This is a genomic window from Novosphingobium sp. FW305-C-111 (assembly GCF_058783565.1).
Map to the genome: position 1 here is coordinate 57,672 of NZ_JBYSYP010000006.1, position 209,423 is coordinate 267,094.

Consider the following 209,423-nt stretch of genomic DNA (forward strand, 5'->3'; position numbering starts at 1 on the left):
GCATCGACCTCGCCAGCAGCGGCGCGACGACGCTCGGCACCGCGGATGCGGCCAACGGTGCAATCACGATCAGCGCCGGCAGCACCACGTTTGACGGGCTGACTTCGAGCGACTTCACCGCGATCAGCGGCGGGGCGGTGACCGGCGGGACGATCGGCGCGGGCACCAGCCTGACGATCGATTCCACCGCCGACGTCGGGCTGACCAGCGCGACCGCCGGCAGCTTCATCGACATCACCGCCAGCAACCTGACTGTCCCGTCGCTGACGAGCGGGACGGACACCACCCTCAGCGTGACCAACACGGCCACCCTCGGCACGGTCAACGCCAACGGCGCGATCGACATTGCCGCCGGCAGCCTCGGCTTCACCGCGCTGACCTCGGGCGTATCGACCACGCTGTCGGGCGGCAGCACGACCGGCGGCACCATCGATGCCTCGCTGGTGACGGTGACCGACACGGGCGCGGTCCAGCTCGACCGGGTGACCACCACTTCCGGCGGGATCACGATCGGCGGCGCGACGATCGATGCGACGACGCTGGGCTCGGCGGCGGGCATCGGCCTGACCAGCAGCGGCGCGACGACGCTCGGCACGGCGGATGCGGCCAACGGCGCGATCACGATCAGCGCCGGCAGCACGGCGTTCGACGGGCTGACTTCGAGCGACTTCACCGCGATCAGCGGCGGGGCGGTGACCGGCGGGACGGTCGACGCCGGTACGCGCTTCACGGTGACCTCCACCGGCGCGGTCGCGCTCGACAGCGGCAACGCCGGGACCTTCATCAACCTGTCGGCAAACTCGCTCGCCATTCCCGCGCTGACCAGCGGAACCAGCACGACCCTGACCGCTACCAATGCCGCTACGCTCGGCACGGTCAACGCGGGTACGGTCATCGACATCACCGCGGGCAGCCTGACGTTCACCGGGCTGACGTCGGGCAACACCACCCGCCTGCGCGGCGGCAGCGTCGATGGCGGGACCATCGACGCGCTGCGGATCGACATCCTCGAAACCGGCGCGGTCCAGCTCGACCGGGCGACCACCACGCTCGGCCAGATCGTCATCGGCGGCAGCACGATCGACGCGGCCACGCTCCGGTCCGCGGCGGGGATCGCGCTGACCAGCAGCGGGGCGACGACGCTCGGCACCGCCAACGCCGCCAACGGGGCAATCACCATCGGCGCCGGCAGCACCGCGTTCGATGGGCTCACCTCCAGCGGCCTGACCTCGATCAGCGGCGGCGCGGTGACCGGCGGGACGATCGCTGCCGGCACCAGCCTGACGATCAACTCGACCGGCAACGTCGGCCTGACCAGCGGCAGCGCGGGCACGTTCATCGACGTGACTGCGGCCGGCCTGACCGTCCCGACGCTCACCAGCGGCGGCGATACGACGCTGACCGTCACCAACACGGCGGCGCTTGGCACCGTCGATGCCGGTGGCAACATCCTGATCGACCCGGCGCTGACCACGTTCACGACGCTGACTTCGGCGGGTTCGACCACGATCATCGGAGGCGACGTCACCGGCGGCAGCATCGATGCGGGCACCAGCATTGCGGTCACCGGGACCGGCGCGGTTTCGCTCGATGCCGCGACCAGCGGGACGACGCTTTCGCTGTCGGGCGCGACGCTGGCCGCGACGACGCTGGATGCTGGAACCGACCTTTCGCTGACCAGCACCGGTGCGACCACGCTGGGGACGGCGACCGCCGGTGGCACGGTCACCGGGAGCACCGGCTCGCTCGGCTTCACCAGCCTGGCCTCGGGCGGCGATACGACGCTGACCACGGGCACGCTGACCGGCACCACGCTGCAGGTCGGCGGGGCGCTGCAGCTGGACGCGACCGGCGCGGTCGCGCTCGGCAATGCGACCGTCACCGGCAACGCGGTCGTGAACGGCGGAACGCTCGACGTCACCGGGACCTTCAGCGGCGGCAACGTCACCATCACCAACGACAGCGTGAGCGGCGGCGATTATGTTGCGGGTGGCGCGCTGCAGATCACCGCGAACGGCGCGGTCGATGCGGCGTCGCTGGTTGGCACCGGCTCGGTCACGATCGACGCGGCGAGCATCGCGGCGCCAACGGTTTCGTCCGACGGTAATGTCAGCCTGACGGCGGCGGGCCTTGCCGATCTCGGCACGGTGACGGCGGCCAACGGCGCGCTCGACATCTCGGCCGATACCCTGCTGTTCGACAGCCTGAACTCCGGCCTGTCGACGACCATCGACGTCGCCACGCTGACCGGCGGGACGATCCAGGCGGGGCTGCAGACCGGCAACCTCAAGATCACCGCGAGCGGCGATGCCGGCCTCGACACCGCGAGCGCCAGCGGCAGCATCGACATTTCGGCGGCGAATCTCACCTTCAACGCGCTGACCTCGGGCAGCTCGACGACGCTTTCGGGCGGGACCACCACCGGCGGGACGATCGACGCCCTGCTGGTCGGCATTACCGACACCGGCGCGGTCAGGCTCGACCGCGTGACCACGACGGGCGGCCAGATCTCGATTGCCGGTAGCACCATCGCTGCGACCACCCTGGCTTCCGGCGGCGGCATCGACCTCGCCAGCAGCGGCGCGACGACGCTCGGCACCGCGGATGCGGCCAACGGTGCAATCACGATCAGCGCCGGCAGCACCACGTTTGACGGGCTGACTTCGAGCGACTTCACCGCGATCAGCGGCGGGGCGGTGACCGGCGGGACGATCGGCGCGGGCACCAGCCTGACGATCGATTCCACCGCCGACGTCGGACTGACCAGCGCCACCGCCGGCAGCTTCATCGACATCACTGCCAGCAACCTGACGGTCCCCTCGCTCACCAGCGGCGGGAACACCACACTCGATGTCGCCAACACCGCGGCGCTCGGCACGGTGAACTCGGGCGGCAACATTGCCATCGTCGCGGGAACCACGACCTTCACGACGCTCCGTTCCGGCGGCGACACGCAATTGACGGCCAACACCGTCAGCGGCGGAAGCATTTCTGCCGGCACGAGCGGGTTCGGCAATGCGGTCGTCAACGCGAGCGGAACGGCAACCCTGGACGATGTCCGCGCCAGCAGTTTCATCGGCATCACGGCCGGCTCACAAACGTTCCGCAGCCTCCTGACCGGGGGTGTCGTAAACCTGAGCGGCGGCTCGGTCAGCGGCGGGACGATCGACGCCGGCTCGAATGTCACTGTCGGTTCGACAGGAAGCGTATCGATCGACCGGATTACGTCGGGGCGGAACATTTCGCTGACCGCGACCGGGCCGATCACCCTGCCGTTGCTGCAGGCCTCCAACGGCTTACTCACCATCACCGGCGGCGAGGTGCACCTCGGAACCGCGAATATCGTTCGCGGGACGACGATGAATGTGGGCGCGCTCGACTTCGTAGCGCTGAACGGGGGGGTGACCACCAATATCACCGCCAGCTCCATCGACGGCGGCACGATCACCACGAACGATCTGACGATCAACGCGACCGGCCCGGTCGCGTTCACCTCGTTCACTGGCGGGACCGGCTTCATCACCGCCGGATCTCTTACGTTCGACACGATTGGCGTGACTGACAACCTGCGGCTTGCCGGCGGGAACGTGACCGGCGGGACCATCACCAGCAGCAACGGCGCGGTGACGGTGAACTCGACCGGAGACGTCTCGCTCGGAGCGCTGACCAGCAGGAACGGCGCTACGCTTTCGGCGAAGAACATCGCCGTGCAGACGCTCAGCACCAGCCTGGCCTCATTGACCTCAAGCCAGGCCACCACGCTGGGCACCGTCTCGGCCGGTGCGATCAACATCGATGCTGCGGACCTCTCGTTCGGCGCGCTTTCGGCGACCGGAGCAATTTCGGTCAACGGCGGCAACGTGACTGCCCCGAACGGCACCATCGATGCGGGCACGACGCTGACCGTGTTCAACACGGGCACCTTCACCGCAGACCGGCTTGCCAGCGGCGGCGACATGTCGCTGACCAACAACCTCGGGTTCTCGGTCAACGGACTGAGTGTTGGTGGCAACCTGACCGCCAATGGCAATTCGTCGATGCAGTTCGGCGCGGCGATCGTCGCCGGCAACACCAATATCTCGGCGGACTCCCTCGACTTCGGTTCGCTTGACGGCAAGGGCAACGTCCAGCTCAACGCTCAGACCATCACCGGCACCACGCTCAAGGCCGGCAACGGACTCACCGTGGATGCGACCGGGGCGGTCAATCTCGGCACCACCACGGTGACCGGCGACGCGACCGTTGGCGCGGGCGCGCTGACGGTCGGCAGCCTCGGTGCGACGGGCGCGGTGGATGTGCTGGCGGCGTCCATCAATGGCGGGACGTTCTCGTCCGGCACCACGATGTCGCTGCGGTCGAGCGGGGCGATTGCCCTGACCGGAGCCGGCGCGGGCACCAGCCTGACGATCTCCGGTACCAGCCTCGATGCTGGAACGTTGACGGCAGGAACCGCGCTCGGCGTGACCACGGCGAACGGGACCACCATCGGCAGCGCCAATGCGGGTTCGATCACCATCGATGCGGCAACGCTCGACTTCACGTCTCTGCGCTCGACCGGGGCGACCAGCCTCACCGGCGGGCGGGTGACCGGCGGCAGCGTGCGCACCGGGACCTCGTTCGGGGCGACCCTGACCGGGGCGCTGAAGCTGACCACCCTCAATGCGGGCACCACGATCACCATCCGCGCGGCGTCGATCGACATCGCCACGCTGGTGTCCGGCGGCCTTGCGCGGCTGACCAGCGGCGGCGGCACGACGCTGGGTGACGCCAGTTCCGGCGCCGACCTGCTGATCGACACCGGTTCGCTGAGCTTCGCCACCCTCAGGTCCACCGGCGCGACCGGGGTGACCGCGAGCGGTGCGGTGACCGGCGGGACGATCGATGCCGGAACAGCCCTGACGCTGACCGCGGGCGGAGCGGCGACGCTGTCTTCCGCGAAGAGCGGGACGACGATGGCGATCACCGCCGACACGCTGACCGCGCCGACCCTCACCGCAGGCGGCGACGTCAAGCTGACCGTCGCCGGCGTGGCCGAGCTCGGCACGCTGACCTCTGGCGGGAATATCGACATGGACCCGACGGTGACCAACTTCACCGCGATCAACTCGGCGGGCTCGACCAGCATCACCTCGGGCGACGTCAACGGCGGGACGATCGACGCCGGCACCGGCATCACAATCGATGCGACCGGCGCGGTGGCGCTCGACCGGGCCACGGCGGGCGGTGCACTTGCCATCACGTCGGGCTCGCTCGATGCGACCACGCTGCAATCGGGCGGGGCGATGACCCTCGACGTGGCCGGCGCGGCAAACCTTGGCACGGCCAGCGCGGGCGGCGACCTGGCGATCGACGCGGCCGACCTCACCTTCAGCGACCTGTCGGCCTCCGGCGCGGTGCGCGCGAACGGCGGCACGGCGACTGGCGGGACGATCGCGGCAGGCACTTCGCTCGACCTCGGCTTCAACGGCGATGTCAAGCTGGCCAGCGCTACTTCGGGCACGGGCACAAGCATCACCGCGGGGACGCTCGACATCGGCACGCTGGCGGCGGGCACCGACCTGGCTGCGACCGTTACCGGCGCGGCGAAGATCGGCACGGCGACGGCAGGCGGCACGCTTGGCCTGACCACCGGCTCGCTGACTTTCACCGACCTGACCAGCGCGGGCGATCTTTCGGTCACGGCGGGCTCGGCAACTGGCGGCAATCTGACCTCGACCGGCGGATCGATCAGCCTGAGCAGCCCGGGTGCGGTTTCGCTGGGCAACCTGACGAGCGCCCAGGATGCGACCGTGCAGGTCGGCAGCCTGACCTATTCCGGCTTCTCCGCCGGGCGGGACGTGACGATCCGCACGGGCGACCTCACCGGCAGTGCCATTTCGGTTGGCGGCGACCTCGATCTGTCGAGCGACACGGCGATCACCTTTACGACTGCCAGCGTAGGCGGAAATGCCTTCGTGTTCGTCGGCAACGGCGCATTCGAAGTCACCAGCGACTTTGCGGTCGGCGGCTTCGCCGACGTCGAGGCCGATGGCATCGCCTTGCGTTCGCTCGGTTCGCTGCGCCTGCGCACGGCCTACGCCAACAACGGCAACATCGACGTGACAGCCGGCGGCCTGCTGCGGGTCGACGATGGGCAGGCGAGGGGCAACATCGACCTGGTCTCGACCGGTTCGTCGCTGCAGATCGGCTTCCTCGCGGGCGGCTACACGCCGCAATCCGGCGCGGCGCTTGGCGCGAGCGCGGGCAATCCGGGGCCGGGCAACATCACCCTGAACGCCGCGCAGAACATTCTCGCCGCCGGCACGATCGACGCGGCGGGCGCGCTCTCGGGCACGGCGGGCGGGCGGATCGACCTCGCCCGGCTGGTGACCGGCAAGACCATCGCGCTGCGCTCGTCCGACCTCGTTCTGGGCCAGAACGCACGGCTCGGCGAAAGCACCCGGACGACCGCGATCACGCTGACCAACACCGGCAGCGGACCGCTGGTGCTGGGCGACGGGTTCACCGTCAGCGGCGGCTACGCGATCAGCAATGCCGAGTTCGGGCGGATCCATTCGGGCGGCGACCTGACGATCGACGCGGGCTCTCCGCCGCAGACCGCGCAGTCGCCCACCCGGCTGATCATCGGCGACCTCACCGGCGCGGCGGGAACAGCGTCGGGCGGGGCGGCCAACGGGCAGGTCGGGCAGGCGGGTGCGCTGAACCTGCTCACCGGCGGCAACGCGCTGGTCGCGGGCAACGTCGTCTTCGACAATGCGGGCGGCAATACCGTGACGATCGATGCGGGCGGGGACATCCTGCTCGACGCGGCGCGTGGCTCGGTTCGCCTCACCGAAGGGCAGGGCCGCGGCGGCACGCTGCGCCTGCTCGGCGACAACGTGATCGCGACGACCTCCACGGCGCTGACCGACGTGCTGGCCACCGACGACACCCGCGAGATCACCCGCCGCCTCGGCCTTAACGACGAAGTGGCCGACGGGCGCACGCTGCTCGAAGCAGGCGCGCTCGACGTTACCACCGGCAACCGCTTCTACGTCCAGAACACCGCAGCGGGCAGCGCGTTCATCGACCGGCGCGGGATCGTCGCGGATACGCTCCGGGTCAGCGGGCGCGGCAGCGCGATGGACATCGTCATCAACGGCATCGTCGGCGGCGAGAGCGGGCTGAAGACCATCCCGCTGGTTTCGATCAACGGCCAGTTCACGCTGTTCTCCTCGGTCAACGGCTGCCAGATCGCGGCGTTCTCGTCGTGCAACCCGGCGCAGAAGGTCGATGGCGACGTCCGCGACGTGATCGAGGAAGTGCTGAAGGGCGGCGACCCGATCGTGGTGCCCGACAGCTTCGCCCGGTCGATGCTGATCGAGATCAACCAGATCGTACCCGCCGGGTTCGATCCGCTGATCGACGAGCCGGTCACCGGCACCGGCAACGACGACCTGCTGGACGAGGGCGGGCGCTGCGACAGCGACGACAAGGACTGCAAGCGCGACTGACTTGACCGTAACGGGGGCGGGCGGCAATGCCGCTGGCGATGACCGAGCCTGCCCCCCTGCGGCTGTACAACAGCCTGACCCGCGCCCCGGAAGAGTTCCGGCCCGTCCACGACGGCGAGGCGCGCGTCTATACCTGCGGGCCGACGGTCTATAACTACCCGCACATCGGCAACATGCGCGCCTATGTCTTTGCAGACGTGCTGGGGCGGACGCTGAGCTTCAAGGGATACAAGCTCACCCACGTCATCAACATCACCGACGTCGGCCACCTGACCGACGACGCCGATGCCGGCGAGGACAAGATGGAGAAGATGGCGGCGGCGCGGGCCCAGTCGATCTGGGACATCGCCGAGCACTACAAGCAGGCCTACTGGGCCGACGTGCGAGCGCTGAACATCCGCCAGCCCGCGCAGTGGACGGTCGCGACCGACTATGTCCCGCAGATGATCGCGTTCGCAAAAGGGATCGCCGACAAGCACTGCTACGAACTCGGCAGCGGGCTCTACTTCGACGTCTCGACCGTGGCCGATTATGGCCGGCTCGCCCGCGCTCACACGGACGAGGGTGAAGGCCGGATCGAGGCGGTCGAGGGCAAGCGCAACGCCGCCGACTTTGCGATCTGGCGCAAGACCCCGCCCGGCGAGACGCGCCAGATGGAATGGGACAGCCCCTGGGGCCGGGGCGCGCCGGGGTGGCATCTGGAGTGCTCGGTGATGAGCGGAGAGGTGCTCGGCTTCCCGTTCGACATCCACACCGGCGGGATCGACCACCGCGAAATCCACCACCCCAACGAGATCGCGCAGAACCAGGCGCATTGCTGCACCAACGGCCTCGACGACGCCGCCAACTCCGGCGCGCGGATCTGGATGCACAACAACTTCCTCGTCGAGCGCAGTGGCAAGATGAGCAAGTCGTCGGGTGAGTTCCTGCGGCTGCAACTGCTGATCGACAAGGGCTACCACCCGCTCGCCTACCGGATGCTGTGCCTCCAGGCGCATTACCGCTCCGAGCTGGAGTTCAGCTGGGAAGGGCTGGGCGCGGCGCTGGTGCGGCTGAAGCGGCTGGTGCTCCAGGTCGAAGCCTTGAAGGCCCGTCATGCTGAACTCGTTTCAGCATCCTCTTTGGTGCAGGCCCCCGGGCCGAGTGGTGAGGGGACCCTGAAACAAGTTCAGGGTGACGTCGGACCCAAGCTGGTTCCACTCCTCGAACGCTTCGACGCGGCGATCGCCGACGACCTCAATACGCCGGTCGCGCTGACCGTGCTGGATGAAGTCGTCGCGCTGAAGAAGGTCGATCTTGCCGAAAAGCTGACGGCCATCGCCGCGATGGATTCAGTCCTCGGGCTTGGCCTGCTGGAGATCGCCCGCAGCGACTTGCGCCTCCGGCCCAAGGGCGTCGAGACAACCGACGCGGACATCGAGGCCATCCTCGCCCGCCGCAAGGACGCGCGCGCCGCCAAGGACTTCGCCACGTCGGACGCCCTGCGCGACGAGCTTGCCGCCAGCGGCGTGGAGGTCATGGACGGCGATCCGATGGGCTGGGAATGGACGCTGCAGCCGTGAGGCTGTGGCGCCTGACCCGGGCGGCGCATGCCGCGCTCGACGGGGCAGGGGCCGAACGCCACGGCGGGCGCTACACCCCGCTCGGGGTGCCGGTGGTCGCGCTGGCCTCCGAGGCCGGACTCGCGGTGCTGGTGGCGCTGCGCTACCTGCCGGCCGATCCCGCCGATTGGCCGGCCGACCACGTTCTCGGCTGGACCGAGGTGGCGGCGGCGGCGGAGCGCGTCCCCGATGGCCTCGACGATCCCGCCATCCGCGTCTTTACCGGCGATTGGCTCGCCAGAGGGCGCAGCCTGCTGCTGGCGGTGCGTTCGCGGGTGCTGCCCGAGGCCGACGTCGTCCTGTTCAACCCGGCGCACCGCGATGCGGCCACCGTCGCGCCGCTGACCTTGCGCCCGTTCGATTTCCGCGAGTGCCTGCACCGGCCGCCGATGCTGAGCGCGTTTGCTGCGGGAGAGGGGCCGCGATGAATCGATCGGCCGTTACCCGCGGCGACGTTTCGGGCTAGGTCGCCTGCGACCTGGCGATCTCCCGTCTGCGCGTGAGCCAGCAGTTGATCGCAAAGCGACCGTCGCCAAAATCGTCGGAATCGAGCCGGGTCGGATGGACCTCGTGGAGAGCCATCGCGGGAAAGGCGACCGCCAGATTGTGCTCCGGTCGAATCAGGATGGGATCGGAATCGCCCCGCAACGGATACAGCGCCAGTTCGCCGCCCTCGTAGCGGCGCGGGGTGCGATTGAAGTACCACACCAGGGTCAGGATGCGGTCGCTGCCCAAGCGATCCGCGCCAATGCCGACATCGCGGTGCGGTCCGTAGCGCCCCCCGTCGAGGTGAACCGCAATCTCGATCTCGATTTCATCGATCACGAACGGCGCGATCCCGGTCGCCTCGCACAGTTCCTCGAAACGTGTGCGCAAGGCGGTCTCGAGCAGCGTTCGCAGCCGTCCCAGTTTGCCGGTGTAAGTCAGCGAACTGCGGACTTCGCTGATCACGGCGGTCGCGCCATTCCGGTAAATGGTGGCCGGGGCGAATTCGCTCTGGCGGTTGGCGGCAAGGTCCAGAAAGCTGGCAGCGTCCTCCGGTGCCAGGAAATCTTGGATCATCAAGTACCGGGGGAAGAGGGCTTGCTGCACGGCGGTTTCCAGCATTGCGGGCCGCAGGATGGTTATCATGCGATACCGTAAATATACTATATTCCGATATCGCCATGCGCCGCGACAGACAAGGCCGCCCCGGTGACCGCCTCGTCCCGGCGTGGTGCAGGTGGGACTTGCCTCTCGGCCTTGCGCTAAGGCTTGCATCGCCTGCGGATGCTCGACAGGTTTGCGAGCGGGAAGGGGTTTGCATGCGGTTTCTGATCATGGCCGTCGCTTGGGCAGTGCTGCTTGGCGCCGGAGCGGCGCAGGCTGCTCGGCGTTCCCCGCCTGGTCTCGAGGACGCGGTGCGGGCGATCTATGCCCCGTTCGGCAATGCTGATGGGGAGGAGAGCGCACCGCCCGATATCTGGGCACCCGATGTGGCGGCGCTGATCCGGCGCTGGACCGAGGTCATGCCGAAGGATGAGCTGGACGGGCTGAACGACTTCGACTGGCTGTGCGAATGCCAGGACTGGGACGCAGCGGCGTTCCGGTTGACGCTCGGCAAGCCAAGGAAGCGGGCGGAGGGGCGGTTTGCCGTCCCGGTGCAACTCGCCATCGGCTGGGGCGACAAGCGCTCCGCCACCCTGACGATGCAGCGCGTCGGCGACCGCTGGCTGGTGGCAGAGATCGTCAGCAAGTCGTTCCCCCGCGGTCTCAAGGTTGCCCTTGCCGAAACCATCGCCGAGGATATCAAGCTCTATCAACAGACTGCCCCCTGACGCCGTCAGGCACCTGGCAGCAGGGGAGAAACCGACCGATGACCGTCCTCGTCGCCAGCGCCTTTGTTCGCCCGATGCTCGAGCCGCACCTGCCGGACTGGGTCGAGCCGCGCTGGTTCGGTACCACCGAAGAACTGTGGGAACTCGCTGGCGACGCCGAGATCGGCTGGTTCGACACCTATCGCAAGCCCGATATGGCGGAAGCCGTGCGCCGCGCGGGCAGGCTCCGCTGGCTCAATTCGATCTACGCCGGGGTCGATGGAATCCCGCTCGATGTCCTGCAGGAGCGCGGGGTAACGTTCACCAACGGCGTCGGGATCAATGCGCTGACGATCGCCGAATACGTGGTCATGGGCATCCTCACCGTTGCCAAGGGCTACCGCGAGGTCGTCCATGCGCAGGACCGCCGCGAGTGGCTGCTCGATTCGCCGGGCAAGCGCGAACTCGCCGGCACGAAGGCGCTGCTGCTCGGCTACGGCGCGATCGGCCAGCTTATCGAGACGCGGCTGGCGGCGTTCGATGTAGAGGTGGTGAAGGTCCGCCGAACGGCAGGTCCTGGCACCCTCGGCCCCGATGACTGGCGCGGCCGTCTCGGCGAGTTCGACTGGATCATCCTCGCGGTGCCGGCCACCGCCCAAACCGACGGGATGATCGGCGCGGGCGAGATCGCGGCGATGAAGCGCGACGCGGTCATCGTGAACATCGCGCGCGGCGCCGTGATCGACCAGCCGGCGTTGGTCTCGGCCCTGAAGGAACAGCGCATCGCCGCGGCGTTCCTCGACGTGACCACGCCCGAACCTCTCCCGCCCGAGCACGAACTGTGGACGCTGCCCAACGCGCACGTGACCATGCACCTCTCCGGCCGCGCGCAGGACAAGATGTTTCACCGGGCCGCAGTGCGGTTCCTCGAGAACCTGGATCGCTACCGTGCCGGCCAGCCGGTCGAGCCGCAGGTGGACCTCGCACTCGGATATTGATCCGCCCCCGCGAACCGTTCGCAAATCACCGGGTGACTCGGCCACCGTCCCTTGTTATCGGTTGCAGCGAAGGGCGGGACGGGGGCCACAACGACATCGTCTCCCGCCGGGGTCGCACACAACCGGAACCATGGGGGACGCCGTCTGGCCGCGCGTCCTGCGACAGGAGTGTGCGATGGGCGATCACGGCGGGGCGGGCAAGAAGAAGGCTTCGGACCTTTTTATCGAGTGCCTTGAAGAAGAAGGCTGCGAGTACATCTTCGGCGTGCCCGGCGAAGAGAACCTCGATTTCCTTGATTCGCTGTCGCGCTCCGAAAAGATCAAGCTGATCCTCACCCGCCACGAGCAGGGCGCCGGCTTCATGGCCGCGACCTATGGCCGCCACACCGGCAAGACCGGCGTCTGCATCGCCACGCTCGGGCCGGGCGCGACGAACTTCGTAACCGCCGCCGCCTATGCCCAGCTCGGCGGGATGCCGATGCTCATGATCACCGGCCAGAAGCCGATCAAGAAGTCGAAGCAGGGCCGCTTCCAGATCCTCGACGTCTGCTCGATGATGGGTCCGATCACCAAGTACACGCACCAGATGGCGTCGTCGGACAACATCCCCAGCCGCGTGCGCGAGGCCTATCGTCTCGCGGAGGAGGAGAAGCCGGGCGCTGCGCATATCGAGCTGCCGGAAGACATCGCCGACGAATATACCGACAGCCGCCCGCTCAAGCGCAGCCAGGTCCGCCGGCCGCTGGCAGACAGCAAGTCGATCCACCAGGCGGTCCACGCGATCGAGAACGCCAAGGCCCCGGTCCTCGTCATCGGCGCGGGCGCGAACCGCAAGATGACCGGCAAGATGCTGAAGGAGTTCGTGGAAGCCACCGGCATCCCGTTCCTCACCACCCAGCTCGGCAAGGGCGTGATCGACGAGCGGCACCCCAAGTTCCTCGGCTGCGCCGCGCTCTCGGCCGGTGACTTCGTCCACCGCGCGATCGAGGACTCGGACTGCATCGTCAACCTTGGCCACGACGTGATCGAAAAGCCGCCGTTCTTCATGCGCGAGGACGGGCCGACGGTGATCCACATCTCGACCAAGACCGCCGAGGTCGACCCGGTCTACTTCCCACACATCGAGGTGATCGGCGATATCGCCAACGCCGTGTGGCAGATGAAGGAGGCGATCACCCCGAACCCGGCGTGGAAGTTCGACACGATGCTGTCGTACCGCAAGGCCGAGGTCGATCACACTGCGCCGCTCGCCGCCGATGCGCGCTTCCCGATCTTCCCGCCGCACCTCGTCCAGCAGATCCGCGACGCGATGCCCGACGACGGGATCATCTGCCTCGACAACGGCGTCTACAAGATCTGGTTCGCCCGCGGCTACACCGCCTATCATCCGAACACCGTGCTGCTCGACAACGCGCTGGCGACGATGGGCGCGGGGCTGCCCTCGGCGATGATGAGCGCGATGCTCTACCCCGAGCGGAAGGTGATGGCGGTCTGCGGCGACGGCGGGTTCATGATGAACAGCCAGGAAATGGAGACCGCGGTCCGCCTCGGCCTCAACCTCACCGTGCTGATCCTCAACGACAGTTCGTACGGCATGATCCGCTGGAAGCAGGCCAACATGGGCTTCAAGGACTGGGGCCTCGAATACGGCAACCCGGATTTTGTGAAATACGCCGAAAGCTATGGTGCCAAGGGCCACCGCGTGGAATCGAGCGCGCACCTCAAGGAACTGCTCGCCCACTGCAACTCGACCCCCGGCGTCCACCTCATCGACTGCCCGGTCGATTATTCGGAGAACGACCAGATCCTGAATATCGACATCAAGAAGCTGTCGAAGGCTCTCTAACCAATTCCCCTCCCGCTTGCGGGAGGGGTCAGGGGTGGGCCTGTTACGGGCACCACCCCTTTGCATTCAGGCCCACCCCCGGCCCCTCCCGCGAGCGGGAGGGGGGAGTTTGCTGAAATGGTCCAGCTGAAAGACGTCTACCCGCTCTACCTCAACAACAAGGCCGCGCAGCCGAACACCGATCTCGAGGTGACCGACAAGTTCACCGGCGAAGTCGCGTTCCGCACCGCCCTTGCGACTCCCGACGTGATCGACGAGGCGATCGCCGGGGCGGTGCGCGCGGCCGAGCCGATGGCGGCGCTGGCGAGCTACGAAAAGCGCGACGTGCTCGACCACTGCGTCAAGCGGTTCACCGAGCGGTTCGACGAGCTCGCCTATGCGCTGTGCGTCGAGGCGGGCAAGCCGATCGCGGATTCGGAAGGCGAGGTCGGACGCCTGATCGACACCTTCCGCATCGCCGCGGAAGAGGCGACCCGCAATTACGGCGAGGTCCAGCCGCTCGACATCAGTTCGCGCGCCAAGGGCTACATGGGGATGTGGAAGCGCGTGCCGATCGGGCCGTGCAGCTTCATCTCGCCGTTCAACTTCCCGCTGAACCTTGCCGCGCACAAGATCGCCCCCGCAATCGCGATCGGCTGCCCGTTCGTGATGAAGCCGGCGTCGATGACCCCGCTGGGCGCGATCATCATGGGCGAGGTGCTCGCCGAATGCGACGTGCTGCCTGAAGGCGCGTTCTCGATCCTCCCTGCAGCGCGTGCGGGGTCAGACCTGTTCACAACCGATGACCGGCTCAAGCTGCTGTCGTTCACCGGTTCGCCCGGGGTCGGCTGGGATCTCAAGGCCAAGGCCGGCAAGAAGAAGGTCGTCCTCGAACTCGGCGGCAACGCCGCGGTGGTGGTCGACAAGGATGCCGACCTCGAGCACGCGCTCGCCCGGATCATCTTCGGCGGGTACTACCAGTCGGGCCAGTCGTGCATCCACGTCCAGCGAGTGATCATCCACGAGGACATCTATGACCAGTTCCGCGACATGCTCGCGGCCAAGGTCAAGACGCTCAAGAGCGGGGATCCCAAGAACCGCGACACCTTCATCGGCCCGATGATCTCGGAACGCGAGGCGCGCCGGCTCAAAGGCTGGATCGACAATGCGGTCGCGGGCGGGGCAACGCTGCTCGCCGGCGGCGGGTGCGAGGGCAACATGCTCGAAGCCTCGCTGCTCGAGGGCTGCAGCCGCGACATGGAGGTCTATACCGAAGAGGCGTTCGGCCCGGCGGTGATCCTCAGCAAGTTCACCGACTGGAAGGCCGCGCTGGCGGAGGTCAACGACAGCAAGTTCGGGCTCCAGGCCGGCCTGTTCACGCGCGACATCCACAAGGTGCTCGAGGCGTGGGACCATCTCGACGTCGGCGGGGTCGTGGTCAACGAGGTCTCGTCGTACCGGGTCGACAACATGCCCTATGGCGGCGTGAAGGATTCGGGCCTCGGCCGCGAGGGCGTCCGCTTCGCCATGGAAGACATGAGCGAAATCCGGAACCTGGTGATCCGGCGGCTGTAACGACCGATGTGACGGCCGCGCGGATTTTCCGCTATCGCGAACGAGTTGCAGGAAGCCTGTCAAGCGCGGTTTTGCGCCGATAGTGTCAAATCGGCACTTGAACCTTTGGGGCGGTTGCGACTAGTCTCTCGCGTCAAGGGGTCGCATTGCACACTACCGGTTACGGCTGGGCCAGAGGCAAAAAGCTTCGGTCCGATCGCCAAGGGCCGGCTGGAACGAGGGGCAATGCTGGGTACATCCATGTCACTGCGGCGGCTTTGGGCCGCTTGCCGTCGCATTCCGCGCTCGGGCGCGATGGCGATCGCGGCCTGCCTGACCATGGCGGGCGCGGCCTCTATCGCGTCGTTTGCGGTGTCCCCAACCCCTGTGAAAGCCGAAGGCACGACCAGCTCGCTCGGTCGGCACCTTGGCGTTGCCAGCTGCGCCGGTTCGACCTGCCACGGCCATTCGGTCGCGGACGGCAAGTCGGTCCGCCAGGACGAATTGCGCTCGTGGCAGGAAGAAAGCTCGCCCGGCGGGGCGCACAGCCGCGCCTATCGCGTGCTGCTTGAACCGCGCGGCAAGGAAATCCTGACCCGACTCGGCTATGGAAAGAACCTCGCGGCGGGCATCGCGGCGGACTGCGCCGGCTGCCACACCACGCTCGGCTCGCCCAAGCAGGCTGACGGCGTCGGCTGCGAATCATGCCACGGCGCGGCCGGCGGCTGGATTTCCACGCACTACGACAAGGGCGCCACTCACCGCGCCAACCTGATGCAGGGCATGGAAGACCTGACCAGCCCGGCCTCGCGTGCCCGGGTCTGCCTCGATTGCCACTTCTCCGGCGACGGCAAGGGCCAGTTCGTGTTCCACCGGATCATGGCGGCGGGCCACCCGCGCGTCTCCTTCGAGCTCGACCTCTTCTCCACGCTCCAGCAGCACTGGGACGAGGACGGCAACTACGTCCAGGAACTCGACGGCAGCCCGCGCAAGCCGAAGACCAATTCGATGCAGATGTGGGCGGTCGGCCAGGCGGAAGCGCTGAAGCGTTCGCTCGAGCAGTTCAGCCAGCCGGGCAAGGCCAGCAACGGCATCTTCCCGGAATTCTACTTCTACGACTGCCACAGCTGCCACCGCCGGATCTACGACAGCGAGGACGCAAACGTCTCCGCCGTCCCGAACCCCGGCCGCGTTTCGCCTTCGGGCGCGCCGTACCAGCTCGGGATGCCGCCGTATAACGACGAGAACCTGATCATGCTGATCGCCGCGGCCAAGGTTGCCGCGCCGGATCTTGCCGGCACGCTCGAATCGCGCAGCAAGGCGTTCCACGCGGCGATGGCGCAGGGCCGGCCGGAAGCGGTCAAGGCGGCGCAGGCGCTGCGCCAGACGGCGGACCAGTTGTCGGCGCGGTTCTCGGGCACCACGTTCGGGCCGAGCCAGACCTTCGCGATCATGGAGCAGATTGCCGGCGACGCCATCTCGCCGCGCTTCACCGACTACGAAGGGGCGGTGCAATCGGTCATGGCGATCGACACGCTGCTCAATGGTCTCGTCAACCGCGGTGACGTCACCATGGCGCAGGCGAGCGGACTTCGGGGGCAGATCAACCAGGCCTATGCGGCTGTTCGCGACCCGAACAGCTTCCAGCCGGCCGCTTTCCGTCGCGCTTTGGGGGGCGCGGTCCGTTCGATCCGGAGCCTCCGCTGACATGACGATTGCCCGCGCCTTTTCTCATTCCACCGCCATGCTCGCCGTTCTCTCGCTGGCGCTCGCCGGCTGCGGCGGCGGGGATACCAGCAGCGGGGTAGGGGGTAATCCGACGCCCACCCCCACGCCGACGCCCAGCGCGGGGCGGTTGTTCACGGCCCCTGCGCAGGAATCGTTAACGACGGCGGACGTGCAGAAGGTGATTGCCCAGGCCGTGGGCGAGGCGCAGGCGCGCAACCTCCCCTCGGTCATCGCGGTGACTGACCGGGTCGGCAACGTCCTCGGCGTGTTCCGGATGAACGGCGCCAAGGCCACAATGCTGACCAGCAAGGTCACGGGCACGGGCGCGATCAACCCGACGCCGCAGGACGCGCAGGGGCTCACCCTGCCGGCCGAGCTCGGCGCGATCGCCAAGGCGATCACCGGGGCCTACCTGTCGAGCGCGGGCAACGCGTTCTCGACCCGCACGGCGAGCGAGATCGTCCAGCAGCACTTCCCGCCCGCGCCATCGACGCCGGGTCTTGAATCCGGGCCGCTGTTCGGGGTGCAGTTCTCGCAGCTGCCCTGTTCTGACCTCACTTCGCGTTTCGTCAGCGGCGGAAGCAGCTATCGCGATGCCGATACCGGCGCGGAGATCACCAGCCCCGGCCGGATCGGCCCGCAGCGTTCGCCGCTGGGCCTGGCCGCCGATCCGGGCGGCTTCCCGCTCTACAAGAACGGCGTGGTCGTGGGCGCGATCGGGGTGATGGGCGACGGCGACTACGGCTTCGACCGCAACGTCCTCGACGTCGACAGCGACAACGAGGAGTTCATTGCACTCGCCGGCATCCAGGGCTTCGCGCCCCCGGATGAAATCCTCGGCGACCGGATCACCGCCGACGGCACGACGCTGCGCTTCTCCGATGCGAAGATCGACGGTCTCCACGCGCTGCAGACCAACTTTGCGGCGATCAACGGCACGGCGGGCACGCTGATCCCGGTCGCCGGATACAGCGACGGGGCGATCCTCGCCGGCACTGCCTATGGCAGCGAGGCCAGCGGCTATCGCTACGCCACTGCGGCGGAATTCTCGAATCCTGACGCGTACGTTCTGTCGAACGGTTCGGGGATGGACCGCTTCCCGATCCGCGGCGCGACCGACGGTGGGACTGTCAGCCAGCCGATGACCAAGACCGAGGTCACCATCATCCTTGAGGAAGCCTTCAAGGTGATGAGCCGGGCACGCGCGCAGATCCGCCGTCCGCTCGACAGCCGTGCCCAGGTGACGATCAGCGTCGTCGATACTTACGGCAACGTGCTCGGCATCGTCCGCTCGCCCGACGCGCCGATCTTCGGCACCGACGTGTCCCTGCAGAAGGCGCGCACGGCGACATTCTTCTCGAGCAAGACCGCGGCGAGCCAGCTGGCCGGGACGCCCGGTGAAATTCCGCAGTTCGTCACCCGCGTGCGGACCTTCCTCGGAGACCCGAACGCGCTCACCGGGACCAAGGCGTTCGCCGACCGCTCGGGCGGGAACCTGTCGCGGCCCTACTTCCCCGATGGCGAGGTCGGCCGGCCGAACGGACCGCTGTCGCGTCCGATCGATCAGTGGAGCCCCTTGGCGACCGGCCTGCAGGCGGCCCTGATCGTGCCCAACCTCGTCGAGCATGCGACCTTCTACGCCACCAATGGCGGCTCGCCCGACACGGCGCACGAGTGCACCAAGGTGCCGAACGAGCCGAACGGCAAGAAGCAGCTCGCCAACGGCATCCAGATCTTCCCGGGTTCGGTGCCGATCTACCGGAACGGCGTGCTCGTGGGCGGAATCGGCGTGTCGGGCGACGGCATCGACCAGGACGACATGATCTCGTTCCTGGGCGCCAATAACGGCGGGTCGCGGGCCGGAAATGGCCTTGGCAACGCGCCCAAGGACATCCGCGCCGATACCATCGTCGTCAACGTCGGAAGCGGGGTTCGGCTGCGCTACGTGAACTGTCCGTTCGCGCCGTTCCTCGACACGTCCGCACAGAACGTCTGCGAGGGTCTGTGATCGAACCCGTCCTCGGCCTGCTTGCTCCCGTCCTCGGCCTTGGTGCCGTGGGCGTGGATGCGCTTCCCGCATCGCCCTTCGCCGGGCGCGATGTCGTCCGCCTTGACCGCAAGGTCCTGGCCGCCGGAGCCTCACCGCTTCCGCTGGTGGCTTTCGCGGAAGACGAAGCAGGTCCGCAGGGCACCAGCGATCCCGCGCCCACCATGGCGCCCGCGGCCGGGGTCAACACCGGCCCGGTCGTCACTGCCGAGAGCGCGCTGATCAAGGACCGTCGCCGTCCCGGCTTCCAGAAGGAGCTGCCGGACCGGATCGAGCAGTTCAACATGGGCGCGGTCGCCGCGCCGCCGCCCGAGGCTTTCTACGACAAGGGCAACGGGATCGAGGGCGACCGCACGAACATGACGATGGACGTCGGCGTTCCCGATCGCTGGCGTATCGTCAACGCGCTCTGCCCGCCGGGCTCCGACGGCGCGTTCACGGTCCAGAAGAAGGACTATGGCATCGTCACCGTGTTCCCGCGGGCGGCGAATGTGTGTCACAGTCCGATCGACCCGTTCCACCATTCGGTGCTCAAGGGCGATCGTCCGCTGACCAAGAAGCAGCGGCCCGGCTTCCTCAAGGGCGAAGACTGGTTCTTCATCGCCAATGCCATCTCGGACACGGTGATCGAGCCGCGCAGCTTCCCGATCCCGGTCGGCAACCAGACGACCGAACTCCCGAACGAGATCGATGTCTTCGGGCGCAGCCACAGCCTCGTGCTCGCGCAGACCTTCATCACCGGCGTGTCGCTGCTCAAGGGCATGACCGCGTTCAAGCCGCCGGTGGTCGAGTACCGCCTGACGCTGGCGACGCAGGTCAACTACGTCAACGTGCCGGAGCGCCGCGTGCTGTCGGTCCTGCCCAGCCGCAACAGCCAGCGCACCGACTTCTTCGTCGGCGTGCAGGAAGCCTTCATCGACTACCACCTCGGCCGGTTCGACACGAAGCGGTACGACTTCTTCTCGCTGCGCGCGGGCATCCAGCCGTTCCAGTCCGACTTCCGCGGGTTCCTGTTCCAGGACAACCAGCTCGGCGTGCGCCTGTTCGGCAACCGCGACAACAACCGCTGGCAGTTCAACCTGGCAGGCGTGTGGCGGCTCGAGAAGGACACCAACTCGGGCCTCAACTCGATCGTCCAGCCGATCCGCAAGGACTATGTCTTCCTCGCCAACGCCTACCGCCAGGACTTCCCGCACGTCGGCCTGACCAGCCAGGTTTCGGTGACGTACAACATGAACCGCGAGGGCGACGAGATCTACGTCGACAAGAACGGTTTCCCGGCGCGCCCGGCGCTGCTCGGCAACCTGCGCGGGCGCGATTACGACATCGTCTATCTCGGCTACGCCGTCGACGGGCATATCAACCGCCTCAACCTGACCGGCCAGTTCTATGCCGCGCTGGGCGAGGACCGGAACTCGATCTTCACCGACAAGCCGGCCAAGGTCGAGGCCTTCTTCGTGGCGGGCGAGGCCAGCTACGACATCGACTGGGTCCGCATCCGCCTGTCCGGCCTTTATGCGACGGGCGACGGCAACCCTTACGACAACAAGGAAACCGGGTTTGACGCGATCCTGGAAAATCCGCAGTTCGCCGGGGCCGACACCAGCTACTGGATCCGCCAGACCATCCCGTTCGCCGGCGGCGGCCGCGCGATCGGTGTCAATGGCCGCAACGGCATCCTCAACTCGCTGCGCAGCTCGAAGGACGAGGGCCAGTCGAACTTCAACAACCCCGGCACGATCCTGCTCGGGCTGGGCACCGATTTCGACCTGACGCCGGAGCTGCGCGTCTCGACCAACGTCAACCACCTGTGGTTCGACAAGACCCAGATCCTCCAGGTCCTGCGCAACGAGGGCTCGATCCCCAAGGAGCTGGGCTGGGACGCCTCGGTTTCTGCGATCTGGCGCCCCAACGCCTCGCAGAACCTCGTCTTCCGCCTGTCGGGCGCGGTCTTCGATCCCGGCAAGGGCTTCGATGACCTGTTCGACCAGTCGGGCAAGGCGAACCGCTTCTATTCCGTCCTGGCAAACGCGATCCTGGCTTTCTGATGACAGCGCACACCGCATCTTTCGCTTCGATCCGTCTCCGCCGGCTTCCGCTGGTCTGGCTGCTGCTGGCGCTCGCCGCGCTGCTGGTGCCTGCGGCGCTCTACGCCTCGGGCGAGGAGAAGGCGCAGAAGGTCGAATTCCCTCGTGCCCCCTCCGCCCCGCGCGGCCAGCCGATCATTCCCGAATTCCTCCAGGCCTGCGGCGGGAACGAGGACTGCGCGGCGAACAAGTACGTCGACAAGCAGAACGCCGGATGCGTCACCTGCCACACGCAGAGCGACCATCGCACGATGCACGCGAGCCCTGCGGTGGTGCTGTCGTGCGTCGATTGCCACGGCGGCAACAAGGAGGTCATGGCCCAGCCGTCCTGGGGCAAGCACGACCTCGAATACGTGACCGCGATGAAGAACGCGCACGTCCTGCCGAAGTACCCGAACGCGTGGGAATGGCCGTCGTCGGCCAACCCGAAGCGCTCCTATGCGCTCCTCGCCAAGGAGAGCCCGGAGTTCATGCGCTTCGTCAACCCGTCGGACTATCGCGTCGCGCGCGAGGCCTGCGGGGCGTGCCACCTCAACATCATCGAGGCGTCGGAACGCTCGCTGATGTCGACCGGCGCGATGCTGTGGGGCGGCGCGGCCTATAACAACGGCATCGTCCCCTTCAAGAACTACATGTTCGGCGAGAGCTTCAACCGCCAGGGCGAGCCCGCGGTGGTGTTCTCCGCCTCGAGCGAGATGGGCCCCGACGGCAAGCCCAAGTGGGGCACGGTTACCGGTGCCGAAAAGGCGCGCGGCGCGCTGCCCTACATGTATCCGCTACCGCGTTGGAACGTGATCCCGCCGGGCGACGTGTTCCGCGTGTTCGAGGACGGCGGGCGCACGATCAACCCGCAGTTCCCGGAAATCGGCCTGCCCAACTCGACCGGTGCGATCCAGCGCCTCGAAGAACCCGGCCGCCCGGACCTCAAGCAGTCGAACCGCGGCATGGCGACCGGCCTGCGCGTCGCGATCCCGGTGCTGAACATCCACAAGACGCGCCTCAACGACCCGTTCCTGTTCCAGATGGGCACCAACGACCAGCCGGGCGACTATCGCTCGTCGGGTTGCGCGGCGTGCCACGTGATCTATGCGAACGACCGCGAACCGCGCCACTCGATGAACTTCGGCAAGTGCGGCCGCGACGGGCAGACCATCACCGCGGACCCGACGATCAACTCGCTGCGCGAAGGTGAGCACCGCAAGGGCGCCTACGGCACCTACGACGCCGAGAAGGTCCATCACGAATCGCTCGTCCGTGGCACCGTGCTCCAGGGCAAGGGTGACTATCTGGGCGGCGATGCCTCGGATCCCGAGCAGTCGAAGGACATGGCCGGCGACTGCGCCCGCGCCACCGCCGGCGCGCAGCAGCTGACCTTCACCACGCTCAAGGCGAACAGCGGCGGCCCGGTTGCCCCGCATGGAACCGACGACGAGCACAAGATGACGCAGACCGAGGCCCACGCCACCGCCGGCCTCGACGAGAAGGGCCATGCCGACGCCGGCCATGGCGAAGACCACGCCGCCGGCCCGGTGGCGATGCAGGACCGCGAACGCGGCCACCCGCTGGTCCACGGCTTCACCCGCGCCATCCCGACCGCGCAGTGCATGAACTGCCACATGCACCAGCCGAACATCTTCCTGAACACCTACCTCGGCTACATCATGTGGGACTATGAGTCCGACGCCGCGTCGATGTGGCCGGGCCCGCAAAACCGCGCGCCCAAGCCTGAGGGGATGAGCGACGCGGACTACGAGAAGATCTTCAAGAAGCAGTTCAGTCCGACGATGGCGGAGCAGCGCGAGGTGCTCGATCGCAACCCCGAAGGCGCGGCCACCCGCGGCCTGTGGCGCGACGTCGAGTTCCTGCGCAACGTCTACGACCTCAATCCGCAGCTCAAGGACACCCAGTTCGCCGACTATCACGGCCACGGCTGGAACTTCCGCGCGGTGCTCAAGCGCGACCGCCGCGGCAACCTGCTCGACAAGGACGGCGACATGTCGTCCTATGGCACCGACAAGGCGCACATCGTCGATCCGAACGATCCGGAAAAGTGGCGCAAGCAGGGCCAGCCCAAGTTTGTTCCGGTTGGCGAGGAGAACCCCGGCAAGGCGGTCCACATGATGGACATCCATGCCCAGCTCGGGATGCAGTGCGCCGACTGCCACTTCGCGCAGGACAGCCACGGTTCGGGCCTCATCTATGGCGAAGTCGCCAACGCGGTCGAGATCGGCTGCAAGGATTGCCACGGCACGCCCGATGCCTATCCGACGTTGCTGACCTCCAACCAGGCCGCGCCGCCCAAGGGAACCAACCTTGCTCTGCTGCGCAACATGGACGGCCAGCGCCGCTTCGAGTGGGTCAAGCAGCCCGACGGGCGCAAGGTCCTGATCCAGCGCTCGATCATCGATCCCAACAAGTCGTGGCAGGTCCACCTCGTCAAGGATGCGGTCGACATCGCCAACCTTGGCAAGACCTGGGAAGACGGTCGGCCGGTGTTCAACCCGAAGGCCGCGCGCTCCAAGCTGATGGCGAAGTCGGCGTCCGACACCGGGGACTACAAGTTCGGCCTGGGCGTCGCCAAGGGAGAGCGCGCTCACCCCGACGACGACATGGCCTGCTTCACCTGCCACCTCGCGTGGACCACCTCGTGCGCGGGCTGCCACCTGCCGATCGAGGCGAACTGGAAGTCGGCGGTCCACAAGTACGAGGAAGACTACACCCGCAACTACGCGACCTATAACCCGCAGGTCGCGCGCGACGAGATGTTCCAGCTGGGCAAGCACCAGCGCAACAAGTCGTCGGGGTCGGACCCGGTGAAGTTCGACGAGCAGGGCAATCCGGTTTCGGGCACGGCGATTACCGCGCCGATCCGCTCGACCTCGGCGCTGATCCTGTCCTCGACCAACATCAACCGCGAGCGGATCTACGTGCAGCAGCCGCCGATTTCGGCGATCGGCTATTCGTCGCAGGCGTTCGCGCCGCACTTCCCGCACACGGTCCGCCTCAACGAGACCAAGCAGTGCACCGACTGCCACATCAGCCGCGAGGACGATAACAACGCGATCATGGCGCAGCTGCTGCTGCTCGGCACCAACTACGTCAACTTCGTCGGCCTCAACGCCTACTTCGGCCTGCAGGACGGGTTCGAGGCGGTGCGCGTGACCGAATGGGACGAACCCCAGGCGGTGATCGGCTCGAGCCTGCACAAGTACGCCTATCCGGACTTCTACAAGCTCCACGTCGAAAAGAACGGGCGCGAGCTCAGGGACTGGACGCGCGGCAAGATGTTCGGGAAGGACCTGTCGGGAGAAACCACCGGTCACGAACAGTTCTTCAACGTCACGCAAGGGACGAAGGACCAGGTCAGCTGCCTGCAGATGCGCGGCGAATACATGTTCGTCGCCGAGGGCAAGGGCGGATTCCGCGCCTATGACATCGCCTCGGTCGGCAACAAGGGCTTCTCCGAGAAGATCATCTCGGCGCCGTTCTCGCCGCTGGGTCATGACACTCACGTCAAGACCACCGACGCGACTTGCATGGCGCTGCCGACCAACCAGGCGATCGCGCCGACCCGCAACACGCCGGAGCTGCGCGACGTCAACCAGGAGCAGCCGTTCTCGCCGATCTACCACTACGCCTTCGTCACCGACCGGGTCGAAGGGCTGATCGCGGTGGACGTCGACACGCTGGCCGACGGCGAGTTCCGCAACAACTTCTTCAAGCGCGCGCTGACCTTCAGCGATCCGGCGCTGGTGGGGGCGCGGCACATCACGCTGGCGGGCGACTATGCCTACATCGTCACCGACAAGGCGCTGGTCACGGTCCACCTGACCAAGCCCTGGTCGGCAGCGACCCCGTGCGAGGTGACCAAGGACAAGGACGAGAACGTCACCGAGACGTGCCTCGATCCCAAGGTGACCTCGGTCATCCCGCTGAGTGATCCGCGGGCGACGGCGGTGCAGTTCCGTTACCTGTGGGTGACCACGGCGCAGGGGCTGCAGCTGGTCGACATCACGAAGATGGACCAGCCGGCGCTGGTGCCCGAGGCGACCGTGCCGCTGGCCGATGCCCGCCGGGTCTACCTCGCCCGCACCTATGCCTATGTCGCGGCGAAGGGCGACGGGCTGGTGATCGTCGACATTACCGCGCCGCGGCGGCCTTCCATCTACCAGAAGTTCACCGCCGACGGTCAGCTCAACGATGCCGAGGACGTGATCGTCGCCTCGACCAACGCGAGCGCCTTTGCCTATGTCGCCGACGGGCGGAACGGGATGAAGGTGGTGCAGCTGACCTCGTTCGACAGCACCGCCAGCGTCTACGGCTTCGCGCCGGAACCCAAGCCCGAGCTGATTGCATGGGCCAAGACGCCGAGCCCGGCGATCGCCCTGTCCAAGGGACTCGACCGCGACCGCGGCGTCGACGAGACCGGCGGGCAGATGGCTATCTTCGGACGCCTCGGCTCGCGGCCGTTCACCCGCAAGGAGATGGAGCAGCTGTTCCTCAACTCGCAGGGGAGGCCGTTCATGGTCACCAACCTCGTCGATCTCGCCGACTGGGTCGGTGCGAAACCGAGCACGATGCCGGCGAAGGCCAAGTAGGACCCCTCACCGAATCGTCACGCGGCCGGGGCGCCTGTTCGGGGGGACAGGCGCCCCGGTTTGCGTCTGGGGAGGGGGCCGGCGTCACCGGTCCTCGAGCATCAGCACCTCGAGCGTCACCTCCAGCCGCTCTTCCGGGAGCAGGCGGTGGTCGACTTCACGCACCGTCGCCTCGGCGACGAGCTGGCCGGGGATCGCGAATTCGTGATCGGGAAGTGCCGCGATGAGCCGTTCGCCGGCTTCGGCGGCGAGCGCGCCGTCGAACACCAGGCGCAGGGTGTGGCGCTTGCCCGAAAAGGTGATGCTGGCCCAGGCCGCCTCGTGGTGCGCGACAAGCTCGCCGTGACCGCCTGCGAGAGCCTTGAGAGCCTCGACCAGCCGCTCGGATGCGCTGCGGGGACGGCGACGTGCAGTTGCGGGGATGGGGGCGGCAGCAGCGGTATCAAGCAGCATGTGGGGCCTCGAGGATATAAGTGTTCATGAAATGTTCCACCCGTGCCGCCATTGCGGAACGGGGTTCGCGGCCATTGCGCAAGTCGCCGACGAGGCGCGGGTCGTGCGCGGCGAGTCGTCCGAACTTGGTCGGGGGCATTCCGGTCAGGTCGAGAAAGCGTTCGATCCGTCGGATCAGCATGGGGGCAGGTCCTTTCCCTGAGTCGCTTAGGATTTATCCTGCATCGTCGGCGAAATCCTACTTGTCTAGGAAAAATCCTTCGGATATGGCGGACGCATGGTAAACGCCGATGCACGATCCCGCCTGCTGGCGCTCTCCGCCGAGCGCGGGGTCAGCCTGTCCGCGCTGTCCGCCCTGATCGGGCGCAACGCGAGCTACCTTCAGCAGTTCGTCCGCAAGGGCTCCCCGCGCAAGCTGGAGGAGAACGACCGGCGCACGCTCGCCCGGTTCCTCGGGGTGGACGAGGCCCAGCTCGGCGCGCCCGCGCCCGAAGCGGTTCCTGCCGGGATGGTCCAGCCGCGCCGGACGCTGGCCGACTGGCTCGACATCCCGCGCCTGCCGCTTGGGGCATCTGCCGGGCCGGGCGCGCTCGCGGCGGACGAACAGCCGGTCGGCCAGCTGCGCTTCTCCGCCCGATGGCTCAAGGATCACGGGCTCGAGCCGGGCCAGCTTTCGGTGATCGCGGTCGAAGGCGACTCGATGGAGCCGACCCTGCGCGACGGTGACGAGATCCTCGTCGACCGTACCCCGCGCCCCTTGCGTGCCGGCATCCACGTGATCCGCCTCGACGATGCCCTGCTGGTCAAGCGGCTCGAGCCCGGTGCGGGGCGGGTCATGGTAATAAGCGACAACCCCGCCTATCCGCGCAGCGAGCGTGGCGCCGCGGAGGTAGAGGTGATCGGCCGGGTGGTTTGGAAGGGCGGGCGACTCTGACCAAACCCGCGAAAAAAAATCCGCTTCGGACCTAACGGAGCGTTAACTCTGCCTCCGTACCTTCCCGGATATGGGATTTGGTCGGAAAGCCATCGCTGCCGCTCCGGGCAAGCGCTTCCTCGGGAGGCTGCGCGTGCGGCTACCGGCGCGCGTGGTCGCGTTTTCCAAGACCCGCAACGCCATCCTCCTCGACGTTTCGGGTGGCGGGGCGAAGCTGCTGGTCGATGGCGATCCGCCGCAGGGCGAAGTGCTGGTCCGCTGGGGCAATCATGAGGCGCACGGCTCGCTGTGCTGGCAGCGCGGCAACCAGTGCGGCATCACCTTCGATCACAAGGTCCCGCAGGAGGTCCTGCTCGCGACCGCAGCGTTGAACGAAAGCGCGGCGCTGCCCGAAGGCGCGGACCTGGTGACCGCTTCGGCGCAGGCGTGGGCCGACGGCTCCGCCAAGTTCGGGTTCGACTGACGCTTGCCAAGGGGCACGCCAGCCGCCATCTCCGGCGGATGACCGAGCAAGCCAGTGCCGAGCCGCCGATCAAGGCCGCGATCATCCCCGTCACCCCGTTCCAGCAGAACTGCACGCTGCTGTGGTGCACAAAGACGATGCGCGGCGCGTTCGTCGATGCCGGCGGCGATCTCGACATGCTGCGCAAGGCCGTCGCCAAGACCGGCGTGACGATCGAGAAGCTGCTCGTCACCCACGGCCACATGGACCACTGCGGCGCGACCGGCGTTTTCGCGAGGGAGCTGGGCGTGCCGATCGAGGGGCCGCAGGAAGCGGACCGGTTCTGGATCGACGGCCTGGCCGAGGCCGGGGCGAAGTACGGCATCCCCGGCGAACCGTTCGAGCCCGACCGCTGGCTCCATGACGGCGACAAGGTCACGGTGGGCGAGGTCGAGCTCGACGTCATCCATTGTCCGGGCCACACCCCCGGCCACGTTGTTTACCACCACGCTCCGTCGCGCTTCGCCATCGTCGGCGACGTGCTGTTCCAGGGCTCGATCGGACGGACGGATTTCCCGCAAGGCAATCACCAGCAGCTGATCGATTCGATCACGCAGAAGCTGTGGCCGCTGGGTGAGGACGTTTCGTTCGTCCCCGGCCACGGCCCGATGAGCACGTTCGGCCGCGAGCGCAAGACCAACGCGTTCGTCAGCGATTATGCATTGAGCTGAGAGCCGCTGACCGGAACCTGCCGCGCCTCCGCCCTTCGACAAGCTCAGGATAAACGTCCGGCCAAAGGCCGGAAGGCGGGGGCCTCCATCCACCAGGCGGACCGTTTGTGGCAAGAGGTCCCCGCCTGCGCGGGGACGCAGCAAGTCGTCGGGATTGCCCTACCGACGCCTCTCAAACCCCCGAGACGATCAGCATCGCCCACACCGCCAGGCCCAGCTGGGTCAGCATGGTGATCAGCGTGCCGATGGTCCGTCCGATGCCGAAGCTGCCGCCGTCCATGCCGAGGCCGTGGAGCACCCGGCCGATCGAATAGGCCGCGCCGATGTAGATCAGGTACGGGTTGCCGAGGCGGGCGAACTCGATCGCCGCCAGCATGACCAGCACGACCGGGGTGTTCTCGGCAAAGTTCAGCTGGGCCCGCATCCGGCGCTGGAGCAGTTCGTTGCCGCCGTCGCCGACGCTGATCTTCAGCCTGGTGCGGAGCTGGCCGATGCGGATGCTCAGCCAGATGTTGATGACGGCAGCAGCGGCCGCGGCCGACAGGGTTGCAACGAGCACAGTGTTCATATCTTTATCCCCTCCTGTATTCGCCGCGATTGCTAGCGCGCCCGCCCTTGCAAAGCACGAGAAATTCCGTATAGGCGCGCCTTCGCCCGTGATTGGCGGATTCCCGTTCGTTTCGCCCGTTCCGCCGCATTTCGCGCGGGGCTTGTGCAGCGGATGGGGTTCCCCTATCGCCGAACAGACAGACGAATTTGCAGGAACAGGTGCCGGAATGGCCGTCCCCAAGAGAAAAACTTCGCCCTCCCGCCGGGGCATGCGCCGCAGCCATGACGCGATCAGCGCTGATGCGTTCCATGAATGCTCGAACTGTGGTGAGCTCAAGCGTCCGCACAACCTGTGCAACGCCTGCGGCCACTACAACGGGCGCGAAGTGATCGCGGTCGGCGCCTGAGCCGACCTGGCGAATAAAAGGAAAACCGGGGGATGAGCCTGCCGCGTATCGCCGTCGATGCGATGGGCGGCGACGAGGGCGTGCGCACGATGATCGAGGGCGCGGCCCTCGCGCGGCGCCGCCACGACCGGTTCAAGTTCCTCCTCGTCGGCGACGAGGAGCGAATCAAGCAGGCGCTTCAGGCTCACCCCAATCTGCGCAGCGCGTCGGAAATCCTCCACGCGCCCGATGTCGTGTCGGGCGACGAGAAGCCGACCCAGGCGCTGCGCAGGGCCAAGACCACCTCGATGGGCCTCGCGATCAATGCGGTGAAGACCGGCGATGCCGGTGCCGCGGTGTCGGCCGGCAACACCGGCGCGCTGATGGCCATGGCCAAGCTGGCGCTGCGCACGATGCCGGGAATCGACCGGCCGGCCCTGTCCGCGCTGCTGCCGACGCTCGGCGAAACCGACCTCGTGATGCTCGACCTCGGTGCGAATACCGATTGCGACGCGCGCAATCTCGTCCAGTTCGCGATCATGGGCGCGGCCTATTCGCGGATCGTGACCGGGCTCGAAAGCCCGCGCGTCCGCCTGCTCAACATCGGCACGGAGGAAACCAAGGGAACCGAGGCGCTGCGCGACGCGGCCAATCGCCTGCGCGCCGCCGACAAGGCGCTGGCGCTGTCGTTCGACGGGTTCACCGAAGCGGACAAGCTCTCGCGCGGCGATGTCGACGTGGTCGTGACCGACGGGTTTTCCGGCAACATCGCGCTGAAGGCGGTCGAAGGGGCGGCGCGCTTCGTCGGCGATCTGCTGAAGCGCAGCTTCTCCAGCTCGCTGCGCTCGAAAGTCGGGTTCCTGATCTCGCGTCCGGCGACCGAGCTGCTCAAGCACCACCTCGATCCGAACAATCACAACGGCGCGGTCTTTCTCGGCCTCAACGGGGTCGTGGTGAAGAGCCATGGCAGCGCCTCGGCGCTCGGTGTCGCCAATGCCGTCGCGGTCACCGCGCGGCTGCTCGAGGAAAATCTGACCGAGCGGATCATGGCCGATCTTCACAAGGTCGGCGAAGACGTGATCCGCAAGTCCGGCAACGGCCGCAGCAAAACCGAGGATGAAGCAGCATGACGATCCGTTCGGTCCTTCTCGGAACCGGATCGGCGCTGCCGAAGCGCGCGGTGCCCAATGCCGAGCTGGCGGCGATGGTCGACACCACCGACGAATGGATCGCCGAGCGCACCGGCATCCGCAACCGCTATGTCGCAGGCGAAGGCGAGACCACCGGGACGCTGGCGATCGAGGCGGCGCACAAGGCGCTGGAGGCCGCCGGTGTCTCCGGCAGCGAGATCGACCTGATCGTGCTGGCGACCTGCACCCCCGACGAGACCTTCCCGGCAACCGCGACCACCGTCCAGCGCGCGATCGGGGCGCAGGGCTGCGTGGCGTTCGATGTCGCCGCGGTGTGCTCGGGCTTCCTCTATGCGGTGACGGTCGCGGATTCGATGCTGCGCACGGGCCCGGCGAAGACCGCGCTGGTGATCGGCGCGGAAACGATGACGCGGATCCTCGACTGGGAGGATCGCACCACCTGCGTCCTGTTCGGCGACGGGGCGGGCGCGATGGTGTTCCGCGCGGAGGAATCCGATGCGCCGGACTCGGCGGCCAGGGGGATCCTCTCCAGCCGGCTCCACGCCGACGGCGATCACCACGACCTGCTGTATGTCGATGGCGGCCCGTCGAGCACGCAGACGGTCGGCAAGCTGCGGATGAAGGGCAAGGAAGTCTTCAAGCACGCGGTCAACAACCTCGCGGGGGTGCTCAACGAAGTGCTCGACCAGGCCGGGCTGTCTGCCGCCGAGATCGACTGGGTCGTGCCGCACCAGGCCAACTTCCGCATCCTCGATGCGACCGCGCGCAAGCTGGGGTTGCCCGCGGAGAAGGTTGTCGTGACCGTCGCCAGCCACGCCAACACGTCCGCCGCCTCGGTTCCGCTGGCGATGGATGCGGCGGTCCGTGATGGGCGAATCAAGCCCGGCGACCTCGTCGTGCTCGAGGCGATGGGCGGCGGATTTACCTGGGGCGCGAGCCTGCTGCGGGTATAATCCGCATTATTGTCTCTCTATCGCACGGTATTTCCTTGTCCGGACAGGGCATTGCCTTGCCAACCGATGAAACTCGTTTATCCAATGTTGCGGACGGGTTCGCTTTTTTATGGGAGAACGAGGGGGATGCGTTCTGTCGGAACACTGACACGCGCCGATCTGGCTGAATCGATCAACCGCCGCGTCGGCCTTTCACGGGTCGACTCGCTGAACATGGTGGAATCGATCCTGGGTCACATGTGCGAGGCACTCTCGCGCGGCGAGAACGTGAAGATTTCGGGCTTCGGCACGTTCCTGCTGCGCGACAAGGCGGAGCGGATCGGCCGCAATCCAAAGACTGGGGTCGAAGTCCCCATCACCCCGCGGCGGGTCATGACCTTCCGCGCCAGCCAGATGCTGAAGGAACGCATCTGCGCCGAGGAATGAGCTGAGTGGCCGACTTCCGCCTCGATGACGGCAAGGAACCCGACGCGTTCCGCACCATCGGCGAGGTGGCGAAGGCCTTCAACCTGCGCCAGCACGTCCTGCGTTACTGGGAAGAGCAGTTCCCGATGTTGCGCCCGCTCACCCGCGCGGGCGGGCGGCGCTATTACCGTGCCGAAGACGTCGCGCTGGTCGGGGAGATCAGCCGGCTGCTCTACCAGGAAGGTTTTACCATCCGCGGCGCACGGCAAGCGCTGGCCGGCTGGGGCAAGGGCGGGGCGAAGGTCTCAGCGGTGACCCAGGTGGGTGAGGTTGCGGCGGCGGAGCCTGTGCCTTTCGCAGCTCCAGCGGCGGCCGGCGATCTGGCGGGGCAGTTGAGGGCGCTGCGCGACCGGCTGGCAAGCGCGCTCGACGCGTAAGTTCCTTCGAGCCTTAGCTCACCAGCTCCGGCCCCAAATTCGCATCCAGGTCACGCGGCCGGGTCAGCTCGACGAGCCTGGCGCAGCCGTCGTCGATGTCGTCCCAGCTTTCGATGTCGAGCTCCAGAACCGCGAAGGTCGCAGTCGGAAACTTCTCCTCGACCAGGTCGCGCAAGGGACTGCTGCCATCGTCGGGGACGAGGTCGAAGATCAGGTCTTCCAGCCCCGGGTTGTGGCCGACCATGAGCACGCTGTCGGGATCGCCCTCGATGTCGCGGAGCAGGTCCATCAGCTGGGCCGAGCTGGCAAGGTAGATGCGGCGGTCCCACTCGACCGGAAAGCTGTGACCCCAGGCCTTGCTGGCGTGCTCGATCGTATCCGAGACGCGCACCGCGGGCGAAGCGACGATGCGCTGGAAGTTGCGGCCCGAGCCCTTGATGTGCGCCCCCATCAGCGTCGCGCCGCGGATTCCGCGGTCGTTCAGCGTGCGATCGAAATCGCGGGCGCGGGGGTCGTCCCAGTCCGACTTGGCGTGGCGGAACAGGCCCAGGACTTTCACTCGGCAATCTCCTGCGAGGCGTTCGCAGTGTTTGAAGCATGGCCCGCCACGCTTTGCAATGCCGCGTCCAGCGTCACCCGGCGGACCGGCGTCCCCGGCGGAAACGCGCTCAGCAGCCGCGACGGGAAGGCCGAGGACAGCACCACAAAGTGCCCGCGGTCCTGCCCTGACCGGATCAGCCGTCCGAACGCCTGGGCGAGCCGCGCCCGGATGATCCGGTCGTCGTAGGCCGAGCCACCGCCCGCGACGCGGCGGGCACGGTGGAGGATCGACGGCTTGGGCCACGGCACCTGCTCCATCACCACCAGCCGCAGCGAGTGACCGGGCACATCGACCCCGTCGCGCAGGGCGTCGGTGCCGAGCAGCGAGGCGCGGGGATCGTCGCGGAAGATGTCGACCAGCGTGCCGGTGTCGATCGGATCGACGTGCTGGGCGAACAGCGGCAGTCCGGCGCGGGCGAGCCGGTCGGCGATGCGGCCATGGACCGCGCGCAGGCGGCGGATCGCGGTGAACAGGCCGAGCACGCCGCCGCCCGCTGCCTCGATCAGCCGGCCATAGGCGGCGGCGAGCGCGGGAATGTCGCCCTTGGGCACGTCGGTGACGATGAGGACTTCGGCCTGGTTCGCATAGTCGAACGGGCTCTGCGCCTCCGACAAACGCGGCGCGATCTCCAGGTGCGGCGCCCCGCTGCGCACGACCGCGCCGTCCCACTCCGGCCCGTCCTTCAGCGTCGCGCTGGTCATCATCACCCCGTGCGCGGGGGCGAGCACCACTTCCGCGAAGGGTTTCATCGGATCGAGGTAATGGCGGTGCAGGCCGACGTCCCACTCGCGCCCGTCGGAGCGCTCGACCGAGAGCCAGTCGACGAAATCGGGGTCGGCCGGCCCGCCGAGCCGCGAGAGCAGCCCGATCCACGCGGCGAGCAGGTCCGTCCGCCAGCCGATCGCCCCGCGCGCACCCTCGATCCGGGCTCGGGCCGGGCCATCGAGCCAGTCGGGGCCTTCCTCGACGATCGCCTCGAGCCGCAGGGAGAGGCGCAGCAGCGGCTGGCGCAGTTCCTCCAGCGCGACCTGGGCAGCCCCCGCGATCTCGACATAGGGGCCGTCGAGCTGGGCGACCTCGGTCTCCATGCCATAGCCCGCCTCCTGCCCGCCGCTCTCGTCGCGGGCGAAGACGAGCTGGCGGGTGGCGGCGAGCAGTTCTTCGATCGGGCTCGAGGGGAGGTTCTCGACCAGCCGCTGCAGCCATCCTTCGCCGGGGAGCGCCTCGGCGGCGGCGCGGGCCTGGGCGATCGCCTTGGCGCCGTCGTCATCATAGCTGGCGACGTCGGCGAGCCGCGCCGAAAGGCCCCGCCGCCGCCCGCGCGACTTGCCCTCGGGGCCTATCACCCAGCGCCGCATCTCGACCGCTTCGGCCCCGGTCAGCGCGGCGGAGAAAGTCGAATCCGCCGCCTCGAACACGTGATGGCCCTCGTCGAACACGATCCGCGTCGGGCGCTGGGCGGCATCGCGGCCGCGCGCCGCGTTGATCATCACCAGCGCGTGGTTGGCGATGACGAGGTCGGCCTGCGCAGAACTGCGCGCCGCGCGCTCGATGAAGCATTTCCGGTAATGCGGGCACCCGGCATAGACGCACTCGCCGCGCTGGTCGGTCAGCGCCGCGATCCCGCGCTTGCGGAACAGCGTGCCGAGCCAGCCGGGCAGGTCACCGCCGATCATGTCGCCGTCCTGGCTGTAGGCCGCCCACCGCGCGACGAGGTGCGCCATGATTGCCGGTCGCCCGGCGAACCCGCCTTGCAGCGCGTCTTCCAGGTTGAGCAGGCACAAGTAGTTCTCGCGCCCCTTGCGCACGACCACCGGCGGGGTCTTCGCCTCGTCCGACGGCCAGGCGCGGCGGCTCTCGCGGCGAAGCTGGCGCTGCAGTGCCTTGGTATACGTCGAAACCCACACCGTCCCGCCGCTCTTTTCCGCCCACAGCGAGGCCGGGGCGAGATAGCCGAAGGTCTTGCCGATCCCGGTCCCCGCCTGCGCCAGCAGGACGTGCGGCTGGCGCGCGCCCTGGCGCGGGGCGAAGACGTTGGCGGCCTCCACCGCATAGGCCTGCTGGCCCGGGCGCTGCTCCGCGTCTGCGCCGGTCAGGCGGGCGAGGCGATCGCGCACCGCGTCCTCGCCCAGCACGACCTGCGCCGGCTGGGGGCGCTCGGGCGCTTCCTCCCACTCGGGCAGGCGCGTGAACAGCCAGCGTTCGGCCCGCTCGGGCCGGGCGACCATGGGCGCGAGCACCCCGGCCCACGGCCAGCGCAACCGGGCGAGCGACTGGAGCGCGGTCCACGCGCCTTCGCGCTCCGCCCAGTCGGCGCGCTCGCAGGTACCGAGCAGGGCGCTCGCAGCGCGCTGGAGCAGCAGCGGCACCTCGCTGTCGTCGGTGGGCTCGTCCAGCCCCAGCGCGTGCGCCAGCCCCTTGGGCGTGGGCACCATGAACCGCGCCGGGTGGATGAAGGCGAACAGCTCCAGCAGGTCGAGCCCGGAAAGGTCGGGATAGCCCAGCCGCGTCGCCACCAGCGGGGCGTTGAGCATGAGCAGCGGGGTGTCCGCCGCCGCCATGATCGCCTCGCCCTTGGCAATCCCGCGCGTGCCCATCGTATCGCGCAGCCAGCACCCGGAATGGCTGGCATGGAGCGCAGGCAGGGCGAGAGGAGACTCCATCCCCGCCGATTTGGGGGAGGCGGAACGAAAAGTAAACGGATCAGGCGCTCAGCGGGTCGCCTTCCACACCGTGTCGCCTTTCACGACCGTCTCCAGCACCTTGATGTCGCGGATGCCTTCAATTGGCGTTTCGAGCGGGTTGTGGTCGAGCACCACGAAGTCGGCGAGGAACCCGGGAGCGATGCGTCCCTTGCGCTTCTCCTCGAACATCTGGAACGCTGGCCCGGTCGTCAGCGCCTGCAAGGCCGCGTAGGCGTCGATCCGCTCGGCCGGACCGCTCACAATGCCGGTTTTGGATTGGCGCGCCATAGCGCTCCACAGCATGAACCGGGTGTCGAGCGGCGTGACCGGGAAGTCCGTGTGGTTCGATACGATGAGCCCGGCATCGCGCGCGGACTTCATCGGGCTGATGAAATCGACCACGCCCGCATCGAAGTTGGTGCGATGGACATCGCCCCAGTAGAACGTGTGATTGGTAAAATAGGCCGGGCTGACCCCGATCCTCTCGTAATCGAAGAGTTGGTCGGGCCGCTGGAATTGCGAGTGGATCACCACCGGGCGCTGGTCCTGCGCGGCGGTGAGGCCAAGCGCGTCGAAACCGTGGATCGCCATGTCGATCGCGGCGTCACCGTTGGCGTGGGCGAAAATCTGCCAGCCGCGGTCGTGGACCTTGCGCGCGGCCGCGATAAACTCGGCCTCGCTGGTCACCGGCTGGCCATGCCACGGGTGCGAGCCGTCAGGCGCGCCCAGCTTGTAGTCTGTCGTGAAGAAGGCGGTACGCGCCTGGGGCGACCCGTCGAGCACGAACTTGATGCCTTCGACCTTCACGTGGCCCCGATACTCGCGCATCACGAGCTTGGGGTCGGCCAGCAGCGCGTCGAGCTGGATCCACGTCGGCAGCAAGGCGAGGTCGAGCTTGAGCCGGGCGTCCACCTCCGGGCTGGTCAGGAACGCAAGGTCCTCCGGCGAGGTCGCGCCGTCCTGCGCGTGGACATAGCCCTCGGCGAGGTACATCCGCTGTACCTGCTCGAGCGCGGCGAGCTTCTGCTCGGTGCTCGGCAGCGGGATTTTCGGCGTGATGAGGACCATCGCCCGCTCGAACAGCACGCCGTTGGGCGCGCCGTCGGCGTCGCGGACCATCACCCCACCCTCGGGCGTCGGCGTGTCGCGGCCGATCCCGGCATCCGCAAGCGCCGCGCCGCTGGCGACGAGGCCGTGGCCGGAAATGTGGATCAGGGCGATCCGGTAGCCCGGAAAAGCGGCGTCGAGTTCGGCGCGCGTGACGTGACGCTTCTCGGCGAGGTCCTGCTCGTTGTAGCGCATCGCCACGACCCAGCCACCGGGCGGAATGGCATTTGCGTCGATGTAGCGGCGGATCGCGCTCAGCAGGCTGGCGGTACTGTTGACCGGTCCGTTCGCCGGGTTGCCGAGATCGAGCCGCCCCGCGACCTGCAGTGCCATCGCGAAATGCGAATGCGCGTCGATGAAGCCGGGCAGCATGGTCGCGCCGTTGAGGTCGTGCTTGGTCGCTCGCGATCCGCCGAACTTGCGCGCGCCCTCGCGCGAGCCTGTCCATACGATCCGTCCTTCGCGCACGACGACGGCCTCGACCGTCTGCGGCGTGTCGCCGTCCATCGTGATGATTATCCCGCCTTCCCAGACGTCGGCCGGACCTTTGGCCGACGCGGGCATTGCGATTGCAATGGCGAAGCTGCCGCACACCGTCGCGGCGAGGCGCTTGCTCATTCTATGATTTCCCTCTCGCCCATGGGCGCACCGCACCCTTTTCCGCGAGCAGCGTAGCATTGTTGGCCGGAAGGGAAACCGGTCACATCGCCAGATCGCCCTGTCCTACATAGCGGAGATGTGGCAGCCCGAGCGAATGTTCGGAACCGTCAGGTCAGCAATCGCGGGGGCACTGTTCCAGCAGCACGCAACGGCCTCGTCGCTTTTCTCTCTGGACCGTGTCAACTTCGTCAACTTCGCAGGATTTCGGGGACGCGCTTGCGCTTTGTCCCCATATCCGCAAAAGGCGCGGGATCATGACTGACGCCGATCTCCACGCCGCCGCGCAGGTCTCCAAGGCCTGGCCCTTCGAGGAAGCCCGCAAGCTGGTGAAGCGCTTCCCGCAGGGCAAACCGGGCGGCGCTCCGGTGCTGTTCGAAACGGGTTACGGGCCGAGCGGCCTGCCGCACATCGGCACGTTCCAGGAAGTCCTGCGCACGACGCTGGTCCGACGCGCCTACGAGACGCTGACCGGCGGCGCTCCGACGCGGCTGGTGGCGTTTTCCGACGACATGGACGGACTGCGCAAGGTCCCCGACAATATTCCCAACCCGGGGCTCCTCGCGGCGCATCTCGGCCATCCGCTGAGCCGTATCCCTGACCCGTTCGGCAAGTACGAAAGCTTCGCGCACCACAACAACGCGATGCTGCGCGAATTCCTCGACCGCTTCGGGTTCGAGTACGAGTTCGTATCCGCGTCCGAGCGTTACAATTCGGGCGGGTTCGACGACGCGCTGAAGAACGTGCTCGCGCATTACGACGCGATCCAGGCGATCATGCTGCCGACGCTGCGCGAAGAACGCCGCAAGACCTACTCGCCGGTGCTGCCGGTCTCGCCGACCAATCACCAGGTGCTGCAGGTCCCGATCGAAGTGGTCGATGCCGCCGCCGGGATCATCCGCTTCGAGGACATGACCGGCGACATGGTTGAGCAGTCAATCCTCGGCGGCAAGTCCAAGCTGCAGTGGAAGGTCGACTGGGCGATGCGCTGGGTTGCATTGGGCGTCGATTACGAGATGTGCGGCAAGGACCTGACCGACAGCGTCACCCAGTCTGGCAAGATCGCCCAAGTGCTCGGCGGGCGGCGGCCGGAGGGGCTGATCTACGAACTGTTCCTCGACGAAAAGGGCGAGAAGATCTCCAAGACCAAGGGCAACGGCCTCTCGATCGAGGAGTGGCTGACCTACGGCAGCGAGGAAAGCCTCGGCTTCTACATCTACCGCGAACCGAAGAGTGCGAAGTCGCTCCACGTTGGGGTAATTCCGCGCGCGGTCGACGAATACTGGCAGTTCCGCGAAAAGCTCGCCAGCCAGCCGGTCGAGCAGCAGCTCGGCAACCCGGTCTGGCACCTGCTGCGCGCCAATGGCGAGCGCGAAGGGGCGGGGGACAAGCTGCCGGTCACGTATGGCCTTCTGCTGAACCTCGTCGGCGTGCTGGGGCCGAAGGCGACGCGTGAGCAGGTCTGGTCGTATCTCGCGAACTACGTCGCCGAAGCCGATCCGGCGCAGCATCCCGAGCTCGACAAGCTGGTCACCACCGCGCTTGCCTACAACCGCGATTTCGTCGCGCCGACGCTGAACCGGCGCAAGCCCGAAGCGGGCGAGGCGGCCGCTCTGGCGGCGCTCGACGAGGAGCTGGCGGCGACCTCCGACGACGCGACGGCCGAGGAACTGCAGAACATCGTCTACGAGATCGGCAAGGACCCGCACTACGGGTTCGAGCAGCTGCGCGACTGGTTCAAGTGCCTCTACGAGACGCTGCTCGGCTCCAGCGCCGGGCCGCGGATGGGCAGCTTCATCGCGCTCTACGGCATCGCCAACACCCGGGAACTTATCGCCGAGGCCCTCGTATCGCAGGCATGAAGCTCGACGTCAGTCCACAGGCCCTCGCGCAGGAGCTGCTCGGCAGGCCGTTCGACGAACTCGATGCCGACGAGCAGCGCGCGCTGGAGCGGGTGTCGTGCACCGACATCTCGCTGGATCCCGACGAGATCGACGCCGTGCACGTGCCGCTGGGTGACCGGCTTGCCGACCGGGTGGCATCGGTCGGCGGATCGTGGGGCTTCATCCTGGTGTTCTCGGGCATCCTGCTCGCGTGGATGCTGGTCAACAGCAAGGCGTTCACCGGCCTGGTGCCGCACTGGGACGAGTATCCCTACGTCTTCCTCAACCTCATGCTCTCGACGATCGCCGCGCTGCAGGCCCCGATCATCATGATGAGCCAGAACCGCTCGGCGAAGAAGGACCGCATCGCCAATCGCCACGACTACGAGGTCAACCTGCGCACCACGGTCGAGCTGCTGAGGCTGCACCGCAAGATCGACAAGCTCTTCAACAAGCTGGGCAAGATGGAGGGCAAAGTCGACGATGTCGCGCTCAACACCGAGGCGGTCGTGCACGAAGTCGCTGGCGTGCCGGCGGCGAGCTCTACCTAGACCTCGCCGCGATCCAGCGGTCGATCTTGGCCTCCAGCACCGGTAGCGGCAGCGCGCCGGAACCCAGCACCTGATCGTGGAACTCGCGGATGTCGAAGCGGCTGCCGAGCTTCTGTTCGGCCTCGCGCCGCAGTCGCTGGATCATCAGCGCGCCGATCTTGTAGGCGAGCGCCTGCGCCGGGTTGGCAATATAGCGTTCGACTTCGGCGGTCGCGTCGGAGCGGCCCATGCCGGAGTTGGCGAGCATGTATTCGATCGCCTGCTCGCGGTTCCAGCCCTTGGTGTGGAGACCGGTGTCGACCACGAGCCGCATCGCCCGCAGCATCTCGTCATCGAGCGTGCCCCAGTGCTGCCAGGGATCTTCGTAGAGCCCCATCTCGAAGCCCAACGTCTCGGCATAGAGCGCCCAGCCTTCGAGGTAGGCGGTGTTGCCGCCAAACCGCTGGAAATCGGGCAGCCGGGTGTTTTCCTGCGCGAGGCTGATCTGGAAGTGGTGCCCCGGCGCGCCCTCGTGGAGATAGAGCGTGGCGACCCCGGTGAGGAACCGGCTGGGGAGATCGTAGGTGTTGAAGTAGAAGATGCCCGGCCTGCTGCCGTCGGCGGAGCCCTCGCTGTAGCTGCCGCCCGCCTCGTACTTTTCGCGGAACGCCGGGTACGGCTGGATCAGCAACGGGGTTCGGGGGAGGTGGAGGAAGTACTTCGGCGCCAGCGCATCGACCTTTCGCCCGACCGCGCGATAGCCCTCGGCGAGCTGCTCGGCGCTCTTGGGATGGTACTGCGGGTCATTTCGCAAATGCTCGAAGAACGCCGGGAGCGGCCCGGTGAAGCCCATCTGGACCTTGACCGTTTCCATCTCACGCTGGATCCGGGCCACTTCGGCGAGGCCCAGCTGGTGGACCGCTGCGGGATCGAGGTCGAGCGTGGTGTTCTCGCGGATCAGCAGGCGATAGAGCCGCGGTCCGCCCTTCATCGCCGACAGGCCCACGTCCTCGCGCGCGGCCGCCAGGTATTCGCCTGCAAGGAAATCGCGCAGGCGGCGGTAGGCGGGATAGATTTCGCCCTCGATAACGCTGCGGTATTCGCGCGTCAGCCGCTGCCGTTCGGTGGCAGGCATGGTGTCGGAGAATTTCGTGACCGGCTCATAGAACGGCGAATCCTCGACCTTCTGGGCGAGCAGCCCGTCGATCTGGCCGATCATGTTGCGCGTGGTCAGCTTGGTTTCGACCACGCCGCTGCGCATTCCCTGACGGAACCGGGCGACGGCATTGTCGAGCACCCGGGCGAAGGCGCGGTTCCGGGCGAGGTTGTTGTCGTAGTTGGCGACCGTTGCCAGCGGCGTCCCGGCCTCGCCCGAGGCATAAGCCGGAAAATCGACGTGCAGCCCGTAGAAGTGGTTGAACGGGCGGACCTCGGTCAGCGCGACGTTTTCGGGCAGAAGGAACGTGCGTTCCTGCTCCTTCATCTCGCGGAAGACGTCGTAGGATATCTGCTGGTCGGGATCGAGCGCGCTGCGGTCGATCTTGCCGAGACGCGCAAGCGCAGCATCATTGGCCTTGCGTTCCCGGCGGAGGAGCTCGTCGGTGAACAGCAGAAGGAGCCGGTCCGCAGGAACGTCCTGGCCTCTCGCGAGGCCGCCGATGGGATCGAGCAGGGCAGCGGCGCGGGCATCGTCGCGGAACAGCCGCGCAAGCTCGTTCGCTCCCGTCGCCGGCGCGGTGGCGGACTGTGCAGCCGGCCGTGACTGCTGCGGCGCGGCCGACGCCCCGACGCAGCCCGCCAGCGCCAGGATCAGCGGCGCGCTCCAGCGCACGTGCCGGAAGCGGTTCACCACCAGGGGCGCGCCCGGTACCATTTGGTCAGCACGTACTTGACCCCGCGGACGACCGGCGTGCCTGCATGAAGGCTGTTGCGGTTCGGCGTGCCGTCCGGCGACATGTTGTTCCAGACGAGCAGGGACCCCGGCTGGGGCGGCACGCTGAGGTTGACCTTGGGAAAATCCGTCGTCCCCCCGGCCTCGACGGGGTTGAGATAGGCCATCGCGGTCCAGCTGCGCTGCCCGGCCTGGTTCTCGCGCTCGAAATAGCGGGCGCCGGTGTCGAACCAGTCGAAGTGGGCCTTGAACTCCTGTCCCGGCTGGTAACGCTGGCCCTGGATCGTCTCGCCGAAGCGCGGCTCGATGCCCAGCAGGTCGTCGATCCGGCGCTGGATCATCTGGATGAACGGATCGAACGGATCGACGTCGCCCGAATAGCTGGTCCGGGCGCCTCCGCCGCTGCCGTCGTACATCGCCGAGGGCTTGGCCACGCTATCGACGATCCGGACCAGCCGCTCGCACTCCGCCGGGCGAAAGAAGTTCGATATGCCATAGATCGTCAGTCCCTCGACTGGGATCCGGTATGCCGCCGGATCGGCATCGAGACGCGCGCTCACGGCCTTGCCGAGCGCCTTCAGTTCGGCGGTATTGTCGCGCCGGGACAGAGGTTTGTAGGATTGAGGCATTGTCGTCAAAGCCTCATGCCGGAACCCTGCGGTGACCGCAAGTGTAGATGCTCGGTCCGAAACGGACTGAAATAATTGGCTAAATTCGGGAGGTTTGGATCGGGAATATTTACTTTATTGGGTCTGATACTATTAACGCCGTGCAAGGGGTGAACGGTTGCTGTGTCTCCGTCGTCCGGGGTCGCACCTGGTGAGAGTCCACGGGCGTGATGAGCCTGGGGGGCGTATCGGATATCCAGTCAACCTGATGGGTGGGACCGATTGGACGATGACAACGACTGTCCCTGATTTGAAATATCACGACATATCAACGGGTTTCTCATTCAAGGCGCTGTCTGTGGAGGCGTGTCATGGGTGAGGATGTGAATGTTGACGGCCCCACGACGGACCCCGCACGCGAACTCGTGCACGCCCGTACGCTCTATTCCATGCGTCGCCGCCGCGATTCCGCGTTCGACGGTCACGACCTGCTCGGCGAGCCCGGCTGGGACATCCTGCTCGACCTGTTCATCGGGGAACTGGAAGGCACGCGGATCCAGGTTTCGAGCGTGTGCATCGATGCCGCGATCCCGTCGACGACGATCCTGCGCTGGCTTACGCGGCTCGAGAACAGCCGGCTCGTCTATCGCGCGGCCGACCACATCGACGGCCGCCGCCGTTTCGTTCGCCTGACCGACGATGGTCGGGCCTTGATGCGCAGGGCAATCGACGCGATAGGGTTGCCACACACCCTCGAACGGTAACCCGGCGACCATCCGCCGGCATAACGGAGGCAAGGTCGCGCATATGGCTTCAACTGCAGGAACCCGCCCGATGGTCCGCTATTCGACCGGGGCCATCGCCTTTCACTGGATCATCGCACTCCTGATCGCCTTCAATTACGTGGCGGCGTGGATGGCCGAAGACCTGCCCAAGGAGCAGGCGGGGGCACTGATGGGCAATCACAAGGCGGTCGGGATCACGATCCTGCTGCTGACGGTCCTGCGGATCCTGTGGCGCATCACGCACCGCCCGCCCGCCTTCCTGACCTCGCTACAGCCGTGGGAAGCGATGCTCGCGCGGGTAACACACGCGCTGTTCTACGTGCTGATGATCGGCATTCCGCTGGCTGGCTGGCTGATGCACTCGGCCTATAGCGGAGGGGCGCCTGTCAACGCGTTCGGGGTTTTCTCCTATCCGGGGCTCCCGCTCGCTGCCGACAAGGCGGGCGCGCACACTGCGGGCGAAGTCCACGAGATCCTCGCCACCGCGATGCTGGTGCTGGCCGGGCTGCACGTGCTCGGCGCGCTCAAGCACCAGTTCCTCGACCGCGACGGATCGCTGGCGCGGATGCTGCCCTGGGGCCGCTGACGCCTGATACGAAAAACCCCCCGCGCCGGGCGCGGGGGGCTCTCGGGACTGTCTGGAGCAGCCCTTACCAGAAGAAGTCGTAGATCACGTCGACCACTTCGCCGCTGTAGATATCGACCAGCAGGACGTCGTCGTAATAGCGGACCCAGCGGTACGGACCGTAGACTTCGGGCAAGCGGTACGACCACGGATCGTTGATCCAGTAGTTGCTGCCGAAGAACAGCGAGTCCATGTAGAAGCCGATCGAGATGCGGCTGTAGCTGTAGTTCCGGTACGGCGCGTAGTAGCGGCCCATCCGGTAGTGGCTGCGATGCGCGCTGCGCCAGCTGCTCCAGTCATAACGCCGGTCGTGACGCCAGTCATGGTCCCACCGGCGATGGTCGCCGCCGCTCCAGCGCGAGCCGTCACGGCGTCCGTCACGGTCCCGCCAACCGTCGCGGTCGCGCCGGTCACGGTCGCCCCACGACGGACCGTCGCGGCGATCCGTCCACGAACCGCGCGGCTGGTCGCCGCCGCGGCGGTCGCGGTCCCACGTCCCGTCGCGGCGATCCCGGTCCCAGGTGCTCGATGTCCCACCGCGCGGCGCATCACGCCGAGCTTCGTCGCGGCGCGGATCGGTGTAGGTGGGGTTGCGGCCCGACCAGCCGCCGCGCGCTTCGTCGCGGCCTCGATCGGGAGCTGGCGGGGTTGCGCCGTTCCAGGCCGGGGCAGGGCGCGAAACCGTGCCGCCGCCCGACCAGTCGCGGCCACGGTCACCGCCGTGATGGCTGCCGTCGCCGCCACCGCCGCGCCATTCACCGCCGCGAACCGGGGCAGGCGCAGGTGCAGGGGCCGGGGCAGGAGCCCGACGGTCCCAGCCGCCGCCACCACCGCCGCCGCCGCGACCGCGCCATTCGCCGCCGCCATTCGAAGGCGGAGCCGCAGCCGGTGCGGGAGCCGGCGAAGGACGGTTGAAACCGCCGCCACCACCGCCGCCACCGCGGGCTTCGCCGCCGCCGCCGCCGCCGTGGCTGCGTCCGCCGGCCCAGCTGCCGCGCTCGCGGCCGCCTTCACCTTCGTTATCGGTCGGCCGGGCCATCGCCGGAGCGGCGACGGCCGAAACCGCCAGCGCCGCCGCCAGAGCGGTCAGCGCGCTATTCTTTCTGAACTTGAAACCGGCCATCGCCGCCACCTTCTCGAACCATATGCCGCGACGGGGCGGCTCCCATGATCGATGAATAGAGAGGATTCGCTGACGGTTAACTGAACCAAAGGCACTGCCGTTCGTTCAGGTTTGTCGCAGCGAAGATGACTAAGCGCAGCCGCCCGCTTCGTGGACCATCGTGTCCAGGGTCGAGCGCACGAGGCTTTCCGCCTCGCTCGCCGGCATGTGCGCCAGCTGTTGAAGCGTGTGGTCCTTCAGCGTCCGCTCGGCCAGCCGGTAACCGACATAATAGCCCCAGCGCGGCGGGAAGTCCGGGTTCTTGCCGTTGCCCATGAACAGGTCGCGGTAGATATCCTGGTTGGTCGAATCGAGGTTCGCCCGGACCGAGCAGATGGCCTTGCGCCAGCGCGCATCGACGGCCGGGGCGATCGGCTTCGGCGTTTCGAGCATCATCGCTGCCTGGCTGATCCCGGGGTTCATCGCCTCGGACGCCGCGGTCGCCAGCCCCTCGGTCCACAGCGAGCACCAGATCCGGTCGCATTCGGCGAAATATGCACCGTGCTCGACGTGGAATAGCTCGTGGTCGAAGAAAGGGCCAAGGTCGGCGGGCGTGTGGTACAGCGCCATCCCGTCCATCCCGAAGACCATGACCATGCGCCCGTCGAGCTCGCGGGTGCCGCCGTCCATCTCGCCCAGCGAATGAAGGACGTAGGTCGGCAGCGCCGCCGTCGAACCGGGGAAGTAGCTCGCAAAGTGTTCGCGCGCCTTGGCATAGGCGGCCGGGAACGCGGCTTGCGTTGCCTCGTAGCGTTCGCGGAGCTTGGGAAACTCGGCGAGGTTGCGCTTTACATGGGCCTCCCACTTGTCCTGCGTTGCGCCGTATCGCGGTGCATAGAACGCCGGGTAGAGCGGAACGATCTCGCGCTTGAACGCGGCCAGCCGCGCGTCCTCGTCAAGACCCTGCGTGCGGTCCCAGAACTCGACGAACGCCTGGCTGTAGTCGGTGTAGGCGGCTGGCGGCGGTGCAGGCGCGACCGCCGCCTCCGGCCGCGCACAGGCGGCAAGAAGCAGCAGTGCGCCTGCGACCAGCCGCCGCATCGTCAGCGCGTCAGCTTCTTGTACGCCAGCGCGGTCGGACGGTCGGCCGCATCGCCCAGGCGGCGGCGCTTGTCTTCCTCGTACGAGGCGAAGTTGCCTTCGAACCATTCGACGTGGCTGTTGCCCTCGAACGCCAGGATGTGGGTGGCGAGGCGGTCGAGGAAAAAGCGGTCGTGCGAAATGACCACGGCGCAGCCGGCGAAGTTCTCGATCGCGTCTTCCAATGCGGCGAGGGTTTCGACGTCAAGGTCGTTGGTCGGTTCGTCGAGCAGGAGGACGTTGCCGCCCTGCTTGAGCATCTTGGCCATGTGGACGCGGTTGCGTTCACCGCCCGAAAGCTTGCCGACGTTCTTCTGCTGGTCCGGGCCCTTGAAGTTGAACGCGCCGACATAGGCGCGGGTCGACATGTCCTGGCCATTGACTTTCATGTAGTCGAGCCCGTCGGAGATTTCCTGCCAGACGTTGTTCTTGCCGTCGAGATGGTCGCGGCTCTGGTCGACGTAGCCGAGGTGGACGGTCGAGCCGATCTCGATGCTGCCGGTGTCGGGCGTTTCCTTGCCGGTGATGATCTTGAACAGCGTCGACTTGCCCGCGCCGTTCGGACCGATCACGCCGACGATGCCGCCGGGCGGCAGGGTGAACGAAAGGTCCTCGAACAGCAGCTTGTCGCCATAGGCCTTCGAGATGTTCTTGACCTCGATGACCTTGCCGCCGAGCCGTTCCGGCACCTGGATGACGATCTGGGCCTTGCCGACGGGGCGGTTGTCCTGCGCGTTCTGGAGTTCCTCGAACTTGCGGATACGCGCCTTCGACTTGGTCTGGCGCGCGGCGGGCGTCTGCCGGATCCACTCGAGCTCGCGCTGCAGCGCCTTCTGCTTGCCGCTTTCCTCGCGCTCCTCCTGGGCCATGCGCTTGGCCTTGGTTTCGAGATAGGTCGAGTAGTTGCCTTCGTAGGGGAAGTACTTCCCGCGATCGAGCTCGAGGATCCAGCCGACCACGTTGTCGAGGAAGTAGCGGTCGTGGGTGATCATCAGCACCGCGCCGGCATAGTCCTTGAGGTGGTTTTCCAGCCATTCGACAGATTCGGCGTCGAGGTGGTTGGTCGGCTCGTCGAGCAGCAGGATCGACGGCTTCTGGATGAGCAGGCGGGTCAGCGCGATGCGGCGCTTTTCACCGCCCGAGAGGCTTTCCACCGACCAGTCGCCCGGCGGGCAGCGCAGGGCCTCCATCGCAATCTCGAGCTGGTTGTCGAGCGTCCAGCCATCGACCGCGTCGATCTTGTCCTGCAGCTCGGCCATTTCCGCGCCGAGCGCGTCGAAGTCGGCATCTTCCTCGGCCATTTCCATGCCGATCGCGTTGAAGCGCTCGACCATGTCGGCCACTTCGCGCGCGCCGTCCTTGACGTTTTCGAGCACGGTCTTGGTCGGATCGAGCTGCGGCTCCTGCTCGAGGTAGCCGACGGTGATGTTCTCGCCTGGCCAGGCCTCGCCGGTATAGTCCTTGTCGACCCCGGCCATGATCTTGATCAGTGTCGACTTGCCGGCGCCGTTGGGGCCGACGATGCCGATCTTCGCACCCTGATAGAACTGCAGGCTGATGTTGTTGAGCACCGGCTTCTGGGCGCCGGGGAAGGTTTTCGTCATGCCCTTCATGACATAGGCGTACTGGGCGGCCATGGGCGGTCGATCCTTGGTGTGAAATGGTTTGGGGCGCGTCTAGTCGCGCGAGGGGAAACCGGCAAGCAGGGGATTGGCAGGTCGCCGCACGGGAGATAGGTCTCGTAACATGCGAAACAAGTTCCGCGCCGCCGCGCTCGCCGCCATTTTCCCGGTTCTTCTCCCCACCGCAGCCCATGCCGAACCGCAAGGCTCCGTGGCCTGGGACATCGTCGTCGACCTGACGACCGAGATCGGGCCGCGCCTTGCCGGGACCGATGCCGAGGCGCGGGCACGCGCCTGGGCGGAAGGGCGGCTGACCGCACTGGGCTTCAGCAAGGTGACGACCGAGCCCTATGTCATGCCGGCGTGGGTGCGCGGCGTCGAAACGGCGAAGCTGACCGCGCCGTACCAGCAGAACCTCGCCATCACCGCGCTCGGCAACAGCGTCCCGACCCCGGCCGAGGGGATGGAGGGCGAACTCGTCTCTTTCCCGACGCTTGATGCGCTGAAAGCCGCGCCCGAGGGTTCGCTTGCGGGCAAGATCGCCTTCATCGACCATGCCATGCGCGCGACGATGGACGGCAGCGGCTATGGCCCGTTCGGCAACGTCCGGCGGCAGGGACCGTCGATCGCCGCGTCGAAGGGCGCGGTCGCGGTGGTGATCCGCTCCGCCGGGACCGACAGCCACCGCAACCCCCATGCCGGCGCAACCAACTTCGCCAAGGACGTGAAGCCGGTTCCCGCTGGCGCGGTCTCCAACCCCGATGCCGACCTGATCGCCCGGGTCGCCGGGCGGGGCAAGCCGATGCGGGTCAAGCTGACGCTGACCGGACGTCCGGCGGGCAAGATGCCTTCGGGCAACGTGATCGGCGAACTGCCGGGGCGCGATCCTTCGCTCCCGCCGATCCTGCTCGCCTGCCATCTCGACAGCTGGGACCTGGGCACCGGGGCGATCGACGACGGCGCGGGCTGCGCGATCATCACCGCTGCCGCCCTGAGGGCACAGGCGCAGGGCAAGACGCTGCGCACCATCCGCGTGCTGTGGGCCGGGGGCGAGGAGCTGGGCGGGTTCGGCGGCAACGCCTATGGCGAGCGCCACGCGAAAGAGCCGCATGGACTGGCGATGGAGAGCGACTTCGGCGCGGACAAGGTCTGGCGGGTCAACTTCAATTTCGCGCCCGCGAGCAAGCCGCTGCAGGACCGCATAACCGCCGCGCTGTGGCCGATGGGTATCGTCTCGGCCTCTGGCGAGGCGGACGTCGGGACCGACATCGGCGCGATCACCGAGAAGCAGAAACTACCCGTGGTCGATCTCAGCCAGGACGGCACGCGCTATTTCGACCTGCACCACACGCCCGACGATACCCTCGACAAGATCGACCCGGCGCAACTCGAGCAGAATGTCGCAGCCTGGGCGGCGGTGCTGGGGATCGTCGCGAACGAGCCCGGTCCGATCGTCTCGGCGGCCGCCTCCGCGAAATAGGCGGTCAGCCGGCGGGAAAGCGGACGGTGGTCCTGACGCCGCCGTCGCTGACCACCTCGATCGTCCCGCCGAGCTGATTGACGAGGCCCTTGGCGATCGCCGTGCCGAGCCCGCGGGATTTTCCGGCGCCGGCCTGGCCCATCCCGCGCCCGTTGTCCGCGACGGTGAGGACGAGCGTTTCGGCGCTGTCCTCACGCAGCGTGATCCGGATCTCGCCGGCCTGGCCGGGTCCGAACGCGTGCTTGAAGCTGTTGGTCAGCAGTTCGCTGATCAGCAGCGAAAGCGTGAGCAGGCGGCCTGTTTCGATGTTCACCGGGTCCACCGCGAGATTCACCCTGGTCGTTTCGCTTCCGGCAACCTCGCGGGTGTCATCCACGACCTGGGCGAGATGCCCCTCGACGCCGAGCCGAGCGGTCAGCGGATCGTAGAGCTGGCGATGGATGCGGCCCATCTGGGCAATGCGGGCATCGGCCCGGTCGATCACGTCCAGCGCCAGCGCCGGGTCACGCTCGATCTCGCGCCGGTTGAGGCGGAGCATGGAAGACACCGACGCCAGGTTGTTGGCGACGCGGTGCTGCAGTTCCTTGAACAGCAGCGACTGGTGCTCCGCGAGCTGCTCCACCCGTCGCTGGCTTTCGATGAGGCGGGCGTGCCGCGCCTGCAAGCCGTCGATCAGCGCGATATCGACCCCTACCACGAACAGGTAGAACAGCAGCGCCACGATGACCGGGCCACTGATGCTGAATTCTCCGAACGGCGGGATGAAAAAGTACCATGCGGCGAGCCCCGACAGCGCCGCGCAGACGATCCCCGGCCCGCGCCCGGCAAAGAAGGTTGCGACGATCACTGCGGGGAAGAACGTGACGTACGGAAAACCGGGCGGAAGATGCCCGTCAAAAACGTACCGCAGCCCCAGCGCGCCCGCGAAAAGCGCTATAGCCAGGACGTAACGGGCGAAGGGCCCGGTGACGGGCCTGGGCATGAAGCGCAAGCTGGTGGTCATTCGCCCCCATCTTGCGCAACTATCGAATGATTACAAGTGCAGCGCCCGCCAGGTCAATCCTGGCGGGCGCTCCGGTCCTGTTCAGACAGGAAGCCGCGGCTTCAGCTGTCGAGGCGCTCGATGATGATCGCCGGGGCCATGCCGCCCGCGGCGCACATCGTTACGAGGCCATAACGGCCGCCCGAACGCTCGAGCTCGTCGAGCGCGGTGCCGATCAGGATCGAGCCGGTGGCGCCGATCGGGTGGCCCAGAGCGCAAGCGCCGCCGTTGATGTTGACCTTGTCGCGGTCGAGCTCGAGGTCGCGGATGAACTTCTCGGCGACCACGGCGAACGCCTCGTTGATTTCCCAGACGTCGATGTCGTCCTTCTTGAGGCCAGCCTTTTCGAGCACCTTCTTCGCCGCCGGGACCGGCGCGTTGAGCATCAGCGTCGGATCGTCGCCCTGGTTGGCATAGGCGACGACGCGGCCGCGCGGCTTGAGGCCGTTCTTGTCCGCATATTCCTTGCTGGTCAGCAGGATCGCCGCCGCGCCGTCGACCACGCCCGAGCTGTTGCCGGCGTGGTGGAAGTGCTCGATCTTGAGATCGGGGTAGCGACGGTTGATCTGCTTGCGGAATGTCGTGCCGCCGCCGAGGTCGAAGTCGGCGATGCCGGCGAAGCTCGGCTTCAGCGAGGCGAGGCCTTCGGCGGTGGTTTCCGGCCGGGGGAACTCTTCCTTGTCGAGCGCGACGGTGCCGTCCTCGTTGTAGACGGTGACCAGGCTCTTGTCGAAACGGCCTTCGCGGATCGCGCGGGCGGCGCGTTCCTGGCTGACGAGGGCGAGGGCGTCGAGCTCTTCGCGCTTGATCCCTTCCATCGAGGCGATCGCGTCGCCGCACACGCCCTGGTGCGACTGCGGGTGCAGCGCATCGAGAGCCAGGTTGCCCGAACCCATGCCCAGCGGCTTGATCCCGGCGTTGGCTTCCTCGGCGCCTATGGCAGAGGTGTAGCTCATCATTTCGGTCCCGCCGGCGATGACGCAGTCTTCCATGCCCGACATGATCGAGGCCGCGGCGAAGTTCACCGAGCTGATCCCGCCACCGCAGAAGCGGTCGAGCGTGGTGCCCGAGGCGGAGATGTCATAGCCTGCGGCGAGCGCGGCCATGCGGCCCAGATCGCCGCCCTGCTTGCCCTTCTGGGTCGAGGTCGACCAGACGATGTCGTCGACTGTCGAGGTGTCGAGGTTGTTGCGGTCCTTGATCGCCTTGAGCACGGTCGCGGCGAGATGCTGGGGGTGAAGGTGCGAAAGCGCGCCCTTGCCGGGCTTGCCGATACCGCGAGGGGTGCGGACGGCATCGATGATATAGGCTTCAGCCATGGTGTCTCTCCTCGTGAGTCCGCCAGCGGAGGGGTTCCGGAGCCGGATTTAACCGATCGATTAAACCTCCGAGCCCTTCCGGGCAAGCGGGAATTGGCCAGCGCGCTCGTCAGGCCGGAATCTGGTTGAACGGCACGCCCTTGTCCGGCCGGTGGTCCTGCGGCAGGCCGAGGATCTTCTCGGCAATGGTGTTGAGCAGGACCTCGTCCGAACCGCCGGCGATGCGGCCGGTGGGCGCGTTGATCCAGCTGGTCGTCCAGTTTTCCTTGACGAAGGCGTGCTCGTCGAAGGCGAAGCTGGAATTGCCCTGCAGGTCCATCGCCATCTCGGACAGCTTCTGGCGGCTGCGCACTGCGACCAGCTTGTTGAGCGAGCCTTCCGGCCCAGGCTCCATGCCCGCCTGCATCATCATGAAGTTGCGGGTGGTGATCGAGTCGAGCCCGGCGCGCATCGCATAGTTGCGGGCGATGGCCGAGCGGACACGGGCGTCCTTCAGTGCGGGGCGTTCGTTCACCTCGACCTCGCGGGCGAGATCGACGAACAGGTCGAGGTTGGGGCCGAACCCGCCGCTGTCGGTCGCGATGTAGCGCTCGATCATCAGCGTGGCGATCGCCACGCCGAAGCCGCCGCCGACCGGGCTCATCCGCTGGCTGTCTTCGAGGCGCACATCATCGAAGAACACCTCGTTGACGTGGCTGTCGCCGCCCGCCAGCTTGATCGGGCGGACGTCGACGCCGGGGGCCTTCATGTCGACCCAGAAGTAAGTCAGGCCCTTGTGCTTCTCGACCGTGGGGTCGGTGCGCACCACGATCACGCCGTAGTCGCTGTACTGCGCCCAGCTGGTCCACAGCTTCTGGCCGTTGAGCTTCCAGCCGTTGCCGTCCTGCTCGGCGCGGGTGCGCAGGCCCGCAAGGTCGGAGCCGCCGGCCGGTTCGGAGAACAGCTGGCACCAGATCTCCTCGCCGCGAAGCGCCTTGATCACGCGCTCCTTCATGAACTCCTTGTCCGCGCCGAAGCGGATCAGGATCGGGATCGGCATGCCGAGCGAGATGCCGAAATAGACGTTCGGCACGCCGAACTTCATCTCCTCCTGCTCGAACGCAACCTTTTCGAGGTGGGTCAGGCCCTGGCCGCCGACTTCGACGGGCCAGTTGATGCCGGCATAGCCCGCGTCGTACTTGGCTGCCTGATAGCGGCGGCCGAGCGCGAGGTCGTCCTCCACAGACAGGCCGCGCCGGGCCTCCTTGCCGAACGTGGGCGCGACCGATTCCAGCCAGCTGCGCGCCTTGAGGCGGTAGGTTTCGAGATCGCTCATGCCGCAACTCCCGTCAGTTCTTCGACCAGAATATCTTCCCAGAACAGCGAATTGCCCAGCTCCACCGCCAGGCTGCGACTGCGCCGCATGTGAAGGTGGAGGCCGGTTTCCCAGGTCACGCCGATGCCCCCGTGGATCTGGATCGTGTCGCGCGCGCCGGTGTCATAGGCTTCGGTTGCCGAAAGCCGCGCGGCGGCGGCCGCTTTGAGAAAATCGGCCTGCCCTTCGCGGGAAGCCGCGTGAATGCAGTTGGCGCGGGCCAGCTCGACGAGGCCGTAGAGCTCGGCGATGCGGAACTTGACCGACTGGAACGCGCCGATCAGCTGGCCGAAGGCGCGGCGGGTGACGGCATAGTCGCGGCCGATGAACAGCAGCGCCTCGGCCCCGCCGACCTGCTCGTGCGCGGTCACCACGGCCATCCGGGCGAGCACATCCATCGCGAGGCTGCGCGCGGCTTCCCCCGAGGCAAGGACGGTCGCCGGGGTGCCGGCAAACGCCAGGTCGGCATAGCCGCGGCTGTTGTCGTAGCTGTAGATCGCGTTGCGCGTGGTGCCGGACAGATCGGCCAGCACCAGCACCGGCGCGCCGTTCTCGCTCGCCCAGACCACCGCGGCGTGGGCATGCAGTCCGCCAGTCACGCCGGGCTTTGTCCCGTCGAGCTTGCCGTTTGCAAAGGCTACCGAAGGCCGGGCCGGGAGGACCGCGTTGCCTTCGCCGAATGCCACCGTGGCAAGCGCCTCTCCAGACGCGAGCTTCGGCAGCCATTCGCCTTTGACGCCGGAATCGTCGGCGGCGAGGATCGCCTGCCCGGCACCGTAGCCGATCGACAGGAACGGGGCGCCCGCGGTCGCCGCCCCGGTCGCCTGCGCGACGAGGCCAAGCTCGGTCAGGCCAAGGCCCAGCCCGCCAAACTCTTCCGGCAGGGCGAGGGCGGTCCAGCCCTGCTCGACTGCCGTTTCCCAGAACGTGCGGTCGTAGTCGCCTGTGTGCTCGAGCAGGCCAAGCAGCCGCTCCTTGCTGGTCCGTGCATCCAGCACGCGGCGCGATTCGGTCGCGATCGCCTGCTGGCCTTCATCGTAAAGCATCGACATTCGTGCTTCCCTCATCCCGGTTCGAGCGTTTCGCCCTGCGATTCCGCTGGCTATGCTACCGTGCGGTACATGGCAAGTGGGACTCGCAGCCCGCTTGACCAGTTATATAACCAGGTTATTTAGCTCAAGGATGAACTTCGACCTTTCCGACGAGCAGAAGATGCTGGCCGAGCAGGCGCGCGCCCTGCTGGCCGAGCGTACGCCCTACGATCGCCTGCGCAAGCTGATCGATTCGCAGGCCGAGTGGGACGAGCCGCTGTGGCGCGAGCTGGCGGAGATGGGCTTCCTCGGCGTGAGCCTGCCCGAAGAGCACGGCGGGCTCGGCCTGTCGGCGCTCGACTGTGGGGTGATTTCAGAAGCGCTCGGTGCGGCCAACGCGGCGGTGCCGTTCTTCTCCTCGATCGTGCTCGCCGCCGATGCGATCCGGCTGGCGGGGAGCGAGGCGCAGAAGGCCGAATGGCTGCCCAAGCTGGCGAGCGGCGAGGTCGTCGGCTGCTTCGCCCACGCCGAAGGTCCGGGGCCGGTGCTGGGCAGGACGGTCAAGCTCACAGGCACCTCTCTCGACGGGACCAAGACGCCCGTCGCCGATGCCGGAGTCGCGCAGATCGCGGTGGTGCAGGCGGGGGACAGGCTGGCGCTGGTCGGGCTCGACCAAGCGTGCGTGACCCGCACCCGCCTCGAGAGCTTCGACCAGCTCCGCCCGCACTACCGGCTCGATTTCGCCGGGGCCGAGGCGCAGGTCCTGCGCGGCAGCAACGCGGCGATGATCTCGACCCTGCTCGACCGCGCCGCGGTGCAGGTCGCGTTCGAGAGTGTGGGTGCGGCGCAGGCCTGCCTGACGATGGCGCGGGACTATGCGCTCGACCGGCAGATCTTCGGCCGCCCGCTCGCCGGATTCCAGGCTATCAAGCACAAGCTCGCCGATCTCGCGGTGGCGACAGAACTCGCCCGCTCCAACGCCTATTTCGCGGGATGGGCGGCGGATTCATCGGCGGATGACCTCCCCGGCGCGGCGGCGGCGGCGCGGCTTTCGGGGATCAAGGCGTTCGAGATGGGCGCGCGCGAGAACACCCAGGTCCACGGCGGGATCGGCTACACCTTCGAGGCGAACTGCCACTTCTACTACCGGCGCGAGCGACTGCTGGCGGTCAACATCGGTAATCGCGGGTTCTGGGCTGACCGCCTGCTCGCCGCGCAGCCCGGAAGCCAGGGAAAGACGGCCTGACATGGATTTCAACGACACCCCCGAAGAAGCCGCCTTCCGCGCCGAAGCGCGCAGCTGGCTTGCCGTTCATGCCCCGGCGCATGCGATGCCTTCGGGCGTCAAGATCCCCGACGACGAGGAAGCCGCCCGCGGCCGGGCGTGGATGCGCGAGCTCTACGACGGCGGCTGGGCCGGGCTGACCTTCCCCAAATCGCTCGGCGGGCGCGGCCTGTCGGGTGCGGAAGCGGTGATCTTCGCCGAGGAGGAAGGGCGCTACCACCTGCCAAAGGGGCCGTTCACCTCGATCGGTACGGGGATGGCGCTCCCCGTGATCGCCAGGCACGGCACCGAGGCGCAGCGGCAGACATTCATCGAGCCGACGCTGAAGGGCGAACTCACCTGGTGCCAGCTGTTTTCCGAGCCTTCAGCCGGGTCCGACCTCGCCAACCTGCGAACCAAGGCCGAACGCGCCGACGACGGTTCGGGCGACTGGATCGTCAACGGCCAGAAGGTCTGGTCGAGCTGGGCCCACCTGACCGACTGGGGCATTCTCGTCGTTCGGACCGATCCCTCGCTGCCCAAGCACAAGGGGCTGACTTTCTTCGTCGTCGACATGAAGACGCCGGGGATCGAGACCCGGCCAATCCGGCAGATCTCGGGCCTCAGCGAGTTCAACGAGACATTTCTCACCGACGTCCGCATCCCTGACGCCAACCGCATCGGCGCGGTCGGCGAGGGCTGGGCCTGCTGCATGACCGTGCTGATGGGCGAGCGGCTCGGCTCGGGCGCACATCGCAGCGGGATCGTGCCCTTGCTCGACCTCGCGGGCCGCACCCCCGATGCGCATGGCGGCACGTTGCTCGACGACCGCGCGGTGCGCCAGCAACTCGCCGAGGCGCTTGCCGACGAGCAGGGCGAACGCTTCTTCCAGGCGCGGCTGCGTACCATGGTCTCGAAGGGCGAGAACCCCGGCGCGCTCGCCGGGATGGTCAAGCTCGCCTATGCCGGGCGGGCGCAAAAGGCGTTCGGGTTGGGCCTGGAACTGCGGGGGCTCGACGCGATCGCCCCCGATCCCGCCGACACCGCGACGATCGACCTGCAGTACGACTACATCTATTCGGTCGTCATGCGCATCGCCGGCGGGGCGGACGAGGTCCTGCGCAACCAGATCGCAGAGCGCGTGCTGGGCATGCCCGGCGAAATCCGGATGGACAAGGACGTGCCGTTCGAGACGCTTCGGTAGTTGCCAGCGCGGCCCGCCGGGTGCAGCCTAGCGCCATCCCAGGTAGTGCCAGAGGCCGTTCATGTTGACCCGATCCCTGCTCGAAGACGCGCGCGGCATTGCCGACCGAATCGTCTCGCTGCGCCGCGACATCCACGCCGAGCCGGAACTCGGCCTGCACAACCCGAAAACGCGCGACAAGGTTCGTGCCGCGCTGGCCCACCTGCCGCTGGAGTGGCGGGAAGGACCGTCGACCTCGGGCCTCGTCGCTACGCTGAAAGGCGGGGCGGGGCCGGGCCGCAGCGTACTGCTGCGCGGCGATACCGATGCGCTGCCGATGCCGGAGGAGACCGGGCTCGACTATGCCTCCAGGGTTCCCGGGGCGATGCACGCCTGTGGGCACGATAGCCACACGGCGATGCTGGCGGGGGCCGCCGAAGTGCTGTGCGCGCGGCGCGAGTCGCTCGCCGGCGAGGTCCGCTTCATGTTCCAGCCGGGCGAGGAAGGGCACCACGGCGCGCGTTTCATGCTCGATGACGGGCTGCTCGATCCGCTCCCCGAGGCCGCCTTCGCATTGCACATCATGCCCAACAGCCCGCACGGCCTCGTCGCCGGGCGCGCCGGGCCGCTGATGGCCTCGGCCGACGAGTTCGACATCACCGTCAAGGGCGCGGGCGGTCATGCCTCGATGCCGCACCAGACGCTCGACCCGGTGCCGGTCGCGGCGGAGATCATCACCGCGATCCAGGCGATGGTGACGCGCAAGTTTCCCGTTGCCGATCCGGTGGTGGTCACCGTGGCCAAGCTCCAGGCCGGGACGACGCACAACGTCATCGCCGACACGGCAACGCTGCGCGGCACGATCCGCACGCTGTCCCCGCACAACCGAGCGGCGATCGGCGAAGCGCTCGACCGGCTGGTCCACGGCATCTGCGCCGCGCACGACATGGCCGGCGAGGTCCGGCTCAAGCAGGGCTTCCCGGTGACGGTGTGCGACTCGCGCGCGGTCGACCTGGGGCAGGCGGTGGTTGCAGACCTGTTCGGGGCGGAGCGGTTCCACCCGCTGGCCGCGCCGATCATGGGCGCCGAGGACTTCTCCTATGTGCTGGAGAAGGTGCCGGGGGCGATGTTCTTCCTCGGCGTCAGCCACGAAGGCGTCGATTGGCGCCAGTGCTGCGGGATTCACTCGACACGCATGGTCCTCGACGAAAGCGCGATGCCGCTCGGCACGGCGCTGCTCGCGGGTTGCGCCGTGCGGTTTCTGGAAAAGGGGTTTGCATGATCTGGTGGGGTGGAGTTTTGCCGTCGCTGGAACGTCTCGATCAGACCGGCAAGAGCGCCCTTCCGGCACACCTCGGGATGGAATTCCACTCCGTCGGGGATGACTGGATCTGTTGCCGAATGCCGGTCGACGATCGGACGCACCAGCCTTTCGGGAGGCTCCATGGCGGAGCCTCTGTGGCGTTGGCCGAGACGGTAGGATCAATGGCAGGGGCGATGGTGGTCGATCCGGAGCGGTTCGTTACCGTCGGCATGGAGATCAACGCCAACCACCTGCGCCCGGCCTATTCCGGCTGGGTCTATGCCACCGCGCGGCCCGAATCGCTGGGCCGGACGGTGCAGGTCTGGTCGATCCGCATCGAGGACGAGGCGGGCAAGCTCGTGTGCATCTCGCGCTTCACCGCGGCGGTGATTTCGCTGGAGAAGCGGTAGCGCTTACGCGGCACGCCGCCGTTCGTCGGCAGCCTTTGCCAGCACCGGTGCCAGTTCCTTCTTGAGGATCTTGCCGTTGGGGTTGAGCGGCATCTCATCAAGCACGACCAGCGTGCGCGGAACCTTGTTGTCGGCGAGCTGCTCGCGGCAGAAGGCAATGATTTCGTCCGGGGTCGCGGTTTTGCCCGGGCGCAGGGTCACTGCTGCCGCGATATCCTCGCCCAGCACCTCGTGCGGCACGCCGACGACGGCGGCTTGCTGGACCGAGGGGTGGAGGTGGAGCGCGGTCTCGATTTCCAGCGGAGTGATGTTGTAGCCGCCGCGGATGATCAGCTCCTTGGATCGTCCGGCCATGATGAGGTCGCCGTCCTCGTCGACGTAGCCAAGGTCGCCGGTGCGGGTCCAGCCGCCTTTGAAGGCGATCGCGGTCGCTTCCGGATCGCCCCAGTAGCGGCGCGGGTGCTTCTGCTTGCCGAAGATTTCGCCGACCACGCCGGGCCGGGTGATGACGTTGCCGTCCTCGTCGCGCAGTTGCATGTGCGGCGGGAGCTTGCCGACGCAGCCGGGCTTGAGCACCTGGTTGTTGCTGCTGGTGCCGATGCCGATGCCGCCTTCGGACATGCCATAGGAGTTGCGCATCCGCACGTGCGGCCAAAGCGCCAGCGCACGCTTGACCGAATCGTGCGGGAGCGGCGCGGTGCCGGTCATCAGGTACTTCACACCGGCGAAGTCGTAATTGGCCACATCGGGATGATCGAGCACCAGTCGCAGCATCGACGGCACGAGGTAGACGAGGTTGGGCCGCTTCTCCTTGACCAGTTCGAGGAATCCCTTCGGCTCGAACCGGGGCTGGGTGATCGCGGTCGCGCCGCCGCGCGCGGGCAGCATGACGATGCCGAGATTGCCGCCCGAGCCGGTCAGCGGCAGCGCGTTGAGCGTGGATCGCGAGCGGTCCATGTTGGTGCCGGTCACCCCGTTCATCAGGTCCGGATGCGAGACGACGACGCCCTTGATCTTGCCTGTGGTGCCCGAGGTACCGAGGATCTCGGCGTCGGCATTCGGATCGAGGCTCGACTGGTCGGGGAGCGCGGCCATGTCGCGCGGCATTTCGCCGACGGTCCAGCAGCCGTCGAGTTTGAGGCCGGCTACGACTTCCGGGACATCGGTGATGCACCAGCGCGGCGTGGTGAGCTCGGCGAACTCGGCGATTTCCTTGGGGCTGAGGCGGGTGTTGATCGGGCAGGCGATCCCGCCGGCGCGGAACACCGCGAACACCGCGATCGCCATCTCGACGGCGTGCCCGTTGCTGATCGGCAGGAACACGCGGTCCCCCGGCCGCAAGCCCGCCGCGACGAGTCCACCGCCGACCTCGTCCGCCTCGCGGTCCCACTCGGCGAAGGTGATCTGCCGGCGCGTATCGTCGTGCGCTATCTCGTCGCGCTGGTGGACAGCACGAACCTTGAGCGCATCGCTGATACGGCGAACTTCGACCATTCCTGCAAACCCCTTGCCACGTTCCGCGGCTTTTATTACCTAGTTATACAACTCGGCACAAGGGAGCAGGACGTGAGCGACGCAAAAACCGACATCAAGCAGAGCGAGGAATGGCAGAAAGCCACCGCTTACGAGATTCTCGACTCGGATATCGAGCGGCAGCGCAAGCTGATCGGCTTCGAGGAGCCTTCGAAGTTCGCGCAGTACGTCCGGACCTTCAGCGAGGACTCGATTCGCAACTGGGCCTATGGTTGCGGCGACGATAATCCGCTGTTCACCGATCCGAACTACGCGAGGAAGACCCGCTGGGGCAGTGTGATCGCGCCGGGAATGATGGTCGGCCAGGTCAACAAGCCGCTCCTCGGCGATCCGGCGCCCGACGAGATCAAAGCGCTCAAGAAGAGCCTGTTCCGCGGTATCCACGTGTTTGTTTCTGGCTCGGACTGGGAATTCTATCGCCCGGCTTATCCCGGCGACAGCGTTTACAGCTTCTCCGGCGAGGAAAGCTGCGAGGTCAAGCAGTCGGAATTTGCCGGCCGCTCGGTCATCAACGTAAAACGACACGTCAACATGAACCAGCGCGGCGAGGTGCTGTCGGTCTACCGCGTGCTCAGCGTGCTGACCGAGCGCAAGACCGCCGCCAAGAAGGGTAAGAACCTGTCGATCCAGCCGGCGACCTGGACCGACGAGGAGTTCCAGGCGATCGAGGATATCTATGCCGCCGAGCAGGTGCAGGGCGGCACCAAGCGCATGTTCGAGAGCGTCGAGACGGGCGACTCGCTCGGCCTGCAGGCCAAGGGTCCGCTGACCGTGACCGACGTCGTTTGCTTCCACGCAGGCGGCTATGGCTTCGTGCCTTATGCACCCACCGTCGGCCGGCGCGCGCACAAGAACCGCAAGCGGATCGCGCCGTTCTATGTGAAGAACGAGCACGGGGTGCCCGACGTCGCCCAGCGGCTCCACTGGGACCCGGTGTGGGCGCAGGCGATCGGGAACCCGATGGCCTATGACTACGGGGTCATGCGCGAGAACTACCTGTGGTGCTATCTCAACGACTGGGCCGGTGATGACGCGATCATCACCCACGTCCATGACGAGGTCCGCAAGTTCAACTTCATGGGCGACGTCCAGAAGGTGACCGGCGAGGTCCTTGCCAAGCGGCAGGATGCAGGCAACGATGTCGTCGACGTCGCGGTCAAGTTCACCAACCAGCGCGGCGAGGAAACGGTGCGCGGCACCGCGACGATTGCGCTCCCCAGCGCCAACCGCCCGCTGCCGCTCTATCCGCCCGTGCCTGACGCGCTGTCCGAAAAGGCGGCGCGGATGATGGCGCGGCACTGGGAACTGGGCGGGGATTGATGGCTGACGAAGTCCTGGTCGAAAACGAGGGCGGGGTGAGGGTGATCACCCTCAACCGCCCGGACCGGCTCAACGCGCTCAACAATACGATCATGATCGACCTCGTGGACGCGGCCGCCGATGCGGCGCGCGACGCTTCGGTCGGTTGCGTGGTGGTGACCGGGGCGGGCCGGGGGTTCTGCTCGGGCGGCGACCTCAAGGGCGGCGGGCGCTCCGTCATGCCGCCGAATCCCGAAACCGGCTCGCGCACCGAGCAGGGTTTCGCTCGCCTGCGCGGGTTCATGGAGACGGCGCGACTGCTCCACGAAATGCCCAAGCCGACGATCGCCATGATCAACGGGCCCGTGGCCGGCGCGGGCATCGGCATCGCGGGGGCATGCGACCTGCGTTTCGCCGCGCGCTCGGCCACGTTCCTGACCGCGTTCTCGAACATCGGTGCCGGCGGAGACTTTGGCGCGACGTGGTTCTGGACCAAGATTGTCGGCACCGGCGTCGCGCGTGAACTGTTCCTGCTGGGCGAAAAGCTGAGCGGCGAGGAGGCGTTTGCCAAGGGCCTCTACACCCGCCTGTTCGATGACGGCGCGCTGCGCGAAGAAACCATGAAGGCCGCCCAACGCCTCGCCAACGGGCCGCGCATGGGCTTCCGCTACATGAAGCAGAACCTCAACAACGCCGAAGACTGGGCGTTCGAGGCGGCGCTCGACGCCGAGGCACTGAACATGACGCTGTCGACCAGCGCCACCGCGGCGATCTGGAGGGAAGCGCAGAAGGGCAAGGACGGCTAGCTCCTCGCGCCGGGCGGTAGCGCCTTGCTCTCGTGCCCGGGCGCGACGAAGATCGTCTGGAAACCGCGCGCGTATACGCCCTGCTCGTCGGCGAAGATCGAGCGGGCGGTGCCGTGGCCGTTGCCCGCCATGTGCGTCTCCGCGTCGAGCAGCAACCATTCGCCGACCGGCATGCGCAGGAACTGCACGGTGATGTCGAGATTGGCGAAGCTCCACTCGGCGGCGTTGGTGGCGCTGCCGAAGCCGTTGCCGTAATCCGCGAACAGGCAGGCGGCGACGAAGCGCGAAGGCTGGCGACCTCGCACGACCTGGCCGTCCAGCGCCAGCCACGAAACGCCGCGCCCGGGATGGCCGGGCGAGCCGGTCACCGGCTTCATCCGGACGGCACCGGCCATCCCGGCCCGGACTGGGACCAACCCTTCGGCGACCTCGGCGGGGGGCGGATAGTCATGCGGCACCGCGTGCACCGGCGTCTCCATGCGACGCACCCTGAGGACATGCGCCTGCGCCACCTCGCGGTCGGCGGACTGCATGACGATGCGGTGGAGCTTGGTCTGCCGCCCGTCGCGCATTACCTCGCGGTGAAGCCTGAGCGGCGCGTGAGGCACCTTGCCGAAGATGTCGACGGTGAACCGAGCGATTTCCATGTCGGCGAGCGCAGGATCTTCGGCCACGCTGGCGAGCAGCGCGCTGACCGGCCCGCCGGCCAGGGCATTGCGGTCCCACGGGCTGCGGGCGAGGCCGGAGGGGAGGTATTCCTCCTCGACATGGTCGAAATAGAACGGCGGCCAAGGCTGGTTCGGTTGGCTATCCATTACGCTTCGCAAATCTCCAGATGTTTGACCTAGTAATACAACTAGGTCATAGAAAGAGGCGAGTGCAAGCAGCCCAAACGGGAGACGGTTGTCAATGGACCTGAGCTATGGCGCAGAGGCCGAGGCGTTCCGCGGAGAGGTCCGCGCGTTCCTGAAGGCGCAGTGGCAGCCGGGCGAGCGCCGCGGCGCCGAGCTGCGCGAATTCGTCCGCGTCTTCCGCCGCGCGGCGGTCGAGGCGGGGTATCTCTATCGTTCGGTGCCCAGGCGCTACGGTGGGTCCGAACAGCCGGTCGACGTGATCCGCGCGCAGGTGATCCGGGAGGAGTTCGCCCGGATGCGCGCACCGATGGAAGTCGGCGGTAACGGGGTCAACATGACCGTGCCCACCCTGCTCGAGCGCGGGACGGAGGAGCAGAAGGACCTGTTCGTCCGCAAGACCATCGAGGGCGACTACATCTGGGGGCAGGGCTATTCCGAACCGGGATCGGGATCCGATCTCGCCTCGGTCCGCACCAAGGCCGAGCTGTCGCCGGACGGAACGAGGTGGATCATTAACGGCCAGAAGATCTGGACGAGCATGGGGATGCAGTCGACCCACATGTTCATGCTGGTGCGGACCGAGCCCGATGCGCCCAAGCACGACGGCATAACTTACCTGCTGATGGACCTGAACCAGCCCGGCGTGACGCGCCGCCCGATCCGCCAGATGACCGGCGAGCAGGGTGCGCACACCTTCTGCGAGTTCTTCTTCGACAACGCCGAGACTCCGGTCAGCTGGCAGGTCGGCGAACGCGGGCAGGGCTGGTATGTCAGCCGCACGACTCTCAAGCATGAGCGCGCCGCGATCGGCGGAGCCGACGGGCTCGGCCGCCAGTTCGCCAAGCTGGTCGAGCTCGCGAAGGACACCGGCCGCAGCAGCGAGCCGCTGGTGCGCGATGCGCTGGCGCGGATCGAGGGGCAGGTCATGGCCCACCGCTACACCAGCTTCCGGCTGTTCTCATGCCAGGCGGCGGGCGACGATCCCGGCCCCGTGCAACTGATGATGAAGCTGCTGCTGACCGAAATCGGCCACGAGATCGCCCTGCTCGCGCAGGAGCTGATCGGCGAGGAAGCGCTGGTCGAACCGGCCGAGGCCGGCGCGCGCGCCTTCACCGCCAAACGCGGCAACAACAAGTGGCTAGACCAGATCATGGGTAGCCTCGGCAACTCGATCGCCGGCGGGGCCTCCAACATCCAGCGCAACATCATCGGCGAGCGCGGCCTCGGCCTGCCGCGCGACCTCGCCATGTCGGCGGAGAACTAAGGCGATGCGCTTTCACCTGACGAGTGAGCAGGTCGCGATCCAGGACGCGGTGCGCGGCACGCTGGCGGACTGCTGGGGGATCGAGCGGCTTCACCGCATGGCCGACGACGACGCCGAGTTCGATGAGACCAGCTGGCAGGCGCTGATGGCGCTGGGCGTCGGCTCGCTGGCACTGCCCGAAGCGCAAGGCGGCGCGGGGCTCGGCCTGCTCGACGCCGCGTTGGTCTGCGAGGTCGCCGGCGAGGCTGCCGCACCTGGTCCGCTGATCGGCCAGGTCCTGACCGCGATGGCGATGGCCGCCAGCGACAATGCAGAGGCCAGGGTCCACCTCGCCGCCGTCGCCTCGGGCGAAGCGGTCGCGACGCTGGCGCTGGGGAGCGATCTTGTCCAGTCCGCCGGCGCCGCGCGGTTCTTCCTCGCGGGCGAGGGGGAAACGGGCTTGCGGCTGGTCGAGGCCGGGACGGGTGTCGCGATCGATCCGGTCGCGGCCACCGACCGCAGCCGCAAGGTTTCGCGCGCCACCTTCGGTCCCGATGCACACTCCATCGTGCTGTTCGCCGATGGCGACCCGCAGGCGCAGCGGCTGCGCGATGCCGCGCTAGTCCTGATCGCGGCCGACGCGCTCGGCGGGGCGCAGCGCGTCACCGACATGAGCGTCGAGTACGCCAAGACCCGCGAGCAGTTCGGCCAGCCGATCGGGCGGTTCCAGGGGCTCAAGCACCAGCTCGCCCACATGGCGCTCGACGTCGAACCGGCGCGCGCGCTGGTGTGGTACGCGGCCTATGCGTGGGACGCCGGCCTGACCGATGCGCCGCGCGCCGCGTCGATCGCCAAGGCGCATTTGTGCGACGTTTACGTGCGCACCACGCGTGCCGCGATCGCCGCGCATGGCGGGATCGGCTACACCTGGGAGTACGGGCTCAACTATTGGTTCCGGCGGGCCGTGCTCGATCGGGCATGGCTCGGTTCGCCCGCGCAGCACCGCGAGCGCGCTGCCCTGCTGGCCGGCTGGTAGGGGGACCAGGTGATAGATCCGCTCGAACTCGTCCCCGGCGTGCGGCGGATGCGGCCCGACGATCACTTCATGGTCCTGTCGGAGACCGACGCCTCGCCCATGCACATCGGCGCGCTGCTCCTGCTGGAAGTGGCGGACGACGAGAAGGCCGGGTTTGCCGAGCGCTTTCGTGTGCAGCTGGCGGCTCGCCTGCCGGCAACCCCGCTGCTGGCGCGGCTGGTGCAATCGCCCGAGGGTTACGATTCCGATGTCTGGTGCGCTGTCGCCGATCCCGGTCTCGCCCGGCAGGTCACCGTCGATGACGAGGCGTTTGCCGACGATGCTGCGCTATATCGCCGTGTCGCGCTGCGCAACATGGAGCGGCTCGACCTTGCCGACCTGCCATTTCGCGGGATCGTGTTCCCGAACATCGCGGGGAACCGGGTCGCGGTCTATTTCCGGATGCATCATTCGGTGGCCGACGGCATCGGCTTCCAGTCCGTCATGCGCTTGCTCAGCGACGAGACCGCGCCGGCCGCGCCGCGTGCCGTCAATGCGGCGTTGCCTGCACCTGACACGTGGCGGCAACTCGCGGACGAGCGCTTTGCCGCCGAGGAAACCCTGCGCGCCGAAAAATCCGCAGCGCGCAAGGCGGCACTGGCGACGCTGGCCGAGCTTGGCGACGAGCGCAGGCCCACGCCCGAACTCAGACTGTCGGGACCCACTTCGCGCCGGCGGGACTACGCGACGATCTCGGTCCCGGTGGACCGTTTCAAGGGCATCGCCAAGGCGCTGGGCGGGACGGTCAACGACCTGTTTCTGGCCTGCGGGGGCAGTGCCTTGCGGCGCTATCTGATCGAGATCGACGACCTCCCGGATGGCCCGCTGGTCATCAACTCCTCGCGCAGCTACCGCCGGGCCGAGCACGGTGCATTCGGCAACCGGATCGTCGCGCTGCACCCGCATCTCGCCACGCATCTGGGCGACCCGATGGAGCGCTTCCACGCGATCCGTGACGCGATGGCGGCGGAGATGCGGCGCACGCACCTCGATGAGGCGCTGCTCGATGCGCCGGAGAAGCCTTACGGTGCGCGGGATCGCCGCGCTGCCTTCGCGGAGCGGGCGGCCGGCGGGAAGCGCGTGCTGCCGGGCAACGTCACGCTGTCTAACGTGCCGGGGCCGGACGGCGAGGTGCACTATGCCGGACAGCGCGTGATCCACAACTTCCCCGTGCCGATCATCGGCAGCGGGCGGTTCCTCAACCTGACCTCCCGGCGCAGCGGCGCCAACCTCGACATGGGCCTGATCGTCGATGCCGAGAAAATTGCAGACGCTTCGCAGATCGCGCGCTACTTCCTCGTCGCTACTGAAGAGTACGAGAGGATTGCCGCGACATGAGCCAGTTTCCGCTCCCCAACTTCTCCATCGACCTCACCGGACGCGTTGCGCTTGTCACAGGGGCTTCGGCCGGGCTGGGCGAGCGGTTCGCACAGGTCCTTGCCGCAGCGGGTGCAAAGGTCGCGATCGCGGCGCGACGGCTTGACCGGCTCGAGGCGCTCGCCGCCAAGATCCATGCGGCGGGCGGCGAGGCCCTGCCGGTGGCCATGGACGCGACGGACGCAAGCTCGCTCGCGGCAGCGGTGCAGGCGGCCGAGGACGCCTTCGGCACGGTCGACATCCTCGTCAACAACGCCGGCATTCCCGATGCCCAGCGTGCACACAAGATCTCCGTGGACCTCTACGACCAGGTGACCGGCATCAACTTGCGCGCGCCATGGCTGCTGTCTTGCGACGTGGCGCGGCGGCTGATCGCGGCAGGCAAGCCGGGGCGGATCGTCAACATCAGTTCGATGGCCGCTTTCCAGTACAGCGGTAACGGGGCGGCGCTCTATGCCGTGACCAAAGCCGCCGTGGTACGGATGACCGAAGCGCTCGCGGTCGAATGGGCGCCCTACGACATCAACGTCAACGCGATCGCGCCGGGCGCCTTCCGCTCCGAGATGATGGACGGGATGATTTCACGCGTTGGGGACATGGCGTCGCATTTCGCCCGGCAGAGGTATGGCGATCCTGCACAACTCGACTCCACCCTGCTTTACCTCGTTTCACCGTCGTCCGATTTCGTGACCGGCGCGACGATCCGGGTCGATGACGGACAAAGTTCGACAAATCGGAGAAAATAGCGCGGCTTTTTCGTGTGTTCCGGAAACCTTTCCCGTACATTGCAGTTGATCCGGTTACGAAACGGTCCAGCAGTACGGGTACCAGGGGCGGGAATTGTCCGGCAATCCAAACGATCAGGCACATCGGGCTTACGACGACAGCCCCGAGCGATTCCGCGCATCTCATCCGGAAGTTCGCTTCGACGGTTCGTCGGGTGTGCTGTTCGAACAGGCCATGGCGCAGACCCGCATGGCGATCTGCCTGTGCGACCCCCACCAGCCGGACATGCCCATCGTCTTCGCAAACCGTGCGTTCCGCGAACTGACCGGTTTCGACGAGAGCGAAATCATCGGGCATAACTGCCGGTTCCTGCAAGGTGAGGACACCGACCCCGCCGCCATCGAACGGGTTCGCCAGGCGATCGCAAGCGAGCAGGTCTGCGTTGTCGAACTGCTCAATTATCGCAAGGACGGCAGCAAGTTCTGGAACGCGCTGCACCTCGGCCCGGTGTATGACACCGATGACCGCCTGCTCTACTACTTCGGCAGCCAGTGGGACGTCACGGACGTTCGGGTCACCCGGGCGCGTGAGCGGTACGCCCGCGAAATGGCCCGCGAACTGTCCCACCGAATGAAGAACATGTTCGCGATGATCGGCGGAATCGTGAACATGACTGCGCGCGCGAAAGGGATCGAGGACGAAGCCCATCTCATCAACGAGCGTATCCAGGCACTGGGCCGCGCTTATGAGACGACGCTCGACGATGCGGCACGTGGCGCGGTCGAGATCGGGCAGGCGATCCGCTCTGTTCTCGAGCCCTACGATGTCGAAGGGCATCGGATCCGCCTGCTCGGCAATGGGCTGCGAACGGAATTCAGCGTGGTCTCGACTTTGGGCCTCGCGCTCCACGAACTGGCGGTGAATGCCAGGCAGCACGGAGCCCTGGCGAGCGAGGATGGCATGGTTTCTGTGGACTGGCGGCGTGAGAAGACCCGCGGAGGTGATGAAGCGATGATCCTCATCGACTGGGTGGAAGAAGGCGGACCGGAACTGGTGCTCCCTTCCGATCCTGAAGCGGGGTCAGGTTTCCAGATCGTCGATCGCCTCGTTTCCATGTCGCGGGGAACTATAGAGCGCGACTGGCGTCCAGAGGGTTTGCATGCAAAAGTCCGTCTGCCGTTGAAGGAGGAATTGTGATGGGGCGAGAAGACCCCTGCCGTATCCTCGTGCTGGACGATGAACCACTCATCCTGCTCGACCTGGAATATGCGGTCGAGGACGCCGGTTGCACGGCACTCACTGCCATGGACGCTGACGAGGCGCTGTCGCATATCGCTGCGCAGACCGTTTCCGCGGCAATCCTCGACGTGACGTTGGGCAAGGGTTGCACCTGCGAACCCGTGGTGCGGGAACTCGCGGCACGGGGCGTCCCTTATATTCTCCACACCGGCGACCTCGACCGGCTCGACGAAATGGTACGCGGTCTCGGTGGCGAGCTGGTGCCCAAGCCCACCCCCGCTTCGGTCGTGGTCGACCGGGCCTTGCGGCGGATCGAGGCGGATCGGTTGGTCGGCTGATCCGCATGTTGCATCCATGCGGTGCAATGTGAAATAGCACTGTTCGAAACGTGGAACGCGAACAGGCGAGGCTCGAGTAAATGCTGGTCACCATCGAACGCGACGGACCCGTCGCGACCGTCACCCTGAACCGTCCCGAAGCAATGAATGCGCTGTCTAAGGCCCTGCGCGCCGATCTCGCCGCAGCGATGCGCGAGGTGGCTGCGGATGACGCGATCCGCGCCGTCGTCCTGACCGGAGCCGGCGAGCGCGCCTTCACCGCCGGGCTGGATCTCAAGGAACTGGGCTCGGATACCTCGAACCTCGGTGCAGCAAACGCGGAAAGCGCGGCGGAGAACCCCGTCAAGGCGATCGAGCAGTGCCCCAAGCCGGTGATCGGAGCGATCAACGGCGTTGCCATCACCGGCGGTTTCGAGGTCGCACTCGCCTGCGACATCCTCATTGCCAGCGAGAACGCACGCTTCGCCGATACCCACGCCCGCGTCGGGATCATGCCCGGCTGGGGCCTGTCGCAGAAGCTGTCGCGGATGATCGGCATCTCGCGGGCCAAGGAGCTGTCGCTCTCGGGCAACTTCCTCGACGCGCAGACCGCTTGCGCCTGGGGCCTCGTGAACCGGGTCGTGCCGGCGGGCGAGCTGCTCACCGCGGCACGCAAGCTCGCGGCCGACATCGCCACCGCCGATCCCGGCATGGTGCAGTCCTACAAGCGGCTGATCGACGAAGGCTATGCGCGCTCGTTCGGCGACGGCATGGCGCTCGAGCATGAGCGCTCGTCCGCTGCCAACCGCCAGGTCGACGCGAGCGAAGTGGAGGCGCGCCGCCGTGCGGTGATGGAGCGCGGCCGCAGCCAGGCCTGAGCTACTTCCTGCCGAACGCGCCCGTCCGCTCGAGAAAGTCCGCGCCGCGTCCGGCGGAGTTGTAGACCTCGTGGACGAGGCCTGCCGCCAGCGGCAGGTCTTCCTGCTCGCGGAAGAGCCGCTTGTAGGCGAAGACCGAGTGCGGGCTCTGCCCGGCGATGGCGTCTGCCAGCTCGCGCACCTTCGCCGACAGGCCGTCGTCGGCGACACACTGGTTGGCGAGCCCGATCCGGGCGGCCTCTTCGCCGGTCACCGGAATCCCGGTCAGGCTGATCTCGCGCGCCTTGTATGTGCCGACCCGTCGCGGCAGGCGCTGGCTCATTCCCCAGATCGGGACGAGCGCGAACTTACCGTGGGTATCGGCGAACCGGGCGCTTTCCGATGCGACGATGATGTCGCCGGCCAGCGCCAGCTCGAGCCCGCCGGTATAGCAGCCGCCCTGGACGGCGACGATGACCGGCTGCGGCAGCTCGGCGAGGCGGGTCACGGTCCTGCCCTGGTAATTCGGGAAGGGCGGCTCCGCGGCGATCGCCTTGAGATCGTTGCCTGCGCAGAACACCGGGCCCGCGCCGCGCAGAACGACGACCATGATTTCTTCGCCTGCGGCATCGATCGTGTCGAGGTGGCCGTTCAGCGCCTCCCAGGTGGCGAGGTCGAGCGCGTTGCGCTTTTCCGGGCGATTGAGGGTGAGGAACGCGATCGCGCCCTCGCGTTCGAGCAGGACGGGACTTTCGCTCATTGGCCGATCTTCAGCAGGCGAGCGATTGCGGTCATCATGTCGCGGTTGAAGGCTTGGCTGATCGCCGCCTCGGCCACGACGTTGAAAGCGTGGATCGCGCCCGGGTAGCTGTGCAGCTCTACCGGCACCCCCGCGGCGACGAGCCGGCGGGCATAGTCAAGGTCCTCGTCGAAGAACAGGTCGAGGCTGCCGGTGCCCAGCCAGGTCGGCGGCAGGCGGGAGAGATCCTCGGCGAGCGCCGGGGAGAACCAGCCTTTGCGCTCGTCGTCCGCGGCGTAGTCGCCCTGCAAGGCCTTCCAGCCGAACTGGTTGGAGTCGCGTGTCCACACGAATTCACCGGTGCTGGGGTTGCCCCACGGGCAGGCGTCGCTGCCGGTACGATGGTCGAGCATCGGATACACCAGGAACTGCGCCGCGAGGGCCGGTCCGCCGCGATCGCGCGCCATCAGCGCCGTCGCTGCGGCCAGGCCGCCGCCGGCGCTCTCGCCGATGACGCCGATACGGTCGGGGTCGATACCCAGCGACGAGGCATTCGCGACGATCCAATTGAGCGCCGCATAACAGTCTTCCTGCGGTCCGGGGAACGGCGTCTCTGGTGCAAGGCGGTATTCGACCGAGGCGACCGGGATGCCTAGCGCCGCAGCCATTCCGGCTGGCCCGAACTGCATGACCCGGGCCGAGCCGACGATCATGCCGCCGCCATGGATATGCAGCAGCGCGGGTCGCCCGCTCGCCCCCGGGGTCGGATCGTAAAGGTAAAGCTCGATGTCGCCATCGGGTCCCGCAATCGTCCTGACGTCCGGCGCCAGTGCGGGCTCGCCGAACAGCGCGAAGCTGGCTTCCGATTGTGCCCGCATCTCTGCCAGGTTGTCATCCGTGAACCCGCGCAAGGGCACCGCCTCGATGACAGGCAGGATCTCAGGGTCGACGAGGTGCAGTGTGCTCAAGCTATCCTCCACGGGCGTCTAGGCGCGCTTTCGTTGCCGATGATGCTCCGGCAACACCCTGCATGCAAACCGAAACAGATGGATTGGCGGGAAATGTCGCCAGTTGACCGGGTCCGAATTGCTCTGATTTGCAACGTCTCGGGACCGCAGATGACACGGGGTCTGTCCGATCTGGACGCAGTTCGTCGATTTTTTAACCCAGTCTGTTGATCACACTGGGAATTTCATTCGAAATACTTCAAAATGGCACGAACGCGGATGTACCGGCATGCCGGACTCTGCGGGTCTAGGGGCTGACGGGGCAATGACGGACACCGAAATCGGGGCCAATCCGCTCGGCGGGCTGACCGCCAAGCAGCGCGAAGTGCTCGACCTGCTGATCCAGCACAAGACCTCGAAAGAGATCTCGCGCATCCTCGGAATCTCTCCCCATACCGTCGATCAGCGGATCATGCTGTCGCGCGCCAAGCTCAATGTCGCGACGCGCGGCGAGGTGGCGCAGGAATATCGCCGCCTCATCGGCCTATACGAACGATCCATATACGAGGATTCCCACGTCGCCAGCACAGCGTTCGACGCGCACACCGACCAGCAGGACGACGCGGAAGTCCGGGGGTTGGTGCCGTTTGGGGACGGGAGCCTACATCCGGCCGGTATGCCCTCCCAGGCTTACTACCACGTCCTCCCGGAGATGTTCGACGGGCCACACGGCACGCTGTTTCGTCTGGGGTACATCGTGGTGATCACGGTTTTCCTGATCGTCGCGGTCATGGGCGGCCTGGCCATGTTCTCGCAGCTCTACACCCTCGTCGACGTGCGCTAAGACCGCCGAACTTCTCCTTCATCGCAAACCTGACGGGACCGGCTCGCTGCCGGTGGAGGAGACATGCATGCCGATGAACCATGATACTGCCCGCCTGCGGATCACCCGCGAGCTGCGCGACGCCGAAAATGCGATCAACGAAGCTCTCCTGCGCCAGTCGTCGCTTTTTTCGACCCTCGTCACGGCACGCCGCGACACGGGCGAGGGCGCGTGCACCGGGCAGGACGCGCTGCTGCGCCTGACGCGCAGCCAGCAGTCGCTGCTCAGCGCCGGGGGGGACCTGGCGCGCGTTCACCGGCGACTGCTCGAGATCAACCGCGAAGTCGCGGGCGGCACCGACGAGTGCCCCCCGATGGGCGCAAGCAACAACCAGTTCTCGTGGCGCGCAGCCTGAGCGCTTGACCCGGACCAGCTATGGATGCTCGTGATGAATCATGCGACTGATAATTCTTGCCTTGTATCTGCTCGTTGTTGCGCTGATCGCCTGGAAAAGGGGCGGACGCCCCGAACAGGTGGTGGCCGGCATCATGGTGGTGAACATCGTGCTGGACTACGTCTATCACCTGATCTTCGGACCGAGCTCGTTCAGGCACATCGACCCGGTTCATCTTACGATGGACACGGTCTGCTTCCTGCTCTTCCTCGGGATCGCGCTGCGGGCCAACCGGGGGTGGACGTTGTGGGTCTGCGCGGCGCAGAACATCGTGATGCTTGGGCACTTGGGCAAGGTGTTCGAGGTGAACGCAGTCTTGCGCGGCTACTGGGCCATGACGCAGGCACCCTTCTACCTTCAACTGGCCTTTCTCGCCCTCGGCACGGTCGCGCATGTGATGCGGGTTCGCGCAATCGGTCCGTACAACTCGTGGCGGCTGGATCCGTCACTGGTGCAGCGCTCCGGGCGGAGTTCGCACGATGAGCGCGGGGAACTTTTGGCCCCGCGTCGTCGGTAACGAGGACCCTGCAGCCGATATTGCCAGCCAGGCGATCCTGGCATTGGCCCGCGAGCTCTATGCCGAGCGGCGCCGTCGGCACCGGTTCTTCGACGAGGATTTCTTCGGCGAACCGGCGTGGGACATCCTGCTCGACCTCTATGTGGCCGCACGGGAAAACCGCCGCGTGCCGACGACCAGTGCCTGCATCGGCGCGCATGTCCCGCCGACCACGGCGCTCCGCTGGCTCAGGATGCTCGAGGCACGGGGGCTGGTCGAACGCGAGCACGACGGACGCGACGGCCGTCGCACTTTCGTCGGGCTTTCGGACAAGGGCCTGGCCTCGATGGAAAGCTTCCTCGGCTCGACCCGGGCACGGCTTCTGCTGGAAATGGCGAGCTTTGCCGATGCCGAGGCAATGGCATCGGGCGAGCGGCTCGCCGCAGAATAGTGAGGTGATCGACAGGGGCCCGGGACGGAAAGCGCCCGGGCCCCTGACGCGTCAATAGCGCCAGCCGGCCTTGATCCCGAACATCTGCGGCTTGACCGGGTAGGCCCGGGCATAGGCGCCGCAGATGCTCGGCACGCAGACGGTGTTCAGGCTGAGGATGCCGCGCTCGTCGAACAGGTTCTGGGCGAACACCTCGAAGGTCACGTTGTCCCACTTGCCGCCGATCGACAGGTCGAAGGTGGTGAACGCGCCGGTCGGCGGCAGCACCTCGTTGCCGGCGGCGTCGAGCGTCAGGTAGGAGCGCGTGCCGCCCTGGTGCGAGACCGCGCCCTGGATATACGCGTCGACACTGCCGATCGGGTAGCTGTAGCGCAGGGCCATGTTGCCCTTGAACTTCGGCTGGGTCGGCAGGCGCGTGCCCTTGGGCGCGTCGATGCCGTTCGAGCAGTCCGGGTTGCCGGCGCGGATCGAGCAGAAGTCGGTCGTCAGCTTGGCGTCGATGTACGTCGCCGAGCCCGACAGGGTGACCGGTCCCGCACGCAGAACAAAGTCGCCCTCCGCGCCGTAGATCCGTGCGTCGCCGGCGTTGTAGGTGCTGATCACGCCCACCGAGCCGAACTGCGAAAGCCCGAACTGGAGGTCCTTCCACTTTTCGTAGAAGGCCGCGAGGTTGAGCGTCAGCATCCGGTCGAACAGCTGGCTCTTGTAACCAATCTCGAAGTTGTCGAGCTTGTCCGACTTGTACGGGTTGATCCCCGGCCGCCGGTTGATCCCGCCGGGACGGAAGCCGGTCGAGTAGGTGGCATAGAGCATCTGGTCGGGCGTCGCCTTCCAGGTCACGTTCACCTTGTGGGTCTCGCCGTCTTCCTTCACCGTCCGGTCGAACAGCAGGCACGGGTAGGGCCCGCTGGTCGGCGGGCAGGTGCTGGTGTCGGCCACCGTGCTGGCGAAGCCCGAGAACCCGGCAAGCGAGTTGCGCGTCTTGAAATAGCGGATGCCGCCGTTGATCGTGACCGTGGGCGTGATGTCGAAGGAGCCGTCGATGAACCCGGCGTAGTCGCGGTCGATGCGGTTGACGCGGGTGCAGAAGATGTCGTCGCCGCAGGTCGGCACCGACAGGCCGCCCGGGATCGAGGCAAGGCCGGGGATGATGTAGTCGGCCTTGATGAAGTCGGTCTGTCGTTCGTAGAACACGCCCGCGGTCAGCTTCCAGCGGTTGCCGGCGGGCGAGCTGATCCGCAGTTCATGGGTCTGCTTGGTGTAGTGGTCGCGCCCGCGGTAGGTCTGGGTCGGGTCGATGTTGCGGCCCTGCGCGTCGATGAAGCTGGCGTACGACGGGGCGAAGCTGTCGTAGGCGACGGTGTAGGACGAATAGTCCTGCGTCAGGTCGGTATCGCGCTCGAAGTACCCGCCGGCGTAGGTCAGGTCCCAGTTGCCGATCTTGCCGTTGATCGTCAGCATGGCCTGGTACCATTCGTCCGTGCCGAACTCGGGCGTGTAATTCTGGACCTGGAGATCGCCGACAGCCGGGTCGAACAGGTAGGCCCCGTTCGAGTCCTGCTTCTGGTAGATAATCGCCGGGGTGACGGTCCAGTTGTCATCGAGGTCGATGCCGAGCGCGAGGCGGCCGCCGTAGGTTTCAGTGTGGTTGAAGTTTTCCTTCACGAACGGCGCATTGGTCACCGTGAACGGCACGAGGTCCCCGTTGACGTTGAAGACCTGATAGGTGCGGGTTCCGGCGACATTGTCGATATACCCGCCGTCACGCTTGTAGAACGCCGAGCCGCGGATCGCCGCCATGTCGCTCAGCGGCACGTTGACGAACCCTTCGATCGACCCGCCGGACGAATTGCTGCCCTTGGCGAAGGTCGTGCCGGAGACGTCGATCCCGGCCTCTAACTTGCCCGGGTTCGGCTTCTTGGTGATCAGGCGCAGCGTGCCCGACAGCGAGCTTGCGCCGAACAGCGTGCCCTGCGGGCCGGAGAGCGCCTCGACCCGTTCGATGTCGTAGACGTGAAGATCGGGCGCGCCGCCGATCGTGGTCAGCGGGACCTCGTCGACATAGAGCGCGCTGGTCGGCTGCGGGCCGGAGTGGCTACCGTTGGCATTCGCGCCGCTCGATACGCCGCGGAAGTAGATCTGCGACTGGCCCGGACCGAACGACTGGAACGACACCGAAGGCAGCAGCTTGGCATAGTCGTCGAAGCTGGCGACCTGGAAGTTCTTGAGCTTGGCCTCGCTGAAGGCCTGGATCGAGATCGGCACGTCCTGCAGGTTTTCACTGCGCTTCTGCGCGGTGACGATGATCACCTCGCCGTCGTTGGCGGCCGCATCGGCGGCGGCGTCCTGCGCCAGCGCGGGCGCGGCGACGAGGGCCGAGGTGGCAAGGAAAGCCGCGCTGAGCGACCGGCGGGCGGAGTGACGCATGTCCAGATGACCCCCATCCTGTTACATATGATATGATGCTGCACCTGCGTAACTGGGCGCGTCAAGGCGGGGTCGGAAAGCGGCGCATGCTAACCTGCGCGCTGTTGCCAGTTTACAACGATGTCAGTGCCCCACTGCGCCCTGCCATCCCGTCAGCGCCGGACCGAGCGCGGCCTCCAGCGGGCCAAGGAACGGGGCGAACGGCTTCCAGCTTTCGGTGCCGTCACGATTGATCGGGCGGCGGACCTGTTCGGAGCTGGCCGTGCGCACCGCGCGGTCGTTGCGCCAGAACTCCAGGCAGGCCGGTTCGAACGCGAGACCGCAGTGGGCGAGCAGGGCGCGCACTTCGCTTTCGGTGTCCTCGACCATGCGTTCGTGAAGCACGCGGTGGACCCGGCCGGGCAGGACCGCGTCGATGTGGTCCATCAGTCGGACATAGTCGGCATAGTAGCGGCCGAGGTCGGCAAGGTCATAGGCGAACGCCTGCCCGCGCGCGAAGTGCTGGCGGAAGTTGGAAAAACCGCAGGGCAGGGGGTGCCGCCGCGCATCGATGATCGTCGCGTTCGGCAGGACCAGCGCGATGAACGCGGCGTGGACCCAGTTGTTGGGCAGCTTGTCGATGAACAGCGGCCGATCGGTGCGGCGGTGAATGCGGGTGCGTTCGAGATACTCCGCGCCGAGCTCTGCCAGCCGCTCCGCCGAGAGCGCGCCGAGGCACTCCGGATAATCCGCCTCGCGCCGCGCCAGCACCGGGATGTCGTGAAGCTCGCTGGTCCCCTCGACGCGGCTATGGCTGGAAAGGATCTGCTCGACCAGCGTCGAACCCGCCCGGGGCATGCCTAGGATGAAGATCGGGTCGGGAGCGGGGCAGCCGTTGCCGGCGTTGCGGGCGAACAGCTCGGGGGTCACCGATGCGATCATCCGGTCGACGAACCGGGTGGTCTCGTCCGCGTCATAGGGCAAACCCTTGCGCCGCAGGGCGTTGCCAGCGGCATAGTGCGCGAACGCGCGCGCCGGATCGCCGGCATCCTCCAGCGCCTTGCCCAGCGCGAAGTCGAGGTGGAAGCGGTCTTCGTCCGACAGGTCGCCGCCGTCCAGAAGGCGCTGCATCTGCGCCAGATCGTCGGCGTCGAAGCGCACGGTCTTGAGGTTGGCGAGGCTCCACCATGCCTCGCCCAGGCCCGGCTGGATCGCGATGGCGCGGCGGTAGGCTGCGATGCTCTCGTCCTGCCGCCCGACGGTCTTGAGCAGGTGGCCCTGGCTCATCCACACCAGCGGCTGGTCGGGCATCTCGCGCAGCACCTGGTCATAGAGCGCCAGCGCTTCGTCGAAGGCACCGATCCGGCCATAAGCGGCGGCTTCGAGGTTGGCGTGGCCGGTGTTGTCGGGATCATCGGCCTTGACCCGCGCCAGCTCTGCCAGCGCCTCGCCCGGACGGTTGGTGCGGTAGAGCACGAGCGCGAGGTTGGCGCGGGCGGCGGTGAACCACGGGGCGAGTTCGATCGCCCGGCGCAGCAGCACCTCGGCGTCGCGATAGCGGCCGATCCGCCCGGCCAGTTCGGCCATCATCCGGATCGCGGCGACGTCGAACGGGTCGGCCTTGAGCTGCTGGCGGAGCAGGGGCTCGGCCTCGGCCAGCCGGTTGGCGTTGAGCGCAGCCGCCGCGGCGACGAGGCGGGGGTTGCTTGCCGGGAGTGCGGTGCTGGCCATCGCCGTGGTGCTAGCCGAGGGCAGGGGCAGGGCGCAACGGAATCGCGGATGCAGGTCGAAAGCCCAGGGGCACCGGAAGAAAACGTCGTCATGCTGAACTTGTTTCAGCTTCCCCTTCGTCGCTCTCCCAAGCGCAGTGCGGCGCGCCGCCTCGCCACTTCGCTGTCCACGAGCTGGCGGAACCGTACTCGCGCGGGATGCTGAAACAAGTTCAGCATGACGATGCTGGTGGGGGAGGGGATCCCTTTGTTGCAGGCGGTGTGACGGAAACGGCGGGGGAGGGACGCGCCCGCCCCCACCGCATTCCGATCAGTCGCCAAAGGTGCGCTGCCACCAGCCGCGCCGCGGCGGTTCGGCGGGTGCTGCAGCCTCGGCTTCCGCCGCGGCTTCGACAGCCGGTTCGGGAGCAGGCTGTTCGGCCACCGGTTCCGGTGCGGCCTCGACGGCCGGCGCGTCCTCGGCTTTGGCCTTCTTCGCGCGGGTCCGCTTGGGCTTGGCCGGGGCTTCCTCGACCGGCGCCTCGACGGCAGCCGGTTCGGCGGCAGGGGCCGCTTCCGTTTCGGCCGCAGGCACAGCCTTCTTGCGGGTGCGCTTGGGCTTCGCGGGCGCTTCCGCTGCCGGCGTCTCTGCTGCAGGAGCGGCCTCGGCTTCCGCCACAGTGGCTTCGACCGGAGCAACCTCCTCGGTCACCTTCTTGCGGCTGCGGCGCTTCTTGGGCGCAGGCTCGGCGGCGTCCTCGACCGGAGCCGGGGCTTCGTCGACCGGGGCATCGGCGTCTTCGGCCACCGGCTCGGCAGCGTCAGCCGGAGCGTCGCCGGCTTCGGCTTCACCGGCCTCGCCGTTCTCCGCGCCGTCCTCGCGCAGGCCGCCCCGCCGGCGACGACCGCGACGGCGACGCTTGCGCCGGCCGTTGCCATCGCCCCCATCGTCGTTCTGGGCAGCGTCCTCACCGCGTTCGGCGTCCGCGTCGCCCTGGGCTTCGCTTTCGCCTTCGCCTTCGCCCTGCTCGTCGGAGCCGGCTTCGCGGGCCTCGCCCTCACCGCGGTCGCGGCCACGGCCACGGCGGCGCTTGCGGCGCTTGCCGCGGCGGCCTTCATCCTCGTCGTCGGAGCGGCGCTCGCGCGCATCCTCCTGCTCATCCTCGGTGTCGTAATCGTCCTCGACGACATCGTCCTCCTCGGGCTCGACGATCGGCTCGAAGCGGGGCACGAACTCGGGCCGGGGCCCGCGCGAGGCGACGCGCATCTTCGCGCCTTCGTTCTCGCCTTCGGGGATCACCTCGACCGAGACGCCATAGCGCTCCTCGATCTCGGCGAGATCGCCGCGCTTGGCGTTGAGCACGTAGATCGCCGCTTCCTGGCTGGCGAACAGCGAAATGATGCTGCCCTTGCCCTTGGCGGCTTCGTCCTCGATCATCCGCAGCGCCGAAAGGCCGGCGGACGAGGCGGTGCGGACCAGGCCCGAACCGTCGCAGTGCGGGCACGCGCGGGTGGTCGCCTCGAGCACGCCGGTGCGCAGACGCTGGCGGCTCATCTCCATCAGGCCGAAGCCGGAAATGCGGCCGACCTGGATGCGGGCGCGGTCGTTCTTGAGCGCGTCCTTCATCGCCTTCTCGACCTTACGGATATTCGATCCGTACTCCATGTCGATGAAGTCGATGACGACGAGCCCGGCCATGTCGCGCAGGCGCAGCTGGCGGGCGATTTCGCGCGCGGCCTCGAGGTTGGTCGAGAGCGCGGTCGCCTCGATCCCGTGTTCCTTGGTCGAACGGCCGGAGTTGATGTCGATCGAGACCAGCGCCTCGGTCGGGTTGATGACGAGGTAGCCGCCGCTCTTAAGCTGGACGACCGGATCGTACATCGCGGTCAGCTGGTCCTCGGCGCCATAGCGCTGGAACAGCGGGACCGGATCGGCATACTGCTTTACCCGCTTGGCGTGGCTGGGCATCAGCAGCTTCATGAAGTCTTTGGCGGCGCGGTAGCCGTTGTCGCCTTCGACCACGACCTCTTCGATGTCGCGGTTGTAGATGTCGCGGATCGCGCGCTTGATCAGGTCGCTGTCCGAATGGATCAGCGCCGGGGCGCTCGAGCGCATCGTGGTTTCGCGGATCTCGTCCCACAGGCGGGCGAGATAATCGAAGTCGCGCTTGATCTCGGGCTTGGTCCGCTGGAGGCCCGCGGTGCGGACGATGCAGCTCATCGACTTGGGCAGGTCGAGCTCGCCGATGATCGACTTGAGCCGCTTGCGGTCGGTGGCCGAGCTGATCTTGCGGGAAATGCCGCCGCCGTGGCTCGAATTCGGCATCAGCACGCAGTAGCGGCCGGCAAGGCTGAGGTAGGTGGTCAGCGCCGCGCCCTTGTTGCCGCGCTCTTCCTTGACGACCTGGACGAGCAGCACCTGGCGGCGCTGGATGACGTCCTGGATCTTGTAGCGGCGGCGCAGCGCCATCCGCTTGGCGCGCAGCTCGTCGGCTTCCTTGCCCTGGCTGCGACCCTGGCGGCGACCGCGGCGCGGCCGGCGGCCACGGCCACCCTCGTCGCCATCCTCTTCGCTGCCTTCCTCGTCGGAGGCTTCGGATTCGTCGTGGCTTTCCTCGCCCGCATCGTCGTGCGCGTCTTCGTCATCGAAGCCGTTTTCGACGTGGCCGCCTTCGATCGTCGCGACCTGGTCGTGACTGCCCGAATCTACTTCGGTCAGGCCGCCGCCCATGTCCTCGCTGTGATCGTGGTCTTCGATCCGGTCGAGCGCGGATTCGCCGTAATCGTCCTCGTCGTCGTCCTCGGCGGCGCGCAGCGCGGCTTCCTCGGCGGCGTGGGCGGCCTCTTCCGCGAGCAGGGCCTCGCGGTCCTCCTTGGGGATCTGGTAGTAGTCAGGGTGGATTTCGCTGAAGGCGAGGAACCCGTGGCGATTGCCGCCGAAATCGACGAACGCCGCCTGGAGCGACGGTTCGACCCGGGTTACCTTGGCGAGATAGATGTTGCCCTTGATCTGCTTGTGATCGGCAGATTCAAAGTCGAATTCCTCAATACGATTGCCCTTGAGCACCGCCACCCGGGTTTCTTCCTGGTGGCGCGCATCGATCAGCATGCGCGTTGTCATCAAATGTTCTCCGTCCGCGCGCCCGCAGGATCACTCCTGCCGCTCCTGTGAGGGAGGGGGCTGCGCGGTTCTTGTGATAAGCGCAGCGCACGCGGGACGAGGCGTCTGCCTGTCCCGTCGCGGCCACGAATGCGGATTTGCCGGATCGGAGCGGCTTGCGCTCCACGCCCGGCGGCGAGGTACGTGCGTCTGCTGCGATGACGCTGCGCGGCGAAAGGCGCGCCAGCAGGTCCGTCACGATCGCAGCGGCCCTTTCGGGACCTTGCGACTGGAACGGAACACGGCTCATCATCACGGCTTCAACCTTCTGGGTGGGCGGGGTCTTTATGAAATCGGCCCTTGGTCCCACGACCCGGATGTGCGGCCAGCTGGCCCCGGTTTTCCTGCCCTTCGGGAGGGTTGCCGCCCGCGCGACCTTCAAGGGATTGCGGTGCTGGCGAGGCCGGGATCGGAGCTGGCTTGCTCCGGTGAGATGGGTGCTAGCACCGCTTTTGCAAAGCTACAATTAAAACCGTGACATGGGATCGTCACACCGCGGTCGCCCCGGCGTTAACCGTTTTGCGCTGGACCGGGCGGGGCGCGGCGGGGCATAGCACGGTCCGGAGATGGACAAGCGACTGAAGATCGCCGGGATCGCAACCCTGCCGCTGCTGGCCCTCGCCGGGCTCGGCGTGGCGGTGCGGACGTCGCAGGCGAAAGTGCCCGACTACGTGCTTCACGTGCCGCTGCCGCCGGTCGGCGGGGCGGTCGGCCTGCCGGTGATCGAGGGTCCGCCCGACGCCAGCCGCCCGCTGGTGGTGATCGACGCCGGCCACGGCGGCCACGATCCCGGGGCGAGCGGCGCGGGGGGGCTGCGCGAGAAGGACCTGACCCTCGCGCTCGCCCAGTCGCTGCGCCAGGCCCTGCTGCAAAGCGGCAAGGTCCGCGTCGCGCTGACCCGTAGCGACGACCGCTTCCTGGTGCTCGACGAACGTTCCGGGATCGCCCGGCGGATGGGCGCGGACCTGTTCATTTCGGTCCACGCCGATGCCGCCGACAACACTGATGCGAGCGGCGCGACGGTCTATACCCTGTCCGACACCGCCTCCGACACCGTCGCGGCGAAGCTGGCGGCGCGGGAGAACAAGGCCGACGTCGTCAACGGCGTCTCGCTCGGTGACAAGTCCGACGCGGTGAGCTCGATCCTCGTCGACCTCTCGCGGCGCGAGATGGCGCAGCGTTCGGTCAGGTTCTCCGATCTCGTCCTGCGCGAGGGCGAGGGGCGGATGCGGTTTCACGGCAATCCGCAGCGCGGCGCGGGGTTCGTGGTGCTCAAGTCGCTCGACATGCCATCGGTGCTGATCGAGGCCGGCTATATCAGCAACGCCGCCGACGCCCAGTCGCTCGACGACGCCGCCTGGCGCAGCGGCTTTGCCGAGACGCTGGCCAAGGCGATCGAGATATTCCTCGCCACCTCTTCATCGCAGGACGGGTGAGCGCGCCGCGAGGCCACTGGCATCGCCCGCGCCCTCCGTGCTAGGGCACGCCCCCATATGGCCGAAGACACGCCCGCGTCGCAGAATATAGCCTTCCGCCTCCGCCGTGACGCCACGGGCGCACGCGACTGGCTGCGCGAGAGGTGGCGCTCGAGCAAGTGGGTGCGCCGCGCCGGCTGGCTCGCGCTGCTTGCCCTCGCCGCATATGGCGTGATCTGGGTGACGATCGCCCGCGACCTGCCCTCGGCCGACAAGCTGCTGACCTACGAGCCGCCGCTGCCGACCATGGTCCGCGGCGTCGATGGCGAGATCGTCTCGAGCTATGCCCGCGAACGCCGTGTCCAGCTGCGCTTCGTCGATTTCCCCAAGCCGATGATCAATGCGTTCCTCTCGGCCGAGGACAAGACCTTCTGGAGCCACGGCGGCGTCGACTATCCGGGCTTCCTCGGCGCTGTGGTCGACTACGTGACCAAGCTCGGCTCGGGCACCCGCGCCAAGGGCGGCTCGACCATCACCCAGCAGGTCGCCAAGAACATCCTGCTCGGCGACGAATATTCGGTCACCCGCAAGCTCAAGGAAATCATCCTCGCCCGGCGGATCGAGGGCGTGCTCAACAAGGAGCAGATCCTCGAGCTCTATCTCAACGAGATCCCGCTCGGCCGCCAGAGCTTCGGCGTCCAGGCCGCGAGCCGCGCCTACTTCAACAAGGACGTCGGCGACCTCCAGCTCCACGAGGCGGCATTCCTCGCGATCCTGCCCAAGGCGCCCGAAAAATACGGCCGCGCCAAGAACGCCGAGGAGGCGCTGGAGCGGCGCAACTACGTGCTCGACCAGATGGTCTCGAACGGCTGGGCGAGCGCGCAGGACGTCGCGACCGCGAAGGCGCAGCCGCTCGGCCTCGTCCCCCGGCGGGCCGAAAACTACGATACCGACGCCGGCTATTTCCTCGAGGAAGTGCGCCGCCAGCTGATCGGCCAGTTCGGCGAAAAGGCCGAGGACGGGCCCCATTCGGTCTATGCGGGCGGGCTGTGGGTGCGCACCTCGCTCGACACCAAGCTGCAGAAGGCAGCGCAGGATTCGCTGCGGGCGGGCCTGCTTCGCTACAGCGGCGGGCGCGCTTGGCATGGGCCGATCGCCACGCTCAAGGCCGGGGACAACTGGCAGAGCGAGCTGATCACCTCCAACATCAGCATCAAATATCAGGACTGGAAAATCGCCGTCGTGCTGAAGCGCAGCGGCAGCGGCGCGGAAATCGGCTTTGCCGACGGCTCGACCGGGCGGCTGACCTCGGCGCCCGATGCGATGAAGGCCGGCGACGTCATCGCGGTCGCACCGGCGGGCGGTGACAGCTATGGCCTGCGCACCATTCCTGAAGTGTCCGGGGGCATGGTCGTGGAAGACCCGCGCAACGGCCGGATCCTCGCCATGCAGGGCGGGTTTGACGCGCGGCTCGGCTCGTTCAACCGCGCCACCCAGGCCAATCGCCAGCCGGGCTCGACGATCAAGCCGTTCGTCTATGCCACCGGGCTCGACAACGGGATGACCCCGGCGTCGATGGTCGTGGACGGGCCGTTCTGCGTCTATCAGGGCTCGGTTCTGGGCAACAAGTGCTTCCGCAACTTCGGCAACGAGGGTGGATCGGGCAGCCACACGATGCGCTGGGGGCTCGAACAGTCGCGCAACCTGATGACCATCCGCATCGCCAACGACACCGGCATGGACAAGGTCGTCTCGACCATCAAGCGCGTCGGCATCGGACAGTACGATCCGTACCTGTCGATGGCGCTGGGCGCGGGCGACACCACGGTGCTGAAGATGGTCAACGCCTATGCCGCGCTCGCCAACGAGGGGCGGCAGCACGAACCGACCGTGATCGACTATGTCCAGGACCGCAACGGCAAGGTCATCTGGAAGGCCGACAAGCGCCGCTGCGATGCCTGCAACATGGCGCAGTGGGACGGCAAGCCGATGCCCCGCCTGAAGGAAAGCGGCCAGCAGGTGCTCGACGCGCGCACCGCGTATCAGGTGGTCCACATGCTCGAAGGCGTGGTCATCCGCGGCACCGCGGTGAGCCTGCGCGACCTCGGCCTGCCGCTGTTCGGCAAGACCGGCACGACCTCTGGCCCGACCAACGTGTGGTTCGTCGGCGGCACGCCCGACATCATCGCCGGGGTCTACATGGGCTATGACCAGCCGCGCAGCCTGGGCGGCTATGCCCAGGGCGGACGCATCGCCGCGCCGATCTTCAAGCAGTTCGTCCAGGCCACCCGCAGCCAGTGGAGCGACGTGCCCTTCGCCGTCCCGCCGGGGGTGCGCATGGTCCGCATCGACCGCGTTTCCGGCAAGCGGGTGTTCGAAGGCACGCCCAACAACGAGGATCCCAAGGCCGGGATCATCTGGGAGGCGTTCAAGCCCGATACCGAACCCAAGCGCACGATCAACGCGGGCGAACTTAACGCCAAGGAAGCCGTTATCGAAGCCATCCGCCGCGCCCGCGAAGCCCGCGCTGCGCAGACCGCCGGACCCGCGGCGAAGACCCAGCAGGAAGACTTCGTCGAGGAGCAGGGCGGGATCTACTGATCTTTCGTCATCGCCGCGGTATCTCTGGATCGGGTTCACGCAAAGGCGCGAAGAAAGAAGGAAGGCGCAAAGGTGCTGCGCGCTGCCGCAGGCTACCTGTTCATCTGGTCGTTGCGGCAAACGGGACCGGGCGGAGCAGAAGCCGGCCTCGCCGGATGAGTGACACCTTTGCGCCTTCTTTCCCTTTGCGCCTTTGCGCGAACCCATGAAACGGCCGAGCGTCGAGAGCGATTTTGCATTTTCCCGCAACGGTGATCTACTCACTGCAACCCAAGCGGAGAACCAGCCATGAAGCGCCTGCCCGTCCTGCTCGCCGCCGCCGTCCTGGCGCTAGTGCCTACCGCCTCGCAGGCCGAACTGGCGCAGGGCGCCGCCGCCCCGATGTTTGCCGCGCGCGGGGCGCTGGGCGGGAAGGTGTTTTCCTTCAACCTGCGCGACGCGCTCAAGCGCGGGCCGGTGGTGCTCTATTTCTATCCCAAGGCGTTCACCTCCGGGTGCACGGCTGAGGCCCACGCCTTTGCCGAGGCCAGCGACGAGTTCGCCGCCGCCGGGGCGACCGTGATCGGGATGTCGAACGACGACATCGGCACCTTGCGCAAGTTCTCGACCGAGGCCTGCCGCGACAAGTTCGCCGTCGCCAGCGCCAGCCCGGCGGTGATCCGCGCCTATGGCGTGAACCTCGTCCGCGACGGGCAGGACACCGGCCTTGCCAGCCGCACCAGCTATGTCATCGCAGCCGATGGCCGGGTGGCGATGGTTCATTCGGAGATGGATTGGCGCGACCATGTGCGCCTGACGCTGGAAGCGGTGCGGGCGATGAAGGGTAACTGAAGCGTCATTGCGAGGGGCGAAGCCACCGCGGCAATCTGGTTTCGCGCACGGGCGATCTGGTTTGCTTCGCTTCGCTCGCAATGACGAGGTGGTTCAACGCAAAGTTATCTCGCGGTAAAGCCCCTCAGCTTTCCAGCGACCCCGAAAGCGAGGGCTGTTCGCTCGACTCGCGCCGCCATCCGAACAGGCGCTCCGCCACAAGCAGCCCCAGAACCGCGCCGGCAAGCTGCGCCACGATGAACGCGGGCGCATCGGCGGGCGCAATGCCCGCGAACGTGTTTGACAGCGAGCGCGCGAGGGTGACCGCCGGATTGGCGAACGAGGTCGATGCGGTGAACCAGTAAGCCGCGACGATAACCAGCGCGACCGAAACCGGCACGGCCTCAGGGCGCACGCGCAGGGTACCGAGGATGGTCAGGACGAGCGCGAACGTCGCTACGATCTCGGAAAGCCATTGCGACGGCCCGCTGCGGGCATGGTCCGACCACTGCAGCAGCGGCAGGTCGAACATGGCGTGGGCCAGGACAGCCCCGGCCACCGTCCCCGCCAGTTGCGCGACGACATAGGCGCCCGCGAGCGGCGGCGGCACCTCCTTGCGCAAGGCGAAGACCAGCGTCACCGCGGGATTGAAGTGCGCGCCCGAAATGGGCCCCAGCGCCACGATCAGGACATAGAGGATCGCGCCGGTCGCGATCGTGTTCGCGAGCAGCGCCACGGCGAGGTTACCCTGCGCGAGCGTCTCGGCCATGATCCCCGAACCGACCACGGTGGCGAGCAGGAGCGCACTGCCGATGGCCTCGGCGGCAATCGTCTGGCGTTTTGAATAGGTCACCGCACGCGCTCTCCGGCGTAATTCACGACCAGTTCGCCGTCTTCCTTGCGAAACTCGCCGCGCTGCGGCGGAAGCAGGTCGAGGACGTCTTCCGAGGGCCGGCAGAGCCGCACGCCGTTCGGGGTGACGACGATCGGACGGTTCAGCAATACCGGATGCGCTTCGATCGCGTCGAGCAGCGCGTCGTCGCCGAGCGAAGGATCGCCAAGGCCGAGATCGCCGAACGGAGTCCCCTTTTCGCGCAGAACGCTGCGGAGAGGCACGCCCATGCGCTCTACCAGTTGGCGCACCATACTCCGGCTGGGCGGACTTTTGAGGTATTCGACCACGTGGGGTTCCACGCCCGCATTGCGGATCAGGGCGAGCGTGTTGCGCGATGTCCCGCAGGCGGGATTATGGTAGATGATCACGTCCATGGCGCGCGCGTATACAACGCAAATTTCAGTTTTGCGACGTCTCCGGATGAGTGCCCGCGGTCGCTGCTGTCCTACATTGCTGCGACCTGCCAAGGTGCGCGCCGCTCTTTGATCTCGTCCAGTTACGCCCGGGCTGTCGCCGCCGGCTGCGCTTTCTCGCGGGCGAGTAACCCGTCATCCACGACGCAACACGCTGAAAACTTGGGGAGGACCGGGGTGACACGGTGTCACCCTGTGTAACCCTTCGCTGCTGCGGGACTCTCCCGCCGCCTTGACCTTCACGCCCGCTCCGCTAAGCGGTCCGGCTCGAATTTCGCTGGAGTGAACCATCATGCGTGCCGAAGGGCAGGCCCATATCGACCGCATCGAGGCCGCGCTGGCGCTGGTCCGCAAGTTCCTTGTCTGGGATCGCGCGGTGCGGCGGCTCGACGAGCTCAACGCGCGGGTCGAAGACCCGGACCTGTGGAACGATCCCAAGGCGGCCGAGGCGGTGATGCGCGAGCGGCGGCGGCTCGAGGCGTCGATCGGCACGGTCAACACCATCGCGCAGGAAATGGCCGACGCGGTCGAGTTCGTCGAACTCGGCGAAATGGAAGACGACGAGGCAACCATCCAGGAAGGCCTCTCGACTCTGGCCGCGCTGGCCGAGCGCGCCGATGCCGACAAGGTCCAGGCGCTGCTCGCCGGCGAAGCCGACGCCAACAACGCCTTCCTCGAGGTCCACGCCGGCGCCGGCGGGACCGAGAGCCAGGACTGGGCCGAGATGCTCCAGCGGATGTACACCCGCTGGGCCGAACGCCACGGCTACAAGGTCGATCTCGTCGACTACCACGCCGGCGAAGCCGCCGGGATCAAGAGCGCGACGCTGCTGATCAAGGGCGAGAACGCCTATGGCTATGCCAAGACAGAGAGCGGCGTCCACCGCCTCGTCCGGATCAGCCCCTACGACAGTTCGGCGCGGCGCCACACGTCGTTCAGCTCGGTCTGGGTCTATCCCGAGATCGACGACAACATCGAGGTCGAGATCAACCCCGCCGACCTCAAGATCGACACCTACCGCGCTAGCGGCGCCGGCGGGCAGCACATCAACACCACCGACTCGGCGGTGCGGATCACCCACGTGCCCAGCGGGATCATCGTCGCCAGCCAGCAGGACCGCAGCCAGCACAAGAACCGCGACATCGCGATGAACATGCTGAAGGCCCGGCTCTACGAGGCCGAGCTGGCCCGGCGCGAGGCGGCGGCGAGCGGCGAGTATGCCGCCAAGACCGAGATCGGCTGGGGCCACCAGATCCGCTCCTACGTCCTCCAGCCGTACCAGCAGGTGAAGGACCTGCGCACCGGCTACGTTTCGACCAACCCGTCCGACGTCCTCGACGGCGCGCTCGACCCGTTCATGGCGGCGGCGCTGTCGCAGAAGGTGACCGGCGAGAAGGTCGACGTGAAGGACGACGACTGAGCCTCGCCGTCCCCCGGCTTTGCCAACCGCGGCGCAAGGCGGTAAGGGGCCGCATGGTTCGGGTCGCGCCCTTCGTGCAGGCTTTGGCGGCGGGTGCCGCCCTGCTTCTCGCCGGCTGCGACAAGGCGGGCGATGCGAACCGGCCGGAGACCTCGCGCGAGTTTCCTTCGCCGCATCGGCCGGTTTCGGCGGTGGGCTCCAATCAGTTCTCGACCGAGCAGGAGCGCGACAACCGCAACGAGGCGCAGACGGTCATGGACCTTGCCGCGATCGCGCCCGGGATGCGCGTGGCCGATATCGGCGCGGGCGAGGGGTACTATACCGTGCGGCTCGCCGAGCGAGTGGGGGCCAAGGGCCGGGTCGTGGCCGAGGATATCGACCGCGACGCAATGGGCCGGCTGGCCAACCGGGTCGAGAAGGACAAGCTCGCCAACGTCTACACCCAGCTTGGCACCGTGGACGATCCGAAGCTGCCGGCCGACGGCAGCTTCGACCGGATTTTCATGGTCCACATGTACCACGAGGTGAGCGAGCCCTATGCATTCCTGTGGCGGCTGCGGCCCGCGCTGAAGGCGGGGGGACAGCTGATCGTCGTCGATATCGACCGCCCGACGAACAAGCACGGCATCCCGCCTGCGCTGCTGTTCTGCGAATTGGAAGCGGTGGGCTTTCGCTTGGTCGAATTTGTCCGTAAGCCCGAAATAGCCGGGTATTACGCCCAGTTCGAGGCGACCGGGGACCGGCCGGAGCCGGGGGCGATCAGGCCATGCCGTCTGGAAGGCGGCCAGGTTGTGCGCCAGTAGAGGTGCTGAAGAGGAAAAAATGTCCAGTTTCAAGGGTTTGAAGCCGATCCTTTACGGCGGACGTGAAGTCTGGCCGCTCGTCGAAGGCGGCAAGGGCGTCTCGGCCACCAATCATGCCAGCTCCGGCGCGTGGGCGGCGGCAGGCGGGATCGGCACGGTCAGCGCGGTCAACGCCGACAGCTACGACGCCGAAGGCAAGATCATTCCACAGATTTATGCCCAGCTGACCCGCAAGGAACGGCACGAGCAACTGATCCGCTACGGCATCGACGGCGCGGTCGAACAGGTCCGCCGCGCGCACGACATCGCCGGCGGCAAGGGCGCGATCAACATCAACGTCCTGTGGGAAATGGGCGGCGCGCAGCAGATCCTGGAAGGCGTGCTGGAAAAGACCCGCGGGCTGGTCACCGGCGTGACCTGCGGCGCGGGCATGCCCTACAAGCTGAGCGAAATCGCCCAGCGCTTCAACGTCAACTACCTGCCGATCATCTCGTCGGCGCGTGCGTTTCGCGCGCTGTGGAAGCGGGCGTATCACAAGGTATCCGACCTGATGGCTGCGGTGGTCTATGAAGACCCGTGGCTGGCTGGTGGGCACAACGGCCTGTCCAATGCCGAAGATCCGCTCAAGCCCGAAGATCCGTACCCCCGCGTCAAGGCGCTGCGCGACACGATGCGCGCCGAGGGCGTTTCGGACGACGTGCCGATCGTGATGGCGGGCGGGGTCTGGTACCTGCGCGACTGGAACGACTGGATCGACAACCCTGAACTGGGCTCGATCGCCTTCCAGTACGGCACGCGGCCGCTGCTGACCGAGGAAAGCCCGATCCCGCAGGGGTGGAAGGACGCACTCCGTACCATCGAGCCGGGCGACGTGCTGCTTCACCGGTTTTCGCCGACGGGGTTCTATTCCTCGGCGGTGCGCAACCCGTTCCTCCGCAACCTCGAGGCGCGGTCGCAGCGGCAGATCCCATACTCGCGCGTCCAGGCCGGCGAGCACACCGTGCAGCTCGACGTCGGGGTCAAGGGCAAGAACTTCTGGGTCGCCCCGCGCGATCTCGAACGCGCCCGCGGCTGGGCCAACGAGGGTCACACCCAGGCGCTGCGTACGCCTGACGACACCGTGGTGTTCGTCTCGCCCGAAGAGCGCGAGATCATTCGCAAGGACCAGGCCGACTGCATGGGCTGCCTGTCGCACTGCGGGTTCTCGGCGTGGAAGGACCACGACGACTACACCACCGGCCGCCTTGCCGATCCGCGCAGCTTCTGCATCCAGAAGACCCTGCAGGACATCGCGCATGGCGAGCCGATCGACCAGAACCTGATGTTCGCGGGCCACGCGGCCTACAAGTTCAAGCAGGACCCGTTCTATTCGAACAACTTCACCCCGACGGTGAAGCAACTGGTCGACCGGATCCTGACGGGCGACTGATCAGCCGGCTTCCGGGGCACCCGCATCGGTGGGCGCTCCGGCCAGCGGCATCACGATCTGGTGCGAGTAGCGGAAGTGCTGGTCGAGATAGCGGGTGAGCGCGGCCATCAGGACCGCGAAGCGCGCGTCGTCGCCGGCGATGCTCTGCCGGTCGAGGCCGAACCAGCGCCGCCGGGCGCCTGACAGGGTCTCGCCATCGGTCAGGTAGGCCGCGACCTGTGCCTGGACGCTGCGCGCCTTGGCGATCCTCCCGCGAGCGTCACCGAGCGAGAGTTCGCCGGCGATCACGGCGTTGGCGGTCGGGCAGAAAAACGTGCCGCAGGTTCGCGGTCGGACCTTGTGATAAGCGGTGCAGGCCGTCCCGCTCAGCGCCTGGCATGGCTGCGCACAGCCCTTGCCGGTTTCGCAGTCGGACAGGGCGAAGCCGGCGGTTTCGACAGCTCCCGTCTCGTCTGGCGTCACCGGCACGAAATCGAACAGCGACCCATCGCAGCACATGCCGCAATGAAGGCACAGATCTCCGATATCGTGTTCGCCCGCTTTCATGGCCCGCGTGATCGCACATCGGTGCGAGCACTCAAAGCCGCGATGTCAGTCGAATTCCCAGGCGCGCTCGCCGTGGCTGGCGAGGTCGAGCCCTTCGCGTTCGTCGTCCTCGCTGACCCGCATCGGGATGACCATCGAGACCATGAGCGCCGCGATGGCGGTGGCGACTGCGCTCCACAGCGCGACCACGCCCACACCAACGAGCTGGGCGACCAGCTGGCCGCCGAGGCCCATGCCGGCGGCGTAACCGGTCCCGCCGAACGCCGGGGCGATGAACACCGCGAGGAGGACCGAGCCGATCATGCCGCCGACACCATGGACGGCGAAGACATCGAGCGAATCGTCGATCTTCAGCTTCTGTTTCACCAGCTGGATCATCGGATAACAGACGCCCGCCGCCACCGCGCCGAACAGCATGGCTGCGCCGGGCGAGATGTAGCCGGCAGCAGGGGTGACGGTAGCAAGGCCGGCTATCGCGCCGGTCGCGAAGCCCACCGAAGTCGGCTTGCCCACGGTGAACCGTTCGACGAGCAGCCAGACCAGCGCAGCGGCGCAGGCGGCGGTGTGGGTGTTGATGATCGCCGCCGCGGCGTCGTCGTTTGCGGCGAGCGCCGAGCCGCCGTTGAAGCCGAACCAGCCCACCCACAGCAGCGCTGCGCCGGCCATCGTCAGGGCGGGGCTGTGCGGCAGCATCAGAGTCTTGGGGAAGCCGTTGCGGCGACCGAGCAGCAGCGCGACGACCAGCGCGGACACGCCTGCGGTGGTGTGGACGACGATGCCGCCGGCAAAGTCCATCGTGCCGAGCTTGGTCGCGAGCCAGCCGCCGCCCCACACCCAGTGCGCAACGGGAGCATAGACCAGCAGGCCCCAGATCGCGCAGAAGCCCACGACCCAGCCAAAGCGGGCGCGATCGACCCACGCGCCGACCATCAGTGCCGGGGTGATTATCGCGAAACACATCTGGAACAGCGCGAACGCGCTTTCCGGGATGGCGTAGTCGCCGCGCACATTGCCGAGGTCGAGCAGCATCCATGCGTTGCCGGCACCGAGCCAGCCGCCATGAACCTCGCCGAACGCCAGCGTATAGCCCACCGCGATCCACAGCAGCGAAGCGACGGCGGCGATCGCGCCGACCTGGACCAGCACCGCAAGGAAGCCCTTGGCGCGGACGAGGCCGCCGTAGAAGAGAGTGAGGCCCGGCATGGTCATCAGCACGACAAAGGCCGAGGATACCAGGATCCACGCGGTGTCGCCCGAATCGACCGGATCCGTGGCCAGGTCCTGGGCGAACGCCAGAGTCGGGGCGAGCGCGGCTAATGCCGCGGCAGTCGTCACCAGTTTGCGCATGGTTCTTGTCCCTCCCGCGGAAACTCCGGGCGCAGTTCCGGTCCGCTGGAAGGGCCTCTAGGGCAACAATCGATGATCGGACAAGGCCGAAGCGACCGATTGTTGTTCAAATTGCGGACATGGCCACCGGTTCAGACCAGCCCTTCGAGAACCTGATCTGGCGGGCGGTGTCCGTCGGCCCAGAAGCGGATGTTGGCGATCACGCGCTCGCCCGATGCCTCGCGGCCTTCGAAGGTTGCGCTGCCGACATGGGGGAGCAGGACCACATTGGGCAGCGCCAGGAGCCGGGGATTGACCGCGGGCTCGTTCGAAAAGACGTCGAGTCCCGCGCCGCCAAGCCGGCCGGATTCGAGCGCGTCGATCATCGCCGCTTCTTCGACGAGGTCGCCGCGGGCGGTGTTGATCAGATAGGCTTCGGGCTTCATGAGCCCAATCCGCCGGGCGTCGATCAGGTGGTGCGTCTCGGCGGACGAGGGGCAGTTGAGGCTGAGGATGTCAGCCTCGCGCACCAGCGTGTCGAGTTTGGGCTCATACCGCACGCCGAGCATGTTCTCGAGCGCTTCGGGCAGGCGGTGGCGGTTGTGATAGACGACCGACAGCCCGAAAGCGCGGGCGCGGTGGGCGACGGCCTGGCCGATCCGGCCCATTCCGACGATGCCCAGCACCTTCCCGCCAAGCCGGTGGCCGAGGAGCGTCGAGGGTGCCCAGCCTTCCCACTGACCCGAGGCCAGCGTCCGTGCCGCCTCGCCGAAGCGGCGCGGGACCAGCAGGATCAGCGCCATGGTCAGGTCGGCGGTATCGTCGGTGAACACGCCCGGCGTGTTGGTGACCATGATCTTGCGCGCCTTTGCGGCGGCGAGGTCGATGTGGTCGGTGCCTGCCCCATAGTTGGCGATCAGCTTGAGGCGATCACCGGCGGCAGCCAGCATTTCCGCATCGATCAGGTCTGTCACCGTCGGGACCAGCACGTCGCAGTTGCGCATCGCGGCGATGAGCTGCTGCCGGTTGAGCGGCGTATCCGTGGGGTTGAGCGAGACGTTGAACAATTCGTCCATCCGCGATTCGACCGCCGGGAGCAGGCGGCGGGTGACGATGACCGCGGGCTTGCCCTCGATCCGCCGGGTGATCCGCCTGTCGGCGTCGCTGCTGTGGATGACCATGTAGCAGCGCTAGAACGCGCGGGATATTTCGGTCAAGCGCATGGTTCCCTCAATGCCCGCGTTCCGGTACGGGGGGCGTGTCGAGTTTGATCGGGGAAACAGTGACCTTGCGCCGGATCCTGACCAAAGTCCTCCTGCCCGCAGCGCTGGCATTCGGCGTCGTCGCCGCGCCGCTCGTGGCGCAGGACGCCGACGTTCCGTACTGGGTCTCGCTGAGCAAGGACAAGACCAACCTGCGGGTCGGGCCGGGGCGCGATTACCGGATCAGCTGGGTCTATGTCCGCAAGGGCCTGCCGCTGAAGGTGCTGCGCACGATGGGCGGCTGGCGGCTGGTGCAAGAGCCGGACGGCACGCGAGGCTGGGTCCTGGCGCGCTTCCTTACCCGTACCCGGACCGGAATGGTCAAAGGCGGGGTCAGCGAGATTCGCGAGAATTCGGACGGCACCGGGCGGCTCATGTGGAAGGTGGAGCCCGGCGTCGTCGGCCGGCTCGGCAACTGCGACGACGGCTGGTGCCAGTTCGATATCGACGGCCGCGTGGGTTATATCCGGCAGGTCAGCGTGTGGGGTGCCGGCAACCCCTGACGCCATGACCGCCCCGGACAGGCCGGGGCGGCCTTCGCATGGTCAGACGAGTTCGATGGCCAGCGCCGTGGCCTCTCCGCCGCCGATGCACAGGCTGGCGACGCCCTTCTTCTTGTTCTGCTTGCGCATTGCCGCGACGAGCGTGGTCACGATGCGGGTGCCCGAGGCGCCGATCGGGTGACCCAGCGCGGTCGCGCCGCCATTGACGTTGATCTTGTCGTGCGGGATGCCGAGATCGTGCATCGCGAACATCGCGACGCAAGCGAATGCCTCGTTGACCTCGAACAGGTCGACATCGCCGATCGACCAGCCGGCCTTGTCGAGAACCTTGGAGATCGCGCCCACCGGGGCGATGGTGAAGTCCTTCGGAGCCTGCGCGTGAGCGGCCAGCGCGACGATCCGGGCAACCGGCTCCAGCCCCGCAGCCTTGGCCGTGCTCTCGCGGGCCAGCACGACGGCGGCCGCGCCATCGGAGATCGAAGACGAGGTCGCCGCAGTGATTGTGCCGTCCTTGGCGAACGCGGGCTTCAGCGTCGGGATCTTGTCAGGCCGGCCCTTGCCCGGGGCTTCATCTGTATCGACGACGGTCTCCCCGGCGCGGCTCTTGACGGTGACCGGCACGATCTCGTCGGCAAAGCTGCCGTTCGCGATGGCACCTTGTGCCCGGCTCAGCGACTCGATCGAGAAGGCGTCCTGGGCCTCGCGGGTGAGCTGGTATTCATCGGCAGTTTCCTGGGCAAAAGTGCCCATCGCCCGGCCCGCCTCATAGGCGTCCTCGAGCCCGTCGAGGAACATGTGATCGTATGCGGTGTCGTGTCCGATCCGCGCGCCCGAGCGGTGCTTCTTGAGCAGGTATGGCGCGTTGGTCATCGATTCCATGCCGCCGGCGACGACGACGTCGATCGAGCCCGACGCCAGTGCCTCGGCGCCCATGATGATCGTCTGCATGCCCGAGCCGCAGACCTTGTTGACCGTGGTGGCCTGGACCGACTTGGGCAGGCCGGCCTTGATCGCGGCCTGGCGGGCAGGGGCCTGTCCAAGCCCTGCGGGAAGGACGCAGCCCATGTAGATGCGCTCGATGCTGTCCGGAGCGACGCCGGCGCGCTCGACCGCCGCCTTGACCGCGGTCGCGCCCAGATCGGTCGCGGAGGCGTCCGCGAGCGAGCCCTGCATGGCGCCCATCGGGGTGCGGGCGTAGGAAAGAATGACGACCGGATCGTTGGCGGAAAACTGGGCCATGGCTTCGCTGCCTTCCTGTGTTAGTTCGCAAGCACCGCCCCGGGCGGGCTTCGCGCGGCGGCATAGTGCTGCGCTGCACAAAAGGCAATCGGGCCGGAAAGGGGCAGGGGGCTTCAGATCATGGGGAGTGTCCAGCTGACGGTCTGGCAACTTGCGTCGGCGGGGGCCGTGCTGGGCGCGATCATCGGCAGTTTCCTGGGTGCCGCGCTGGTGCGGTTGCCGGCCGGACGCTCGATCGTGACGGGCCGTTCGGCCTGTGACAGCTGCGGCCAGCCGGTGGCGGCGGCAGACCTCGTGCCGATTGTCTCCTTCCTTTGGCTTCGGGGGCGGTGCCGGAACTGCCGGGCGCGGATCGACCCCTGGCATTTCGCGTGCGAATGCGGCGGAGCACTGGTGGGTGCGTTGCCATGGATCGTCATGACGGAGGCGTCGATCGCGGCGGCCGCGATGGTGCTGGGGTGGACGCTGCTCCTGCTCGCGCTGCTCGATGTCCGCCATTTCTGGCTGCCGATCCGCCTGGTTGCCGCCCTCGGGTTGCTGGGCGCGGCCTTTGTGACGGTGCGAAGCTGGCAGGCCGGATGGGACAAGGGCCCGCTTTTCGCCGCGGCGTGGGGCGGCGCACTCGGCTTTGCCATCCTGGCGATTGCCCGCGTCGCCTATCGCCGCCTGCGCGGGCGCGACGGGATGGGCGGCGGAGACCCGCTGCTGCTGGGCGCAATCGGCATCTGGCTGGGGCCGCTGGGGGTCATCGAGACGCTGCTGGGGGCCAGCCTCGTCGGGATTCTCGCTGCCGTCACCCTGCTCTTGACGGGGCGGCCGGTGGAGTCCGATACCGAGCTACCGCTGGGTACGGCGCTGGCCGCGGTGGCGTGGCCGCTGTTCCTGCTCCAGGGGTTCGGGTGAGGAGAACAAGACGATGATCGAGACCGAGACCTCCGCCATGCTCGGGGTGCTCCAGCGCCAGCGTGCCGCCTTCACCGCGGCGCGGCCCGAGCCGCTTTCGGTGCGCAACGACCGGCTGGTGCGCCTCGTGAAGATGCTTCAGGAGAATGCCGAGAAGCTGGCCTCCGCGATCAGCGAGGATTTCGGCCACCGCTCCATCGAACAATCGATGTTCACCGACATTGCCGCCGGGATCGGCTCGGTCCGCTACTGCCAGAAGCACATGAAGAGCTGGGCGAAGCCCGAGAGGCGCAAGGTCCGTTTCCCCCTCAACCTGCTCGGCGCCAAGGCCGAGGTCCGCTACGAACCCAAGGGCGTGATCGGCATCGTCGCGCCTTGGAACTTCCCGGTCGGCCTGACCATGTCGCCGCTGGCCGAAGCGCTCGCCGCCGGAAACCGGGCGATGATCAAGCCCTCGGAGTTCACCGAAAAGACCTCCGAGGCGATGGCCGAGCTGTTTCCGAAGTACTTTTCCGAGGACGAAGTCGCGGTGATCCTCGGCGGGCCGGCGACGGGGCAGGCGTTCTGCGGCCTGCCGTTCGACCACCTGCTGTTCACCGGGGCGACCGCGATCGGCAAGCACGTGCTCCACGCCGCGGCCGAGAACCTCGTGCCGGTGACGCTTGAACTGGGCGGCAAGTCTCCCACCATCATGGGCCGAAGCGCCAACGTGGAAAAGGCGGCCGAGCGCATCGCCATCGGCAAGATGCTCAACGCCGGGCAGATCTGCCTCGCGCCGGACTACATGCTGGTGCCCGAGGAACTGGAGGAGAAGGCGATCAGCTCGGTCGTCTCCAGCGTCTCGGCGATGTACCCGACCCTGCTGAACAACGACGACTACACCTCGGTCATCAACCGCCGCCACCGCGACCGGCTGGTCGGGCTGGTCGAGGATGCCAAGGCGAAGGGGGCCGAGGCGATCGAGGTCAACCCGGGCGGCGAGAACTTCGAAGGCTCGAACGGCAACAAGCTGCCGCTGACCATCCTGCGCAACGTAACCGACGACATGAAGGTCATGCAGGACGAGATTTTCGGGCCGGTCCTGCCGGTGAAGACCTATCGCAAGATCGACGAGGCGATCGACTACATCAACGCGCACGACCGCCCGCTCGGCCTCTATTTCTTCGGCGAGGACGCCGGAGAACGGGAGCAGGTGCTGACCCGGACAATCTCGGGCGGGGTCACGGTCAACGATGTCGTCATGCACGTCTCGGCCGAGGACCTGCCGTTCGGCGGGGTCGGGCCTTCGGGCATGGGCTCGTACCACGGGCCGGAGGGATTCAAGACCTTCAGCCATGCCCGTTCGGTCTACAGCCAGCCGAAGATCGACATTGCCAAGCTGGCCGGGCTCAAGCCGCCTTATGGCGATGCGCTGCGGCGCACGATCAAGCAGGCCATGAAGTAAGCTGCTCGGGCAGCGGGCAACGTGGGCGTGAGGCGATTTCCACGGATCTGACACACCGATCGTCATTGCGAGGCCGAAGGCCGAAGCAATCCAGAGGCATCGTCCCGCTTCAGCCCTCGATTGCTTCGTCGCTGCGCTCCTCGCAATGACGAAGCAGTCGGGTTTGCAAGCTGGACTACGTAGCCCGCATCCGCCATTTTTGCACCGCACAACTCTTGCGCCACGGCCCTTGCGGGACTAGGGCGCGGGGCACTTGGCACTTGCCCGAGTCAGCCTTTCGGGGAACGCATGCTCGACCTGTCACAGTATCTGCCGATCCTGATCTTCCTCGGGATCGCCCTGGCGCTTTCCACGGCGTTCGTGTTCCTGCCGATGGGCGTCGCACGCCTCACCGGCACGCACCAGCCGAATGCCGAGAAGAACAGCGAGTACGAATGCGGGTTCCCCGCGTTCGAGGACCCGCGCAGCCAGTTCGACGTGCGGTTCTACCTCGTCGCCATCCTGTTCATCATCTTCGACCTCGAAGCGGCGTTCCTGTTCCCCTGGGCCGTCAGCCTGAACCTGACCGGCTGGCCGGGCTGGATCACGATGATGGTGTTCCTGGGCGAACTGGTGATCGGCTTTGCCTATGCCTGGAAGAAGGGCGCGCTGGATTGGGAATGATCGCATGAACGCCGTAACGCCTCCTGCCGCGGGCACCGTCCTCGCGCCCGACCAGAGCTTCTTCGACAGCCTCAATGCCGAGGTTTCGGACAAGGGTTTCCTCGTCACCTCGACCGAGGAGCTGTTCCAGTGGGCGCGCACCGGCTCGTTGTGGTGGATGACCTTCGGGCTCGCCTGCTGCGCGGTCGAGATGATCCACGTCAACATGCCGCGCTACGACATGGAGCGGTTCGGCGTCGCCCCGCGCGCGTCCCCGCGCCAGTCGGACGTGATGATCGTCGCCGGCACGCTCTGCAACAAGATGGCCCCGGCGCTGCGCAAGGTCTACGACCAGATGTCGGAGCCCAAGTACGTCATCTCGATGGGCAGCTGCGCCAATGGCGGCGGCTATTACCACTACAGCTACAGCGTCGTGCGCGGCTGCGACCGGATCGTGCCGGTGGACATCTATGTCCCCGGCTGCCCCCCGACCGCCGAGGCGCTGCTTTACGGCGTGATGCAGCTGCAGCGGAAGATCCGCCGCGCCGGCACGTTGGAACGGTGAGGGGCAGGGCATGACCGTACTCCACTCCGCCCCCAAGTTCGCCTCGAACGAAGGCGTCTGCGCCGCGCTCTCCGCCGCGCTGGGCGACATGCTCGTCGCCGCCAAGGAAGAGCATGGCGAGATCCTGCTCACCGTGGCCCGCGACCGCGTGGAGGACGCACTGCGCCTCCTGCGCGACGAGCATGAATACCAGCAGCTGATGGAAATCGCCGGGGCGGACTATCCGGCCCGGGCCGAGCGGTTCGACGTCAACTACTGCCTGCTCAGCCTGACGAAGAACCACCGCATCGTCGTCAAGGTCACGACCGACGAGAACGCCCCGGTGCCCACCGTCACCACGCTGTGGCCGGTCGCCGGCTGGCTCGAGCGCGAGGTCTACGACATGTACGGCGTGCTGTTCGCCGGCAACCCGGACCTGCGCCGCATCCTCACCGACTATGGCTTCCAGGGCCACCCGTTCCGCAAGGACTTCCCGCTCACCGGCTATGTCGAGCTGCGCTATTCGGAAGAGGACAAGCGCGTCGTCTATGAACCGGTCGAGCTGGCGCAGGACCTGCGCACGTTCGACTTCCTGAGCCCGTGGGAAGGTGCGGACTATGTCCTGCCGGGCGACGAGAAGGTGGTGCAGCCGACGCCGGCTCCCGCGCCGGTCGCGACCAATCCGGCGCAGACCACTCCGCCCACCGTCGACAAGCCGAAGGTGACCGAGAGCAAGGCTGACACGGGCGCGGGCGAACCGGCCAACGACAAGGCGGCCGAGCCGGTCGCCAAGGCGAAGGCCGCCCCGAAGAAGACCGCGAAGGCCGAACCGACTGCGCCCGAGCCGACCGAGGCCCGTCCGGCACGGAAGCCGCGGGCAGCCAGGACCGCCGACACCCCGGAAGCGACCGAAACCAAGCCCAAGCGCGCGCGCAAGCCCAAGACCGATGGAGGTGAGGCGTGAGCCTGCAACTCGAACAGTCGCCGACCACCGGTGACGAGGTCATCACCAACTACACGATCAACTTCGGGCCCCAGCATCCCGCGGCGCACGGCGTGCTGCGCATGGTCATGGAGCTCGACGGCGAGATCATCGAGCGGATCGATCCGCACGTCGGCCTGCTCCACCGCGGCACCGAGAAGCTGATCGAGCACAAGACCTATCTCCAGGCGCTGCCGTACTTCGACCGGCTCGACTACTGCTCGCCGCTGGCGATGGAGCACTCCTATGTGCTCGCAGTGGAGAAGCTGCTCAACGTCGAGGTCCCGCTGCGCGCCCAGTACCTGCGCGTGCTGTTCGCCGAGCTGACCCGCATCTGCAACCACATGCTCAACATGGGGTCGCACGTGATGGACGTCGGCGCGATGACGCCGAACCTGTGGCTGTTCGAAGTGCGCGAGGATTGCCTCAACTTCTTCGAGCGCGCCTCGGGTGCGCGCATGCACTCGGCGTGGTTCCGCCCCGGCGGGGTCCACCAGGACGTGCCGGAGAAGCTGCTGGTCGACATCGGCGAATGGCTCGACACCCGCCTGCCGCGGCTGTTCGAGGACGCGATGAGCCTCGTTGTCGACAACCGCATCTTCAAGCAGCGCAACGTCGACATCGCCATCGTCAGCCGCGACGACGCGGTGCGCTGGGGCTTCTCCGGCCCGATGATCCGCGGCTCCGGCATCCCGTGGGACCTGCGCAAGAGCCAGCCCTACGACGTCTATGACCGGATGGAGTTCGACATCCCCGTTGGCACCAACGGCGACTGCTATGACCGGTTCATGGTCCGCGTCGAGGAAGTGCGCCAGTCCGCCCGGATCATGAAGCAGTGCCTCGCGGAAATGCCGCAGGGTCCGATCGCCAGCACCGACCGCAAGGTCTTCCCGCCCAAGCGCGCGGAGATGAAGCAGTCGATGGAAGCGCTGATCCACCACTTCAAGTACTATACCGAGGGCTTCCACGTGCCCGCCGGCGAAGTCTATGTCGCGACCGAAAGCCCCAAGGGCGAGTTCGGCGTGTACCTCGTCGCCGACGGCAGCAACAAGCCCTACCGCTGCAAGATCCGCCCGACCGCGTTCAGCCACCTCCAGGCGATGGACATGATGTGCAAGGGCCACATGCTGCCGGACGCGACCGCCATCCTCGGCGCGATCGACGTCGTTTTCGGGGAGTGCGACCGTTGAGCCGCGAGCTGTTCACCATGGTCCGGGTCTGGGCCGCTCTCACCGGCGTCGCGCTGGCCGCCTGGTGCCTGCTGATGGCGTTCCTCGGCACCGCGCACAGCCAGGTCCTGCCGATGCTGGTCGCCGGGATCGGCGGGTTCGAGCTGTTCCTGTTCGCACAGGACAAGTGGCTGGCGAAGCGCGCGGGGGGCTCGCGTGGCTGACCTTCTCGCCATCGCCGGCAAGATGATCGACGCGTACAACGCGCAGGATGTCGACACCTATGTGTCGTACATGACCGACGACGCGAGCGAGGCGAACTACTGCGGGGCGGTGGTGCGCGAAGGCAAGGAAGGCACGCGCTCTGGCCTCGCCGCCGCGTTCGCCAAATGGCCGCAGAACCGCGCCGAGATCCGCGACCGCCAGCAGGTCGGCAACTACGTGCTGATGCGCGAACACGTCACCCGTGGCCCGGCCAGCGACGGGTCCGAGCTGGTCGAGCCGTTCGACGTCGTCGCGATCTACAGCTTCGAAGGCGACAAGTGCTCCCGCGTGGAGTTCGTGCGATGAGGGGCGCGCTGGTCCTCCTCGGCGCGGCGCTGCTCGCGCCCGTTGCCGCGTCCGCACAGGGCGACCCGTGGAATCCGCCGGCCGGTGGTGACCACGGCGAGCGTTTCCGCGATCGCCCGATCTATGCGGGCGACTTCGTGATCATTCCCAAGGGCGACCAGTTCCTGCTCCTCGACAGCAAGACCGGGTGCATCTGGCGGCGCGAGACGTTCGCCGGTGTGTCATGGGTCCACGAATTTCCTGCAGGGGCGGGGCAGGAATGTGCCGACCGCCTCGCACAGGCCCGCACCAATGCCAGGCTGGGTAACAACTGATGGCCGATCGTAACCTCGAACCCGATACCCCCGAACTGCGCGCCCGCTGGGGCGGGTTCGCCTTCAACGAAGCATGGGACGCCAGGGCCAAGGCCGCGATCCTGCGCTATCCGGCGGGCCGCCAGCGCTCGGCGGTGATGGCGCTGCTCGACTATGCCCAGCGCCAGGTCGGTGAAGAGACCAATACGCAGGGCTGGCTGCCGCTTCCGGTGATCGAGTATGTCGCGAAATACCTGGACATGCCGGTGATCCGCGTGCTCGAGGTCGCGACGTTCTACTTCATGTACAACCTGGTGCCGGTAGGTCGCTTTCATGTGCAGGTCTGCGGCACCACGCCGTGCATGCTGCGCGGCTCTGACGATATCATGGCTGCGTGCAAGAAGCGCGGGATGGCCAAGGGCCACACCACGGACGACGGCCTGTGGACGCTGACCGAGGTCGAGTGCATGGGCAACTGCTCGTCGGCGCCGATGGTCCAGATCAACGACGACAACTACGAGGACCTGACGGTCGAAAGCCTGGATCGCGTGCTCGACGAACTTGCCGCCGGCCGCCAGCCGAAGACCGGGACGCAGCTGCCCGGGCGACACACGGTGGAGCCGGAAGGCGGGCCGACGACGCTCAAGGAAATGGTCTCGGCCAACCACGATTACCGGGGGGAGTGGTAATGGGTCTGCGCCAGCTTCTCGATAACCCGTCCGGAGGCCAGACGTTCAGTGCGCTGGTGGCGATGGCGCTGCTGGTCATCGTACTTTTTGGGCTGTTTTTCGCCTCTGTTTGGGATTTGCTCGAAGGCAGAAAGATTGGCCTCGGCCAAGCCAGCGCCATGTTGGGTTCGGGTATTGGTATCGCACGTCTCTTTGATTTTTTGAGGTCGCGTCATGCTCGCTGACAAGGACCGCATCTTCACCAATCTCTACGGCTACCAGCCGTGGAACCTGAAGGCTGCGCAGGCGCGCGGGGACTGGGATGATACCAAGGGCCTGATGGCGCGCGGGCAGGATGCGATCATCCAGGAAATCAAGGATTCCGGCCTGCGCGGACGCGGCGGTGCGGGGTTCCCGACGGGGATGAAGTGGTCGTTCATGCCGAAGGAAAGCAAGGACGGCCGTCCCAGCTTCCTCGTCATCAACGCCGACGAGTCCGAGCCCGGTTCGTGCAAGGACCGCGAGATCATCCGCCACGATCCGCACAAGCTGATCGAGGGCGCGCTGGTCGCCGGTTACGCGATGCGGGCGCGCGCCGCCTACATCTACATCCGCGGCGAATACATCCGCGAGGCCGAGACGCTCTTCGCCGCCGTTCAGGAGGCCTATGACGCCGGCCTGCTCGGCAAGAACGCGGCGGGATCAGGCTATGACTTCGACGTCTTCGTCCACCGCGGCGCGGGCGCCTACATCTGCGGCGAAGAGACCGCGATGATTGAAAGCCTCGAGGGCAAGAAGGGCCAGCCACGGCTCAAGCCCCCGTTCCCGGCGGGCGCGGGGCTCTATGGCTGCCCGACCACCGTGAACAACGTCGAGAGCATTGCCGTCGCCCCCACGATCCTGCGGCGCGGCGCGGGCTGGTTCGCCGGCTTCGGGCGCGACAACAACAAGGGCACCAAGCTCTTCCAGATCAGCGGCCACGTGAACAAGCCGTGCGTCGTCGAAGAAGCCATGAGCATCCCGTTCAGCGAGCTGATCGAGAAGCACTGCGGCGGCATTCGCGGCGGCAAGGACAACCTGCTGGCGGTGATCCCCGGCGGCTCCTCGGTCCCGCTGGTTCCGGCCGCCGAGATCTGGGACGCGCCGATGGACTTCGACGGCCTCAAGGCAGTCGGCTCGGGCCTCGGCACCGCGGCGGTCATCGTCATGGACAAGTCGACCGACATCGTCCGCGCGATCAGCCGCCTGTCGTACTTCTACAAGCACGAAAGCTGCGGCCAGTGCACCCCGTGCCGCGAGGGCACCGGCTGGATGTGGCGGGTGATGGAACGCCTCCGCACCGGCGACGCCGACGTGCGCGAGATCGACATGCTCCAGGAAGTGACCAAGCAGGTCGAAGGCCACACCATCTGCGCGCTGGGCGACGCGGCGGCATGGCCGATCCAGGGCCTGATCAAGCACTTCCGGCCCGAGCTGGAACGCCGCATTGCGGAGAACACGCGGGAGGCGGCGGAGTAATGAGACTGAGCCAGGTCTCCGGTGCCGCGTATGCGCTGGTGCTCGCTGCCGGTGCGCCCCAAAGCGCGCATGAGGAACTCACCTACGACTACGAGGACATCGCGGTCTCGACGGAACGCGTTAGCAAGCTTCTTGCCAGTCCCGCAGGTTGGGGTGACCGACCGACATTCTTTGTCGAGAAGGCCCGGGCAGCATTCTGCTTCATAGAAGAAAATAAAGAGCAGGCCGCCAATGTGATCCGCGACGGGATGGCAAAGGGGAGGACCTTCGCATCCCGCGACATGGTCGATCTGGGACAGAGTGCCTGCTTCAAGCTGTTCCGCAAGGAGGCTTCGCTCCCTCGGTACCGCAACGACGAATTCAAGCTTTACAATACGACGTTCGAATATGGCGAATTTCGCAATTACGTCGTGCGCTACGTCGCAAGTTGCATGTGGGAGAAGGATTCATTTTTCCACGATGAGCTGCGCGACGTCGCCAATCCAGATGGCCTCGGGTCCTATCTCGCAAGCCGTTATCGTGAGCCGCTATTCGCTCCGTCCGGTCAGGCTTGCTTTCCTGCCTACGACGAAATGGCAAAGGCGGACCTCGGTTTCAGTCGTTCAATCGTGCAACAGATGCTGGTCCGCAAGGAGCTCGACCGCTGATGCCTAAACTCACCGTCGACGGCGTCGAACTCGAAGTCCCGGCAGGCGCGACCGTCCTGCAGGCGTGCGAGCTGGCCGGCAAGGAAATCCCCCGCTTTTGCTACCATGAGCGGCTGAGCATCGCCGGCAATTGCCGGATGTGCCTGGTCGAGGTTGCGCCGGGGCCGCCGAAGCCGCAGGCGTCGTGCGCGCTGCCGGCCGCCGAAGGGCAGGTCATCAAGACCGACAGCGAGATGGTCAAGAAGGCGCGGGAAGGGGTGATGGAGTTCCTCCTCATCAACCACCCGCTCGACTGCCCGATCTGCGACCAGGGCGGCGAATGCGACCTGCAGGACCAGTCGGTCGCTTATGGCCGCGGTGCCTCGCGCTATGACGAGAACAAGCGCGCGGTGACCGACAAGTACATGGGCCCGCTGATCAAGACGACGATGACGCGGTGCATCCACTGCACCCGCTGCGTCCGCTTCAGCGAGGAGATCGCCGGCGTGGACGAGATCGGCGCGCTCTATCGCGGCGAGTCGATGCAGATAACGACCTATCTGGAAAAGGCGGCCAAGCACGAGCTTTCGGCCAACGTGATCGACCTCTGCCCGGTCGGCGCGCTGACCTCGAAGCCCTATGCGTTCGAGGCGCGGCCGTGGGAGCTCAAGAAGACCCTGTCGATCGACGTCACCGACGCGGTCGGTGCGAACATCCGCCTCGACAGCCGCGGCCGCGAGGTCATGCGCATCCTGCCGCGCGTCAACGACGACGTGAACGAGGAATGGCTGTCCGACCGCGGCCGGTTCTGCGTCGATGGGCTGACCCGCCGTCGGCTCGACCGCCCGTGGATCCGCAAGGGCGGGAAGCTGGTCGCGGCGAGCTGGGACGAGGCGTTTTCGGTCATCGCGAAGGCCAAGCCCGGCTCCTCGGTCGCGGCGATTGCGGGCGACCAGGCCGATTGCGAAACCATGTTCGCGGCGAAGAAGCTGCTGGCCGAGTTGGGCTCGACACTGCTCGAAGGCCGCCAGACCGGCTTGGCGTATGATACCTCCAGCCTTGCCGCGGTGAACTTCAATTCGGGCTTCGCCGGGATCGAGGAGGCTGACGCCATCCTCATCGTCGGCTCGAACGTCCGCGACGAGGCACCGCTGGTCAACGCCCGCCTGCGCAAGGCGGCGAAGCGCGGGGCCAAGGTGTTCATCCTCGGCCCGCAGTGGGATCCGACATTCCCGGCGACCTTCCTCGGCGGCGACCTTGCCGTTCTCGGCAACCTGCCGGAGCAGGTCAGCGAGGCGTTTTCGGGTGCGACCAAGCCCGCGATCATTCTCGGCGGGGCTGGCCTTGCCAAGGGTGCGCTCGGGCCGCTGCTCGGTCTTGCCGCTACGTGGAACCTCGTCCGCGACGGCTGGAACGGCTTCAACGTGCTCCACATGGCAGCCTCGCGCATGGGCGGACTGATGCTCGGCTATGCGCAGAAGGGCGGCATCGCCGACATCGCCGCCGCCGCACCCAAGGTCGTGTTCTTCCTCGGCGCGGACGAGGTCGATTTCTCGAAATTCGACAAGAGCCTGAAGGTCTTCATCGGTCATCACGGTGACAAGGGCGCCCATGCTGCCGACGTCATCCTCCCCGGCGCGGCGTGGACCGAGCGGGACGGGACCTACGTCAACACCGAAGGCCGCGTGCAGGTCGCCGAAAAGGCCGTGTTCGCGCCAGGCGACGCACGCGAGGACTGGACGATCCTGCGCGCTCTCGCCGATGCGCTGGGCGTTTCGGTCGGCTTCGACAGCTTCGCGCAGCTGCGCGCGGCGATGATCGCGCAGGTCCCGGCGCTCGGCGTCGAAGGGCTGGCGGACTATGGCTCGGCACTTCCGGCAGGGTCTGGCAAGGCCGAGGGCGTGATTGCCGGGTATCCGATCAAGGACCACTACCTCGTCAACGCCGTGTGCCGCTCGAGCCCGACGCTGCAGCGCTGCTCGGCCGAACTGCTCCACGGCGAGATGCAAGCGGAGGCCGCGGAATGACCGAGACCTTCATGAACTGGGGCCTGTCCTACGACTGGGCCTGGGCACTCGCCACCATCGCCGGCATCCTGCTGATCGCGCTTCCGCTGATGCTCGGCGTGGCGATGATCATCTATGCCGACCGCAAGATCTGGGCGGCGATGGCGCTGCGGCGCGGGCCGAACGTGGTCGGGCCGTTCGGCCTGCTCCAGTCGTTCGCCGACGGTCTGAAGGTGTTCCTGCAGGAAACCATCATCCCGAGCGCGGCGAACAAGGGCCTGTTCCTGATCGCGCCGATCATCACTTTCACCGTCGCGCTGATGGCGTGGGCGGTGATCCCGTTCAACTCGGGCGCGATTCTCGCCGATATCAACGTGGGCCTGCTCTACGTCCTCGCGATCAGTTCGCTGGGCGTTTACGGCACGGTGATCGCGGGCTGGTCGTCGAACTCGAAGTACCCGTTCTTCTCGGCCATGCGCGCCTCGGCGCAGATGATCAGCTACGAAGTCTCGATCGGCTTCATCCTGATCTGCGTGGTGCTGTGGGCGGGCACGTTCAACATGAACGGCATTGTCATGGCGCAGAAGGGGCACGTCTTCGGCCTGCTCAACGGGTTCGTGTTCAACCCGTTGCTGTTCCCGATGTGGGTGATGTTCCTCATCTCCGGCATGGCCGAAACCCAGCGCGCCCCGTTCGACCTGACCGAGGCGGAAAGCGAGCTCGTCGCCGGGTACCAGACCGAATACTCGAGCATGAGCTTCGCGCTCTACTGGCTCGGCGAATATGCCAACGTCCTCCTGATGTGCGCGCTGAACGCGACGCTGTTCTGGGGCGGATGGCTGCCGCCGCTCGACATTCCGGTGCTCTACATGGTCCCGGGCTTCGTCTGGCTGCTGCTCAAGATCCTGTTCTTCTTCTTCGTCTTCAGCTGGGTGAAGGCGACGGTCCCGCGGTACCGCTACGACCAGCTGATGCGGCTGGGCTGGAAGGTGTTCCTGCCCGTTTCGCTCGGCTTCGTGGTGCTGGTGAGCGGGTATCTGATGTTCACGAGGTTCGGGGCGTGAGAGTCGTCTTTGCTCTTGCAGGGTTATTCTGCGCCGCGAATCCGGCGTTAGCGGCAACGTACGACTGCACGGTCGAAAGCCCGATTGCGGTTCATCGCGAAGGTGAGACCGCGACGCTCAAGAAGATCACTGTCGGTGGTGCTGAAACGGAGAAATGGAACTTCACTATCGAGGTGAAGCCCGCGCGGTCGGCAAATGATTTGCCCGAAGCAGTGATCACTTGGCCGACAAATCCAATCCAGATCCAGGGCACGTTCATTTATTTGCCCACCTCAGATGCATCGGGCGCAATTGTTGCTTTATCTGGTGGCCCCTGCCTCTTTACCGAGTCAGCCTGCATGACGATCATCCAAATTGTCGACCAGTCGGACAAGGTTGCGAAGGTCGAGATTTTGCCATCCGCTATCGCTGGAGACGAAAAGTCCGGGCGCGAGCCATTCCTCGTTGTGATGGAAGGTGAATGCGCCAAAGGAGCTGCGACATGACCGCCGCCCAACTCATCAAATCCTTCACCCTCTGGGAATTCCTGAAGGCGCATTGGCTGACCTTGAAGTACTTCTTCAAGCCCAAGGCGACGCTGAACTACCCGTTCGAGAAGAACCCGCTGTCCCCGCGCTTCCGCGGCGAGCATGCGCTGCGCCGCTATCCGAACGGCGAGGAGCGGTGCATCGCGTGCAAGCTGTGCGAGGCAGTGTGCCCGGCGCAGGCGATCACGATCGAGGCGGAGCCGCGCGACGACGGTTCGCGCCGCACCACCCGCTATGACATCGACATGACCAAGTGCATCTTCTGCGGCTTCTGCCAGGAAGCGTGCCCGGTCGATGCCATCGTCGAAGGGCCGAACTTCGAATACGCGACCGAAACGCGCGAGGAACTGCTCTACGACAAGGCGAAGCTGCTGGCGAACGGGGACAAGTGGGAGCGGGCCATCGCCGCGAACCTTGAAGCCGATGCGCCGTATCGCTAGGGGCCGCGCGCAATGATCCAGGTGTTCACCTTCTACCTGTTCGCCGCGCTGCTGCTCGCGGCCGCGTCGCTGACGATCCTCGCCCGCAACCCGGTCCATTCGGTGCTGTGGCTGATCACCGCGTTCTTCAACGCGGCCGGGCTGATGGTCCTCGCCGGCGCGGAGTTCATCGCGATGCTGCTGGTCATCGTCTATGTCGGCGCGGTCGCGGTGCTGTTCCTGTTCGTGGTCATGATGCTCGACATCGACTTTTCCGAACTGCGCGCCGGGTTCATCCGCAACGCGCCGCTCGGCCTGCTGATCGCAATCATCCTCGCCGCGGAACTGGTGCTCGGCATCGGTGCCCAGCGGGCGGGCGGCATCGCCCTCGGCACGCCGGATGGCGCGAACGCCGCGCCGCTCGGCACCAGCAACATCGAGGCGATCGGGGCGCTGCTTTATGGCCAGTACCTGTTCCTGTTCGAGGCGGCGGGCATCATCCTGCTGGTTGCGATGGTCGGGGCGATCGTGCTGACCCACCGCCAGCGCTCGGGCGTGCGCGGCCAGAACGTCGCCAGGCAGAATGCGCGGCGGCCGGACGAGGCGACGATCAACATGCAGCCGGAAGTCGGCAAGGGGGTCACGCTGTGATCGGCATCGAACACTATGTCGTCGTCAGCTCGATCCTGTTCGTGCTCGGCGTGCTCGGCATTTTCCTCAACCGCAAGAACGTCATCATCATCCTGATGGCGATCGAGCTGATCCTGCTCGCGGTGAACCTGAACCTCGTCGCGTTCAGCGCCTTCCTGCAGGACCTCACCGGGCAGATCTTCGCGATGTTCGTGCTGACCGTGGCGGCCGGCGAGGCGGCGATCGGACTCGCGATCCTCGTCATCTACTTCCGCGGCCGCGGCACGATCGCGGTCGACGACGTCAACCGGATGAAGGGGTAACAGTCCGGTGCAGATCCTCCTCATCGTCTTTCTGCCGCTGCTCGCGTCGATCATCGCGGGGCTCGGCAACCGGAAGCTCGGCAATACCGTTGCGAAGTCGCTGACGACCGGCGCGCTGTTCATTTCGTGCGCGCTGTCGTGGCCGATTTTCATCGGTTTCCTCAGCGGCTCGGCGCACGAGAGCGTGACCCCAGTGCTGCACTGGGTCGCGTCTGGCGCGATGAAGTTCGACTGGGCGCTGCGGGTCGACACGCTGACTGCGGTCATGCTGGTGGTGATCACCAGCGTCTCGGCGCTCGTCCACCTCTATTCGTGGGGCTACATGGACGAGGACCCGGACCAGCCGCGGTTCTTCGCCTACCTCTCGCTGTTCACCTTCGCCATGCTGATGCTGGTGACGGCGGACAACCTCGTCCAGATGTTCTTTGGCTGGGAGGGGGTCGGCCTCGCCTCTTACCTCCTGATCGGGTTCTGGTTCCGCAAGCCCTCGGCCAACGCGGCCGCGATCAAGGCCTTCGTGGTCAACCGCGTCGGTGACCTCGGCTTCATGCTCGGCATCTTCGGGACGTTCCTGGTGTTCGGCACCGTCTCGATCCCGGAAATCCTCCAGGCCGCGCCGTCGATGGCCGGTTCGACAATCGGCTTCCTCGGCTACCGCTTCGACACGATGACGGTGCTGTGCATCCTCCTGTTCATCGGCGCGATGGGCAAGTCGGCGCAGCTGGGCCTCCACACCTGGCTTCCCGACGCGATGGAAGGCCCGACCCCGGTTTCAGCGCTTATCCACGCGGCGACAATGGTCACCGCCGGCGTATTCATGGTCTGCCGCCTCTCGCCGATGTTCGAGCAGAGCGCGACCGCGATGCACGTCGTCACCTATGTCGGCGCAGCGACCTGCTTCTTCGCGGCGACGGTCGGCACAACCCAGTGGGACATCAAGCGGGTCATCGCCTATTCGACCTGCTCGCAGCTCGGCTACATGTTCTTCGCGGCAGGCGTCGGCGCTTACAACGCGGCGATGTTCCACCTGTTCACCCACGCCTTCTTCAAGGCGCTGCTCTTCCTCGGCGCGGGTTCCGTCATCCACGCGATGCACCACGAGCAGGACATGCGCTATTACGGCGGCCTCAGGAAGCACATCCCGCTGACCTTCTGGGCGATGACCGCGGGTACGCTCGCGATTACCGGCGTCGGCATCTACTGGCTTCACGCCGGGTTCGCGGGCTTCCACTCCAAGGACGCGATCATCGAGGCAGCCTATGCCAGCGGGACGGAGTCCGGGCGCCTGGCGTTCTGGGTCGGCGTGACCGCGGCACTGCTGACCAGCTTCTATTCGTGGCGCCTGGTGTTCCTCACCTTCTTCGGCAAGCCGCGCTGGGACCAGTCGGAGCACATCCAGCACGCGGTCCACGACGCGCACGGGCATGGTCACGACCATGACGAGCCGGCGCAGGAAGATGCAGGCCATGACGCGCACCACGGAGCCCATGCCAGCCACGGCGACGGCACCGCCGGCTACCACCCGCATGAGAGCCCGCTGTCGATGCTGATCCCGCTCGGCGTGCTGACGCTGGGTGCGGTGTTCGCCGGCTTCGTGTTCAGCCACGCGTTCCTCGAAAACGAGGGCTTCTGGGAAGGCGCGCTCCACTACAACGAGCACCTGATGCACGCGATGCACGAGGTGCCGCTGCTGGTGAAGCTGTCGGCGACGATCGTCATGCTGCTCGGGCTGTTCACCGCGTGGTACGCCTACATCCGCAACCCGGGCTTCCCGGCGCAGTTCGTGGCGCACTTCTCGGTGCTGCACCGGTTTTTCTACAACAAGTGGTACTTCGACGAACTCTACAACCTCCTGTTCGTCCGCCCGGCCTTCTGGTTCGGCCGGGTCTTCTGGAAGGTGTGGGACGTGGGCATCATCGACCGCTTCGGTCCCAACGGCGCGGCCTGGCTGGTCGCCAAGGGCAGCAAGGGCGCGGTCAAGCTGCAGTCGGGCTACCTCTATAGCTATGCGCTGGTCATGCTCGTCGGACTTGTCGGGGCGGTCAGCTGGGTGATCGCACAATGACCGGCTTCCCCATCCTTTCGCTGATGCTGCTGGTGCCGCTGGTGGCGGCGGTGGCGTGCCTCAAGGCCGAGGCCGGGCTCGCCCGCAAGATCGCGCTTGGCGCGACGCTGGTCGATCTCGTGCTCGGCGTAGTGCTGTGGGCGAGCTATGACATCGGCGGGCCGCAGTGGCAGTTCACCGAGCGCGCGCCGCTGTTCGCGGGCTTCCAGTGGGCACTCGGCATCGACGGGATCGCGCTGGTCCTGATCATGCTCTCGGTGTTCCTCATGCCGATCTGCATCGGCGCGTCGTGGAACTCGATCGAGAAGCGCGTCGGCGAGTACATGGCAGCGTTCCTGCTGATGGAAACGCTGATGATCGGCGTGTTCGCGGCGCAGGACCTGTTCCTGTTCTACATCATGTTCGAGGCCGGCCTGATCCCGATGTACCTGATCATCGGCGTGTGGGGCGGCGCGGACCGGATCTACGCGAGCTACAAGTTCTTTCTCTACACGCTGCTCGGCTCGGTGCTGATGCTAATCGCGATGTTCTGGATGGTGAACCAGGCCGGCACGACCGACATCCCGACGCTGATGGCCTACGACTTCCCGCCGCAGGCGCAGACCTGGCTGTGGCTGGCTTTCTTCGCCAGCTTCGCGGTGAAGATGCCGATGTGGCCGGTCCACACCTGGCTGCCCGACGCGCACGTGCAGGCGCCGACCGCGGGTTCGGTGATCCTGGCGGGCGTGCTGCTCAAGATGGGTGGTTACGGCTTCATCCGCTTCTCGCTGCCGATGTTCCCGGAAGCGAGCGCGCAGTTCGCGCCGCTGATCTATGCCCTGTCGATGATCGCGGTCGTCGTCACCAGCCTGATTGCGCTGGTCCAGCACGACATGAAGAAGCTGATCGCCTATTCCTCGGTCGCGCACATGGCGATCGTGACCATCGGGCTGTTCGCGTTCAACACGCAGGGGCTGGAAGGCGCGATGATCGTCATGCTCAGCCACGGCCTCGTCTCGGGTGCGCTGTTCCTGGGCGTGGGCGTAATCTACGACCGGCTGCACACCCGCGAGATCGACCGCTACGGCGGCCTCGCGATCAACATGCCGTATTATGCGCTGTTCTTCCTGCTGTTCACCATGGCGAGCATCGGCCTGCCCGGGACCAGCGGGTTCGTCGGCGAATTCCTCGCGCTGGGCGGCATCTACCAGATGTCGAGCTGGGTGGCGCTGGTCTGCACGACGGGGATCATCCTCGGCGCGGCTTACATGCTCTACCTCTACCGCCGGGTCGTGTTCGGCGAGCAGAAGAATGCCGACGCCGCGGCGATGCCGGACCTCGACACGCGCGAGTGGCTTATGATGACCCCGCTCGCCGCCGCGGTGCTGTGGATGGGCGTCTATCCTGAAACGTTCCTCGCCCCGATGCGCGCCGATATCGCCGCGCTCGAGGCGCGGGTTTCGACCGCGCGGCCGGAAGGCGACGCGCAGGTCAAGGCCGGTGCGCCGAAAGCTGCCGCCGCCCACGAAGAACATGCCGCGCACGGGGAGGCGCACTGATGGACCTGGTGCAATCCCTCTGGCTGGTCGCTCCCGAAGAGCTGCTCAGCATCGCCGGCCTGATCCTGCTGCTGGTCGCGGCGTGGAGCGGGGACAAGGCGTCGAGCGCGATCTCCATCGCCAGCGTCGCCGTGCTCACGGCCTGCGCGTTCCTCGTCGCCCCGGCGCTGTGCTCGGGCGCGATGGGGGCGGGGACCGAAGCGTTCTTCGGCCAGTACCGCGCCGATGCCTTCGCCAGCTTCGCCAAGCTGCTGATCTACGCCTCGGCGGCGGTCGCGCTGATCGTCTCGCCGCGGTTCTTCGACCGGGTCGGCGCGATGCGTGCCGAGTATCCAATCCTGATCCTCTTCGCCGCGCTCGGCATGGGGCTGATGGTGTCGGCAGGCAACCTGCTGACGCTGTACATCGGGCTCGAGCTCAACAGCCTCGCGGCTTACGTCCTCGCCTCGTTCCTGCGGACCGACGAACGCTCGGCCGAAGCGGGCCTCAAGTACTTCGTGCTGGGCTCGCTGGCCTCGGGGATCCTCCTGTTCGGCGTTTCGCTGGTGTACGGTTTTGCCGGTTCGACCGACTTCGGCGCGATCCGTGCCGGGCTCGAAGGACCGCTCGCGATCGGCGCGATGTTCGGGGTGATCTTCGTCCTCGCCGGCCTTGCCTTTAAGATCAGCGCTGCGCCGTTCCACATGTGGACGCCCGACGTCTATGAAGGCGCGCCGACCCCGGTGACGACCTTCTTCGCCACCGCGCCGAAGGTCGCCGCGCTGGCGCTGACCATGCGCGTGATGCTCGAAGCGTTCGGCAACCAGGTCGGGGTGTGGCAGCAGATCGTGATCTTCGTCTCGCTGCTCTCGATCGTGATCGGCGCGCTCGGCGCGATCGGTCAGAACAACATCAAGCGCCTGATGGCGTACTCCTCGATCAACAACGTCGGCTTCATGCTGATCGGTCTCGCCTGCGCGACGCCGCGAGGGGCCTCGGCGATGCTGGTTTACCTGGCGATCTACGTGGCGATGTCGGTCGCGGGCTTCGTCGCCGTGCTCCTGCTGCGCGACGAGAACGGCGAGCCGGTGGAAGCGATCAGCGATCTTGCCGGTCTGTCAAAGACCCGTCCCGGGCTGGCCCTGGCGATGGCTGCGGTCATGTTCAGCCTTGCGGGCATCCCGCCGCTGTTCGGGTTCTGGGGCAAGTTCGTGGTGTTCCAGGCGGCCGTCGAGGCCAACCTGCTGGCGCTCGCCGCGATCGGTATCGCAGCCTCGGTGATCGGCGCATTCTACTACCTCAAGGTGGTCAAGGTGATCTATTTCGACGAGGCGGTGGACAAGGTCCGCGGGGCGGGCGACGTGCCGCACTTCGCGCTGCTGGTCTTGGCAACCGTGTTCATCTCGCCGCTCGGCTACCTGCTGACCAAGCCGCTCGGCGCGCTGGCCGATACTGCCGCTGCAGCACTTCTCCATGTTGCCTGACCATCTGGGCTTGAGTTGCTCGAAACCGTAGCCGCAACCGGCTCGACCAACGCCGACCTTCTCGCCCGGCTCAAGGCCGGCGAGCGGTTGGGCGAAGGGCACTGGCTCGTCGCCGATCGCCAGACCGCCGGACGAGGGCGTGCCGGGCGGGCGTGGAGCGACGGCTTCGGCAATTTCATGGGGTCGACCGTGGCGCAGTTCCGCGCCGGTGACCCGCCGCCGCAGACGCTGGCTCTGGTCGCGGGCGTGGCGGTCCACCGCGCGGTGGCTGAGTGTGTGGACTCAAAACATGCCCCGTCCGTCCTGAGCCTGTCGAAGGACAGCTCTTCTTCCCGGGGCGCTGAAGTGAAGAACGGTGCTTCGACAAGCTCAGCACGGACGGATGAGGGGGCACTTGTCCTCAAATGGCCCAACGATCTCCTCCTCGACGGTGCGAAACTCGCCGGGATCCTGCTCGAACGGCAGGGCGAGGCAGTGGTCGTCGGGATCGGCGTCAACCTGTCGTTCGCGCCCGAGGTTCAGGGGCGGCGCACGACTTCGCTTGCGGCTGAAGGCTGCCCGATCGACCGCGATGCCTTTGCCGCGGTGCTCGCCGGGGAATGGTCGCAGGCGCTCACCCGGTGGCATCTCGGCGAATGGCCGGTGCTGCGGCAGGACTGGCTGCTGCGAGCCCATCCCGTCGGCACCCTTGTATCGGTCAAGGATCGGGCGCAGGGGGAACTGACCGGCGCTTTCGCCGGAATCGACGAGGACGGGGTGGCGCTGCTGCGGATGGCGGACGGGCGCATTCACCCGGTCCACGCCGGCGATATCGAGATGGTGGGGTAAGACGATGCTTCTCGCTGTGGACGTAGGCAACACCAACGTCGTGTTCGCGCTGATGGAGGGCCGCGAGGTCAAGGCGCGTTGGCGCATCGCCACCGACGCGCGCCGGACCGGCGACGAATATGCGGTCTGGCTGCTCCAGCTGATGCAGCTCGAAGGCTTCGCCCGCGACTGCGTGGAGAACGTGATCATCTCCACCGTCGTCCCGCGCGCGCTCCACAATCTCGAGGTGCTGTCGCAGAAGTATTTCGGCAAGACGCCGTGGATCGCGGGCCAGGCGCCGGTCGAATACGGCTTCCGGGCCGACGTCGACGAGCCGCGCTCGCTGGGTGCGGACCGGGCCGTGAACGCGGTCGCGGCGCACGAGAAGTATCCGGGCGACAAGATCATCGTCGACTTCGGCACCGCCACCACCTTCGACGTGCTCGACTTCACCGGGGCTTACAAGGGCGGGATCATTGCGCCGGGGATCAACCTCTCGCTCGACGCGCTGGTCAACGCCGCGGCCAAGCTGCCGCGCATCGCCATCGAAGCGCCGACGCGCACCCGCACCGTGATCGGGACCAACACCGAGGACCAGATGCATATCGGAGTCTTCTGGGGCTATGTCGCGATGATGGAGGGCCTGATCGCCCGCATCCGCGCCGAGATCGGCCGGCCCGCCAAGGTCATCGCCACCGGCGGCCTCGCGATCCTGTTCGATCCCTACACCGAGGTGTTCGACGTGGTCGATTCCGACCTGATGTTCGAAGGGCTCGGCATCCTCGCGGAGCGGGCGGTGCAGGCGTGATTTGGATTCACCGACACATCGTCATTGCGAGGGGCGGAGCCCCGCGGCAATCCAGTGCTGCACATGACCTGGATTGCTTCGCTGCGCTCGCAATGACGACAGGTTTGCTTCGTGGGGCATCCGCATGACCCCCGGAAACGAACTTCTCTTCCTCGCGCTCGGCGGATCGGGCGAGATCGGGATGAACGTCAACCTCTATGGCTGCAACGGCAAGTGGTTGATGGTCGATCTCGGCATGACCTTCGCCGATCCGTACTATCCCGGCATCGACCTGGTCTTTGCCGACCTCGAATTCATCGAGGACCGGGCCGACGACCTGCTCGGCGTGGTGCTGACCCACGCACACGAGGACCACATCGGCGCGGTGCCCTATTTCGCGCAGGATCTCGGCGTGCCGCTTTATGCGACGCCGTTCACGGCCCGGCTCGTGGCGGAAAAGCTGCGGGAGGCGGGGATACAGGACGAGGTCAAGCTCAACGTCATTCCCAACGAGGGCGCGTTCAGCCTGGGCCCGTTCGACCTCAAGTACATCCCGCTGGCCCACTCGATCGCCGAGGGCAACGCGCTGCAGATCGACACGCCGCACGGACGCATCTTCCACACCGGCGACTGGAAGCTCGATGACGAGCCGCTGATCGGCGTTCCGGCGACCGAGGACGAACTGCGCGCGATCGGCGACGAGGGCGTGCTCGCACTGGTTTGCGATTCGACCAACGTGTTCAACCCCAACGCCTCGGGCTCCGAAGGCGAGGTCCGTGCGGGCCTGCTCGAGGCGGTCCGCAGCATGGCCGGGCGGCGGGTGCTGGTGACGACCTTCGCCTCGAATGTCGCGCGCCTGCAGACGCTGGGCGAGGTGGCGCAGGCGACGAACCGCGAACTGTGCGTCGCCGGGCGCTCGCTCGACCGGATCATCGGCGTGGCCAAGGCTTCGGGCTATCTCAAGGACTTTCCCGAGACCATCGGCTGGGACGAGGCGATGGCCCGCCCGCGCGGCGAAGTGCTGATCCTTGCCACCGGCGGGCAGGGCGAGGCCCGCGCAGCGCTGGCCCGGATTGCCGGGGATTCGCACCCGATCAAGCTCGAAAAGGGCGACGTCGTGCTGTTCTCCAGCCGCCAGATCCCCGGCAACGAGGTGGCGATCGGCCGCATCCAGAACCAGCTGGCCGACAAGGGCGTGGAGATCATGACCGACCGGCAGGGGATGATCCATGTATCCGGTCACCCGGGGCGGCCTGAACTCGTCGCCCTCTACGACTGGATCAAGCCCGAAATCCTCGTGCCCGTCCACGGCGAGATCCGCCACATGGCCGAACAGGCGCGGCTGGGGAAGGCGAGCGGCATTCCCCGGACGATCGTCCAGAAGAACGGCGACATCGTGCGCCTGGCCCCCGATGGCCCGCGCAAGCTGAGCGAGGTTCGCGCCGGGCGACTGATCCTCGACGGCGACATCATCGCGCCGGCCGATGGCGAGGCCGTGGTGGCGCGGCGCAAGCTGTCGAACAACGGGCTGGTCACGGTCGCCGTGGCCGTGTCGCGCGAGGGGCGGGTTACCTCGCCGGTCGAGGTCGCGAGCATCGGTCTGCCGCTCGACGAGGACTTGGAGCAGTTCGTGGTCGAGGCTCAGGTCGGGGTGGCTGAAGCGGTCCGCAACCTCAAGGGCGACCGCAAGCGCGACCGGCTTGCCGTGGCCGAAGCGGTGCGGCTCGCGGCCCGCCGCGCCGCGCAGAACTGGTCGGGCAAAAAGCCGGTGGTGCAGGTCCTGCTACGGGAGGTCTGAGCGATGAAATGGACGTCGATCATTGCGATCTACAGCCTGTTCTGGGTAATGTCGTGCTTCCTGGTCATGCCGTTCGGCATCCGCACGCACGACGAACTGGGCGAGGAAAAGGTCGCCGGTCAGGCGCACAGCGCGCCGGCGAACTTCCGGCCCAAGCAGGTCGCGCTGCGCGCCGCAGTGCTCGCGGCAGTGCTGTTCGGGTTGTACTACGCGAACTACGTCAACCAGTGGATCACGATCGACGATCTGGACATAACGCGGCTGCGCTGAACGTTCGACGCCCGCGCGAATGCTGGGGCCTCTTGCCGCAAACGGTCCGCTTGATTGCTGGAGGTCCCCGCCTGCGCGGGGACGCGGCGGAGTTCGGTTAAACCCGCTCCAGCGCGTACCCGGCGGAACGCACCGTCCGCACCGGATCGGCGAGCCCCGGCAGCGCAATGCCCTGCCGCAGCCGCCGGATATGCACGTCCACTGTGCGAAGCTCGATATCGCTGCCGTTGCCCCAGACCGCGTCGAGCAACTGGCCGCGGCTGAACACGCGGCCCGGATGCTCCATGAAGTGGCGGAGCAGGCGGAACTCGGTCGGCCCCAGCTTCATCGCCTGTCCGCGCCGGGTGACGCGGTGGGCGGTGGGATCGAGCGCCAGATCGCCGACGGTGATGACTTCGCCGGCCAGCGCGGGGCGTACCCGGCGCAGCACCGCGCCGACGCGGGCGACCAGCTCGCGGGGCGAGAAGGGCTTGGTCACATAATCGTCCGCGCCGGTTTCGAGCCCGCGAATGCGGTCGTCCTCGTGCCCGCGTGCGGTGAGCATGATGATCGGCACGTGCGCGGTTTCCTTGGCCCGGCGCAGGCGGCGGCAGACCTCGATCCCGCTGGTCCCGCCGATCATCCAGTCGAGCAGGACGAGGTCGGGCGCTTCCTCAGCGGCCATGACCAGCGCTTCGTCGCCGTCGTCGGTGACGCGCACTTCATAGCCTTCGCCCTTGAAGCGGAACTCGATCAGCTCCGCGAGCGCGGCGTCGTCTTCGACCAGGAGAAGCTTGGGGGCGGACACTGTAACCTCCGTATGGGACAGCCTACGCCAACACCCCGATTGTTACACCTTCACGACCGCTGTGCGACAATCACACCGCCGGCGCCGGAATGTCCTCGCGTTCGGGCAGGTAGCTGCCGGTGGCGGCGTAGTGGACCATTTCGGCGATGTTGGTCGCATGATCGCCGATCCGCTCGATGTTGCGGGCGACGAACAGGAGCTGCGCGGCGCTGCTGATCGTCGCGGGGTTCTCGACCATGTACGATACGAGATTGCGGAAGATGCTGTCGTAGAACGCGTCGACCTTGCTGTCCCGCTCGATCACCTCGGTCGCGGCAACCGGATCGCGGGCGGCGAAGGCGGTCAGGACGTCGTGGACCATCTCGGCGGCGATCTCGGCCATGGCTGGAAGCAGGGTCAGCGGCTCGAACCGGCGGCGGCCCTCGATGTGGCCGACGCGCTTGGCGATGTTCTTGGCGTAATCGCCGATGCGCTCGATGACGCCTGCGATCTTGAGCGCGGCGATCACTTCGCGCAGGTCGTCGGCCATGGGGGCGCGGAGGGCGAGGACGCGAACCGCAAGCCGGTCGACGTCCATTTCCAGCGCGTCGATCCGCTTGTCGCGGGCGATGACGGTCTTGGCCAGTTCCTCGTTGCCGTTGACCAGCGCATCCATCGCTTCCGAGATCGAGACCTCGGCCAGCCCGCCCATTTCGGCGATCAGGCCGCGCAGGCGGGTGATGTCCTCGTCGAACGCCTTGACCGTGTGTTCTGCCATATTCCCGTCCTCAGCCGTAGCGCCCGGTGATGTAGTCCTTGGTCCGTTCTTCCTTCGGCGCGGTGAAGATATCGGAAGTCTTGCCGTATTCGACGATCTTGCCAAGGTGAAAGAAGGCGGTCCGCTGCGAGACGCGCGCGGCCTGCTGCATCGAGTGGGTGACGATGACGATGGCATAGCGCCCGCGCAGTTCGTCGATCAGTTCCTCGATCTTGGCGGTGGCAATCGGGTCGAGCGCGGAGCACGGCTCGTCCATCAGGATGACCTCGGGATCGACCGCTATGGCGCGGGCGATGCACAGCCGCTGCTGCTGGCCGCCGGACAGCGCGGTGCCGCTGTCGGAGAGACGGTCCTTGACCTCTTCCCACAGGCCCGCACGCTTGAGCGAGCTTTCGACGATCCCGTCGAGCTCGCTCTTGCTCCCGGCGATGCCGTGGATCTTGGGGCCATAGGCGATGTTGTCGTAGATCGACTTGGGGAACGGGTTGGGCTTCTGGAACACCATCCCGACCCGCGCGCGCAGCTGCACGACGTCCATGCCCGAGCGATAGATGTCATCGCCGTCGAGCAGGATATCGCCTTCGACCCGCGCGCCGGCGATGGTGTCGTTCATCCGGTTGAGCGAGCGCAGGAATGTGGACTTGCCGCAACCGGACGGCCCGATGAAGGCCGTTACATAGCGCTTCGGAATGGCGATCGAGACATCGTCGATCGCCTTCTTGTCGCCATAGAACACGGAAACGCCGCGCGCTTCCATCTTCGGCAGCTCGGCCGTGTCGGGGGCCGATGGTGCGGTGGCGAGGGGGACATCCAGATTCATCTTACCACCGTTTCTCGAAGCGGTTGCGAAGGTAGATCGCGAGGCCGTTCATCGCGAGCAGGAACAGCAGCAGGACGATGATCGCCGCGCTGGTGCGTTCGATGAAGCCGCGGTCGATCTCGTCCGACCAGAGGAAGATCTGCACCGGCAGGACCGACGACGGCGAGGTGAAGCCGCTCGGCGCCGTGGCCACGAAGGCCCGCATTCCGATCATCAGCAGTGGCGCGGTCTCACCCAGCGCGCGGGCCATGCCGATGATCGTGCCGGTGAGGATGCCGGGGAGGGCGAGGGGGAGGACGTGGTGGAACACCACCTGCACCCGGCTCGCGCCGATCGCCAGCGCGCCGTCGCGGATCGAGGGTGGCACCGCCTTGATCGCGTTGCGGCCGGAAATGACGATCACCGGCATGGTCATCAGCGCCAGGGTCATGCCGCCGATCAGCGGGGCCGAGCGGTAGTTCGGGAAGATCCACAGGAACACCGCGAGGCCGAGCAGGCCGAAGATGATCGAAGGCACCGCGGCGAGGTTGTTGATCGAGATCTCGATCCAGTCGGTCCAGCGATTCCTCGGCGCGTATTCCTCAAGGTAGATCGCCGCCAGCACGCCGATGGGGAACGCGAGCACCAGCGTGACGAACATCGTCAGCATCGAGCCCTTGAGCGCGCCCCAGATGCCGACCGCCTGCGGGCTGGTCGCGTCGGATCGGGCGAGGAAGCCCTTGTCCCAGACCACCGCGAGCTTGCCTTCCGAGGTGAGCGTACGGGCCAGCGGCTGGAGGTCTTCGTGACCCTCGCCGCGCAGCGCCGAGGCGAGGTCATCGCTCGCCGGGAGCGACAGGTCGGTCTTGCGACTGATCAGCGTCGGGTCGGCGATCAGCAGGTGGGCGACCTCGCGCCAGGCGTCCTGGCTGAACAGGTCGGCGCCCTTGTCCCCGTACTGCGCGACCTGCGCCGCGGCGACCGCCTTGGGCAGGCCGGCGAGTTCGAGGCCGCCCATCGCGTCCTCCTGGGTCAGCCGCTTGGCGTCGATCTGCATCGGCGCGGAGGCGAAGTCCATCGTCAGGCGCAGTTCGGTGCGCTTGAACCCGCCGATGCCGTTGGCGGTCATCGTCACCAGCAGGAACGCGAGGACGAGGCCCGAAAAGACCACGGCGGCGAGGCCGAACAGGCGGAAGCGGCGCTCGGCGGCGTAGCGCTTCTTGAGCAGCGCGGCGACGCGGGCGTTGCGCTCGGTGTGGGCGGGATCGTCACTCATAGGCTTCGCGGTACCGCTTGACGACGCGCAGGGCGATGAAGTTGAGGGCGAGGGTCACGAGGAACAGGACCATGCCGAGCGCGAACGCGCTGAGCGTCGCGGGATGGTCGAAGCTGCCTTCGCCGGTGAGCATGGCGACGATCTGGAAGGTCACCGTGGTCATCGCCTCGAACGGATTGGCGGTGAGGTTGGCGGCGGCGCCCGCGGCCATGACCACGATCATGGTCTCCCCGATCGCGCGGCTGACCGCGAGCATCACCCCGGCCACGATGCCCGGCAATGCGGCGGGGACAAGCACCTTGCGGATCGTCTCGGACGTCGTCGCGCCCATCGCCAGGCTGCCGTCGCGCATCGCCTGCGGGACCGCGTTGATGCTGTCGTCGGCCATCGACGAGACGAACGGGATGATCATGATCCCCATGACGAGGCCTGCCGCCATCGCGCTTTCGGTCGAAGCGCTGGCGATGCCCACGGCCTGCGCCGCATCGCGCACGGCGGGCGCGACGGTCAGCGCGGCGAAATAGCCATAGACCACCGTCGGCACGCCGGCGAGGATCTCGAGCAGCGGCTTCATCCACTGGCGGACGGTGCTGCTGGCGTACTGCGTCAGGTAGATCGCGCTCATCAGGCCAAGCGGGATGGCGACGATCATCGCGATGATCGCGCCGATGAAGATCGTCCCCCAGAACAGGGGAATCGCGCCATAATCGTGCCCGTCCGGCGCGAAACTGCTCATCGGGTCGGGCGACCAGTGGGTGCCGAACAGGAAGTCGATCGGCGAGACCATGGTGAAGAACCGCCCGGTCTCGAACACGAGGCTGGCGATGATGCCGATGGTCGTGAGGATCGCCACCAGCGAAGCGCCGAGGAGCAGCGCCATGACCGCGCGCTCGACCCGGGTGCGGGCGGTGAAATCGGGGCGCAGGCGCAGGAATGCGAACGCCCCGCCGGCAAAGGCGAGGATGACGGTCAGGGCAAGGCCGATCCCGCCATAGGTGGCGAGCGCTGCCCGGTACGGTTCGACCAACGCCTGTGCGGCGGGGTTGAACACGCCGAACGCGTCGCCCGAGGCAACCGCCCGGGCTTCTGCCAGCACGCTCTCACGCTCGATTCCGAACGCCGGGATCGACATCGCGGCCGGATCGGCGAGTACGGCGCGGGTGACGAGGCCGGGGCTGATCGCGGTCCACAGCACCGCAAACACCAGCGCCGGGACCACGGTCCACAGCGCGACGTACCAGCCGTGGTAGTTCGGCAGCGAATGGAGCCGCGAACCGCCGACCGCGCGCTGGAATGCCCAGGCGCGCGACCGTGCCGCCAGCCAGCCTGCGAGGCCCAGCCCGAAGGCGAGCAGGATGAGGATGGCTGGCGACATGCGGTATCGGGTTTCCTTACTTCAGCTGCGAGCCGTCGAGCACGGTGAAGTCGCTCGCGAGCTTGGCGCTGGCCGCCTGCACTGCATCGGGCGCAACCACCATGCCGAGTTTCGACAGCGGGCCATCCTTGCCCCACGACTTCGCCCATTCGGCGACATAGGCCTTGAGGCCCGGGATCGCGTTGAGGTGCGCGGCCTTCACGTAGATGTAAAGCGGGCGCGCGCCGGGGTAGGTGAAGTCCGAGATCGAGGCGTAGGTCGGTTCGACCCCGCTCATGGTCAGGCCCTTCAGCTTGTCGGCGTTCTCTTCGAGGTAGGAGAACCCGAACACGCCGATCGCCTTGGGATTGGCTTCGATCTTCTGGACGATCAGGTTGTCGTTCTCGCCCGAGTCGACATAGGCGCCGTCGTCGCGGACGTCGCCGCAGACCTTGTCGTGCTTGTCCTTGTCGCTGTCCTTGAGCGCCTTCATCTCGGCGTTCTCGTCGCAGCCCTTCATCAGGATCAGCTCCTTGAGGGCGTCGCGGGTGCCCGAGGTCGAGGGCGGGCCATAGACGAGGATCGGCTCGGCCGGAAGCGAGGGATCGACGTCCTTCCAGGTCTTCGCCGTGTTGGGCTTGCCATAGGGGGTCTTGGCCAGCGCCTCGTAGACGATCTTCGGAGTCAGCTTGATGCCGGGACCGCTCTTGCCTTCGGCGAACGCGACGCCGTCGAGACCGACCTGGATCTCGACGATGTCCTTGACGCCGTTCTTCTGGCAGTCCTCGAACTCCGACTTCTTCATCCGCCGGCTGGCGTTCTCGATGTCGGGGTGCTGCGCGCCGACACCGGCGCAGAACAGCTTCATCCCCGCGCCGGTCCCGGTCGATTCGATGATCGGCGACTTGAGCGAGGGATCGGACTTCGCGAACGATTCGGCGACCGCCTTCGCGAAGGGATAGACGGTCGACGATCCGACGGCGCGGATCTGGTCGCGGGTGCCGGACTGCTGCCCGCCGCACGCGGACAACGCGGCGGTGGCGAGGAGGGCGGCGGTAATCTTGAGCGTGTTATGTGACATCGCAATCAGCCTTGTTCTGCGTGGGCTGAGCCGGCCAATGGCGATGTTACATGACATGATTGTGACAGTCATCCGACGGTTTCCACAGCTTCCTGCAACCGGACTGTCACAGTTGTCCCCGTGCCCTTGCGGCTGGAGATGTCCAGCTTGCCGCGGTGACGTTCGACGATATGTTTGACAATTGCGAGACCAAGTCCGGTCCCGCCCACCGCGCGGCTCCGTCCGGGGTCGGTGCGATAGAACCGGCGGGTGAGGTGGGGGATGTGCTCGGGTGCAATGCCCTCGCCGCGATCCTCGACCTTGAGCGTGACCTGGCCGGCACCCAGCGACACCGAAACCGTCACCGGTTTGTCCTGGTCGCCATACTTCAGCGCGTTGTCGATCAGGTTGCGCAGGAGCTGGTCGATCTGCTGGCGGTCCCCGGCAATCTTGGCCGGCTGCGCCGTTATATCGCCGACAAGCCGGGTGTCGCCGCGGGTGGCGCTGACGTCGGCAACCACCGTCGCGGCCATCTTGGCCAGGTCGATCCGCTCGACCGGCGCGTCGTGCTTTTCCGCCTCGATCCGCGACAGGCTCATCAGGTCTTCGACGAGGTTCTGCAAGCGCCGCGCTTCGCGCAGGATGGTGGCGTGGAAGCGGGTGCGGGTTTCCGCGTCGATCCCCTTGCCGCCGGCTTCGTCGGCATCGGCGAGCGTCTCGATATAGCCGATGATCGAGGCCAGCGGGGTGCGCAGCTCGTGGCTGGCGTTGGCGACGAAATCGGTGTGCGCCCGGCTGATGTCGGCCTCGGCGGTGCGGTTGATCATCTCGATCAGGGTGAAGCGGTCGTCGATCGGCACCCGCGAGAGCTGCCAGATCGAGCGCGGCGAGGTCAGTCCCTTGACCAGCGCGCGGCTGCTGCCGGGTTCGTCGAGCAGTCGGATCGCCTCGGGATGGCGCAGCGCGACGCGGGCGTCCTGGCCGACGACGTGCGCGCCGAACGCCTCGCGGGCGGCGGCGTTGGCGGAAGAAATCCGCTCCCCGTCGAGCATCATGATCGGCAGGCCATAGGCCTCGAGCAGGTCGGTCATGGCCTCGCGGGTAAGGCTGCCTTCCTCGCTGCGGCGCGGTTCGAACACCGGGGCGGGGCGGGTCAGCCAGATCGAGCCGATCCAGACCAGCGTCACGCCCAGAACCAGCCAGAACGGGACGCCCTCCCACAGCATCACCATGGCCGCGACGAGCGCAAGCGCGATGCTGGGCCAGGGCAGTTTCGTCGGCTTGGTCAAGTCGGCAGGTCCCGGCAGAGGCGATTCGCCGGCGGGAGGATACCCCCGTCGGTCAGCGCGGCTCATATGCGCAAGCCATGTTGCGGTTCAAGGTCACGCGGCACTTGTCACACAGTTGGCGCGCGCCATCGGCTGTGGCATGGCCCTGCCCTGCCAAACAGGAGAGGTCCGACGATGGTCGATGCTATGGAACTGGCGACGCGGCACGAAGCGGTGGCGCGCGATCCGCATGGTTACTGGCTCGAAGAGGCAAAGCGGCTCGACTGGTCACGGTTTCCCACGCTGACCGACGAGAGCAGCTATGACGAAGCCAGTTTCCAGGTGCGCTGGTTTGCCGATGGCGAGCTCAACCTCTCGGTCAACTGCATCGACCGGCACCTGGCCGCGAAGGGCGACAAGGTCGCGATCGTGTTCGAGGGCGACCAGCCGGGGGAAGGCCGGTCGCTGACCTACCGCGAGCTGCACGCGGAAGTCTGCCGGTTTGCCAACGTCCTCAAGGCCCAGGGCACCCGCAAGGGCGACCGCGTGACGATCTACATGCCGATGATCCCGGAAGCCGCGGTCGCAATGCTCGCCTGTGCGCGGATCGGGGCGATCCATTCGGTGGTTTTCGGCGGCTTTTCGCCCGACAGCCTCGCCGGGCGCATCCAGGACTGCGATTCGTCGATCCTGATCACCGCCGACGAAGGCGTGCGCGGCGGCAGGAAAGTCCCGCTCAAGGCCAATGCCGACAAGGCGCTGGAGCACTGTCCGTCGATCGAGAAGGTCATCCTCGTCCGCCGCACCGGCGCCGACGTGCCGGTCGTGGCAGACCGCGACGTGTGGTGGCACGAGGCGCGCGAGAGTGTCTCCGCCGACTGCGTGCCCGAGCCGATGAATGCGGAGGACCCGCTGTTCATCCTCTATACCTCGGGCAGCACCGGCAAGCCCAAGGGCGTGCTCCACACCACCGGCGGCTACCTGCTGTGGGTGACGCTGACGTTCGACATGCTGTTCGGGGCGAAGGACAGCGACCTGTTCTGGTGCACCGCCGACGTGGGCTGGGTCACCGGGCACAGCTATGTCGTCTATGGCCCGCTGTCGAACGGGGCCTCGACCGTGATGTTCGACGGCGTGCCGAACTATCCCGACCACGGCCGCTTCTGGGAAACCGCGAACCGGCTCGGGGTGACGATCTTCTACACCGCGCCGACCGCGATCCGCGCCCTGATGCGCGAGGGCGACAGCTTCGTGAAGGCGCACGACCGTTCGCAGATCCGCCTGCTCGGCACGGTGGGCGAGCCGATCAATCCCGAGGCGTGGCAGTGGTATCACGACGTCGTCGGCGATGGCCGCTGCGAGATCGTCGATACCTGGTGGCAGACCGAAACCGGCGGCGCGCTGATCGCGCCGGTGCCTGGGGCGGTGAAGACCAAGCCCGGCTCCGCGACGAAACCGCTTCCCGGCGTCTACCCTGCGCTCGTCGATGCCGAAGGTAACGAGCTTCCCGGCGCGACCGACGGCAACCTGATCATCCGCAAGTCCTGGCCCGGCCAGATGCGCACCGTGTGGGGCGACCACGAACGGTTCTTCCAGACCTATTTCAGCACTTACCCCGGCACCTACTTCACCGGCGACGGCTGCCGCCGAGATGAGGACGGATACTACTGGATCACCGGACGGGTCGACGACGTGATCAACGTCTCCGGCCACCGCATGGGCACCGCCGAGGTGGAAAGCGCGCTGGTCGCCCACCCCAAGGTCGCCGAGGCCGCGGTCGTGGGGATGCCGCACGAGATCAAGGGGCAGGGCATCTACGCCTATGTCACGCTCAACGCGGGCGAGGAGGGGAGCGAGGCGCTGCGCACCGAGCTGCGCCAGTGGGTGCGCACCGAGATCGGCCCGATCGCCTCGCCCGACGCGATCCAGTTCGCGCCCGGCCTGCCCAAGACCCGCTCGGGCAAGATCATGCGCCGCATCCTGCGCAAGATCGCGGAGAACGACACGTCGAACCTCGGCGATACCTCGACTCTCGCCGATCCGGCGGTGGTGGACGATCTCGTGGCCAACCGGGTGAGCGCCTGAGCCGTGGCCCGCAAGCATGCGAAGCACGGCTATAACGCGGACCTGCCGGACGAGGACGAGGCTCCGCCCGAGGTCGTGCATTGCTGGCTGTGCGGAAGGCCGACGGGCAAGACCGTGGTGCTCCACCATCCCGTGCCCAAGAGCCGGGGCGGTCGCGACGTGGTGCCGATGCATCCGATTTGCCAGCAGACGCTCATCGCCAGTTTCACCAATTCCGAGCTTCAGCGCCACGGAATGGATGTCGAAGGCCTGCTGGCAAACCCGTCGATCCGCAAGTTCGTCGACTGGGTGGCGAACAAGGACCCCGATTTTACCGCGACCATAACAAAGAAGGCGCGCTGATCGGCAGGCTGCGGCGGATCAGGCGGGGCGGGATCGAAGGCCGGTCTCGGGTGTTTCCAGCGCCATGCTCAAACTTCTCGTGCTCTACGGCTCCTACCGTTCCGATCGCGCCGGCATCAGGCTCGCCGATTACCTTGTCCGCCGCTTTGGTGGAATGGGCTTCGACGCGCGCCTGGTCGATGCCAAGGCCGTCGGCCTGCCGATGCTCGACAAGCGCTTCAAGGAATACCCTGAAGGAGCCGCGCCAAAGGCGATGGCCGAGCTGGCCGACCAGATCAAAGCCGCGGACGCATTCGTGCTGGTCGCTGGCGAGTATAACTGGGGCGTCCAGCCGGGGCTCAAGAACCTGACCGACCACTACCTCGAGGAATGGTTCTGGCGGCCCTGCGCGGTCGCGAGCTATTCGGCCGGGCGAACCGCCGGCGTCCGTGCGGCCTATGCATGGCACCCGACGGTCGCGGAGATGGGCATGGCCCCGGTTCCCGCCACGCTCGCCTGCGGCGAAATTTCCAAGGCGCTGGACGAGAAGGGGCAGCCGCAAGGGGCAGGCGGCGAATCGCTCGACCGCAGCTTCGAAAAATTCGCCAAAACGCTGGAATGGTGGGCCGAGGCCGCAAAGGCGCAGCGCGACAAGGGCGATCCGCCTTACTGACGTGTGGCCGATGCTGAAAAGCTGGTGACCCCTACGGGAATCGAACCCGTGTTTCAGCCGTGAGAGGGCCGCGTCCTGACCGCTAGACGAAGGGGCCGAGGGCGTATCCGATGGTGACCCCTACGGGAATCGAACCCGTGTTTCAGCCGTGAAAGGGCCGCGTCCTGACCGCTAGACGAAGGGGCCATCCGGTGGATTGCCGGTGGCAAGGCCCGCGCCACTAGGGCACGTTTCCGCCGCGGTCAACCCCTTGAGGGGGGGGCTTGAGACGGGGCTCGTTCAATCGGCCCAGGCCGCGTCCTCGACATGCAGTTCGGCGGCCGGACGGCTCCCCCAGTCGTCGACCTTCGGACGGCCCGCCAGCCACAGCTTGCGCCCGCGCGCGCCGTGGAGCAGCGCCTGGCCCATCTCGCTGTCGGCGGCGCGAAAGGCGATCGCCTTGAAGCTGCGCCCGTCGTCCCCGCCCGCGATCATCCGCACGTGGTCGTTGCCGACGACGTCGCACTTGATCAGCCGCACCGGGCCGACCGCGATTTTCGGGCCGGGCCAGCCCATGCCGTAAGGGCCTGCGCCCTCGAGCGTCTCGACCAGCGCGGGAGTCAACCCGCCCGGGGTGAGGCTGAGGTCCAGCAGCATCGCCTGGCCGGCCTGGGCCGCGGTGACGTCGCGGGCGAGCCGTTCGTCGAGCCAGTCCGCCAGCGCACCCAGCGCCTCTGGCCGGATCGTCAGCCCGGCGGCCATGGCGTGCCCGCCGCCAGCGACGAGCAGCCCGGCCTCCCGCGCCGCGATGATCGCCGCGCCGAGGTCGACCCCGCCGATCGAGCGGCCCGAGCCCTTGCCGTTCCCCGCCTCGTCCGCGTCCAGCGCGATGACCAGGGTGGGCTTGCCGGTCTTCTCCTTGATCCGCCCGGCGACGATGCCGATCACCCCCGGATGCCAGCCCGTGCCCGCCAGGACCATCACCGCGCGGTTGTGCTGGGCATCGACCTGCGCCTCGGCCGCTTCCTGCACCGCCTGCTCGATCGCGCGGCGCTCCTCGTTGAGCGCGGACAGCCGGGCGGCGATGTCGCGCGCTTCGTCGGGGTCGCGAGTGGTCAGCAGGCGCACGCCGAGCGTCGCCTCGCCGACGCGGCCGCCGGCATTGATGCGCGGGCCGAGGGCGAAGCCGAGGTCGCTGCAGGTCGGCGCGCGGTTGAGGCGGCTGGTGTCGATGAGCGCGGACAGGCCGATGTTCTCGCGCCGCGCCATGACCTTGAGCCCTTGCGCGACCATCGCCCGGTTGAGCCCGTGGAGCGCGGCGACGTCGGCCACGGTGCCCAGCGCAACAAGGTCGAGCAGCCGCATCAGGTTGGGTTCGGCCTTGCCGGCGAACCAGCCTCGCAGCCGCAACGTGCGCACCGTCGCCACCGCCAGCAGGAATGCGACGCCGACCGCGGCGAGATGGCCGTGGGCCGCCGCCTCGTCGCATTCGTCGAGCCGGTTGGGATTGACCAGCGCCGCGGCGCGGGGAAGTTCGGGCGAACACTTGTGGTGATCGACGACGATCACCTCGACCCCGGCGTCGGCGGCCTGCGCCAGCGCGTCGTGCGCCATCGCCCCGCAATCGACCGTGACGACGAGCTTTGCGCCTTCCTGCCCCAGCCGCACCAGCGCTTCGCCCGAGGGACCGTAGCCTTCGAGCAGCCGGTCGGGGATGTAGTGCCGCGCTTCGACCCCAAGGTCGCGCAGCAGCAGGACCAGCAGCGCCGCGCTGGTCGCGCCATCGACGTCGTAGTCGCCATAGATGCAGATCGATTCGCCCCGCTCGACCGCGTCGGCGAGCCGCGTGGCGGCTGCGTCCATGTCGCGGAACAGCGAGGGATCGGGCAGGAAATCGCGCAGCGTCGGCTTGCGGTGCCGTTCCAGGTCGTCGCGCGCGACCCCGCGTGCCAGCAACAGCTGGGTGACGATGTCGTCGCCGAGGCCGCCACCCGGTCCGGCATCATCGCCCACCGCCATGTTGCCGCCGCGCCAGCGCCAGGCCTGGCCAGACAGCGAGCGGGTGATGGCGGTGACGGGGATCATGTCGGCTGCGCTAGACCATCACGATCATTCGGAAAAGGTGCGCCGCGTCACTCCGGTTGACAGCGGCTTGCGACAAGGGGACGCTCATCATCGCGGGAAGGCGAGAGGCCTTGATATGGCCCGATTCTCCCGCCGCAGACAGGGAACTTCGCCATGCTTGACCATCGCCGCCATCCGCTGATCCTGGCCACCACCGCGCTGGCCGCTTTCTCCACCGCCAGCGCCCCGTTGCTTGCGCAGTCGGCCGCGCCGATTGCCCGCTACGAAATGAAGGCGGAGACCCAGTCCGGCATGGGCGCGATGGGCGGCGGCGTCGGATCGGCGCTGTCGATGGCGTTCGGCGGGGGCGGCGCAAACCAGGCCCAGCACTCGCTGCTGCTCGAGCTTGGCTCGACCCGCGCGGCGGCGGACGGAAAGCCCAAGGCCGACCATTTCATGCCGGCGGGGGCAAAGCTTGGCAAATCGGTCGCGCTCAAGACGCCGACCGCGACGCCTCCCGGCCCGATGGGCGAGTTCCAGCGGCCCAAGGGGCGGATGCTGATCTACTGGGGCTGCGGCGAGCACGCGCCCAAGGGGCAGCCGGTGGTGATCGACTTCGCCAAGCTCGCTGCCGGGCAGGTTCCGCCGGGGCTGTTCTCGACCAACATCCCGGTCGATTCGTGGAATCTTTCCGGCAGCCGGACCTATGGTCGCTGGCCGGCGGACGACGGCAAGTCGGCCAAGCCCGACAGCGCGCTGCCGGGCGCGCACAGGATTGCCGGGAACTATTCGCCGGAGATGAGCTTCACCCTCGCCAACGACTTCATGGCCCCGCTGCGCGCCAGCAACGTCGGGCAGGCGAGCGGCGCGACGCTGCTGAGCTGGACGGGAATCCAGAACGCCACCGGCTATTACGCCTTCCTCATCGGCGGCAAGAGCACCGGCAAGGGCAACGAGATGACCGACATCGTATGGTGGACTTCGAGCGCCAGCCGCGAGTTCGGCGGCGGCCTTTCGGACTGGCTCTCGCCGGGCACCGTGGGGCGACTGGTCACCAGCAAGGTGGTGATGAGCCCGCAGACCTCAACCTGCATTGTGCCGGCCGAAGTCAAGCGCGACGCGCCCGACTTCATGTTCGGCACGCTGACCGCGTTCGGACCGGAGGAAAGCTTCGCCTTCCCGCCCAAGCCCGCAAACGCCAAGGCGGCGTGGAACCCGGAGTGGACCGCGAGGATCCGTCACAAGTCGACGACCACGTTCCTCGTCGGCATGCCGGAGATGGGCGCGGCCGGGCAGGAGCAGCCGCAGGCCGAATGCAAGCCGAAGAAGAAAAAGAAAGGCCTCGGCGGGCTCGGCGGCGCGTTGGGCGGCGCGATCGGCGGAATCGTCGGCGGGAGCAAAGGCAGCGACGACGGTTGCTAGGCCGGTGCTGCTGATCGTCTGGCACAGCCGCACCGGCGCGGCGCGGTCGATGGCCGCGGCGGCTGCGGATGGTGCGGGGTTGGCCGGCCCGGTCGAGCTGGTCGCGGCGGACGCGGCCACGCCCGAGGGAATGCTCGCCGCATCCGGCTATATCTTCGCCTGTCCGGAAAACCTCGGCACGATGAGCGGGGCGATGAAGGAGTTCTTCGACCGCTGCTATTACCCGCTGCTCGGGCGGATCGAGGGCCGTGCCTATGCCACCCTGACCGCAGCCGGATCGGACGGGCGAGGGGCGCTGGCGCAGATCGACCGAATCGTCACCGGCTGGCGGCTGAAGCGGGTCGCCGAGCCGGTCATCGCGAATCTTTCCGCGCAGACGCCCGAAGCCATTCTTGCGGAGAAGGCGGTTCCGCCTGCAATTCTCGCGACTTGTCGCGATCTGGGACAGGCCATGGGGGAAGGTCTTAACCTCGGCATGTTTTGATTCCTCCGTTTTCGAGGCATCGCCGGACGGGACTCGACGCCGCCGCCGGCAAGGTGTCAGAACGCGAAGCCGAAAACAGGGGAGTACGCGTGGTCGCTGAAGCAGGGAAAGACGGCCGCGCACCGCTCGCCGCCCTGCTGTTCGCGCCCGGGACTCGTCCGGCGCTCGATGTGGTGCAGGGGCTGGTGGATCAGGGCGGCTTCTCGATCTCGCATTTGCCGCGCGATGCCGGGGATCCGGTCGAGCTGCTGCGAGATGGACTGACCTTCGACCTTGGCGGACTGGCGCCTGGCGCTGCGGAAGGCGGCTCCCCGCTTCGCCACAGGATCGGTGTCGATCCGGCTGTCGACCTCGCAGCCTGCGAAATACTGACGCTGCGGCCCGGCACGCACATTGCCGCTGCCGCCCATCTCCTGCCTGTCGTCCGCGTCGCCGGGTCCTTGCTGCTCGAGCTGGCCGGGATGCCGGGCGTTGCGGCAATATCATGGTGCCCCGCGGCCAATGCCGTCTCTCCGGAGTGGTTCGGGAAGTCGGTCAGGGCCTGGCTCGGCGGGGGACCCTTCGCGGCTTTTGCCATGGCCTCGCTCGCCCGGGATGGCAGCACGGTGAAGAGCGAAGGCCTCGCTTTCCTGACCGGCCAGGAACTGCGGCTCGAACTGCCCGGAACGGGATCAGCCGGCGCCGCGGAAATGAGCGTCGCAGTGCGTTTGCTCGACTGGCTGGTGGCGCACGGCAAGGTCGATGGCCCGCGCGAGGTCGAGCTGGCCGGTGCCGGGGCCTACACGCTCGCGCCGGGTGCACCGGGGGAGGTGGTCGCCCGGTGCCGCTGACCGCCTCCCGCCTGGCGATCGCCTTCCGGTCGGTCAATCGCGCGGATCGGCCCGGGCACGATCCCGGACTGCAGCGCCATCACCTGCTGCCGCTCCAGGTCCTGTCGTCCCGCCCGCTGGGCAAGGTGATCGCCCGGCTGGGCGCAGACCGGCTGGGGATGCACGACTTCCGCCGCAATGGCCTGCTCCTGCCATCGCGCGAGGATTCGGCGCGGCGCGTCGGCTTGCCGCTCCACCGCGGCCCGCACCGCACCTACAACGAACTGGTGCTCGAGCGCAGCGGCCAGATCGAGGCGGGCTGGGCGCGCGACCGGCTGCGCGATGGCGACGTGGCCGACGCGGAAGCGCCGATGCGCTTCGACCTGCTCCAGCGTGCGCTGCGGCGGCGGCTGCTCGACCCTGCGCGCTGGGCGCGGATGCCGCTCAACCGCCGCGACCCCGCGCTCGACTTCAGCCACCTCGACGCGATGGCCGAGGCGCTGTGGGGTGCGACCGGGTAAGCCTTAGAGGTATTGCGCCGAATTGGCCGACAGCGCGGCGGCGGCGGCGCGGTATTCGGCCTCGAACGTGTCGACGCGCTGCGCCACGCTTTCCACCGCCTTGATCGCCCCGACGCCCTGGCCCGCGCCCCAGATGTCCTTCCACGCCTTGGCTTCGGTGTTGCCGCCCGAGCCGAAGTTCATGGCGGAAGGATCGCTCTCTGGCAGGTTGTCGGGATCGAGGCCGGCATTGACGATGGACGAGCGCAGGTAATTGCCGTGCACCCCGGTGAACAGGTTCGAATAGACGATGCCGGCCGCGTCGCCCTCGACGATGGCGTTCTTGTAGCCTTCGACCGCGCGCGCCTCGTGCGTCGCGATCCATGCCGAGCCGATGTAGGCAAAGTCTGCGCCCAGCGCCTGCGCGGCGAGGATCGAGCGGCCGTTGGCGATCGCGCCAGACAGCGCGACGAGGCCGGTGAACCAACTGCGGATTTCCTGCATCAGCGCAAACGGCGACTGGGTGCCGGCATGGCCGCCCGCGCCGGTCGCGACCGGGATCAGTCCATTGGCGCCCTTTTCGATCGCCTTGCGGGCGAAGCGGTCGTCGATCACGTCGTGGAGGACGATGCCGCCCCAGCCTTGCGCCGCGCGGTAAACGTCCTCGCGCGCGCCGAGCGAGGTGATCAGCATCGGCACCTGCCACTTCTCGCACAGCGCCATGTCCTCATCGAGCCGGTTGTTCGACTTGTGGACGATCTGGTTGACGGCGAACGGCGCGGCCGGGCGGTCCGGGTTGGCGCGGTTGTATGCGGCCAGTTCCTCGGTGATCTGGTGGAGCCATTCGTCGAGCTGGCTGATCGGGCGCGCATTGAGCGAGGGGAAGCTGCCGACGACGCCGGCCTTGCACTGGGCAATCACCAGTTCCGGTCCGGAGATGATGAACAGCGGCGAGGCGATGACCGGCAGGCGCAGCCGGTCGAAAGGGGCGGGCAGGGGCATCTGGAGTCTCCGGTCCGTTTAATCGTGCGGTTAAATGGCGCGATAGGGTCGTCCCGCCGAGCTGTCAAACGAGGCGCTTACAGTCCGTCGAGAAGGTATTCCACGCCGTAGACCCGCGCTGCGGTGCCGGCGAACAGCGCGCGCTTTTCGGTTGCCGAAGCGCCCTGGGCCAAGCGCTTGAAAGCGTTCCATAAGGTCACGTAATCCGCGCCCCACTTGTCCACCGGGAAGTTGCTTTCGAACATGCAGCGCTCCGCGCCGAACGCTTCGATGGAGGTCTCGACATAAGGCCGCCACATCCCAGCGAGCACTTCCGACGAGATGCCGGGCAGGGGGCCATGGTCGGGCATGGCGCAGAACGCCATGGCGAGGCCGCCCAGCTTGACGTGGACATTGGGACACTGCGCCAGCTCGCGGATCGCGCTCCGCCACGTCTCGAAGCGTTCGTGAAGGCGTCCCTTGTAGCTGCCGATGCCGAGCGGGGTGCCGCAGTGATCGAGGATCACCGTGAGGTCCGGGTTGGCGCGGGCCAGCGCGGTGACGTCGCCGATCTGCGGTTCGAGCACCCAGGCATCGAAGGTCATCCCGCGCTCGGCCAACTGGCGCAGGCCCCTGGCGAAAGTCGCATCGCGGTACAGTCCTTCGGGCGAATGGAACGGCGCGCCGAGCACGCTCTGGTCTGCGTCCCAAGCACCCTGGTGCCGGATGCCGCGAAAGCGCCCGTTGCCGGCAGCAGCGAGCGCATCGAGCACCTCGCCCGCGCGCTCGCCCAGCATCATGTCGGCATGGCCGACGATGCCGGCGCAGGGCCGGTATTCCCCGTAAACCCCGCTCGCCCCCTGCGCCGCGACGCCGTTCACGAACTCGACCTCGCCGACGACCTTCATCGCGTCGTCCAGGCCCGCGCGGTAGAAGGCGCCGCATTCCATGTAGATCGTCCCGATCACCCGGTGGCCGCTCTGCACGTCGGCGCGCAGTTCATCGAAGGTGTAGTAGGGCGAGACCGCGACCGCCTGGATGAAGGGGTGGTCCAGGCTCGGCAGCGCCGCCATCAGCGGAGTCAGGTCCCACAGGTGATGGTGCGGATCGATGATCGGCAGGTCGGGCTCGAGAACGGTTTCGGACATGAAAACTCCCGGGGTTCGTGCGGCCTCTTGGCGGGCTCGCGAGGCAGCTTATGCCGTGCGCCGCGATGCGCAAGTACCGCTTGGTAGGATTTTGCGTGCTTGCCGTAACCTCGCGGTGTGCTAGCCCTGTCGCCGGGTCGCTTGCCGGGGGGATTTTTCCGATGAGCGAAGGTGGGCTTTCGCGCGAATTCGGTGCGCTGTCGTTGACGCTGACCGGCGTCGGCACAGTCATTGGCGCGGGTATTTTCGTCATTACCGGGCAAGCGGCAGCGCTGCACGCGGGCCCGGCGATCACGCTGAGCTTCGTGTTGGCGGGGGTCGTCTGTCTGTTCGCCGCGCTCTGCTATGCCGAGATGGCCGGGCAGGTTCCGCTTTCGGGCGGCGCCTACAATTTCGCAGAGAGCGCGTTTGGCCGGCGGATGGCCTGGCTGGTCGGCTGGGCGATCATCGGCGAGTACACCTTTGCTGCCGGAGCCATCGCCATCAGCTGGTCGGGCTATGTCCAGTCGGTCATCGGCGACTTCGGGATCGTCCTGCCAGAAGCGATCGCGCGAAGTCCGTTCGGCTTCGACGGCTCGCGCTTCACCGAAACCGGTGCGGTGATCAACCTGCCGGCGGTGCTGATCATGATCGCCATCACCGCCTCGCACCTGTTCGGCCTCCGCGAGTCCGTCCGTTTCAACACGTTCACGGTCTTCGTGAAGCTGAGCGCGGTCCTCCTGTTCATCATCGCGGGATTGGCGCTCGCCAACGCCGCGAACTGGAGCCCGTTCATTCCGCCGACCGAAGTCCGTGCCGATGGAAGCACTGCGTTCGGCCTTCCAGGGATCGCGGCAGGGGCGGCGATGGTGTTCTTTGCCTATCTCGGCTTCGACGGCCTGACTACGGCCGCGCAGGAAACGCGCAATGCCCAGCGCGCGGTGCCTCTGGCGCTGCTGGCGACGCTGGCGATTTCGACCGTTCTCTACATCCTGGTCGCGCTGGCGATGACCGGCCTTGCCGATTATCGCACCTTGGGAACCGACGCCCCGATCGTGACCGCGCTTGCCGCAGGGGGGAGCGGCATAGCCTGGCTCAAGACCTATGTCGGGATCGCCGTCTCGATCGGGCTGTGGGCCGGACTGTGGCCCTGCGTGTTCGCCATGTCTCGCCTGTTCTGGCGGATGTCGCACGACGGCTTCCTCTCCCGGTCGCTCGGCACGCTGTCGCCGCGCGCCGTCCCCGCACGCGGGGTGGTGGTCGCGGGAATCGTGACCACGCTGCTCTCCGCCTTCGCCCCGATCGCACTGCTGGGTGAGCTGATCTCGACCGGCACGCTGATCGCCTTCGCGGTCGTCTGCGCGGGCACGATTCGCCTGCGCCTGGTCCAGCCGACCCGCGAGCGCCCGTTCAAGGCGCCGCTGTGGTGGCTGGTCGCGCCGCTCGGGGTGCTGTCATGCCTGGCGCTGCTGGTAAGCATGGGCCCGGCGGCGATGCTGCGCGCCGCCGGGTGGCAGGTGCTGGGGCTGCTGGTGCTGGCGGCCTCGCTCAGCCTGCGGCGTTCGCCGCGCTGAGCACGGCGCGGACGCTGGCGGTGGCGACGTCCTCGTCGATCCCGACGCCCCAGATCGTGCGGCCATCGGGGAGGATGCACTCGACATAGGCTGCGGCGCGCGCGTCGCTGCCGCCGCCCATGGCGTGTTCGGAATAGTCGCGCACGTCGATCTCGATCCCGAATCCGTCCTTGAGCGTGGCGACGACCGAGCTGATCAGGCCGTTGCCCTTGCCCGAAACGCTGCGGACGTTTCCGTCGACCGCGATCTTGCCGGCGAACACCCGGGTCCCGTCGGCGGCGCGGGCTTCCTCGTAATCGACCAGCTGGAGATGCTGCGGCGCGTCGAGGCGGTAGGCCTTGCGGAACACGCTCCAGATGTCCGCCGCCTGCAGTTCGCGGCCCACTTCATCGGCCAGCTCCTGGACATAGCGGGAGAAGTGCGCCTGCATCCGCTTGGGCAGCTTGAGGCCCTGGTCCTGTTCGAGCACCCAGGCGAACCCGCCCTTGCCTGACTGCGAGTTGACCCGGATCACCGCTTCGTAGCTGCGCCCGAGATCGGCGGGGTCGATCGGCAGGTAGGGCACGCCCCAGAAGTCGTCGTTGCGCTTTTCCTGCGCGGCGAAGCCCTTCTTGATCGCGTCCTGGTGGCTGCCCGAAAACGCCGTGAAGACCAGCTCGCCGCCATAGGGATGGCGCGCCGGGACCGGCAGCTGGTTGCAGTATTCGACGGTCTGGATGACCTCGTCGATATCCGAGAAATCGAGCTCCGGATCGACGCCCTGCGTGTACATGTTGAGCGCGACGGTCACCAGGCAGCAGTTGCCGGTGCGCTCGCCGTTGCCGAACAGGCAGCCTTCGACGCGGTCCGCGCCGGCCATCAGCCCCAGTTCCGCCGCAGCGACGCCGGTGCCGCGGTCGTTGTGGGTGTGCAGGCTGATCACCGCGCGGTCGCGGTTCGGCAGGTTGCGGCAGAAGTACTCGATCTGGTCGGCGTAGATGTTGGGTGTCGCCGCCTCGACCGTCGCCGGCAGGTTGAGGATGATCGGGTGGTCGACGGTCGGCTGGAGGATCTCCATCACCGCCTCGCAGCATTCGATGCTGAAATCGAGTTCGGCGGTCGAGAAGGTCTCCGGGCTGTATTCGAAGTGCCAGTCGGTCTGGGGGAAGCGGGCCGCCTGGTCGCGCAGCTGGACCGCGCCGTTGCGGGCGATCTCGCGGACCTCGGCGCGGTCCATCCCGAACACGACCTGCCGCCACAGCGGGCTGACCGCATTATAGACGTGGACGATCGCCTGCTTCGCGCCGGCGAGGCTTTCGAAGGTCGTCTTGATGAGGTCGTCGCGCGACTGGGTCAGGACCTGCGGGAACACGTCGTCCGGGATGCGGCCGCTGTCGACCAGCGCGCGGATGAAGTCGAAATCGGTCGCGCCCGAGCTGGGGAAGCCGACCTCGATCTCCTTCAGCCCGACCTTGAGCAGCAGGTCGAAGAAGCGGTTCTTCTTCTCCCCGTCCATCGGGTCGATCAGCGACTGGTTGCCATCGCGAAGGTCGGTGGACAGCCAGCGCGGGGCGCGGGTGATGGTCTGCGAGGGCCAGGTCCGATTGGGCAGGTCGATCTGCGGGAACGGACGGTACTTGGCCGAGGGGTTCTTGAGCATGGTCATGGCGGCGAGACTCGATACTGGAATGCTGCGTCTGTGGGTCGGTTTCTGTCCCCTGGGCGCCGCGCGCGCCGGTGGACCGACGCGTCAGCTCACGCCCAAGGGCGGGTAAGTCGCAGGGTAAGGTCCAGACGAGTGGTCATGCCGGGGCTATGTCGGCAAGCGCCCCGCTTGTAAAGGCCCGGATTGCGCGCCATGGTCGTACCAACAAGTATATTCAGCAAAGGACCGGCGAGGGTGGAAGACGCGGAGCGTGATGCAGCGAACAATGGCCTGTATCGCACGATGGGACTTGTGCGGATCGTCGCGATGGATTCCGAGGGCCGCTCGACGCTGGAGTACGAAGCGCGGCCGGACATGTGCCATTCCGGCGGGGTGGTGCAGGGCGGTTTCGTAACCGGTTGGATCGACGCGGCGATGGCCCACGCGGCGATTGCCAGGCACGGGCAGGGCGTCACCCCGATGACGCTGGAGCTCAAGGTCAGCTTCTTCGCCCCCGTCCGGCCCGGGCTGGTCATCGCCGAAGGCTGGGCCGAGCGCGACGGGCGAAAGACCTGTTTCTACGAAGGGCATCTGAAAGACGCCGACGGGAAGGTGCTGGCCAAGGCGAGCACCACGATGATGCTGGCCGACCGCGCGCGGATCGAGGCGGCGAGCAAGGCCGCAAGGGAGGATTCGAAATGAGCGACGTCACCCCGTTCACCATCGCCGTGCCGCAGTCGGCGCTCGACGACCTCACCCAGCGCCTCGACCTCACCCGCTGGCCCGAGAAGGAGGCCGTCGACGACTGGACTCAAGGCGCGCCGCTCGCCGAAGTCCGTGCGCTCGCGGAGTATTGGCGGGATGGTTACGACTGGCGGCGCTGCGAGGCGCGGCTCAACGCGCTGCCCCAGTTCAAGACCGTGATCGACGGGCTGGAATTCCACTTCATCCACCTGCGCTCGCCCCATGCCGGAGCCGCGCCGCTGGTGCTGACCCACGGCTGGCCCGGCTCGGTGATCGAGTTCCTCGACGCGATCCCCCTGCTGGTTGATCCGGTCGCACACGGGGGGAGGGCGGAAGAAGCCTTCCACGTCGTCGTCCCCGCGCTCCCCGGCTTCGGCTTTTCCGGCAAGCCCGAGCGCAGCGGCTGGGGGATCGAACGCATTGCCCGCGCCTGGGGCGTGCTGATGGCGCGGCTCGGCTATGACCGGTGGTTTGCGCAAGGCGGCGACTGGGGATCGGCGGTCACCACCCAGATCGGCGCAGCAGGTCGCCGGGTGCGCCGGCATCCACGTCAACATGGCGATCGGCGCTCCGCCGCCCGAGGCGATGACCAATCCCGATGCCGCGGCGCTCAGGGCGCTCACGGCGATGAAACATTACCAGGACTGGGACTCGGGCTATTCGACCCAGCAGAAGACCAGGCCGCAGACCATCGGCTACGCCCTTGTCGACTCGCCGGTCGGGCTGCTGGCGTGGATCTTCGAGAAGATGTGGGCGTGGACCGACAACCAGGGCAGCCCCTATGACGCGCTCAGCCGCGACCAGATCCTCGACAACGTCATGCTGTACTGGCTGACCGCCAGCGGCGCGTCCTCGGCCCGGCTGTACTGGGAGAGCTTCGGCAGCTTCGTACCGACCGAGATCGCCATTCCTTCGGGTGCGAGCCTGTTTCCCAAGGAGATCTTCCCGACGCCGAAGGCCTGGCTCGGCCACATGAAGCAGCTTGTCTACTGGAACGAACTGCCGGCCGGCGGGCACTTCGCGGCATGGGAGCAGCCCGACCTGTTCGTTCAGGAGGTGCGCGCCTGCTTCGCGCTGATGCGGGGGGGCTTGCGCTAGGGCGCAGCCCTCGCCAAGCGGACGCCATGCGCGTCGCCCTTTATGAGCCAGAGATTGCCGGAAACGTCGGCGCGGTAATGCGCCTTGGCGCGTGCCTGGGAGTGGCGGTCGACCTGATCGAGCCGATGGGCTTCGCGTGGGACGACAAGCGCGTGCGGCGCACGGCGATGGACTACATCGACCACGTGGAGGTGGTGCGGCACCCCGGCTGGGACGCCTTCCGCGAGACGGTGGGCAGCGCGCGGCTGGTGCTGTTCACGACGAAGGCCACGCAGTCGCCCTACGACTTCGCGTTCGCTGCGGACGACGTGCTGCTGTTCGGCAAGGAGAGCGCCGGGGTTCCGGCAGAGGTCGCGGCGGCCAGCGATGCGCGGCTGCGGATCCCGATGCGCCCGCAGGTCCGATCGATGAACCTCGCCTCGTCGGCGGCGCTGGTGATGGGCGAGGCCCTGCGCCAGACTGGCGCCTTGCCTGGATAGGAAACGTCGTCCCGGATCGAGTCCGGGACGACGTGTGATTCCTCAGTTCTTCGACTTGTCGACCAGCGCGTTGGCGCCGATCCACGGCATCATCGCGCGCAGCTTCGAGCCGGTTTCCTCGATCTGGTGGCGCTTCGCGGCGATGCGCGAAGCCTTCAGCTCCGGCTGGCCGGCGCGGTTGTCGAGCACGAAATCCTTGACGAAGCGGCCCGACTGAATGTCGGCGAGGACGCGCTTCATTTCCTTCTTGGTCTCTTCGGTGATGATCCGCGGGCCGGTCTTGATGTCGCCGTATTCGGCGGTGTTCGAGATCGAGTAGCGCATGTTGGCGATGCCGCCTTCATACATCAGGTCGACGATCAGCTTGAGTTCGTGGAGGCATTCGAAATAGGCCATTTCCGGCGCGTAGCCGGCTTCGACCAGCGTCTCGAATCCGGCCTGGACCAGCGCGGTGGTGCCGCCGCAGAGCACGGCCTGCTCGCCGAACAGGTCGGTCTCGCATTCCTCGCGGAAGTTGGTCTCGATGATGCCGCTGCGGCCACCGCCGACACCCGAGGCATAGGCGAGGGCGACGTCATGGGCGTTGCCGGTCGAATCCTGGTGCACCGCGATCAGGCAGGGCACGCCGCCGCCGCGCTGGTATTCGCTGCGCACGGTGTGGCCGGGGCCCTTCGGCGCGATCATGATCACGTCGATGTCGGCGCGCGGCTCGATCAGGCCGAAGTGGATGTTGAGGCCGTGGGCAAAGGCCAGTGCCGCGCCGGGCTTCATGTTGGCGTGGATGTCCTCGGCATAGATCGCCGCCTGGTGCTCGTCGGGCGCAAGGATCATCAGCACGTCGGCCCAGGCCGCGGCGTCCTTGTTCGACAGCACCTTGAAGCCGGCACCTTCGGCCTTCTTTGCCGTGGCCGAACCCTCGCGCAGCGCGATGGCGACGTCCTTGACCCCGCTGTCGCGCAGGTTCTGGGCATGGGCATGGCCCTGCGAGCCATAGCCGAGGATGGCGATCTTCTTGCCGGTGATCAGGTTGAGATCGCAATCGGCGTCGTAATAAACCTTCATTGGATTTCCCTCAGTTTCGTCATTCCCGCGCAAGCGGGAATCCATCTCCGGCCATGTCGTCCAGCGGCACCCGTTGGAGATGGATCCCCGCGTTCGCGGGGATGACGGGTGGTGGATACGAAAAATTCCTAGGCCGCGGCAGCCCCGCGGATCATGCCCACAACCCCGGTGCGGCCGACCTCGACCAACCCCAGCTCGCGCATCAGCGTGACGAAGCTGTCGATCTTGTCCGGCGCGCCGGTGAGTTCGAAGACGAAGCTTTCGGTCGTGGTATCGACCACCTTGGCGCGGAACACGTCGGCGAGACGCAGCGCCTCGACCCGGTTCTCGCCCTTGCCGGCGACCTTGATCAGCGCCAGCTCGCGCTCCACGAACGGGCCTATCTCGGTGAGGTCGGTGACCTTGTGGACCGGCACCAGTCGTTCGAGCTGGGCGCGGATCTGGTCGATTACCGGCGGCGGGCCGTGGGTGACGATGGTGATCCGGCTGACCGCATGGTTCTCGGTAATGTCGGCCACGGTCAGACTGTCGATGTTGTAGCCGCGCGCGGTGAACAGCCCGGCGATCTTGGCGAGGATGCCGGCTTCGTTGTCGACCGTCACGGTCAGGACGTGGCGCTCTTCGGCCGCTTTCTTGATCTTCATCATCACACCAGCGCCTTGGCTTCGTCGTCGAGGGTTCCTGCGACGGTGTCGCCGTAGAGGATCATGTCGGTATGCGCCGCGCCCGACGGGATCATCGGGAAGCAGTTGGCCTCCTTCGACACGAGGCAGTCGACGATGACCGGCCCGTCATGGTCGATCATCGCCTGGATGCCGGCGTCGAGCTGGTCCTCGCTCTCGATGCGGATGCCCTTCCACCCGTAAGCCTCGGCCAGCTTGACGAAGTCGGGCAGGCTGTCGGAATACGAGTTCGAATAGCGGCTCTCGTAAGTCAGCTCCTGCCACTGGCGGACCATCCCCATCCATTCGTTGTTGAGGATGAAGACCTTGACCGGCAGGCGGTACTGGCTCGCGGTGCCCATCTCCTGGATGTTCATCTGGATCGAGGCGTCGCCGGCGATGTCGATGACCAGGCTGTCCGGGTTGCCGAGCTGCGCGCCGATCGCGGCCGGCAGGCCATAGCCCATCGTGCCGAGCCCGCCGCTGGTCAGCCACTTGTTCGGGCCCATGAAGTGAAAGTACTGCGCCGCCCACATCTGGTGCTGGCCGACCTCGGTCGCGATGATCGGGTCCTTCGCCTTGGTCAGCGCATAGAGCCGCTCGACCGCGAGCTGGGGCATGATGTCCTTGCGGCGCGGATAGGCGAGGCTGTCCTTCGCCCGCCAGCCGTCGATCCGGGCGTACCATTCGGCGAGGTCGGGCTTGGCGTGGCCACCAGCCTTCCACGCGGCGATCAACTGGCCGAGCACGGTCCCGCAATCGCCGATGATCGGCAGGTCGACAGCAACGGTCTTGTTGATCGAGGCCCGGTCGATGTCGATGTGGATCTTCTCGCTGTTCGGCGCGAAGGCATCGAGCCGGCCGGTCACCCGATCGTCGAAGCGGGCGCCGATGCAGACGATCAGGTCGGCCTTGTTCATCGCCCAGTTGGCTTCGTAGGTGCCGTGCATGCCGAGCATGCCGAGCCACGCCGGGTGGTCCGCCGGGAATGCGCCGAGGCCCATCAGGGTCGAGGTGACGGGGGCGCCGGTCAGCGACTGGAATTCGCGCAGCAGGCGGGTCGCCTCGGGGCCCGAATTGATGACGCCGCCGCCGGTGTAGAGCACGGGGGCCTTCGCCCCGGCGATCATCTCGATGGCGCGCGCGATCTCTGCGCGGGGGGCTTCGGTTTGCGGCGAATAGCGGCTGGGGCGCTGCGGGGCGCGGCCGTCCCACGCCGCGCTGGCGACCTGCACGTCCTTGGGAATGTCGATCACGACCGGGCCGGGACGGCCCTCGGTGGCGATGCGGAACGCCTCGTCAATGGTCGCGGCAAGGTCCGCCGGATCCTTCACCAGGTAATTGTGCTTGGTGCAGTGGCGGGTGATGCCGATGGTGTCGGCTTCCTGGAACGCGTCCGAACCGATCAGGCCGGTGGCGACCTGTCCGGTGATGACGACGAGCGGGATCGAATCCATGAACGCGTCGGCGATCCCGGTGACCGCGTTGGTCGCGCCGGGGCCGGAGGTGACGAGGACGACGCCGGGCTTGCCGGTCGAGCGGGCATAACCTTCGGCGGCATGGGCGGCACCCGCTTCGTGACGGACAAGGATGTGGCGGATGCGCTCGTCGCCGAACAGCGCGTCATAGATCGGCAGGACCGCGCCGCCGGGATAGCCGAACACGAATTCGACGCCCTTGGTAACCAGGCTTTCGACCAGGATCTCGGCGCCACTGCGCTCGCTTGTCACGTCACTCATCCTTCACTTGCGGCGCGGGCCATAGCGGGTCGCAGCGCGCGTCTCACGAAAATTATTGGCCCGGCGCGTGTTGCCGCGCGCCGGGCCATCTCTCCCTTCCGGGCATCGGGGAAACCCCGACGGTTGGCGGCGCTCTAAGGGACAGATTATGCCCGGTCAACCGCTAAATTTGAAATATTCGTACGATCATGTCGCCAGGAATGGAATTTTCGGAAGGCCAGCGCGCCCACTCCGCAGGTAACTGGTTGCGCAGCCAGGTAAATTGCCGCTTGGCGTACTGGCGGGTGGCCTGCTGGCCAGCCTCGATCGCCGAATGGAACGAGGTTTCGCCGCGCAGGAAGGCCGCGGTCTCCGGCACGCCGATGGCGCGCATGACGGGCAGGGCCGGATCGAGATCGCGGGCGAGCAGGCTGCGCACCTCCTCGATCGCGCCGCGCTCCATCATCAAGGCAAAGCGGCGGTCGCAGCGCTCGTAGAGCCAGGCTCGGTCAGGCAGCAGCACCAGCGTCCGAAGCGAAACCGCGTCGCCGATCCCGCCAATTTTCTTGCCCTGCCAGTGGGCAAGGGGGCGGCCGGTGGACCGCACCACCTCGAGCGCGCGGGCAACGCGGGTGGTATCGCCCGGGTTGAGCAAGGCGGCACGCTCGGGGTCTTCGCGGGCCAGCGCCGCATGGGCCTCGGCCACGGGCAGCGCCCGCACCGCCTCGCGCACCGCCGGATCGATCGGCGGGACCGGGGCGATGCCGTCGAGGAGCGTACGAATATAAAGGCCGGTGCCGCCGACGAGGATCGGCAGCCGGCCGGCCTGATGGGCCAGCGCAATCTCGTGCCGCGCCGCCGCTGCCCAGTCTGCCGCCGAGCATCCGTCCGCACCGTCCCAGGTGCCGAACAGGACGTGGGGCACGCCCTGCATCTCGGCCATGTCGGGACGGGCGCTGAGAATGCGCAGATCGCGATAGACCTGCGCGCTGTCGGCGTTGATCACTACCGCCGGCTGCCCGCGCGCTTCGGCCAGGAGGGCCAGCCGCACCGCCAGATCGCTCTTGCCGCTCGCGGTCGGCCCTGCAATGAGCGCCAGCGGCGGCAGGGTGGCCGTTTCGGACAAGGAATTCCCGGTGCTCATCGCGCGGCTCATAGCAGACTCTTCCGACCTTGCAGGCAATCTCTCGCTGGCGGTGGAGATGCTGCGCGACCGGGAAGTGGGCGTGGCCGGGGCGCAGATCCTCGCCTCGGGCACCGAGATCGTCGAGATCGCGATGAGCCACGGCGATGCGGGCGAGGTGCGCGCGGTGCTCGACCAGTGCTTCCCCGACAGCGACGGCATCCTCTCCGACCGCCCGTTCGAACTGCCGCGCCTGCTGGTGTCGGACATGGATTCGACCATGATCGGGCAAGAGTGCATCGACGAACTGGCCGACTTCGCCGGGCTCAAGCCGCAGATCGCCGCAATCACCGAGCGGGCGATGCAGGGCGAGCTCGACTTCGAGAGCGCCCTGCGCGAGCGCGTGGGGCTGCTCAAGGACCTCGAGGAAACTGCGATCGCCACCTGCCTGGCCGAGCGGATCGAACCGATGGCGGGCGCGCGGACGCTGGTCTCGACGCTCAAGGCCAAGGGGTGCTGGACCGTGCTGGTGACCGGCGGCTTCCATTCCTTCGCCGATCCGGTCGCCGAGCTGATCGGGTTCGAGCGGGTGATCGGCAACCGGCTTGGCACCCACGGCGGCAAGCTGACCGGCGGGCTCGTCGGCGGGATCGTCGACAGCGGGGTCAAGAAGGCGGTGCTGCTGGAAGAGACCGCCCGGCTGGGCGAGGGCGCGACAACGCTCGCCATGGGCGACGGTGCCAACGACATTCCGATGCTCGAAGCCGCAAGCTACGGCGTCGCCTACAAGGCCAAGCCCAAGGCCCGCGCCGCCGCCAACGGCTGGATCGACCGCGGCGACCTCACCAGCGTGTTGCGCCTGCTGGGGGTGCCGGAAACGGAATGGGTGATAGGTTAGGCAAACCCCATCCGCCGCGCCCGGCGCTTGCGCACCGCCAGCATCCGCAGGGCGAGCGCACCCATCGCGATCGTGAACCCGATCGAGCCTTCGAGCATCGTCTCCGGCTTCAGCATCCGCCCGAAATACGAGAACGCGAAGATGAACCACAGCCAGTGGATGCCCACCGTGTGCAGCCGCTTCCAGTTCGCGCCAAGCGCGCGCTGCGCGGCACCGCTCGAGGTGAACGCCATCAGGTAGAGCAGGACATAGGCCCCGCCGCCGCCGAGCAGCACTGGCAGCGGACGCGTTCCCCCGGACAGGCGCAGGAATACCACCAGCGCGACCAGGTGGACAGTATGGCTCGCCGCGAAGCCCAGGCCCCACCAGCGCCGGTCACGCAGCAGCGCGCGGCTCATGTCGCTCGGCCACAAGGAGGCGAGCGAGGAGGCGAGGTAGGTGAGGATCAGGATCGGGAAGCCGACCCTTGCGGTCCAGCGGGCGGCGAGCTGCCACTGGGTCACCGTGTCGCCGCCGACGGCAAATCCGGCGGCCACTGCCGACAGGCCGGCCACCAGCCCGAGCAGCATCGGCCACTTGCGTGCATTCATCTGCGGTTCTCCCCCAACCGTCTTGCGCGAAGCTTACGCCGGATTGCGGCCTCCGCCAATATGGGCGTATTGACAGACATGTAAGTAAGAGTCATTCTCATCTCCATGGACAGCATGACCCTTGATCGCGACACCGCCGTGCCCGCCCAAACGGTCGAGACCGGCGCTTCCTTCGACGAACTGCCGATGGTCGACCCGGCGCGTCCGCCAATGCGCTTGCAGCCGGGCAAGGCGTGGTATCACTTCAAGCGGCTGGTCAAGGACAAGGAGCGGACCGAGGAGGTCTTCCCGATCTTCGAGGCGCTGCCCTGGCGCGGGCTCTATGCCGCGGCCGAAACGTTCATCAACTCCGCCGAAGGCCAGCGCATCCGCGCCGCCGAACCCTATCTGCCGCCGCTGCTCGACGATCACGCCGCGCTGCGGCGCACCCCCAAGGGCTCGCTCGGCCACGCCTACTGCGACTTCATGGAGGCCGAGGGCTTGTCGGCCCAGGGCCTCGTCGACGAGTTCGACAAGTACGCCGAAGGCAAGCCGGTCTTCCGCGACAAGATCGATTGGTACTTCAAGCGCCTGCGCGACACGCACGACCTCCAGCACGTCCTCACCGGTTTCGGCCGCGACGCTCTGGGCGAGCAGTGCGTGCTGGCCTTCACCTATGGCCAGCAGCCGAGCCTCGCCCACCTGTTCCTCGGCTATGCCGGGGGGCTTGAGATCCGGAAGCGGGTCAGGAGCAACGCCCCGATCCTGCGCGCCGTGCGCGAAGGCCAGAAGATGGGCACGGCCTGCCCGCGCATCGTCGAGATGCCGGTGATGGAACTGATGGCGATGCCGATCGAGGACGTTCGCACCAAGCTCAACATCGCCGAACCGGTCGCTTACCGCGAGGTCCACAAGACATGGCGCGCGATGGGCGTCGATCCCTACGACCTGCTGGCGAAAGCGGCCTGACCGGCGCGAGGGTCGTGCCTGATCCAGGTTCGCGCAAAGGCGCGAAGGGAGAAGGAAGGCGCAAAGGCGTTGCGCTTCCTGATCGTCACCCCGGCCTTGATCCGGGATCCCGCGCTTCGCGCTGAGTCTCTGAAAAGAAAAGAGGGTTTACGCGGAGACGCGGAGACGCGGAGATGCAGCGCCACCGGCGAAGCCGGCTTCCCGCTCACACCTCGCGCTTGCCGTAGCGCCGGAATCATAGAGGGGCCTGTCGGCCCGGCGCACCATCCCTGCGCCTTTTTCCCCTTCGCGCCTTTGCGCGAACCCCTTATCTTCTCCGCGCCTCTGCGTCTCCGCGCGAAACAATCTTTCCAACACTCCCCCAGAACGGAGCAAGTTGTTGGATACATGTAGGATTTGACCTTCTAGCCCCGACGAATCGGATCGGGAGCGGGCTAGGCCGGCCCAGCCCTCGCTCCTTCGCTGGCAACAGCGACGCGGCCGGCGCGGCGGCGGGTGAGAACGGGGCGCTGAACTCAAGCCCTGATCAGGCCCCCAGCGCCAAGCCCCGGATGACGGGATGGAGCAACGGCTCCATCATGGCGCGGTGCGATCAGCCGCGAGGGCGTCGTTTCGTTCGCGAGCCTGCGAGCGCCGCCCGGCCCGTCGTCCTCACAGGCCGAGCGCACCGGGCGTCTGCTCCCCTTGCGCCGTTCGCAACGCGTACAGACACCGCCCCTCCCGCGGCACATTGGCGCCGCGCTGGCCGCGCGATTCGATGGTTGCGCCAGCGCTACTGGTCCGGGGTCGCTGCCGGATGGTTGGTTGTGATTTGCGCGCAGGCCCACCCCCCGACCCGCTGTTCGCTTCGCGAACGCCTGCGGCTCCCCGCCTGCGGGGGGGGGGGGGAGAATGGAGCGCTCGCTATCGGACTGGCGCGACCTGGTTCCCCTCCCGCAAGCGGGAGGGGCTAGGGGTGGCATACCGCGAACAGCGGCTAGGGGTGGGAAAACGGCGACTAGGGCTTACGCCTCCATCCAGTCCCGGAAGAACGCATCGCTGGCTTCGCGCAGTGCGGCGAGTTCCACGCCTGCCACGCTCGAGCCACCGACGCTGCCGATCCGGGTCGCGCCCGCGATGTCGCGGCCCGCCGGAGCCGTCACGATGTAGCGGCCCTGATCCTCGCCGAAGGCCCCGACCGCGTGGAACGCGGTGTCCAGCGTGCAGCCCAATCCGCCCGCCAACGCCATTTCCGCGAGCGCGACGAGCAGCCCCCCGTCGCTCACGTCGTGAACAGCGGTAACGACGCCGGCGGACACCAGTTCGCGAACCTGCTTGGCGCGGCTGCGTTCGAGCTCGAGGTCGACGGACGGCGCGTTGCCGCCTTCGCTGCCGACGATTTCACGCAGCCAGAGCGACTGGCCAAGGTGAGAGCCCGGTTCGCCGATCAGCCAGATCGCTTCCCCCTCGGCCTTGAACCCGATCGTGGCCATCTTCGTATGGTCAGGCATCAGCCCGACGCCGCCAATCGCCGGGGTCGGCAGGATCGCGCTCCCGCCCCCCGTCGCCTTGCTCTCGTTGTAGAGCGACACGTTGCCCGACACGATCGGGTAGTCCAGCGCCCGGCAGGCGTCGCCCATGCCGCGCAGGGCTTCGACGATCTGGGCCATGATCTCGGGCCGCTGGGGGTTGGCGAAGTTGAGGCAGTTGGTGATCGCGAGCGGTGTTGCGCCGACCGCGCTGATGTTGCGATAGGTCTCCGCGACCGCCTGCTTGCCGCCTTCGTAGGGGTCGGCATAGCAATAGCGCGGGGTGCAGTCGGTGCTGATCGCCAGCGCCTTCTCGGTCCCGTGGATGCGCACCACCGCGGCGTCGCCGCCGCTCTTCTGCAGCGTGTCCGCGCCGACCTGGCTGTCGTACTGCTCCCAGATCCAGCGACGGCTGGCGAGGTCGGGGCAGCCCATCAGCTTGACGAGGTCGGCGGCAATGTCGGTGCTTTCGGGGATGTCGCCAAGCGGCGCGACGTTGGCCCAGGCCTTGTAGTCGGCCAGCGACAGGGCCGGGCGGTCATAGAGCGGGGCGTCTTCCGCCAGGGGGCCGAGCGGGATGTCGCAGACCGTCTCGCCCTGCCAGGTCAGCACCATGTGGCCGGTGTCGGTCACTTCGCCGATCACCGCGAAGTCGAGCTCCCACTTGCGGAAGATCGCCTCGGCCATGGCTTCCTTGCCGGGCTTCAGGACCATGAGCATCCGCTCCTGGCTCTCGCTCAGCATCATCTCGTAGGGGGTCATGCCCTCTTCGCGGCAGGGCACCTTGTCCATGTCGAGGACGATGCCGGCCTTGCCGTTCGTCGCCATCTCGACAGACGAGCTGGTCAGCCCCGCCGCGCCCATGTCCTGGATCGCGACGATCGCGTCGGTCGCCATGAGTTCGAGGCAGGCTTCGATCAGCAGCTTTTCGGTGAAGGGGTCGCCGACCTGCACGGTCGGGCGCTTTTCGTCGGAGTTCTCGTCGAAGTCGGCGCTGGCCATCGTCGCGCCGTGGATGCCGTCGCGCCCGGTCTTGGAGCCGACGTAGACGATCGGATTGCCGACGCCCGTCGCCGCCGAATAGAAGATCTTGTCGGCATCGGCGATGCCCACGGTCATCGCGTTGACGAGGATGTTGCCGTCGTAGGCCTTGTGGAAATTGGTCTCGCCGCCGACGGTCGGCACGCCGACGCAGTTGCCGTAGCCGCCGATCCCCGCGACCACACCCTGGACCAGCGCCTTCATCTTCGGATGTTCGGGCCGCCCGAAGCGCAGCGCGTTCATGTTGGCGACGGGGCGCGCGCCCATGGTGAACACGTCGCGCAGGATCCCGCCGACCCCGGTCGCCGCGCCCTGGTAGGGCTCGATGTACGAGGGGTGGTTGTGGCTCTCCATCTTGAAGATGGCGGCCTGTCCGTCGCCGATGTCGATGACGCCGGCGTTCTCGCCCGGGCCGCAGATCACCCACGGCGCTTCGGTGGGGAGCTTCTTGAGGTGGATGCGGCTCGATTTGTAGGAGCAGTGCTCCGACCACATCACCGAGAAGATGCCGAGCTCGACGAGGTTCGGCTCGCGCCCGAGCGCATGGAGAACGCGCTGGTATTCTTCCTCGGACAGCCCGTGGGCGGCGACGACGTCTGCGGTGATCGAGCTGGCGGATTCTGGCATGGGGCGGCCCTTAGCGAGCGCGGGCGCGATAGGCTAGAGATTCGGGGGCGGGTATGAACATCTCGGGCCCACCCCCCGTCCCCCTCCCGCACGCGGGAGGGGGAGAGCAAACACGACCAGTTCCCCTCCCGCTTGCGGGAGGGGTTAGCGGTGGGCCTGACTTATGCACCCACCTTCAATGCCGCCCAGGTCGCCACGCTCGCCGCCACGGCGGTGGCGAACGCGCCCCAGGCGATATCGATCACGGTCATCTGCGTCGACCACACCTTCATCGTCGCCTGGTTGGTCATGTCGTAAGTGGCATAGGCGAGCGCCCCCAGCAGCGCGCCGTTGAGCGCCGCCGTGCCGACCCCGCCGGTCAGCCCCGGACGCACCGCGAACCAGATCATGCCCGCAAGGTAGAAGACATAGAAGATCACCGCCGGCACCGGGCGGAAGCTGGGCGCGAGGATTTCGCCGATGAGGGGGCGGTAGAGGTTGGGACCAGCCCAGCTCAGCCACATCGCGTCGAGCCCGCCGAACACAACCGCTGCAACCAGATACGCCACAATCAACTGCATGATCGATCTCCCTGCTTACCCCATGCTTGACCCGCCCGCGATGCCCCGTCAATGCTGCGGCGCTATGGCCAGCAATCCCGAAATCGCCGGAATGAGTTTCGAACAGGCGCTGAAGGCGCTCGAGGACGTGGTGCGACGCCTCGAAAGCGGCGAGGCGCCGCTCGACGAATCGATCTCGCTTTACGAACAGGGCGACAAGCTGCGCTCCCACTGCCAGGCCCGGCTCGACGCCGCGCAGGCGCGGATCGAGGCGATCGTCGCCGACCGCGAGGGCAAGGCAGCGGGTCTGCGCCCGTTCGACGGGGACGCGCCCTGACCGTGACCCCGCTCCTCAAAGCTGAACTCGCGCGCGTCCAGGGCGAGATCGACGCAAGCTTCGATGCGCTGTTGCCGCTGGCCGGCGATGCGCGCGACCGCCTGATCGAGGCCATGCGCTACGCCGCGATCGGCGGGGGCAAGCGGGTCCGTCCGCTGCTGCTGATCGCCGCCGCCACCCTCCACGGCGGCGACCGCGCGACGGCGATCCGCGCCGCCACCGCGATCGAGGCGATCCACGCCTATTCGCTGGTCCACGACGACCTGCCGTGCATGGACGACGACGATCTTCGCCACGGCAAGCCGACCGTCCACAAGGCCTATGACGACGCGACCGCGGTGCTGACCGGCGATGCGCTCCACGCCTTTGCGTTCGAGATCCTGTCCGATCCAGACACCAGCGGCGATCCGTTCGTCCGCGTCGAGCTGATCCGCACCCTCGCCACCGCCAGCGGTGCCAACGGCATGGCCGGCGGGCAGATGATGGACATCGCTGCCGAAACCGCCAGCTTCGACCTGCCGACCGTGACCCGGCTCCAGCAGCTCAAGACCGGCGCGCTGCTCGCCGCGGCGGTGGAGATGGGCGCGATCATCGGCCACTTGCCCGCAGAGGGGCGCACCCACTTGCGCGGCTATGCCCGCGACATCGGCCTCGCCTTCCAGATCGCCGACGACCTGCTCGACCACGAAGGCGACGAGACTGCCGCCGGAAAGGCGCTGCGCAAGGACGCCGGGGCGGGCAAGGAAACCTTTGTCTCGCTGCTCGGGCCGGACCGCGCCCGCGAACAGGCGCGGATGCTGGTCGAACAGGCGGTGGAACACCTGGGCAGCTACGGCCAGGAAGCCGACCTGCTGCGCGAACTGGCGCGCTATATCGTGGAGAGGGATCACTGATGGGAGACGGGGCAGGGCAGCGCATCGGGGTTTATCCCGGCACATTCGACCCGATCACGCTGGGGCATCTCGACATCATCCGGCGCGGGGCGAAGCTGGTCGACAAGCTGATCATCGGGGTCACCACCAACCCGTCGAAGAACCCGATGTTCTCGGATGACGAGCGGATGGAGACGGTCCGCCGCGAGGTCGCCGCGCAGGGGATCGACAATGTCGAGGTCGTTGGCTTCAACGCACTCCTCATGAAATTCGCGCGCGCCCAGAACGCGAGCGTCATCGTCCGCGGCCTGCGCGCCGTGGCGGACTTCGAGTACGAGTACCAGATGGCGGGGATGAACCAGCAGCTCGACAACGAGATCGAGACGGTGTTCCTCATGGCCGACGTCTGCCTCCAGCCGATCGCGTCCAAGCTGGTCAAGGAAATCGCCCTGTTCGGCGGGAAGATCGATGATTTCGTCACCCCCTCCGTACGCGACGAGGTCGTCGCGCGGGTCGAAAAGATCGGCAGGATGGGGGATTACTGATCGCAGCCGCGCAATCGTTCATTGCGCGGACAGCGTGCGGGGCTTATCCGCGCGGACAATCTGTTTCGGAGTTTTCGCTCAGCATGGTCTCGCGTTTCATCGCCACTCTCGCGCTGGGCTTGTCGCTCGTCGCCGCGCCGGTCGCCGCCTCCGACAAGGCCGACGCCTCCGCGCCCGCGCCTTTGCCGACCAAGGTCAGCCTCAATGTCGACGAGGATCCCGACAACGTCCTGCTGCTCGACCTGTCGAACGGCGGGCGTGTCGCGATCCGGCTGATGCCCGAATGGGCCCCGCACCATGTCGAGCGGATCAAGACGCTGGTTGCGCAGGGGTTCTACAACGGGATCATCTTCCACCGCGTGATCGACGGCTTCATGGCGCAGACCGGCGACCCGACCGGCACCGGCTTGGGCGGCTCGGCGCTGCCTGACCTCGACGCCGAGTTCAACTCGATGCCGCACCTGCGCGGCACCGTGTCGATGGCGCGGACCGACGCGCCCAACACCGCCAACAGCCAGTTCTTCATCGTCTATTACCCGCGCTTCGCGCTCGACCGGAAGTATACCGTGTTCGGCCGCGTCATCGCCGGCATGAACTATGTCGATGAAATCCAGAAGGGCGAGCCGCCGGCCAACCCGACCAAGATCGTCCAGGCCTCGATGGCCTCGGAGCGCAAGGCGCCTCCGGTGATTGCGCCGCCGGTCCCGGCCAACCCGGTCATCACGCCGGACATGCTGACGGCCGCGGCGAAGCCCGCGGGGAAATAGTCCAACGTCCTCGAGCGTCCCGCGCAGGCGGGGACACAGTGCGACAAACGCAGCGTGAACAACTGGGCTCCCGCCTGCGCGGAGGCGCAAACTGTGTTAGCATTTCGCCATGCGCGTTGACCTCTTCGATTTCCACCTGCCGCCTGAACGCATCGCCCTGCGCCCGGCGCGGCCGCGCGATTCGGCGCGGATGCTGGTGGTGGAGGAGGGCCGGCCATTCACCGATCGCCGCGTGTCGGACCTGCCCGATGCGCTCCGCCCCGGCGACGTGCTCGTGTTCAACGACACCCGCGTTATTCCCGCCCAGCTCGAAGGGCGCCGCGGAGAAGCGCGCATCGGCGCGACCTTGCACAAGCGCATCGACCTGCGCCGCTGGCAGGCGTTCGTCCGCAACGCCAAGCGCCTGCGCGAAGGCGACTCGATCGATTTCGGCGCAGAGGTCACCGCCAACGCCGAGGCGCGGCTGCCCGACGGGAGCTGGACGCTGTTCTTCCCCGGCGAGGACCCGGTCGAGGTCCTCCTCGAGCGCGCCGGGCGGATGCCGCTGCCGCCCTACATCGCCGGCAAGCGCGACACCGATGCGGCAGACCGCGAGGACTACCAGACGATGTTCGCGCGCGAGAAGGGCGCTGTCGCCGCGCCCACCGCCGCGCTCCACTTCACCCCGCGCCTGCTCGAACGGCTGGCCGAAGCCGGCATCGGCCACGAGACCCTGACCCTCCACGTCGGGGCGGGCACGTTCCTCCCGGTGAAGGCCGACGACACCGAGTCCCACGCGATGCACGCCGAATGGGGCCGGATCGACGCCGCCACCGCCGACCGGCTCAACGCGGTGCGCGCCGCCGGGGGCCGGGTCATCGCCGTCGGCACCACCAGCCTGCGCCTGCTCGAAAGCGCGGCTGGCGAGGACAAGGTGGTCCTCCCGTTCGAGGGCGACACCGCCATTTTCATCACCCCCGGCTACAGGTTCCGCGCGATCGACGGACTGATGACCAACTTCCACCTGCCGAAATCGACCCTGTTCATGCTGGTCAGCGCGCTGATGGGGCTGGAGCGGATGCAGGCGGTCTATGCCCACGCGATCGCACACGAGTACCGCTTCTACTCCTACGGCGACTCCAGCCTGCTGCTTCCCTGAAGCGCTTGGGAAAAGGCAGCGCGCCGGTTATGCCGGTCGGCGATGACCCAGCCGACGTTCAGCCTCGAGGCTTTCGAATACCACGCCCTGCGCGGCAACCATGACGAGGCGCTGGCGCTGCTTGATGCCGGGCTGACGATGCTCGAGACCCTGCACGGCCGCTTTGCCGAGGGCAGCGCGCGGGCGCTGACGGTCAGGCCGCCGCTCGACAGCGACCTCCATCTCGTCACCCGCTTCGCCGCCGCCATCGCCGCGCTGCTGGGCGATCCGGCGCTGACGATCCCGCCCGAGCGGCGCGAGCGGCTGCTCTATCTCCAGCGCTGGATCGGCGCGGTGTTCGCGGCTAGCCCGCTGGGGAACAGCGACCACGTCCTGCGGGCCATGGACCCCGGCACGCTCAGCCATGCCGACCTGCTGCGCTACTGCCTGGCCTGGACGCCGGACTCGGCGATGCCGATCGACCTCGAGGGCGTGTGGAAGATCGATCCCGCGCTCGCGCTGTCGCTGGTGATCTCGGTCCTCGCGGCGCGGGTGTTCGGTAGCGAAAGCGCCCATGCCCGGCGCGAGGCGTGGCTCCCATGGCTGGCGGAGAAGCTCGACCAGACGCGCGATCTCGACGGCCTGCCGACGGGATTGCTCCACCATGTCTACATGAACTGCAGCTATGCCGACCGCGCGGACAAGCACGAGGTCAAGCGCGCGATCACCGCGCTGATCCGCCGGGTGCTGGCGCGGAACGGTCTCCACGACAGCGACCGCAAGCTGGCGCTGACCGACGAGCGGCCGGTGATGCTGGTGCTGCTCGAGCAATGGCTGCCCGGCCACTCGGTCTATCGCACCCATGCCCCGGCGATCGAGGGGGCACGGTCCAGCTTCCGCACCATCGGCGTCGGTTTCCCGCAATGGGTCGCACCCGAATGCCGCACCAGCTTCGACGAGTTCGTCGAGCTGCCCGACGGCGCGCTGCTCGACCAGCTCCGCTTCCTGCGCAAGCTGTCGGCGGAGCGGAGCGCTCAGGTGCTGCACTTCCCCAGCGTCGGCATGTTCCCGCAGACGATGTTCGCAGCCTCGCTCCGGATCGCGCCGGTGCAGACGATGTCGACCGGGCATCCGGCGACGACCCGCTCCCCGGCGATGGATTACCTGGTGGTCGAGGGCCACTACGTCGGCGATCCGGGGCTGTGGAGCGAGACGGTGCTCGCCCTGCCCGAGGCGGACGCGATCCCCTATCGTCCCGCCAGGGAAACCCCGCAGGTGGTCCGCACCCGCGAGGACGCGCCGGCCAAGGTGCGCATCGCGGTCTGCGCCTCGATCATGAAGATCAACCCACGCTTCCTCGCCGCCTGTGCCGCGATCCGCGATCGGGCGCAGACGCCGGTCGAGTTCCACTTCCTCCCCGCGCTCGCCGACGGGGTCGTCTACATGCAGCTGCGCAAGTTCGTGGAGAGCTACCTCGGCGCCGACGGCGCGGTCTATCCGCACCTGTCCTACCCGGACTACATGGCGGTGCTCGGCGGGTGCGACATGTTTGCCAACTCGTTTCCGTTCGGCAACACCAACGGCATCGTCGACACCGTGATCGCCGGCCTGCCGGGGGTGTGCAAGACCGGCCCGGAAGTTCACGAGCATATCGACGAAGGGCTGTTCGGCCGGCTCGGTTTCCCGGAGTGGACGGTCGCGCAAACGATCGAGGACTATGTCTCGGCGGCGGTGCGGCTGGCCGATGATCCGGCGTTGCGGGCGGAAATCCGCGCGCGCTGCTGTGGGCGTGACAAGGTCGAGGCGTTGTTCAGTGGGCGGCCGCAGATCCTTGGCGAGCGGTTGCTGGCGGAGCTGACGGGCCGGCTCAGCGGCTGAACCAATCCCATACCAGCTTCGCGGTGAGCGCCAGGCTTGCAATGACCAGCAGCGGGCGGATCAGCCTCGCGCCGAAGCGGGCCGCGCTATGGCTGCCGATCCAACCGCCGGTCATCGCGCCGGCCGCCATGCACAGCCCAAGCAGCCACATGACCTGACCGCCCAGTGCAAACACGATGACGCTGGCAACATTGCTGGTCACGTTGAACAGCTTCGTCAGCGCGGTCGCACGGGTCAGGCCGAGCCCGCGCAGGCCCACCTGAGTCGCAGCGAAGAACTGCCCGGTGCCGGGGCCGAAGAAGCCGTCATAGAAGCCGATCGCGGCGGCGACCGGGCGGTACTGCGGCTCGCTGATCGCACTCTCGCCGTCATGGTCGTCCATGCGCGGTGAGAGCAGCGTGTAGAGTGCCACCGAGATCAGCAGCAGCGGCACCACCAGCCGCAGCAGGTCAGCGCTGAAGTGCTGAATCGTCAGCGCTCCGGCGACCGCGCCGACGAAGACGAAGCCCACAGTCGCGAGGTTCGGGCGGATCGTGACCAATCCGGCCTTGCGGTAATTGCGCAGCGCCACCGAAGTCCCGAACACCGACTGCAGTTTGTTGGTGCCGAGCACGACATGCGGCGGCAGTCCGGCATAGATCAGCGCGGGCAGCATGATCAGGCCGCCGCCGCCGGCGATGGCGTCGATGAACCCGGTCAGCACCGCGACTGCGGTGAGGCCGGCATAGATGGAGGGCTCGAGCATTTGCCCCCCATGGCGTTTCGCCCTAAGGGCCGCAACCCGTATGACCCGCTTTGCCTTCACCATCCACGCAACCGACGGCAAGGCCCGCACCGGCACCATTGCGATGCAGCGCGGGGAAATCCGCACGCCCGCCTTCATGCCCGTGGGCACCGCGGCGACCGTCAAGGCGATGAAGCCGGAGACGGTCCGCGAAATCGGTGCCGACATCATCCTCGGCAACACTTACCACCTGATGCTCCGCCCTGGCGCGGAGCGGGTGGCGCGCCTTGGCGGGCTGCACAGGTTCATGAACTGGCCGCGCCCGATCCTCACCGACAGCGGCGGCTACCAGGTGATGAGCCTGTCGGACCTGCGCAAGATCACCGAGGAGGGGGTCGCCTTCGCCAGTCACATCGACGGTTCGCGGCACATGCTGACGCCTGAACGCTCGATGGAAATCCAGCGGCTGCTCGGCTCGGACATCGTCATGGCCTTCGACGAGTGCCCGCGCGCCGACCGCCCGCGCGACGAGATCGCGCGGAGCATGGAAATGTCGATGCGCTGGGCGAAGCGCAGCCGCGACGGCTTCAACTCCGGTGGCGAACATGCGGAGCGCAGCGCGCTGTTCGGTATCCAGCAGGGTGCGCTCGACGAGGAACTGCGCCGCCGCTCGGCCGACGCGCTGAAGGACATCGGCTTCGACGGCTACGCCATCGGCGGGCTGGCGGTCGGAGAAGGGCAGGAGGCCATGTTCGCCACGCTCGACTTTGCCCCCGCCATGCTGCCCGAGGACCGGCCCCGCTACCTGATGGGTGTGGGCAAGCCCGACGACCTCGTCGGCGCGGTCGAGCGCGGGGTCGACATGTTCGACTGCGTGCTGCCCAGCCGCTCGGGGCGCAACGGGCAGGGGTTCACCTGGAGCGGCCCTGTCAACCTGCGCAACGCCCGCCACGCCGAGGACACCGCCCCGCTCGACGAGCGCTGCGCCTGTTCGGTCTGCGGGACCTACAGCCGCGCCTATCTCCACCACCTCCACAAGTCGGGCGAAATCCTCGGCGCGATGCTGCTGACCGAGCACAACCTCTCGTTCTACCAGCAGCTGATGGCGGCGATGCGGGGGGCGATTGCCGAGGGGCGGTTCGCGGCATTCGCGGCCCAATTCCGCCGGGACTATCTCGCGCGTTGAAATTGCTCGCATTTCATCGCTTCTATGGTTGCCAGCCGAGCGCGATCGGTTAGTCTCCCCGCAGATTCTCCGGGGGGAACAGCATCTTGCTACGATTTTCCATGACTGGCGCGGGCCTCGCGCTGCTGCTTTCGAGTGCCGCCCACGCACAGGCGATCGATCCCGTGGCTGCCAAGTTTGCCGCGCGCGAAGGCGTCGCGAATGTCTCGATTTCGCCGGATGGCAAGAAGATCGCGGTCGTCGCGCCGCGGCCGCAAGGCGGTGAAGGCATCCTGGTCGTGCCCCTCGACGGCGGGCGGCCGGTCGCGATGACCGGATCCGAAGGCAACGGAGACGAGGTTCACTACTGCGATTTCGCGACCGACACGCGCCTGATCTGCATGGCCACGTTCAGGCAGAAGGAGGGCAAGTACCTCAACGTCTACAGCCGTGTCCTTGCGGTCAACAGCGATGGGTCGGGGATGAGGCTGCTCACCCCCAACACGCAGATGAACGCCTATTACGAAGTCAATTTCGGCGGCGCGGTGGTCGACCTGGTCTCCCCCGACGGCGGGAATTCGATCCTCCTGAGCAAGTACAACGCGGAGGAGTTCACCACCGGCTCGATCGTCAAGCGTAACAAGCCGGGGCTGGGGGTGATCTCGATCGACACGGTCTCCGGCAAGTCTCGCGAGGTCGAACCGCCGCGCCAGACGGCCAGCGAATACATCTCCGATGGCGCCGGCCAGGTTCGCGTGATGGGCACCACGAAGTATGATCAGAACGGCTACCTTGCCGGGCGCGATACCTATTCGTTCCGCGCCGCCGGCAGCCGCGAATGGCAACCGATGAACACCGTCGAATACGATGCGCAGACGGCCACGGGCTTTGTTCCGCTGGCGGTCGATAGCAAACTCGACGTCGTTTACGGGTTCGGCGCGCGGGGCGGGCTCCAGGCGCTGTTCAGCCGCAAGCTCGTCCCCGGCGCGGAGCCGCAGCTCGTTCTCGGGCGGAATGACGTCGACGTCGATTCGCTGCTCACCATCGGCCGCCAGCGCCGCGTCGTCGGGGCGAGCTACGCCGCCGAGAAGCGCATGGTCGAATTCTTCGATCCGGAGCTGAAGAAGCTGTCGATCTCGCTGGCCAAGGCTTTCCCGGCGAGCTCGCAGATATCCTACGTCGATGCCTCGGCGGACGAGAACAAGCTGGTCCTGTTCGTCAGCAGCGACGTCAATCCGGGCGTGTTCTACGTCTACGACAAGGGCACCCGGCAACTGTCCGAAATCCTCCCCGTGCGGCCTGAACTGGCGGGCATGAAACTGGCGGAGGTCAGGCCCGTGACCTATCCGGCCGCCGACGGGACGATGATCCCCGGCTATCTCACCTTGCCGCCGGGCAGCGACGGCAAGAACCTGCCCGCGATCGTCATGCCCCATGGCGGCCCTTCGGCGCGCGACGAGTGGGGGTTCGACTGGCTGTCGCAGTACTTCGCGGCCAAGGGGTTCGCGGTACTCCAGCCCAATTACCGCGGCTCGGCCGGCTACGGGTCGGAGTGGTTCCAGAAGAACGGCTTCCGTTCGTGGCGCACCGCGATCGGCGACGTCAACGACGCCGGGCGCTGGCTGACGTCGCAGGGCATCGCCGCGCCGGGCAAGCTGGCCATCGTCGGCTGGTCCTATGGCGGTTACGCCGCGCTGCAGTCGCCGGTGCTCGATCCGGATCTCTACAAGGCGATCGTCGCCATCGCCCCGGTGACCGACCTCGACAAATGGCGGAGCGAGAAGGAGAACACGTCAAGCGGCAAGTTGGTCAACAGCTTCATCGGCACCGGCCCGCATATCGAGGAAGGCTCGCCCGCCCGCCATGCCGATGCGTTCAAGGTCCCGGTGCTGATGTTCCATGGCGAGGTCGATCAGAACGTGGCCGCCGATGAATCGCGGCTGATGGTCCAGCGGCTCAAGGCGGCGGGCAAGCAGGTCGACTATGTCGAGTTCAAGGGGCTCGATCACTATATCGAGGACCCCGCCTCGCGCGGGCGGATGCTGACCCAGACCGCGGCGTTCCTCAAGACGACGCTGGGGCTCTAGCGGCGGGGGCCATCGCCCCTTGCACTCGCGGCAGGCGGGGGGCACACGCGGTCCGATCTGCCTTGCCGAGGACGTTCGCTTGCGCCGCCTGATCTCCCGTTGGCCGTTCGACGGCTACTCGACGCTGCTGATCGCGATGGTGCTGCTGGCGGCGATCCTGCCGGTGCGCGGCAGCGCAGCTACCGGCATGTCGTGGGTGACCAACGCGGCGATCGTGCTGCTGTTCTTCCTCCACGGCGCGCGGCTGTCGCGCAGCGCGGTCATCGCGGGAGCGACGCACTGGCGGCTGCACCTGCTCGTCTTTGCGATCACCTTCGCGCTGTTCCCGCTCATCGGGCTGGCGCTGTGGCAGGTGCCGCCGACGCTGCTCGCGCCGCAGCTGGCGACGGGCTTCCTGTTCCTGACCCTGCTGCCATCGACCGTGCAATCGTCGATCGCATTTACCGCGATGGCGCGCGGCAACGTCAGCGCCGCGGTGTGCAGCGCGGCCGCATCGAACCTGCTCGGGACGTTCATCACCCCGGCGCTGGTGGCACTGACCATCGGCATCCATGTCCACGGCGGCGACACCGGCGCGGTGGTCCGTTCGATCATGTTGCAACTGCTGCTGCCCTTCGTGATCGGCCAGCTGCTCCAGCCGAAGCTGGGCGCATGGATCGCCGCAAGGCGCGGGCTGGTGAGCGCGGTCGATCGCGGCTCGATCCTGCTGGTGGTCTACACCGCGTTCAGCGCGGCGGTGGTCGAGGGGCTGTTCCACCAGGTCGCCGCGCGCGACCTCGCCATGGTTGCGCTGTTGTCGGCAGCCTTGCTGGCGCTGGTCATGGCCATCTCGCTGGGCCTGTCGCGCCTGTTCGGCTTCGCCCGCGCCGACGAGATTGTGATCCTGTTCTGCGGATCGAAAAAGAGCCTTGCGTCCGGTGTGCCGATGGCCGGTGTGCTGTTTCCGGCCGCGATCGTCGGGACAGCGATCCTGCCGCTGATGGTGTTCCACCAGATCCAGTTGCTGGTCTGCGCCGAGGTCGCGCGCCGGTATGGGCGCGAAGACGCGGTCGTTACTGCGCGCTAGACGCGCCGGGCAGCGTCACCACCACCTCTGCCACTGCCACCGGATCGGGCGCGACAGGCACGTCCTCCACCGTTGATGAGCCCGTATCGACGCGCGGCCTTGCCGGACGTGCATCATAGCGGGGAAGGTCGTCATAAGGCGTCCGCACCATGGCCTGCGCGTAGGCCAGGGTCTGGTCGTGCCGATGCGGCACGAAGCCGGGCTCCTGGTTCGGCGGGTACTGCGGTGCCGCGTCATGTCGGGCAGGCTCGACGGTGTAGGTCTCAGCCGAATAGTACGCCGCATCGCCTGGCGAGTAGGTGGCGGGGATGTTCTTGCGCCATGCGGGCTCGGGCTGGGGCAGTGGCCGGGTCGGGGTCGCGAGATGCAAAGCCGCTCCGGCAAGCAGTCCGCCCAGCAAGGTGGCGGTGATCGTTTCGCGGCGTTCCACGGGTCAACTCCGGATTGGCTTTTCGCGAGAACGCTGTCCGCACCCGCCCGGTTCCGCACCGCGCTTGACGAAAGCGTAAGCCGGTCGCACCCTGATCTTCGACAAGAAGGAGGGGGCGATGACCAAAGCAACCGGCGGCTGCCTGTGCGGCGACGTCCGATACGAAGTAACGGGCGAGCCGGTGGGGACCTACATCTGCCACTGCACCCATTGCCAGAGGCAGGCAGGCAGCGCGTTCTCGATCATCATCGGCGTGCCAAAGGCGGCGCTGGCCGTGACCGGCGAGACCCGCAGCTATGCCGACAGCGGCGAGAGTGGCGGCGCGGTGGAGCGCCAGTTCTGCCCGCGCTGCGGCTCGCCGCTGTTCAGCCTGGTTGGCTCCACCCCGGGCCTGGTGTGGGTCAAGGCGGGGACACTGGACGATACGTCCGCCCTCAAGCCCGCCGCGCAGCTATGGACCCGCAGCCGCCAGCCATGGGTCGAGATTGCAGGCGTTCCCGGCTTCGAGACAAATCCGCAGTGAAAGGCTGGAGGATCCTGTTCGGAGCTGCCGCGCTGTACAATTTCGCCATCGGCCTGCCCGGCGTATTTGCGCCCGGCAGCGCCCTCGATGCGAAGGTGGCGGCGCTGCTGGTCGCATGCTTCGGCGTCATTTACGCCTTGGTCGCAAGTAACCCACCTAGGTTCGGTCCCGTCTTATGGGCCGGCGTTGCGGGCAAGCTGGGTGTGGTCTCGCTGATGCTGCCCGGGGTGCTGGCCGGGACCGCCCAGCCGGGTCTTGGCATTATCCTCGCCGGGGACGGACTGTTCACGCTCGGTTTCCTCGCCTTCCTGCTCGGCCCGCTGCGCCGTGCGGAGCAAAGCTGATGGACCGGACCATCGTCCGTCTCGGCGAGGGGCATGTCGATGCCGCGGTCGCCACACTCGCTGCCGCGTTCTTCGAGGATCCGGCGATCTGCTGGATGATGCCCGACCCCGCTTTGCGGCGGAAGCGCTTGCCGAAGCTCCACCGCTGGATGGTGCGCGAGCATCTCGCCAACGGCATGGTGCTGGGCACGCCCGGGTGCGAGGTCGTCACGCTGTGGCGGCCGCCCGGCGCGATGCACCTGAAGGAGCCGCTGTGGCATCCGGGGATGCTGCGGTTCGTGCCGATCTTCGGCCGCCATCTGGTCCGTGCGGCGGTGCTCGACGAGGCGATCCACAAGCATCTCCCGCCCGAGGAAGGCTGGATGTACCTGCGCATGGCGGGGGTCCGGCCCGATTGCCAGGGCAAGGGCCTGGGCGGGCTCGCCATTCGTGCCGGGATTGCCGAAGCGGCTTCGCTGGGCGTTCCGGCGGTGCTGGAGACCGCGACCGAGAGCAACCTCGCGCTGTATCGCAACCTCGGTTTCGAGGTCCGCAGCGACTGGACGGTGCCGCTCAAGGGCCCGCGATTCTGGACGATGACGCACGGCGACTGACCGCGCGGCAGACGCGAAAAGGGCCCGGCAGCTGGAGAGGATCCTGCCGGGCCCTTGCGCGTCCCCCGCTTGGGGTTGGCAGGGTCTTTGGGGGAGCGCTTCGCGGCGGCTCAGGCGAGCCCGCCGGGGACGAGCGCCGAAGCCGGCATGGCGGCGACGACAAAGGCGAAGCTGAAGGCGGTGGCGAGGGTCGCGGCGAACAGCGCGTTCATGCGGTTGGTCAGGGTCATGGCGGTCACTCCATCTCGGGTCTGGCGGCGGGCGGTGCGCCTGCTGTCGATGGAGTTCAAATAGGCGCGATTTGTCGGGAAGCGTGAACACTGTTATTGCCGGGGGGCATTGCACAAATGCATAACCGGCTGCGGGGGAGGGGCTTTCCTTGCTCGACTGGAACGACCTCAGGTTCTTTCTCGCGGTGGCGCGAAGCGGCAGCACCTTGTCCGCCTCGCGCGAGCTCAAGGTCAGTCAGGCGACAGTCTCGCGCCGGGTCGCGGTGCTGGAGGAGGCGGTTGCCGCCCAGCTCTTCGTCCGGCGGCCGAGCGGTTACGAGCTGTCCCCGCGCGGCGCCGCCATGCTGCCGCTGGCCGAGGAGGTCGAGCGTGCGGTGCTCGGCTTCGAAAGCGCGATAGCGGCGGAGACCCGGCGGCTGACCGGGACGGTGCGGCTGACCACGGTCGAGAGCGCGGCAAACAGCTGGATCATCCCGGCGCTGCGCCAGCTGCGCGAAACCCACCCCGGCATCTCTGTCGAGATCATCACCACCGACGCCAACCTCGATCTCGCCCGCGGCGAGGCGGAGCTGGCGGTGCGGTTCGGCTCGCGCCCGGTCCAGGAATCGCTGGTGGTGCGCCACCTCGCCGACCTCGACGTCGCCTGGTTCGCCAGCCGCGAACTCGCGGTCGAGCATGGCCGCCCTTCGGAGTTCGCGCAGCTGGCGCGCTATCCGCTGGTCGCGATCGCCCGCGGCGGACCGGGGTTGGGGGCAGAATGGCTGGTGGCCAACCTGCCGGGCGCACAGGTGGTGCAGAAGGTCAGCACGATCTCAAGCGTCCAGACCAGCGTACGCGCCGGGCTGGGGGCAGGGCTGCTCCCTTGCGTGATCGGCGACGATCTGCCGGGCGTGGTCCGCCTGATGCCGCCGGTCGAGGATTTCGGGACGCAATGCTGGCTGGTCACGACCGATGTCGCGCGCCGCCAGCCGCACGTCCGCGCGGTGATCGATTTCGTGGTCGAACAGATCGGGCGCAATCTGCGCGCGCCCCGGCAAGGGGAGGTCGTGATCGTGCCGGCCTGACCGGCGGATGAAGGGGGGAAGGGCGATGGAAGCACGCAGCGTTTCGCGCCTGGCGACGGCCGGCGCAGTGCTGGTCATGGCTGGACTGCTCACGGGGCTGGCGAGCGGGACCATGGCCAACCCGCGCATGGGCCTGACAGCGCACCTCGAGGGCCTGATGAACGGCATGCTGCTGATTGCAGTCGCCGGGGTGTGGCGCCGCCGGGTCCAGCTTGGCCGGGCGGCCGAGCAATCGACTATCCTGCTTCTCGTCGGCGGAGCCTGGGCCAACTGGCTGGCAACGCTGCTGGCGGCATTGTGGGGCGCATCGTCGCTCATGCCCATCGCCGGAGCCGGTCATGTTGGGACCGGTTTCCAGGAGACGGTGGTGGCGGTCCTGCTGCTCGCTGCATCGGTCGCCATGATAGGGGGTGTGGCGATGCTGATCCGCGGCCTTTCCCGCGGGCGGGTGCATTGAGTATCCGGCCCGCAGAGTATACGATGGCCCTGGGTCGAACTCCGTGAGTGGAGCGTAACACCCATGTCCGAAGCATTCCGACTTTCGCGCCGCGTCTTTGCCGGCAGCGCTCTGGCGACCTTGGCCATGGGAACGCGCGCGCTTGCTGCCGATCCGCCCGCCCTGACGGCGGAATCGCCCATCGGGCCGTTTTATCCCGTCCAGCACCTGGCCGATGCCGACGCCGACCTGACCCGGATCCGGGGTCACGCTCGGCGGGCGCTGGGTGAGGTGATCGAGCTCAGCGGACGGGTGCTCGACAGACTCGGCAACCCGGTCAAAGGCGCAAAACTGGAACTGTGGCAGGCCAATGCGGCCGGACGCTACGCGCACCCTGACGATATCTCTACGATGCCGCTTGATCCCGACTTCCAGGGATACGCCACGATCCGGACCGGATCCGATGGTTCGTGGCGGCTCACGACGATCAAGCCAGGAGCCTACGACTCACCGATTGGTCGCCGTTCGCCTCATATCCACTTCGATGCGAGCGGCCGCCAAGCCCGAAACATCCTCCAGATGTATTTTCCAGAGGACGCGCCGGCGAACGCCAAAGACGCGCTTTACACAGGGCTGGGCACCGACGCCTTCACTTCGGTCGCGGAGAGGCTAGATGCCGGACGATACCGATGGGATATCGTCCTGTTGGGATAAACGCAAATACTCCCGCAGTAACGGGACTTGCCGTTGCCAACTGGTTGAACCGCAGATTAATGACTTGTACAGGCGATCAGCAGAAACGTTCATGATCGGCTTGCGTGATTGGTCAGGTCTGGCAGTTCGTCGTGTAATTGTTGCAGGTGAGCGGTGAATTGCACGCTTGTTGGCAACCCGCCTCGTGGTTGCGCCGTTTCACCTTTGCCATGACACACCACACTTCACATCATCGCTTTGCCGGGGTCGCGATTGCCGCGCTTCTGGCTGCCGGACCCACCTCGTTCGCGTTCGCCCAGGACGCCACGGTTGCACCGCCGCCGGTGACCGTAGCGCCGCCGGCGCCGACCATCGTCCTGCCGTCTGTGGACCCTGCCCCGGTCGCGGTGCCTTCGCCGGTGACTGCGGAGCCGGTCGCCATCCCTTCGTCCGCGGCCCCTGCCGCAACCCCGTCTGCCGCGCCGAGGGCCGAATCTCGCACGGCGACCGCCACCCGGAGCGCTGCACGTTCAGCGCCCGCGGCGCAGCCTGCCACCAGCAACACCACCGCCAACCCTGCGACCACGACTGAGCCGGTGGAACCGTCTGCCCCGCCGCCTGCCGTAACCGCGCCGGTTGATCCGGTTCCCGTTGCCGAAGCCGCGCCGGCCCCCGTCGCTGCGCCGGCCGATGATGGCGGTGACAACACCCTGGCGATCGCCGGGCTGCTGGGGATCGTCGCGCTCGGCGGCGCGGGCATCTATGCCGCGACGCGCCGCCGCCGTGCGGTGTACGACGAGCCCTCCAGCTCGCAGGCCGCCTCCGAGCGGACCGCGACGGTCGCCAGTCCGCCGGCACGACTTTCGCAGCCGGGCGTGATGCCGCTTGCGCGGACCACCGAACCGCTGGTCGTCGGCACGCCCGAAATGGTCGCGGAGCCGGAAGTTCGCCGTCCAGCCGCCGCTTCGTTCGCGATGCCCGGTACAGTGCCGTCCGATCCGGAGGCGCGCCGCGAGCTGCTCGAACGGATGGTCGCGGCTGCGCCGAACGACGAGAACCCGTTTACCTCGCGCAAGGCCCGGCTGCGCCGCGCACGCCTGATCCTCCAGCACCGCGAGTCGCAAGGCATCGAGACGCCTTCGCCGCGCACGACGCTCGACCGCACCCAGCCCATCGGAACGCGCACGCTGGTCGACGCCTGAGTCTCCGTAAGAGAGACCCCTTCGAGGGGGAGCGGTTCACCCCTGCCGCTCCCCCTTTTCCGTGTTCGGGTCAGGCGATCCCGTCCCACGCGAGCTTCGCGCCCAGCAGCACCATCAGCCAGTAAATGATCGTATAGAACCGCGCCGGGTTCAGCCGCTTGAGCAGCCAGATGCCAAACCAGGTACTGAGCAGCGCCAGCGGCATGAGCAAGGCAGCGGCGATCAGCACCTCATGGGTGAAGACGCCGAGCGCGATGTAGCTCGGCACCTTGACCCAGTTCATCACGGCAAAGGTGATCGCGCTCGTGCCGACGAAGGTGAGATGTGGCAGATTGCGCGGAGTGACCCACATCTGGAACGGCGGTCCGCCCGCGTGGGCAATCTGGCTGGCGAACCCCGAACCGATTCCGAACAGCGTCCCGACCCAGCCTGGCGAGGTCGATGCGGCGGTGATCCGCCCGCCGCGCCCCAGCCACAGGCGGTAGAGCCCGAACACCAGCGTGAGCAACCCGAGCACGGCCAGTACGGCCTTCTCGTCGACCGTCGCCGCGAACGCCCAGCCGATGCCCACACCCAGTACCATCCCGGGTAGCATCCACGCGGCCACCCAGCGGTCCCAGTCGCGGCGAAACGCCCACACGCTGAGTGCGTCCTGCACGATCAGCAACGGCAGCAGGAGCCCTGCCGCCGTAGTCGGTGGCAGGGCCAGCGCCAGCACAGGCGTGGCGAGCGCGCCCACACCGGAAAACCCGCCCTTGGCGATACCGACCAGAAACACCGCGATAACGCAGGCGAGCAGGGTCGAGGGGTCGCTCAGGAACATCGAATGCGCCCTCGGGCATCGGGCGCGGCTTGGCAAGCCGAGAAGGTCCCTCCAGATTGGCGACATTTTCGCTGTCCTACAGCGCAGGCGCGCTCCTAATCGCTGCGGCTTCATCGCACCGGCAGGGGATCGCCATGGACAGGAAGCCGCTTTTCGACACCTTGCGCGGGATGCTTGGCGGGCGGCTGAGCCAGGCCCAGGTCGACCGGATCGACCGCGCGCTCGATGGCGCTGACGCACAGGTCGGGACGAGCCGTCTGGGTGCGCTGTCGCAACGCTACGAATGCGGCGGCCGCGGGCCGGGCACGGTATCGAGCGGCCGCAACGATCCGGGCGGCGTCTCCTATGGACTCTACCAGTTGGCGAGCTTGACGGGGACCTGCGCGGCCTTCGTGGCAGCGGAAGGCAAGCGCTGGGCCGGGCGCTTCGGGGAAGCGCTACCCGGCAGCGAGGGTTTCACAGCGGCGTGGCGGGCTATCGCCGCCGAAGAGCCTGAGGCCTTCGCTGCGGCCCAGCACGCGTTCATCGAGCGGACCCACTATCGCCCAGCGGTCGCGGCCGTGCTGGCTGAAACCGGGCTCGATCTGGATGCCCGGGCGCAAGCGGTGCGCGATGCCGTGTGGTCGACGGCGGTCCAGCACGGCGCCGCTGCCAGGCTCCTCGCCAGCGCCGTCCGCACCGCCGACGCGCTTTCCCCGCGCGGTTCGGCGCGGCACGATCGGGCGCTGGTCGAGGCGATCTACGCGGCACGGGTGTCGCACGTCCGCAAGGTGGCGGCGCGGCCCGGAACCGCGCCGGGTCAGCGGCGCCTGCTCGAAAGCCTTGTCACCAACCGCTATGCCAGCGAACGGATCGCGGCGCTGGCGATGCTCGAGGCTTAAGCGGGTTTGCGGCGGAACGGCCAGTCGGTCACCCCGCCGCTCCACAGCGCCAGCCAGACCACGACCGGCTGCGCGAACATCCGCGGTACGTGATAGGCGAGGCCAAGTCCGTGGTCGGGCCTGCCCATGTCGAGGATGAAGTGGTTGATGTTGGCCGGGAACACGCAGACCGCATAAGCGGCCAGGCCCCATGCGGCGGCCCGCCGAAGCGGCATGGAGAAGCCTTGGGCGAGCGCGACCGCGCCCGCCAGCTCGGCCACGCCGGTCAGCGCCACGACCAGCTCGGGCGCGGGCACCCACTGCGGGGTGATGGTGAGGAAGGGGTGCGGCTTCCACAAATGGAAAACCCCCGCGACGAAATACAACAGGGCCAGCAACAGACGCGCGGCGGTGCGGGCGCGGGAAGGGCGGGGGATATCCATGGCCGCTGCATCGCGCCGGCCGCGAACCGAGTCAAACCGCATCCGCCGCCAACGAGTTGCAGCGATCCCGGATCCATTCGCTAACCTGCGGCAACCAAACGGCAATTCGTCGCAAACGACGGAACGGGGAGGCGGGTCGCCCCGTTCGAAAGCGATTCACCAGGAGATTGCTTTCATGCGCGTTTTTCTGCCCCTGACCCTGACCGCCGCGCTCGCGTTGTCCGCGTGCGGGCCGGATCGTGACGACTCCAACGCCGCCGCCACCTCTACCGACGCCGCCATGGGGATGGACGATGCGACCGCATCGGCCGATGCCCCGGTCACCGCCGATGACGCCGCGAGCGGCGTGACCGCACAGCGATTCGTCGACATGATGGCCTCGGCCGACATGTTCGAGATTGAAAGCTCGAAGCTCGCCGCGACGATGGCCAAGAATGCCGAGCTCAAGGCGTTCGCCGCGATGATGGTCGCGGATCACGAAAAGTCGAGCGCGGCGCTGAAGGCAGCGGCGGGCAAGCTCAACCCGCCCCTCACGCCGGCCGCGGCGCTGGATGCCGCGGGGCAATCGGATCTGGCCGAGCTCAAGGCCGCAGGCGCAGACTTCGACAAGCGCTATGCCGAGCGCCAGATCGCGGCGCATGAGAAGGCCTCTGCCGCCCTGCGCAGCTACGCGGCGACCGGTTCGGAGCAGGAACTGCGCAAATTCGCCGGCGAGACCGCGCGGGTGGTCGAACAGCACCTGCAGAAAATCAGGGCGATTCAGGCCAAGCTCTGACGATCACCAGCGGGCGGGGGTGAGCAAGAGCTCTCCTCCGTCCAATGGTGTGAAGCCGGCTTCGGCGATGACCGCATTGCTCTCCCTCGGCCGTCGCCCTTCGCCAAGCGACCAGGTGACGTGCCACGTCCCTCCGCCGGGCCGGTCGAGCGAACCATCGATCTCCACCACCATTGCCTCGACGCCGCAGCCGTCGTCGGCATGGCCCACGATGCGAGCGCTCGCGACCGGCGGCGGGGGATCAGCCTTTGCGCCGCCATCGGCGTTGGAGAGCAAGGTGACGTGATCGGCCACGACCTCCGCATAGCGCGGAGGGAAGCGTCCGAGCAGCACCTCGCGCCGCGCATGATCGAGTTTCCAGCCGGTGGTCATTACCCGAAGATAATGCGCTCCGCTCCGGCGTCAGCCCCTATTCGCGGGGAACCGCCTGACCGCTGACCACGCTGCCCTCCGTCGGTTGGTCCGCGTTCAGCGCACCGGTCACCCAGATCAGGGTCATGGCTGCAACCGCCAGGAGCAGGCCGATCACGAGCACGTAGCGGACAATGTGGGGCGTTTCGCCGCCGCGCGCTTCGGTGGTGGTGATGTGGGCTTCTTCGCCGCGCTGTTCCATGGGGACCTTCCGGGATGTTGTGGCGCTTGTGCGCCCTGTGCCCGGAACTACGCTTGGCGAGGGGAAGCGGTTCCACGCTTCCCCGCCGCGGCCAAATCCCCGTCAGTCGCGCAGCAGCTCGTTGATCCCGGTCTTGGAGCGGGTCTGCGCGTCCACGGTCTTGACGATCACCGCGCAGTACAGCGACGGGCCGGGGGTGCCGTCGGGCAGCGGCTTGCCGGGGAGCGCACCGGGGACGACCACGGCATAGGGCGGGACCTTGCCGATGTGGACCTCGCCGGTGGCACGGTCGACGATCTTGGTCGAGGCACCGATGAATACGCCCATCGAGAGCACCGCGCCCTCGCCGACGATCACGCCTTCGGCCACTTCCGAGCGTGCGCCGATGAACGCGCCGTCCTCGATGATCACCGGACCGGCCTGAAGCGGTTCGAGCACTCCGCCGATTCCGGCACCGCCCGAGATGTGGACGTTCTTGCCGATCTGCGCGCACGAACCGACGGTCGCCCAGGTATCGACCATCGTGCCTTCGCCGACGCGCGCACCGAGGTTGACGAAACTCGGCATCAGCACCGCGCCCTTTGCGATGAACGCGCTGCGCCGCACGACCGCGCCGGGGACGACGCGGATGCCGGCGTCGCGGAAGCGGTTCTCGCCCCAGCCTTCGAACTTCAGCGGCACCTTGTCGAACGCCGGCGCACCGGCCGCACCGTATTCCATGATGCCGTTGTCATTGAGGCGGAACGAGAGCAGCACCGCCTTCTTCAGCCACTGGTTGACCTTCCATTCCCCGTCCACCTTCTCGGCGACGCGGGCCTCGCCGTTGTCGAGCAGGTCGAGCGCCTGGTCGACAATCGCGCGGACGTCGGCGCTGGCCGGGGTCACGCTGTCGCGGGCGTCGAACGCGGCTTCGATCTGGGCTTCGAGCTGGCTGGTCATCGGTCTTGTCTCCTGTCGGGCGCGCGCCTAGCCCAGCTTGCCTTCGCCGACAAGCGAGGCGAGCCATTGTTCGAGGTCGTCGATGACGAGATCGATCGCCGCATCGTCCTTGCCGCGGTGGCCCCAGTCGGTGCCGACGTCGACCCACACCGTCTGCATCCCCAGCGCCTTGGCCGGCACGAGGTTGCGGGCCGAGTCTTCGACAAACACCGACCGGGCGGGATCGATGTCGAGCGCCTCGATCATCCCGGCATAGGCCTGCGGCTCCGGCTTGGGGGCATAGGCCATCGCGTGGATGTCCCACATCCCGTGCCACAGGTGACCGAGCTCCAGCGCGCCAAGGACCTTGGTCGCGTAGCTTTCGTCGCCGTTGGTGAAGAGGATCCGCCGTCCCGGCAGCGCGTCGAGCAGGTGGGCGAGGCGCGGGGCGAGGGCGAGGGGCGCCATGTCGATGTCGTGGACATAGGCGAGGAAATCGTGCGGGGCGACCCCGTGGTGGTGCATCAGCCCGGCGAGCGTCGTGCCGTGGGCGTGGAAGTAATCCTTCTGGATACGCCGCGCCTCGTCGACCGGGCAGCCCAGCAGCTGCGCGATATATTCGCCCATCCGCACGTCGATCTGGTCGAACAGGCCGGTCGAGCGGGGGTAGAGCGTGTAGTCCAGATCGAAGATCCAGCAATCGACGCGCGAGGAATCAAAGGGCATCAACCATTTTCCGAAAATCGTCCGTAACTATGCGGGCGGTCATTTACGGCGCATTCAGGTGGGCATAGCTACAAGGCGGGCCGGTTGAAACCCCGCCGGCCGGAAAGGCCCGGTGCGGGATGTTGGGTGGGTCCGATGCAGGTTGATTACATGGGTCAGGCGCGCAGCCGCCGCGTCTCCGCATTGCTGCTGGCGTGCAGCGGGTTCGTGATGCTCGCCGGGTGTGGCGGGGGCGGCGGGATGCAGAGCACGCCGACGCCCGTTCCCGCGCCCAGTCCGACGCCCACTCCGGTCCCGACGCCGACCCCCACGCCGACTCCGGCACCCACGCCGACGCCGACGCCGACCAACTTCATCACCCAGGAATACAACCGCTCCGACGGGCCCGCCTATCACGGGGCGATCACCGCGTGGCAGCGGGGCGCGACCGGGCGCGGGGTGACGATGGCGATCGTCGATACCGGGATCGACACCACCAATACGGAATTTGCCGGGCGCATCTCCTCGGCTAGCGCCGACGTCGCGGGGAGCCGCGGGATCCAGGGCGAGGACGACCACGGCACCCAGGTCGCGCTCGTCGCCGCGGCGGCCCGCAACAACAGCGGTGTCGTCGGCATCGCGTTCGATTCGACCATCCAGGTCCTGCGCGCCGACGCCCCGGGAACCTGCGCCGATGCCAGCGGCGACGGTTGCTCGCTCGAGGACCCGGACATCGCGCGCGGTATCGACCGGGCGGTGGCGTCCGGGGCGCGGGTGATCAACCTCTCGCTCGGCGGATCGCCGCCGGCGGCCGTGCTGCGTGACGCGGTCGCCCGTGCGGCGGGGGCGGGCGTAGTGATCGTGGTCTCGGCCGGCAACGACGGCGGCTCGACCGAGGCGGGCGTCGACGGCACCACGGCCGATCCGTTCGCCTCCGGCATCCGCGAGTCCGGCAACGGCAACGTCCTGATCGTCGGCTCGGTCAGCGCTTCGGGTGTGATATCCTCGTTCAGCAACCGCGCCGGAAGCGAGGGGCAATACTACCTCGCCGCGCGGGGCGAGCGGCTCTGCTGCGTCTATGAAGGCAGCACAGTCAAGGTCACGACCGACGCCGACGGCAGCACTTTCGTGACGCTGGTCAACGGCACCAGCTTTGCCGCGCCGCAAGTGACCGGGGCGGTGGCGCTGCTGGCGCAGGCGTTCCCGAACCTGACCGGCCAGCAGATCGTCGACCTGCTGCTGCGCACCGCGCGCGACGTCGGCCCGACCGGGGTCGACGCGACCTATGGCCGCGGCATCCTCGACATCACCGCCGCCTTCCAGCCGCAGGGCACGACCTCGCTCGCCGGCACGACCGCGCAGCTGCCGCTCGGCGACGTGACCGGGGCGACCGGCGCGGCGATGGGCGATGCGGTGCGTACCGCGGGCCTCGGCGCGGTCATCCTCGACGGGTACTCGCGCGCCTTCGCGCTCGATCTTGCCGCGCGATTGAAGACCGCACCGGTCGAGCAGCGGCTGGCCAACGCCCTGCTCGACAAGTCGCGCCACGTCGCGACCGGAACCGACGGGCTGAGCCTCGCCTTCAACATCGATGGCCGCTCGGGTCGGATGAACTGGATCGAACCGCTGCGCCTCAGCCGCGAGGATGCGGACCAGGCGCGGGTGCTCGCCGCGACCGTGACCGCGAAGATCGCGCCGGGGCAGCAGCTCGGTTTCGCCTGGCACCAGTCGGCCGACGGGCTTTCCGCGCGGCTGGCCGGGCGGCGCGAGCCGGCGTTCATGGTCGCCGGTTCGCCGGGCAGCGAGCTTGGGCCCAACCAGTACGGCAGCACTGCGTTCGCCTATCGCACCATGCTGGGGCGGACCGGGCTGACCTTCAGCGCCGAGCGCGGCGACGCGGTAACGACGCCGGTGCAGTTCGCCGGCTCGCTCGTCAGCCGCCGCCGGCAGGAGCAGATGATGCGGCTCGGCATGGCGGTGGACCACCGGTTCGGCCCGGTCGAGGGGACCATCGGCCTGTCCATGGTCGATGAAGACCACACCGTGCTCGGCGCGCGGTTTAATGACGCGTTTGGCGGTGGCGGGGCGCGCACCCTGTTCGCCGACGCCCGCGCCGGCTGGCAGGTCGCGCCCGAGTGGCGGCTGGGCGCAGCGGCGCGGATCGGCTGGACCCGGCCCGAGGCGGGCGGGCTGGTTGGCGGCTCGAACCTGATGAGCTCGGCCTGGGCGGTGGACGTGGAGAAGCGCGGCGTTTTCGGCAAGGGCGACGCGCTGGCGTTTCGCGTGTCACAGCCGCTGCGGGTGGAGAGCGGCGGGCTGAACCTGACGCTGCCGGTCGGCTACGACTACACCACGGGCCAGGCCGACTTCGCCACCCGCACGCTATCGCTCACCCCGCACGGGCGCGAGCTGATGAGCGAGCTGGCGTGGCGCGGCACCCTGTGGAACGGCGACCTTGCCGCGAGCGTGTTCTACCGCAAGGATCCGGGGCACTTCGCAAGCGTGCCGGACGACAAGGGCGTGGCGGTGAAGTGGTCGACAGGGTTCTAGGGTCGCTGCAGGCGGGGGGCGGGAATGGCGCTGTTGCTGGTTTATTTGCTGCCGTTCTTCGTGGGAGCGTGGATCGGCATCGCGGCGAAAACCAGGTTCTGGCTGGCGCTTGTCGTCGGTATCGCCCTGGCGAGCCCCGCGACCGCGACTTTCCTTCCCGGCCTTATTGCGTCCCGGCCCGATAGCATCTGGTTCACCGCCATTCCGGCGCTCGGGGCCGGGCTGGCCTGCGGGGCGGCGCTGGTTATGGGACGGATGCTTCTGGAGTGGTTCACAAACCGGCCGCGCAAGGTGTAATTCCGTGTCCTGAACGCGATTATCGCGGCGCCACCCGCCGCAGCCGCCCGCCTTCGCCGTCTTCCAGCACCCACAGGGCGCCGTCGGGTGCCTGCCGCACCTCTCGGATGCGGTTGTCCAGCGCAATCCGCTCGACTTCGCGCGCCTTGTCGCCGTCGATGGCGACGCGGACGAGGCCGGGGTAGCCCATGCCGGCGATGACCGCCTGGCCCTTCCAGCCGGAAAACAGGTCGGCCGAATAGAACACGAAGTCCCCCGGCGCGATCACCGGGTTCCAGCTGATCGCCGGGCCGGCAAGGTCTGGGCGGGTCTCGTTGCGGGGGATCGGGCTGCCGTCGTAGTTGTCGCCGTCCGACACCAGCGGCCAGCCATAGTTCTTGCCCGCCTCCACCAGGTTCAGCTCGTCGCCGCCGGCGGGGCCGTGCTCGAGGTCCCACAGCCGCCCCTGCGCATCGGCGGCGAGGCCGAGCACGTTGCGGTGCCCGTACGACCAGATCTGGGCGGAGACGCCGCCCTTGTCCGCGAACGGATTGCCTGCCGCCGGGGAGCCGTCGAGATTGAGGCGGACGATCTTGCCGAGGTTGACCGCAAGGTCCTGCGCGGGCGTCTTCTTTTGCCGATCGCCTGAGGAGACGTAGAGGTATTTCCCGTCGGGCGAGAAGGCGATGCGGTGGGAGAAGTGCCCGCCGCTGACGACCTTCGGATCCTGCCGCCAGATCACCTGCAAGCCTTCGAGCCGCGGCGCGCCCTCCAGCACCAGCCGCGCCCGGCCGACTGCCGCGCCGCGCCGTCCGCTGTCCCCGGCCTCGGCCCAGCTGAGGTACACCATGCCGTCGCTGGCGAAGCCCGGGCCGACCGCGATGTCGCCGAGGCCGCCCTGGCCGCCGTAAGCGACCCTGGGGACACCCGCGACGTCCACGACCTTGCCGTCCTCATGGCGCAGCTTCAGCTTGCCGGCCTTCTCGGTCACCAGCACCATCCCGGTGCCGGGGAGGAAGGCCATCGCCCACGGCTCGTCGAACGTGCCGAGGTCGGTTACGCGGTAGGCGGCCTGCTTCGCTTCGGCGGCCGGGTGCGCGCGATTGTGCCCCGGGCTGTCCCCGGCCTTGGCACCGCCGCAGCTTGCGAGGAGGAGGGCGATTGGCGATAGCAGCGCCAGCAGGGAAACGCGTTTCATCACGGGATCAACTGTCATCATGGCATCTTGTGCCACGCAAATCCTGAGAATCGGTGTCGACGAGGCGGGCCGGGGGCCGCTCGCCGGGCCGGTCGTTGCCGCGGCCGTCCTGCTGTGCAAGCCGCGTCCGGCCGGGCTCGACGATTCCAAGAAGCTCAAGCCCGCCCGCCGGGCCGAACTTGAAGCGCAGATCAAGCGCCGCTGCCGCTGGGCGGTGGGGGTCGCCGAAGTCAAGGAGATCGACGCGCTCAACATCTTCGGCGCGACGATGCTGGCGATGACCCGCGCCGTCGCGGGCCTGTGCGAGCAGCTCGGCGAGGACCCGCACGAAGTGCTGGTCGACGGCAACCTCACCCCGCACGGCCGCCGACCCGAATGGCGCTGGCCGGCGCGCGCCATCGTCGGCGGAGACGCCATCGAGCCGTGCATTTCGGCCGCCTCGATCGTCGCCAAGGAACACCGCGACCGCCTGATGCGCAGCTTTGCCGAGGCACACCCGCACTACGGCTGGGAGCGCAACGCCGGCTATGGCACGCCCGAGCATCTCGCCGCGCTGCGCCAGCATGGGCCCACGCCACTGCACCGGCGCAGCTTCGCGCCCGTGGCGCAGCTCGCGCTGTTCTGACCACCTGCGCCCCCGCGCAGGCGGGGGCCTCCCTCGGCAAACGGTCTGCTTGATCGTTGGAGTTCCCCGCCTGCGCGGGGAAACAGCGGATTTTTTCGCAGCCGAGTCCTCCGCGCCACACCACATCATCTTGAGTCCGCCGCGCCCTGCGGGACTCAACATGCTGTGTGGGACTCGTTTCGTTCTCCCTCTCGGCTTGCCTGATTCCTCAAGGATTCCGGCGAGTCGCGGCTTGACGCGGAGTCCCGGAAGACTCACCCTGAGCGCTTCGACAGGGGGAAACTGCAACCGACATGGCGACCATCGCACTCAAGCACCGCGGCCGCGAGGCCGTCGCTCCGGCGGTCCGGCGCGAGGACCTGCCGCTCAATTCGATCCTGCGCGGCGACTGCATCGAGGGCATGCGCTCGCTGCCCGACGCGTGCATCGACATGATCTTCGCCGATCCGCCCTACAACCTCCAGCTCGGCGGCGACCTTGCCCGGCCCGACGGCAGCCATGTCGACGCGGTGACCGATCACTGGGACCAGTTCGACAGCTTCGCCGCCTACGACAAGTTCACCCGCGAATGGCTGGTGGAGGCCCGCCGCATCCTCAAGCCCGATGGCGCGCTGTGGGTGATCGGCAGCTACCACAACATCTTCCGCGTCGGCGCGATGATGCAGGACATGGGGTTCTGGATCCTCAACGACATCGTCTGGCGCAAGGCCAACCCGATGCCCAACTTCAAGGGCACCCGCTTCACCAACGCGCACGAAACGCTGATCTGGGCGTCGATGGGCGAGAAGGCGAAGTACACCTTCAACTACCGCGCGATGAAGACGCTCAACGACGAGCTGCAGATGCGCTCCGACTGGGTCCTCCCGATCTGCGGCGGGCAGGAGCGGATCAAGCGCGGCGGGACCAAGGCCCACCCGACCCAGAAGCCGGAGGCGCTGCTCTACCGCGTGATGCTGGCGACGACCGAGAAGGGCGACGTGGTGCTCGATCCGTTCTTCGGCACCGGCACCACCGGCGCGGTCGCCAAGCGGCTGGGGCGCGACTGGATCGGCTGCGAGCGCGAGGAAACCTACATCGAGGTCGCCGAGGAGCGCATCGCGCTGGCCCTGCCGCTCGATGAGAGCGCGCTGACCACGATGCAGTCGAAGCGCAGCGCCCCCAAGGTCGCGTTCGGCGCGCTGGTCGAAGCGGGCTTGCTCGCGCCGGGGACGGTGCTGTTCGACAGGAAGCGCAAGTTCTCCGCCACGGTGCGCGCCGACGGCTCGCTGGCCGCGGGCGCGGAGATCGGCTCGATCCACGGCCTCGGCGCCAAGCTGCAGGGCGCGCCGTCGTGCAACGGCTGGACCTTCTGGCACGTCGAGCACGAGGGCGAGGTCAAGCCGATCGACGCGCTGCGGCAGCTGTACCTGCTGGCGGTGGAGGATTGAGGTCAGCCAACGCACACCCTCAATGCGACGTCATGCTGAACTCGTTTCAGCATCCCCTCACATCCACCTCCGGAGCCGAGAGTGGTGCACAGCGGCGCCATTGCTCCGTCAACAGTGCTTCGGAGCAAGCCCAAAGGGGACCCTGAAACGAGTTCAGGGTGACGATTTTGAGGATTGCGACGGGAATTGCGGTTAAGCAGAACCATGACCACCACCCTCTACCTCCGCCCCATCGGCCTCGCCGAAAGCCCGCAGAGCGAGGAAGGCGACGCGGTCCGCCTCGCCGGCGGGCTGGTCTATGCCCACCGCTTCGCGCTGATCCTTCGCGCCGGGGGGCGGGTGGTGTCGCGCCGGCAGCTGTCGCCCGCGGGCATCGCCGAGGCACTTGCCAAACTCCCTGACGAACTCGCCGCCGAGGGCGAGGAGCAGTGGGCGAACCTGCGCATGGCGCACCCGCCGCTAGCGCTGAAGACCATCCACGGCGAGGCGCGGACCATCCGGCTCGACCAGCCGCAGGTCATGGGCATCCTCAACATGACGCCGGACAGCTTTTCCGACGGCGGCAAGTTCCTCGACGACGCGGGCGAGGCCCATGCCCATGCCTCGGCCATGCTGGAGGCCGGCGCGGCCATCGTCGACGTCGGCGGCGAAAGCACCCGGCCGGGCGCAGCGGCGGTGTGGGAGGGCGACGAACTGAAGCGTGTCGTCCCGATGGTCGAGCGGCTCGCCGCCTCGGGCGCGGCGGTCTCGATCGACAGTCGCCGGTCGAGCGTGATCGAGGCGGCGCTGGGCGCGGGCGCGCAGATCGTCAACGACGTGTCCGCCTTGCGCCATGACCCGCGCAGCCTGGAGATCGTCCTGCGCGCCGACGCGCCGGTCGTGCTGATGCACGCGCCGGGCGGCGCCGACGACCTCCACGCCGAGGGCCGCTATGGCGACGTCGTGCTCGACGTGTTCGACTGGCTGCGCGAGCGGCGCGATGCGGCGCTGGCGGCGGGGGTGTCGAAGGACAGGATCATCCTCGATCCCGGCATCGGCTTCGGCAAGTCGCTGGCCGAGAACCTCGCCCTGCTGAACGCGCTGCCGCTGTTCCACGCGCTCGGCCAGCCCCTGCTGGTCGGCGCGAGCCGCAAGCGGATGATCGGCGCGCTCTCGAACGAGGCCCCGGCGCACCAGCGGCTGGGCGGCAGCGTGGCGCTGGCGATCAAGGCGATGGATGCGGGGGTGCAGCTCCACCGGGTCCACGACGTGGCGGAGACGGTGCAGGCAGCGCGGGTCTGGCGCGGGCTGCGGGACGCGGCGCTGACCGACTTTTCGCAGATGGGTGAGGGGTAGCGGCTACCTGACAACTTCCCCAACCCGGTCATGCCGGGCTCTCGCTTACTTTTCGCGCGATCACAACAAAGTGGGGCTCTGGATCAAGTCCAGGGTGCCGGAGATTGCAAAATGCCCACTGCATCACCGTCAATAAATTTTTGCCTCAAGCGCCCACCGGGACACTCGATGGCGGATGTGGGTCGACGCCAGACTATCCGATAATCCAATGAGGTCCTGCTCGTGGCTCCATTGCTGGAATCCGAATGGAGAGGAGATAGTCTCTTCGATGAAATGCCGTGGAATTATGACATGCGAGAGATCATGGTAGGGGAACGGCTGTCCCCAAGTGCCGCCATCTTCCGTCCAAAATTCCCCGAGCTCAGATTCAAGCGGCAATTCGGCAGTCCAATAGTCGGCGTTATCTTGAAGTCGGGAGAAGGTGGTCCAGGAACACCATGACCTAAGGCGGGGTGTACCTTTTTCCTCGACGTAAGGATTCGGTTTCGTCTCGATTGGAAACGCGAGATGCCGTGTAGCCAGCAGGAGGAACTCGCGCATCCTGCCGCCGCGTCGTCTCACCACCGCCCATCCCCCATCGTCCCGCCGCGCCATTCCGCCAGCCGCCGCCCGGTCCCCGGCGACACCCCCTCCGGCAGCGCGTCCAGCGGAAACCAGCCGCAGTCCTCGATTTCCAGCCGGTCGTTGCGGGCCATTGCGTGCCCGGCATCCACCCGCACCACATAGACCGCGACGTGGTCTTCCTTGCCCTCCAGCCGGTTGAGGTAGAGGCCGAGCACCCGCTCCACCCGGTAGTCGCGGATCGCCAGTTCCTCGGCCAGTTCGCGGCCCAGCGCGGCGAGTATGGACTCGCCCTTCTTCACCCCGCCGCCGGGGAGGTACCAGTAATTGCCGTAAGTATGGCGGACGAGCGCCAGCCGGTCGTCAGCGTCGATCACCAGCGCCCGCACGCCCAGCGTGCGCGGCTGCGTCACCTTCCACACCAGCCGGGCCGCGCCCACGCCCAAGCGCTGCGGCCAGCCCATCAGGCGGTATAGCCGCCGTCGCTGACCATGACGCTGCCGGTGATCGTCGCCGCCATGTCGGAGAGGAGGAAGCCGATCTGCCCGGCCACCTCGTCGGCCGTGGCATAGCGGCCGAGCGGGGTCGCCATCTTCGCCATCGCCTCGATCGCGGCCTCGCGGCTGCCCTCCTTCGCTGCAATGTCCTTGAAGAACGGCAGGTCGTTCCAGATCGGGGTATCGACCCCGCCCGGCGCGATGGCGTTGACCCGCACGCCGTATTCGGCGGCTTCAAGCGCGGCGACCTTGGCGAGCTGGATCACGCCCGCCTTCGAGGCCGAATAGGCGGCGCTGCCCGGCGCGGCCTTGAGCCCGGCGGCCGAAGCGGTCAGCACCACCGAGCCCTTCTGCGCGCGCTTCATCAGTCGCAGCGCAAAGCGCAGGCCGAGGAACGCGCCATCGAGGTTGACCGAGATGACCTTCTTCCACTGGGTCACGTCGGTATCGGTGATCGCCCCGCCCGCGGCGATCCCGGCGTTGATCACGGCGAGGTCGATCCCCGGAATCTCGCGGGCGAGCAGGGTCCACAGCGAAGGATCGGAAACGTCGCCGCCGATCGGCTGGACCTTGCACGGCAGGTCCAGGGTATCGAGGCCCGGCCGGTCGAGGTCGATCAGGATCAGCTCCTCGATCCCGTTGGCGGCGAGGAAGCGCGCGGTCGCCGCGCCGATTCCGGAGGCCGCGCCGGTAATCAGCGCGGTCTTGCCGGTGAAGTCGATCGGGTTCGTCATGGGTGTCCTGCCCCGTCCAGAAAGGGGTGAGGCGGGCAGGCTAGCGCGGGGGCGGGTTGCAGATCAACAAGGCATTCCGCCAAAGCGGAAAGTGCGACCACAGGCCGCGTCATTGCGAGGCCGAAGCCGCGGCAATCCATGGTGAGCGGCTGTGGATTGCTTCGTCGCTGCGCTCCTCGCAATGACGACGGCGGGAGGGGGGCTGAGGCTGGGCCCTCAGGCCGCGTTGTCGATGCCGAGTTCGCTGAGCTTGCGATAAAGAGTCGAGCGCCCGATCCCCAGCCGCCGCGCGACTTCGGTCATCCGCCCGCGGTAGTGGCCAATGGCGAGGCGGATCACGTCGGCCTCGATCTCTTCCAGCGGACGGAGGTTGCCGTCGGCGGCATAGAGCATCACCCCCGCGCTTTCCGGCTGGTGCTGGTGCGTGGCGGTGGTCTCGCCGACCATGTTGGACAGGTTGGGGAAGTCCTGCCCGGTCAGCGCGTCGCCGTCGCAGAACACCGCGGCGCGGAACAGCGTGGCCTGGAGCTGGCGGACATTGCCCGGCCAGTCGTAGGCGCCCAGCAGCGCCAGCGCCCCGTCAGTGATGCCGAGCGGACGCAGACCGGGCTGCTCGCCGATGCGGGCGAGGAAATGGCGGGCGAGCGCGGGAATGTCGCCCGCGCGCTCGCGCAGCGCGGGGAGGCTCACCACCACGGACGAAAGGGCCTCGACCAGGTCCTGGCGGAATAGCCCGCCCTCGGCCAGCTCGCGCAATGAGGTGTTGCTCGCGGCAAGGATGCGCACGTCCACCCGGAACGAATGGCGCGCGCCGATCGGCTGGACGTCGCCGCGCTGGATCGAGCGGGCGAGGCGTTCCTGTACGTGCGGGGGCAGGCGGTCGATCTCGTCGATCACCAGCGTCCCGCCGTCGGCATGCTGGAGCGCGCCGATGTGCCGCTCGAACGCGCCCGGAAACGCGCCCTTCTCGTGGCCGAACAGTACCGATTCGAGCTGGTTGGCAGGCGTGCCCCCGGCGTTGACGAAGCGCAGCGGGGTGCGGGCTCGAGGACTGGCAGCGTGGATTGCGCGGACCAGCATCTCCTTGCCGGTGCCGCTCTCACCCTCGATCAGCACCGGGCTGTGCGTGCGCGCCGCCTTGGCCGAGACGGCGAGTGCCGCGCGGAACGCCGGGGCCGCCCCGATCATCGCATCGAAATCGAGGCTCGCGCCGATCTTCTCGGTCAGCGGCTGGAGCTCGGTCGCGGGATTGGTCCGGGTGGTGGCGCTGCGCAGGGCGAGCAGCAGCCGGTCGGGCGCGACCGGCTTGATCAGGTAGTCGGTCGCCCCGGCGCGCATCGCTTCCACCGCCAGCAGCGGCGAGGCGCTGGTGGTGAGCATCAGGATCGGCAGGGCAGGGCGGCGCGATTTCAGTTCGGCGATGAGGTTGCAGGCGTCGTCGCCCGGCACCCACTGGTCGAGGATGATCGCGCCCAGCTGCATCCCCTGCCGCGTGCCGAGGGTGGCGATCGCGGTTTCCGAATCGCGGGCGATGATCGTGCGCCAGCCCTCGCGGGCCGCGAGCGCCGTGATCAAACGGCACTGCGCGGGCTCGTCGTCGATGAGCATCAGCAGGCGCTGTTCGGTCTCGGCCATTGTTCTCCCGTCCTCGGATGGGACAGTTCATAGGACCGAAGGGTAAAGGGGCTGTTAAGCGTGGGATGGTTCGTGCGCCCTTGAGGTGCGCGCGTTGTGACGATAGAGGAACCCTGCAATTCGGCGCGCAGCAAGCGCTCGCGCCATGGACATGGGGAAGAAAAATGGCTTCGGGCAACGACATGAAGGCCGCCAACCAGACCTATGGCGGGTTCGTGAATCTCCTCAAGTGGTCGGTTCCGATCCTCGCGGTGCTCACCGCGATCGTCGTCGTCGTCATCCAGTAACCAGCGGGTGAGCGCGGCCACGCGGATCGCCGTTCTTCGCGAACGCGCGACTGGGGAAACTCGTGTTTCGGCATCGCCCGAAACTGTGAAGAAGTTCATCGCGCTGGGCGCGGCGGTCACCGTCGAAGCGGGAGCGGGCGTTTCCGCCTCGATCGCCGATGCCGATTATGCCGCCGCCGGGGCCGAGATCGCCGCGGAAGGGCAGGCCGCGAAGGGCGCGGACATCGTGCTCGGCGTGCAGGGGCCGGAAGTGGCGCTGCTCGCCGGTGCCAATCCCGGCGCATGGATCGTCGCGGGGCTGGACCCGTTCGGCCAGCGCGCCCGGGTCGATGCCTATGCCGCCGCAGGCTTCGAAGCACTGGCGATGGAGTTCATGCCGCGCATCACCCGCGCGCAGAGCATGGACATCCTCTCCTCACAGTCGAACCTCGCCGGCTACAAGGCCGTGCTGGTCGCCGCCAACCTCTATGGCCGCGCCTTCCCGATGATGATGACCGCGGCGGGCACTGTCTCTGCTGCCAAGGCGTTCATCATGGGCGTGGGCGTCGCCGGGCTCCAGGCCATCGCCACCGCCCGCCGCCTCGGCGCGCAGGTTTCGGCGACGGACGTGCGTTCGGCGACGAAGGAACAGATCGTCAGCCTCGGCGCCAAACCGATCTTCGTCGAAAGCGTCGCCGGGATCGAGGGCGAGGGCGCGGGCGGCTATGCCACGGAAATGAGCGAGGAATACCAGAAGGCCCAGGCCGAACTGGTTTCCAGCCACATCGCCAAGCAGGACATCGTCATCACCACTGCGTTGATCCCTGGCCGCGCCGCGCCGCGCCTGATCAGCGACGCGCAGATCGCGACGATGAAGCCCGGCAGCGTGATCTACGACCTCGCCGTGGCGCAGGGCGGGAACGTGGAAGGCTCGGTGCCGGACCAGGTGGTGGAGAAGCACGGCGTGAAGATCGTGGGCTATTCGAACACCCCGGCGCACCTGCCGGCCGACGCCTCGGCCCTGTTCAGCCGCAACCTGTTCAATTTCCTCTCGGCGTTCTGGGACAAGGACGCGGGGAAACCGGTGCTGGACGAGGAAATCGGCAATGCCGTGCGGCTGACGCAGGGCGGGAAGGTCGTGAGCGAGAGGTTGCTCGGGTGAGTCCGGTACTCGGAGCGGTGATGGCTCTGACCCTCGTCGGCTTCCAGTCGCCACCACCGCCGCCGCCGCCGCCACTAAGCGCTGCTTACGCCCAGATCGAAGGCGAGTGGACCGTCGACCTTCGCCCGTCGCTTGACGATGCGCCGTACAGCAAGCCGATGGTCCTGCACATCGCGCCGGACAAGGTGGTGACTGGCTCGTTCTATGACAGCGAGATCCTCGCCGGGAAGGCAGGGACCGCGCAGGGCCGTTCGTGCGTGGCGTTTCGCACGACCGATGGCCAGGGTCTCTATCACACGTCCGCGTGTCTCGTGGACGGCAAGATGGTCGGTATGACCTGGGCGGAGGGGCGCAGCTTCGTGCTGCCCTGGACCGCCACGAAGACTTCGGGGAACTGACATGGACTTCATCTCGATCCTGAGCATTTTCGTGCTCGCCTGCTTCGTCGGCTATTATGTCGTCTGGTCGGTCACGCCCGCGCTGCACACCCCGCTGATGGCGGTGACCAACGCGATCTCCTCGGTCATCATCGTCGGCGCGCTGGTTGCGGCGGCGGCGAAAGGCGGGTTCGCGTCGAGCTGGCTCGGCCTTGCCGCGGTGACGATGGCGAGCGTCAACATCTTCGGCGGCTTCGCGGTCACCGCGCGGATGCTGGCGATGTACAAGTCGAAGAAGAAGGGCTGAGGCGATGGAGCATGTTGTCCTGCCCGCCTGGGCGCTGATCGCGTACCTCGCCTCGGGCGTCCTGTTCATCCTCGCGCTGCGCGGGCTGTCCTCGCCGGCGACGAGCCGGGCGGGCAACCGCTATGGCATGATCGGCATGTTCATCGCCGTCGCCACGACCATGGCGACGCAGGCGCCGATCCCCGAAGGCCACTGGTGGCCGCGCCCGACGCCCGAGGACCTCGTGATCCTCGCCAAGATCGTCGCGGCGATCGGGCTCGGTGCGGTGATCGGGATCGTCACCGCGCGCCGGATCGCGATGACCGACATGCCGCAGCTGGTCGCGGCGTTCCACAGCCTCGTCGGCCTCGCCGCGGTGCTGGTCGGCCTTGCCGCCTACCTCAACCCCGAGGCGTTCGGCATCCTCCTGCCGGAAGGCACGATCAACCCGGTTAGCCGGATCGAGATGGGCCTCGGCATCGCCATCGGCGCGATCACCTTCTCCGGCTCGGTCATCGCCTTCGCCAAGCTCAACGGCAACATGAGCGGCTCGCCGATCCTGCTCCCGGCGCGGCACGTCATCAACCTCGGCACGCTCGCGGCGATCGTCGCGCTGACCGCGTACTTCACGCAGGACGAGAGCCTGTGGGTGATCGCGGCGATCACCGTACTGTCCTTCATTATCGGCTTCCTGCTGATCATCCCGATCGGCGGGGCGGACATGCCGGTCGTGGTCTCGATGCTCAACTCGTACTCGGGCTGGGCTGCGGCGGCGATGGGCTTCACGCTTCACAACACCGCGATGATCATCACCGGCGCGCTGGTCGGCTCGTCGGGCGCGATCCTGTCGTACATCATGTGCAAGGCGATGAACCGCAGCTTCATCTCGGTGATCGCGGGCGGCTTCGGTGCGGAGGCTTCGGCCGGCGGCGGCGAGGCCAAGGCGCAGCGCCCGTGGAAGCGCGGCTCGGCCGAGGACGCCTCGTTCATGCTCGAACAGGCCGAAAGCGTCATCATCATTCCGGGCTACGGCATGGCCGTCAGCCAGGCCCAGCACGTGCTGCGCGAGATGGGCGACCAGCTCAAGGCCAAGGGCGTCAGCGTCAAGTACGCGATCCACCCCGTCGCCGGGCGCATGCCGGGGCACATGAACGTGCTGCTCGCCGAAGCCAACGTCCCCTATGACGAGGTGTTCGAGCTGGAGGACATCAACTCCGAGTTCGCCCAGGCCGATGTCGCGTTCATCATCGGCGCGAACGACGTGGTCAATCCGGCGGCCAAGACCGACAAGTCCTCGCCGATCTACGGGATGCCGGTGTTCGACGTGGAGAAGGCCAAGCAGGTGTTCTTCATCAAGCGCTCGATGGGCGGCGTGGGCTATGCCGGCGTCGACAACGACGTGTTCTACATGGACCAGACCCTGATGCTGCTCGGCGACGCCAAGAAGGTCGTCGAAGATATCGTCAAGGCGCTGGGGCACTGAGCAAGCGCTCCGCCTCCTCGCGGCGTCCCCGCGAAGGCGGGGACCTCGTGCCGCAAACGGTCCGCCTGATTGATGGAGGCCCCCGCCTGCGCGGGGGAGCGGTTCTGATGGGAGCGGTGGCAGCCGCCCTGCTCGCCACCGGCTGCGTCGAGAAGCTCGCCAAGGGCCGGGTCAAGTCCGCGCTGGTCGATAGCGGCCTGTCCGAACCCAACGCCGAATGCATGGCGGAGCGGATGACCGACCGCCTGACCATCGGCCAGCTGCGCAAGCTCCAGGCGCTGCAGGGCGACAGGAAGACGCTCCCGCAATACGTCGCCGCGGTCCGCAAGGTCGGCGATGCCGAGGTGATCGCGGTCACGGCCAGCTCGGCGGCGCTGTGCGCGACGGGGCTGGCGGCGGAGAAGAAGTAGGCGCTTGCAATTCCCCTCCCGCTTGCGGGAGGGGGTCAGGGGTGGGCAAGGGTGCCGCCCAGCTTTCTGACAGGCCCACCCCCAGCCCCTCCCGGAAGCGGGAGGGGAGTTCCAGTTGACTTACACCGCTGTCAGTTCATCATCCGAGCCATGAGGATGCCTGCAACCCCCATCGCCATCGGCGCCGCGCTTGCGTTCGCCGGTCCGCTCCATGCCAAAACGATCGAGGTCGCCGCCGGCCCGGACGCCGCCACCAGGCTGCAGGAGGCGCTGATTCTCGCCGAGCCGGGCGACGTCGTGCAGATCGGCGCTGGCCGGATCGAGCTGACCGACGGGCTGTCGCTCGACGCCAACGGGGTGACGGTCAAGGGCGCGGGGCGAGATGCCACGGTGCTCGACTTCACCGGACAGCAGGGCGCGGGCGAAGGGCTGCTCGTCACCTCCGACGACGTCACGCTGGCCGATTTCGCGGTGATCAACCCGCACGGCGACGGGATCAAGTCCAAAGGTGCGGACCGCATCGTCTATCGCCGGGTGCGCGTCGAATGGACCGGCGGGCCGAAGGAGACCAACGGCGCCTACGGCATCTACCCGGTCGAAAGCACCGGCGTGCTGGTCGAGGACGCGGTGGTCCTGGGCGCATCCGACGCCGGAATCTATGTCGGGCAGAGCAAGGACATCACGGTCCGCTATTCCTATGTCTCCGGCAACGTCGCCGGGATCGAGATCGAGAACAGCCGCAACGCCGTGGTCAGCGAAAACCTCGTCACCGGCAACACCGGCGGGATCCTTGTCTTCGACCTGCCCAACCTGCCGGTAATGGGCGGCGGCAACACGCTGATCGAGAAGAACCTCGTCGTCCGCAACAACCAGCCGAACTTCGCGCCCAAGGGCAACATCGTCGCGCAGGTCCGCCGGGGGACGGGCGTGATGATCATGGCCAACGACGGGGTCGAGGTGTCGAACAACCTGCTGGCCGACAACCTGACCTCGCAGGTCATGGTCCTCGCCTATCCCAAGACGTTCGAGGACAAGCGCTACAATCCCTTTCCGCGCAACGTCGTGATCGGCGCGAACACGCTGTCGGGCGGGGCGACCGACCCGCAGCTTCCGGGCAAGGAGCTGCTGCTCGCGGCATTCGGCGGCGCGCTGCCGCCGGTGCTGTGGGACGGGCTCGGCAAGCCGGAGGGAACACTGGCGGTCGATCCCGCGCTGCCGGGCTGGTCGCTCAATCTCAAGGGGCAAGGCGACAGCCCCGACACCGCGCAGCCCGGTCCGCTCACGGTCCCGGCCACCGGCAAGGCGATCGACCGCACCACCGTCGGCGCGCCCGCCGCGCTGCTGGCCCGCGCCGTGCCATGAAGCTCCTCGCTACTGCGGCACTGCTTGCGGCCACCGCCATCGCCAGCGCCGCGATGCCCCCGCCGGCGGTCAACGACGCGGCGGTGACCGGCAGCGCCTTCCCGGCGACGCTGGCCGAGTACGGCTTCTTCAGCGACGCGGCGAAACAGGTGCCGGCGGCGGGCGTTACACCCTATCGCCTCAACACGCCGCTGTGGTCCGACGGGGCGGAGAAGCTGCGCTTCCTCTACCTGCCGCCCGGGACTCAGGCGAAGGGACGGGGAGAGGGGCTGCTCGGCCTCCCGGTCGGCGCGGCGCTGATCAAGACGTTCAAGTTCGGGGACCGCCTGATCGAAACCCGCGTACTGCTCCACCGCGCCGAGGGCTGGGTGGCGCTGCCCTATCGCTGGAACGACGAGCAGACCGAGGCCCGGCTGGCGCTGGCGGGCGGGCGCATGGCGCTGACCACCCCGGCCGGGCAGGCGATCAGCTATGCCATCCCCAACAAGAACCAGTGCAAGGAATGCCACGCGCTGTCGGGCGCGGTCACCCCGATCGGCCCCAAGGCGCGCAACCTTTCGCCCGAGTGGCTGGAGGCGGAGCACAAGGCTGGACGGCTCGACGCGGTGCCCGCCGTGTCCCGCCGCGTCCCCGTCTGGGAGCAGCGCGATCACGCCCCATTGGCGCTGGCCGCGCGCGGATACCTCGAGGCGAACTGCGCGCACTGCCACAACCCGGCGGGATCGGCGTCGAATTCGGGCCTCGACCTGCGCTGGGAACAGGACGATCCGATCAAGCTCGGCGTCCTCAAGCACCCGGTCGCCGCCGGGCGCGGGGCGGGGAACTTCGAGTACGACATCGTGCCGGGCGATCCCGCGCACTCGATCCTGGCATACCGCATGGGCAGCCTCGAAGGCGGGGTCTCTATGCCCGAACTGGGTCGGTCCACCCTCGATCCAGCGGGGCTCGACGTCGTTACCCGGTGGATCGCGGCGATGAAGCGCTAGTTCTTCGCCCCCGGCGTCGCCATCTTGCGGAAGGCGGCGCAGTCATAAGTCTTGCCGTCTTTGGTGACCTTGGGGTCGGTGGCGAAGAAGTTCGGATTGGCCTCGCGCGCCGCATTCAGGAATTCGTCGGAGACGTCGCAGGCGGCCGAGCCGATGATGCCCAGCACCATCGGGTCCTGCGCCGCGGTATCGAGGCCCTGCTTGAGCGCGATGTAGCGCGGGCCCCATTCCGCCGGCTTGCCCATCGCCTCCATGTCACAGGTTCCCAGCTCGAAGCGCATCCCCTCGGGCCGGTAGGCGCATTGCAGGGCGGCGAGCTTCTTCGCATTGCGGGTGTCGCCGACGAGCTGTTCGGTCGTCTCGGCCGGAACCGACTTGGTCAGCGCGGCGAAGAACGCGTCCTCCAGCCGCTGCGCGTTGGGCTGCAGCGCGGCGGCGACCTTGTCGGCGATCCGCGCCTCGTCCCACTGGCTCGCAAGTTCCTCGCCGGCAAAGCCCGATGTCAGGTCGACCGTGGTTTTCGCCATGTCGGCGGCAAGGGCCTCGCCGCTGGCGGAAACCGGCTTGCCCGCCGACATCGCGCCAACCGCCTCGCGCAGCGCCGGCTCGCCGCTGGGCAACGTCTCGCCGCAACCGGCGAGCGCGAACATGGCGATTGCCATCAGGCTGGCGCGCTTCATCGACACGATCTCCCTCAGCCGCCGCGTGGCTGCGGCGGATCCCTCCCGGCGACGACTGCTACCCGCGGTGCGGCAAAACGCAACCGTTCCGGTGCCTGCCGGGTGGACGCCCCGCGCGCCCTCCCGTAATGCCGGGCCCAACAGGGGCCTTCCAAGACATCCCGGGGAGTTCATGACTTTGCGCAAACTCGGCCTGATCGGCGGCATGAGCTGGGTCTCGACCCGCACGTATTACGAGCATCTCAACCGCATCATCCAGCACCGCGTCGGCGGAGCAGCAAGCGCGCCGTTGCTGATCGAAAGCCTCGACTTCAGCGACCTCGTCCGCCTGTCCACGCCCGAGCAGTGGGACCACGCCGCCGCCGTCCTCTCGGACAGCGCGCAGCGGCTGGAGCAGGCCGGGGCGACCGCGCTGGTGATCGGTGCGAACTCGATGCACAAGGTCTATGACAAGGTCGCCGGGGCCGTTTCGATCCCGGTGCTCCACATCGCCGATTGCGTGGGCAAGCGGATGCAGGCGGCGGGCGTGAAGAACGCGGTGCTGCTCGGCACGCGCAACGTCATGCTCGAAAGCTTCTACCGCCAGCGTCTCGTCGCCCACGGGATCACGCTGATGCCGCCAGTCAAGGACAACGTCGAGGAGATCGACCGGATCATCTACGACGAGCTGATGATGGGCAAGGCCACCCGCAGCGCGGAGCGGACCTTCAAGACCCTCATCACCGTGATGAGCCAGGCCGGCGCGCAGGCCGTGGTGCTCGGCTGCACCGAGCTGGAAATGGTCATCGACGTCGATGCCAACGTCCTGCCGATCTACGACGGCACCCGCATCCACGCCGAAGCCGCGGCGGACTGGATCCTGGGGAAATGATCGCGTGCAACGTCGTCCCGGACTTGATCCGGGACCGCTGGCAGCGTTCTCGCGAGCTAGCCGGCCAGCGATCCCGGCGTTCGCCGGGATGACGTTGTCTCCCTACGCCTCCCTTGCCGAACGCTCCCGCGGCCGCGAGTTCGGGCTGGAGCCGAGCGCGGCCCGGGGCCCGCGCAGTGCGTTCCAGCGCGACCGCGACCGGATCGTCCACTCGATCGCGTTCCGCCGCCTGCGCCACAAGACCCAGGTTTTCATCGCTCCCGATGGCGACCACTACCGGGTCCGCCTGACCCACAGCCTCGAAGTCGCCCAGATCGGGCGGGTGATCGCCCGTGCGCTGGGGCTGGACGAGGACCTGACCGAGGCGCTGTGCCTCGCCCACGACATCGGCCATCCGCCGTTCGGCCACGCCGGGGAAGACGCGCTCGAGGCGGCGATGGCGCAGGCCGGCGGGTTCGATCACAACGCCAACACCCTGCGCGTGCTGATGCGGATGGAATCGCCCTATTGCGGGCACGAGGGGCTCAACCTCACCTGGGAGCTGCTCGAGGGCCTCGCCAAGCACAACGGCCCGATCCACGAGCCGAACTGGGCGCTGGCCGAACTCGACGCCGCGTTCCCGCTCCAGCTTGCCCAGTGGCCCTCGCTCGAGGCGCAGGTGGCGGCGGTGGCCGACGATATCGCCTATGACAACCACGACATCGACGACGGCCTGCGCGCCGGGTTCCTGCAGCTCGACGACCTGCTGACGCTCCCCGCGGTCGCCGACCAGTGGCGCCAAATAGAGCGCCGCCATGGCAATGCTCCGCGCGACCGCCTGCTGCGCGAGCTCGTGCGCGGACAGATCGGGCGGATGGTCAACGACGTCATCGCCGAGACGCAGGCGCGGGTGAGAGATGCGGGCGTCGCCTCGGCCGGAGAGGTCCGCTCCGCCGGTCGCCCGCTCGGCGGTTTCAGCGCGGCGATGGCGGCGGAGGAGCGGGTGCTCAAGCAGTTCATGTACCAGCGGCTCTATTACCACCCCGACCAGCTCGCCACGGCGGAGCGGGCGAGGGAGGTGGTGGCCCGCCTGTTCGCCGCCTATGCCGCCGATCCCGCGCAGCTCCCGCCCAGCTGGCGCGAGGCGCTCCCTGGCAGCGAGCCGGGCCGCTCGCGCCACATCGCCGACTTCATCGCGGGGATGACCGACCGCTACGCTGCCGACATGTATGCCCGGCTGTTCGGCGAGGAACCGGAAGGACTTCGCAATGTCTGACCCCATTCACATCGTCCTCGTCGGCGCCACCGGCATGGTCGGCCGGCAGGTCATGGTGCGCAGTGCCGGGCGGCATGACGTCAGGATCGCCGCGCTCGCCCGCCGCGAAGTGCCGCTGCCGCCGGGCGCGCGGATGGAGATGCTCGTCGCCGATCCGGCCAGCTGGCCCGAGGCGATCCGCGCCGCGAAGCCGCAGGTCGTGGTGATCGCGCTCGGCACGACGATCAGGACGGTCGGCGGGGACAAGGCTGCGTTCCGCGCCGTGGACCACGACCTCGTCATGGCCGTGGCGCGCGCGGCGAAGGAGGCGGGGGTGCCGCACCTGATCGCGGTGTCCTCCGTGGGCGCGGCGTCGGGGGCGAAGAACTTCTACCTGTCGGTCAAGGGCGAGACCGAGGATGCGCTGGCCAGGCTGCACTTCGACCGGCTCGACCTGATCCGCCCCGGACTCCTGCTCGGCCGCCGCGAGGGACCGCTGCGCCTCGGCGAGCGGCTGGCAATGCTGGCCAGCCCGCTGTTCTCGCCGCTGCTGATGGGCTCGGCGCGCAAGTACCGTTCGATCCGCGCCGCGACGGTGGCCGACGTGATCCTTGCGCTGGCCGGTGAAAAGGTGCGCGGGCGCTTCATCCATGAGTGGGATTCGATGCAGCGTGTCCTGCGAAAGCGGAATCGCGGGGAATAACGCGTCGGCCACGTTGACTCGCCCATGCTGCGCTGCGAAATCCGGGGCAGCCGCTGACCACGCGGGAGAGTCTGGCCGATTCGCAGGAAACGGCCGGCGCCGAAGGAGCAACCGCCCCGGAATCTCTCAGGCAGCAAGGACCGTGACGGGTCAATAGCGGCACTCTGGAAAGAGCCTTCCTTGAGGAGGCCACCGAAGGGGTAACTGCGGGTTTTCAGGAACTTGCAGGAAAGCTCTCAGGTTCCGTGACAGAGGGGGCGCCGGTAACGGTGCGCTTTTTGCGGGAGCCAGAGTTGTGAGTCAGCAAGACGAAATCGATATCGACCTCGCCGACGAGGAAGTGGAGCTGGGCCCCCAGGTCCTGCCCCTCGACGCCTGGCACCGCGCGCGCGGTGGGCGGATGGTCGAGTTCGCCGGATACTGGATGCCGGTCCAGTATGACGGTGAGGGCGGCGGCATCAAGGCCGAGCATCTCTGGACCCGGACCAGCGCCGGGCTGTTCGACGTCAGCCACATGGGCCAGCTTTATCTGTCGGGCGAAGGCCTCGACGCCGCGGTCGAAGCCGCGCTGCCCATCGACCTGTCAACGCTCGCCGTGGGCAGCGTGCGCTATTCGCTGCTGCTCGACGACAACGGCGGGATCCTCGACGACCTTATGGTCACGCGCTGGGGGACGGGACTCTATCTGGTGGTCAACGGGGCGACCAAGTGGGACGATATCGCGACGCTGCTCGATTACCTGCCCGACGAGATCACCCTCAACCACCTCTCCGACAGCGCCCTGCTGGCGCTTCAGGGCCCCAAGGCGGCGGCCGCGCTGGAGCGCCACGCGCCGGGCGTCTCCTCGCTCACCTTCATGAAGGGCGGGGCATTCAAGCTCGGCGGGATCGACGCCTGGATCAGCCGTTCGGGCTATACCGGCGAGGACGGGTTCGAGATCTCGATCCCGGCGGAGAACGCCGCCGCAATCGCCGAGCTGCTATGCGGCGAGCCGGAGGTCCGGCCGATCGGGCTCGGCGCGCGCGATTCGCTGCGGCTGGAGGCGGGGTTGCCGCTGTATGGCCACGACATGACCCCGGAATTCGAGCCGGTCGAGGCCGGGCTCGCCTTCGGCATCAACAAGCGCCGGCGCGAGCAGGGCGGCTTCCCCGGCGCGGCGCGGATTCAGGGGGCGTTCGCTAGCGGGCCGGCCCGCAAGCGCATCGGCCTCACCCTCGAAGGCCGCCAGGCGGCGCGCGAAGGTGCCGAGGTTTATGCCGGAAACCAGAAGGTTGGCGTCGTGACCTCGGGTGGTTTCTCGCCGTCGCTCGAGCGTCCGATCGCCATGGCCTACGTCGAAGTCGGCCATGCCGCCGACGGCACCGCGCTCGAGATCGACGTGCGCGGCAAGCGCCTCGCCGCGACCGCCGCGCCGATGCCGTTCGTCCCTCACCGCTATCACCGCAAAGGAGCCGCCTGAATGACCCGCTATTTCACGCAGGACCACGAATGGATCGAGGTCGAGGGCGACAGCGCCACCGTGGGCATCACCGCTTATGCGCAGGGCCAGCTCGGCGACATCACCTATGTCGACCTGCCCGAAGAGGGCAAGAGCGTGGCCAAGGGTGACAGCGCCTCGGTGGTCGACTCGGTCAAGGCCGCGTCCGACGTCTACGCGCCGGTTTCGGGCACCGTCACCGCGGTGAACGCGGCGCTGGCCGACGAGCCGGAACTGGTCAACTCGGACCCCGAGGCCGGCGGCTGGCTGTGGCGGATGACGCTGGCCGACGCCGGACAGCTTTCGGGCCTGATGGATGAGGCCGCCTACAAGGACTACGTCGCGGGGCTCTGAGCGTCGTCCCGGGCTTGACCCGGGACCGCTGGCAACCTTGCTCAAACCTCCAGCGATCCCGGGGCAAGCCCGGGATGACGAATGGACAAACGGATGCGCTACCTTCCCCTGACCCAGCCCGACCGCGAGGCGATGCTTGCCGCCGTGGGCGCGGGATCGATCGACGACCTGTTCGTGGACGTACCCGAAGCGGCGCGGCTTTCCGGGCCGATTGCCGGCCTGCCGATGCATGCGAGCGAAATGGCGGTCGAACGCCACATGAGCGCGCTCGCGGCGAAGAACCTGACCGCCGGGGCGGCGCCGTTCTTCCTCGGGGCAGGGGCCTATCGCCACCATGTTCCGGCCAGCGTCGACCACCTGATCCAGCGCGGCGAGTTCCTGACCGCCTACACGCCCTACCAGCCGGAAATCGCGCAAGGCACGTTGCAGGTGCTGTTCGAGTTCCAGACCCAGGTCGCGCGGCTGTTCGGGACCGACGTTGCCAACGCCTCGATGTACGACGGCTCGACCGCGTGCTGGGAAGCGATCGCGATGGCCGGGCGTGTCACGCGGCGCAAGAAGGCGGTGCTGTCGTCGGGCCTGCACCCGCATTATGCCGAAACCGCGAAGACAATGGCCAAGTTCACCGGCGACACGCTGGTCCACGAAGCTCCTGAACTGGTTGCAGGAACCGACTGCAAGTCGCTGATTGCAAAGATCGATTCTGAAACCGGCTGCGTCCTCGTGCAGTATCCTGACGTGCTCGGGCGGATCCCCGATCTCGCCGCGATCGCCGCGGCGGCCCAAGCCAACGGTGCCTTGCTGGTCGCGGTGGTGACCGAGCCGGTGGCGCTCGGCCTCATCGAGAGTCCGGGGGCCCTGGGTGCGGACATCGTGGTAGGCGAGGGCCAGTCGCTCGGCGTCGGACTTCAGTTCGGCGGACCGTACCTCGGCCTCTTCGGCTGCCGCGAGAAGTTCGTGCGGCAGATGCCCGGCCGGCTCTGCGGCGAAACCGTCGACGCCGAAGGGCGGCGCGGCTTCGTCCTCACCCTGTCGACCCGCGAGCAGCATATCCGGCGCGAGAAGGCGACGAGCAATATCTGCACTAATTCGGGACTTTGTGCACTGGCTTTCAGTATCCACCTGACGTTGCTGGGGGGCACGGGACTGGCGCAGATGGCGCGGCTCAGCCACGACAAGGCGCGCAAGACCGCGGCACGGCTGGCTAAGGTGCCGGGCGTCGAGGTGGTGAATGCAAGCTATTTCAACGAGTTCGCCGTGAAACTTCCAGGCGATGCGCGGGAAGCCGTGCGCACGCTCGCCGATCGCGGCGTGCTGGGCGGGGTTTCGCTCGGCCGGCTCTATCCCGGCCACCCCGAACTGGCGAGCGGCCTGCTGGTCGCGGCAAGCGAATGCACGACCGACGAAGACATCGAAGCGCTGGGTGCGGCTCTTGCGGAGGTGCTGGCATGAACGACCTCAATCCCGCCGGCTGGCGTCCCGAGAGGGGCCCCGCGCAGCACCCCGGCCACGAAGCGCCGGAGGTGACCACCTTCACCGGCAACCGCGCGCTGATGCTGGAAGAGCCACTGTTGTTCGAGATCGGCGGCATGGACCGCACCGGCGTCGACTTCGGCGAGGAACCCGGCGCGCCGCTCGAGGGCTTGCCGCTGCGGGCGAAGCTCGACCTGCCCGGCCTGTCCGAGCCGGAGACGGTCCGCCACTACACCCGCCTCAGCCGCCAGAATTATGCAATCGACCTCGGCCTGTTCCCGCTCGGTTCGTGCACGATGAAGCACAACCCGCGGCTCGACGAGAAGGTCGCGCGGATGCCCGGCTTTGCCGACGTCCACCCGCTCGCGCCGCAACAGACGGTGCAGGGAGCGCTCGAGGCGATGAACCAGCTTGCCCACTGGCTGATCGACCTGACCGGGATGCACGGTGTTGCCATGACGCCAAAGGCCGGCGCGCACGGCGAGCTGTGCGGGCTGCTGTGCATTCGCGCGGCGCTGGAAGCGCGCGGCGACCTGCGCGAGGTGATCCTCGTTCCCGAAAGCGCCCACGGCACAAACCCGGCAACCGCCGCGTTCGCCGGCTTCAAGGTCGAGAACATCCCGGCGACCGCGGACGGCCGGGTCGATCTCGCCGCGCTCACGGCCCGATTGGGGCCGGACGTGGCGGGCGTGATGATCACCAACCCCAACACCTGCGGGCTGTTCGAGCGCGACCTGAAGACGATCTCCGACGCGGTCCACGCCGCGGGCGGCTATGTCTATTGCGACGGCGCGAACTTCAACGCGATCGTCGGTCGGGTCCGCCCGGGAGACCTTGGCGTCGATGCGATGCACATCAACCTCCACAAGACCTTCTCGACCCCGCACGGCGGCGGCGGGCCGGGTTCAGGGCCGGTGGTGCTGTCCGCGGCGCTCGCGCCATTCGGCCCGCTGCCGTTCACCGCGAAGCAGGCCGACGGCACGGTCCGGCTGGTCGAGGAAGAGAACGCCGCCGAGGAGGGCCACGCACAGGCGTTCGGGCGGATGTGCGCGTTCCACGGGCAGATGGGCATGTTCACCCGCGCGCTCGCCTATATCCTCAGCCACGGCGCGGACGGCCTGCGCCAGGTGGCCGAGGACGCGGTGCTCAATGCCAACTACGTGCTGCGCTCGCTCGACGACGTGCTCGACGCGCCGTTCGGCGCGGCGGGCCCGTGCATGCACGAAGCGCTGTTCAGCGACGACGGGTTTGCCGAAGGGTTCTCCACGCTCGACCTCGCCAAGGGCCTGATCGACGAGGGCTATCACCCGATGACGGTGTACTTCCCGCTGGTCGTCCACGGGGCGATGCTGGTCGAGCCGACCGAGACCGAGAGCAAGGCGGCGCTCGACCAGTTCATCGGTGCGATGCGCTCGCTGGCGGGCCGGGCGCGGGCAGGCGATGCTCTGCTCAAGACCGCGCCGCACCTCGCCCCGCGGCGGCGGCTTGACGAGACGCTGGCGGCGCGCAAGCCGAAGCTGGTGTGGAAGCCCGAGTAAAGGGGAGCGCTGGGCGATGTGGCAGGGATTGTTCGCGTTCACCAACTGGGTGGCGCTGGCGGGGTGGGCGATCCTCCTCCTGGCGCCGCGCAGGCCCTTGACGCTGAGCATCGCCTTCTATCTGGGCAGCGGCCTGCTTTGCGCGGCTTATGCCGTGATCTTCATCCTGCTTGTGAGCAATTCGGTCGATCCCGGGCAGGTGCCGGGGGCGGCTGCGGCGGATCTCACCGACTATTCGATCGCCGGAATCCGCGCGCTATTCCAGTCTGACGGCGGGATCGTACTCGGGTGGACGCATTATCTGGCGTTCGACCTGTTCACCGGGCTGTGGATCGCCCGCGATGCCGATGCCAAGGAATTCTCGCGGTGGATTCAGGCCCCGTTCCTGGTGGCCACGTTCCTCGCGGGGCCTCTCGGCCTGCTCGGCTGGCTCATGATACGCGAACGGCGCGCACGGGAAACCGCGCGCGCCGCTGGGGAGAAGCGTTTCCGCTTCCGTCGCTGAACGGATCAGTCGATCGCGTCGGCGCCGGCCTGGCCGACCGACTCGATATCCTTGCCGGCACCCTTGACGGTGTTGCAGGCGGAAACGCCCAGCGCGAGGCCGCCGAGAGCGCATGCCATCATGAACTTGCGGATCATCTTGGTTTCCTTTTCCTCAAAGACCTTGCGGCTCACAGGAACCGCATTATTCTCATCGGTATAAAAACGATCCGGAGCGCCGGAAGTTCCGACGGAGATACACTCCGCGGCGACAAAGCGTGCCCGGACAGCGGAGAGTGGATGATGCTGGAGACTGCCGATTTCCTGACCATGGACGATTTCGCCCGCCACTGGGCCGAAACGCGTCCCGACGTCGTGGCAATGGACCAGGACGGGCGCATCACCACGTACGGCGAACTCGAGCCGCTGATGCGCCGGATCGCGACCATGCTGAAGGCCGAAGGGCTGGCGAAGGGCGACCGGATCGCGTGGATCGGCAAGAGCGCCGACCTCTATTTCCAGCTGTTCTTCGCCGCCGCCCGCGTCGGCATCGTGATCGCGCCGATCGGCTGGCGGCTCGCCCCGCCCGAGATGGAATATGTCGTCACCGACGCGGGCGCGAAGATCATCTTCGCAGGCGAGGGCTTCGAGAGCGTGGCGAAGGGGCTGGGCGACAGGCTCGGGGTCAAGGTGATCACCGAGCCGGAAACCCGTGCCCTGATCGCCCGCACCGATCCGGGCGAAATCGAGCCGGCCGGGCCCGACGATGCCGCGCTCCAGCTCTACACCTCGGGCACCACAGGCCACCCCAAGGGCGCGGTGCTGGTCCAGCGCAACCTGTTCGGGCTGCGCCGCGCGGCGATGGAGGCAGACCTGCCGTGGTCGGGCTGGGACGAGGACGAGGCGATCCTCGTGTGCATGCCGGTCGCCCATATCGGCGGCACGGGCCTTGGCCTCATCGCCTTCACCGCCGGGGCCAGGGCGATCATCCAGGCCGAGTTCGATCCGGGCCGCGCACTCGACGCGATCGGGCAGGGGATTACCCGCTTCTTCATCGTCCCCGCCGCGCTGCAGATGGTGATCCAGCACCCCCGGGCGCAGGAGACGGATTTCTCGCGGCTGAAATACGTGATGTACGGTGCCGCGCCGATCCCGCTCGAACTCCTCCGCCAGGCGGTCGAAACCATCCCCAACGCCGGCTTCATGCAGTGTTACGGGATGACCGAGACCACCGGCACGGTGGTGATCCTGCCGCCCGCCGACCACGACCTGTCGGGCAGCGAGCGGATGCGCTCGGCCGGCAAGGCCTGCCCAGGGGTCGAGGTCAAGATCGTCGGACCGGACGGGCAGGAGCTGCCGCGCGGGCAGGTGGGCGAGGTCGTCACCCGCTCGGCTGCGAACATGGTCCATTACTGGAACCTGCCCGAGGCGACCGCGAAGACCCTCAATGACGGCTGGGTCCACACCGGCGATGCCGCCTACATGGATGAGGACGGCTACATCTACATCCAGGACCGCATCAAGGACATGATCATCTCGGGCGGCGAGAACGTCTATCCGGCCGAGGTCGAGAGCGCGATCTATGGCCACCCCGACGTTCTGGAAGTGGCGGTGATCGGCGTGCCGGACGACAAGTGGGGCGAGGCCGTCAAGGCCTGCGTCGTGCCCAGGCCGGGCTGCACCGTCGATCCCGAGAGCGTCATCACCTGGGCCCGCGAGCGGATCGCCGGATTCAAGGCGCCCAAGTCCGTCGACGTCATCCCCGAACTGCCGCGCAATCCGACCGGCAAGATCATGCGCCGCTCGCTGCGCGAGCCGTACTGGGCGGGCAAGGAGCGGCAGGTGAACTGACTCAGTCGCGGGGAAGCGGGGCTTAACTCCCCAGCGCCCCCACCGGCTTTTCCAGCCGCAGGCGGTGTTCGCGCCAGACGATCACGAGCCCCGCGGCGATGATCACCGGACCGCCGATCCAGGTCGCGGCAGGCGGCAACTGATCGAAGACCAGCAGTCCCCACAGCGTCGCCCAGCCGAACTGGCTGTAATCCATCACGATCACGCTGGAGACCGGGCCGAGGCGCAGCGCGGCAGTCAGTGCGACCTGGCCCAGCGCGCCGGTCAGCCCCATAGCGCCGAGCAGCGCCCAGGTGGTTCCATCATGCGCACTGCCCGTCCACCACGCCGGAATTGCCAGAACGACGGTCGATAGCGCGGAAAACCAGAACACCGTCGTCAGCGGATGCTCGGTCCGTCCCAAGTCGCGGACCTGGATCGAAACCAGCGCGACCATAAATGCCGCGCCGACCCCCACCGCAAGGCCGAACAGTGGCAGGTGCGAGCGATCCGGCCCGGCGATGATCAGCACCCCGGCAAAGCCCAGCGCCACCGCCGTCCAGCGGATCCGCCCGACCTTTTCCCTGAGCAGAATCGCGGCCAGAATCACGGCGAAGACCGGCGAGAGAAACCCGAGCACGGTCGCTTCCGCCAGCGGCAGCAGCATGACCACGCCCAGTGTCAGGAACATGCCCGTCGTGCCATAGATGGCGCGGACCACATGGGCCCCGAACCGCTCGGTCTGGAGCAGGTGCTGCTGGCCGGCTGCCGCCAGCCACCCGCCGACCAGGAGAGTGGGGATGGCCTGCCGCCAGAACATCGTCTCGACCAGCGACACCCCGCGGTTGCCGACGACTTTCACCAGCATCAGCATGACAGAGAGGAGGAAGGCCGCGAGCAGGCGGATCGCGAGGGCGAGCATCGGGCGCTGGCGGACTTCCATCTCGCACCGCCATAGGCACAAGCCGCTTGATCGCAAGCCCGCGATCCCTATCTGCGCACGCGATGACCGACGCCATGCTTGCCGGAACCGTGGGCCTGTGCGCCGCACTGCTCGCCGCCACCGCCCGTTGGGCGGACCTCAAGCGCCTGCGTCGCAGCAATCCCGACGCGGTCGGGTTCATGCCGTGGACCGGCATCTTTTTCGTCGCATTGTTCGTCGCGTGCATGACGCTCGGCATCGCCGCGCGGACGTGGTTCGCCGGCTAGCGCACGACCAAGGGCGACGACGGGACTCGCCCGTGCGCCTGTCCGAGGCTATGATGTCGCCGGGCTGGGGTACCGTCGATGGAAATGCAGCAGGTCCGCTATTTCATTGCCGTCGCGCGCACGCTCAACTTCACGCGTGCGGCCGAGCAGTGCAATGTGAGCCAGCCGGCGCTGACCAAGGCCATCCGCCAGCTTGAGGACGAGTTCGGCGGGCAGCTGCTGCGCCGCGAAGGGCGGCTCAGCCACCTGACCGAACTGGGCGAGCGGATGCTGCCGCTGATGACCCAGTGCTATGACAGCGCAATGAATGCCAAGTCGCTGGCAAAAAAGGTCAAGCGGGGCGAAGTCCCGGCGCTGTCCATCGCGGTGTCGGGCACGCTCGACATCGCGCTGCTGCTGGCCCCGCTGCGCGAAATGGAGCGGAGCTTCCCTGGCATCCAGCTCAAGCTGCGCCGCGGCGCCGGCAGCGAGATTGCCGAGTGGCTGCGCAACGGCACGGTCGAACTGGCCTTTGGCGGGCCGCTTGGAGAGAACTGGGACCGGCTCGATTCCTGGCCGATGTTCAGCGAATCATTCGATCTCGTCGTGTCGCCCGACCATGCGCTGGCGCTGCGCAACGACCTCGATCTCGATGTCGAACTGCTGCGCGAAAGCCGCTTCCTTGTCCACAAGCGCCACGATCCGTCCGAAATCCAGTCCTCGCGCATGGAGCAGGCCGGCATTCCGATCGACACCGCGCACGAGGTCGACTGCAACCGCGACCTCGAAGCGCTGGTCGTCGCCGGCTTCGGCATCGCCATCCTCCCGGCGAGCGCGCTGCGGTCGGAACGGGTGCGCCACCTGTCATGCGAATCCCTCGACCTGCGGAGGACGGTGGCGGTCTACAGCGTCGCCGGACGGCAGCGTTCGCGCGAGGGGATTGCGCTGCTCAACCTCGTCCGCTCGGCCGATTGGTCAGCCACGGCCGGCCAGGCGGCGGACGGCCTCGCCGATGTCGTCTAGCTCCATTCGCCGGCGATAGTCGGGATCGACGTGGCGGGTGCGGACGATCCCGTCCTCGTCGAGCACGAAAACCGCAGGGATCGGCAGGACCCAGGCGCTGCCGCCCTGGTAACCGGGCACGTCCCAACCGGCCGCGGCGATCATCGAGGACATCAGCTCGTCGACCCAGATCGCCAGGTTGATCGACAGGGCGTAGCCGGCGTCGACATCGGTCAGGAACGGAAAGCTCGCCCCCGCCTCGGCGCGGAGCGCCTGCGTATGGCTGCGCAGTTCGGCGGAAATGGCGAAAATCCGGGCAGGCGCGACCTCGCCCTCGATTTCGGCCAAGCCTTTCATGTTGAGCCGGCAATAGGGGCACCAGTGACCGCGGTGGAAGGCCAGAATGGCCGGACCGTCTGCAAGGACGTCCTCGAGCGAGACAAGCCGGCCATCGTGATCGGGCATCGTGAACGGCGGCATCGGCTCGCCGACCTGCGGCGCGGAACTGCCTGCCTGCGCCCGTTCGAGCCGGGCGACGAATTCGTCCACCGCTGTTGCAAAGGGCAGGCTGCGTGCCCGAACCTCGTCGGCGATCGCCTTGAGCCGCTGGCCGAGCGGCTGGTCGAGGTTGCGCACCTCGCGGAACCTGTTCTCGAGCGCGGCGACGAGTGGATGGGTCATTCGTGGTTCCCCTCGGGCGCAGATCTTAGCACCGAGTGTCGCGCCCCGCCTATCCCTGTTCGGCCTTCGCGCCCGGCTCGTTACGGTCCGGATCGGCGAGCGGCTTTTCCCGCCCGGTCGCCCGGCGGAACCGCTCATTCCAGCCCCCGTGGAACGAACCCCATTCCCAGATCGCAATCACCGCCAGGCATGCGCTCGTCACTGCCACGAAGACCAGCGTCAGGGGCGCCTCGGCCCAGGCCCACGCGCCGACCGCGAGCAGCACCAGGCTTCCGACCGAATGCGACAGCGGGAAGTTGCCGCGAGGCGAGGAGAAGCGCTTGAACGCGCCGGCGCCGACCAGGTACGTCGTCAGCCCGCCGGTCTGCATCAGCACCAGCTCGCGCGGCGCGGGGCCTCCGGGATGGTCGAGCAACATCGCGTCCGCCACGGCCGACAGGACGATCCCGGCCACGATGGGCATGTGCAGGTAGGTGTAGGCGTTGCGCGCGACCTTGCCCGGTTGATCGTGCCCTTCGATATGCCGCGAACCGCGCTCCGCCCCCACGTCGAAATAGAGCCACCACATCATCACCGACGAGAGGAACGCGAGCAGGAACGCCGAAATGCGCGGCGGCGTCATCGGCTCGCCGGCAAAGACCGCGCCGGTGACGATGATCCCTTCGCCCAGCGCGATGATGATGAACAGCGCGCAGCGTTCGGCCATGTGGCTGCCCGAGATCGTCCAGTCGGCCGGAGTGGACAGGCCCAGGAACGGGGTGCGAAAACCCAGCACCGGGCCAAGGTATTCGATGGTGACGCCAAGACCCCACCAGCCGATCCGCACCGCCGGATCGTCCTGCAGGGCGCCGGTGACCCAGCAGGCGCCGGAAACGACGAACCAGCAGGCGATCCGCACCATGCTCATGCCGCCCTTGCGGTCGTCGCGGCGCATGGCCCAAGCCATGAACACGCTGCGGCCGAGCTGCGCGGAGAGATAGGCGACCACGAACAGCATCCCGTTCGCGCCGAACGCATCGGGGATCGCCACCGCCATGACCATGCCGAGCAGCATCGCCACCAGCAGCATCAGCCGCACCGGCAGCTTTTCGGGATCGGCCCAGTTGGCGGCCCAGGTCGTGTACATCCACGCCCACCACACCGCGAGGAACAGGATCACGCCCTCGAAAAACCCGGCGAGGTCGAGGTGCTTCAGCACGAAGTGCGAAAGCTGGGTGATCGCGAAGACATACACGAGGTCGAAGAACAGCTCGAGGTAGGTCACCGGAGCGTGCCCGCCGCGATGGTTGCGCAGCAGCGAAGGCGGCGCGGCAGGCTCCGGTCCGTTCGCCATCAGCCGCCGGTCCGGGCGAGAAATTCCTCGATTGCCGCGTTGACCATCTGCGGTTGTTCCCACTGCACGAAGTGGCCGCTGTCCGGGACCTTGACCACCGTCAGGTCGCGGATCGAATCTTCCAGCCCGTCGAGGTTTTCCGGGGGCAGGGCGATGTCGTCCATCGCCCAGACCACCAGCGTCGGGATGTCTAGCGGCGGGATCGCCGGCGGCGTGTAGCTTGCCGGGATCTCGAATGGCGCGTCCATCGCCGGGATCTCGAGCGGGCTGCCGCGGTACCAGTTGAGCATCGCGATGGCGGCATCGGGGTTCATGTATTCGGCGAGAAGCTGCTCGTGGTCATCGGGCAGTGTTTTCAGGACGGTGCCTTCGCCGAAGCCCTTGGCGAGGATCGCGGCGAGGCCGAACTGGCGGACCATCGCGTCGTTATCGGTATCGCGGAACACCCGCATGTACTGGCTCGCCGCGCGCTGGACGGGGTTGGTGTAGAGCAGCTTCTGGAACAGCACCGGGTGCGGGGCATTGCAGATCACCGCGCGCGGCACGCGGGTTTTCTGGCCAAGCAACGCCACCCCCCAGGCGATCGCGCCGCCCCAGTCGTGGCCGATCACCGTGAACTGCGCCAGCCCCAGCGCGTCGGCGAGCTGGAACACGTCGCCGATCAGCTTGTCAGGCGTGTAGTTCGGGACGCCCTCGGGCTTCGAGGAATGACGGTAGCCGCGCTGGTCGGGCGCGATGCAGCGATAACGGTCCGAAAACTGCGCGATCTGATGCCGCCAGGTGCGGTGCGAGTCCGGGAAGCCGTGGAGGAACACCAGCGCCGGCGCATCGCGCGGGCCGGTGTCGACGACATCGAGCTCGATCCCGTTGCCGAGGGTGATGCGGTTCTGTTCCATGCTCATTCCCTGGTCGCTCCGAGCTGCGCGGCATAGCCATTGGCCATCAGCGCCTCGAACTGGTCATAGATGGCCTCGGGCGTGCGGGTCGCTTCGGCAAGCTGCCGCTCGACCCCTTCGGCGACCACGATCTCCCGCTCGCCCGCCAGCATCGCGGCGATCATCTGCCGCGCGGCCTGGTCAGGATCGAGCCCGTTGTCGATGGCCTTGTCGCTGAATCCGCGTGGCTGCCCGGTCGCGCCGAGCGCATTACGCGAAACCTCGGTGCGGACGGAACCGGGAAGGATGACATGGACCGAGATCCCGCTCGCGGCCACCTCCGCCCGGACCGAGCCCGCATAGCCGACCAGCCCGAACTTGGCCGCGCTGTACGCGGACCGCAGCGGCGAGCCGACCTTGCCGGCGACGCTGGATATCATCGCCAGCCGACCCGAGCCGCGCGCCGCCATTTTCGGGAGCACCGCCTGGGTCAGCGCGATCGGCGCGAGCAGGTCGACCGCCACGATCCTGTCATAAACGCTGAAGTCGGTCTCCACCGCGAGAGAGCGCTGCGAGATCCCGGCATTGTTGACGAGGCAGTCGATCCCGCCGGCCCAGTCCCAGGCCTTGTCGGAGATGGCGGGCAGGGCGGCATAATCGGTCGCCTCGAACGGCAGGACCAGCGTGTCGGCCGCACCCTTGGCCACCTCCGCCAGCGCCGCCTCGTTGCGGCCCGACAGGATCAGCCGCGCACCATCTGCCGCCAACTGCCGTGCCAGCGCTGCGCCGATGCCTGATGACGCGCCGGTGATCCACACCGCCTGACCCGCAAAGCTTGCCATTCCTGCTCTCCCGCCTGCTTATACTTACGGGTAGCTTACCGTGGTCGGCTGCGATGGCAACGGGATGAATTCGGGATCGCCGGGGACGGGCGGGAAGCGGCCCTGGACCCAGTCGTCCTTGGCCGCGGCGATCCGGTCGCGCGAGGAGTGGACGAAGTTCCACCACACGTGGCGCGGCGTCGAAAACGCCTCGCCGCCCAGCAGCATCACGCGGCCGCCGGACGACGACGACAGCATCAACTTCGCGCCGGGCTTCAGCACCACCAGCTCGAACAGGCTCAGGGGCTGGCCGGCCACCTCCGCCTCGCCGCCGACCAGCATGACCGCGCGCTCGTCAGCATCGTCGTCGAGCGGGATCGAGCCGCCCCGACCCAGGACGATTTCGGCATAGATGGTCGCGGCGTGCTGCGTCGTCGGCGCGGTCTCGCCCCACAGGCTGCCCATGATGACGCGGGCGCAGCTGTCGCCGTCCACGATCTGCGGGAGGTCGGTCACCGCCTCGAACGCGGGGTCGATGTCTTCCTGCCCGTCGGGCAGCGCGAGCCAGGTCTGCATGCCATAAAGGCGCCCGGACCCGTCCTGCTCGCTCTTCGGGCTGCGCTCGGAATGGACGATGCCGCGCCCGGCGGTCATCAGGTTGACCTGGCCGGGCCGAATCGTGGCGAAGCTGCCAAGGCTGTCGTGGTGATCGATCGCCCCTTCGAACAGCCAGGTCACCGTGGCGAGGCCGATGTGCGGGTGCGGGCGCACGCCCATCCCGCCGCCGACGCCGAGATCGGCCGGGCCGAACTGGTCGACGAAAATGAACGGGCCGACCATCGTCCGCTGCCGCGCGGGCAGGGCGCGCCGCACCTGGAACGCGCCGAGGTCGTGGCTGACGGGCACGATGCGCTGGACGATGTCGATCATGTGAGGGGCTCCCGGTCGAGCAGGTTCAGGATTTCCGGCGGGAACACCGGTTCGTGCCAGCTCGCCAGCTCAACCCGGGTGAACCAGCGATGTTCCTGCATGATCCGCCGCTCGAGCGCGGTGTGGCGCGAGGTGTCGAGTTCGAACGCCGGGACGCGCACGCGGAAATAACGCTCGTCGGCGATCACCTTCTCGCCCTCGGCGGTGACGAAGCGGTTGCCGCGCTCCGCGATGATCGGGCCGCAGTCGGCGACCATGCCGGTTTCCTCGTGAAGCTCGCGCCGCGCCGCCTCGTGCCAGTCCTCGTCGGGATCGCACTCGCCGCCCACGGTCGCCCAGAACGGGCGGCGGCCATCGAAGGTGAAGCGGAACAGCAGCAGGCGGTCGTCGGGATCGAGCACCAGCACCCGCGCCGCCCGGCGCACGCGCAGCGGCTGCTCCGTCACCTCACTCACCGGGGGCACGCGCCCTGATCGCCAGGGCGTGGACCCGCTGGCCGGGAATGTCGCCAAGCGCGCCGAGCACCAGACGCTGGCGGGCGAGGCGCGACTGGCCGGCGAAGGCGGCGCTCTCGATCTCCACGGTGAAGTGCGATTCGCCGCTCCCGTCGTCGCCCATGTGGCCGCTGTGCTGCGCGCTGTCGTTCTGGACGACGAGCCGCGTCGGCGCGAACGCGGATTCGAGGAGTTGGCGGATTTCGGCGGCGATCGGTCCTGTCATGGGTTTTCTTCTAGCGCCTCAATCGCCAAATGGCACGGGTGAAGCACGCCAAACCTCATGATCGATTCCATGGCCGGGTGAGCGGGGCCGGCCAGCGCTGCCAGCGCCCGGGCTGTCCCGAAGCGGGCGAGTTCCGCGCCCCCGGCGAACGTACCCCCGGCTTTGACGGGCCCGGCGACTATCGCTGGTTCTGCCTTGACCACGTACGCGAGTTCAACGCCGGCTACGACTGGTTCAAGGGCATGACACCGGACGAGATCCTCCGCGCCCAGTCGCCGCTCGCCGGCTGGGACACCCACGTTCGCGCCTTCCGCCCCGACGCCGGCATCGACGCCGCGCCGCGCTGGGCCGACTATGCCGACCCGCTCGAGGCGATCCAGGCGCGGGCGCGGGCGCGCAAGGCGGACCTCGCCGGGCAAGCCGACGCGGTCCGGCGCGGGCTCTCCCCTGACGAGCGCTGCGCCTACGAGACGCTGGGGCTCGGCTTCGATGCCGACCGCAAGATGCTCCGCAGCCGCTATTCGCTGCTCGTCCGCAAGTACCACCCGGACCGCAACGGCGGCGATCGCAGTCACGAGGGCCGGCTCCAGGCGGTGGTCGAGGCGTACAACCGGCTGAAGACGACGGCGGCGTTCGCGTAAGGCTGCGGCGGATCGGGTTCGCGCAAAGGCGCGAAGGAAGAAGGGAGGCGCAAAGGTGTTGCGCCGGCCTCCCTCGTCATCCCGGCCTTGATCCGGGATCCCGCGCTTCGCGCTGAGTCTCTGAAAAGAAAATAGGGTTCACGCGGAGACGCGGAGACGCGGAGATGCAGCGCCACCGGCGAAGCCGGCTTCCCGCTCACACCTCGCGCT

200 protein-coding genes, 2 tRNA genes and 2 riboswitches (1 of these 204 only partly in view) are annotated in these 209,423 nt (G+C 67.5%); of the genes, 131 read left to right on the forward strand and 71 right to left on the reverse strand.

Annotated elements, in window-relative coordinates; genetic code table 11:
- The 3 genes in view from AC3WLD_RS08645 to AC3WLD_RS08655 are tightly spaced (at most 38 nt apart) and all read left to right on the forward strand, a layout consistent with a single transcriptional unit that may run on beyond the window.
- Positions 1-7,493 carry the 3' end of a hypothetical protein gene (locus AC3WLD_RS08645; protein WP_492556545.1) on the forward strand. It extends 9,358 nt beyond the left edge of the window, so only the last 7,493 of its 16,851 coding nucleotides appear in the window; its start codon lies off the left edge, out of view; it ends in the stop codon at positions 7,491-7,493.
- Positions 7,494-7,531: 38 nt separating this feature from the next.
- On the forward strand, positions 7,532-9,055 hold the full coding sequence (gene cysS, locus AC3WLD_RS08650; RefSeq protein ID WP_492556546.1) for a cysteine--tRNA ligase: 1,524 nt from the start codon (positions 7,532-7,534) through the stop codon (positions 9,053-9,055).
- Entirely contained in the window at positions 9,052-9,522 is a 471-nt protein-coding gene (locus AC3WLD_RS08655; RefSeq protein ID WP_492556547.1) for an RES family NAD+ phosphorylase, read from the forward strand. The genes cysS and AC3WLD_RS08655 overlap by 4 nt, the downstream gene beginning before the upstream one ends.
- A gap of 34 nt (positions 9,523-9,556) precedes the next feature.
- Here AC3WLD_RS08655 and AC3WLD_RS08660 read toward each other — a convergent pair whose 3' ends face one another.
- Complete coding sequence (locus AC3WLD_RS08660) at positions 9,557-10,225, reverse strand: 2OG-Fe(II) oxygenase (RefSeq protein WP_492556548.1); 669 nt, start codon at positions 10,223-10,225, stop codon at positions 9,557-9,559.
- Between the two features lie 188 nt (positions 10,226-10,413).
- Here AC3WLD_RS08660 and AC3WLD_RS08665 point away from each other — a divergent pair, with 188 nt between their 5' ends.
- From AC3WLD_RS08665 to AC3WLD_RS08700, 8 genes are all read left to right on the forward strand, one after another.
- Complete coding sequence (locus tag AC3WLD_RS08665; RefSeq protein ID WP_492556549.1) at positions 10,414-10,911, forward strand: YqhG/Tai3 family protein; 498 nt, start codon at positions 10,414-10,416, stop codon at positions 10,909-10,911.
- A 38-nt stretch (positions 10,912-10,949) separates the two neighbouring features.
- A complete protein-coding gene (locus AC3WLD_RS08670) occupies positions 10,950-11,888 on the forward strand; it encodes a D-2-hydroxyacid dehydrogenase (RefSeq protein ID WP_492556550.1) in 939 nt (312 codons plus the stop codon).
- A gap of 175 nt (positions 11,889-12,063) precedes the next feature.
- Positions 12,064-13,734 (forward strand): acetolactate synthase large subunit, encoded by a 1,671-nt coding sequence (locus tag AC3WLD_RS08675; protein WP_492556551.1) that lies wholly within the window; start codon positions 12,064-12,066, stop codon positions 13,732-13,734.
- Between the two features lie 117 nt (positions 13,735-13,851).
- Positions 13,852-15,288 carry an aldehyde dehydrogenase family protein gene (locus AC3WLD_RS08680; RefSeq protein ID WP_492556552.1) on the forward strand — a complete coding sequence of 479 codons (1,437 nt, stop codon included), beginning with the start codon at positions 13,852-13,854 and terminating at the stop codon, positions 15,286-15,288.
- Positions 15,289-15,582: 294 nt separating this feature from the next.
- A complete protein-coding gene (locus tag AC3WLD_RS08685; protein WP_492556553.1) occupies positions 15,583-16,974 on the forward strand; it encodes a multiheme c-type cytochrome in 1,392 nt (463 codons plus the stop codon).
- A gap of 1 nt (position 16,975) precedes the next feature.
- Positions 16,976-19,003, forward strand: coding sequence for a heme-binding protein (locus AC3WLD_RS08690; protein WP_492556554.1), 2,028 nt, complete (start codon positions 16,976-16,978; stop codon positions 19,001-19,003).
- A gap of 116 nt (positions 19,004-19,119) precedes the next feature.
- Positions 19,120-21,090: a hypothetical protein gene (locus tag AC3WLD_RS08695; protein ID WP_492556739.1), complete on the forward strand. Its 1,971-nt coding sequence runs from the start codon at positions 19,120-19,122 to the stop codon at positions 21,088-21,090.
- Positions 21,090-25,727, forward strand: a complete 4,638-nt coding sequence (locus AC3WLD_RS08700) for an LVIVD repeat-containing protein (protein ID WP_492556555.1) — start codon at positions 21,090-21,092, stop codon at positions 25,725-25,727. The genes AC3WLD_RS08695 and AC3WLD_RS08700 overlap by 1 nt, the downstream gene beginning before the upstream one ends.
- 84 nt (positions 25,728-25,811) lie before the next feature.
- On the opposite strand, the gene AC3WLD_RS08705 is transcribed toward AC3WLD_RS08700, so the two are convergent.
- Positions 25,812-26,180, reverse strand: a complete 369-nt coding sequence (locus AC3WLD_RS08705) for a hypothetical protein (protein ID WP_492556556.1) — start codon at positions 26,178-26,180, stop codon at positions 25,812-25,814.
- The gene (locus AC3WLD_RS08710) at positions 26,170-26,361 is read right to left on the reverse strand and encodes a hypothetical protein (protein WP_492556557.1); all 192 of its coding nucleotides are present in this window, start codon (positions 26,359-26,361) and stop codon (positions 26,170-26,172) included. Before AC3WLD_RS08710 ends, AC3WLD_RS08705 begins: the two co-directional genes overlap by 11 nt.
- Positions 26,362-26,457: 96 nt before the next feature.
- On the opposite strand from AC3WLD_RS08710, the gene AC3WLD_RS08715 reads away from it, so the two are divergent.
- The 3 genes from AC3WLD_RS08715 (at position 26,458) to AC3WLD_RS08725 (ending at position 28,287) form a co-directional block, all read left to right on the forward strand.
- Positions 26,458-27,114: a S24 family peptidase gene (locus AC3WLD_RS08715; RefSeq protein ID WP_492556558.1), complete on the forward strand. Its 657-nt coding sequence runs from the start codon at positions 26,458-26,460 to the stop codon at positions 27,112-27,114.
- Positions 27,115-27,247: 133 nt separating this feature from the next.
- A complete protein-coding gene (locus AC3WLD_RS08720) occupies positions 27,248-27,577 on the forward strand; it encodes a hypothetical protein (protein ID WP_492556559.1) in 330 nt (109 codons plus the stop codon).
- A 38-nt stretch (positions 27,578-27,615) separates the two neighbouring features.
- Positions 27,616-28,287, forward strand: a complete 672-nt coding sequence (locus AC3WLD_RS08725; protein ID WP_492556560.1) for an MBL fold metallo-hydrolase — start codon at positions 27,616-27,618, stop codon at positions 28,285-28,287.
- 172 nt (positions 28,288-28,459) lie between these two features.
- Here AC3WLD_RS08725 and AC3WLD_RS08730 read toward each other — a convergent pair whose 3' ends face one another.
- Entirely contained in the window at positions 28,460-28,855 is a 396-nt protein-coding gene (locus tag AC3WLD_RS08730; protein WP_492556561.1) for an MAPEG family protein, read from the reverse strand.
- Between the two features lie 208 nt (positions 28,856-29,063).
- Here AC3WLD_RS08730 and rpmF point away from each other — a divergent pair, with 208 nt between their 5' ends.
- The 5 genes from rpmF to AC3WLD_RS08755 all read left to right on the forward strand — a co-directional run bounded on the left by rpmF (position 29,064) and on the right by AC3WLD_RS08755 (position 32,168).
- Entirely contained in the window at positions 29,064-29,243 is a 180-nt protein-coding gene (gene rpmF, locus AC3WLD_RS08735; RefSeq protein ID WP_492556562.1) for a 50S ribosomal protein L32, read from the forward strand.
- 32 nt (positions 29,244-29,275) lie between these two features.
- Entirely contained in the window at positions 29,276-30,352 is a 1,077-nt protein-coding gene (plsX, locus tag AC3WLD_RS08740; protein WP_492556563.1) for a phosphate acyltransferase PlsX, read from the forward strand.
- Positions 30,349-31,326 carry a beta-ketoacyl-ACP synthase III gene (locus AC3WLD_RS08745; RefSeq protein ID WP_492556564.1) on the forward strand — a complete coding sequence of 326 codons (978 nt, stop codon included), beginning with the start codon at positions 30,349-30,351 and terminating at the stop codon, positions 31,324-31,326. Before plsX ends, AC3WLD_RS08745 begins: the two co-directional genes overlap by 4 nt.
- Positions 31,327-31,452: 126 nt before the next feature.
- Entirely contained in the window at positions 31,453-31,752 is a 300-nt protein-coding gene (locus AC3WLD_RS08750; RefSeq protein ID WP_492556565.1) for an integration host factor subunit alpha, read from the forward strand.
- Between the two features lie 5 nt (positions 31,753-31,757).
- Positions 31,758-32,168, forward strand: a complete 411-nt coding sequence (locus AC3WLD_RS08755; protein ID WP_492556566.1) for a MerR family transcriptional regulator — start codon at positions 31,758-31,760, stop codon at positions 32,166-32,168.
- A gap of 13 nt (positions 32,169-32,181) precedes the next feature.
- On the opposite strand, the gene AC3WLD_RS08760 is transcribed toward AC3WLD_RS08755, so the two are convergent.
- From AC3WLD_RS08760 to AC3WLD_RS08770, 3 genes are read right to left on the reverse strand one after another with little or no spacing between them, the layout of a single operon-like run.
- On the reverse strand, positions 32,182-32,727 hold the full coding sequence (locus AC3WLD_RS08760) for a SixA phosphatase family protein (protein ID WP_492556567.1): 546 nt from the start codon (positions 32,725-32,727) through the stop codon (positions 32,182-32,184).
- The gene (locus tag AC3WLD_RS08765; RefSeq protein ID WP_492556568.1) at positions 32,724-35,432 is read right to left on the reverse strand and encodes an ATP-dependent DNA helicase; all 2,709 of its coding nucleotides are present in this window, start codon (positions 35,430-35,432) and stop codon (positions 32,724-32,726) included. The genes AC3WLD_RS08760 and AC3WLD_RS08765 overlap by 4 nt, the downstream gene beginning before the upstream one ends.
- A gap of 48 nt (positions 35,433-35,480) precedes the next feature.
- Positions 35,481-37,178, reverse strand: coding sequence for an amidohydrolase (locus AC3WLD_RS08770; RefSeq protein WP_492556569.1), 1,698 nt, complete (start codon positions 37,176-37,178; stop codon positions 35,481-35,483).
- Between the two features lie 296 nt (positions 37,179-37,474).
- On the opposite strand from AC3WLD_RS08770, the gene AC3WLD_RS08775 reads away from it, so the two are divergent.
- Both AC3WLD_RS08775 and AC3WLD_RS08780 read left to right on the forward strand, forming a co-directional pair.
- Positions 37,475-39,079, forward strand: coding sequence for a lysine--tRNA ligase (locus AC3WLD_RS08775; RefSeq protein ID WP_492556570.1), 1,605 nt, complete (start codon positions 37,475-37,477; stop codon positions 39,077-39,079).
- Positions 39,076-39,651 (forward strand): DUF1003 domain-containing protein, encoded by a 576-nt coding sequence (locus tag AC3WLD_RS08780; protein ID WP_492556571.1) that lies wholly within the window; start codon positions 39,076-39,078, stop codon positions 39,649-39,651. The genes AC3WLD_RS08775 and AC3WLD_RS08780 overlap by 4 nt, the downstream gene beginning before the upstream one ends.
- Here AC3WLD_RS08780 and AC3WLD_RS08785 read toward each other — a convergent pair.
- Together AC3WLD_RS08785 and AC3WLD_RS08790 are read right to left on the reverse strand one after the other, a co-directional pair.
- The gene (locus AC3WLD_RS08785) at positions 39,644-41,482 is read right to left on the reverse strand and encodes a DUF885 domain-containing protein (RefSeq protein ID WP_492556572.1); all 1,839 of its coding nucleotides are present in this window, start codon (positions 41,480-41,482) and stop codon (positions 39,644-39,646) included. The genes AC3WLD_RS08780 and AC3WLD_RS08785 overlap by 8 nt on opposite strands.
- The gene (locus AC3WLD_RS08790; RefSeq protein ID WP_492556573.1) at positions 41,476-42,150 is read right to left on the reverse strand and encodes a prolyl hydroxylase family protein; all 675 of its coding nucleotides are present in this window, start codon (positions 42,148-42,150) and stop codon (positions 41,476-41,478) included. Before AC3WLD_RS08790 ends, AC3WLD_RS08785 begins: the two co-directional genes overlap by 7 nt.
- 350 nt (positions 42,151-42,500) lie before the next feature.
- On the opposite strand from AC3WLD_RS08790, the gene AC3WLD_RS08795 reads away from it, so the two are divergent.
- Together AC3WLD_RS08795 and AC3WLD_RS08800 are read left to right on the forward strand one after the other, a co-directional pair.
- On the forward strand, positions 42,501-42,893 hold the full coding sequence (locus AC3WLD_RS08795; protein WP_492556574.1) for a winged helix DNA-binding protein: 393 nt from the start codon (positions 42,501-42,503) through the stop codon (positions 42,891-42,893).
- A gap of 70 nt (positions 42,894-42,963) precedes the next feature.
- The gene (locus AC3WLD_RS08800) at positions 42,964-43,500 is read left to right on the forward strand and encodes a cytochrome b (protein WP_492556575.1); all 537 of its coding nucleotides are present in this window, start codon (positions 42,964-42,966) and stop codon (positions 43,498-43,500) included.
- A 64-nt stretch (positions 43,501-43,564) separates the two neighbouring features.
- On the opposite strand, the gene AC3WLD_RS08805 is transcribed toward AC3WLD_RS08800, so the two are convergent.
- From AC3WLD_RS08805 to ettA, 3 genes are all read right to left on the reverse strand, one after another.
- A complete protein-coding gene (locus AC3WLD_RS08805) occupies positions 43,565-44,662 on the reverse strand; it encodes an RcnB family protein (protein WP_492556576.1) in 1,098 nt (365 codons plus the stop codon).
- Positions 44,663-44,791: 129 nt separating this feature from the next.
- Positions 44,792-45,742, reverse strand: a complete 951-nt coding sequence (locus AC3WLD_RS08810) for a hypothetical protein (RefSeq protein WP_492556577.1) — start codon at positions 45,740-45,742, stop codon at positions 44,792-44,794.
- 2 nt (positions 45,743-45,744) lie between these two features.
- Positions 45,745-47,418 carry an energy-dependent translational throttle protein EttA gene (ettA, locus tag AC3WLD_RS08815; protein ID WP_492556578.1) on the reverse strand — a complete coding sequence of 558 codons (1,674 nt, stop codon included), beginning with the start codon at positions 47,416-47,418 and terminating at the stop codon, positions 45,745-45,747.
- 109 nt (positions 47,419-47,527) lie between these two features.
- On the opposite strand from ettA, the gene AC3WLD_RS08820 reads away from it, so the two are divergent.
- Positions 47,528-48,883: a M28 family peptidase gene (locus AC3WLD_RS08820; protein WP_492556579.1), complete on the forward strand. Its 1,356-nt coding sequence runs from the start codon at positions 47,528-47,530 to the stop codon at positions 48,881-48,883.
- A gap of 4 nt (positions 48,884-48,887) precedes the next feature.
- On the opposite strand, the gene AC3WLD_RS08825 is transcribed toward AC3WLD_RS08820, so the two are convergent.
- The 4 genes from AC3WLD_RS08825 to AC3WLD_RS08840 all read right to left on the reverse strand — a co-directional run bounded on the left by AC3WLD_RS08825 (position 48,888) and on the right by AC3WLD_RS08840 (position 53,650).
- On the reverse strand, positions 48,888-49,886 hold the full coding sequence (locus AC3WLD_RS08825; RefSeq protein WP_492556580.1) for a sensor histidine kinase: 999 nt from the start codon (positions 49,884-49,886) through the stop codon (positions 48,888-48,890).
- 101 nt (positions 49,887-49,987) lie between these two features.
- On the reverse strand, positions 49,988-51,244 hold the full coding sequence (locus tag AC3WLD_RS08830) for an acetyl-CoA C-acetyltransferase (RefSeq protein WP_492556581.1): 1,257 nt from the start codon (positions 51,242-51,244) through the stop codon (positions 49,988-49,990).
- 109 nt (positions 51,245-51,353) lie between these two features.
- On the reverse strand, positions 51,354-52,559 hold the full coding sequence (locus tag AC3WLD_RS08835; protein WP_492556582.1) for an acyl-CoA dehydrogenase family protein: 1,206 nt from the start codon (positions 52,557-52,559) through the stop codon (positions 51,354-51,356).
- Positions 52,556-53,650, reverse strand: coding sequence for an acyl-CoA dehydrogenase family protein (locus AC3WLD_RS08840; protein WP_492556583.1), 1,095 nt, complete (start codon positions 53,648-53,650; stop codon positions 52,556-52,558). Before AC3WLD_RS08840 ends, AC3WLD_RS08835 begins: the two co-directional genes overlap by 4 nt.
- A gap of 130 nt (positions 53,651-53,780) precedes the next feature.
- Here AC3WLD_RS08840 and AC3WLD_RS08845 point away from each other — a divergent pair, with 130 nt between their 5' ends.
- The 4 genes from AC3WLD_RS08845 to AC3WLD_RS08860 all read left to right on the forward strand — a co-directional run bounded on the left by AC3WLD_RS08845 (position 53,781) and on the right by AC3WLD_RS08860 (position 57,789).
- The gene (locus tag AC3WLD_RS08845) at positions 53,781-54,875 is read left to right on the forward strand and encodes an acyl-CoA dehydrogenase family protein (RefSeq protein ID WP_492556584.1); all 1,095 of its coding nucleotides are present in this window, start codon (positions 53,781-53,783) and stop codon (positions 54,873-54,875) included.
- A 1-nt stretch (position 54,876) separates the two neighbouring features.
- Positions 54,877-56,097 (forward strand): acyl-CoA dehydrogenase family protein, encoded by a 1,221-nt coding sequence (locus AC3WLD_RS08850; protein WP_492556585.1) that lies wholly within the window; start codon positions 54,877-54,879, stop codon positions 56,095-56,097.
- 61 nt (positions 56,098-56,158) lie between these two features.
- On the forward strand, positions 56,159-57,358 hold the full coding sequence (locus tag AC3WLD_RS08855) for a M20 metallopeptidase family protein (protein ID WP_492556586.1): 1,200 nt from the start codon (positions 56,159-56,161) through the stop codon (positions 57,356-57,358).
- Positions 57,359-57,435: 77 nt separating this feature from the next.
- Entirely contained in the window at positions 57,436-57,789 is a 354-nt protein-coding gene (locus AC3WLD_RS08860; protein WP_492556740.1) for a hotdog fold thioesterase, read from the forward strand.
- Between the two features lie 3 nt (positions 57,790-57,792).
- On the opposite strand, the gene AC3WLD_RS08865 is transcribed toward AC3WLD_RS08860, so the two are convergent.
- Positions 57,793-59,283 carry a class I adenylate-forming enzyme family protein gene (locus AC3WLD_RS08865; protein ID WP_492556587.1) on the reverse strand — a complete coding sequence of 497 codons (1,491 nt, stop codon included), beginning with the start codon at positions 59,281-59,283 and terminating at the stop codon, positions 57,793-57,795.
- 72 nt (positions 59,284-59,355) lie between these two features.
- Here AC3WLD_RS08865 and AC3WLD_RS08870 point away from each other — a divergent pair, with 72 nt between their 5' ends.
- Entirely contained in the window at positions 59,356-60,642 is a 1,287-nt protein-coding gene (locus AC3WLD_RS08870) for an FAS1-like dehydratase domain-containing protein (protein WP_492556588.1), read from the forward strand.
- The gene (locus AC3WLD_RS08875; RefSeq protein ID WP_492556589.1) at positions 60,642-61,427 is read left to right on the forward strand and encodes an enoyl-CoA hydratase/isomerase family protein; all 786 of its coding nucleotides are present in this window, start codon (positions 60,642-60,644) and stop codon (positions 61,425-61,427) included. The genes AC3WLD_RS08870 and AC3WLD_RS08875 overlap by 1 nt, the downstream gene beginning before the upstream one ends.
- Here the strand turns inward: AC3WLD_RS08875 and AC3WLD_RS08880 are convergent.
- Positions 61,424-62,242, reverse strand: coding sequence for a thioesterase family protein (locus AC3WLD_RS08880; protein WP_492556590.1), 819 nt, complete (start codon positions 62,240-62,242; stop codon positions 61,424-61,426). The genes AC3WLD_RS08875 and AC3WLD_RS08880 overlap by 4 nt on opposite strands.
- A 94-nt stretch (positions 62,243-62,336) precedes the next feature.
- On the opposite strand from AC3WLD_RS08880, the gene AC3WLD_RS08885 reads away from it, so the two are divergent.
- The 7 genes from AC3WLD_RS08885 (at position 62,337) to AC3WLD_RS08915 (ending at position 69,136) form a co-directional block, all read left to right on the forward strand.
- On the forward strand, positions 62,337-63,545 hold the full coding sequence (locus tag AC3WLD_RS08885) for an acyl-CoA dehydrogenase family protein (protein WP_492556591.1): 1,209 nt from the start codon (positions 62,337-62,339) through the stop codon (positions 63,543-63,545).
- Positions 63,546-63,549: 4 nt separating this feature from the next.
- Positions 63,550-64,560 carry an acyl-CoA dehydrogenase family protein gene (locus tag AC3WLD_RS08890; RefSeq protein WP_492556592.1) on the forward strand — a complete coding sequence of 337 codons (1,011 nt, stop codon included), beginning with the start codon at positions 63,550-63,552 and terminating at the stop codon, positions 64,558-64,560.
- Positions 64,561-64,569: 9 nt separating this feature from the next.
- A complete protein-coding gene (locus AC3WLD_RS08895) occupies positions 64,570-65,937 on the forward strand; it encodes a wax ester/triacylglycerol synthase domain-containing protein (protein WP_492556593.1) in 1,368 nt (455 codons plus the stop codon).
- A complete protein-coding gene (locus AC3WLD_RS08900; RefSeq protein ID WP_492556594.1) occupies positions 65,934-66,722 on the forward strand; it encodes an SDR family NAD(P)-dependent oxidoreductase in 789 nt (262 codons plus the stop codon). The genes AC3WLD_RS08895 and AC3WLD_RS08900 overlap by 4 nt, the downstream gene beginning before the upstream one ends.
- A gap of 94 nt (positions 66,723-66,816) precedes the next feature.
- Positions 66,817-67,899, forward strand: coding sequence for a PAS domain-containing protein (locus tag AC3WLD_RS08905; protein ID WP_492556595.1), 1,083 nt, complete (start codon positions 66,817-66,819; stop codon positions 67,897-67,899).
- A complete protein-coding gene (locus tag AC3WLD_RS08910; protein WP_492556596.1) occupies positions 67,899-68,279 on the forward strand; it encodes a response regulator in 381 nt (126 codons plus the stop codon). The genes AC3WLD_RS08905 and AC3WLD_RS08910 overlap by 1 nt, the downstream gene beginning before the upstream one ends.
- An 80-nt stretch (positions 68,280-68,359) precedes the next feature.
- Positions 68,360-69,136, forward strand: coding sequence for an enoyl-CoA hydratase (locus tag AC3WLD_RS08915; protein ID WP_492556597.1), 777 nt, complete (start codon positions 68,360-68,362; stop codon positions 69,134-69,136).
- Position 69,137: 1 nt separating this feature from the next.
- Here AC3WLD_RS08915 and AC3WLD_RS08920 read toward each other — a convergent pair whose 3' ends face one another.
- Together AC3WLD_RS08920 and AC3WLD_RS08925 are read right to left on the reverse strand one after the other, a co-directional pair.
- Positions 69,138-69,875 (reverse strand): enoyl-CoA hydratase/isomerase family protein, encoded by a 738-nt coding sequence (locus AC3WLD_RS08920; RefSeq protein WP_492556598.1) that lies wholly within the window; start codon positions 69,873-69,875, stop codon positions 69,138-69,140.
- A complete protein-coding gene (locus tag AC3WLD_RS08925) occupies positions 69,872-70,822 on the reverse strand; it encodes an alpha/beta hydrolase (RefSeq protein ID WP_492556599.1) in 951 nt (316 codons plus the stop codon). The genes AC3WLD_RS08920 and AC3WLD_RS08925 overlap by 4 nt, the downstream gene beginning before the upstream one ends.
- A 304-nt stretch (positions 70,823-71,126) precedes the next feature.
- On the opposite strand from AC3WLD_RS08925, the gene AC3WLD_RS08930 reads away from it, so the two are divergent.
- From AC3WLD_RS08930 to AC3WLD_RS08945, 4 genes are all read left to right on the forward strand, one after another.
- The gene (locus tag AC3WLD_RS08930) at positions 71,127-71,645 is read left to right on the forward strand and encodes a helix-turn-helix transcriptional regulator (RefSeq protein WP_492556600.1); all 519 of its coding nucleotides are present in this window, start codon (positions 71,127-71,129) and stop codon (positions 71,643-71,645) included.
- Positions 71,646-71,712: 67 nt separating this feature from the next.
- Positions 71,713-72,039: a hypothetical protein gene (locus AC3WLD_RS08935; RefSeq protein WP_492556601.1), complete on the forward strand. Its 327-nt coding sequence runs from the start codon at positions 71,713-71,715 to the stop codon at positions 72,037-72,039.
- Positions 72,040-72,079: 40 nt separating this feature from the next.
- Complete coding sequence (locus AC3WLD_RS08940) at positions 72,080-72,595, forward strand: hypothetical protein (protein ID WP_492556602.1); 516 nt, start codon at positions 72,080-72,082, stop codon at positions 72,593-72,595.
- Entirely contained in the window at positions 72,558-73,025 is a 468-nt protein-coding gene (locus AC3WLD_RS08945) for a winged helix DNA-binding protein (RefSeq protein ID WP_492556603.1), read from the forward strand. The genes AC3WLD_RS08940 and AC3WLD_RS08945 overlap by 38 nt, the downstream gene beginning before the upstream one ends.
- A 51-nt stretch (positions 73,026-73,076) precedes the next feature.
- On the opposite strand, the gene AC3WLD_RS08950 is transcribed toward AC3WLD_RS08945, so the two are convergent.
- The 3 genes from AC3WLD_RS08950 to AC3WLD_RS08960 all read right to left on the reverse strand — a co-directional run bounded on the left by AC3WLD_RS08950 (position 73,077) and on the right by AC3WLD_RS08960 (position 80,261).
- Complete coding sequence (locus AC3WLD_RS08950; RefSeq protein ID WP_492556604.1) at positions 73,077-75,452, reverse strand: TonB-dependent receptor; 2,376 nt, start codon at positions 75,450-75,452, stop codon at positions 73,077-73,079.
- A 123-nt stretch (positions 75,453-75,575) separates the two neighbouring features.
- Positions 75,576-77,162, reverse strand: coding sequence for a tetratricopeptide repeat-containing sulfotransferase family protein (locus AC3WLD_RS08955; protein ID WP_492556605.1), 1,587 nt, complete (start codon positions 77,160-77,162; stop codon positions 75,576-75,578).
- Between the two features lie 309 nt (positions 77,163-77,471).
- Positions 77,472-80,261 carry an Rne/Rng family ribonuclease gene (locus AC3WLD_RS08960; RefSeq protein ID WP_492556606.1) on the reverse strand — a complete coding sequence of 930 codons (2,790 nt, stop codon included), beginning with the start codon at positions 80,259-80,261 and terminating at the stop codon, positions 77,472-77,474.
- A gap of 605 nt (positions 80,262-80,866) precedes the next feature.
- On the opposite strand from AC3WLD_RS08960, the gene AC3WLD_RS08965 reads away from it, so the two are divergent.
- The 3 genes from AC3WLD_RS08965 (at position 80,867) to AC3WLD_RS08975 (ending at position 85,147) form a co-directional block, all read left to right on the forward strand.
- Positions 80,867-81,736 carry an N-acetylmuramoyl-L-alanine amidase family protein gene (locus AC3WLD_RS08965; RefSeq protein ID WP_492556607.1) on the forward strand — a complete coding sequence of 290 codons (870 nt, stop codon included), beginning with the start codon at positions 80,867-80,869 and terminating at the stop codon, positions 81,734-81,736.
- Between the two features lie 57 nt (positions 81,737-81,793).
- The gene (locus AC3WLD_RS08970) at positions 81,794-84,316 is read left to right on the forward strand and encodes a penicillin-binding protein 1A (protein WP_492556608.1); all 2,523 of its coding nucleotides are present in this window, start codon (positions 81,794-81,796) and stop codon (positions 84,314-84,316) included.
- 288 nt (positions 84,317-84,604) lie between these two features.
- The gene (locus AC3WLD_RS08975) at positions 84,605-85,147 is read left to right on the forward strand and encodes a peroxiredoxin (RefSeq protein ID WP_492556609.1); all 543 of its coding nucleotides are present in this window, start codon (positions 84,605-84,607) and stop codon (positions 85,145-85,147) included.
- A gap of 124 nt (positions 85,148-85,271) precedes the next feature.
- On the opposite strand, the gene AC3WLD_RS08980 is transcribed toward AC3WLD_RS08975, so the two are convergent.
- A complete protein-coding gene (locus AC3WLD_RS08980) occupies positions 85,272-85,979 on the reverse strand; it encodes an MIP/aquaporin family protein (protein WP_492556610.1) in 708 nt (235 codons plus the stop codon).
- Positions 85,976-86,395, reverse strand: a complete 420-nt coding sequence (arsC, locus tag AC3WLD_RS08985; protein WP_492556611.1) for an arsenate reductase (glutaredoxin) — start codon at positions 86,393-86,395, stop codon at positions 85,976-85,978. The genes AC3WLD_RS08980 and arsC overlap by 4 nt, the downstream gene beginning before the upstream one ends.
- 331 nt (positions 86,396-86,726) lie before the next feature.
- Here arsC and prfB point away from each other — a divergent pair, with 331 nt between their 5' ends.
- From prfB to AC3WLD_RS09000, 3 genes are read left to right on the forward strand one after another with little or no spacing between them, the layout of a single operon-like run.
- Entirely contained in the window at positions 86,727-87,854 is a 1,128-nt protein-coding gene (prfB, locus tag AC3WLD_RS08990) for a peptide chain release factor 2 (RefSeq protein WP_492556612.1), read from the forward strand.
- Between the two features lie 53 nt (positions 87,855-87,907).
- On the forward strand, positions 87,908-88,657 hold the full coding sequence (locus AC3WLD_RS08995) for a class I SAM-dependent methyltransferase (RefSeq protein ID WP_492556613.1): 750 nt from the start codon (positions 87,908-87,910) through the stop codon (positions 88,655-88,657).
- A gap of 19 nt (positions 88,658-88,676) precedes the next feature.
- A complete protein-coding gene (locus AC3WLD_RS09000; RefSeq protein ID WP_492556614.1) occupies positions 88,677-90,086 on the forward strand; it encodes an NAD(P)H-dependent flavin oxidoreductase in 1,410 nt (469 codons plus the stop codon).
- Here the strand turns inward: AC3WLD_RS09000 and AC3WLD_RS09005 are convergent, their stop codons facing one another.
- The 3 genes from AC3WLD_RS09005 to AC3WLD_RS09015 form a co-directional block, all read right to left on the reverse strand.
- The gene (locus AC3WLD_RS09005; protein WP_492556615.1) at positions 90,087-90,632 is read right to left on the reverse strand and encodes a CxxCxxCC domain-containing protein; all 546 of its coding nucleotides are present in this window, start codon (positions 90,630-90,632) and stop codon (positions 90,087-90,089) included.
- A 45-nt stretch (positions 90,633-90,677) separates the two neighbouring features.
- Entirely contained in the window at positions 90,678-91,979 is a 1,302-nt protein-coding gene (locus AC3WLD_RS09010; RefSeq protein WP_492556616.1) for an ammonium transporter, read from the reverse strand.
- Between the two features lie 131 nt (positions 91,980-92,110).
- The gene (locus AC3WLD_RS09015; protein ID WP_492556617.1) at positions 92,111-93,139 is read right to left on the reverse strand and encodes a 2-hydroxyacid dehydrogenase; all 1,029 of its coding nucleotides are present in this window, start codon (positions 93,137-93,139) and stop codon (positions 92,111-92,113) included.
- An 86-nt stretch (positions 93,140-93,225) separates the two neighbouring features.
- Here AC3WLD_RS09015 and AC3WLD_RS09020 point away from each other — a divergent pair, with 86 nt between their 5' ends.
- On the forward strand, positions 93,226-93,723 hold the full coding sequence (locus AC3WLD_RS09020; protein ID WP_492556618.1) for an SH3 domain-containing protein: 498 nt from the start codon (positions 93,226-93,228) through the stop codon (positions 93,721-93,723).
- A gap of 42 nt (positions 93,724-93,765) precedes the next feature.
- Here the strand turns inward: AC3WLD_RS09020 and AC3WLD_RS09025 are convergent, their stop codons facing one another.
- Positions 93,766-94,962 carry an acetyl-CoA C-acyltransferase gene (locus AC3WLD_RS09025; protein WP_492556619.1) on the reverse strand — a complete coding sequence of 399 codons (1,197 nt, stop codon included), beginning with the start codon at positions 94,960-94,962 and terminating at the stop codon, positions 93,766-93,768.
- A gap of 120 nt (positions 94,963-95,082) precedes the next feature.
- Between AC3WLD_RS09025 and AC3WLD_RS09030 the strand changes: the two genes are divergently transcribed.
- The 26 genes from AC3WLD_RS09030 (at position 95,083) to AC3WLD_RS09155 (ending at position 118,018) form a co-directional block, all read left to right on the forward strand.
- Positions 95,083-95,865 (forward strand): prepilin peptidase, encoded by a 783-nt coding sequence (locus AC3WLD_RS09030; RefSeq protein ID WP_492556620.1) that lies wholly within the window; start codon positions 95,083-95,085, stop codon positions 95,863-95,865.
- A 13-nt stretch (positions 95,866-95,878) separates the two neighbouring features.
- Entirely contained in the window at positions 95,879-97,309 is a 1,431-nt protein-coding gene (locus AC3WLD_RS09035; RefSeq protein WP_492556621.1) for a coniferyl aldehyde dehydrogenase, read from the forward strand.
- A 288-nt stretch (positions 97,310-97,597) separates the two neighbouring features.
- The gene (locus tag AC3WLD_RS09040; RefSeq protein WP_492556622.1) at positions 97,598-97,972 is read left to right on the forward strand and encodes an NADH-quinone oxidoreductase subunit A; all 375 of its coding nucleotides are present in this window, start codon (positions 97,598-97,600) and stop codon (positions 97,970-97,972) included.
- A gap of 4 nt (positions 97,973-97,976) precedes the next feature.
- Positions 97,977-98,516: a NuoB/complex I 20 kDa subunit family protein gene (locus tag AC3WLD_RS09045; RefSeq protein ID WP_492556623.1), complete on the forward strand. Its 540-nt coding sequence runs from the start codon at positions 97,977-97,979 to the stop codon at positions 98,514-98,516.
- A 10-nt stretch (positions 98,517-98,526) separates the two neighbouring features.
- Positions 98,527-99,459 carry an NADH-quinone oxidoreductase subunit C gene (locus AC3WLD_RS09050; RefSeq protein WP_492556624.1) on the forward strand — a complete coding sequence of 311 codons (933 nt, stop codon included), beginning with the start codon at positions 98,527-98,529 and terminating at the stop codon, positions 99,457-99,459.
- On the forward strand, positions 99,456-100,667 hold the full coding sequence (locus AC3WLD_RS09055) for an NADH-quinone oxidoreductase subunit D (protein WP_492556625.1): 1,212 nt from the start codon (positions 99,456-99,458) through the stop codon (positions 100,665-100,667). The genes AC3WLD_RS09050 and AC3WLD_RS09055 overlap by 4 nt, the downstream gene beginning before the upstream one ends.
- Positions 100,664-100,870, forward strand: a complete 207-nt coding sequence (locus AC3WLD_RS09060) for a hypothetical protein (RefSeq protein WP_492556626.1) — start codon at positions 100,664-100,666, stop codon at positions 100,868-100,870. The genes AC3WLD_RS09055 and AC3WLD_RS09060 overlap by 4 nt, the downstream gene beginning before the upstream one ends.
- Before the next feature lie 22 nt (positions 100,871-100,892).
- Positions 100,893-101,216 (forward strand): nuclear transport factor 2 family protein, encoded by a 324-nt coding sequence (locus AC3WLD_RS09065; RefSeq protein WP_492556741.1) that lies wholly within the window; start codon positions 100,893-100,895, stop codon positions 101,214-101,216.
- Positions 101,213-101,530: a hypothetical protein gene (locus AC3WLD_RS09070; RefSeq protein WP_492556627.1), complete on the forward strand. Its 318-nt coding sequence runs from the start codon at positions 101,213-101,215 to the stop codon at positions 101,528-101,530. Before AC3WLD_RS09065 ends, AC3WLD_RS09070 begins: the two co-directional genes overlap by 4 nt.
- On the forward strand, positions 101,530-102,198 hold the full coding sequence (gene nuoE / locus AC3WLD_RS09075; protein ID WP_492556628.1) for an NADH-quinone oxidoreductase subunit NuoE: 669 nt from the start codon (positions 101,530-101,532) through the stop codon (positions 102,196-102,198). The genes AC3WLD_RS09070 and nuoE overlap by 1 nt, the downstream gene beginning before the upstream one ends.
- Positions 102,198-102,422, forward strand: a complete 225-nt coding sequence (locus AC3WLD_RS09080; RefSeq protein WP_492556629.1) for a hypothetical protein — start codon at positions 102,198-102,200, stop codon at positions 102,420-102,422. Before nuoE ends, AC3WLD_RS09080 begins: the two co-directional genes overlap by 1 nt.
- A complete protein-coding gene (gene nuoF / locus AC3WLD_RS09085; RefSeq protein WP_492556630.1) occupies positions 102,412-103,695 on the forward strand; it encodes an NADH-quinone oxidoreductase subunit NuoF in 1,284 nt (427 codons plus the stop codon). Before AC3WLD_RS09080 ends, nuoF begins: the two co-directional genes overlap by 11 nt.
- Positions 103,695-104,342, forward strand: coding sequence for a hypothetical protein (locus AC3WLD_RS09090; RefSeq protein ID WP_492556631.1), 648 nt, complete (start codon positions 103,695-103,697; stop codon positions 104,340-104,342). The genes nuoF and AC3WLD_RS09090 overlap by 1 nt, the downstream gene beginning before the upstream one ends.
- Positions 104,342-106,348: an NADH-quinone oxidoreductase subunit NuoG gene (nuoG, locus tag AC3WLD_RS09095; protein WP_492556632.1), complete on the forward strand. Its 2,007-nt coding sequence runs from the start codon at positions 104,342-104,344 to the stop codon at positions 106,346-106,348. The genes AC3WLD_RS09090 and nuoG overlap by 1 nt, the downstream gene beginning before the upstream one ends.
- A complete protein-coding gene (gene nuoH, locus AC3WLD_RS09100) occupies positions 106,345-107,391 on the forward strand; it encodes an NADH-quinone oxidoreductase subunit NuoH (protein ID WP_492556633.1) in 1,047 nt (348 codons plus the stop codon). The genes nuoG and nuoH overlap by 4 nt, the downstream gene beginning before the upstream one ends.
- Complete coding sequence (locus AC3WLD_RS09105; RefSeq protein WP_492556634.1) at positions 107,388-107,876, forward strand: hypothetical protein; 489 nt, start codon at positions 107,388-107,390, stop codon at positions 107,874-107,876. Before nuoH ends, AC3WLD_RS09105 begins: the two co-directional genes overlap by 4 nt.
- Positions 107,873-108,358 carry an NADH-quinone oxidoreductase subunit NuoI gene (gene nuoI / locus AC3WLD_RS09110; protein WP_492556635.1) on the forward strand — a complete coding sequence of 162 codons (486 nt, stop codon included), beginning with the start codon at positions 107,873-107,875 and terminating at the stop codon, positions 108,356-108,358. Before AC3WLD_RS09105 ends, nuoI begins: the two co-directional genes overlap by 4 nt.
- 12 nt (positions 108,359-108,370) lie before the next feature.
- Complete coding sequence (locus AC3WLD_RS09115; protein ID WP_492556636.1) at positions 108,371-108,988, forward strand: NADH-quinone oxidoreductase subunit J; 618 nt, start codon at positions 108,371-108,373, stop codon at positions 108,986-108,988.
- Positions 108,985-109,290, forward strand: coding sequence for an NADH-quinone oxidoreductase subunit NuoK (gene nuoK, locus AC3WLD_RS09120; protein WP_492556637.1), 306 nt, complete (start codon positions 108,985-108,987; stop codon positions 109,288-109,290). The genes AC3WLD_RS09115 and nuoK overlap by 4 nt, the downstream gene beginning before the upstream one ends.
- A 7-nt stretch (positions 109,291-109,297) precedes the next feature.
- A complete protein-coding gene (gene nuoL / locus AC3WLD_RS09125; RefSeq protein ID WP_492556638.1) occupies positions 109,298-111,355 on the forward strand; it encodes an NADH-quinone oxidoreductase subunit L in 2,058 nt (685 codons plus the stop codon).
- Positions 111,352-112,893, forward strand: coding sequence for an NADH-quinone oxidoreductase subunit M (locus AC3WLD_RS09130; RefSeq protein ID WP_492556639.1), 1,542 nt, complete (start codon positions 111,352-111,354; stop codon positions 112,891-112,893). Before nuoL ends, AC3WLD_RS09130 begins: the two co-directional genes overlap by 4 nt.
- Positions 112,893-114,356, forward strand: coding sequence for an NADH-quinone oxidoreductase subunit NuoN (gene nuoN, locus AC3WLD_RS09135; RefSeq protein ID WP_492556640.1), 1,464 nt, complete (start codon positions 112,893-112,895; stop codon positions 114,354-114,356). Before AC3WLD_RS09130 ends, nuoN begins: the two co-directional genes overlap by 1 nt.
- A 15-nt stretch (positions 114,357-114,371) precedes the next feature.
- Complete coding sequence (locus AC3WLD_RS09140) at positions 114,372-115,184, forward strand: biotin--[acetyl-CoA-carboxylase] ligase (protein ID WP_492556641.1); 813 nt, start codon at positions 114,372-114,374, stop codon at positions 115,182-115,184.
- A 4-nt stretch (positions 115,185-115,188) separates the two neighbouring features.
- Positions 115,189-115,971 (forward strand): type III pantothenate kinase, encoded by a 783-nt coding sequence (locus tag AC3WLD_RS09145; protein ID WP_492556642.1) that lies wholly within the window; start codon positions 115,189-115,191, stop codon positions 115,969-115,971.
- 124 nt (positions 115,972-116,095) lie between these two features.
- The gene (locus AC3WLD_RS09150; RefSeq protein ID WP_492556643.1) at positions 116,096-117,748 is read left to right on the forward strand and encodes a ribonuclease J; all 1,653 of its coding nucleotides are present in this window, start codon (positions 116,096-116,098) and stop codon (positions 117,746-117,748) included.
- A gap of 3 nt (positions 117,749-117,751) precedes the next feature.
- Positions 117,752-118,018 carry a DUF1467 family protein gene (locus AC3WLD_RS09155; RefSeq protein ID WP_492556644.1) on the forward strand — a complete coding sequence of 89 codons (267 nt, stop codon included), beginning with the start codon at positions 117,752-117,754 and terminating at the stop codon, positions 118,016-118,018.
- 97 nt (positions 118,019-118,115) lie between these two features.
- Here the strand turns inward: AC3WLD_RS09155 and phoB are convergent, their stop codons facing one another.
- The 7 genes from phoB to AC3WLD_RS09190 all read right to left on the reverse strand — a co-directional run bounded on the left by phoB (position 118,116) and on the right by AC3WLD_RS09190 (position 125,340).
- The gene (gene phoB / locus AC3WLD_RS09160; protein WP_492556645.1) at positions 118,116-118,805 is read right to left on the reverse strand and encodes a phosphate regulon transcriptional regulator PhoB; all 690 of its coding nucleotides are present in this window, start codon (positions 118,803-118,805) and stop codon (positions 118,116-118,118) included.
- A 70-nt stretch (positions 118,806-118,875) separates the two neighbouring features.
- The gene (gene phoU / locus AC3WLD_RS09165; protein WP_492556646.1) at positions 118,876-119,562 is read right to left on the reverse strand and encodes a phosphate signaling complex protein PhoU; all 687 of its coding nucleotides are present in this window, start codon (positions 119,560-119,562) and stop codon (positions 118,876-118,878) included.
- A 10-nt stretch (positions 119,563-119,572) separates the two neighbouring features.
- Positions 119,573-120,382, reverse strand: coding sequence for a phosphate ABC transporter ATP-binding protein PstB (gene pstB / locus AC3WLD_RS09170; protein WP_492556647.1), 810 nt, complete (start codon positions 120,380-120,382; stop codon positions 119,573-119,575).
- 1 nt (position 120,383) lies between these two features.
- Positions 120,384-121,637 (reverse strand): phosphate ABC transporter permease PstA, encoded by a 1,254-nt coding sequence (pstA, locus tag AC3WLD_RS09175; RefSeq protein ID WP_492556648.1) that lies wholly within the window; start codon positions 121,635-121,637, stop codon positions 120,384-120,386.
- Complete coding sequence (gene pstC / locus AC3WLD_RS09180) at positions 121,630-123,012, reverse strand: phosphate ABC transporter permease subunit PstC (RefSeq protein ID WP_492556649.1); 1,383 nt, start codon at positions 123,010-123,012, stop codon at positions 121,630-121,632. The genes pstA and pstC overlap by 8 nt, the downstream gene beginning before the upstream one ends.
- Positions 123,013-123,028: 16 nt before the next feature.
- Entirely contained in the window at positions 123,029-124,072 is a 1,044-nt protein-coding gene (locus AC3WLD_RS09185; protein WP_492556650.1) for a substrate-binding domain-containing protein, read from the reverse strand.
- Positions 124,073-124,140: 68 nt separating this feature from the next.
- Positions 124,141-125,340 carry a sensor histidine kinase gene (locus tag AC3WLD_RS09190; protein WP_492556651.1) on the reverse strand — a complete coding sequence of 400 codons (1,200 nt, stop codon included), beginning with the start codon at positions 125,338-125,340 and terminating at the stop codon, positions 124,141-124,143.
- A gap of 174 nt (positions 125,341-125,514) precedes the next feature.
- Here AC3WLD_RS09190 and acs point away from each other — a divergent pair, with 174 nt between their 5' ends.
- From acs to AC3WLD_RS09205, 3 genes are all read left to right on the forward strand, one after another.
- Positions 125,515-127,404, forward strand: coding sequence for an acetate--CoA ligase (gene acs, locus AC3WLD_RS09195; protein WP_492556652.1), 1,890 nt, complete (start codon positions 125,515-125,517; stop codon positions 127,402-127,404).
- 3 nt (positions 127,405-127,407) lie between these two features.
- Positions 127,408-127,746, forward strand: a complete 339-nt coding sequence (locus AC3WLD_RS09200) for a hypothetical protein (RefSeq protein ID WP_492556653.1) — start codon at positions 127,408-127,410, stop codon at positions 127,744-127,746.
- A gap of 64 nt (positions 127,747-127,810) precedes the next feature.
- Positions 127,811-128,398 (forward strand): NADPH-dependent FMN reductase, encoded by a 588-nt coding sequence (locus tag AC3WLD_RS09205; RefSeq protein WP_492556654.1) that lies wholly within the window; start codon positions 127,811-127,813, stop codon positions 128,396-128,398.
- A 22-nt stretch (positions 128,399-128,420) separates the two neighbouring features.
- Here AC3WLD_RS09205 and AC3WLD_RS09210 read toward each other — a convergent pair.
- The 3 genes from AC3WLD_RS09210 to recJ form a co-directional block, all read right to left on the reverse strand.
- Positions 128,421-128,495: transfer RNA gene (locus tag AC3WLD_RS09210), tRNA-Glu, on the reverse strand.
- Between the two features lie 14 nt (positions 128,496-128,509).
- Positions 128,510-128,584 (reverse strand) — tRNA-Glu (locus AC3WLD_RS09215).
- 93 nt (positions 128,585-128,677) lie between these two features.
- Entirely contained in the window at positions 128,678-130,462 is a 1,785-nt protein-coding gene (gene recJ, locus AC3WLD_RS09220) for a single-stranded-DNA-specific exonuclease RecJ (protein ID WP_492556655.1), read from the reverse strand.
- 153 nt (positions 130,463-130,615) lie between these two features.
- Here recJ and AC3WLD_RS09225 point away from each other — a divergent pair, with 153 nt between their 5' ends.
- From AC3WLD_RS09225 to AC3WLD_RS09240, 4 genes are all read left to right on the forward strand, one after another.
- Positions 130,616-131,863 carry a hypothetical protein gene (locus AC3WLD_RS09225; RefSeq protein ID WP_492556656.1) on the forward strand — a complete coding sequence of 416 codons (1,248 nt, stop codon included), beginning with the start codon at positions 130,616-130,618 and terminating at the stop codon, positions 131,861-131,863.
- Positions 131,864-131,912: 49 nt separating this feature from the next.
- Positions 131,913-132,347: a flavodoxin family protein gene (locus tag AC3WLD_RS09230; RefSeq protein ID WP_492556742.1), complete on the forward strand. Its 435-nt coding sequence runs from the start codon at positions 131,913-131,915 to the stop codon at positions 132,345-132,347.
- Positions 132,348-132,436: 89 nt separating this feature from the next.
- Positions 132,437-133,177: a hypothetical protein gene (locus tag AC3WLD_RS09235; RefSeq protein WP_492556657.1), complete on the forward strand. Its 741-nt coding sequence runs from the start codon at positions 132,437-132,439 to the stop codon at positions 133,175-133,177.
- Positions 133,168-133,677: an AHH domain-containing protein gene (locus AC3WLD_RS09240; protein WP_492556658.1), complete on the forward strand. Its 510-nt coding sequence runs from the start codon at positions 133,168-133,170 to the stop codon at positions 133,675-133,677. Before AC3WLD_RS09235 ends, AC3WLD_RS09240 begins: the two co-directional genes overlap by 10 nt.
- Positions 133,678-133,680: 3 nt before the next feature.
- On the opposite strand, the gene AC3WLD_RS09245 is transcribed toward AC3WLD_RS09240, so the two are convergent.
- Entirely contained in the window at positions 133,681-134,658 is a 978-nt protein-coding gene (locus AC3WLD_RS09245) for an NAD(P)H-dependent flavin oxidoreductase (RefSeq protein ID WP_492556659.1), read from the reverse strand.
- 77 nt (positions 134,659-134,735) lie between these two features.
- Positions 134,736-135,785, reverse strand: coding sequence for an amidohydrolase family protein (locus AC3WLD_RS09250; RefSeq protein ID WP_492556660.1), 1,050 nt, complete (start codon positions 135,783-135,785; stop codon positions 134,736-134,738).
- Between the two features lie 161 nt (positions 135,786-135,946).
- Between AC3WLD_RS09250 and AC3WLD_RS09255 the strand changes: the two genes are divergently transcribed.
- Positions 135,947-137,338: an APC family permease gene (locus AC3WLD_RS09255; RefSeq protein ID WP_492556661.1), complete on the forward strand. Its 1,392-nt coding sequence runs from the start codon at positions 135,947-135,949 to the stop codon at positions 137,336-137,338.
- Here the strand turns inward: AC3WLD_RS09255 and leuA are convergent.
- Complete coding sequence (gene leuA, locus AC3WLD_RS09260) at positions 137,313-138,983, reverse strand: 2-isopropylmalate synthase (protein WP_492556662.1); 1,671 nt, start codon at positions 138,981-138,983, stop codon at positions 137,313-137,315. The genes AC3WLD_RS09255 and leuA overlap by 26 nt on opposite strands.
- Before the next feature lie 234 nt (positions 138,984-139,217).
- Here leuA and AC3WLD_RS09265 point away from each other — a divergent pair, with 234 nt between their 5' ends.
- The 4 genes from AC3WLD_RS09265 to AC3WLD_RS09280 are packed head-to-tail and all read left to right on the forward strand — an operon-like array spanning position 139,218 to position 141,283.
- The gene (locus tag AC3WLD_RS09265; protein ID WP_492556663.1) at positions 139,218-139,664 is read left to right on the forward strand and encodes a PaaI family thioesterase; all 447 of its coding nucleotides are present in this window, start codon (positions 139,218-139,220) and stop codon (positions 139,662-139,664) included.
- Positions 139,661-140,491, forward strand: coding sequence for an epoxide hydrolase family protein (locus AC3WLD_RS09270; RefSeq protein ID WP_492556664.1), 831 nt, complete (start codon positions 139,661-139,663; stop codon positions 140,489-140,491). The genes AC3WLD_RS09265 and AC3WLD_RS09270 overlap by 4 nt, the downstream gene beginning before the upstream one ends.
- On the forward strand, positions 140,454-140,804 hold the full coding sequence (locus tag AC3WLD_RS09275; RefSeq protein WP_492556665.1) for a hypothetical protein: 351 nt from the start codon (positions 140,454-140,456) through the stop codon (positions 140,802-140,804). Before AC3WLD_RS09270 ends, AC3WLD_RS09275 begins: the two co-directional genes overlap by 38 nt.
- A gap of 26 nt (positions 140,805-140,830) precedes the next feature.
- The gene (locus AC3WLD_RS09280) at positions 140,831-141,283 is read left to right on the forward strand and encodes a tRNA (cytidine(34)-2'-O)-methyltransferase (protein WP_492556666.1); all 453 of its coding nucleotides are present in this window, start codon (positions 140,831-140,833) and stop codon (positions 141,281-141,283) included.
- A gap of 42 nt (positions 141,284-141,325) precedes the next feature.
- On the opposite strand, the gene ilvC is transcribed toward AC3WLD_RS09280, so the two are convergent.
- The 4 genes from ilvC to miaA all read right to left on the reverse strand — a co-directional run bounded on the left by ilvC (position 141,326) and on the right by miaA (position 145,869).
- Positions 141,326-142,345: a ketol-acid reductoisomerase gene (ilvC, locus tag AC3WLD_RS09285; RefSeq protein ID WP_492556667.1), complete on the reverse strand. Its 1,020-nt coding sequence runs from the start codon at positions 142,343-142,345 to the stop codon at positions 141,326-141,328.
- A 128-nt stretch (positions 142,346-142,473) separates the two neighbouring features.
- Positions 142,474-142,989, reverse strand: a complete 516-nt coding sequence (gene ilvN / locus AC3WLD_RS09290) for an acetolactate synthase small subunit (RefSeq protein ID WP_492556743.1) — start codon at positions 142,987-142,989, stop codon at positions 142,474-142,476.
- Between the two features lie 2 nt (positions 142,990-142,991).
- Complete coding sequence (gene ilvB / locus AC3WLD_RS09295) at positions 142,992-144,737, reverse strand: biosynthetic-type acetolactate synthase large subunit (RefSeq protein WP_492556668.1); 1,746 nt, start codon at positions 144,735-144,737, stop codon at positions 142,992-142,994.
- Between the two features lie 172 nt (positions 144,738-144,909).
- On the reverse strand, positions 144,910-145,869 hold the full coding sequence (gene miaA / locus AC3WLD_RS09300; protein WP_492556669.1) for a tRNA (adenosine(37)-N6)-dimethylallyltransferase MiaA: 960 nt from the start codon (positions 145,867-145,869) through the stop codon (positions 144,910-144,912).
- Here miaA and serB point away from each other — a divergent pair.
- Positions 145,862-146,746 (forward strand): phosphoserine phosphatase SerB, encoded by an 885-nt coding sequence (serB, locus tag AC3WLD_RS09305; RefSeq protein ID WP_492556670.1) that lies wholly within the window; start codon positions 145,862-145,864, stop codon positions 146,744-146,746. The genes miaA and serB overlap by 8 nt on opposite strands.
- On the opposite strand, the gene AC3WLD_RS09310 is transcribed toward serB, so the two are convergent.
- Complete coding sequence (locus tag AC3WLD_RS09310; RefSeq protein ID WP_492556671.1) at positions 146,743-147,336, reverse strand: hypothetical protein; 594 nt, start codon at positions 147,334-147,336, stop codon at positions 146,743-146,745. The two genes, serB and AC3WLD_RS09310, sit on opposite strands and share 4 nt — an antisense overlap.
- Before the next feature lie 105 nt (positions 147,337-147,441).
- Here AC3WLD_RS09310 and AC3WLD_RS09315 point away from each other — a divergent pair, with 105 nt between their 5' ends.
- Positions 147,442-148,284 (forward strand): Coq4 family protein, encoded by an 843-nt coding sequence (locus AC3WLD_RS09315; protein WP_492556672.1) that lies wholly within the window; start codon positions 147,442-147,444, stop codon positions 148,282-148,284.
- A gap of 1,004 nt (positions 148,285-149,288) precedes the next feature.
- Here AC3WLD_RS09315 and purL read toward each other — a convergent pair.
- Positions 149,289-151,460 (reverse strand): phosphoribosylformylglycinamidine synthase subunit PurL, encoded by a 2,172-nt coding sequence (purL, locus tag AC3WLD_RS09320; protein ID WP_492556673.1) that lies wholly within the window; start codon positions 151,458-151,460, stop codon positions 149,289-149,291.
- A gap of 161 nt (positions 151,461-151,621) precedes the next feature.
- Positions 151,622-152,020: a DUF2177 family protein gene (locus tag AC3WLD_RS09325; RefSeq protein WP_492556674.1), complete on the reverse strand. Its 399-nt coding sequence runs from the start codon at positions 152,018-152,020 to the stop codon at positions 151,622-151,624.
- A gap of 64 nt (positions 152,021-152,084) precedes the next feature.
- On the opposite strand from AC3WLD_RS09325, the gene AC3WLD_RS09330 reads away from it, so the two are divergent.
- From AC3WLD_RS09330 to AC3WLD_RS09355, 6 genes are all read left to right on the forward strand, one after another.
- On the forward strand, positions 152,085-152,336 hold the full coding sequence (locus AC3WLD_RS09330) for an exodeoxyribonuclease VII small subunit (protein WP_492556675.1): 252 nt from the start codon (positions 152,085-152,087) through the stop codon (positions 152,334-152,336).
- A gap of 2 nt (positions 152,337-152,338) precedes the next feature.
- The gene (locus tag AC3WLD_RS09335) at positions 152,339-153,229 is read left to right on the forward strand and encodes a polyprenyl synthetase family protein (protein ID WP_492556676.1); all 891 of its coding nucleotides are present in this window, start codon (positions 152,339-152,341) and stop codon (positions 153,227-153,229) included.
- Positions 153,229-153,753 carry a pantetheine-phosphate adenylyltransferase gene (gene coaD / locus AC3WLD_RS09340; protein ID WP_492556677.1) on the forward strand — a complete coding sequence of 175 codons (525 nt, stop codon included), beginning with the start codon at positions 153,229-153,231 and terminating at the stop codon, positions 153,751-153,753. The genes AC3WLD_RS09335 and coaD overlap by 1 nt, the downstream gene beginning before the upstream one ends.
- 83 nt (positions 153,754-153,836) lie before the next feature.
- A complete protein-coding gene (locus AC3WLD_RS09345; protein ID WP_492556678.1) occupies positions 153,837-154,520 on the forward strand; it encodes a peptidylprolyl isomerase in 684 nt (227 codons plus the stop codon).
- Positions 154,521-154,629: 109 nt separating this feature from the next.
- The gene (queA, locus tag AC3WLD_RS09350; RefSeq protein ID WP_492556679.1) at positions 154,630-155,658 is read left to right on the forward strand and encodes a tRNA preQ1(34) S-adenosylmethionine ribosyltransferase-isomerase QueA; all 1,029 of its coding nucleotides are present in this window, start codon (positions 154,630-154,632) and stop codon (positions 155,656-155,658) included.
- 42 nt (positions 155,659-155,700) lie between these two features.
- Positions 155,701-157,515 (forward strand): hypothetical protein, encoded by a 1,815-nt coding sequence (locus AC3WLD_RS09355; RefSeq protein WP_492556680.1) that lies wholly within the window; start codon positions 155,701-155,703, stop codon positions 157,513-157,515.
- Here AC3WLD_RS09355 and AC3WLD_RS09360 read toward each other — a convergent pair.
- Positions 157,505-158,260, reverse strand: coding sequence for a TSUP family transporter (locus AC3WLD_RS09360; RefSeq protein ID WP_492556681.1), 756 nt, complete (start codon positions 158,258-158,260; stop codon positions 157,505-157,507). The two genes, AC3WLD_RS09355 and AC3WLD_RS09360, sit on opposite strands and share 11 nt — an antisense overlap.
- A gap of 40 nt (positions 158,261-158,300) precedes the next feature.
- Here AC3WLD_RS09360 and tgt point away from each other — a divergent pair, with 40 nt between their 5' ends.
- From tgt to AC3WLD_RS09375, 3 genes are all read left to right on the forward strand, one after another.
- Complete coding sequence (tgt, locus tag AC3WLD_RS09365; RefSeq protein WP_492556682.1) at positions 158,301-159,425, forward strand: tRNA guanosine(34) transglycosylase Tgt; 1,125 nt, start codon at positions 158,301-158,303, stop codon at positions 159,423-159,425.
- A 101-nt stretch (positions 159,426-159,526) separates the two neighbouring features.
- A complete protein-coding gene (locus AC3WLD_RS09370) occupies positions 159,527-161,491 on the forward strand; it encodes a S9 family peptidase (protein ID WP_492556683.1) in 1,965 nt (654 codons plus the stop codon).
- A 79-nt stretch (positions 161,492-161,570) separates the two neighbouring features.
- On the forward strand, positions 161,571-162,557 hold the full coding sequence (locus tag AC3WLD_RS09375) for a bile acid:sodium symporter family protein (protein ID WP_492556684.1): 987 nt from the start codon (positions 161,571-161,573) through the stop codon (positions 162,555-162,557).
- On the opposite strand, the gene AC3WLD_RS09380 is transcribed toward AC3WLD_RS09375, so the two are convergent.
- Complete coding sequence (locus AC3WLD_RS09380; RefSeq protein WP_492556685.1) at positions 162,544-162,987, reverse strand: hypothetical protein; 444 nt, start codon at positions 162,985-162,987, stop codon at positions 162,544-162,546. The two genes, AC3WLD_RS09375 and AC3WLD_RS09380, sit on opposite strands and share 14 nt — an antisense overlap.
- Before the next feature lie 118 nt (positions 162,988-163,105).
- Here AC3WLD_RS09380 and AC3WLD_RS09385 point away from each other — a divergent pair, with 118 nt between their 5' ends.
- From AC3WLD_RS09385 to AC3WLD_RS09415, 7 genes are all read left to right on the forward strand, one after another.
- On the forward strand, positions 163,106-163,510 hold the full coding sequence (locus AC3WLD_RS09385; protein WP_492556686.1) for a GFA family protein: 405 nt from the start codon (positions 163,106-163,108) through the stop codon (positions 163,508-163,510).
- On the forward strand, positions 163,507-163,854 hold the full coding sequence (locus tag AC3WLD_RS09390; protein ID WP_492556687.1) for a hypothetical protein: 348 nt from the start codon (positions 163,507-163,509) through the stop codon (positions 163,852-163,854). Before AC3WLD_RS09385 ends, AC3WLD_RS09390 begins: the two co-directional genes overlap by 4 nt.
- Positions 163,854-164,447: a GNAT family N-acetyltransferase gene (locus tag AC3WLD_RS09395; RefSeq protein ID WP_492556688.1), complete on the forward strand. Its 594-nt coding sequence runs from the start codon at positions 163,854-163,856 to the stop codon at positions 164,445-164,447. The genes AC3WLD_RS09390 and AC3WLD_RS09395 overlap by 1 nt, the downstream gene beginning before the upstream one ends.
- A 379-nt stretch (positions 164,448-164,826) precedes the next feature.
- Complete coding sequence (locus AC3WLD_RS09400; RefSeq protein ID WP_492556689.1) at positions 164,827-165,741, forward strand: LysR family transcriptional regulator; 915 nt, start codon at positions 164,827-164,829, stop codon at positions 165,739-165,741.
- Positions 165,742-165,766: 25 nt separating this feature from the next.
- Entirely contained in the window at positions 165,767-166,198 is a 432-nt protein-coding gene (locus AC3WLD_RS09405) for a styrene oxide isomerase (protein ID WP_492556690.1), read from the forward strand.
- Between the two features lie 63 nt (positions 166,199-166,261).
- The gene (locus AC3WLD_RS09410) at positions 166,262-166,891 is read left to right on the forward strand and encodes a dioxygenase family protein (protein ID WP_492556691.1); all 630 of its coding nucleotides are present in this window, start codon (positions 166,262-166,264) and stop codon (positions 166,889-166,891) included.
- A gap of 209 nt (positions 166,892-167,100) precedes the next feature.
- Positions 167,101-168,072 (forward strand): hypothetical protein, encoded by a 972-nt coding sequence (locus AC3WLD_RS09415; RefSeq protein WP_492556692.1) that lies wholly within the window; start codon positions 167,101-167,103, stop codon positions 168,070-168,072.
- A 70-nt stretch (positions 168,073-168,142) separates the two neighbouring features.
- On the opposite strand, the gene AC3WLD_RS09420 is transcribed toward AC3WLD_RS09415, so the two are convergent.
- Positions 168,143-168,889: a sulfite exporter TauE/SafE family protein gene (locus AC3WLD_RS09420; RefSeq protein WP_492556744.1), complete on the reverse strand. Its 747-nt coding sequence runs from the start codon at positions 168,887-168,889 to the stop codon at positions 168,143-168,145.
- Between the two features lie 140 nt (positions 168,890-169,029).
- On the opposite strand from AC3WLD_RS09420, the gene AC3WLD_RS09425 reads away from it, so the two are divergent.
- Complete coding sequence (locus tag AC3WLD_RS09425) at positions 169,030-169,776, forward strand: VgrG-related protein (protein WP_492556693.1); 747 nt, start codon at positions 169,030-169,032, stop codon at positions 169,774-169,776.
- Here the strand turns inward: AC3WLD_RS09425 and AC3WLD_RS09430 are convergent.
- Positions 169,773-170,198 carry a DoxX family protein gene (locus AC3WLD_RS09430; protein WP_492556694.1) on the reverse strand — a complete coding sequence of 142 codons (426 nt, stop codon included), beginning with the start codon at positions 170,196-170,198 and terminating at the stop codon, positions 169,773-169,775. The two genes, AC3WLD_RS09425 and AC3WLD_RS09430, sit on opposite strands and share 4 nt — an antisense overlap.
- On the opposite strand from AC3WLD_RS09430, the gene AC3WLD_RS09435 reads away from it, so the two are divergent.
- Complete coding sequence (locus AC3WLD_RS09435) at positions 170,197-170,973, forward strand: DUF4142 domain-containing protein (protein ID WP_492556695.1); 777 nt, start codon at positions 170,197-170,199, stop codon at positions 170,971-170,973. The two genes, AC3WLD_RS09430 and AC3WLD_RS09435, sit on opposite strands and share 2 nt — an antisense overlap.
- A gap of 3 nt (positions 170,974-170,976) precedes the next feature.
- On the opposite strand, the gene AC3WLD_RS09440 is transcribed toward AC3WLD_RS09435, so the two are convergent.
- The 4 genes from AC3WLD_RS09440 to AC3WLD_RS09455 all read right to left on the reverse strand — a co-directional run bounded on the left by AC3WLD_RS09440 (position 170,977) and on the right by AC3WLD_RS09455 (position 173,230).
- Positions 170,977-171,345, reverse strand: a complete 369-nt coding sequence (locus tag AC3WLD_RS09440; RefSeq protein WP_492556696.1) for a hypothetical protein — start codon at positions 171,343-171,345, stop codon at positions 170,977-170,979.
- Positions 171,346-171,382: 37 nt separating this feature from the next.
- A complete protein-coding gene (locus AC3WLD_RS09445) occupies positions 171,383-171,586 on the reverse strand; it encodes a hypothetical protein (RefSeq protein WP_492556697.1) in 204 nt (67 codons plus the stop codon).
- 102 nt (positions 171,587-171,688) lie between these two features.
- On the reverse strand, positions 171,689-172,525 hold the full coding sequence (dapD, locus tag AC3WLD_RS09450; protein WP_492556698.1) for a 2,3,4,5-tetrahydropyridine-2,6-dicarboxylate N-succinyltransferase: 837 nt from the start codon (positions 172,523-172,525) through the stop codon (positions 171,689-171,691).
- A 27-nt stretch (positions 172,526-172,552) separates the two neighbouring features.
- A complete protein-coding gene (locus AC3WLD_RS09455; protein ID WP_492556699.1) occupies positions 172,553-173,230 on the reverse strand; it encodes a pyrimidine 5'-nucleotidase in 678 nt (225 codons plus the stop codon).
- A gap of 135 nt (positions 173,231-173,365) precedes the next feature.
- Between AC3WLD_RS09455 and AC3WLD_RS09460 the strand changes: the two genes are divergently transcribed.
- Both AC3WLD_RS09460 and AC3WLD_RS09465 read left to right on the forward strand, forming a co-directional pair.
- The gene (locus tag AC3WLD_RS09460; RefSeq protein ID WP_492556700.1) at positions 173,366-175,759 is read left to right on the forward strand and encodes a S8 family peptidase; all 2,394 of its coding nucleotides are present in this window, start codon (positions 173,366-173,368) and stop codon (positions 175,757-175,759) included.
- A 24-nt stretch (positions 175,760-175,783) separates the two neighbouring features.
- Positions 175,784-176,056 carry a hypothetical protein gene (locus tag AC3WLD_RS09465; protein WP_492556701.1) on the forward strand — a complete coding sequence of 91 codons (273 nt, stop codon included), beginning with the start codon at positions 175,784-175,786 and terminating at the stop codon, positions 176,054-176,056.
- 19 nt (positions 176,057-176,075) lie between these two features.
- Here AC3WLD_RS09465 and AC3WLD_RS09470 read toward each other — a convergent pair whose 3' ends face one another.
- Positions 176,076-177,233 (reverse strand): PQQ-dependent sugar dehydrogenase, encoded by a 1,158-nt coding sequence (locus tag AC3WLD_RS09470; RefSeq protein ID WP_492556702.1) that lies wholly within the window; start codon positions 177,231-177,233, stop codon positions 176,076-176,078.
- Positions 177,234-177,252: 19 nt separating this feature from the next.
- Here AC3WLD_RS09470 and rnhB point away from each other — a divergent pair, with 19 nt between their 5' ends.
- From rnhB to folP, 3 genes are all read left to right on the forward strand, one after another.
- Positions 177,253-177,858 carry a ribonuclease HII gene (gene rnhB / locus AC3WLD_RS09475; RefSeq protein ID WP_492556703.1) on the forward strand — a complete coding sequence of 202 codons (606 nt, stop codon included), beginning with the start codon at positions 177,253-177,255 and terminating at the stop codon, positions 177,856-177,858.
- Between the two features lie 293 nt (positions 177,859-178,151).
- Entirely contained in the window at positions 178,152-179,285 is a 1,134-nt protein-coding gene (locus tag AC3WLD_RS09480) for a site-specific DNA-methyltransferase (RefSeq protein ID WP_492556704.1), read from the forward strand.
- A gap of 204 nt (positions 179,286-179,489) precedes the next feature.
- Positions 179,490-180,620 carry a dihydropteroate synthase gene (gene folP, locus AC3WLD_RS09485; protein ID WP_492556705.1) on the forward strand — a complete coding sequence of 377 codons (1,131 nt, stop codon included), beginning with the start codon at positions 179,490-179,492 and terminating at the stop codon, positions 180,618-180,620.
- A 557-nt stretch (positions 180,621-181,177) separates the two neighbouring features.
- Here the strand turns inward: folP and AC3WLD_RS09490 are convergent.
- The 3 genes from AC3WLD_RS09490 to AC3WLD_RS09500 form a co-directional block, all read right to left on the reverse strand.
- Complete coding sequence (locus tag AC3WLD_RS09490; RefSeq protein WP_492556706.1) at positions 181,178-181,645, reverse strand: NUDIX domain-containing protein; 468 nt, start codon at positions 181,643-181,645, stop codon at positions 181,178-181,180.
- Positions 181,645-182,412, reverse strand: coding sequence for an SDR family NAD(P)-dependent oxidoreductase (locus AC3WLD_RS09495; protein ID WP_492556707.1), 768 nt, complete (start codon positions 182,410-182,412; stop codon positions 181,645-181,647). The genes AC3WLD_RS09490 and AC3WLD_RS09495 overlap by 1 nt, the downstream gene beginning before the upstream one ends.
- Positions 182,413-182,628: 216 nt before the next feature.
- Positions 182,629-184,047, reverse strand: coding sequence for a sigma-54-dependent transcriptional regulator (locus tag AC3WLD_RS09500; protein WP_492556708.1), 1,419 nt, complete (start codon positions 184,045-184,047; stop codon positions 182,629-182,631).
- 164 nt (positions 184,048-184,211) lie between these two features.
- On the opposite strand from AC3WLD_RS09500, the gene AC3WLD_RS09505 reads away from it, so the two are divergent.
- The 8 genes from AC3WLD_RS09505 (at position 184,212) to AC3WLD_RS09540 (ending at position 190,379) form a co-directional block, all read left to right on the forward strand.
- Positions 184,212-184,334: a hypothetical protein gene (locus tag AC3WLD_RS09505; protein ID WP_492556709.1), complete on the forward strand. Its 123-nt coding sequence runs from the start codon at positions 184,212-184,214 to the stop codon at positions 184,332-184,334.
- Between the two features lie 7 nt (positions 184,335-184,341).
- Entirely contained in the window at positions 184,342-185,475 is a 1,134-nt protein-coding gene (locus AC3WLD_RS09510; protein ID WP_492556710.1) for an NAD(P) transhydrogenase subunit alpha, read from the forward strand.
- Between the two features lie 20 nt (positions 185,476-185,495).
- Complete coding sequence (locus tag AC3WLD_RS09515) at positions 185,496-185,873, forward strand: hypothetical protein (protein WP_492556711.1); 378 nt, start codon at positions 185,496-185,498, stop codon at positions 185,871-185,873.
- A gap of 1 nt (position 185,874) precedes the next feature.
- The gene (locus tag AC3WLD_RS09520; protein WP_492556712.1) at positions 185,875-186,159 is read left to right on the forward strand and encodes a proton-translocating transhydrogenase family protein; all 285 of its coding nucleotides are present in this window, start codon (positions 185,875-185,877) and stop codon (positions 186,157-186,159) included.
- A 4-nt stretch (positions 186,160-186,163) separates the two neighbouring features.
- A complete protein-coding gene (locus AC3WLD_RS09525; protein WP_492556713.1) occupies positions 186,164-187,621 on the forward strand; it encodes an NAD(P)(+) transhydrogenase (Re/Si-specific) subunit beta in 1,458 nt (485 codons plus the stop codon).
- Between the two features lie 107 nt (positions 187,622-187,728).
- Positions 187,729-188,031, forward strand: a complete 303-nt coding sequence (locus tag AC3WLD_RS09530) for a hypothetical protein (RefSeq protein WP_492556714.1) — start codon at positions 187,729-187,731, stop codon at positions 188,029-188,031.
- Between the two features lie 150 nt (positions 188,032-188,181).
- Positions 188,182-189,393: a parallel beta-helix domain-containing protein gene (locus AC3WLD_RS09535; protein ID WP_492556715.1), complete on the forward strand. Its 1,212-nt coding sequence runs from the start codon at positions 188,182-188,184 to the stop codon at positions 189,391-189,393.
- Entirely contained in the window at positions 189,390-190,379 is a 990-nt protein-coding gene (locus tag AC3WLD_RS09540; RefSeq protein WP_492556716.1) for an SO2930 family diheme c-type cytochrome, read from the forward strand. Before AC3WLD_RS09535 ends, AC3WLD_RS09540 begins: the two co-directional genes overlap by 4 nt.
- Here AC3WLD_RS09540 and AC3WLD_RS09545 read toward each other — a convergent pair.
- Entirely contained in the window at positions 190,376-191,059 is a 684-nt protein-coding gene (locus tag AC3WLD_RS09545) for a hypothetical protein (protein WP_492556717.1), read from the reverse strand. The genes AC3WLD_RS09540 and AC3WLD_RS09545 overlap by 4 nt on opposite strands.
- 172 nt (positions 191,060-191,231) lie before the next feature.
- Between AC3WLD_RS09545 and AC3WLD_RS09550 the strand changes: the two genes are divergently transcribed.
- The 8 genes from AC3WLD_RS09550 (at position 191,232) to AC3WLD_RS09585 (ending at position 199,214) form a co-directional block, all read left to right on the forward strand.
- Positions 191,232-191,930: an aspartate/glutamate racemase family protein gene (locus AC3WLD_RS09550; RefSeq protein ID WP_492556718.1), complete on the forward strand. Its 699-nt coding sequence runs from the start codon at positions 191,232-191,234 to the stop codon at positions 191,928-191,930.
- A gap of 88 nt (positions 191,931-192,018) precedes the next feature.
- Positions 192,019-193,185 carry a deoxyguanosinetriphosphate triphosphohydrolase gene (locus tag AC3WLD_RS09555; RefSeq protein ID WP_492556719.1) on the forward strand — a complete coding sequence of 389 codons (1,167 nt, stop codon included), beginning with the start codon at positions 192,019-192,021 and terminating at the stop codon, positions 193,183-193,185.
- Complete coding sequence (locus AC3WLD_RS09560) at positions 193,178-193,867, forward strand: NAD(P)H-binding protein (RefSeq protein ID WP_492556720.1); 690 nt, start codon at positions 193,178-193,180, stop codon at positions 193,865-193,867. Before AC3WLD_RS09555 ends, AC3WLD_RS09560 begins: the two co-directional genes overlap by 8 nt.
- A 52-nt stretch (positions 193,868-193,919) precedes the next feature.
- Positions 193,920-194,020, forward strand: a riboswitch (glycine riboswitch).
- A 1-nt stretch (position 194,021) separates the two neighbouring features.
- Positions 194,022-194,129: riboswitch (glycine riboswitch) on the forward strand.
- 33 nt (positions 194,130-194,162) lie between these two features.
- Complete coding sequence (gene gcvT, locus AC3WLD_RS09565) at positions 194,163-195,326, forward strand: glycine cleavage system aminomethyltransferase GcvT (RefSeq protein ID WP_492556721.1); 1,164 nt, start codon at positions 194,163-194,165, stop codon at positions 195,324-195,326.
- Complete coding sequence (gene gcvH, locus AC3WLD_RS09570; protein WP_492556722.1) at positions 195,327-195,698, forward strand: glycine cleavage system protein GcvH; 372 nt, start codon at positions 195,327-195,329, stop codon at positions 195,696-195,698.
- A 93-nt stretch (positions 195,699-195,791) separates the two neighbouring features.
- Positions 195,792-197,150: an aminomethyl-transferring glycine dehydrogenase subunit GcvPA gene (gene gcvPA / locus AC3WLD_RS09575; protein WP_492556723.1), complete on the forward strand. Its 1,359-nt coding sequence runs from the start codon at positions 195,792-195,794 to the stop codon at positions 197,148-197,150.
- A complete protein-coding gene (gene gcvPB / locus AC3WLD_RS09580; protein WP_492556724.1) occupies positions 197,147-198,709 on the forward strand; it encodes an aminomethyl-transferring glycine dehydrogenase subunit GcvPB in 1,563 nt (520 codons plus the stop codon). Before gcvPA ends, gcvPB begins: the two co-directional genes overlap by 4 nt.
- Before the next feature lie 16 nt (positions 198,710-198,725).
- On the forward strand, positions 198,726-199,214 hold the full coding sequence (locus AC3WLD_RS09585; RefSeq protein WP_492556725.1) for an ABA4-like family protein: 489 nt from the start codon (positions 198,726-198,728) through the stop codon (positions 199,212-199,214).
- A 5-nt stretch (positions 199,215-199,219) separates the two neighbouring features.
- Here the strand turns inward: AC3WLD_RS09585 and AC3WLD_RS09590 are convergent, their stop codons facing one another.
- Positions 199,220-199,351 carry an entericidin A/B family lipoprotein gene (locus tag AC3WLD_RS09590; RefSeq protein ID WP_492556745.1) on the reverse strand — a complete coding sequence of 44 codons (132 nt, stop codon included), beginning with the start codon at positions 199,349-199,351 and terminating at the stop codon, positions 199,220-199,222.
- A gap of 171 nt (positions 199,352-199,522) precedes the next feature.
- Here AC3WLD_RS09590 and AC3WLD_RS09595 point away from each other — a divergent pair, with 171 nt between their 5' ends.
- On the forward strand, positions 199,523-201,043 hold the full coding sequence (locus tag AC3WLD_RS09595; RefSeq protein ID WP_492556726.1) for a fatty acid--CoA ligase: 1,521 nt from the start codon (positions 199,523-199,525) through the stop codon (positions 201,041-201,043).
- A gap of 22 nt (positions 201,044-201,065) precedes the next feature.
- On the opposite strand, the gene AC3WLD_RS09600 is transcribed toward AC3WLD_RS09595, so the two are convergent.
- Entirely contained in the window at positions 201,066-201,965 is a 900-nt protein-coding gene (locus AC3WLD_RS09600) for a DMT family transporter (protein ID WP_492556727.1), read from the reverse strand.
- A 62-nt stretch (positions 201,966-202,027) separates the two neighbouring features.
- On the opposite strand from AC3WLD_RS09600, the gene AC3WLD_RS09605 reads away from it, so the two are divergent.
- Both AC3WLD_RS09605 and AC3WLD_RS09610 read left to right on the forward strand, forming a co-directional pair.
- A complete protein-coding gene (locus AC3WLD_RS09605) occupies positions 202,028-202,231 on the forward strand; it encodes a hypothetical protein (RefSeq protein ID WP_492556728.1) in 204 nt (67 codons plus the stop codon).
- Positions 202,232-202,309: 78 nt separating this feature from the next.
- Positions 202,310-203,233: a LysR family transcriptional regulator gene (locus tag AC3WLD_RS09610; protein WP_492556729.1), complete on the forward strand. Its 924-nt coding sequence runs from the start codon at positions 202,310-202,312 to the stop codon at positions 203,231-203,233.
- Here the strand turns inward: AC3WLD_RS09610 and AC3WLD_RS09615 are convergent.
- Genes AC3WLD_RS09615 through AC3WLD_RS09645 form a run of 7 tightly spaced genes read right to left on the reverse strand, consistent with a single transcriptional unit; the run spans position 203,186 to position 208,572 of the window.
- The gene (locus AC3WLD_RS09615; protein ID WP_492556730.1) at positions 203,186-203,893 is read right to left on the reverse strand and encodes a peroxiredoxin-like family protein; all 708 of its coding nucleotides are present in this window, start codon (positions 203,891-203,893) and stop codon (positions 203,186-203,188) included. The two genes, AC3WLD_RS09610 and AC3WLD_RS09615, sit on opposite strands and share 48 nt — an antisense overlap.
- Positions 203,894-203,942: 49 nt before the next feature.
- Positions 203,943-205,226, reverse strand: a complete 1,284-nt coding sequence (locus AC3WLD_RS09620) for a low temperature requirement protein A (RefSeq protein WP_492556731.1) — start codon at positions 205,224-205,226, stop codon at positions 203,943-203,945.
- Positions 205,226-206,128, reverse strand: a complete 903-nt coding sequence (locus tag AC3WLD_RS09625) for an alpha/beta fold hydrolase (protein ID WP_492556732.1) — start codon at positions 206,126-206,128, stop codon at positions 205,226-205,228. The genes AC3WLD_RS09620 and AC3WLD_RS09625 overlap by 1 nt, the downstream gene beginning before the upstream one ends.
- Positions 206,125-206,943 (reverse strand): SDR family NAD(P)-dependent oxidoreductase, encoded by an 819-nt coding sequence (locus AC3WLD_RS09630; RefSeq protein ID WP_492556733.1) that lies wholly within the window; start codon positions 206,941-206,943, stop codon positions 206,125-206,127. Before AC3WLD_RS09630 ends, AC3WLD_RS09625 begins: the two co-directional genes overlap by 4 nt.
- Positions 206,944-206,967: 24 nt before the next feature.
- Entirely contained in the window at positions 206,968-207,852 is an 885-nt protein-coding gene (locus tag AC3WLD_RS09635) for a pirin family protein (RefSeq protein ID WP_492556734.1), read from the reverse strand.
- Positions 207,849-208,307, reverse strand: a complete 459-nt coding sequence (locus AC3WLD_RS09640) for an NUDIX hydrolase (RefSeq protein ID WP_492556735.1) — start codon at positions 208,305-208,307, stop codon at positions 207,849-207,851. Before AC3WLD_RS09640 ends, AC3WLD_RS09635 begins: the two co-directional genes overlap by 4 nt.
- Positions 208,300-208,572 carry a BolA family protein gene (locus AC3WLD_RS09645; RefSeq protein WP_492556736.1) on the reverse strand — a complete coding sequence of 91 codons (273 nt, stop codon included), beginning with the start codon at positions 208,570-208,572 and terminating at the stop codon, positions 208,300-208,302. The genes AC3WLD_RS09640 and AC3WLD_RS09645 overlap by 8 nt, the downstream gene beginning before the upstream one ends.
- 29 nt (positions 208,573-208,601) lie before the next feature.
- Between AC3WLD_RS09645 and AC3WLD_RS09650 the strand changes: the two genes are divergently transcribed.
- Positions 208,602-209,213 carry a J domain-containing protein gene (locus tag AC3WLD_RS09650; protein ID WP_492556737.1) on the forward strand — a complete coding sequence of 204 codons (612 nt, stop codon included), beginning with the start codon at positions 208,602-208,604 and terminating at the stop codon, positions 209,211-209,213.
- Positions 209,214-209,423 lie beyond the last annotated feature (210 nt).

Excerpts from the sequence above, each read along its gene's own strand:
- AC3WLD_RS09345 (WP_492556678.1), top strand. The coding sequence starts at position 153,837 with ATGGTCTCGCGTTTCATCGCCACTCTCGCGCTGGGCTTGTCGCTCGTC.
- leuA (WP_492556662.1), bottom strand. The coding sequence starts at position 138,983 with ATGACCATGCTCAAGAACCCCTCGGCCAAGTACCGTCCGTTCCCGCAG.
- AC3WLD_RS09490 (WP_492556706.1), bottom strand. The coding sequence starts at position 181,645 with ATGGGCTGGCCGCAGCGCTTGGGCGTGGGCGCGGCCCGGCTGGTGTGG.
- AC3WLD_RS09505 (WP_492556709.1), top strand. The coding sequence starts at position 184,212 with ATGGCTTCGGGCAACGACATGAAGGCCGCCAACCAGACCTATGGCGGG.
- AC3WLD_RS09405 (WP_492556690.1), top strand. The coding sequence starts at position 165,767 with ATGGAAGCACGCAGCGTTTCGCGCCTGGCGACGGCCGGCGCAGTGCTG.
- queA (WP_492556679.1), top strand. The coding sequence starts at position 154,630 with ATGCGCGTTGACCTCTTCGATTTCCACCTGCCGCCTGAACGCATCGCC.
- AC3WLD_RS08890 (WP_492556592.1), top strand. The coding sequence starts at position 63,550 with ATGCGCTTTCACCTGACGAGTGAGCAGGTCGCGATCCAGGACGCGGTG.
- AC3WLD_RS09410 (WP_492556691.1), top strand. The coding sequence starts at position 166,262 with ATGTCCGAAGCATTCCGACTTTCGCGCCGCGTCTTTGCCGGCAGCGCT.
- AC3WLD_RS09040 (WP_492556622.1), top strand. The coding sequence starts at position 97,598 with ATGCTCGACCTGTCACAGTATCTGCCGATCCTGATCTTCCTCGGGATC.
- AC3WLD_RS08725 (WP_492556560.1), top strand. The coding sequence starts at position 27,616 with ATGACCGAGCAAGCCAGTGCCGAGCCGCCGATCAAGGCCGCGATCATC.
- AC3WLD_RS08855 (WP_492556586.1), top strand. The coding sequence starts at position 56,159 with ATGTTGACCCGATCCCTGCTCGAAGACGCGCGCGGCATTGCCGACCGA.
- AC3WLD_RS08820 (WP_492556579.1), top strand. The coding sequence starts at position 47,528 with ATGCGAAACAAGTTCCGCGCCGCCGCGCTCGCCGCCATTTTCCCGGTT.
- cysS (WP_492556546.1), top strand. The coding sequence starts at position 7,532 with ATGACCGAGCCTGCCCCCCTGCGGCTGTACAACAGCCTGACCCGCGCC.
- AC3WLD_RS08715 (WP_492556558.1), top strand. The coding sequence starts at position 26,458 with ATGGTAAACGCCGATGCACGATCCCGCCTGCTGGCGCTCTCCGCCGAG.
- AC3WLD_RS09500 (WP_492556708.1), bottom strand. The coding sequence starts at position 184,047 with ATGGCCGAGACCGAACAGCGCCTGCTGATGCTCATCGACGACGAGCCC.
- AC3WLD_RS09275 (WP_492556665.1), top strand. The coding sequence starts at position 140,454 with ATGTGGGCGTGGACCGACAACCAGGGCAGCCCCTATGACGCGCTCAGC.
- AC3WLD_RS09360 (WP_492556681.1), bottom strand. The coding sequence starts at position 158,260 with ATGCTCGAGCCCTCCATCTATGCCGGCCTCACCGCAGTCGCGGTGCTG.
- AC3WLD_RS09455 (WP_492556699.1), bottom strand. The coding sequence starts at position 173,230 with ATGCCCTTTGATTCCTCGCGCGTCGATTGCTGGATCTTCGATCTGGAC.
- AC3WLD_RS09030 (WP_492556620.1), top strand. The coding sequence starts at position 95,083 with ATGGGGAGTGTCCAGCTGACGGTCTGGCAACTTGCGTCGGCGGGGGCC.
- AC3WLD_RS08675 (WP_492556551.1), top strand. The coding sequence starts at position 12,064 with ATGGGCGATCACGGCGGGGCGGGCAAGAAGAAGGCTTCGGACCTTTTT.
- AC3WLD_RS09645 (WP_492556736.1), bottom strand. The coding sequence starts at position 208,572 with ATGACAGGACCGATCGCCGCCGAAATCCGCCAACTCCTCGAATCCGCG.
- dapD (WP_492556698.1), bottom strand. The coding sequence starts at position 172,525 with ATGACCAGCCAGCTCGAAGCCCAGATCGAAGCCGCGTTCGACGCCCGC.
- AC3WLD_RS08835 (WP_492556582.1), bottom strand. The coding sequence starts at position 52,559 with ATGAGCGATCTCGAAACCTACCGCCTCAAGGCGCGCAGCTGGCTGGAA.
- AC3WLD_RS09015 (WP_492556617.1), bottom strand. The coding sequence starts at position 93,139 with ATGGTCATCCACAGCAGCGACGCCGACAGGCGGATCACCCGGCGGATC.
- AC3WLD_RS08885 (WP_492556591.1), top strand. The coding sequence starts at position 62,337 with ATGGACCTGAGCTATGGCGCAGAGGCCGAGGCGTTCCGCGGAGAGGTC.
- AC3WLD_RS08960 (WP_492556606.1), bottom strand. The coding sequence starts at position 80,261 with ATGACAACGCGCATGCTGATCGATGCGCGCCACCAGGAAGAAACCCGG.
- AC3WLD_RS09585 (WP_492556725.1), top strand. The coding sequence starts at position 198,726 with ATGTGGCAGGGATTGTTCGCGTTCACCAACTGGGTGGCGCTGGCGGGG.
- AC3WLD_RS09325 (WP_492556674.1), bottom strand. The coding sequence starts at position 152,020 with ATGCAGTTGATTGTGGCGTATCTGGTTGCAGCGGTTGTGTTCGGCGGG.
- AC3WLD_RS08795 (WP_492556574.1), top strand. The coding sequence starts at position 42,501 with ATGGGTGAGGATGTGAATGTTGACGGCCCCACGACGGACCCCGCACGC.
- nuoG (WP_492556632.1), top strand. The coding sequence starts at position 104,342 with ATGCCTAAACTCACCGTCGACGGCGTCGAACTCGAAGTCCCGGCAGGC.
- AC3WLD_RS09615 (WP_492556730.1), bottom strand. The coding sequence starts at position 203,893 with ATGACCCATCCACTCGTCGCCGCGCTCGAGAACAGGTTCCGCGAGGTG.
- rnhB (WP_492556703.1), top strand. The coding sequence starts at position 177,253 with ATGGCATCTTGTGCCACGCAAATCCTGAGAATCGGTGTCGACGAGGCG.
- AC3WLD_RS09050 (WP_492556624.1), top strand. The coding sequence starts at position 98,527 with ATGACCGTACTCCACTCCGCCCCCAAGTTCGCCTCGAACGAAGGCGTC.
- nuoN (WP_492556640.1), top strand. The coding sequence starts at position 112,893 with ATGGACCTGGTGCAATCCCTCTGGCTGGTCGCTCCCGAAGAGCTGCTC.
- AC3WLD_RS08700 (WP_492556555.1), top strand. The coding sequence starts at position 21,090 with ATGACAGCGCACACCGCATCTTTCGCTTCGATCCGTCTCCGCCGGCTT.
- AC3WLD_RS08845 (WP_492556584.1), top strand. The coding sequence starts at position 53,781 with ATGAACTTCGACCTTTCCGACGAGCAGAAGATGCTGGCCGAGCAGGCG.
- AC3WLD_RS08705 (WP_492556556.1), bottom strand. The coding sequence starts at position 26,180 with ATGCTGCTTGATACCGCTGCTGCCGCCCCCATCCCCGCAACTGCACGT.
- AC3WLD_RS09630 (WP_492556733.1), bottom strand. The coding sequence starts at position 206,943 with ATGGCAAGCTTTGCGGGTCAGGCGGTGTGGATCACCGGCGCGTCATCA.
- nuoI (WP_492556635.1), top strand. The coding sequence starts at position 107,873 with ATGACCGCCGCCCAACTCATCAAATCCTTCACCCTCTGGGAATTCCTG.
- AC3WLD_RS09010 (WP_492556616.1), bottom strand. The coding sequence starts at position 91,979 with ATGCGCAAACTGGTGACGACTGCCGCGGCATTAGCCGCGCTCGCCCCG.
- AC3WLD_RS09470 (WP_492556702.1), bottom strand. The coding sequence starts at position 177,233 with ATGAAACGCGTTTCCCTGCTGGCGCTGCTATCGCCAATCGCCCTCCTC.
- miaA (WP_492556669.1), bottom strand. The coding sequence starts at position 145,869 with ATGAGCACCGGGAATTCCTTGTCCGAAACGGCCACCCTGCCGCCGCTG.
- AC3WLD_RS08830 (WP_492556581.1), bottom strand. The coding sequence starts at position 51,244 with ATGGCTGAAGCCTATATCATCGATGCCGTCCGCACCCCTCGCGGTATC.
- AC3WLD_RS08970 (WP_492556608.1), top strand. The coding sequence starts at position 81,794 with ATGGCCGAAGACACGCCCGCGTCGCAGAATATAGCCTTCCGCCTCCGC.
- AC3WLD_RS09035 (WP_492556621.1), top strand. The coding sequence starts at position 95,879 with ATGATCGAGACCGAGACCTCCGCCATGCTCGGGGTGCTCCAGCGCCAG.
- AC3WLD_RS09535 (WP_492556715.1), top strand. The coding sequence starts at position 188,182 with ATGAGGATGCCTGCAACCCCCATCGCCATCGGCGCCGCGCTTGCGTTC.
- AC3WLD_RS09515 (WP_492556711.1), top strand. The coding sequence starts at position 185,496 with ATGGCTCTGACCCTCGTCGGCTTCCAGTCGCCACCACCGCCGCCGCCG.
- AC3WLD_RS09495 (WP_492556707.1), bottom strand. The coding sequence starts at position 182,412 with ATGACGAACCCGATCGACTTCACCGGCAAGACCGCGCTGATTACCGGC.
- AC3WLD_RS08965 (WP_492556607.1), top strand. The coding sequence starts at position 80,867 with ATGGACAAGCGACTGAAGATCGCCGGGATCGCAACCCTGCCGCTGCTG.
- AC3WLD_RS09610 (WP_492556729.1), top strand. The coding sequence starts at position 202,310 with ATGGAAATGCAGCAGGTCCGCTATTTCATTGCCGTCGCGCGCACGCTC.
- AC3WLD_RS09205 (WP_492556654.1), top strand. The coding sequence starts at position 127,811 with ATGCTCAAACTTCTCGTGCTCTACGGCTCCTACCGTTCCGATCGCGCC.
- AC3WLD_RS08680 (WP_492556552.1), top strand. The coding sequence starts at position 13,852 with ATGGTCCAGCTGAAAGACGTCTACCCGCTCTACCTCAACAACAAGGCC.
- AC3WLD_RS09600 (WP_492556727.1), bottom strand. The coding sequence starts at position 201,965 with ATGGAAGTCCGCCAGCGCCCGATGCTCGCCCTCGCGATCCGCCTGCTC.
- AC3WLD_RS09605 (WP_492556728.1), top strand. The coding sequence starts at position 202,028 with ATGACCGACGCCATGCTTGCCGGAACCGTGGGCCTGTGCGCCGCACTG.
- AC3WLD_RS09625 (WP_492556732.1), bottom strand. The coding sequence starts at position 206,128 with ATGAGCATGGAACAGAACCGCATCACCCTCGGCAACGGGATCGAGCTC.
- AC3WLD_RS09415 (WP_492556692.1), top strand. The coding sequence starts at position 167,101 with ATGACACACCACACTTCACATCATCGCTTTGCCGGGGTCGCGATTGCC.
- AC3WLD_RS08950 (WP_492556604.1), bottom strand. The coding sequence starts at position 75,452 with ATGCGTCACTCCGCCCGCCGGTCGCTCAGCGCGGCTTTCCTTGCCACC.
- AC3WLD_RS09025 (WP_492556619.1), bottom strand. The coding sequence starts at position 94,962 with ATGGCCCAGTTTTCCGCCAACGATCCGGTCGTCATTCTTTCCTACGCC.
- AC3WLD_RS08840 (WP_492556583.1), bottom strand. The coding sequence starts at position 53,650 with ATGTCGATGCTTTACGATGAAGGCCAGCAGGCGATCGCGACCGAATCG.
- AC3WLD_RS08670 (WP_492556550.1), top strand. The coding sequence starts at position 10,950 with ATGACCGTCCTCGTCGCCAGCGCCTTTGTTCGCCCGATGCTCGAGCCG.
- gcvH (WP_492556722.1), top strand. The coding sequence starts at position 195,327 with ATGACCCGCTATTTCACGCAGGACCACGAATGGATCGAGGTCGAGGGC.
- nuoE (WP_492556628.1), top strand. The coding sequence starts at position 101,530 with ATGGCCGATCGTAACCTCGAACCCGATACCCCCGAACTGCGCGCCCGC.
- AC3WLD_RS09330 (WP_492556675.1), top strand. The coding sequence starts at position 152,085 with ATGGCCAGCAATCCCGAAATCGCCGGAATGAGTTTCGAACAGGCGCTG.
- AC3WLD_RS08730 (WP_492556561.1), bottom strand. The coding sequence starts at position 28,855 with ATGAACACTGTGCTCGTTGCAACCCTGTCGGCCGCGGCCGCTGCTGCC.
- AC3WLD_RS08930 (WP_492556600.1), top strand. The coding sequence starts at position 71,127 with ATGACGGACACCGAAATCGGGGCCAATCCGCTCGGCGGGCTGACCGCC.
- pstB (WP_492556647.1), bottom strand. The coding sequence starts at position 120,382 with ATGAATCTGGATGTCCCCCTCGCCACCGCACCATCGGCCCCCGACACG.
- AC3WLD_RS08800 (WP_492556575.1), top strand. The coding sequence starts at position 42,964 with ATGGTCCGCTATTCGACCGGGGCCATCGCCTTTCACTGGATCATCGCA.
- AC3WLD_RS09550 (WP_492556718.1), top strand. The coding sequence starts at position 191,232 with ATGACTTTGCGCAAACTCGGCCTGATCGGCGGCATGAGCTGGGTCTCG.
- AC3WLD_RS08995 (WP_492556613.1), top strand. The coding sequence starts at position 87,908 with ATGGTTCGGGTCGCGCCCTTCGTGCAGGCTTTGGCGGCGGGTGCCGCC.
- pstC (WP_492556649.1), bottom strand. The coding sequence starts at position 123,012 with ATGTCGCCAGCCATCCTCATCCTGCTCGCCTTCGGGCTGGGCCTCGCA.
- AC3WLD_RS09480 (WP_492556704.1), top strand. The coding sequence starts at position 178,152 with ATGGCGACCATCGCACTCAAGCACCGCGGCCGCGAGGCCGTCGCTCCG.
- arsC (WP_492556611.1), bottom strand. The coding sequence starts at position 86,395 with ATGGACGTGATCATCTACCATAATCCCGCCTGCGGGACATCGCGCAAC.
- AC3WLD_RS09245 (WP_492556659.1), bottom strand. The coding sequence starts at position 134,658 with ATGCCCCTGCCCGCCCCTTTCGACCGGCTGCGCCTGCCGGTCATCGCC.
- AC3WLD_RS09430 (WP_492556694.1), bottom strand. The coding sequence starts at position 170,198 with ATGGATATCCCCCGCCCTTCCCGCGCCCGCACCGCCGCGCGTCTGTTG.
- AC3WLD_RS08825 (WP_492556580.1), bottom strand. The coding sequence starts at position 49,886 with ATGACCACCAGCTTGCGCTTCATGCCCAGGCCCGTCACCGGGCCCTTC.
- AC3WLD_RS09530 (WP_492556714.1), top strand. The coding sequence starts at position 187,729 with ATGGGAGCGGTGGCAGCCGCCCTGCTCGCCACCGGCTGCGTCGAGAAG.
- plsX (WP_492556563.1), top strand. The coding sequence starts at position 29,276 with ATGAGCCTGCCGCGTATCGCCGTCGATGCGATGGGCGGCGACGAGGGC.
- AC3WLD_RS08780 (WP_492556571.1), top strand. The coding sequence starts at position 39,076 with ATGAAGCTCGACGTCAGTCCACAGGCCCTCGCGCAGGAGCTGCTCGGC.
- AC3WLD_RS09065 (WP_492556741.1), top strand. The coding sequence starts at position 100,893 with ATGATCGACGCGTACAACGCGCAGGATGTCGACACCTATGTGTCGTAC.
- rpmF (WP_492556562.1), top strand. The coding sequence starts at position 29,064 with ATGGCCGTCCCCAAGAGAAAAACTTCGCCCTCCCGCCGGGGCATGCGC.
- AC3WLD_RS09370 (WP_492556683.1), top strand. The coding sequence starts at position 159,527 with ATGACTGGCGCGGGCCTCGCGCTGCTGCTTTCGAGTGCCGCCCACGCA.
- AC3WLD_RS09000 (WP_492556614.1), top strand. The coding sequence starts at position 88,677 with ATGTCCAGTTTCAAGGGTTTGAAGCCGATCCTTTACGGCGGACGTGAA.
- AC3WLD_RS09280 (WP_492556666.1), top strand. The coding sequence starts at position 140,831 with ATGCGCGTCGCCCTTTATGAGCCAGAGATTGCCGGAAACGTCGGCGCG.
- phoU (WP_492556646.1), bottom strand. The coding sequence starts at position 119,562 with ATGGCAGAACACACGGTCAAGGCGTTCGACGAGGACATCACCCGCCTG.
- prfB (WP_492556612.1), top strand. The coding sequence starts at position 86,727 with ATGCGTGCCGAAGGGCAGGCCCATATCGACCGCATCGAGGCCGCGCTG.
- AC3WLD_RS08790 (WP_492556573.1), bottom strand. The coding sequence starts at position 42,150 with ATGCCTCAATCCTACAAACCTCTGTCCCGGCGCGACAATACCGCCGAA.
- coaD (WP_492556677.1), top strand. The coding sequence starts at position 153,229 with ATGGGAGACGGGGCAGGGCAGCGCATCGGGGTTTATCCCGGCACATTC.
- AC3WLD_RS08875 (WP_492556589.1), top strand. The coding sequence starts at position 60,642 with ATGGCTGACGAAGTCCTGGTCGAAAACGAGGGCGGGGTGAGGGTGATC.
- AC3WLD_RS08690 (WP_492556554.1), top strand. The coding sequence starts at position 16,976 with ATGACGATTGCCCGCGCCTTTTCTCATTCCACCGCCATGCTCGCCGTT.
- folP (WP_492556705.1), top strand. The coding sequence starts at position 179,490 with ATGACCACCACCCTCTACCTCCGCCCCATCGGCCTCGCCGAAAGCCCG.
- AC3WLD_RS09540 (WP_492556716.1), top strand. The coding sequence starts at position 189,390 with ATGAAGCTCCTCGCTACTGCGGCACTGCTTGCGGCCACCGCCATCGCC.
- AC3WLD_RS09555 (WP_492556719.1), top strand. The coding sequence starts at position 192,019 with ATGACGTTGTCTCCCTACGCCTCCCTTGCCGAACGCTCCCGCGGCCGC.
- AC3WLD_RS09435 (WP_492556695.1), top strand. The coding sequence starts at position 170,197 with ATGGCCGCTGCATCGCGCCGGCCGCGAACCGAGTCAAACCGCATCCGC.
- AC3WLD_RS09425 (WP_492556693.1), top strand. The coding sequence starts at position 169,030 with ATGGACAGGAAGCCGCTTTTCGACACCTTGCGCGGGATGCTTGGCGGG.
- recJ (WP_492556655.1), bottom strand. The coding sequence starts at position 130,462 with ATGATCCCCGTCACCGCCATCACCCGCTCGCTGTCTGGCCAGGCCTGG.
- AC3WLD_RS09250 (WP_492556660.1), bottom strand. The coding sequence starts at position 135,785 with ATGTCCGAAACCGTTCTCGAGCCCGACCTGCCGATCATCGATCCGCAC.
- tgt (WP_492556682.1), top strand. The coding sequence starts at position 158,301 with ATGACCCGCTTTGCCTTCACCATCCACGCAACCGACGGCAAGGCCCGC.
- nuoH (WP_492556633.1), top strand. The coding sequence starts at position 106,345 with ATGACCGAGACCTTCATGAACTGGGGCCTGTCCTACGACTGGGCCTGG.
- AC3WLD_RS08955 (WP_492556605.1), bottom strand. The coding sequence starts at position 77,162 with ATGGCCAGCACCGCACTCCCGGCAAGCAACCCCCGCCTCGTCGCCGCG.
- AC3WLD_RS08775 (WP_492556570.1), top strand. The coding sequence starts at position 37,475 with ATGACTGACGCCGATCTCCACGCCGCCGCGCAGGTCTCCAAGGCCTGG.
- AC3WLD_RS08710 (WP_492556557.1), bottom strand. The coding sequence starts at position 26,361 with ATGCTGATCCGACGGATCGAACGCTTTCTCGACCTGACCGGAATGCCC.
- AC3WLD_RS08665 (WP_492556549.1), top strand. The coding sequence starts at position 10,414 with ATGGCCGTCGCTTGGGCAGTGCTGCTTGGCGCCGGAGCGGCGCAGGCT.
- gcvPA (WP_492556723.1), top strand. The coding sequence starts at position 195,792 with ATGCGCTACCTTCCCCTGACCCAGCCCGACCGCGAGGCGATGCTTGCC.
- purL (WP_492556673.1), bottom strand. The coding sequence starts at position 151,460 with ATGCCAGAATCCGCCAGCTCGATCACCGCAGACGTCGTCGCCGCCCAC.
- AC3WLD_RS09440 (WP_492556696.1), bottom strand. The coding sequence starts at position 171,345 with ATGACCACCGGCTGGAAACTCGATCATGCGCGGCGCGAGGTGCTGCTC.
- AC3WLD_RS08860 (WP_492556740.1), top strand. The coding sequence starts at position 57,436 with ATGGAATTCCACTCCGTCGGGGATGACTGGATCTGTTGCCGAATGCCG.
- AC3WLD_RS08865 (WP_492556587.1), bottom strand. The coding sequence starts at position 59,283 with ATGGTCGAAGTTCGCCGTATCAGCGATGCGCTCAAGGTTCGTGCTGTC.
- AC3WLD_RS08910 (WP_492556596.1), top strand. The coding sequence starts at position 67,899 with ATGGGGCGAGAAGACCCCTGCCGTATCCTCGTGCTGGACGATGAACCA.
- AC3WLD_RS09155 (WP_492556644.1), top strand. The coding sequence starts at position 117,752 with ATGAAATGGACGTCGATCATTGCGATCTACAGCCTGTTCTGGGTAATG.
- AC3WLD_RS08935 (WP_492556601.1), top strand. The coding sequence starts at position 71,713 with ATGCCGATGAACCATGATACTGCCCGCCTGCGGATCACCCGCGAGCTG.
- AC3WLD_RS09005 (WP_492556615.1), bottom strand. The coding sequence starts at position 90,632 with ATGAAAGCGGGCGAACACGATATCGGAGATCTGTGCCTTCATTGCGGC.
- AC3WLD_RS09045 (WP_492556623.1), top strand. The coding sequence starts at position 97,977 with ATGAACGCCGTAACGCCTCCTGCCGCGGGCACCGTCCTCGCGCCCGAC.
- AC3WLD_RS09395 (WP_492556688.1), top strand. The coding sequence starts at position 163,854 with ATGGACCGGACCATCGTCCGTCTCGGCGAGGGGCATGTCGATGCCGCG.
- AC3WLD_RS08745 (WP_492556564.1), top strand. The coding sequence starts at position 30,349 with ATGACGATCCGTTCGGTCCTTCTCGGAACCGGATCGGCGCTGCCGAAG.
- AC3WLD_RS09595 (WP_492556726.1), top strand. The coding sequence starts at position 199,523 with ATGGACGATTTCGCCCGCCACTGGGCCGAAACGCGTCCCGACGTCGTG.
- AC3WLD_RS09070 (WP_492556627.1), top strand. The coding sequence starts at position 101,213 with ATGAGGGGCGCGCTGGTCCTCCTCGGCGCGGCGCTGCTCGCGCCCGTT.
- ilvC (WP_492556667.1), bottom strand. The coding sequence starts at position 142,345 with ATGAAGGTTTATTACGACGCCGATTGCGATCTCAACCTGATCACCGGC.
- AC3WLD_RS08765 (WP_492556568.1), bottom strand. The coding sequence starts at position 35,432 with ATGGAGTCTCCTCTCGCCCTGCCTGCGCTCCATGCCAGCCATTCCGGG.
- AC3WLD_RS08685 (WP_492556553.1), top strand. The coding sequence starts at position 15,583 with ATGGCGATCGCGGCCTGCCTGACCATGGCGGGCGCGGCCTCTATCGCG.
- AC3WLD_RS09460 (WP_492556700.1), top strand. The coding sequence starts at position 173,366 with ATGCAGGTTGATTACATGGGTCAGGCGCGCAGCCGCCGCGTCTCCGCA.
- AC3WLD_RS08810 (WP_492556577.1), bottom strand. The coding sequence starts at position 45,742 with ATGCGGCGGCTGGTCGCAGGCGCACTGCTGCTTCTTGCCGCCTGTGCG.
- AC3WLD_RS09385 (WP_492556686.1), top strand. The coding sequence starts at position 163,106 with ATGACCAAAGCAACCGGCGGCTGCCTGTGCGGCGACGTCCGATACGAA.
- pstA (WP_492556648.1), bottom strand. The coding sequence starts at position 121,637 with ATGAGTGACGATCCCGCCCACACCGAGCGCAACGCCCGCGTCGCCGCG.
- AC3WLD_RS09150 (WP_492556643.1), top strand. The coding sequence starts at position 116,096 with ATGACCCCCGGAAACGAACTTCTCTTCCTCGCGCTCGGCGGATCGGGC.
- AC3WLD_RS09525 (WP_492556713.1), top strand. The coding sequence starts at position 186,164 with ATGGAGCATGTTGTCCTGCCCGCCTGGGCGCTGATCGCGTACCTCGCC.
- gcvPB (WP_492556724.1), top strand. The coding sequence starts at position 197,147 with ATGAACGACCTCAATCCCGCCGGCTGGCGTCCCGAGAGGGGCCCCGCG.
- AC3WLD_RS08915 (WP_492556597.1), top strand. The coding sequence starts at position 68,360 with ATGCTGGTCACCATCGAACGCGACGGACCCGTCGCGACCGTCACCCTG.
- AC3WLD_RS08900 (WP_492556594.1), top strand. The coding sequence starts at position 65,934 with ATGAGCCAGTTTCCGCTCCCCAACTTCTCCATCGACCTCACCGGACGC.
- AC3WLD_RS09355 (WP_492556680.1), top strand. The coding sequence starts at position 155,701 with ATGACCCAGCCGACGTTCAGCCTCGAGGCTTTCGAATACCACGCCCTG.
- AC3WLD_RS08920 (WP_492556598.1), bottom strand. The coding sequence starts at position 69,875 with ATGAGCGAAAGTCCCGTCCTGCTCGAACGCGAGGGCGCGATCGCGTTC.
- AC3WLD_RS09145 (WP_492556642.1), top strand. The coding sequence starts at position 115,189 with ATGCTTCTCGCTGTGGACGTAGGCAACACCAACGTCGTGTTCGCGCTG.
- AC3WLD_RS09620 (WP_492556731.1), bottom strand. The coding sequence starts at position 205,226 with ATGGCGAACGGACCGGAGCCTGCCGCGCCGCCTTCGCTGCTGCGCAAC.
- AC3WLD_RS09560 (WP_492556720.1), top strand. The coding sequence starts at position 193,178 with ATGTCTGACCCCATTCACATCGTCCTCGTCGGCGCCACCGGCATGGTC.
- AC3WLD_RS09315 (WP_492556672.1), top strand. The coding sequence starts at position 147,442 with ATGGACAGCATGACCCTTGATCGCGACACCGCCGTGCCCGCCCAAACG.
- AC3WLD_RS08975 (WP_492556609.1), top strand. The coding sequence starts at position 84,605 with ATGAAGCGCCTGCCCGTCCTGCTCGCCGCCGCCGTCCTGGCGCTAGTG.
- AC3WLD_RS09545 (WP_492556717.1), bottom strand. The coding sequence starts at position 191,059 with ATGAAGCGCGCCAGCCTGATGGCAATCGCCATGTTCGCGCTCGCCGGT.
- AC3WLD_RS08940 (WP_492556602.1), top strand. The coding sequence starts at position 72,080 with ATGCGACTGATAATTCTTGCCTTGTATCTGCTCGTTGTTGCGCTGATC.
- AC3WLD_RS08805 (WP_492556576.1), bottom strand. The coding sequence starts at position 44,662 with ATGGCCGGTTTCAAGTTCAGAAAGAATAGCGCGCTGACCGCTCTGGCG.
- AC3WLD_RS09590 (WP_492556745.1), bottom strand. The coding sequence starts at position 199,351 with ATGATCCGCAAGTTCATGATGGCATGCGCTCTCGGCGGCCTCGCGCTG.
- AC3WLD_RS09080 (WP_492556629.1), top strand. The coding sequence starts at position 102,198 with ATGGGTCTGCGCCAGCTTCTCGATAACCCGTCCGGAGGCCAGACGTTC.
- ilvN (WP_492556743.1), bottom strand. The coding sequence starts at position 142,989 with ATGAAGATCAAGAAAGCGGCCGAAGAGCGCCACGTCCTGACCGTGACG.
- AC3WLD_RS09465 (WP_492556701.1), top strand. The coding sequence starts at position 175,784 with ATGGCGCTGTTGCTGGTTTATTTGCTGCCGTTCTTCGTGGGAGCGTGG.
- AC3WLD_RS09255 (WP_492556661.1), top strand. The coding sequence starts at position 135,947 with ATGAGCGAAGGTGGGCTTTCGCGCGAATTCGGTGCGCTGTCGTTGACG.
- AC3WLD_RS09185 (WP_492556650.1), bottom strand. The coding sequence starts at position 124,072 with ATGTCACATAACACGCTCAAGATTACCGCCGCCCTCCTCGCCACCGCC.
- AC3WLD_RS09115 (WP_492556636.1), top strand. The coding sequence starts at position 108,371 with ATGATCCAGGTGTTCACCTTCTACCTGTTCGCCGCGCTGCTGCTCGCG.
- AC3WLD_RS09310 (WP_492556671.1), bottom strand. The coding sequence starts at position 147,336 with ATGAATGCACGCAAGTGGCCGATGCTGCTCGGGCTGGTGGCCGGCCTG.
- AC3WLD_RS09445 (WP_492556697.1), bottom strand. The coding sequence starts at position 171,586 with ATGGAACAGCGCGGCGAAGAAGCCCACATCACCACCACCGAAGCGCGC.
- ettA (WP_492556578.1), bottom strand. The coding sequence starts at position 47,418 with ATGGCCGCCCAGTACGCCTATGTCATGAAGGGCATGACGAAAACCTTC.
- AC3WLD_RS09090 (WP_492556631.1), top strand. The coding sequence starts at position 103,695 with ATGAGACTGAGCCAGGTCTCCGGTGCCGCGTATGCGCTGGTGCTCGCT.
- acs (WP_492556652.1), top strand. The coding sequence starts at position 125,515 with ATGGTCGATGCTATGGAACTGGCGACGCGGCACGAAGCGGTGGCGCGC.
- AC3WLD_RS09225 (WP_492556656.1), top strand. The coding sequence starts at position 130,616 with ATGCTTGACCATCGCCGCCATCCGCTGATCCTGGCCACCACCGCGCTG.
- AC3WLD_RS08660 (WP_492556548.1), bottom strand. The coding sequence starts at position 10,225 with ATGATAACCATCCTGCGGCCCGCAATGCTGGAAACCGCCGTGCAGCAA.
- AC3WLD_RS09230 (WP_492556742.1), top strand. The coding sequence starts at position 131,913 with ATGGCCGCGGCGGCTGCGGATGGTGCGGGGTTGGCCGGCCCGGTCGAG.
- AC3WLD_RS09520 (WP_492556712.1), top strand. The coding sequence starts at position 185,875 with ATGGACTTCATCTCGATCCTGAGCATTTTCGTGCTCGCCTGCTTCGTC.
- AC3WLD_RS09130 (WP_492556639.1), top strand. The coding sequence starts at position 111,352 with ATGACCGGCTTCCCCATCCTTTCGCTGATGCTGCTGGTGCCGCTGGTG.
- AC3WLD_RS08880 (WP_492556590.1), bottom strand. The coding sequence starts at position 62,242 with ATGGATAGCCAACCGAACCAGCCTTGGCCGCCGTTCTATTTCGACCAT.
- AC3WLD_RS08770 (WP_492556569.1), bottom strand. The coding sequence starts at position 37,178 with ATGAGCAAGCGCCTCGCCGCGACGGTGTGCGGCAGCTTCGCCATTGCA.
- AC3WLD_RS09635 (WP_492556734.1), bottom strand. The coding sequence starts at position 207,852 with ATGATCGACATCGTCCAGCGCATCGTGCCCGTCAGCCACGACCTCGGC.
- AC3WLD_RS09270 (WP_492556664.1), top strand. The coding sequence starts at position 139,661 with ATGAGCGACGTCACCCCGTTCACCATCGCCGTGCCGCAGTCGGCGCTC.
- AC3WLD_RS08945 (WP_492556603.1), top strand. The coding sequence starts at position 72,558 with ATGAGCGCGGGGAACTTTTGGCCCCGCGTCGTCGGTAACGAGGACCCT.
- AC3WLD_RS08850 (WP_492556585.1), top strand. The coding sequence starts at position 54,877 with ATGGATTTCAACGACACCCCCGAAGAAGCCGCCTTCCGCGCCGAAGCG.
- AC3WLD_RS08750 (WP_492556565.1), top strand. The coding sequence starts at position 31,453 with ATGCGTTCTGTCGGAACACTGACACGCGCCGATCTGGCTGAATCGATC.
- AC3WLD_RS09650 (WP_492556737.1), top strand. The coding sequence starts at position 208,602 with ATGGCACGGGTGAAGCACGCCAAACCTCATGATCGATTCCATGGCCGG.
- nuoF (WP_492556630.1), top strand. The coding sequence starts at position 102,412 with ATGCTCGCTGACAAGGACCGCATCTTCACCAATCTCTACGGCTACCAG.